Here is a 230686-nt window from a genome sequence, read left to right on the forward strand (position 1 = left end):
CTTCATAGCGCTCGCCCAAACATCGGAGCGAGGCCAAAAAATGAATGCCAAATCTGTCACACGCGATGCGCTGTTCAACGCGGTCTGGGACCGGCCGCTAAACCAGGTCGCCGTCGATTATGGGATTACCGGGACCGGCCTTGCGAAGCTTTGTGATCGCCACGCGATTCCTCGTCCACCGCAGGGCCACTGGATCAAAGCCGAGCATGGGAAGGCGGCTCGGCGGCCAGCGCTCCCTGAAGCGAAAGATGGAACGCCCACGCTGATCACAATCGTCCCACAAGGTCCAAATCTCCGATCATCGGGGAATGCTGGCGATGGCCTCGCCGAAGCGGGGCTGGAGGCCCCGAAGGCATCTACGATGGTCGTTCCCAAGCGCCTCGCCAACCCGCACCCGATCGTGCAGCGCTGGCTGGACGACTATCAACGCAGTACCTTCCGAGCGTCGCAGGACCACACCGGTTGGGCAATCAAACCATCGCCATGGACCGAAATCGACCGCCGGCGCCACCGGATCATAAGCACCATTCTGAAATCGCTGAGCACAACCGGCATCGCGGCCGAGCAAGACGCCAACAAATTATGCATTTGCCGTGGGCCTGATCGGGTTGAAATCGCGCTGCGCGAAAAGCGCAAACAGATAAAGCGAGCGATCAATAAAGAGGAGCGCCGGTGGCTGTACGACGATCGAACGCATGTGACCGAACTCGAGCCGACGGGCACACTTCTCTTCGAGATCAAAGAGTGGCTCTCAGGCATTAAGAAGACTTGGCAGGAGAAAGATGAGTCCCTGCTCGAGGAAGAGGTCCCGGAGATCGTCCGCACACTGATCTTGGCACTACATCTGCAGAAGCAGCGGAGATTGGAACGTGAGGCGCAACACCGGGAGTATGAGCGTAAGCGACAGCTTGAATTGGAAACGCAGAGACAAAGAGAGCGCGAGCAGAAACGCTGGGACGATCTTGTCGCTCACGCCAAGGCCTGGAAGGAGCGAGAGTTGGTGCGCGAGTTCTTGGATAAGCCGGGCAACGTGGAGGCGATTCAAGATCGTCTGGCCGATGGCCTCTCTACTGAGGACTGGAATGCCTGGCTGCGATCGCGGCTCTCCTGATTACATCTGTCGATTTCCATTTTTCCAATTGAGCTGAGCGTCATTGAATAATGCGGTATGTGGGAAAGAGATCGGTAGCTTTGTATCTACCTCTCACCCGCCGCATCACTTGCATAAACTTCTGCCTTCGCAATAAGCCGTGTAAATCCAGCCATTGATATTGATAACGGAGCGATAGCTCATCGTTTCTTCATTCTCATAGGGCAGCCATCCGCCAAAGCCGTAAATCACCTCGCCTGAATCGAGCAGCAAGGTTACGGCGTGGCCGTCAAAGTGGTATTGTCCTTGGACCGGGCCTGAAGTTTTGCCGCCCTCCAAGGTTGAAGAAAGCACGGTCCCGGCCATGAAGCGCCCGTCGGGCTGCAGGATAAGCCCATAAGATTCAAGGGAGGAAAGCTGCCGCCGGCCATCAAGCAGCTGGTCCATGGTTTTGCGTGTGGTGCCAATCCTCAGATCCAGACGCTGGCCCGCCTCGAAAGGCTTATAGAACTCGCCGATAGAGAGCTTTTTCTTTTCGTCATTCTCAAGCGTGAAATGCTCGGAGAACCATTTCGCGCTTTTTGATAATGTTCTTATCTCAATGCCGTTCGCTGGGTCGCCTTCCTTCCAGCGCCAGACATAACGTTCGCAATTATTGTCTTTGTGCCAAGGCGTCCGGGTCGTGTCATATGGATCGAACATGGCCGGGTCCCATTGCATGCAAGGGAAGGCGCTGATGCGCGAATCTTCTTGCCTTTCCGGAAACAACAAGAGTGCGTGCGCTCCGGTCAAGCCTGCATGAGTGATTGCATCTAGTCCATTGTCCGCCCTCAGCCGAACAAGATGGGCGGGTTTGTGCTCTTGAGGATAAAGGCTGGCGAGACCGTCGACCGTGATTTGTGCTCTGACCTGTTCGAACGGCGTCTTGCTTTCAGCAATCTGATAGCGGGTCATGAGAAATTCGACGATGTCCTGGTGAATCGCCTCGGCGGTATGGCCTCTGTCTGAGACGACGCCGCGGGTCGGCACGCCGCCGAGAATTTTATTCTCCTCGACCGCTTCGTTTAAAATCATTGCGCTCTGCAATCCGCCTTTTTCCCAATGGCCCATGGATATCAGCTTGCAGCGGGCGCTGGCCCCAGCGGACGTTGCTGAATAGCCTGCAAAAGATTTATGGGTTTCCGCTTGGGCGAGTGACGGACAATCGGCGCGTTCGGTGAAGAAGGTTTTTATAAACTCAAATTTCTCCTCCTGCGTGAGCTCGGGCCGCACATCACTGACGACGGCGACGCGAATATCCGGGAGGTCCGGGCGAGTCAGGTAAAGGCTGTTGCTGGAATAGCTGATGGTCCAGCCTGGCGGTGCGATATCCTGCGCTTGCGCAAAAGAAAGGGCCAACCCTGTCATGGCGCCAGCGAGCGCCGTCAGTGTTTTTAAAAACATTGTCTTCTTTCTGAAAAGATCACTCAGTGGGACAGGCGCGTTCCAGCACTTTTTCGTAGTCGAAGTCCCGTGTCCGCCAATTACGGTTGTCGCAGTAGAATTCACCGGATTGATTGTAAGGCGATCCGTGGTCGTCGCATCGCGTCAGGCGCTTGTCGCATTCTATGATCTCGGGGCAGCCCCAAGTCTCGCAATTCTGGTAGTCAGTGACTTTCGCGCAGGAGATAATGTGTTTGCGCGCTTCCTTGCGGCACGCCTCGATCTTCGCGTCCGGCTGCGCCTTCTGGCTTTCTTCGTTTGAGGAGGGCGCGGCCGCAAAAGTGCTGGGTCTTATTTTGCTCCTGTCGACAACGATCTCGAAATCGCGGTCCTTGCAATATTGCCGCATCAGCGCCGCAGTATTGGGATGAAGTTTTAGCGTCCCGCCGGAGGGCGCGCTCTGGCAACTTTTCAGGATCGCCGCTTTGATCGGGTCGCCAGCGTCCATCGCTTGCTTGATAGCCGCGTCATAGTTCGGTTTGGGCTTGTCTGCTTCAGGTTTGTCCGTTTTGGCCTCTTCGGCTGCTGGCTTGGCCGGGGCCTTGGCGGCTTCATCGTCACGCGCCAGCGCCGCGCGCAGTTCGGCGGCGGCTTCGGACGACACTTCTACTGATGCGGCTTTTTCTTCGGCCAGGGCCTTTCCCTCCACAGGGAAGACCTGCTCCATTCGTTCCTCGATGCTGGGAGGCGTCCCAAACATCGGCAAAGTCTTTGCTGCGGCGACAGCGCCGAGTGCGCATAATGCGGCTAAAAGGCTTCCCCCAGTCTTCACGATACCCCTCCGGCATTTGTGCGGCGGACGAAATGCGCTGCGCCTCTCATTAAAGCCGGAGTTTAGCCAGAATGACAATAACCGATACGGTTATTGGCGCGGCGGCGACATCTTGGTACCCCGTGACGTTCACACTCGTTCATCGGCCAGATATTGTCATGTCTTTGCAAGTAAACGAACATTTGCGGATGGTCTGGAACTGGGGGAATTTCCTCCAGGAGGATACGAAACCGCGCATCATCGATACGAAAACCGGCGAAACCCTCTGTGTTCTCGACGGGCACTCGGACTATGTGCGTGGTTGTCGCTTGCTCGACGACAAGACATTGCTGACATGGTCAAATGACCAAACCTTGCGGTTGTGGCGCCTTGACGGAACCTGCGTCGCGGTTCTTGAAGGCCATGAAGGATATATAAGCAGCGTTCTTGACCTCGGCGGCAACCGGATCGCTTCATCGTCAGGCGATGGCTCGGTCCGTATCTGGTCCGTTCCGGATTGCACGTGTCTCAAGCGCCTGGTGTGGGATGCCAATGCGGCAAACGATACGCCGACGCTTTTCTGTGCGCAGGGTGATCGTATGGTCGTCGGCTTCGATCAGCGAATTTTGCTCGCGAATCCCCTCTCAGGTGAGGCTCTGTCAGAAACGCGCACCAGTCAACATTTTCCGCACGCCCAAGCCTATGATGACGCACATTTTATGATTGTCGCCGATGATTGTATAGAACTGTTGCGTTGGAACGACGGCGAGAGCGTCAGTATCTTGCAAGTCGATGACGGCTGGCCGCAGATCCTGTGCGGCGCTGAGGACCAGCTCCTGACGGCGTCTGTCGACCGCACATCGAAGCACCGCCTTTCCTTCCGGCTTTGGCGCTGCTTGACCGGAGACTTGCTGGCGAGCGCCGAGATTAGCGGCGCTGAGGCGCTCTCCTTGGCGTTCGACCGGACCGGCGAGCGTGTTGAGGTCTGCACGAAAGATTATCGTCGTCTGACGCTGGCGCTGCCTTCACTGCAAGTGATTAAAAAGACTGGCGTCAAAAGCATGAAGGCGGAAGGCTTCGACGTATTTGCGCCTGACCTCCGCCGGATTGATGCGGATAAGGGGAAGAGCCTCAACATATCCTGGCTGGACCGGCGCTCGGCGCATGCGGTTGATTTTCCTGAACGGGAAGAACGTCCGGATTTCTGGGAGTCCGGCGCACTGGCGGATGGCCGCCTGGTGCTGAAATTCCCCGATCAGTGGCGCATCTGCGAAGATTCCATGAAAGAATATGAAGCCCTTTCCGATGCGCATATGAGTGCGGCGCACCCGGATTATCTTCAATCCCTAGATCTGCATCTGCGCTTGAATGGCGATGCGCAAGCACTTGCGGCTTTTGCGGCGCGCGCGCGGGGGGTTTCAACTAAAGCTGTTTCAGGCGCTATCGCGTCTCTGCATGAGGACGAGCTCTTAAAGGCGAGTGAAAGAGCGGGCCTTTTGCTGGCGCCGGGGCGCGACGGATCTGTCATTGGTTTTGCGCCCCTGATCGGCGCCATCTGGCGTTTGCGGCAGGAAGGGGATGGATTCGACCTTATCTGTCACGACGATGCCCAGGCCTTTATTCACGGAGAGCCTGTCATTGCGCCGGACGGCGTTTTGCATCGATGGACCGAGGAGGGAGCGAGGCCCCTGACTGCTTCCGGCGGGGATGCTGTCGTCGCCGTCCAGCCGGAATTTCGCAGTCGGACGACAAGCTCCCGCTGGCGCGGCAAAAGTGAACTTCTCGTACGCAGCGGGACAGGTCTTTGTGTTTTTGATGTCACGACCGGCCGCAAGATGACATTTCTGGATGGCGGGCACGGCATGGGAAATTGGGGGTTTCGCGAGCTTGCCGGCGGGCCTGTCATCACATGGAGCCGTCTCTCCTTACGCAGTTGGGATCCGGTTTCCTATGCGCCGCTTGTGGAATTGCAGGACCCGGAGGATTGGGGGCCGGGTTATGAGGTAGTGAAAACTGCTGGCGATCGTCTTGCATTCTCACCGGGCCTTCATACGCACGATAACAGGATCATGCTGTGGGACGGTCGCCATAACCTGACAGTTTATGGCGGACACAGCACCGAGATCGGAGGTATCTGTATGCTGAAGCCGGGCGTCTTCCTCTCCAAGAGCGCGGACGCATGGCGCGGCGGAGAGCTGCATTTATGGTATTGTCAGAAGAACTTGGCTTGAGCCGGATATCCCGACGGCCCTACTCTCTGCGCATGACCAAACCTCCATTCCGCTACTTTAAGACGTCGCCTGAGATCATCCGCCTCGCCGTCATGATGTATGTACGGTTCCCACTATCTCTTCGGAACGTCGAAGACCTTCTCCACGAGCGGGGGATCGAAGTCAGCCACGAGACGGTCCGGTACTGGTGGAACCGGTTTGGTCCAATGTTCGCCGGCGAGATCAGGAAGCGCCGATCCCAGCAACTTCGCCAGATCACTCAATGGCGATGGCATCTGGATGAGGTCTTCGTGAAGATCAACGGAAAGACGCATTATCTCTGGCGAGCTGTCGACCATGAAGGCGAAATTCTCGAGAGCTATGTCACCAAAACCCGAGATAAATCAGCGGCCTTGCGCTTCCTGAAGAAAGCGATGAAGCGATATGGGGCACCGAAGACTGTCGTGACAGATCGGCTCAGGTCGTATGGAGCTGCGATGAAAGAGATTGGAAATATCGACCGCCAGGAGGTCGGTCGCCATCTCAACAATCGAGCGGAGAATAGCCACTTGCCATTCCGACGACGAGAGCGGGGTATGTCGCGTTTCAGGCGAATGTCGAATTTGCAGAAATTCGCTTCAACGCACGCCTCCTTCTACAACCATTTTAATCTCGACCGTCACCTCAACTCACGATCCCGATTCAAACATAACCGTGACGTCGCCCTCCTAAAGTGGCGCCAGCTTCTCGCGGCCTGAGAGCGTTTGCCCACAGTTAGCAGAGACGAGTTTGCGTTTGTCTGACGACGCCGCCACGCACCCCTGGATTTGAAGCCAGGTCTCGCAAAGCCCCGAAACGCCCGCCATTGGCGGGCTTTTTTTATGCCCGGCGGTCTCCAGGTTCATCAAACCCCCGATGTCGCGCCATGGCTTCCAGCTAGTATTTTTGCGAGATATCAACGGGCTATCGCCCCTGTCATGGCCCTGCAGGCAAGGCCATGACAGGGAACTGCCGGTCCTTTGCCCCACGCCCCATTCTCATACCACCATCGCCTCTGCCCTTAGGTCACTCTATTCAACTAGATTAATCTAATTTACCTTTCCTGAAATCCTGGTCGGAGAACCAGGACGATAAGGGAGGAATAAATGAGACAGAGATCACCGAGGCTGGTGGCTGCAAGCCTGACTGTTCTTGCTGCTTTCAACGGCGCCGCCATGGCGCAGGAGGAGACCGATACCGGGGCGACAACTGCCGAGGATCAAGAAGAAGACAGCGTCCGCAAACTTGACGAGGTCATGGTGACCTCAGTGAAGCGCGAGCAAAGTCTGCAGGATGTGCCTGTTGCCGTGACGGCTTTCACAGCCGACCTTCGCCAGGAACTTGCGCTGGACAGTCTTGGCGACTTCGCCCGCTTTACACCTGGCCTTGCATTTTCCGCTGGCGACGACCGCGTCTTCATTCGTGGTGTCGGCCGCCAAACGAACACGAACGGCTCCGATCCCGGTGTCGCGACCTATTCCGACGGTCTCTACGACGCATCGACACGTGCGGTTTCCAAAAGTGACTTCTTCGTAGAGCGCGTCGAAGTCCTGCGGGGGCCACAAGGGACACTCTATGGCCGCAACTCAATTGGCGGCGCGATCAATGTGATTTCCAAACGGCCGACCGATACGTTCACGAGCGAAGCGCGGGTGGAACTGGCAAACTACGACACTGTCACGGCAGAAACCGCCATCTCCGGTCCGATCACCGACAGGGTGCGCGCCAAGCTCGGCCTGTCCTATGCCAATCAGGATGAGGGATATTTCGAAAACGTCGCGGGTGGCCCGAACGAAGCAGGCGATCTGAAGACCTCCTATATCGAATTCCAGCTCGAAGCCGATCTGGCCGATAATTTTTCGGTCTGGATCAAGGCCGACACCACGGAAGGCGACTTTCTCAACCGGACAACGAATCTCGCCGGCCCTTACGATGTGTCCCCTTTCCCGACAGGCTATCTCACGCCCGGTCCGGCGTTCGGCTATTCACAGGCCAATCTCTTCCTGGCGGGTGATGCCACATCCAATCCCGGCGAGAACGATATCCGCAAGTTCAACGTCAATACGACGACGCACTCCACGCTGGACGATGATTTCGGGTTCTCGGCCATCGCGACGTGGAATCTGGAGAATGTCGATATCAAGTATCTTGGCGGATATCGGACCTATTTCTACAATTCCTTCCGGGACGACGACGATACCAATGTCCTTTCCTATTCCTTTCCTCTGGATCCGGCCAATCCGGCCGCGGGCGAGGTCTTCACCGGGGGACCCAACTGCGCATTCCTGCAAGTTGCAGTCGGGCCGATCTGTACGCCGGCAACCGTCTTTCCCCAGCGCACATTCGACTACACCGAAGACAAGGAGTTCTGGAGCCACGAGCTGACAGCCCAGTCCTCGGGCGATAGCGATCTCTGGTGGATCCTCGGGGCCTATCTCTATGAGGAGAACTTCCTTCAGGAGTCGCACTTCGGTAACGCCGCCCAGCCTGAAATCCTTGCCCCGGTCGGCGGCCCTGCCAATCCGAGCGGCGACTATGTGACGGCCATTTCGGACATCAACACCAAGTCCTACGCCCTGTTCGCACAAGCCGACTACTCCATAACGGATACGCTGACTCTCACGGGCGGCCTTCGCTACTCGATGGACGAGAAGGAAGGGTCGGAATTTCTGAGGGTCATCGCCTATGGCGTTATTCCCGGCTTCACCCTGGGCGGCTCAGGCAATCTCACCCCGGCACTGGATTTGACCTCTTCAACCGTATCGAATTCGGATGCGCCTGGTGTGGCCAGTCTGGTTACCATCGACCCCGTCACAGGCCTGGCCCAGCGGGACCTCTCCGGAGAATGGGATGCCGTATCCGGCACTGCCGCCATTCAGTGGCAACCCGATGCGTCCAGCAACTACTTCCTTCGCTATAGCCGGGGCTACAAGTCAGGCGGCTTCAATGCCGGCGGGATCAGCCAGTTTCCGCAAACCAATGAAGAGCTTCTCGATGCGATCGAGATCGGCGCCAAGAAGTCATTCAGCGAGACCTTCCAGCTGAATGCGACCGCCTATCTATACGCCTATGATGGCTTGCAGGTCCCGCTCGATGTTCAGGAGAATGGCATCCAGCTCACCCGCTTCTTCAACCTGGAGGATTCGCGGGCGCAGGGGATTGAGCTTGAAGCGAACTGGACGCCGACCGACGCGCTGCGCGTCCTTGCGACCTATGCTTACAACGACTCCGAAGTGCGCGAGGCGTGCTGTTTTGTGGATGTCGCTGACCCGCTGGCACAGCAACCAGGCGCCCAGCCTTCCGGTCCGGCCTCGGGCGGAAACCAGCCACAGGATCTCAAGGGCGAGATGTTGCCGCGGACCATTCCCAACAAGTTTGGTCTCAACGTCAGCTATGACATCCCGCTGGGGGCGAATGGCGACGTGACGCTATCGGGAAACTATTCCTGGCTCGACGAGACCTATCACGGCGTCTTCAACCGCTCATACACGCAGACCCCGGCCTATGACCAGGTCGACCTTGTCGGCCTGTGGCGCAATCCCGATGACACCCTGCAGGTCCTGGCTTATGTGAAGAACGTCTTCGACGAGCAGGGTTTTGACGGGGCGACCGGCACGTTCCGGGTCCAGCCGGCCGGCGTCTCGCAGACCCTCTATCTGACGCCGCCCCGCACCTATGGCGTCCAGCTCCAGATGAAATTCTAGCTGTACGCATGGAAACTACAGCCATCCGGAAAGCGGGCAAACTGCCCTGGAAGACCAAGCTCGTGTACGGCCTCGGAACCGTCGCGTTCGGCATCAAGGACAACGGGTTCAATGTCCTCCTGATGATCTACTACAATCAGGTCGTCGGCTTGCCGGCGGCCTGGGTGGGTCTCGCCATCATGATCGCGATGGTGGCCGACGCTGTTCTCGACCCGGTCATCGGGCAGTGGTCGGACAGCTTTCGCAGCAAGTGGGGCCGCCGACACCCCTTCATGTATGCGTCTGTTGTTCCGGTCGGCTTTCTGTACTTTCTCCTCTGGTCGCCGCCGATCAACGCCTCGGACACTATCCTCTTTGCCTATCTTCTGGTCCTGACCAGCGGGACGCGCATTGCCCTCGGCGTTTATGAAATTCCATCGACGGCGCTGCTGGCCGAGTTCACCCAGGATTATCACGAGCGGACCGAGCTTGTGGCGTATCGCTTTTTCTTTGGTGTGGTTGGCGGCATCCTGATGGGCGTCTTCGTCTTCAGCGCCATATTTGCTGACGATCCGACCGCGCCGGGCGGGCTTCTGGACCCATCAGGCTATCTGAAATACGCCGCCATTGCAGCGCCGCTCATGGCCATCTCCATACTTGTCTCCACGGCGGGTACGCATGGCCGCATCTCAACACTTGTGGCCCCGCCACCCCCGCCGAAAGAGCCGCTCATCCAGACCGTGCGCAACATGCTTGCGACACTGTTTCACCGCACCAATGCACCGCTTCTTCTGGGCAGTATTTTCGGCTCGATGTCGGGCGGACTGAGCGCGGCGCTCAGCATCTACATGCAGACCTATTTCTGGGAGCTGTCGTCGAGACAGATTGCCCTGCTCACATCGAGCGGCCTTCTCGGTGTGGTGCTGGCATTCGTGGTCGTCCTTCCCCTTTCGAAGCTGTTCGGCAAGAAATGGACGACGCTGACACTCTATTTCATCACGATGCTGACGATCGTCGTGCCTGTCGGGCTACGGCTGATCGGCCTTTTTCCGACCAATGAGAGCCCAGCGCTTGTGCCTTTGCTATTTACGTTCACGACGGTGACCGTGATGGCCGTCATCGCCGCAGCGATCCTCACAGCCTCCATGGTTGCCGATGTGACCGACCAGATACAGCTCAAGACAGGCCGCCAATCGGAGGGACTGATCTTTTCTGCTACGACCTTCGTCAACAAGACGGTGTCCGGCATGGGCATCCTGGTCTCAGGCCTGCTGCTTACGCTGGTCGGCTTTCCCGAGGATGCTGAACCTGGCGCCGTCGACATTACGACAACCAATGAACTCGCCATTGTGTTCGCGCTCTCGATCGCGGGCTTTGTAACGATGGCGCTGTTCATTATGAGTTTCTATCCGGTCACCCGCGCGGACCACCAGCATGCGGTGGATGAGCTGGCGCGCCGGCGCGCCGAAGGACTTTCGCCACCGAAAGGAGCGCCATGATGTGGCCTGAAGGGCGAAATCCTGTTGAGGACCTGAGCAGAGCGTATCCGATGTCATTGGCCGTCATGGTAGATGCGCCCCATAATTCTTACCGGCACCCAAGCCGCAGACGCTTCGCCGCAATCTGACGAGACGAAACATGGCAAAGACACCGAAATCCGACACATCGCGAGGCAGCGAAGACGCATCAATGAAGCAACCGAAAATTCAATATCCGCGTCGAACAGAACGCCGCCGCCGAACACGCGCTGCGATCCTCAAGGCAGCGGGGCACCATTTCCGCAAGGAGGGGTACGCCGCGACCACCATGCAGGCGATTGCCGACAGCGCCGACGTTCACGTCACCACACTCTTCATGCACTTCAAGACCAAGGCCGATCTGGCCCTGGCGCTGGTGCAGGACCGGACAGACGCGCTTCGCAAACGCGCTTTCGAGGCACGCGGATCGACCGGCTTCTTCGCGTTCTTCAGGCAAGAGGCCATTACCCGGGCAAAAACACTCGCTGAGGCAAAAAAACCCGAGACGACCTTCTGGAACGCTTTGCGAACCGACGCCGATCTGGCCTTTGCCTCAGCCAGCTCCAACACTGACCAGACGGACATTTTTGGCCGCTTCGTGGCCGAGGAATTCGGACTGGACCGCGAGGAGGACTACAGGCCGGATCTCGTTGCGCTTCTCCTGCTCGCCGCAACGGATCTTGCCTATCAAAAATGGATCAATTCGGACCGGCGGTCTGATCCAGTCAAAGAAATATCGGGCGCCCTTGATACGGCGGAACCTGCGGCAAGGCACATGCTCGGCCTCAAGAACTGAGCCTCACGCTATGGATTTGTAGCTGCGCAGATATAATATGGATAGACACCACTCGTTCATATACAAAACAGAGACCCCGGATAGCAGGCGACGCACTCAATGACTGACGCCCCCTATAAAGCGCCGGCCCTTGAAAAGGGCCTTGATATTCTGGAATGCCTTTCAAGTGTGCGCACGCCGTTATCCATTGCCGAGATTGCCCGAACCATCGAACGCTCACGCAATGAAATCTATCGTATGATCGTCGTGCTGGAGATGCGCGGCTATGTCGAGCGCACCGAGGACCCCGAAAAACTGCAACTTTCGAACCGTCTCTTTGAAGTCGGCATGCGATCTCCACCAAAACGGGATCTGCATGAAGCGGCCTTGCCCGAAATGTCCGCTCTCGCCGCCGAGATGATGCAATCGATCCAGTTGGCCGTGGTCAGTTCAGACCAGATTGTCGTGATTGCCAGAACTGAAAGCCCCGACGATGTTGGCTTTAGCGTCCGGCTCGGCCACAGACGGTCCATTCTCCATTCCGCCTCCGGGCTTGTCCTCTTTGCCTTTGCCGCGCACGCGCAGGAAAGCCGCATCCTCGAACATCTGAAGGCAGGCGGGGCCTCGCAGGCCGCGCTCGACACGCTGCAGGAGAACGCCGTGCGCATACGCGAAGCAGGCCATGTCTGCATGCCCTCGCGTATGGTGGACGGGGTCACAGACATCGGCGCCCCGATTTTTGATTCCGCCAGCGAGTCGGCAGTCGCCAGCCTTACTGTCCCGTTCGTGGTCACGCGGCGAACCAGGATTTCGGTGAATGATGCGCCCGCGCTCATCGCTTCGGCGGCTGATCGCATCTCCGCCGCGCTCGGGCACGAGCCACACACCGGCTAGGCGTGATGGAAAACCTCTTCCATCGGCACCCACCACTCTCCCGGCTCAGCTGACTCTAGCGGCTGCTGACACGGATCTGTGACAGCCCACCATCTGCGCGTCTCAGGGTCCTCCGCCATCCGGGCCATATCGGCCTCGAAATCCGTGCCGTGATACTCATAAATGCCGACCAGTAAGTTCTCCGGTTCGCGCAAATAGATACTATAATTGCGAATACCGCATTCGGTGATCTGTTTCAGGATCGCCGGCCAGGCATTGGCATGCAGCTCCTTATATTCAGACATCTTTTCGGGCTTGAGCTTTATCATCCAGGCTTTGCGTTGCATGCGCTTTCTCTCCCTTATTATGCCTGCGGCCGGTTTCGAGCCGCTCGACAACCGCCGCTCACCAATACAAACTTATTCATATACAAACATCCTGCTTGCATATGAAACACACTCATCGTACAACCTCGTGACTGATCGTCCAGATAAGGACGGCATCATGGGAGGAAATAAGGATGATCTTTGGCGTCTATAGCTATGGGTGTTCGGCTCGATGAGCGGAACACAGGGCAAATTCGAACCAACCGCTGAAAGCCTCAGCCAGCATGATGTGCCTGAGTGGTTCAAGGATGCCAAATTTGGCATTTTCATTCACTGGGGGCCTGCCGCGATACCGGCATTTGCGCCGCATCAGATGCAGATCGATCAGCTGGACACGACTGACGAGAAAGCCGGCTTTGCAAACACGCCCTATGCCGACTGGTACCAGAACACGATGCTTTTCGAAGACAGTCCGACGGCGAAATTCCACCGCGAAACCTATGGCGAGGACTACCCGTACGAAAATTTCGGCGCGGCCTTCAATGAAGCGCTCGATGCCTGGGACCCGGCCTCATGGGCGAAACTCTTCAAGCAGTCTGGCGCCCGCTATGTCGTCCTGGTGACAAAGCACCATGACGGGTTTGCCCTGTGGCCGAGCGACGTGAAGAATCCAAACAAGGACAACTGGCATACGACCCGCGACGTGGTCGGCGAGCTGGCGGAGGCTGTGCGTGCTGAGGGGCTAAAGTTCGGCGTCTATTATTCAGGCGGTGTCGACTGGACATTCAAGCACAAGCGGATCGAGAGCTTCGCCGACTTCCTGACATCCATGCCGGGCAAGGACGAGAATTATATCGACTACGCGAATGCCCACTACAGAGAGCTGATCGAGCGCTACAAGCCTGACTATCTCTGGAACGACATCGCCTATCCGGCCGAGAAGGACTCGTTTGAGATACTCGCAAAGTACTACAATGAAGTGCCGGACGGCCTGACCAATGATCGCTGGATCACACCGGACGGATCGCTTGCCACGGATGCTTTCGACCGCCCCGAAGGCCTCACCGGCATCATTCCGCCAAAGCCCCCTGTCTGGGATGCCCGCACACCGGAATACGGCATGTTCGACCGCATCCTGCCATTCCAGTGGGAAACGACACGCGGCATGGGCCATTCCTTCGCCTATAACCGCAATGAGAGCGACGAGGACTATATCAGCCGGGATGGCATCGCTCACATGCTGGCAAGCTCGGCCTGCTTTAACGGAAACGTCCTTCTGAATGTCGGCCCGCGCGGCGACACGATCATCCCGCCAGGCCAGGCATCCCGGCTTGAAGCGGTTGGAAAATGGCTGGAGACGGCGGGTCCTGCGGTACAGGACACCCGACCGCTCGCCATGCCGGAACCGACCGTCGCAGACGTGGCCATCGGGGCGACGCAAAACACCGAGGCTGGCAAGATCTATATTCATTTGCTCGGCGTGCCCGCCGTCACCGATGTAGAGATAGAGCTGCCTGACCAGATTGGCACCGTCACATCCGTCAACCAACTTGCGGGCGGCGTCAGCGACTGGACCGCCGAGGATGGAACCCTGCGGGTCATTGTGCCCGAATGGTCCGACACGGCCGTGCAGATCCTGGCTCTGGACGTATCTGCGTGATTACCGGAATCGACGCGCGCGATATCCGCTTCCCGACATCACGGGACAGCCATGGATCGGACGCGATGAATCCTGATCCGGACTATTCGTGCGCTTATGCGTCAATCGAAATGAGCGGCGGTGACCCCACCGGTCATGGTCTTACATTCACGATTGGACGCGGCAACGATTTGTGTGTTGCTGCGATCAAGGGTCTGGGAGTTCACCTAGTCGGACGTGAGCTTGACGAATTCGAGGAAGACCTCGGGCTCGCCTCGCGGCTCTTGCTGAATGACAGCCAATATCGTTGGCTTGGTCCCGAAAAGGGCGTGGTCCATCTAGCCGCGGCCGCCCTGATCAATGCCGTCTGGGATGCCCTCGCCAAACGCGCAGGCAAACCGCTCTGGCGCTATGTCAGCGACCTTTCGCCAGCGAAATTTCTCTCGGCGATCGATTTCCGCCATATCCGCGACTACCTGCCTGAAGCGGCCGCGCTGGAGCGTCTGGAGTCTCAGTACGCTGGCCGCGCTGACCGGATTGAGCGCCTCATGAAAGATGGCTATCCGGCCTATACGACTTCCGCCGGCTGGATCGGGTACAGCGACACTGAAATCGTGCGCAAGCTGAAAGCGGCACATGCCGAAGGCTGGCGGCATTTCAAGATCAAGGTTGGCGGTGATCTACGCCAGGATGTCGAGCGTTGCGCGCTCTTCCGCAACACGCTCGGCGATGATGTCAGGCTGAGTGTCGATGCCAATCAGGTCTGGGATGTGGCCGACGCAGTCACCGCCTCCAGGGCGATGGCGCCTTACGACATTTACTGGATCGAAGAACCGACAAGCCCTGACGATGTTATCGGGCACAAGGCGATCGCTGAACAGATCGCGCCCCTGAAACTCGCGACCGGTGAACACGCCCACAACAAGGTCATGTTCAAACAGTTCCTGCAGGTGGAGGCCATCGGCTTCTGCCAGATAGACGCCTGCCGGCTGGCTGGCGTGAATGAGGTGCTGGCCGTCATGATGATGGCGGACAAGGCCGGCATCCCGGTCTGCCCCCATGCCGGAGGGGTCGGGCTCTGCGAATATGTGCAGCACCTATCAATGATCGATTATGTTTGCATTTCAGGCACCATGGACGACCGCGTCATCGAGCATGCCGCGCATCTTCATGAGCATTTCCTCAATCCGATCGAAATCAGGAATGGCCGCTACATCGCGCCGACCAAGTCTGGCTATTCAATAGACATGTATCCGAAAAGCCTGGCCGATCACGAATTTCCGAATGGTGTGGTCTGGGCGGAGGAGGCTCACCCGTGACACTTCATATGGAGACCGCCGAAACTGGTAAGCTGCCGCGCTTTGGCCTCGGCGCGGCCGGGCTCGGCAATCTCTATAGTGAAATCTCTGAAGCCGAGGCGATGGATACGCTACTGGCGGCCCGTGACGCCGGGCTCGACCTTATCGACACCTCGCCCTTCTACGGACATGGGCTTAGCGAGCGGCGAATAGGTGACTGCCTCGCGCAGACAGGCTGGCGGCCTGCCCTCTCGACCAAGGTTGGCCGCGTCCTCGAGCCTGCGGGAGACAGCCCCGTCCCAGATAACGGCTTTGCATCCCCTGCCCCCTTCATCCCCCGCTTTGACTATTCGGCGGGCGGCATCCGGCGCGCCTTTGCAGGCAGCAGGTCACGGCTCGGCGTCGATCGTGTGAACACTCTCCTGCTGCACGATATCGGGCGCGTGACCCATTGTGAGGCCCATGAGGAAATCCTGTTGCAAGCGCTCCGGGAAGCCCTGCCGGAAATGGCCGCCATGAAGGCCGAGGGGCTGACGGCCCGCATTGGCCTCGGCGTCAATGAGATCGAAATCTGCCAGGAGGTGATCGGCCAGTTTGACCTCGACATTCTTCTCATCGCAGGCCGCTACACGCTACTGGAACATGAGGCGTCGCTAAACTTCCTCGATACCTGCCACGACCGCGGAATCCACGTGATGATTGGGGGAGCATTCAATTCAGGCCTGCTCGCCGCAGCGGCGGGGCAGCCTCTTCACTACGATTATGACAAAGCACCGGACTGGGCCGTCGAGAAGACCGCCCGGCTTCGTCAGATCTGCGCCCGATTTGAGGTTCCGCTGCCCGCCGCAGCGCTGCAGTTCTGCGCCGCTCATCCGGCCGTGGCGACTGTTCTCGCAGGTGGTCGAACCAGCAAGGAGGTTCGCCAGACCGCAGACTGGACGCGAACGAAAATCGATCCGGACCTCTGGGCCGCCCTTCAGGGTGACGGCCTGATTTCCGAGAATGCGCCGGTGCCTGCATGATGGCGAAGCTGGATGCCCATATGCACGTCTGGACGCTGGCTCGCGGGGACTATACTTGGCTCACGCCCGCGTTCTCTGAGATCTACAGGGATTTCAGCATAGACGATGCCTGGCCGGAGGCGCAGCAAGCAGGCGTCCAAAGTTGCATCCTGGTACAAGCCGCCGCGAGCGCTGCGGAAACCGACTTTCTTCTTTCCCTGAAAGCGGCGGACGAGCGAGTGGCGAGCGTTGTCGGCTGGATCGACTTTCAGGCTGAGACGGCCGCTGAAGAGGTAAGGCGGCACGCCGCACAAGACGGCCTGGTCGGTATCAGGCCGATGATTGCCGACCTTCCTGATCCCAACTGGATCCTGCAGGAGGCATGCGCTCCCGCTCTCAAAGCCATGAGCGACACCGGTCTTGTTTTTGACGGTCACGCCCGACCCGACCTGATTCGTGTGATGACCACGCTGGCGCAGCGCTATCCAGACCTCAGCATCGTGGTCAATCACGCTGGAAAGCCGCCGATCGCCAGCGGCAATCTTGGTGATTGGCGGGTTGATATAAAGGCACTTTCCGCCTGCCCGAACGTTTCAACGAAACTGTCAGGTCTGCTTACCGAAGCCGGCGCGCGCACCGACGACGGATCGATCGAGGGTGTCGTCAGTCACATAGCCAGTTGCTTCGGGCACGACCGTGTCCTCTGGGGCAGCGACTGGCCCGTGCTGACCATGGCTGGAAGCTATGCCGATTGGGCAGCGCAGAGCGAACGGCTCATCACGCAGTATTTTACCGGACACGAAGTCGCTGTCTGGCGAGCGAATGCAGAGCGGATTTACCTTGAAAATTCAGGAGGCCAGCGTGGGCAGGCTTGACGGCAAGACCGCTTTGATCACCGCCGCTGGCGCCGGAATTGGCCGGGTCTCCGCGATCGCGTTCGCGCGGGAGAATGCGCGGGTCATCGCCACCGATATCGATCCGGCCGCTTTGCAGACGCTCGCTGATACGGCCAATATCGAGACACATCTTCTGGACGTGACCGACAGCGCCGCCATCGCCGATCTGATCGATGGCCAGCAAGGTCTGGATATTCTGTTCAACGTCGCAGGATGGGTGCATCACGGGACAATCGAAGACTGCAGCCGGGAGGACTGGGACAAATCTCTCCTGATCAATCTGACGTCGATGTACGAGATGTCTCGCGCCGTCCTTCCGGGGATGGTGCGGCGGGGCAGTGGCGTGATCCTCAATATGAGCTCTGTGGCGTCGAGCGTCACCGGCGCGCCGAACCGGTTTGCCTATGGCGTCACCAAAGCCGGCGTCATCGGCCTCACCAAGGCGATCGCGGCTGACTATGTCGGCCAGAATGTCAGATGCAATGTAATCTGCCCCGGCACGGTCGACAGCCCGTCCTTGCAGGGCCGGATGCGCGCTCAGGGTGACTATGAAACGGCTCGCCAGGCCTTTGTCGCACGCCAGCCCATGGGCCGGCTCGGCACACCGGAAGAGATTGCAGAACTCGCCGTTTATCTCGTGTCCGAGGAATCCGCTTTCACGACCGGCGCGGTTCATGTCGTCGACGGTGGTTGGACCAATTAGGGAGATGTCGCAATGAAGCTTCTGAGGGTTGGTCCAGACGGGCATGAACGACCGGGCATTATCGACCAGAATGGTGACATTCGCGATGTCAGCGATCTGATCGATGACTGGGATGGCCCGGCGCTCGATGATGTGGTGCTGAACGAACTTCGCAAGGTCGATCTGACCACCCTGCCCCGCATGGATCCGGGCGACCGTATCGGGCCGTGCGTGGCCGGCGTTGGAAAATTCGTCTGCATCGGCCTCAACTATGCTGACCACGCAGCTGAAACCGGCGCCGACGTGCCAACCGAGCCGGTCATCTTCTTCAAGGCGACAAGCGCCATTTGTGGCCCGAACGACAAGCTTGAAATCCCCCGCCGATCGGAAAAGACCGACTGGGAAGTCGAACTCGGCGTCGTTATCGGTAAGCACGCGAAATATGTGAGCGAGGCCGACGCTCTCGACCATGTTGCCGGCTATTGCATCGTCCATGATGTATCTGAGCGCGCCTTCCAGCTGGAAGGCACCGGCCAATGGGTGAAGGGCAAGAGCGCTGACAAGTTCGGACCGATCGGTCCGTGGCTCATCACACGCGATGAAGTCGAGAACCCGCAGAACCTCTCCATGTGGCTCGACGTGAACGGGGAAAAGATGCAGCGCGGATCGACCGCGACCATGGTCTTTGGTGTGGCACACCTCATAAGCTATCTTTCACAGCATATGAGCCTGCAGCCGGGCGATATCATCTCGACAGGCACGCCGCCCGGCGTCGGACTGTCGATGACGCCTCAGCGTTTTCTTCGCGCCGGCGACGTCGTGACCCTTGGCATCGAGGGTATGGGGACACAGCGACAGGTCTGCATCAACGCCTAGAACGGCCGTAAAAAGAGGGACAGGAAATGGATATGGAAGAGATGAAATCGGAGTTTCTCGAAGCGCTTGAAGCGCCTTTGCAGCCGGACGCCCTGAAGGCTGCAGCAGCCCGCTGTGCGTCGTCGGCCAATGCATCTGACAAGGCCGACCGGCTGGCCATCGCCGCAACGCTGGCCCATGTCGCCTTCCTGGCACAAGACCGGATTGCCGAAACATATGATGCCCTGGCCGCCGGATGGACCAGCACGCCTGTAGATGCCGCGCCGATCGATCCTTTCGACCGTCCGGCCGAGCCCTCTCCAGACGGTCTGTGGGACGCGTACTGGGAGGTTGTCGAGGACGGCAAGGCCGGCAAGCTGGACGCCCTGTCGATCACGGCGCGCACGGCCGAGCTTGGCAAGTTCATGACGCCCCAGACCCTGGACCGGATTGCCGAATATGCGAGCAGGTTCGAAGGCGTCGATGAAGCAGCAGCGGGGCCCATGCCGGAGCTGATCACGCTCGAGACGCTGGCCGCCTGTCCGCAAGGATCGCTTGGCCGGCAATTTCATGACCTGATCATTGATAACAAGTTCGATCTGGAAGTGCTGGACCGGGACGCGATCGGGCTGGCCGACCTGCCGCAGCCGCTTGCCTATCTCAATACGCGGATGCTCCAGGCGCATGACCTCTGGCACATTACCGGTGGCTATGAGACGACCGCCCTGCACGAGATCGCCATTTCGGCCTTCCAGATGGCGCAGTTCGGCCACAACTACTCAGCGCAGTTTCTCTCGATCACCGCAGTCCTGGGGGCCGATGCGCCCGGGCCGGGCTACAGCGTTCTTATGGATACGATCACCAGTGCATGGGTGCATGGCCGACAATCGCCAGCCCTCATCCTTATTCCCTGGGAAGACATCTGGCATCAGCCAGTCGAAACAATTCGGGATAAATACGGCCTAAACCGCTATGAGAGTCCGCACCCACCCGCTCTCATCGAACGCGGGCAGGCAATAACGCAGAAGCTGGAAGTCGTTAAAGGTTTTTTCCAGCGTCTTGGCCACGGTCTTTCTCGGGCCTTCCTAGGCAAAACCGCCTGAACGAGGGATCGAAATCGCCTACGGGATAGTCCGATATTGGTAGAACCGGTTTGATCCTGTGTTTGCAAGCAAAATCAAAAATCGCTTCAAGCAAAACCGGGACGCGGCAATCCTCAATTAGCGTCAGCTTTTCGTGGTCTAAAGGCACCGGTTCGCCGGAAGCAGAGACGAGTTTGCATTCGTCTTACAAGACCGCCACGCAGTCCCTGATTTAAAGACCAGACCCGGGAATTCCCCAAATTGCGCGCTACTGGCGGGCTTCTTCATAATCGGGGAGTCTACGCTCCCGGTTTTTCCTGCTCTTCCCGCAATTTTCGCCAGTAGCCTCTAGCCGGAGTGTCCGAAGAACAAAGAATGAGCCCCCGGAACCGATACCCCTACTCTTTGTGGCATGATCACGTCACCGCTCCGAAGCCGCATTCAGATGATCAGCGAATGGGCTTGTAGGCTCCGGCTTGATCCATCTCATAGAAATGGACTTCGCCCTGGTCACCGTCATCGTTAATATCAGTGCGGCTCGCCGAGCTAGCACTCACGATGGACAAGACCGGCGCATCAGGATCGTCGGTGACATAGCGCGTAAAGCCAGTGCTTCTGAAGGAGCTATTCAAGCCTGCAAGGATTCTCCCCTCAAACAACAAGAATACGCGATCGCCTTCATGCCATGACTTGCTTTCAAGGCGTACGAAGTTTGAGAAGGATTTCTGTTGCTGAACAATGTCCTGGTAGGCGGGCATTTGCTGACTGTACGTCTGGGTCGTCAGAAAGGCTGTGATCGCCAATAAAAGATAGGCGCCACGCTTTGATACTGTGAAGTAAACCAGCAGATAGCTGCTGGTGCACAAGAAGATCATATGTGGAAAATAGTGCCACAGGTGAGAGCTTCTGAGAGCAGTGTACGGTCCAATTGAAAGCACAGCGCATACACTCATGAAAAATGTAAAGCTAAGAGGCAGTCTTAGTCCTCCCCAGTCAAGGCTCCCGCGAAGAAGTCTCAGACCGGTGGCGATATACATGACCAGCATGATGCAAATAAACCCGATCGACACCCACAGGGATGATTGCCGTGTCAGTTGTCCCGTGTTGATCATGGGGTCCCAAAAGCTGGAAATGGACCTGTTTATGATGCTCAAGCCATTCAGGACCATCGAGCCGAGATCGTAATTTACCCTCCCTGGCATTGCTTCGTACGGGCTGGTGTAGGTCAGAAGTATCCAGACCGCCTGTGCCACTACGAGAGCTCCACTCAACAAGAAAAGCACTCGACCAATCGAGGTCTCATAGGCCTTGGAGTAGAAGAACAGCCAAGCGAGGGCTGCAAGCGATAAAAGGAAACCGACCTCAACGAACACCGCCGAAAGAAGAAGAAATGTTGTGGTCAAGGCGACCAGCAATATCGCTTTTCTCGGCTTGTCGTCGAAACCGATGTACGTGCCGGTTAGCAACGCCGCGAAGAACAACCCAAAATAGACGATGTTGTACGATCCGTTGGTGAACAATACGAGCACAGGCGAAAAAGGCGTGATGAACGCGAAAACAGCCGTCAGAATGCTGAAGGCCCGGTTCCTGGTCACTCGGTAGAGGAGAAGTGCAAAGAGTGCACACGTGATCGCGAAAAAGCCGAGATAGATGATCCGCAACATGAAGATGTCACCGGACATCTCGGCGAGAAACCGGTAGAGTTTCAGGCCCGGTGACCTGTCGAAATCAACAGCCTGAAACGCCGGAAGAAAATCGCCCAGATCATTGAACGCTCTTCCGTGAATGGCTCTTTCAAACATGAAGGCGTCGTCGAGGACGAAGGCTTTTGAAAATATAACCTTCCATTTGAAGGCGATTTCAAACAGCAGCAATCCAACGGCCGCCCCGCCCGCAACCAACAAGCGATTGCGCGAGTGACGCTTGCTCTCGTCTACGCCGGTGCTCATAGGATTTCAGTCCTGATATCGAGAGCTTTTCGTGCCACTATCGCCAAACCAAGTGGCCGTGCCCAAATTCTATGGCGAGATCAATGCGCACCCCTTCATAAACTTGGCACGGCATACTGATCGGCAACATGTTAGACCTGTTGCGGAATTGCGGCTCGGCAGGGTTCAGCATAGTTCCGCTTTCACAATACCGACGACCCGGTCCTGCTGTTGTTCTGTTAGTCCGAACCAAAGGGGTAAACGAAGAAGCCGGTCTGCGGCGCTTTCGGTAATTTCCAGGGGTCCACTGGTTCGGCCAAAACGCTGGCCAGCCGGCGACGAATGCAGGGGAACATAGTGAAACACCGACGCCACGTCTGCCTGGCGGAACTTGGCCAACAGGGCGTCACGCGCTTCTTTTGTGTCAAGCAAGATGTAATACATGTGAGCATTGTGATCGCAGTCTTCAGGCACGCACGGGCGCCGCAGCACCCCCTTCGCTTCCAGGTCGGCGAGTAGGTCGTGATAGCGTGACCAGCATCTCAGCCTTGCATCGGTGATTTCGCGCGCCTTTTCCAGTTGCGCCCAAAGAAACGCCGCGATGATCTCTCCCGGAAGGAACGATGATCCGACATCCTGCCAGGAATATTTGTCCACTTCGCCGCGAAAGAAGCGACTCCGGTCTGTTCCTTTTTCACGGATGATTTCAGACCTGCCTTCGAGTGCAGGCGAGTTGACAATCAGGGCGCCCCCCTCCCCTGAAATCACATTCTTTGTTTCGTGGAAGCTGAACGCGCCAAGGTCGCCCAGACTGCCTAATGGGCGCCCTTTATAGGTTGCCATGATGCCCTGGGCAGCGTCTTCCACCACCGCCAATCCGTTCTGAGATGCAATGCTCAGAATGGTGTCCATTTCGCATGCCACACCAGCATAGTGGACCGGAACAATAGCGCGCGTTCGCGACGTCATGGCGGATTCGAGGAGCGTTTCGTTCAGGTTCAATGTGTCTTCACGAACATCTACGAAGACTGGAACACCGCCACGCAAGACAAATGCATTGGCTGTCGAGACAAACGTATAGGACGGCATGATGATCTCGTCGCCCGGCTCAATGTCGAGAAGAAGCGCAGCCATTTCCAAAGCTGCAGTGCAAGAGTGCGTCAGCAGCGTCTTGCTTCCAGTCTGTTCCGAAAGCCAAGCGTGGCACTTTTTCGTGAAAGGCCCATCGCCTGCAAGCTGACCTTTGGACTGAGACTCCGCGATGTACTCCAGTTCCTTGCCTGTCAGGTGGGGCCAGTTGAATGGGATGTGCCTGTCGTCCAAAACTTAGTCCCTATGGCTTCCGAGCGACCAGCATTCGCGTCCCACCGACTGGGAGTCCGATGCCCAAGCGGATGAGAGCAAGCTCAAATCGAAGCATGGCGTAAAAAACGGCGTTCATCCACGACGGTAATTCAAGTTCCTTCGTTTCATCGAAATCCTCGGCGGACGACTTTTTTCCCATCAATCGCGAGACGACCATGGCTGGCAGCAACGTGGTTACGAATGAGGTGGTTCTTTCGATCTCGAAACCCGCAGCCCGAACTTTGTGGTGCAGTTCTTTGGCGGAGTAACGTCTCTTGTGGCACGCATACACATCCGCCTGACTCCACAACAGTTTGTGCTGCGGCACGGTCAGAAGCAGCTTTCCGCCTTTTCGAAGCGCTTGATGAAGTTGAGCCAATACGATTTCGTCTTCTTCGATGTGCTCGATAACATCGAATGCACCGACAACATCGAACTCAGCGACATAGGGAATTTCACGCGCATCCATCTGTATGAAGGATGCGGAAGGAACGCGTTCAGCCGCAATCTTCAGTCCGTCGACAAAGAGCTCACTCCCCATCGCATCCGTTTCCGGGTTTTGCTCAACCACAGCAGATAAGACAAAACCCGTGCCGCACCCAACTTCCAGGAAGGATTGCTGTCGGTGGCAGAATGTCCTCATTGCCCAGAGAATGAGACGATTTCTGCCTTTGAACCAGAAATTTCCGGCTTCCAGCCGGGCCAGCTGCTCAAAATACTCTGGTTTGAACCCGTCAGCATCCAAGGCAAGGTCGGGGGCGTACGCGGCAATTCCATTGATGCGGCGCGGCTGATACCCACACACCGGACATGTCTCTTCGACAGAGGCATAGGTGCCTTCACAGGACGGGCAACGCTTCATGGTGAATCTTCGCCTTGAGAAGGGCTGCTCGAAAAAACGTAGTACTTTGACAACAGGAACATTACGCCAGCGACAATGAAGATCGCCACAGCCTGGACCGCCTGGTGCGGCAGACCAAAGTGGTCAACGAAGACAAACAAGATCGATAGATTGAGAAGGTACCCCAAAAAATAGGTGACCGCGTAACGCAACCCAGCTTGTCTGTTGTTGCCAGATCCGCGGAATGTGAACCTTCGATTTCCAACGAAGCTGATCACAGTCCCCAAACCGAAGAGTATCGTAACCGCGAATGCAGGCGCTACACCCACAAACGTAATCATCAGGTACACGGCGTATCCGACAAGGTTCGTCACCAGCCCCACGGCCGCGAAGCGAAAGAACTGAGCCGATGTCATCATGCCAAGCCAGTTCAATTCTGTTCCCACACAGCAAGCCCGAAACCTGACCGTCCGAACGCGTTGCCATTGTAAAGCATCCAGCGCTTGCCCTGATGATCAAAAACGAAGGGGTACTCGATCATCTCTGAATCCCACCCTGTTTCAGAAACCGATATGCCCGCTTCATGCGGCTGCCAATTCCACACCTCGCCATCCTCACTGCTGGCATAACCAATCTTGTAGGTGTCTGCGGGATCACCGCGATAAGAAACCCACATCTCCAAGGATCCACTTTCGTTACGAACAATGCTGGGGCGGGAGAAAGCCTGCGCCGTGCCGATCTCGTGCCCCAGCACCTGGCCGTGCCGAGTCCATCTCTTCCCGTCCGATGAAGTACTCGAGTGGATGACATGGAGCATCTCCCCGTTGCCCGCATTCCAGCTGTGAGTTGCGCCATACCACATTTGAACGCCACCTCGTGGCTGCTCCAGCGCCCATGGATACGATAAGCTTATTGGGTCGACATCCTGAGCAGTCAGCAAAGGGCAGGGATGATTTAGCTGCAAATTCAAATCCGGACTAACAGCCAACCGACCGATATTGCCCTTCCAACGCCCGTCGTCGGTAGCCTCCCATCCCATGAACAGCAAAACATGCTCTCCATTTATACGGCAGATATTTCCCAGACTTATTCCGTTCGAATAGAAGCTGCCTTCCGGTCCATGCTCAAAGAATGGAGCGTCAAACTCCTGAACCACCTGTCCAGACTGCAAATCGATGTCGACAGCACCAATTGACGAGCGCTGTTTAGGATCGCGCCCATTGAAAAATACCCGAAAGACATCCCCTTCCAGATGGTGCGCGACCGGATTGGCGGCGTGCGTGACCAATTTCGGATGGGTCGGCTCCATGGGCGGACAATAGAGTTGCCCAAGTTTACGCCAGGATCCTGTCATATTTTCCGGAGCCTGGAGCTCGGCACGCGAGAGCGTTCCGTCCCTTTTGCAACGTAAACACCTTCCGGTTCAGCATCACTCAGCATGAGGGCGCCAGCACCAATCACGCAACGCTCGCCGATCACTATGTGATCTCGCAATGTCGAATTTACGCCAATGAAGCACTGAGACCCAATCATCACGCCTCCCGAGATGACGACGTGTGAGGCAATGAAACAGTGATCGCCAATCGTGGAGTGGTGACCGACATGATTGCCACTCCACAACGTTACGTTGTCGCCAATGCAAACAAAAGGCTGGATGGTGTTGTCTTCGAGAATGAAGCAGTTTTCGCCAATCTGGCCCTCGTTCAGAATGCTGGCTCTTGAGCTGACATAGGACGCAAACTGGTAGCCCATTGCGCGGCCTGCTTCGAATTTCGATTTTCGAAGCGCGTTCACGTTTGCATAGCTAAGCGCGATGAAAAGGCGGTGGTTTTCAGGCGGAAAACGCTCGGCAACGCTTTCGAAGTCCACAACGGGCCGGCCACAAAATTCCGATGACTCGAGATACTCCGAATCGACGGTAAATGCGACCACATCATAGTCGCTATCTGCCTCGAAATAGGTGAACGCCAGTTGCGCAATGTCACCCGTCCCGAAGATTACCAATGGTTTTGTCATGTCGAATTGCCTAACCGGTCTGGCTCCACCTTTGAAGTCATGAATCGATCAGGCAGACCCAGTCTAGTTTCTTCCAATATCTGAACACCTCCAGCTTGCGCGTCTTTCTCGCCCCGGCAGCTTGACGATCTTCCTGTAGAGACAGGCGCATGAGCTGTTGCTGAACCTGAGTTGCCATGATCTCTATTGGCATTCGATCAAGGCTGATAAACCGACCACGAATATTGCACGCGCATCGGGACAAGCAAAATTTGAAGAGAGTTGCCATCGTCCAGTCAAACTACCTGCCGTGGAAGGGGTATTTTGACATGATCGCTGCGGTGGACGAGTTCATTCTGTTCGATGATGTCCAGTACACACGGCGAGACTGGCGAAACCGAAACCTCATCAAGACGCCTCACGGCACCAAATGGCTCACAGTGCCGGTGCAGGTTAAGGGGAAATACAAACAGACGATCAGGCAGACGAAAGTCGACGGAACGGATTGGCGCGCGGCACACTGGACTGCGCTTCAACTTAATTACGGGCGAGCGCCGTTTTTCGATGAAGTGTTCGAAATGCTTGCGCCGTTTTATACCGGTCCGGCCGTTACACATCTCTCTGAAATCAACAGGCAATTGATCAGTATGGTGTGTAAATATCTGGGCATCGAGACCAAGATCAGCTCAACGGGCGACTACACCATGGTTGAAGGCAAGTCGCTCCGACTTGCGGATCTGTGCGTTCAGGCTGACGCCAAAGAGTACGTTTCCGGACCTTCTGCCAAGGGCTATATTGACGCTGACATGTTCAAGGCTCGCGATATAGCGCTCAGCTGGTTCGACTATTCCGGCTACCCCACCTATCCTCAGCTTTGGGGTGATTTTACGCACCAGGTGTCCATAGTGGACCTTCTCTTCAACTGCGGCCGGGACTCAGGCACGTACATGAAATGTGTAAGCCATTGAAACTCTCTGTGGTAACAACGTTATATCGGTCGGTCGCGGAACTGGCTGAATTTCACCGCCGGGCCAGCGAGGCGGCACGCGAGTTCGCTGGCGACGACTATGAGATAGTGCTCGTCAACGATGGGTCGCCTGATGACAGTCTGAGCCTTGCTGTCGACATGGTTCAGAACGATCCGCACCTCACAGTTATCGACCTGTCGCGCAATTTTGGCCACCACCAAGCGATGATGACCGGTCTGGCCCACGCCTCAGGAGACTACATTTTTCTGATCGACAGTGACCTGGAAGAAGATCCGGCCTGGCTGTCTCCTTTCGCCGACGAACTGAAAAGTACCGGCAGTGATGTGGTTTTTGGCGTCCAGAGGCGGCGAAAAGGAAACCTGTTTGAGCGATTTACCGGCTCTGTGTTCTATCGGGCTTTTGATTTGATGTCTGGCGTCAAGCAGCCGCATAACATAGTCACCGCCCGACTAATGACACGTCGCTATGTAGATGGGTTGCTGTCTCATTCCGAGCGTGAACTGAACATCGGCGGCCTCTGGTTGATCACGGGATTCAAACAAACCCACCATGTGGTCGACAAATTGGCGCTTAGTCCCACCAGTTATTCGCTATCGCGAAAATTCGACCATTTCGTCAATGCGATCACGTCGTTCAGCAATCGCCCGCTATTTATTGTATTCTATTCGGGGTTAGCAATCTTCGGCACTTCGGTCGCGTTTATCGTATATCTGTTGTTTCAGTACTTCTTCCTATCACAACCGCCTGCTGGATATGTGTCAGTCGTTGCTTCGATTTGGTTGTTTTCCGGTTTGATTATCCTGTTCAACGGTATTTTGGGCGTATACATCGCGAAGGTGTTTTCCGAGGTGAAGCAACGACCATTGACCGTGGTCCGTCAGATATATCGATCGCCGGAATCTTCATGACCCGACAATCTGGAATACCAACTTCGTCCTATGGCATATTGAAGAGAAATGGGCGTGGTGGCGAGCTGGACTCCATTGTCGAGCAAATACGATTGCTCGGATATGCTGTGCTGGATTCTGGTCTCTCAGACGGTGAGTTGGCAAAAATCAGCGACGATTTCGATGCAGCACACACCACCTACGTCAAAGCGCAAGGCGAATCCCGGCTCAGGGAACTCAATGAGCTCAACACGATACGGTGCCCTATGGCACTCGGATTTGGTAGTTTTCTGAACTTGGCTTTCGATGCTCGCTTACTGGCGGTGATCGATGAATTGATCCTCGGAACCTTCATCCTCAATCAACAGAACGGCATCATCAATCCGCCAAGGCAAGACTACAATCAGGGTGCCTGGCACCGTGACCTTGCCTACCAGCATTTTGTGACCTCTCGCCCAATCGCGATTAACGCTCTTTTTTGCATCGATCCGTTTCTTCCAGAGAACGGAGCTACATTTGTCTTGCCGGCTTCACACAAATCCGAGGAGTTTCCGTCTTCAGATTTCGTCAAAGCCAATGCTGTGCAGATAAGTGCTCCGGCGGGCAGCTTTATTCTGCTCGATTGCATGACTTATCATGCAGGAGGCAAAAATCTGACAGACCGGCCGAGGCGAGCAGTCAATCACATCTACAACATCCCTCATTTCCGCCAGCAGATTCGTATCCCCAGACAGCTGGATCCCGGCACACTCAGCGGCAAGCAGCGTCAGATCCTCGGCTTCGGGTATGATGAGGCTGATTCAGCGACCGCCTATCTCGACGCCAAACGATCGCGATAATATCTTCAAATTCGACCGTAGAAAGAGCGTAAAGTGACACTCAAACGTACGGATTTGATAGCGGATGTCGCATCTTATTACGCTGCTAAGCTGGCCGAGCACGGAGATACCCCTCGCGGTGTCGACTGGAACGGGCTCGCTAGCCAGCAGCTAAGGTTCGAGCAGTTGTGCCGCCTCATCACATCTCGCGAATCCTACTCAATCGCTGATTTTGGGTGTGGCTACGGCGCCCTCTACGAGTATCTGGAAAATCGCGCAGACGCATTTGACTATGTAGGAATTGATGCATCCGAGAAGATGGTCGACAGTGCCCGCCAGCGTCTCAAAGAAAAGTCGAATGCAACCTTCGTGGCCGGTAGCGAGCTCGATCAGGTTTTTGACTATGTCGTTGCGAGTGGCATTTTTAATGTGCCGGTCGGGCACGGAGATGAAGCGTGGCTCGATTATATTAAAGACACGCTTGATATGCTGGTCTCCAAGTCGAAACGCGGTGTGGCATTCAACTGCCTTACGTCATACTCAGATGCAGATAAGATGAGGTCGGATCTGTTTTATGCTGACCCGTTGCATTTGTTCGATTTTTGCAAGCGCAGATACTCTCCGAACGTAGCTCTGCTGCACGACTACGACTTGTACGAGTTCACAATTCTTGTGCGAAAGAGCATATGATTGAGCATTGTCAGGAGAATCGGCTGATTGGGTGAGGGCGACTGAAAACCCCGCATAGCAGGACATCGCCTCCCCTCAAATCGAACCGAACAAATATCCCTCTCCTCGAATGGCTCAGCTATTGGCTGGCTCAGCATGTCTACTTGCGCTCATCAGAGACAAGTTCGCATTTGTCTCATGACTTCCGGTCAATCGACTTTGCATGGCTGGCCGGGTATCTCTTTGCCATGAAATTACCGCTAAATCCTACCGACATAAAAGGCTTCCTTGATCATGAGGAAGGCCTTGCGCTTCAAGCCGCTGCTTTGGAGCGAGCGCCTCACGGGCCGTGTCTGGAAGTCGGCGGATATTGCGGCAAGTCCGCAATCTATATGGGCCCTGCTTGTGCGCACGCCGGCGAGTTGCTGTTCTCTGTCGATCACCATCGCGGCTCTGAAGAGAATCAGCCTGGCTGGGAGTACTTCGATCCCGACGTTTGGAACGCAGAGGCAGATGCTGTTGATACGCTCCCGTTTTTCCGGAAAACCGTACGCAAAGCTGGCCTGGAAGGGACCGTGGTCGCGATTGTGGGTCAATCGAGGGATGTCGCCTCGCGGTGGAGCACGCCTCTGAGCCTGCTCTTCATTGATGGCGGCCACACAATGGAGCATGCCCTTAATGATTATAATGGATGGGTGCCCCACATCATGGCTGGCGGACTCCTCGCGATCCATGATGTATTTCCCGATCCGGAAGATGGCGGGCGCCCACCGTTCGAAATCTACCAGAAAGCGCTGGCGTCCAGCGTATTCGTCGAAGAGCGCGCTGTGAAAAGCCTGAGGTTGCTGCGGCGGCTATAGGACCGACGCGACAAGGATCCGGTTCGCGGTGCTAAATCCTTCCAGCGCATCGGCGGCGAGTATGGCGGCGGCCTGTGTCCAGCTTGGTTGTTCCTTTGGCCAGACAACACGCTCGGCGGTTTGCCAGCCCATCCAGAGGACGCCAGACGAATCTCGAATAGACATGGCCTGGCGAAACAGCCGTTCAGCCGACGATCGCTCACCGAGCGCAAGAAGAGCAATCACCAACTCACATGTTTCTGCAACGGTCACCCACGGCTCATCAGACACGCAGCGGCATCCCTTGCCGGGAATGACAAAGCGGCTCCAGAGCTGGTCGAGGCGTTGACGCGCTGAGGTTTTGCTCAAGGCTCCTGACAGGACTGGATAGTACCAATCCATGGCGAAACGCTGCCCCGTCGCCCGCCTGTCGAAAGCGTCTGGTTGGTCATGAAGGGCCTGGATCAGCTTTGCGCGTGCCTGCCGCCAAGAACCAACAGGCTCGTCAAACCTGCCTGCCAGAAATATAGCACACTCGAGACTCTTGGCGATCGAGGCATTGCCCGCCAATAGGGCATCATCGTCGGGGGTGTTGATCGCCTCGAGGGACCAGGGGATCGCTCCATCATCACGCTGCAGCGATACCACGAAATCGATGGAGGCTTTGATCATGGGCCACCATTTACGTGCCCGGTGCCAATTGCCTGTTGCCAACGCGAAATGCGCGACGCCGACAGCCGGATAAGCACAGAAATTTGTATCGACCAGCCGCGGCGCCGGCTCACGGCTTATAAAATCACGATCGACCATGGGAAGCGCATTGCCGTATTCGCCAAACCAGGCGCCATCGGGGCGCTGCGTGGCATAAAGGTAATCGAAAGCCGCGCTTGCCGCTTCGGTTCTACCCATAACAGTGAGCGCCATCGCGCTCTCGACATGGTTCCAAGGGTCCCAGGGACCATTCTCGAACCAGAGAATGGCCCCCTCCGGGGTCTGGAGTGCCAGGATTCTCCGAAGAGGCGCATCGAGGTCCAGCACACCATTGGTCAGGCCCGGCTTGAATGAACCATCCATCACAGCGCGTCTGTGGTTTCGAAGTACATGACCAGGCTCTTTCCCATCACCGGTGTGAGAAGAGCATCCAGTGCGCGCGTCAGTACTGGGCGCTTCATGATGTCCCAGACGAGGAACCGGTGATAGGCTTTCACCCAGGGATGATCGTCTCGCCGCGTCCAGAACGCGCACTTCAGCCACCAGAGCGGCGCGTGCAGTCCATGTGCATGATGGCGTTGGATCATGCGGAATCCATGCCGCTCGATAGACACTTTGAGGTCGACCTCATCGAAGATGCGGATATGGCCACCCGGCTGGTATGGATATCCATCGGGTGGCGGCGCAAGACGCCAGCATATCCGTTCGGGCCATGCATGCGGGACAGATACGCAAAGCCTCCCACCCGGTTTGAGTATGCGGCGGATTTCGGCAATCGCGGCGTGATAGTCTGGAAGGTGCTCAAGCACTTCCGAGCAAATGACAGCGTCGAACGTATTCTCCGCAAAATCCAGGGCTGTTGCGTCACCGATCGAAAACCGTATTGCTCCCTTTCTGTCGGCTGGCGGTGGTGGCAGAGACTTGAGACCATCTTCGGCCTTCCTCAGGGCTGCCTCATCAAGATCGATCCCGTCAATCTGGAGACCACCGAGCATGTAAAGGCCATGAACATGGCGCCCTTCACCGCAGCCAAGATCCAGAACGCGGTCGCCCGCCGAGAGGCCAAGGTGCCGAAAGCGCGCCGTTAGCATGCGTGCGCTCTCGCCTCTTCCATAAGCGACAGATAGCGTGGTGCGATCCTGCGCCAGTCGAATTCCGCTTTTGCACGCTTCAGGCAAGCTTCGCCGACCGAGCGGCGCGCGTCAGCGCGCCCAAGTAGGTCCCCGATCGCCGTAGCGAGCGCATTCGCATTACCGCGTGGCACCACGATGCCCGCCTTGCCTGCGACTTCCGGCAAGGCGCCACCATCGGTGACGATTACCGGCGTCCCGCAGCTCATGGCTTCTGCGGCCGGCAAACCAAATCCTTCGTAAAGCGACGGCGTAACTGCGATCGCAGCTCGGCAAAATTCTTCTGCCAGCTCTTGCCTGGACAGCCCGCTTTTGAATTGCACACGGTGCTCCAGCCCCAGTTCAGAAAGCGTGCGCCGGGCCTGCCCATTCTTCAGCTTGCCGATGACAACCAGTTCCAGGCCGGGATGAGTATCAAGAAGCTGACGATAGGCGGTCAAAAGAACTGGAAGCCCCTTGAGCGGCGTATCTGCACTGGCCGTCGAGATGATCCGCTTTGGCGAGCGCTGGATGTGAGGTCTTGGGCGAAATGCACTCTGGTCGACGCCAAGCGGGATGGGGTGGATACGGTCGGGAGCGATACCAAACGCATCGACAATATCGTTCTTTGCCGCTTCTGAAGGACAGGTCATGACATTTAACCTGCGTGCGACACGAATCTGCATGTGATGAAAGGCATACCAGCGCCTGATCAACCAGCGTTGGCGCCAGGTCTGCGCGGCCTCAAGCGCCAGTGTGCGGTCCTGCGTAACCGGGTGATGGATCATGGTCACCAACGGCAGCTTTAAACTGGACTGTATCCTGAGTGTCCCGTTGGCGAGGGTCTGATTATCAAGGATCACGTCATAATCTTGCACCCTTTGTTTCAGGAAGCGGTAAGCGCGCTGACCAAAAACATATGGCTCGACAAACTTCCCCGAGAGATGCCCGAAATACTCGTAAGTGTCGGTCGGGCTGAGCAAGTGTCGAGGCCGCAGCGAGTAGTGACCGTGATGCGGTTGTGCATAGAGATCGAGGGACGGAATCTTCAGTAACCGCACATCGCCTGTAAGCTCGGGATAAGGCGGACCAGAAATGACGTCGACATGCGCGCCCGCCTCGGCAAGCGATTGGGACAGATAGTCCACGTAAACACCCTGCCCCCCGACATTTGGGTCTGAGCGATACCCAAGGATCGCAATACGAAGAGGAGATCGCTCAGAGGGAAATGCGGCTTTGCTATGCCGAAGCCGGGCGTGTGTCGTGACCATTGCGTTTGGTGCTTACAGCCGACATGCACGAAAGCAAGTCGTCAGAGTGTCCATATTTTCAACGCGTCGGAGTCCGAGGCTCTCGGTCTTAGAAAATCAGCGAGTTGATGTCTTGGCGGGACAGCCCGGATTACATGACATGTCCACGGTAGACGAAGCGACGCTTCGCCTCCGCCCTCATGCCTGAAACAAACGACCACAACCGCAGGGATTGTTAACCGCTACCGAACCTGTAGGTCAGGCTGATGCCATAGGTTCGAGGGTCCCCATAGACGAGTTCGTCGAAGCCGAAATCCGCGACATCAAACGCGTCGACCACGTATTCTTCGTCCGCCAAATTCTTTACGAAAGCCGCGAGCTCCCACCGACCGTGCTGCGGCCGCAAGGCAAGACGCGCATTTACAAGCCAGTACTCTCCCTGAGCAAGGCGCTCGGTGTTCTGGGTGTCGAAGTACTGGTCGCCCGTATAGGTCGCGTCTGCGCCGGCGACGAGGCCGAGGTCACCCCAGATCGGGCCAGTCTCATAGCGCCCACGTGCCACCAGGCTCCAGTCAGGGGCGGCGACCATCGAATTACCGGAGAAGTCCTGACCAAGGGGCGTGACGAAGTTCGTGTATTCGGCATCGAGATAGGTCCCGGCCAGCGACAATTCGAGACCGGTGAGGGGGACCGATGTCAGGTCGAATTCGACACCTGTGATCTCGGCCTCCTCGGCATTGAAGAGCGTCTGCGTTGGTACCGCGCCGGGGGCCAGGCCGAATACCTGCAGGTCGGTATAGTCGTAATAGAAAGCCGAGGCGTTCGCCCGTAGCGTCCTGTCGAACCATTCGGACTTGATGCCGGCTTCATATGCCATGAGCTTTTCCGGCTCCACGACAGAGGCTTCTACCGGGTCGGATGTGGCGCCAGTGTTGAACCCGCCGCTCTTGAAGCCACGAGAGACCGAGCCGAAGACCATGATATCATCGCTGACATCATAGGACAGCGCAGCCCGGAAGGTCGGCTCCTCAAAGGACAGATTATCGGTCCCGAAGTCGGATGTGTCGAGCAAGGTAGCGAATACCGGCATATCTCCGTCGAGCGGAACGGCATCGACCGGGCCTGCATAGGCGACATGATCCAGTTCACGCTCCTCCCAGGTGAAGCGCGCGCCAAGGGTCGCTGTCAGGCGGTCGGTCAGATCATAATCGGATTGAGCGAAGACGGCGAACGTGTCGGTCTTCTGGGTATAAAACCGGTCCGTTCTCAGGATGAAGTTGGTCGCATCGAAATAGGGAGTCCCGGGGGTCGGATTGAGTCCGGCGAGAAGCTCGAAGGAATCCTGCCCTGTCAGTTCGTCCTGAAGATAGAAGGCACCCGTAATCAGGCTGAGTGGGCCGTCCCAGTCCGAGGCCAGACGCAGTTCCTGGCTAAACTGTTCCGAGCCGTCGTTGATGTATTCCTCGACCAGACGGTTCGGGGAAGCATCCACTTCAAGGATCGCTTCACGGTCAGTGTCGAGATAGCCGGTCACGGAGGTCAACTCGAAGGCACCAAGGTCCCACTCCACCTGCAGGTTGGCGGTGAAAGCTTCGACTTCCTCAGGCGTGTCCTTGAGGTTCTCAGCGCCGGAAAAAGGATCCTTGTCATCGACATAGCCAAAGGCATCGCCGCAGATCGCAGCACCTCGTCCACCACAGACACGATCAAAGTCCGGGATGCCGACTTCTCCGGTATTATAGTTGATCAGGCCCTGGCTTTCATAGGAACGCGAGGTTGCGCTGCTTTTGCCGTATTCGATCTTGCCGAGGATCTTGAGCGCGTTGGTCGGCTCGAACAGCATCTGCAGACGCGCGGCTTGGAAGTCGACATTGTTTTTTTCGGTGCTTGTCCCATCCGGGAAAGCGATGTCGCGTGTGCCGTCCCGTGTGTTGGAGACCGCCGACAGCCGGAAGGCGAGTTTGTCACTGACGGGCAGATTGACCGCGCCTTCGACGTCCATCTGATTGAACCGGCCATAGGTTGCACCGAGATAGCCGCCCGGTTCGAAACCCGGCTCCTTGGTGTGGATGCTCAGGACCCCACCAGTCGTGTTCCGTCCATAGAGCGTGCCTTGCGGCCCTTTCAGCACCTCGACCCGGTCGAGATCGAACAGCTGGAAGAGCTGGCCGGTAGTGGAATTGTAGAACATGTCATCGACCATGACGCCAATCGCGCCGCTATTGGCGGGGTTGAAGTCGTTGATACCGACACCACGGATAAAAATGGTGGGGTTCGACGCCGAGAAGGAGGATTTGATCTGCAGACCTGGCACCTGCTGAGCGAGATCCTCGCTGGTGCGGTAGTCACCTTCACTCAGCATCCGTTCGTCAATCGAGGCGACGGTGACAGGCACATCCTGCTGGGAGGCTTCCCGGCGCTCGGCGGTGACCTGGACGGTCTGCAGCACACGGTCGCGGCTTTCATTCTGGCTCGCTTCTTGGGCCATGGCGGGTGTGGCCCCTATCAGGGCAAGCGTGGACACAGCGCCCGCAATGAGGGGCGTTCGGTTGATCCTGTTCATTTTATCCTCCCGGTGCCGCGTTAGCGGCTTTACGTTTCTTGAAACTGGGGCGCATCAGAAAGGCAGGTCTTCGGGCTTCATCTGCACAAAGACACTCTTCTTCTGGGTGTATTCATCGAGCACGTCCCAACCGTTCTCACGCCCGATGCCGGACTGCTTGTAGCCGCCAAACGGGATCTGCATGGGTTGCGCCTGATAGGTGTTGATCCAGAACATGCCTGTCTGGATGTTCGCCGCCACACGATGGGCGCGAACCAGATCTTTCGTGACGACGCCGCCGGCGAGGCCATAGTCGGATTGGTTGGCGCGGGCGACAACTTCGTCTTCGGTTTCGAACTTCAGCACGCTCATCACGGGACCGAAGATCTCTTCACGGACATGTTCCATGTCGTCAGTGCTGTCGGCGATGACGGTCGGGGCGAAGAAGGCGCCTTTATTGTGGCCCGGCACTTCAACGCGGCTGCCACCGCAGACAATGTTCGCCCCGGCCTCGCGGGCACGATCCACAAAGCCAGCCACCACGCCGAGATGATCCTCGGAAATGAGCGCGCCTATCTGGGTGTCCGGATTGTCCGGTGCGCCGACCTTCAGGGTTGCGGTCCGCTTTACGATCTCTTCCAGCACCGCGTCATAGATGCTCGAATGGATAAAGACGCGTGTCCCATTGGCGCAGATTTCACCCTGGGTCAGGAAGTTGGCATACATGGCCAGCCGGGCAGCATGTTCCGGGTCGGCATCCTCGAAGATGATGAGCGGCGACTTGCCGCCAAGCTCGAGGGAAACTTCCTTCAGGCGCGGGGAGGCGGCTTCCATGACCTTGCGGCCGGTCGGAGCGCTGCCAGTTAGTGAGACTTTCTCAATAGCAGGATGGGCCGCCAGCGCTGCGCCGGGATTGCGCTCGCCCTGCAGCACGTTGAAGACCCCTGCGGGCATGCCTGCCTCGCAATAAATCTCGGCCAGGTTCACGGCATTGATAGGCGTCAGCTCGGACGGCTTGAAGATCATCGCATTGCCGGCAGCCAGCGCCGGGGCGGACTTCCAGCAGGCGATCTGGAGCGGATAGTTCCAGGCGCCAAGCCCGGCGCACACACCAATCGGTTCACGGCGGGTATAGTAAAAACCATAGCCGAAATCCTGGTACTCACCGGCAATGCTGCCAGCGAGGTTGGCATAATGCTCGATGGCGTCCGCTCCTGTCTGTACATCGACGGCGAGGGCTTCGGTGATGGGTTTGCCTGTATCCGCAACCTCGATCCGCGCCAGCTCGTCATTGCGCGCCCGCAGAAGGTTCGCCGCCTTGCGCAGGATTCGCCCACGCTCCTCTGCCGGCATGGCAGCCCATTCCTTCTGGGCCCGTGTCGCGGATTCGATAGCGGCTTCAATCTGGGCGGGGCTGGCTTCGCGGAACCGGCCGATCTCGCCACCCGTCGCCGGATTGCGGCAGATGAACTCTGTTTCACCCTCACCGGCCACTCGTTTGCCGTCGATGAACAAGTCTATGGCGTAGCCCACTTCGCGCTTCCTTTTTCCTTGCGGATCTCTGTCCGGTCGATTAGTGCTTCAAAAAAATAACTGCACGTACAATTACATTTTGTCAATTGCGCGCCAGCAACACCCACGGGAAAGGCCGGCCAAAATCTTCAGGTGCCGGCCTGACGAACAGTTAGCAGAGGGGAATCATGCGTATAGGATTCATCGGTCTCGGAAATATGGGCGCCAACATGGCCATGGTGCTTTTGCGCTCCGGACTGGAGCTGAAAGTGCACGACATCGACAAGGCTCGCGCCGCCCAGCATATCGAAGGCGGGGCGAAGTGGGCGGAGACGCCGGCTGAATGTGCCCGAGACGTGGACATTCTCATTACATCGCTGCCCAAGCCCGATGTCGTCGATCGCGTCATGCGCGGCGAGAACGGTGTTTTCGAAAAGCTCGGCGAAGGCACGATCTGGGTCGATACGACCACCAATGATGCCGGGCTCGTGATAGAGCTCGCCGAGCAAGCCGCAAAGCTGGGCGTGAAGACAGTCGATTCGCCGGTGACCGGTGCTGTCGATGGCGCCCGCCGTGGTGAGCTGACCCTTTTTGCTGGCGGGGAGGATGAAGTACTTGATGCCAGCGAGCCCGTCCTCTCACGCATGGGCCGGGTTATCCGCTGTGGCAAGCTCGGCACGGGCAATGCGGTGAAGCTTGTGACGAATTATCTCTGGTTTACCCATGCCGCCGTTATCGGTGAGGGACTAATGCTCGGCCGCCGGGCCGGGGTTCCGCTGGACGTCCTTTGGGATGCGATCAAGGACAGTGTCGGCGACAGCTTCGTGGCCCACCATGATGCGCCGTCGATCTTTGCTGGCCATTATGATCCGTCCTTTACGCTCGATCTCTGCCTCAAGGATCTGCGCCTGTGTGCGGCTCTCGCCGAACGAGGCAATGTCCCAATTCCGATCGGCTCACGCGTGCGCGAGCGGTTCGCCGATGCGGCTGATGCCTATGGCGGTGATGCGGGCGAGCTTCATGTTGCCAAGCTGATCGAGGATGCGGTGGGTGATGATCTGCGCCTGGAAGGCGACTGGCCGCTTCACTGGGAAGTCTGAGCCGATCGAGGGGCTATCGCCCAAGTCTCGCCGTCAGGCAGCCTTGGGCGACCTCATTGGCCACCTGGGCGGTCAGCTCGGAACCACGCTGGGCATGCGCGATCCATAGCCCGTCCACGATCAGCGAGATTTCCGCGACAAAGGCTTCCGCGTCTTCGGTCGGTAGCACCCGGTGGGCATAGCGGCTGAGGCTGCGCCGCAGCAGTCGATCACTCAGCCGCTCGATCCGTGAAAAGGCCGGATGCGACTGGGCGTGCGCCCAGAAATGCAGCCAGACGGTACAAAATTCCGAGGTAAACAGCGCGGGTGCAAATTTCGATGTGACCACTGCCTTCAGTCGGTCGGCGTCATTTCCGGCGTTTGCGATAGCCTGTCGCTCCTCAGTCAGGACAAGCTTTAACAGGTGGCGCATCGTAGCCTCGAAGAGGTCGCGCTTGTTGTCGAAGTGGCGATAGATAGTTCCGCCCGTCAGATCGGCTTCGGCTGCAATCCGCTGGATGGTCGACTGCGCATAGCCGTACTTGTTCACACAGGTGACTGTCGCCTCGATCAGGCTCTGCTTACGCAGTAATTTCTTCTCCGCCCGGCCCATGTCGCTCAGTCCCCCTTCGTGGCCGGGCCAATCCGGCGCTCCAGATAGGTAAAGACAAGCGCGCGTGCAGCTTCGGGTGAGATGGCGTCATTGTCCTGCGCCTTGCGGATCCACAGCCCATCGACCATTGCGACCAATTCCTGGACGATCTGTTCTGCATGCTCGCGCGTGAGGAGCTTGCCCAGTGCGTCGAGCAGATTGCGGTGAAAGCGCTGCGCGTTGATACGTTCCAGCCGGGCGAGCTCCTCGGAGCGCGCAGTTTCCGACCAGAATTGCAGCCAGACGAAACAGTTGCGGTGACTGTAAAGCGGCTCCGAAAGGTTCGCATGAATGATGGCATGCGCGCGCGCCAGCGGCGTGTCGGCCTTGCCGAGTTCATAGACCAGCGTGTCACTGATATCCGACATCAGCTGGCGCATGGCCGCGGCGAAGAGCTCTTCCTTGGAGCCGAAATGGTAATGGATATTTCCCGCCGAAAGCCCGGCCTCTTCGGCAATGCGCTGTGCTGTAGCCTCATGGAAGCCATGCTTGTAAATCGCCGAAATTGTTGCGTCGACCAGATGTCTCTGGCTTTCATCGCGATGGCGTCGTTGGCGAGGCTGTGTGGACATGACCCCCTGTTCGGTTTTGTGAATGCGCCCTGTCTCTCGCATAGGCCTGCCCACTTCCAAAGAAAAGTCTGTGCCTGCCATGCGCGATTTACAAGCAGTCAAGCACAAATGTAATTGCTTAACCATTTACTTTTTAAGCGCATTCTGGAAAAGTGTAATCTGATAAGCAAAGATTATCTGGAGGAATCCGCATGGGTGCGACTGTGCAACGACTGTCAGGCTCGTCCTCGGGCGACGACATCAGCAAGGCACTTGACGATGATGGGGTGGTCATCGTCGAAGACTTCCTGGCGCCGGATCTCGTGGCTGCGCTCAATGGGGAATTGCAGCCCTATATTGATGCCTGCAAACCGCGCGAACAAAAGAGCATGTATGACGGCTTTCTTGGGGCCTACACGGTGCGCCTTCATGGGATTGCGGCCAAGGCCGGGAGCTTTCCCGATGTCATGATCGATCCGCGCATCATGGCGGTCATGGACCAGCAGCTCAAACCCAATTGCACCGATTATCGTCTCAGTTCCGCCGAGCTGATCGAGATCCGCGGCGGGGAGACAGCCCAGCCAATCCACCGCGATGACGATTCCTGGCCGCGCGTCGCTCAGAGCGCCGCACCGCTCGTCGTTAATGTGATGATTGCACTCAGTGACTATTCCGCCGAAAACGGCGCGACAGTCGTCGTGCCCGGCAGCCACAAATGGGATCTTGAGCGCGAGCCAAAGTCCGAAGAGATCACCCAAGCGGTAATGTCGCCCGGTTCGGTCGCCATGTTTACCGGCCAGACGCTGCATGGCGGCGGCCAGAATGTCAGTGGTGTGCCCAGGCGCGGCCTGTCTGTTTCCTACTGCCATGGCTGGCTGGTGCCCGTCGAGAATAGTTGGCTCGGCATTCCGCTTGAGACGGTCCGCGACCTGCCGGAGCGCGCCCAGACCATGCTTGGCTATGACCTCTATGACGGCACGAGCCGCGGGGGCGGCCTGATCAACATGTATGAAGTCGGAAGCCCGCGCGCGCTCCTGGACGGATAGCCATGGTCAGATCAATTGAAATCGGCGCAGCCGACTACGTTGTAGTTGGCGCTGGATCGGCCGGCTGTGTCCTGGCAAACCGCCTGTCGGAATCGGGAACGCATGATGTCGCCCTGCTGGAATATGGCGGATCGGATATTGGCCCTTTCATCCAGATGCCGGCCGCCCTCTCCTATCCGATGAACATGAAGCGCTATGACTGGGGCTATCGCAGCGAGCCGGAGCCACATCTTGGCGGACGGCAGCTTGCGGCGCCGCGCGGCAAGGTGCTGGGCGGATCCTCCTCGATCAATGGCCTCGTCTATATCCGCGGCAATTCGAAGGATTTCGATGCCTGGGTGGACAAGGGCGCAGACGGCTGGGGCGGCCGGCACACCGCCCCCTATTTCCGGCGTCTGGAAAATGTCGAGGGCGCCAACCCAGCCATTCGCGGCACGGACGGGCCCATGCACATCACCGTGCCTGATCAGCAGCATCCGTTGGACCAGGCCTTCATCGCCGCCGCCCAGGAAGCCGGCTTCCCGAAGACAGCCGATTGTAACGGCCTGCATCAAGACGGCTTTGGCCCAATGGACCAGACCATCTGGAAAGGCCGGCGCTGGTCGGCGGCGAATGCCTATCTAAAGCCGGCGCTCGACCGCGAGAATCTCACACTCTATCGTGGACTAGCCTGCCGCATCCTCTGGAAAGGGAACAAGGCAACCGGCGTGGAGCTCCTGCATAAAGGCAAGCGGCGCATGTTGCTCGCCCGCAAGGAAGTCATCCTCAGCGCCTCGGTCTTCAATTCGGCGAAACTGCTCATGCTGTCGGGGGTCGGCGCACCTGAGGATCTGGCGCCATTCGGCATCGAAACGGTTAGTGAGCGCCGGGGCGTCGGTAAAAACCTGCAGGACCATCTGGAGATTTATCTCCAGATGCGCTGCACCGAGCCGATCACGCTGCGCCGCTATATGAACCCATTCAGCAAGGGTCTGGCCGGCCTGCAATGGCTGCTGACCCAGACCGGGATCGGCGCGAGCAATCATTTCGAAACGGCCGGCTTTGTGCGTCTGGACGATGAGGCCGACTATCCGGACGCGCAATATCATTTCCTGCCAGCGGCGATCCGTTATGATGGCAGCCAGCCCGTGCGTGCCCATGGCTTCCAGGCACATATCGGGCCTGGGCGCACCACGGCCCGCGGGCAGGTGCGGCTGAGTTCGGCCGATCCGCTGGCGGCGCCGTCCATACAATTCAACTACATGTCCAGCGAAGCAGACTGGAAGGCCTTCCGCGCCTGTGTGCGCCTGACGCGCGAGATCTTTTCCCAGCCCTCCCTGAACGCCTATGGCGGCGGGGAGATCGCACCAGGCCCTGATTGCACGAGCGATGAAGATATCGACGCCTTCGTGGCGCGCGAAGTCGAAAGCGCTTATCATCCATGCGGCACCTGCCGGATGGGCAGCCCGGATGACCCGGAAGCTGTAGTCGATCCGGAATGCCGGGTGATCGACGTGGAAGGCTTGCGTGTCGTAGATTCCTCGGTCTTCCCGAACATCACCAATGGCAACATCAACGCGCCGACCCTGATGGTGGCGGAGAAAGCGGCCGACCATATTCTGGGTAAGACGCCGCTTGCCGCAGATACGGTCTGATGGCGTTCTCTCAGCAGACAACGAGTACGACTGGCCCGACTCGCGGCGAGGTATTGGCGGCCATCATGATGGGTGGACTGGGGGTCACCCAGGTCGTTGCCATGCCGCTGCTGGCGACGCTCATCGCCGGGGCTTTCCATGTCGAGGGAGCCGGATCCGGCCTGGTCGGCCTCGCAAACCTTCTGGGCACTGCGGTTGGCTCGCTATTCGTGACAGTGTGGCTGAAGCGTCTGCCCTTCAGGCTGACAGCCATTCTTTCGGTACTTCTGGCCTGCACCGCCCAGCTCGGCGTAGCCTTCATGCCCGGTTTCAACGAGGCCGTGCTCATGGAAGCGCTGGCCGGCGTCGGCGCGGGCGTTCTATTGGCGCTTTCGGCGGCGATTGTCGGCGCTTCGGCCAATCCCGACCGGGGGTTTGCCTTTATCCTGACCTTGCAGGCCGTAATTGCGGTCATTGTCCTGCTCGCCATCCCGGTACTTGGCGGGGCATCTTCCTTTTTGCTCGTCGCGACCTTCCTGGCCGGGGTACAGGCCCTTCTGATGCCGGTCAGTGTCGCCCTGGGACAGAATCCGATGCTGGCGCCCCTGCAAAACGCATACGAGCAGAACGCTTCGACCTTTCATACTGCGGTCCTGTTGAAGGCAGCCGCCTATTTCACCTTTTCTGCCGCCGTTGGTGTGCTCTGGGTATTTTCCGGCATACTCGGCTCAATGGCAGGGCTGGCTGACGGCTCGATCGGGCAAGCCCTGGCGGTTGGCAACATCGCCGCAATCGCAGGATCGCTGCTAGCCGCCATCATCACCTCCCGCTTCGGGCGTATCGGGCCCGTCCTTGCCGTGTGTTTGACACTGGCACTCAGCGTGGTCCTGCTCACCGCACAAATGGGCATTGTCCGTTTCTACGCCGCCAGCAGCCTGTTCCTCTTCGCCTGGGGCGGCGGGCTACCCTTGCTGATGGGTATCGTGGCGGAGGTCGACCCGACTGAAAGGGTGACCTCACTCCTGCCGGTTCTCGCATTTGCCGGAATGGGCGTTGGGCCCGCGCTGGTCGGCCTCGTACCGGCAGCTTATGGGCTTTTCCAGCAAGTGAGCGCCACCACGATTGGCCTCGTCTTGCTGGCATTCCTTCTTTTTGTCATCACACATCTCCGCTGGAGCCTGCCAATGCAGAGCCGGTCAACCGAGTAAGACGTATCCGTTAGGCGCAGAGACGAGCCCAACGCTCACAATAAAGTTGGTGACAGTGGTCACATCAGCAGGAGTGATTGTACAAATGGTCGCCCGGCAGGCTCGTCAGGCTGGGCCTGCGACTCTTGCAAAATGGCCCTTGTCCTGGCCCAGACACCGCTCTGGTCAGCAATATGTATGATGGTCTTTTTCGGCAGATTCACAGCAATGGCACCAGTGGCCAACGGCCCAACCAGGAGAGAGAATGAACAGGTTTTACCGACGTTCTCCGAGACTTTCCCGTTGAACGATCTGGATGTTGTTATTGACCATGTGCTGCGGCTTGCCATCCCAGTCGCTACTGGTGATCTGAGAGATAATATCGATGGCGGCCTCTACCATCTCGGCGATGGGCTGATGGACCGTTGTCAGGCGTGGCCAGATAGCAGCCGCAATGGCAGTGTCATCAAAGCCCACAATGGATAGCTCGCCAGGCACCTGAACCGACCGGCGCTGGGCAGCGGCAATCACACCAGCAGCCATATCGTCATTGCTTGCGAAGATCGCGGATGGCGGATGATCGAGACCAAGCAGCCTGTCGCCCATGTCCATGCCTGAACGGAATGTAAAGTCGCCTTCCAGGATCAGTTCTTTCTCGACGGGCAGCCCATGTTCAGCAAGTGCGCCGACATACCCATCGCGCCGCTGGTGGCTGGAGGGATGCTGAACCGGGCCACAGACCAAACCGATCCGCTCATGGCCCTTTTCGATCAGGAAGCTTGTCATCGCATGGGCCGCGGCCTGATCATCAAAGGTAACGGTAGACTGGCTCTCGACCGCCATCGTGTTGCCCAGCAGGACTGTTGGCAGGTTGAGCTCATGGATGAGATTGAGCAACGCCGCATTGCCACTCAACGGTGGCGTAAGAATAAGACCATCCAGCTGGATCGTACTCAGGCGCTCGACAATGGCAGACGTGTCCGCCCCGTCATCGATGTCCGCCAGGTCTTCGATCACGAGGTGATGCCCGAGATCCCTGCAATGCTTCAGGGCGCTTACGAGAAGGGCGCTCAAATAGCTCGGGCTGGGATTGTAATAGGCTAGACCAATCAGCTTGGATCGCCCGCCAGCAAGTCCTCGTGCCATGAGGTTCGGACGGTAGTTCAGCGCCGATATCGCTTCTTCCACCCTTTGCCGGGTCGATTCCTTGACCAGCTTCTGCTTGTTGAGAACCCGCGACACGGTCATCTGGGAGACACCGGCCTTTTCCGCGACTTCCTTGATTGTAATCGGCTGACGCTTGCTCAATGTTCTTTAGCCCAGTCCAGTTGCTGCAGGCATTAGCGTGTAACGACTTCGCTACGTCTATGGCAAGAGTCGGCAGCGTTAGCGCCAACATCCACCGAAGACTAATCGCAAATCAGCCGGGATGACCCTTTGCGCTGCCTCCTCATGGTCTGCCCCATGCACACACGCGAGGCGATGGTTTCCTCTTAGTTGGCAAATCCATCACCAACACCGAAGTCACGGCGAGCGGAGACAATACTCACGATCACGCCCACCAGCACATCCATTAGAACCATCATGGTCAGCAGGAAAAAGGTCGATGTCGCGAAATTGGCAATCGTCAGGAAGAGGATGAGGCAGAGGACCAGAACCCCCATGGACGCTGCGTGATTGATCATGGCACTGGAGCGGGAACTGGTTGCTTTCACGATCTCGAAAGACAACAGAACCAAGGAGAAGAACAGGAATGTATCGCTGCCGGTCAACGTCCAGCGCACGCCTGACATCATCGGCAACCCGAATAGTGAGGCCCGTAGCATCGACTCGATGGCCGGCGCCGTCTCGCTATGACCTCCGCCAGCGATCCAGGTGAGAATAATATAGAGGCCAAGTGAAATGGCGAGCAACGGTGTCCAGGTCAGCGCAGTCTGCAGGACGCCGCCTCTGGAACGTTGCCTGTCATGGGCGGAAGGGTGCGGTATCACCATTTCAGTATCCTCCTGCGGCTCCCGGACCGCGAAGACGGTCACGAATGGATTGCCTGGACTTACTCAAATGCTCTTCAAGCTCACTGGCAACCGATTGTCTCGATGCTTGGAGTTCTGCGGCTAGCGATGGCGCGGCTGACTGGGCCACAGATTGCAGAACCTGGTCTGCATTTGGACCGGACAATTGGTACGCTCGATGCTCGGCAACCGCCCCGATCACGAAAGGCTTCTCTCCCGGGTATACTGGCGGCTGGGTATAGTGCATCATGACATCATAATCGATCCAGACATGCCCCTCTTCGCCCCAGTCCGTGCCCCAGGAATTGCGAACCAGAAAGGCATTTTCACGGTCGTCATAGCCGACAATCAACATGGCGTGGCCGCTACGGGCGTCTTCCCACCTCCCATCAGCGGGGGGACGCATCCGTCCTTTTCGTCCCTCAATCCCCATCAATAGCCGCGGTACGGCCATGCCGAAGACAACCGGAAGACCGCTGGCCAGCGCATCCTTTACGGCGTCGCCATGCTCGAGTTCTGCAAACTCGACTCCTCGAAACCGTTCAGCGGCCGTGTAGCAATCTTTTGTTGGGGGTTCATTCACCATAGCATGCTGGTAGGGCCACATTGCTTCCGGGCAGACGCCCCAGCCAAGGACGGACGCCAGCGCCTTGCGCCTTGAGGATCCTGTATCGTGGATCTCCTTGTCGGCGAGCTTACGCGCATTGTAGTAGACGAAAAGACGTGAGAGATCGCGCACGCGCTCACCGCGGCGAACCTGATGGTATTCGAGGGCACCGACGACTGCATTCGCGACGCAGGAGCCGACTTTTCTCTGGTCCTCAACCGGCGAACAGTAAGAGCGAAGATCCACCTTGGCAGGTCGCTCGATCGCTCCAGTCTTTTCAAGAGTTGGAAAACTCTGGCCCGGTTCATCGGGCAGACACCCCCCAATCAGGCAGTCGTCTAGCGCTTCAAGCATGCCAAACCTCCATGTGGCTGGCGCAGGAAACATCTCTCCGCGAAGCGCGATCTGCCTCCTGCGCTCGAGCCTGCGGGCGTCCCCCCGCCCGGATTTCGTCAATCCTCATAACCGCCTCCTGCGCCCGGTCCGCGATCATATCCACCACCGGCGCCGGGCCCACGGTCGTATCCACCTCCCGCACCAGGACCACGATTGTATCCACCGCCTGCGCCAGGCCCACGCAATCGGTCACGCAGGCCTTGCCGGGTGGCATCCAGATTGGTCTCCAGGTCATTTCGGAGGTGCGATTTGAATGCCCGGATCTGGTCCTGGACACTCGGCGGCGCCTTGGCGACAGTGGCCTCGACTGATTGTTCAACCGACGCGCCAGCCAGCTTGAAGTATTTGGCGCGGTCAAGCGCGCCGATCGTCCAGAAGCCAAGTGGCTGCTTGTAATGGTCCATGACCCGGTAATCGATCCAGACATAACCATTGATGCCCCAGCCGGGCCCCCATGAATTTCTCACGAGCCAGGCGTTCTTGGAGTCGTCATAACCGACAATCAGCATGGCGTGGCCGCTCGAAGCGGGTTCCCAGTTGCCATCCTCCGGCGCCGGCACGTAGCCACGTTCACGCCCGATAACCATCAGGGCATGTTGCGGGACGCTCATCCCGAAGATGATTGGCAGGCCAGACGCCAGAGCGATCTTGAGATCGACACCATGATTGATGCTTGCGTAGCTAAGGGAGGAAAAATGTATCGCTTCCGCATAAGCTTGCTGCGGCGGCTCATGAATCCAGATGGAAGGATCATACGGCCAGACCGGTTCAGGACAGGCCCCGAAGGCCAGGTACGCCGCCACAACACTTGGCATTGACGCGCCGGAATCCTGATCGACCGTCCCCATTAGCTTGCGGGCATTGTAATAGATGAACAGCCGCGAGAGATCCGTAAGCGGTTGGCGATGCAGGATCTGGTGGTACTCCAGCGCGCCGGCCACGGCGTTAGCCGTACACGAACCAACAGTCCCCTGGTCTTCTACAGGCGAACACATCGGCGAAAGATCCACAGCAGGCGGCAGATCCGGCCGGCTTGTAGCAGCAAGGGTGGGGACCGGCTGATTCGGATCGGCCGGCATGTATCCGCCAAGCTTCGGGCTGTTCTGGGCTATTGGCATTGCAGATACCCCCAAGCGTCATAATAGCAGTTGGCGTTTGCGCTTCCCCCCGTCGGCTCTTCAGTGAAGCCGGCGAAGACAGCAATCAGGACGAGGATGCCTATTACCGCCCATCCCCATTTTGGAATGGCGTGGAACATCCGGCCATAGGCCTTTTTGAGCTCATTTTGTGCGCTCTTGTATTCGCGCTTTCGTTCTTCCACTGAAGCGCCGGAACGCAAACCACGACTATTGAAGCCGTTGATCATCTCGTTGCGGTACTCAGCTGCAGACTGGGGCCTCAGATCGCGATTGGCTGAGAGGCCGCGTTCAATGAGTTTATCGATCGCGGCCGGTACATCCGAGCGTCCGTCTGAAGGAGGCGACCAGTGCCCGGTCGGAAGTACGCCAACGATCAGTTCGTAGAAGATTTTGGATACTGAATAGAGATCGGCTGCGGCATTCGCAGCATTGGCATTCCGGATCTGCTCCGGTGCCATGTAGAGCTGCGTGCCGAGACCGGTTCCCGTACTATCATTCGTCTTCTCGGCGGTCGCCAGCGCGATACCGAAATCGACGATTTTCACCTTCGCATCCTGCTCTGTCGGTTCACCGAGCAGCATGATGTTCTCGGGCTTCAGATCGCGGTGAATGACGCCCGCAGCATGGGCCGCCTCAAGGCCGTTCAGCACTTCCTTCACGATCTGCCCGGCAACGCGGGCAGGCACCTCCTCGTTCTTTGACATCTTTTCGGTGCGCCAGATATGGAGCGGTTTGCCCTCGACATATTCCATGGCGATATATGGGGCACCCTGCCAGACGCCGATATCATAGGTCCGAACGACGTTCGGATGCGCAATCGTACGAGTCGTCTTGCCCTCTTCGATCAAGCGCTGAACGGCTTTCTCGCTCTTGACCTGATGGGCAGGGATAACCTTCAGCGCCACCGGCGTGTCCGTGACCATTTCGGTGGCCTTGTAGACAACCCCCATGCCGCCTGCGCCGATCAGGCGGTCGATACGGTACTTTCCGGCGACCTCCATACCGGGCTCGATCGATGGACCCTCCTGTCGGTCGTAAGGGTCGATGGTCTTATGGCCCGGAGCAACCGTCTCAATCCCCGAGACCGTATTCAGGGCAGCGCCTCCAACCGGCACTTGCGATGTATCCTGCATTTCCGGAGTGCCGGGGACTTTTGCACCACAGGCCGCACAGAAGTGAGCTTCATTCGGCAACCCGGTTCCGCATTCAACGCATGTCGACATGGCCATCCCTCCTCAAGCGCTACAGGTCCGGGTCAGGATGATGCGCGTCACATCCTCCCGCTCCGCCTCGAACCGCACCGAGACCTGCAAGGCGTCCGGCGTTTTTCTTAGTGGGGAAATCGTATCTCCATCCTGCAGCGTGACACACTTGGTGCGGCCATAAGCATCCCCGTTCACGCGCAGGCCGTATTGGCTTTCCACGCGCAGCATCAGACGTCCCGACTCCGGGTAGAGTGAGAAGTGCTGACGCGAGATCGACCCCGTCAAAGGCGATAGCGCGCCATCAGCCGTCGTGACGAGCAAGCGCGCATCATTGCCTTCCTGGTCCCGACCGACGGCGTTGCGCCCGAGATAAAGCAGCCCGCTCGGATCGAGGAGAGGGCCGTCGAAAGGACAGTCGCCCTCGCCAAAGCCCCGCCAGACAAATTCGACTGTCCGGGGGACGCGTAACCCTGTCTCATAGCCGCGCCGGCCAAGTCTTGCTTCATCCTGATCGGCACGATTGAGCTTTAGCGGAATGGGCCGGACGTGCGTTTCCTGGCCCTCGGCGCGGTCAGCCTCAATACGTGTGGGGTTGTAGACGGTGAGGCCTGCTCCGATCTGGTCGGCATTGACATTGATGTTGGTGACAGGCCCATCCGGATCCCGGCTTTCAACCGGAAAGATGATCGAACTTGTCAGGACGAAGGCTTCCTCGCGCCAGTGATATCGCGATGCCACGGCAATACGCAGGTCCACCTGATGGATCCCGGCATGATCCAGAACTCCGGTCCGAACGGCAACATTCGACGAGCGCCCGGCCTCAAGACGTTCGAAGGAAAGTGGAATCTCGTTCCAGCCAGCGTCATCCTCTTTCATCCAGAGCCCGGTAATGAAGAGTGGCCGCCCCACGGAGGAGGCATTCTTAACGACCAGTGGAAGGGCAAGCTTGCCACCCTCACGCACCGTGCTCGCAGCACCTGCATCGAGATAGAGTTCTGGCTGGACGCAGACCGGGCACATGCCGGACTTGTCGAGAAGCGAATGGCATTCCTGCGACGCCATGCACCAGATCAGTGGCTCGCCACATTCGCCGCAGAAACCGGCCCCGGATGTAGTGGCCGAGCGGGCACAGCAATCCTTTGGCCGCGAGAGTGTGGGGGCCGGCATTGTCATCATCTCAGACCCGCAGCTTCGTCCCGCACTTCATGCAGAACTTGGAGGTTGCAGGGGCCGCCGTACTGCACTTCGGACAATCGACGGTCTCCGGTGCAGATTGCAGCTGGCTGGTTACGTCCCCACGCGGCGCGTTTCCGCCGCCCGCTCCAGCCGCTACACCGACGGCACCCTGCATTCCCATGCTGAACATCTCGCGCGCCTGCGACTCAGACCGAATTTGTGCGGCCTGCGCGGCTTCGACCATGTCCTTCATCAATTGCATGCTGTCCTGATTGGCCGATGTCTCCGCGCGGGCGCGCTCAGCAAGCACAGCGGCGACATCGGGAGACAAACCCGCATCGATTGCGAGGATCTGTTCGGACGTCATGCCGGACTTGATCTTGAGTTCTTCGTGGCGACCCTTCTGGTCCTGCTCACGGTCGAGCCGACGGATTTCAGCGCGGACCCTTTCACCCCGCAGCTCGATTTCCTGGAGTTCCGAAATGTGCAGGCGCTGTTGCTCCTGAGTGACCTTCGCGATCTCCAACTCGTCGAAAGCCCCGGACTTCTTCATCTCCGCAATATGCTTCTCGCGGAGAGAAGACATGTCGGTGTCGATCTTGAGTTGCTCCTGCTGGATGCGCATCAACTCCGTTTCGTTTCGCGCGTTTGACAGCTGGTTCTCGAAGGTCGCCTTACGCTCCCGTTCGAGGAAAGCGATCTGGTGGTCCAGTTCCTCCATTTCCTGACGTCGCTTGGCCTTTTCACGCGCATCGATGAACTCGATTTCGTTATTGAGAGCCATATGCTTGAGTTCGTCTTCGCTGGCATTCTGAAGCTTGGCGAGGTCGGTCTTCGAGCGGATCTCGAATTCCGTCGCATCGTTGACGAGTTCGGCCTGACGTTTGGCCATTTCGATCTGGAACTCGACTTCGCGCTGATGACGCTCAGCTTCCGCATGGGCCTGGTTGGCGGCTTCTTCGGCGTTCTGCGCCCATTCGATCGAGGCCGCCCGAACGATTAAACCGAGATCTCCGACAACACGCTCCACCTCTTTCATCATGTCGGCCTGGAGTTTGTCCTGCAGACCGGTATCGCCCCGGATATCTGCGGCATCGACCCGCCCGATTGTGGATTCGAAGACCCGGTCGGAAAAATGTGGGCGAATGCGCGCCAGCACATCAGCCTTGGCGAGGGCTTTGCGGCCAAGATTGTTGGCATCGTCGGGCACCCGGTCGACGCCATGCATCATGCCCAGAATATTCGACGGCTTGTCCGGATTAACCTGCAGCTCAATGGTCGCAACGCCGGTAATATCGACATTGTCCCGACTGGTAGCCTTCAGCACCGTCTGGAGCTGGAAGGGCTTCAGGTCGGCGATCATCATGGAGACGTGCGTCGACCCTCCAATGATACCCTTCAGCTTGTCGACAAGCCCGCCAACGGAAAAGTGGCCGCCTTTGAAGGCATCGATCAACTCACCATTCTTGAACAGGAGCGCAGCATAGTCCGGTGGGACGGCAAAGCGCTTCTCGAAGAAGGCCTTGAATTCGCTTTGGCGCATGAATTCGGCGAGCATGCGCGGATCGCTAAGGACAATCGGTTCGGACGCCATGATCAGCTCTCCCACTTCCGGCTGGAAACAAAGGTGACGATGTTGAAAAGAATGACCCCGACGGTGACAGCGACACCGATCGGGTGCTCCTGGATGACGGCCATCAGGCGCTCACCCGCAGAATACTGTTCCCAATAGCGCCCCATGATCGACACCTGGAAAACGGTGCCGGAAATCATGCTGGCCAGTGAAAACAGTGCCATGCCGAAGGAAACGAGGCGGCCAATCCGCGCGACGAGCGATTCCTTCTTGCGTAGCTTTAGTTCGGCGGCCTTGGCCTCGTCGAGGTCGCGCTGATTTAGCGTTTTTTCGTACGCTTCGCCTCGGGCGAGCGCTGATTTCCGGGCCTTTTCGTCGACTGAGAGGAAGTCCGGGGCCGCATTGCGGTTTACACGGGCACCACGCACAGCCGTCAGGTTCGACGCCCTGCGCCGCCAGATAATGAAAATGGTCCAGGCCAGCCACAACGCCGTGACCACGCAAGTCACGTTGAACATGACGGTAATCAGTGGCCAGGCATCCGGCGGCACAGTATTGATGGCATCTTCCATGACAGACCTCGCAAGGGTGGTTCATGGATAGAGGCGTGGCAGTGCCCGAAACCGGGTCAGATAATTTCGATTTTTTTTGGATACGTGCGAACAGGTGAGCCCTGATCAGCCGGTCGCTTCTTCAACCAGTTCCCGAACGCCTTCGCTCAAACGTCCTGCCAAGCCGCGGCCAACGCTTTCCGGATCTGCAAGTTCGTTTTCAGCCAGGACGCTTTCGTCTTCCTTCAGAGACCCATTGGAAAAGGGGCGCAGCGACCGTCTATCATCGCGAAGTCGCTCGATCGCAGCTTTCAGACTGCCAGTGGCGTCCATCTCTTCGGCTACACGGCTCGGCTCCACGCCGAGGTGCTCGCCGACAAGGTCATTTCGCAGCGCGATAATTGTCCGGGTGACAGCCTCCGGATTGGAACAGGCTTTTGCCTCGATTGCGAGGTCACATTCGGTATCAAACCCCATGGATCGATTGTTGAGATTTGAAGAACCGACCCGAAGCAGTTTATCGTCGACAATCAGCACCTTCGCGTGAACATAGATGTCATTGCCCCCTTCCGTCACCGGATAGTATGCCCGGAAACGGCCGTGCGGATCGTTTGACCACAGGAACCTCAGCAATCTTTCGCGCGCCCCATCCATGGCTTTCTGGCGCAACCAGCCTTCAGCCTTGTGCGGCAGGATTACGATAAACTCCGGGCCGTCCGGCTCTGCCAGCCTATCTGCAATGGCTCGCGCGATCTTTGCCGAAGCGAGATACTGGGTCTCGACGTAGAAGGTCTCTTGCGCCTGGGCGATGGCTTTTAGATAAAGGGCCTCAATCTCCCGGATTTCGTCAAAATCCTTATAGTCCGGATAAGTGCGCGCAATCGCGACAGGGACATTCTCGAATGTGGTCTCCAGGTCCGGCCAGCCGGGTGGTGTTTGGACCTCTGGCGGCGACAGTTCCTCTCCCGTCGCCCGATACCAGCGTTGACGGGCCAGATCCCCCAACGCCGCCGCGACGGGCCCGGATACAGCCGTCGTCACGTCGTGCCAGGGCTTTTCCGGTTCATCATTCTGAGGCAGGCCCCTGGAGCTCTGATCATCCAGATGCTCGCGCGTATCCCAGCGCCCGGCCGTCATGTCGATTCCGCCGCAGAAAGCGACCCGGTCGTCGATAATGATGATCTTGGAATGATGCGCCGCACCAGCCGGATGTTCGCTGTCGAGCTTGAAATGGAAATGCTCTGCAAACCGCATCGGCCGCACTGCGATAGGCACCATGCCTCGCCCTAGTGCTTCAAGCGTTCCCATGTCCCATTTCAGCATGTAGAGGTCGAGTTCTTCGCGGTCATGAACCAGCCAGTCGAGGAATTTTCCAAGCTCATTTGGGCCTTCCAGCGTTTGGCCTTTGGGCTCGAACTGTAGTCGCGTATCGAAGTCCCAACCGATCATCATGATCGTCTTGCGAGCTGAAAGCATGGCGCGCTTAACCGCTGGAAAGTAGTCCGCGCCATCGATGATGACTCGAACCTTGTCGGCGCTTTCGATGCGCCAACAGGTTTCATCGGGGTTCAGAAGTGCCGCCGCATCGCTCACCTGATTGCCTCTCCCTTAGAACCGCCGTTTTGCGCTGACCGACATGACATCGGCGTGGCCACTATACTCGCCAACAACCCGATCGCCGAAATTTCCTGCACGATCAAAATCGGTTTCCTCGATCTGAACCCGGTTGAATGCAGCATCGACCGACCAGTCTTCATTGGGCGACCAGGTTGCACCCATAGCAATGATATGGCGGTCATTGTCAGGAATGCGAGCCGTCCGAAATTGCGCCTGTGTCGGGCTTTCGTCGAGCGCATACCCCGCCCGAACCATCCATCCCTCCGACAGCTCATAGTCTACCCCGACGCCATAGCGTCCGGCGTCTTCATAATTAAGCTCCTCGACCGAGTCTGGCTGGACCGGATTCTCGAATTCGACGCGAAGCTCTTCGATGCTCGACCACTCCGTCCATTGTGCGTTGGCGTAAAAAGTCGCGCGTTCCGAGGCGCGCCACTTTACACCAAGCTCAGTCGAGGCTGGCAGATCGAGCGATGCGCTACCCGGCGTATCGGTGAAGGCGCCAGTAGCAGTCAGGAAGCCTGCATTCGCGGGAACCGTGAAATCGGCACTCCCCTCAATGTCGTGCTGGACTTCCGAGCGATAGTGCAGACCGATTGTAACATCAGGATGCGGCATCCAGGCCAGCCCGGCATTCCAGCCATAGCTCCAGTCATCGCCCTCGATCTCGGTGAGGCCATCAGCGCCTTGTGGCACGACGCCAGCCGTTGTGCAGGTCAGCGGATCAGACTGGCTGAAGCATACAGCGCCGAAATCGATTGCGCTGGTCAGGCGGGCATCAATACGCTGGGCGCTTATGCCTGCGCCAACAGAGAACGTATCTGTCAGCGCGAAACCGACGCTCGGATTGATGTTGATCGTCTCAAGCTCGGATTCGAGCGCTTGATAGCGGCCAGGCCAGTCACGTTCATACTCTGTCGCGAGACCGAAGGGCGCACTGATAGACAGACCAAGCGAAAGCCTTTCGGTGAGCGGATAGACGGCATGACCGTGCGGTACGGTGGCATCAGACAGGAATCCGTCCGTGTTTCCACCCAGTGGGTTTCCAAGCGCGTCGGTTGAGCCCTGGTCGTCAAACTCGGCGTTGCCGAGGATCTGGCTTGCGCCGACCGTGATTTCTGGACGCTCAAACGCAGGCAACAGCGCGGGATTGCCGAATGCCGCTGAAGCATCCTGGGTTTGAGTGACCCGGCCAGCATTGGCACGGCCTAGGTCTGATGTGGAGTATTCGTTGATGGCAAAACTGTCAGCTTGCGCTGTTCCCAGCGCGGAGCTGGAGAGCAGTGCGATGGTCAGGAAAGAGATACGATACATGGGAGGAATGCCTTGCGTGTTCTAGTGATCGCGTAACGAACGCCTCCCTCTCGCGTTCCGAAAGCTATTGTGTCCCGAAGGAACCTGACGGGCTGCCCATGCGCTTTCTGATGAGAACTTTAGACAAGCCGGGAGCGGGATGATGGCGAATCCTTTCAAGAGTCTTAGACGATCTCTCCTGAGCAAGCCGCTCATGGGGTGGTACAAGAGTGTCCTGCCGGGACTCTCTGATACAGAAGCGCAGGCGCTCGAAGCTGGTGACACGTGGTGGGAGGCCGACCTGTTTTCCGGGAAGCCGGATTGGAACCGCTTTGCAGGCTTCAGGTCTCAAGGTTTTACCGAAAACGAGCAGGCCTTCATCGATGGCCCTGTTGTTCAGTTTTGTAACATGCTCGATGATTTCGAAATCGAGCACGAGCGCATGGACCTTCCTGAAGAAGCATGGGCCTTTCTGAAGGAGCACAAATTCTTCGGCATGATCATACCGAAGGAGCATGACGGCCTTGGCTTTTCCGCTTCGGCGCATTCCGAAGTGGTCAAACGCATCGCAACGCGGAATGTCTCTGCTGCCGTTACGGTTATGGTGCCGAATTCGCTCGGACCGGGCGAACTGCTCATGCTGTACGGGACCGACGAGCAAAAGAAGTACTATCTCCCGCGCCTCGCTCGAGGGGAAGAAATTCCCTGCTTTGCACTGACCGGCGTCGAAGCTGGCTCGGACGCCTCGGCGATGACGGCGACGGGTGTCGTTTGCGAAGGGGAGTGGAAGGGCGAAAAGACGCTTGGCATCCGCCTGAACTGGGAGAAGCGCTACACAACGCTGGGGCCCGTCGCGACACTGATTGGCCTCGCTTTCAAGCTTCAGGACCCGGAAGGGCTTCTAGGCACTGAGGAAGACCTCGGAATTACTGTCGCACTCGTTCCAACTGATTTGCCCGGCGTCGATACGGGCGACCGTCATATACCATCTGGCCTCGCTTTCCAGAACGGTCCCAGCTGGGGCCGGGACGTCTTCATCCCTGTCAGTCAGATCCTGGGCGGCCAGGAGCAAACCGGACAGGGCTGGAAGATGTTGATGGGAGCACTCGCAGCAGGTCGAGGGATTTCCCTGCCTTCGCTGGCTACGGCAGCCTCGCAGGTCTCGGCCCAGTCGACCGGGGCCTATGCCCGTATTCGCGAACAGTTCGGGATTAATATCGGACAGTTCGAGGGCGTTCAGGAAAAGCTCGCTCCAATTGGTGCCGCAGCTTACCAGCTTGAAGCCGCACGCCGGTTCATCACGATTGGTCTCGATGACGGACACCATCCCGGGGTCGCCTCCGGCATCATGAAATATCACGCCACCGAGCGTATGCGCGAGACAATCAACCACGCCATGGACGTGCATGGCGGCAAGGCTATTTGCGTTGGCCCGAAGAACTATCTGGAGACCCCCTACCGCGCGATCCCGATCGGCATCACGGTGGAGGGCGCCAACATCCTGACCCGCAGCCTGATCATCTTTGGTCAGGGCTCGATACGCTGCCACCCGTATATTCTCGAAGAGATGCAAGCAGTCGCTCTGGAGGACAGGAAGGAGGCCCTTCGCAAGTTCGACGATCTGCTCTGGCGCCATGTCGGTCACGATGTGGCGAATATCTGGCGAAGCTGGTTCCATGGCCTGACAAGCGGGAAATTCGCTCACGTGCCGAAGGATACCGCACTGAAGCCTTATTACCGCGAGCTCGCCCGTTACAGCGCCAACCTCGCTGTCGCATCCGAGATTTCGCTCGGTATTCTTGGCGGCAAGCTGAAGTTCGAGGAAAGCCTGTCAGCGCGCCTTGGCGACGTGCTGGCCGAGCTCTTCCTTCTCAGTGGCGCGTTGAAGCGCTTCGAAGCCGACGGGCAGCCTGAGGCTGACAAGCCGCTTCTGGACTGGATTTTCGCTGATGGCATTGCCCGCATGCATGCCAAGCTGGCCGAAGTGGGCGATAACTTCCCCAGCCGTTTCTGGGGGTGGACAATCAAGACCCTGACCCAGACAGGCGGCAAGCGCCGTCGCGGACCGACCGACAGGATGAGCAAGGCCGTATCAGAGCTGCTCATGCAGCCGGGCGACACCCGCAGACGCCTGAGCGAAGGTGTTTTCTCCGGTAAGGGCGCAGATCCACTGGCCGCATTGGAGCGCGCGCTCGCCATGACCGTCGAGTGCGAGCCATTGAAGAAACGCATGAAGGAGAAGGACGTCGAGAATATCGACGCAGCGAAGGACGCCGGCATCATCACTCCCGAGGAAGCCGACAAGCTGCGTGACCTTCACCGCGCTGTGCGGGAGGTCATCGAGGTCGACAGTTTCGACCCGTCCAGACTCGAAAAAACCGGCATCAATGCCGGGACTGACAAACCGGAGAAACTTTCAGCATGAAAGTCTATGTCGTCGATGGAAACCGAACGCCATTCCTGAAAGCCCGCGGCAAGCCGGGCCCCTTCACAGCTGTCGATCTGGCCGTTCAGGCGGGCCGCGTGCTGATGATGCGCCATCCAGACATCGCAAGCGAGATCGAAGAAGTTATTCTCGGTTGCGGCTCGCCCGGCGCGGAAGCGACCAATCCGGCGCGGGTTGCGGCTCTGCGGATGGGGCTCGGCAAGGACATGCCGGGCTGGACGGTTCAGCGCAATTGCGGCTCCGGCATGCAGTCAGTCGACAGCGCATTCCGTTATATCAGGGCTGGCGATTATGATTGTCTGCTGGTTGGCGGCACCGAAAGCCTTAGCCACGCCCCGCTGCTGCTCAATGACGATGCGGTCGACTGGTTTGCTGATGTGAACACCTCAAAGTCACTGCTGGGCCGTCTGGAAGCCATGAGCAAGTTCCGCTTCTCGATGCTTGAGCCCGTCATCGGTGTGGAGAAGGGTCTGACCGATACCGTGGTCGATCTCGGCATGGGACAGACGGCAGAAATCCTGCGTTATGAGTGGGGTATCAGCCGGGAGGAGGCCGACGCCTATGCTGTCGAAAGTCATCATCGCCTCGCCAAGGCCCAGGAAGAGGGGTGGCTCGACAGTGAAGTGGACCCGGTCTTCAGCGAAGACGGCGAAGTCTTCGAAAAGGATGATGGTGTGCGCCCGAACTCGACAGTCGAGAAGCTTTCGACTCTCAAACCTGTCTTTGAGCGTCCGTATGGCCACGTTACGGCCGGCAACTCTTCGCAGGTGACCGATGGTGCCTGCTGGATGATCGTTGCCTCGGAGCGCTTCGTGGAGAAGCACGGTCTCAAGCCTCTCGGCGAAATCAAGGATAGCGAGTGGGCAGCCCTCTCACCCGCACGCATGGGTTTAGGACCTGTTCACTCCGTGACACCGATCCTGAAGCGCAATGCACTCGGCGTTTCAGACATCGATCTCTGGGAGCTAAATGAGGCGTTTGCCCATCAGGTGCTTGCCTGTCTGAGGGCATGGGAAGACGACACGTTCTGCAAACAGGAACTTGGCCTCGACTCAGCGCTCGGGGCGATTGACCGCGAAAAGCTTAATGTTGATGGAGGCGCCATCAGTCTCGGGCACCCAGTCGGCACAAGTGGCGCACGTATCGTGCTCCATGCCCTCAACGCCATGCAACGGCTCGGGACAGAGACCGGCATCGCCACCGAATGCATCGGCGGCGGTCAGGGCGGCGGAATGCTTCTCGAAGCGGTCACCGGTGGGGTGACTCAAAAATCCGCGACGGCACAGACTGAACAGACGGAGACAGCCTGATGGCCAAGCAAATCTGGCATCTCGAAAAACACGAAGACAACACGGCTACATTGACGATCAACGTGCCCGGTCAGGCACAGAATACGCTGGGCCAGGCCGTACTTGATGGCTTTTGCGCACAGCTGGATGTACTTGAGAAGGAGACGCCGAAAGCGCTTTTCATTCGGTCAAGTAAAACCTCCGGCTTCATGGCTGGAGCAGATATCGATGAACTTTCAAGCGCCGATGCCGAGGCCCTCAAGACCCTGATCGATCAGGGGCACAAGGCACTTAAACGCCTTGAAAATCTCTCCTGTCCGACCGTGGCCATCATCCACGGCACCTGCCTTGGTGGCGGACTCGAAGTGGCGCTGGCGTGTGATCATCGCGTGGCGGACCAAACGGCCCGCTTTGGCTTCCCGGAAGTGCAACTCGGCCTTCACCCGGGCCTCGGCGGCACCGAACGCTTCGTTGCCCTGCTTGAGCCAGCGACCGCGCTTCAGCTCATGCTGACCGGCAAGACAATCGATGCGCGCAAGGCCAGGAAGCTGGGCCTTGTACGCGATGCCGTTCCCAAGCGGCATCTGACAGCAGCTGCAAAGGCCGCAGCAGAGGCAGGGAAAAAGACACGCAAACGGGGGCTATTCGCCGAGCTCAGACACACGGTCGAAATCTCATCGCCCGGCAAGCGTTTCATCGCGAACCGTGCGCGCAAGGAAACCGAGAAGCGTTTCAGCAAGAAACACTATCCGGCGCCCTATGCGCTGATCGACCTGTTCGAAGAAGAAACCGGTACTGATGATGCCCTGCAAAAAGAAGCCCGGTCCTTCGTTGCACTCAGCCAGACACAGACGGCGGAAAACCTGATCAACCTTTTCCTGCGGCGCGAGGCCCTCAAGCGCGATGCCCGCCGCCCCAAAGGGCATGACATCGCTCATGTCCATGTCATCGGGGCTGGTACCATGGGCGCGGATATCGCGATGTGGACCGCGATGAACGGCTATACCGTCACGCTTCAGGACATCGACAATGAGGTTATCGCAAAGGCCATCGGCCGCGCGCACAAATGGATGGACGGCAAACCGGATCATTCCGATGACATTCGTGACCCGGAAGACCGCCTGATTGCCGACCCAAAGGGAGACGGCGTCCGGTCTGCCGATCTCATCATTGAGGCGGGCCCTGAAAAGGCCGAAATCAAGCAGAAAATCTATGATGGTTTTAAGGACAAGTTGAAGTCACGAGCTATCATTGCAACGAACACATCCAGTATCCGTCTGGAAACACTGGCCAAGGGCCTTCCCAAGCCCAATGCGGGCCGTTTCGTGGGCCTCCATTTCTTCAACCCCGTCACCAAAATGCCGCTTGTGGAGATCGTGAAGGGCGAGACCACGACCAAGGAAACACTCAGCCGCGCACTCGCTTTCGTCGAGTCGATCGACAAACTACCGCTTCCAGTCAAGAGCGCCCCCGGTTTCCTGGTCAACCGTATTCTCACCCCTTACTTGCTTGAGGCCGTCAAACTGATTGACGAAGGAAACAGCGCCGAGGACGTCGATGCTGCGGCCGAAGCCTTCGGTATGCAGCAAGGGCCGGTCGAAGTCGCCGACACGGTCGGTCTCGACATATGCCTGGAAGTGGGCCGCGTTCTGGCGCGCGATCTCGATCATATCAACGAACCGCCCCAACAACTGGTCGAGAAGGTTGATGCAGGTGACCTGGGCAAGAAGTCCGGTCAGGGCTTCTATACCTGGAAGGATGGCGAGCCCCAGAAGGAAGAAAGCCAGGCCACCGATCAGCAGCTGGAGAGCCTGCAGAAACGCCTTCTTGATCCGCTTCTGGAAGAGGTGCGCCGTGTGCTTGATGAGGGTATCGTCGCCTCCGAGGACCACCTTGATCTTGGCGCGGTTTTCGGGTCAGGCTTCGCCCCCTTCCGCGGTGGTCCGTGCACTTACATGCGCCAGCGCAAAGCACCATCTTCGGAAGAGACACAGGACGAACCGGCGGAGCCGAGCGAGGCGTAGATGGATGGACAGGTTCAGGACGGAGAGGCCGCTTCGCTTGCGACCTTCTCATCGCCCGAAGAATGCGCAAAGGCAGTCGTCGAAAAGGTAGGCAAGGATATCCGACTTGCCTTGCCACTCGGGCTTGGCAAGGCCAACAAGCTGACCAATGCACTCTATGCTATCGTAAAGGAGGATCCCTCCCTCCACCTCACTATTTATACCGCCCTGTCGATCATCCGGCCAAAGCTCGGCGGTGGCCTGCCGGCGCGTTTCGGTGGTCCTTTGCTGGAAAAATTCTTCGGCGATTATCCGGATCTGCATTACGCAACCGACCGCACAAAGGGCACGTTGCCCTCAAACGTTAAGGTCGAAGAGTTTTTTCTCTCAACCGGCACGCTTCTCGGTAACGCGTATGCACAGCGCCACTATAACAGCGTGAACTACACGCACGCGATGCGCCGCATCATTGCAGAGGGCGTCAACGTCCTCGGCCAGATGATTTCCCGCCGCGACGGGCGCTACAGCCTGTCCTGCAACTCCGATCTCAGCCTCGATCTCATTCCGTTGATGCGCGACAAGGTCGGCCGAGAGAACTTCATTGTTGTCGGTGAGCTGAACGACCGGCTGCCCTTCATGCCAAACGATGCCGAAGTCCCGCCGGACGAATTCGACATGCTACTGGAAGCGGACGGCTATGACCTGGCCGGTCCGCCCGCACCGCGCGTGGATCTGACCAGCCATGCGATCGGCCTGCGTGCGGCGCGGCTCGTCAAGGATGGCGGCACCCTGCAGATCGGCATCGGCTCGCTCGGCGACGGGGCGGCCCAGTCGGTTCGCTTGCGCCATGTCAATCCGGAAGCCTTCCGCGTAGCCTTGACCGACCTGCCGGGCCCGGCCGGGCCAAAGGAAGAAGGCGGCGATGACCCATTCAGCCAGGGCCTTTATGGCTGCACGGAGATGTTCACCCAAGGCATGTTCGAAATCCTGCGCGCAGGCATCTTCTCGCGGCGCGCCCATGAAGGCCGCGATATTACCATTGATGGGGGCTTCTTTCTCGGGCCCCAGACCTTCTATCGCGGCCTGCGCGAGGCACCTGACGACATCCTCAACCTGATCAACATGACCAGTGTTGACGATGTGAACGCGCTTTATGGCAATGAAGAGGTGCGCCGCCGCGAGCGGGTCGACGCGCGCTTCATAAACATTGCGATGAAGACGACCTGTCTTGGTGCCATTACGTCAGATGCGCTCGAAGACGGCCGTGTGGTGAGTGGGGTTGGCGGGCAATACAACTTTGTCGCGCAGGCTCATGAACTTGAAGGCGCGCGCTCGATCATCCTTCTCAAGGCCGTGCGCGAGAGCAAGGGCAAGGTCGAATCCAATATCGTCTGGAGCTATGGCCATGTGACGGTCCCGCGTCACCTCCGGGACATTATTGTCACCGAATACGGCGTTGCCGACCTTCGCGGGCAGCCCGATGAGGAGTGCGTGAAGCGCATGCTGGCGATCACGGATGCGCGCTTTATCGACGGGCTTGTCGAGGAAGCGCAGGCCGCCAAGAAATTGTCGAAGGATTTCAAGGTTCCCGATGCCTGGAGACAGAACACGCCTGCCGCCATTAAGGCTGCCCTGAAGCCACATCTCGGCCATATGCCCGCCTATCCGTTCGGCACGGAACTCAACGATGTCGAGCAGGATCTGGCCCCCGCAATGGAGCACTTACAGGACAGGACGGCGACCCGGGGCGGCCGTCTTTCCTACATCCTGTCCGCGCTCACATCCGCCCCGCCGGCATCGGACTATGCGCCCCACATGGCGCGGCTTGGCCTCGACAAGACCTCCGGCCTTCAGGAATTCCTCTGGAAGAAGCTCGTCCTGAAGAGCCTTTCGGATGTCGGAAAATAGGGGAAAAATCCCGCAATTCCGACATTCCGAAAACAGTCCAGAAACAGTCCAGTTTCAGTCCACTTCTGAACGGGAATCTGACCACCTCAAAAAGAGCATTGACTAAATTCGATATTTCAACGATACTGGAAGTATGGAAATCAAAACGGCTGTCACCTCTCTCTCCGCCCTGGCCCATGAAGGCCGGCTGACCGTCTTCCGGGCGCTGGTGCGCGCAGGACAATCAGGGATGGCGGCAGGACGGATTGCGGACGAAAGCGGGACGCCCGCCAACACACTCTCGGCCCAGCTTAACATCCTGTCCCAGGCCGGCCTGATCACGAGCGAGCGTCAGGGCCGGTCCATTATCTACTCCGCCTGCTTCGACCAGATGAGCGATCTCATCGTCTTTCTCATGGAGGATTGCTGCGCCGGGGAAGCCTGCGTGGCGACCAGCGTCGAAGCAGCGGCCAATCGCGTGCTGTGCTGCACAACCGAGAACAAGGAACTCACCCAATGAAACGCCTGCATGTGCATATCGCCGTCGATGACCTCGACCGCACCATCGGCTTCTATTCCGCCTTGTTTGCGGCTGAGCCCTCCGTTCGTAAAGCAGACTACGCAAAATGGATGCTGGATGATCCGCGCGTCAATCTCGCGATCAGCCAACGCGGCGCAAACCCCGGTGTCGAGCATCTCGGTATCCAGGTCGAGGATGAGAGTGAGCTTGCCGACGTCTATGCCCGGCTTTCAAAGGCCGACGCGCCCGTCTTCGAGGAAGGCGAGACCACTTGCTGCTATGCCCAGTCTGAAAAGAGCTGGATCAGCGACCCTGCGGGCGTGCCCTGGGAGGTCTTCCTGACCCATGGCGACGCGGTCCACTATGGCGGCGGCCCCGTAATTGATGAGGCCCGCCTTGCCGCCACACCGACCGGCATGCCGCAGGCTGCCAGTTGCACGCCCGCCCCCGTCGCAAAACCCGAAGCGAAAAGCGGCTGCTGCGGCTAGATGGGGACGTTCGAGCGCTACCTGTCGCTCTGGATCGCGCTGGCGATCCTGGCCGGGATCACCCTCGGCCAGGTCCTGCCCGGCGTGGTCGAGGCGCTGGCCGGTCTGGAATATGCCAATGTGAACTTCGCCGTCGCCATCCTCATCTGGGCAATGGTCTGGCCGATGATGATCGGCGTCGACTTTTCAAGCCTTGCGCGTGTCGGCGAGAAACCGAAAGGGCTGGTCATCACGCTGGTCGTGAACTGGCTGATCAAGCCGTTCACCATGGCCGCACTCGGTGTTCTCTTCTTCCGCTATGTCTTTGCCGGACTGATTCCGCCGGCTGAGGCCGAAGGCTATCTGGCCGGCCTTATCCTGCTTGGGGCAGCCCCCTGTACGGCCATGGTCTTCATCTGGTCGCAGCTCACACGGGGTGATCCGAACTACACGCTTGTCCAGGTCAGCGTGAACGATGCCATCATGGTGTTCGCCTTCGCACCAATCGTCGCCTTCCTGCTCGGCGTTACCGAAATCTCTGTGCCATGGGAAACGCTTCTCCTGTCGGTCGCGCTTTATGTCGTCGTGCCGCTGGTCGCAGGGATAGCCGCGCGCGCCCTGCTGAAGGCGCGTGGCGGAGAGGCCGCTGTGGACGGTTTCATCGAGCGGGTGAAACCTGCTTCCATCCTCGGCTTGTTGCTGACGGTGGTGCTACTCTTCGGTTTCCAGGGTGAGGTGATCCTCGCACGCCCGCTTGTCATCGCGCTGATCGCGGTGCCGATCCTGATCCAGTCCTATGGCATCTTCCTTTTGGCGTATGGCGCGGCCTTCGCCCTGAAAGTGCCGCACCGGATTGCCGCCCCCTGTGCCCTGATCGGGACGTCCAACTTCTTCGAACTGGCCGTGGCTGTCGCCATCAGCCTGTTCGGGCTCAACTCCGGCGCCGCTTTGGCCACCGTGGTCGGCGTGCTGGTCGAAGTGCCCGTCATGCTGTCGCTGGTGGCCATCGCCAACCGGACACGCGCAGCGTTTCCGGAGAGCGAAGAGCCGGTTGAGGCCGTGCCGTAGCGGCGCAGGGGCGCCACGCCCCGCGCAGATGGCAATATCACCTTGCTGGACATCCATGGCGACCTGGCCGAGGCTGAGGAGGATGCCGCCGCAGAGGCGGAGTAAGTCTCGAGGTCCGCGATTGACGCGATACGTCTGGTTCTTCCTGGCTTGTGCCGGAGTGGTGGCCTGCAGTGGCCCTGCCCCGGCCCATCCCCCTGCCGAGGACACCGCCCGTTGCGACACCGCCCTGCCGACAGGCGCGGTGGAGATCGAGGGCGGTCAGTTCACGATGGGCTCGGACGCCAACTACCGGGAAGAAAGCCCCTCACGCACCGTCACGGTCGATACGTTCTGGATGGACCGGACCGAGGTCACCGTGGAGCGGTTTGCCCGGTTCGTGGAGGAGACCGGCTATGAAACGGTTGCCGAACGCCCGATTGATCCGGAGACGATGCCTGATGTCGATCTGGAGGCCCGCCCCGACCTCGCGCCGATCTTCGAGCCCGGCGGCGCTGTGTTCCGGCCGGGCGATGTCGAGACACTGAGAACCGCGTCCTGGTGGCACTATGTGCCCGGCGCGAGCTGGCGCCATCCGCAAGGGCCCGATGCGCCGGAGGCGGCCCCGCGCGAGCCGGTCACGCAGATCGCTTTTGAAGATGCCGAAGCCTTTGCCAGCTGGGCCGGGGGACACCTGCCAACCGAGGCGGAATGGGAATATGCCGCGCTCGCCAATGACGAAGGCGCATCCAGTACCTCGGCTCGGCCCCGTAATGCCAATACCTGGCAAGGGATCTTCCCGGTCGAGAATACCGGCGAAGACGGATTTGATGGCGTGGCGCCAGCGGGCTGCTTCGCGCCGAATGCCAATGGCCTGCACGACATGCTCGGCAATGTCTGGGAGTGGACGACGGACTGGTACGCGCCCTTTCCGGCAGCAGATACGGACAATCCGCAAGGCGTGCCGCAGGACCGGAGCTTCGACCCGGCAAACCCCGGCGTGCCCTCTCGCGTTCTCAAGGGTGGCAGCTTCCTCTGCGCGGAAAACTATTGCCAGCGCTATCGCCCTGCCGCGCGGCACCCGCAGGAAACGGGGCTTGGCACCAATCATATCGGTTTCCGCCTCGTCTACGACGAAGCCCCCGAAGACTAGGCGCGTTGTGGCTTGCTGTCGGGCACCATCTGCGCGTCACCGAAGATGCGCAGGTGGATCATCAGCAGCGCCGGCAGGATGAAGATCAGCATGGCGGTCCCGAACAGGATACCGAAGCCGAGCGAAATCGCGGTCGGGATCAGGAACTGCGCCTGAAGGCTGGTCTCCAGGATGATCGGCGTCACACCGAGAAAGGTGGTCAGCGTCGTCAGCATGATCGCGCGGAAGCGGTCCTGCATGGCTGCGATAACGGCCTCCATCGGGGCTTCGCCATTCTCGAGCCGCTCGTTCAGGAAGTCCGTCACCATCAGCGACGTGTTGATGATGACGCCTGAGAGACCGATGATGCCGAAGAAGGACAGCAGCGTCAGGTCCGCGCCCATGATGCCGTGGCCAAGCAGCGCGCCGACATAACCGAACGGAATGGCCGACATGATCACCAGCGGCTGGCTGTAGGAGCGGAAGTTGAGCGCCAGCAGCGAATAGATCGCGATCAGCGCGAGCATGAAGTTGCGCGCGAGCACCGGCTGGGCTTCAGCCTGTTCCTCCTGGTCGCCGGAAACCCGCATCGTCAGGCCTTCATAGTCCTTCTGCAGGCGCGGCAGGGCGTCCTCGAACATGTATGCCGATACGATGTCGGCGGTCGTCACATCCTCGTCGACGAAGGCGTTCAGCGAATAGATACGCCGCCCGTTCACGCGATTGATAGCGGCAGGGGCCGGGGCGATTGAGAGGTCGGCCAGATTATACATGGGCAAATAGCCGTCACCGACCTTCACGCGAAGGCGCTTCAGTGTTTCCAGCGAGGCCCGCTCATCTGCGGGCAGACGGACCCGCACCGGAATTTCCTCGCGGTCGCGCTGGATCCGAACCGCCTCGGCGCCGAAGAAGGCCGCGCGAACTTCGCGCGCAAGGTCGTTCTGGGTGATGCCGTAATTGCGTGCCAGCGGCTTCAGCCGGATCTGGACTTCCTCGGTCGTGCGGAAACGGTCATCACGGACATCATAGACGCCAGGACGCGATTCCAGTTCGCGGCGAAGCTTCAGCACAGCCTCGCGCGTCTGCTCGTCGGTACGCGCGGATATCTGCAGCTGAATGGGGGCGCCGGGACTGACGAGATCTGAGGTGAAGGTCAGCTTTTCCGCGCCCGGGATCCGCCCGGCCGCATCGCGCCAACTGCGCTCGAAATCTCCGGCGGCGAAATCCCGCTCCCCGGATTCCATCAGCTTCGCGACAATGAATGCGCGGTTGCCTGATGCGCCACCGCTCGTTCCGCCGCCCGCCGGATTGCCCTCATTGCCACCGAGCGGGGAGCCGATCTGGTAGAGCACGCCTTCAAGGGCGCCCTCGTCAGAAGAGACCTCGCTGGCAGCCACATCGGCAGCGTCCGCGATCTGGGCCGCGAAACGCCGTGTCTGGGCTTCCGAGCTGCCTTCGGAGAGCTCGAGTTCAGCGGTGACGTAATCGCCTTCGACCGCCGGGAAGAAGATGAACTTTACGTACCCGCTGGCCGTCAGCGACTGCGTGGCAAAGAGGATGCCGACGCCGATCAGGATCACCATCAGGGGCCGGACGACCACAAATTCCATCGCCCTGCGCAGCGGCCCGTCCGTGAATGTCCGCAAACGAGCGGCAACACGGTCACGCACGGGGTCTGCAAGGCGGCGCGGTGACCAGCGTCCGGGCTCGCGATCCGTCAGGTGCGAGAGGTGTCGCGGCAGAATGAAGAAGCTTTCGATCAGCGACAGGCAGAGCAGGATGATCACCACGGCCGAAACCTGGCCGAGGAACTGGCCGAACAGGCCTGGCACCAGCAGGATGGGCACGAAGGCTGTGATGGTGGTCGAGACCGAGAACAGGACAGGCCGGGCAACCCGGGCAACCCCGAGCCTGGCGGCTTCCATCTGCTCATAGCCACGCCGCCAGTTGGCGTGGATGTTCTCACCCACCACAATTGCGTCATCGACGATAATCCCGATCGCGAGGATGAAGCCGAACAGGGACAGCTGGTTGATCGTCACACCGAAGATGAACATCGGGAAGAAGGCCGCGATGAAACTGACCCCGACACCAAGCGCGACCCAGAAGGCGATACGCAGGTCGAGGAAGAGGAGGAGAAGCAGCGTAACGAGGCAGAGCCCCAGTATGGCATTGCGCACCAGAAGGTTGATGCGGGAGCGCAGACTTACGGACTCGTCGCGCCAGAGGTCGAAGCTGATATTGGCGGGCAACGCATCACCGATTTCAGTGTCGAGATAGTCGCGAACGATCTCGGCGTTACTGATCGTCTTCTCCGCCCCCACGCGATAGACCGAGACGAGGGACGCCGGCTTGCCCTCATAGATCGCTTCAACCGGATCGTCGGAGAGCCCGTCGGTGATATTTGCAATGTCGCGAAGATAGATGGGCGAGCCATTCTCTCCCGCGCCAACAACGATGCTGCCAAACTCCGCCCCCGTGCGGCGTTCGCCCACGGCCCTTACCCGGAGAAGCTGGCGTTCGTCCTCGATCTCGCCGGCAGAGAGATCCACGCTCTGCTGGGAAATGATCTGGGCGATGCCTGAAAGGCTCAAATTCCGCGCGCGCAATTCCTGCTCGGGCACGGTGATTTCGATGAGGTATTCCGGTACACCGCCAATCTCCAGCAGCGACAGGCCTTCCTTCGCCGAGAGGTCGCGGCGCACGCGGTCGGCGGCCTGCTTCAACAGCCGGCGTTCGACATCGCCATGCAGCACGATCTGCGCGACCAGTTCGTCCGGCTCGACCTCATTGATCTGCGGGGCTTCTGAGGCTTGCGGAAAGACGGTGATGCGACCGATCTCGTTCTTCACCTCGTCCAGCATCTCCGACATGTCCTCGCTTTCGGGAATGTCGACGATGACATTGCCGACGCCAGAGGCAGCCAGGCTGGTGATCTTGTCGACGCCTTCAAGGCCTTCGAGCCGTTCCTCGATTGGAACGACGATAGAGGTCTCGACGTCTTCGGGTGTGGCGCCCGGATAAGGTACAGTGACGGAAATCTGATAGGTCTGGATCGGTGGAAACACACGGACATTCAGCGCCGACAGCGACGCGACACCCGCGATGACCAGAAAGATCATCAGCAGGTTGGCCGCCACGCGGTTGGCGAGGATGCCCTCGATCATCTTGATCACGAGGCGGTCTCCGCAAGGTGGACACGCATGCCATCAATCTCTTCCGCAAGCACGGTCGTCATCACCCGCTCGCCACCGGAAAGATCAGGCGCATGAACAAGGACGGCATTGTGATTGCGGTCGATCGGCTCGACCTCCACACGTCGGGTTTCTTCACTCTCATCCACGACCCAGACAAAGGAGTCCTGGCGGATAGCCCCGGCTGGAATGCGCCAGATCGGCGCTTCGGACACGCCCTGTATGACCAGGTCCATGAAGTCGTCGGTGAACACATCACCTTCATTCTCTGGCGTGAACGCATCCGGGAAGACTGCGATAATGGTGGCGGTGCGCGATTGCTGATCGATGACGGGCGAGAATTCGGCGAGGTAGCCTTCAAGCGGCTTGCTCGAAAGAGAGCTGCTGTTTGGTATGGCCCGTACCGCGAGACGCTCATCACCGGCCGCCCGGAGAGCCGTGCGCACGGCGTTGACGTCTTCGGCGGGCAGGCTGGCGCGTATCTCGCCAGCACCCGCACTGATCAATGTCGCCAGCGACTGCCCCGGTGAAACGAAGGTACCCAGCGACACGTTTTCATCGGTAACGATGGCATCGAAGGGGGCAGTGATGGACGCCTTTTCAAGCCTGCGGCGCGCAACAGCGAGCTGCGCCTCGGCCTGATCGACGGAAGCCTGCGCATCCTCGAAAGCGGCAACCGCCTGCTCGGCGGCCTTTTCGGGCGCCGCACCAATCTCGGCGAGGCGTTGCTGGCGATCACGCTCGGCACGGGCCTGTTCGAGACGCGCCTCAGCCGTCGAAAGCTGCGCCTTTGCCTGGGCGATATCGTCGCGGATGTCACCGTCATCAATCTGCACCAGCGTTTCCCCACGCGTCACGCGGCCGCCTAGTTCGAGATCGGGATTGATGCCGGTGACCTTTCCGGACACCTCACCGACGAGCTGAAGCGTCTCACGGGCCTGCAACCGGCCCGGCGCGGTCACCTGATAGCTGTCACCGGCTGACTCGACCGCGGCAGTCTCGACATAGGGGATACTGTCTTCCTGCTGGGTCGCGGTTTCGCTGACGCCGCTGCCGGAGCCGGCAGTCACCATGATCGCAATGCCCGCGGCTGCCGCCAGCAGGCCGACAAGAATCCAGACTTTTCCGGGGCCGTTCGACCCTTCCCCGTCTTTCACCGGTTCAGAAGACATGGCATACCCAACACACCTTTTGGCGCTCGCTCTTGGTCGGCGCCACTATTGCTTGTACATGGTACGACCTATGCAATTTGCCAGCCGGACCATGCTTCGATGCCCCTTTTTCGCATAAAAGTCTCAATTCTTGCTTTATCCGGCCTGGCCATTTCCGGATGCATGACGGTTGGACCCGAATACGAGCCACCAGCACTCGATACTTATCAGGATGCCTGGCTGGCAGGCGACAGCGATGTTCTGGCACCCGGCGCAGTCTCTGAAACCGACTGGTGGCAGGCCTTCGATGACGCGCATCTGACACGCCTAGTGGAGGATGCCGCCGCCAGCAATTTCGACATTGCCGAGGCCCGCGCCAACATCGAAGCGGCGCGGGCGGCTGTCGCCAGCGCACGCGCCAGCGGTTTCCCGATGGGCCAGCTCACGGGGTCGGTCGTTCGCCAGAAACAGTCGAGCAGCTCGCTCGGGGCGGACGTGCCGTTCGAGTTCACCGCCCAGACGCTGTATTCCGCCGGCGCTGAAGCAAGCTGGGAGGCGGACCTTTTCGGACGGGTGGCCAACAGCATCTCCCAGGCCGAAGCCGCGCTGGGCGGCCGTGAAGCGGTGGCCGCAGACACCGCCCGCGCCATCACCACCCAGACCGCCAGCACCTATCTCACCCTGCGCGAGCTCGACGCACGCATCGCGGTCAACATGGAAAGCCTCGCCCGGCAGGAAGACGTGTTGGACCTGACCCGCCAGCTGCGCGATGCCGGAGAGGTTGCCGACATTGATGTCGAGCGCCAGACCAACCTGGTCGAGACGACGCGCGCCGCCATTGTCGCGCTGAAGACGGCCCGCGCCGAGACACTGTCAGGCCTGGCCCGGCTCACCGGCAATACGGTCCCGGATTTCCTTGAGGCCTATCCGGCGCTCGCTCCGTTTGAGAGCGATGCGCTCCCGCCGGTGAAGGCCTTCCAGCCGGTGAAGATTAGCCAGCCGATCGAAATGCTGCGCCGGCGGCCGGATATCCGCGCAGCCGAGCGCCAGCTCGCGGCAGCCAATCTCGCCATCGGCGCGGAGATGGCCGATCTCTATCCGAGTATTTCGTTGACCGGGCAGGCCTCCTATCAGGCGAATGAACCGGGCAACCTCTTCACAGGCGATGCGCTCGGCTACAGCTTCGGACCGCGCATTTCATGGGGCATCTTCAACCTGCCGCTGACCCGCGCCCAGATCGATCAGGCCGAAGCCGAGTATGAAGCGGCAAAAGCCGGGTTTGAAGGCACCGTCATCAAGGCCCTGACGGAAACAGATGCTTCGCTGGAAGCCTATAACTACGCTGTCGAGGAAGCTGCGCTCAGGGCCAAGGCCCTCGGCGCCGCCGAGCGGGCGCTTGACCTCGTCGAGCTGCGCTACAAGGAAGGTGCGGAAAGCCTGATCAGCCTGATCGATGCGCAGCGCCAGACGCTGTCTTCGCGGGATTCAGAGGTTCAGGCGCGCTATGAAGCACTGCGCCGCCGGGTCGATATCTATAATGCGTTCGGGGGCTGAGGCTCAGCCGAAGCCTTCGATCCGGTGATAGGCCCGACCCTGATAGATCAGGCAGGTCGCTGACTCGCTGACCTCGATCCCGGCTGTATGGCAGAAAAAGACGGTGTGCGTCCCGTACTCGACCGCCTTGTCGATCTCGCAATCGAAACAGGCCGCGGTGGCTGCGAGGATGGGATTGCCCAGCGGGCTCTCGCCCCAATGCCCGGTATCGAACCGCTCCGCTGGCGGAATGGACTTGTCGGAGAACGCCGAACTGACATCTTCCTGGTCGCAGGAGAGGACATTCACGCAAACCCGGCCGTTTGCCTTGATAGCGGCATTGGCACCGGACCCGCGATTGACGCAGACGATCAGCGAGGGCGGGTCATCCGACACAGCCGTCACTGCGGACGCAGTAATGCCATAGCGCCCGCCAGGGCCATCCGTGGTCAGGATACAGACGGCTGAGCCGAGTTGCGCCATGGCGGCGCGGAATGACTGGCTGTCATTCGTCATGGGGTTTGTTGCTCCGGGTATGAGGGCTTTCCCCGAAACATATGCAGAGTTGGAAGAAATTCGAGCGGCGGGCCGTAATTTGTCAGCGCAAGCTCATCAGTTTGGCGCACGGCGCTCCATGCGGCTCAACATGCCGGCCACGGGCACGACTTCCGCACCAGACCGTTCAATGGCGTTGAGCAGGGTGGTGAAATCCTCCAGCGTGCAGCCCCACGCGCTCGGGGACGTGGCGATGTCATGGGTAAAGAGGATCAGCCAGCTGCGGTCGGCATTGAGAGCTGAGAGCTGGTTAAGCGCCAGCCGCGTGCCGCCATTATGGTCTTCAATGCCGGTCGCCTTGAGCAAACCACGATCAGCCGCCCCGGTCTGGATACCGGGACGAACCCCGCGCAGCGCCGGCATGCGTTTCATCAGGAGACGTTTTGAAGAGACGTCGAGCCTGCCATACGGAAAGGCAAAGCTGCGCGCCCTTGGCAGACGGTGCTTGCGGAAGAAGGCACGATTGCGCTCCATGTCGCGCAGCACGGCCTCATCAGACGCCGGCACACAGTCCATATGGCTATAGGTATGGCAGCCAATATCATGACCGTCGCGCCGCAGGAGCTTCAGGTCTTCCGGGTCGAACATGCGGCCATGAACGGGATGGTCGCTCGCCATCATGCCGCCAGCGGCATACCAGGTCGCCTTCCAGCCGCGCTTGTCGAGTTCAGGCTTGGCCTGCAGCACGGCAGACTTCGGAAAATCGTCGAAGCAGATCGACACATAGCGGCCTTGCGGCAGCATGCGTGTGTCGCGAGCGACGAAACGCGGCACAGCCTCACGAATTTTGCGGGCCGGCTTGTCCAAATAGTAACCGAGTGCGGTCATGATTGCCTCCTGGGGACATGGAGTTGCCCCACGCCATGCAAGATGCCCGCCAGACGATGACCCAGACTGCGACCCTTCTGCCGCTTCCAGCCCTGTCTGCGAACGACAAGGCGAGCTGGACGTCCTTTCGAGCGGAAGATCCGTCGCTGGCAAGCCCCTACTTCGCCCTCTCATATCTGCAGACACTGGAGAAAGTGCATCCCGGGATCGAGGTCCTGAAAGTGTGCGAGGGTGAACGCACCGTGGGCTTCCTGCCCTTCCGGCGCGACCTGATCGGGACCTGCCGCCCGCCGGATGGCCCGCTTGCGGACCTGCACGGCGTCATCGCCTCACCGGATAGCGCCATTAATCTCTCCACTGCGCTCGAGACGGCCGGTCTTGGCGGCTATGCCTTCTCTGCCGTGCCCTACCAGCAGGCCCGTCATGGGCTGTCAGGCATGACCGGTGAAGGCAACCAGATTATCGACCTGTCGGCTGGCTATGATGGCTGGCTCGCGGAACGCTATGAGGCGAACAGCGCCTTCCGGCGCACGCATCGCAAGATCCTGAAGCTGTTCGACGATCACGAGATCGAGATCACGCATGACCGCTTCGACCCCAGGGTTTTCAACCGTCTGATCGAACTCAAGCAGGACGGCTATGCCAGTGCCGGCCATTTCGACGTCTTCTCACTCGGCTGGCCGCAGGCTTTGCTCGATGCGTTGTGTCATGAAGAGACCGGTGAAGTTCGCGGCGTGATGTCGATCATGAAGATCAATGGCGAGGTGGCGGCGGCATGTCTCTGCATGCGCTCAGCCTCGGTGCTGCACTACTGGTATCCGGGCTATGAGAAGGCCTTTGCCGATCTCAAGCCGGGCCATGCCATGCTGTTCTCGCTTGCTGAATGGGCGGCTGGAGAAGGCATCAGCGAATTCCATCTCGGGCTCGGTAACGTCCAGTACAAGCGCCAGATGGCGAGCTATGCCGCGCCGGTACGCCAGGGCGTTCTTGCTGTCGCCACCCCGCAAAAAATACTCACACGCTTCAACGCATGGAGCCAGGCGCGCGAGGCCCGCGGTGGCCGGCTTTCCGCCTTGCCGGCCAAGCTGGCGCGCAAGGTCGACCGGGTCGCCCTTATGGGACGGTTAAGCGCATAAGCGGATCGGTTAGGCCTTCGCCGCCTATATCGGCATGCAGAGTGCCACCTTGTTAACCAAATATCGAAAGTCTCAGTGCATACCTCCCGGAACAGGTTTTCGGGGTGGAGACGGCATCATGAGTGTAGCCGAGAAAAAGGCAGGGGACGCTGGCGTGGTCGCGCCAACAAAACGTCAGCACAAGGACGTGTACGATCTGGCCGGTCAGGCCTTCAGGATGATCGACCGTTACGAGACGCCACCTTATCCCAGTACATATGCGCTCTGGTTCGCCTATGTCTCCCGTTCGAATACCGATCTTGTATCCACCGTGGACGAGATGCTTGAAAAGGGCGGCGATATCTCTGCCTACGAAATCGATGAAGTCTGCAAGAGCCATCTGAACGAAGGGGATGTGCAGGCGGCTCAGCAGACTATCGGCCGGCAATTCGAAAGCCAGCTCGCCTCCGTGCTGACGATGATCCAGAAAAGCGTCAGTGACAGCGAGTCCTTCAACGAGACCCTCAATCAGATTGAGGAAGGCCTTCCGCAAACCGCCTCGACCGACAGCATTGATGCGATCATCTCCAAGCTGATGGTCGAGAACCGCCGCATGGCCGAGCAGAGCATGGAGCTCAATAGCGGCCTGCGCGAATCCCAAAAACAGATCGAGAAGCTCAACCGCGAGCTTGAGGAAGTCCGCAGCCAGAGCATGCGTGACCCGCTGACATCTGTTGCCAACCGCCGTGCGTTTGACGCTCGCCTCACGGCCGAGATTGAAGCTTGTACCGCGCCAGACAGCGAGCTTTGCCTGGTGCTTGCTGACATCGACCATTTCAAAAAGGTCAACGACACTTACGGTCACCGCGTCGGCGACGAAGTGCTGAAGGTCTTTGCCGCCATTATCAGTGAGAACATCAAGGGCCAGGACATGGTCGCGCGCTATGGCGGAGAAGAATTTGCCGTTATTCTTCCGCGTACGGATATCGAGTCGGCATACGGCCTGATCGACAAGATCCGCCTGCAATTCTCGAAGACCAACCTGATTTTCAAACAGTCGCGCCAGGGGCTGGGCAAGATTACCGCCTCGTTCGGGATTGCGAGTCACAAGCCGGGCATCGACGCCAAGGGCTTCATCGAACAGGCGGACCGCAAGCTGTACCTGGCCAAGGATCTCGGCCGTAACCAGGTTCAGGCTGAAGGCATTGTCGACGCCGCTGCCTGAGCGCTCAGCCGCCTGAGACCTGATCCTCGGAATGCATCGCGCTCCTGAGTGCCTGCTTTGCCACTTCCAGCTTTGCGCGTCTCTGATGAAGGGCCTCGCGCACCTCGTCGGCCTGCTTCATCAGGTGATCGGAGTGACCGAAGCGCATCGAGAGGGCGAAATCTTCATACCCCGCCCCCGTCTCATCCAGAGCTGCGAGCGCTTCGAGCAGGCGCGCCAGCCGCTTCTCTTCCGCCATGACGTCCGCTTTCGCCTGCGCGAAGACCTGCTCGGCCTTCTGGCGTTTCAGCGAGACGAGTTTCTGCAAGGTCTGGTCAGGCCTGATCATCGCGCGGCTCACATATGCTCTTTCAGACGCTCGGCGAAACTGATTGCAGCGGCAACGGCGGCGAAGTGCTCGGCATGGATCTCCTCATCGATATCGATGAGCCGGTAGATCGAGCGGGCTGCCGGCGGGTCGCGATGGATGGGGACATTGTTGGTGATCGCGATCTCGCGGATCTTGGCCGCCAGATGGTCCACGCCTTTGGCAACGCAGACCGGCGCCTTGCCGCTTTCCGGATCCCATTTCAGGGCGACGGCATAGTGCTCCGGGTTGACCATGACGACGCTGGCCGACTTCACATTGCCCAGCATCTCGCTGCGGGAAATCTTCGTCGCTTTCTCGCGGCGCTGCTGCTTGAGTTGCGGGTCGCCTTCCGACTGCTTCATCTCCTTCTTCATGTCCTCGCGCGTCATTTTCAGCTTGTTGGCGTGGAGCTGTTTCTGCAGTGGCAGGTCGACGGCAGCGAGGACGAAATAGAAGGCGCCAAAGAGCGTGAAGAGCAGCATCACCTGCGAGAAGGTGAACTGGAAGAACTGCCCCTTCTGGACGGCACTGGAGCCGTAATAGTTCTGCACGAAGTGCCACAGGAAGACCGACGCGATGAGCCCGGCAAACAGCATCTTCGCGGTGTCCTTCAGAAAGTCGAGCAGGCCCTTCGGCCCGTACTTCTTCTTCAGGTTTTCCGCTGGTGACAGCTTCTTCGCATCCGGCTTGATCTTCTTGGCGGAGAACGCGATCGCGCGCTGGACGACGAGCGCGATCAAGACAAAGGCAAACACCATCACGAAGAGCGGCGCGAAACTCATCAGGAGGCCCGCGACCCAGCGCTCCGCCTGTGCCCCGCCGCCGGAGAATATGTCGTTGGAATAGGCATCGGCATGGTAAAAGAGCGAGGACATCTGCGCGAAGACCTCGCCAGCAAAGGTTGCGCTGTAGGCAAAGGCCGCGAGGATCATGCCCGCGATCAGCGCAAAGGTGTTGGTCTCCTTGGACTGCGGAACATCGCCGTCCTTGCGTGCCTCCCTGAGACGCTGCTCAGTGGCTTCGAACTCCTTTTCGCCACTCTGTTCATTCTCCTCGGCCATCTACAGCCACCCCACCAGTGAGGGCACGCGGTCCAGCCAGACCATGAGCATGGTCGTGATGGAGGCGGTTAGCAGGATCAGCCCTGCCCCGATCATGAAGGGGGCGCCGACAAAGGCGACCATGAGCGAGGGCAGCGCCTTGTTAATGAAGCCCAGGCAGATGTTGTAGAGCAGGTTGATCGCCACGAATGGCCAGGCGAGCAACACGGCGAAGGTAAAGGCATCGAAGCTCGAATTGATCAGGAAGGTCACATCGATCTCCGACAGGGCCCCCGCCGGGATTTCACCATAGAGCTGGGCCAGCCGCGCGACGACGCTGATATGGTAATCCATCGACAGCAGGAGCGCGGTGCCGGCCATGGAAAGCATGTTCGCCGTCAGCGTCTGCGCTTCTGTCTCCAGCGCAATACCGAGCATCTGGGCCAGCCCGATGACCTGCGCGATCAGGGTGCCGGCAATCGAGAGCATCCAGATCGACAACCGGAGCAGAATGCCGAGGAAAAGCCCGATCACCGCTTCCGATATCATCAGGCTGAAAAAGGTGGTGAGGCTCGCAGTATCCGGCTGGCCGATGACCCCGGCGGTTGCAAAGGCGAAGGCAACCGCGAGCAAGACAGCACCGCGCACCCGGACCGGCACGGTCTGCTCGCCGATCCCCGGCATCAGGAAGACGACGAAGGACAGCCGCGCAACGATCACCATGAGAAGGGCAATCCACGCGGTGAGTTCAGCGGTGAGAACGCCGCTGTCAGGCATCAGACCACGCCGACGATATAGGGCTTGCTCTTCGAGCCGATCTCCTCATAGGCCAGCACGGAATTGCGGATGCCCTTGCTGGCCAGCACAGTCTGAAGGAAGCGGCGCCGGCGCGACGAGGTCGCCACAGCCGCCACAACGCCCTTCTGGGCGGCCTCGTTGAGTTTCGACTGCACCGACGTCGTCAGCTCGCCAAACAGGTCCGGCGGCAGGGCGATGTCGGACTGGCCATCATCCTTGTTGACCTCATGCTCGCTGAAGCGCTGCTCCCAGTTTGCCGAGAGCTGCAGCAGCGGCAGGCGGCCTTGCGTGTCCTGCAGGCGGTCGACGATCTGAAAGCCGAGGCGCTGACGGACCATCTCGACGATGCGATGCGGATTGTTGGACTGGGCCTTCACTTCGGCGACCGTCTCGATGATCAGGAACAGATTGCGGATGGAGACGCGCTCCTCCAGCAGCAGACGCAGCACGGTCAACAGCAGCTCCGGCGAGACCTTGCCGGGGATGTATTCATCAAGGAAGCGCTGGTTGGCGGAGGCGCGTTCCGGATCGCTCAGGCGGGTCAGCGCGTCGAGCGTGTCGAGCATCACCATGCGGGTGAAGACGAGCGAGAAATTGTTCTGGATGACTTCCAGCATGTGGGTGGCGAGCACCTCGGTCGCCTCGACAGCGGGAATGCCGGCGGCGGCGAGTTCCTGCTTCTGCCCATTGGTGAGCCAGCGGGCATCAGCCTTGTAGACCGGTTCCTTCACCTTCTCGCCCTGCAGGTGTGGCAGCTGATTGTCTTCCATCAGCGCCAGAACGGAGCCCGGCCGCAGCGTGCCGCCATCGACCTTAACGCCCTGGATACGGATGCGATAATCATTCTTCTTGAGCGTCGGATTGTCCGTCATGCGGATGGACGGCAGGACAAAACCATACTCTTCCGCGATATAGCGGCGGATCTTGTCGATCCGGCTCTCGAAGCCGCCAGCGCCCTGCAGCACCATGCTGACGAGATCGGGCGCCACTTCGAGGTGGATTTCGTCGGAATAGATGGAATCCCCGATCTTCGCAGCCGGGGCCTCTTCGGTCTCCTGACCCTGCTCGGCTTCGGCTGCCTTGGCGTCCGCGGTACGGCGGATCAGCCAGGAGGACGCGCCAAAACCGGCGGCCGCCAGCATGAAGGGGATAAAGGGCAGGCCCGGCAGCAGCGCAAAGACACCGAGAATACCCGCAACGATCATCAGCGCCGTCGCATTCCCGGCGAGCTGCTTGCCAAGCGCTTCGTCAATCGCGCCGTCATCCTTGCCCTTGGACAGCAGCAGCGCAGCGGAGACGGAGACGATCACGGCCGGGATCTGCGAGACGAGACCGTCACCGACCGTCAGGATGGAATAATTGCTCAGCGCCTCGGTGAAGGAGAGCTGGTGGGTAAACATGCCGAAGCCGATACCCGCGACAAGGTTGAGCGCGGTGATGAGCAGGCCGGCAATGGCGTCACCTTTCACGAACTTCGACGCACCATCGAGCGACCCGAGGAAGGAGGCTTCCTCCTGCTCCTTCTGGCGGCGCATCTTTGCTTCTTCGTGGCTGATCGCGCCGACGGCGAGGTCTGAGTCGATGGCAAGCTGCTTGCCGGGCATGGCATCGAGGGCAAACCGCGCGCCGACCTCGGCCATCCGGCCCGCACCCTTGGTGATGACCATGAAGTTCACGATCACCAGGACGCCGAACACAACGAGGCCGACAAACAAATTGCCGCCCATGATGAACATGGCGAAGCCCTCGATCACACCGCCAGCAGCATCCGTCCCGGTATGACCGTCAGAAATGATCAGCTTGGTCGAGGACACGTTGAGCGCCAGCCGCAGGATCAGCGATGCCAGCAGCACACTGGGAAAGGACGAGAAATCAAGCGGCCTCTCGATAAAGATCGAGGTGGTGAAAATCAGGATCGCGAAGGCGAAGGAGAGGGTCAGCCCGATGTCCATCACCCAGGCCGGGACTGGCAGCACCATGACCAGGATGACCATCATCAGGCCGATCGCCAGCAAGGCGGTCGGCTTGGAGAGGTCGAAGAGTCTCACATTCGGCATGAAGCGCGTCGGTCCCTAACTGGCCACGAGCGGAAGGATGGAATTGTTGAACAGGTCGAGCGCGATCCGCGTCATGTAGCCGAGCGTCAGGAAGATGACGACGACCACGGCGAAGATCTTCGGCACGAAGGTCAGCGTCATTTCCTGAATGGAGGTCAGCGCCTGCAACAGGCCCACAACAAAACCGAGAATGAGCGTCACCGACAGGATCGGCAGGCTCATTAGCACGGCGGACCAGAGTGCGCTCCGGAGGACTTCAAAGATCGCGAGTTCGGTCATGAAGGCCTAGACCGGCATCCTCAGCAGTTCCTGATAGGCTTCGACAACCTTGTCGCGAATGGTCACCGCAGCGTCGAGAACGAGCTCGGCATTGGCGAGCGCCTCGACCATGGCGTGCGGATCGGCACCGGAAACAGCCGTGTCTACGGCGGTCTTTTCGGCCTGCTCGATTGTCGCCTTGAAGTCGGCGAAGCTTTCGGCGACCGGGTTCTTGCCCTCTTCGGCTGCCGGCGATGGCCCCTTGGCCTGAGCCGACTTTACGGAATTCAGCGCGGCATATGCATTGAAGCTGACATCAGCCATCTAACCCCTCCTATCGTCTCAGAACATCCAGCAGCGAGCGGTACATAGACCGGGCCTGCTGGAAGGAATTCAGATTGGCCTCATAGCTGCGATTGGCTTCGCGCATGTCGGCCATTTCGGTCACAACCTGGACGTTGGAGAGCGTGACATAGCCCTGGTCGTTGGCCATCGGGTGGGCCGGATCGTAGCGCTCCTCGCCCTCCGCCTCATCAAGCTGGACGCGGGTCGCCTTGAAGGCATTCGCCCCGCTCTGCGGGCCATCGACCACAAGCACCTTGCGCTTGTAGCCTGGCGTGTCGGCGTTGGAGATGTTCTGCGAGGTGACGTCGAGGCGCTTGGACTGGAAGTCCATGCCTGCGAGCGCCTGCATCATCGTGGCCTTGAGTGAATTCATTCCTCAGTCCCTCCTACATCTTCTTGCCGATGGCCGACCTGAGGAGGTCGAGCGACTTGGTATAGACAGTGACCGCCATCTCGTGCTGGCCGACCGCATCGGCTGCCTTGAAGACTTCCTGCTCGATATCGACGGTATTGCCGTTCGGCGAGGCGCCATCCTCAATGTCGTGGGTGCGGAAGCCTCTCGACTCCATCCCCATCGCCTGGCTTGAGGAGGTCCGTGTGAGATAGTCCTGGAAAGACTCGATCTCGCTGGCCTTGTAGCCCGGCTCATCGGCGCGCGCGATGTTGGTCGCGGCCACGCGCTGGCTCTCCGCGGAATGGCGGGCCATGGCGCTGTAGATCTTGAAGATGTCCAGATTCGAAATCACGGGCGGAATCATCCTGGTTAACTGTTTGGAAAAACTGCCCGTCTAATTTGAACAAAAAGTTAATGAATCGGCGGGATCTGTTTACATGTTGCAGACTGTGCAAAAGAGGCCACACCAATTGTTCCGCCTTTGGGGGACAGTGACGGACGTTGCGCCGGGCATGATAAAGATCGCCGGCATCAGCCAGGTCGCCGGCATCGGCAACGAGATCACGCTGACGACACCGGACGGGCCGGTGCATGGCGAGATCCTTTCGGTCAATGACGAACGCGCCACCGCCCTGCTCTTTCGCGATTCAGACGCTGTGCGCATTGGCGACAAGGTCGAGGTGGAGCGCGAGGCGCGCGTCACGCCGGGGGATCACTGGCTCGGCCAGATCGTCAATTATCGCGGCGAGATCGTCGCCGAAAACCCGGCGCTGGCGCCGCCGGGCCTGAAGAGCCGGCGCCTTCATGCGGCCCCGCCATCCGCCCACGCCCGCAAAGGGCTCGGGGAGCGGATGAGTACGGGCTGGATGATCACCGACACGATCCTGCCCATATGCCGGGGCCAGCGCCTCGGCCTGTTCGCAGGTTCCGGCATCGGTAAATCGACCTTTCTCGGCGGACTGGCTGGGGGGATCGAGGCTGACCGCGTCGTCATCGGCCTGATCGGGGAGCGCTCGCGCGAGGTCAACGAGTTCGTCACGCGCACGCTGTCGCCGGAAACGCTGGAACGGACGGTTGTCGTGGCCGCCACCGCCAGCGAACCGCCGGGCGCCAAGAAACGCGCGGCCTATTGCGCCATGGCCACGGCGGAGCATTTCCGCGACGAGGGCCGCCAGGTGCTGCTCCTGTTCGATTCCATCACCCGCTTTGCCGAAGCCCACCGCGAAACAGCCCTTGTGGCCGGCGAGACCCCCGCGCTGAACGCCTTCCCGCCCTCCACTGTGCGCACGATTGCCGAACTGGCGGAACGCGCCGGGCCCGGCACCGAGGCGCAGGGCGACATCACGGCGGTCTTTTCTGTGCTGGTTGCAGGCTCCGACATGGAGGAGCCCGTCGCCGATATGGTGCGGGGCATCCTGGACGGCCACATCATCATGGACCGGCGTATCGCCGACCGTGGGCGCTATCCTGCCATCGACGTGTTGCGCAGTGTCTCGCGCTCCCTGCCGCGCGCTGCATCAGAGGATGAAAACACACTGATCAAGGAATACCGGCGCACACTCTCGCTCTATGAGGAAATCGCGCCGATGCTGCGCGCCAATCTCTATGAACGCGGCCACGATCCGCAGGGTGACCGGTCGATCGATCTCTTCCCGCATCTCGACGGCTTCGTGTCACTCAAGAACGAGCACGGCATCCCGATCGCGTTCGATTTACTGAAAAGCCTTCTGGAGTCCGGCAACAAGCCTAACGAAGCAGGCTGAGGAAGAGGTTCTCGCTCGCCTGCGCGCCGAAGCCCGATCCCGAGCCGCCCAGCAGGGTGAGCGCAGCATAGCCCGGCGTTGTGGCTGACGGGCCCTTATTGATCGATTCCATTGCGTGATAGCGCTGGATGACCTTGTCCATCTTCTCCGGCTCGGCAAGCTCGGAGATGTCGGTGATACCGACCTTGCTCTGAAGCTGTTCCTTCAGGATTTGCGCCTGCCGGTCGATGTCGAGCTTGGTGAAATCCGAAGGCAGGCCGAGCGCGGTTTCCATGACGGTACGCATCGGCACATTGCCGAGCAAACGGTACAGCTTGGCGTTCTCGCTGGAGCTGGAGCCCGCGATTTCGACGATCTTCTTCTGATAGTTCAGGCTCAGACGCATGCTGTTGTCAACATCGCCAACGGCCTCGCGGAACGCCGCGGACTCGAACTTGTCGGCAAGCTCCAGCGCGGCCTCTTCCGTCAGGGCGATCTTGCCGTCCTGAAGTTTGAAGACCTTGGAGAAATTCGTGTAGTCGGGATTGTTGAGCCGCTGGAGAAATGTGCTCTCCGGGTCAGCGGCTTCCTCGACAACCTTGCGGATAAAACCGCCTTTCCATTCCTCACCACCCAGGTCGAATACCGTCAGGGACACACGCAGCAGGCGCTTGTCGGACAGGAAGGTCTCAAGCTCGACGGGCTTGGAGAACTTTTCGAGGAAATATGAGCGGTCATTGGAGACGCTGGGGCTCTGGGAGAAACCCTCGAACTGGCGATCATAGGTCGCCTGCAGCAGCTTCCAGCCGCCGTATCCTGACATGGGGATGGCGGGCTGGAACATCGCCTTCAGGCTACCTTGCGCTCGGACATCAGTTCGCCATGGCGCAGCAGCTCCGCCTCGAGGGAGACGATGTGCTTGAGATGGCAAAGGGCTGAATAATAGTTGCCGCGGTCGATCATTTTACGCAGCACGGGGATCATGCGCGGATCGATGGTTGCGAAGACATCTTCAAGCGCATCGCATTCCTTGCCCAGCGCCTCGAGGACGTTCTCCTCCTCGAGATCGCCGGTGATGAGAAGCTGGATGGCATAGTAGACCTGCTTGACGGGCGTATTGACCTCGTCCGGCCGTAGCGCATCGCGGCAGCGCAGCACGCGCGCATCACCATCGGTGACCCTCAGGCTGCTCGCCTTGTCGCCGTTTTCCAGTGTTGCGCCGTTGATGACGACACGCTCGCCCGGAGCGAGCTTGAGTACCAGACCTGACATTTAAGCCGCCTCCCCTGCATCGGCCTGACCGGTCTGCCCGGAAAGGCCCTGCATGATCGTTTCATTGATATCGATGAGGTCCTGCAGCTCTTCGGAGCCGCCGAGCACGCGATGACTGATACGGCGAACGGATTCTGCCAGGATAATCAGACTGCGCCTGAGGTTGGCGTCGAGCTGGTTTTGCTCGTTCATCAGGTCGGTCGACAGGAGCGTCCAGAGCTGGAGGTTCCGGTCAATGGCGTCGGCCCATTCGGGCGCGGGTACATCTTCATTCTGGGAGACATGCTGAAGAGACTGCGTGATCTCGCGGAACAGGGCGTATTCGACTTGTTTGTCACTCGCGGTACGGTTGGTGACTTCGCCGTACGCCTTGTAAGCCAGCTGGTGCATTTCCCCTCACTTCAACTCTAATAAAATGATCCGGGCGCGCGAGGCGCCCGGACCGATAGGCTGTCTTAGCGGAACAGCGACAGGAGCGACTGCGGTGCCGAGTTGGCAATCGACAGCGCCTGCACGCCGAGTTGTTGTTGGACCTGAAGTGCCTGCAGCTTGGCCGAGGCGGCTTCGATGTCTGAGTCCGTCAGACCACCGATACCCGAAGTCAGGGAGTCGATAAGGGTCGAGACAAACTCGGATTGGTCAGAGATACGGTTCTGAGCCGAACCGAACGAAGCAGCTGCGTCGATCGCGGTGTCGAGCAGGCTTTCGATCGAGGTCAGAGCGGACGTTGCGCCGGCGTCTGTGGTCACGTCAACGCTCGCCAGGTTGCCGAGGCCGCCGCTGGAAACACCAGCTGTACCATCGTTGGCGGATGCCGCAGTGATCGTGAGCGTCTGGCCGGAGTCGTTGTCGACCGTGACAACGTCGTCAGCGTACGAAACGGTGTAGTTGCTGTCGCCCGTTGCATCCAGGAAGGTCTGCATCTGGTTGGCGAGGTTGGCAGCGACCGAGTTGGCGCTGTCCGTAGCGCTGGCAACGTACTCGAAGGTGCGCTGACCGAGAGTGTTGGCCGTGGCGCTGTCATCCAGCGTGACACGATAGGAATAGCCATCGGCAACGCTGGCGATCGTGATGTCCTGGGAGTTACCCGTCGTCAGTGTGTCGGACGTGCCAGCAGCCGTGCCGCCATTGTCGATGATCGTGGTGTCCGTGACAGCCGTCGAACCGAATGTTGCAGCCGAACCGGTGTTCGTGATCGACAGATCCTGACGGGTAATGTCGATGTAGGAGGCTGAAACCGAGCCGCCGGACGAACGGTCGAGCGAAGACAGGATCGAGACGTCAGCGGAGCTGGAACCGTCAACGAGGTTCAGGCCGTTGAACTGGGCGGCGCCGACGATGGATTCGATCTGCGAAACCTTCGCGTCGATGTCGGTCTGGATCTTGGCGCGGTCGACGTTCTCTTCCTGCGCGGAAACGATCAGGCTCTTCACGTCCTGAACGAGGCTCGTGACCTGCTCGGCAGCCTTGCGGGCCACGCCGACGGTCGAAGAACCGAGGTTCAGCGAGTCAGAGATTTGCTTGAAGCTTTCGACGTCCGTGGACATCGTGGTCGAGATCGCCCAGATGGCGGCGTTGTCTTTTGCTGAAGCGACCTTCTTGCCGGTCGAGATTTCAGACTGGACGGTTTCGAGATTGCGGTTGATACCACGCAGGGTCTCAAGTGCGACCATTGCGCTGTTATTAGTAAGAATACTGGACATCAGTTTGTTCCCTCTGGTCAGGCGTGCAGACGCAGCCCGAATTCTTGTAAACTCATGTCATCCTGACATCGGGGAGGCCCCGAATTTACCCCTCTTGGTTGCCGCCATTGCTACAGACCGCGTATGTATAATGGGTTAACTCCCTAAACTTTCTTCACATAACCCCCGGTTGCCTTCGGAAAGGCGGTCTGACCACCATTCGCACCATAGGCACCGACATAGGCTCCGTCTGTCATCGACTCGATTCGGCTGATCGCATTCTGCAGGCCATTGCGAACGGCGGTGAAGTGGGTCGCGTTTTCCTTCGCCAGTCCGACGACGGCATCGACGCGCCTTCTCTGGCCGTCTCGAAGCGTGTTCTCCGCACCATTGACGACCACGGCATCGAAGACTTCAAGCGCTGCAATCTTTTCCCCGATCAGGTTAGTTGTCTCGCGCGCGCGCCCGCTAAGAAGGAGTTCGCGCTCGCGCACAAGGACATCTTCAAGCGTGCTCAGTGCCTCTTCGATGCGGTGTTCGCTCATCAGTCGCCCTCCTTGATTTCTGCATTGCTCATTACAGCATCACCAGCCCGCGGAATGGGATCGAGACCGAGCGGATGGCGCTCGGCAATGTCTTCGGCGATGGCTTCAACCATGAACTGGGCGAAGGCGGATGCGCCCTGGCCGCCTGCCCGGGTCATCGCCTCCTCAAGACCTGTATGGCGAAGCATCTCCGCCCAGAGCATTTTCTCGAAACGCTGGCCCAGTTCGCTCGTCTCGTTCCGCCCGGCGTTGGCTTCAGGCTCGACTTTTACCGGCTGGACACCGGTGCCAGACTGGATGGCATTCAGGAATTCGGCCATGGATTTGCCTGCTCCTCGCTTGGTCTGACGGGCGGGAAAAGACCGTCCGTGTTAAGGCATATTTTACCAGTCCTGATGCAGTTTCGGTTAAGAGAGCACTAACTCCGGATGGCAAATGGCGCATAGCCTGCAAACCGACATGCTTGGCCTCCTCGACCGCGCCCCGCGGTCTTCGAGGCCGTACGCCTCCTCCGGGGAGCAAGGCGAAGCTTTCCGCAAGGTGCTTGATACTCCGGCTGCAGAGCAGGCCGAGGACAAGGACGCCGCAACCGACCGTCAAACGCACCCGGGCGCGGCAGATTTCCTCCCCGCAGAGCCGAAGAGCAAGCAGGCCAAACCAGACACAGAGTCGCAAGATATCAAGCTGGATGGGCCTGAGTCAGACGGTCAGGCCAAGGCTGTCGACGCGACAGACATAAAGACTGCTGCGCCACCCGCTACAACGACTCCGGACACCGCAACGTTGACTGCTGAGGTGAAGGCGCGCCCCGCGCAGGCTGACCCCGCCAGTGCGGAAACGGCTGCCAAGGCCGAGCAGGCTGAAGCAACAGCCCCCAAGGTGCGGACGGCGCCCGAGGCCTCCGAGTCCGCGCTCACCGCACGCAATACTGCTCAGCCAGCTGACGACGCGACAAAGGACAGAGTGCCCGCCACTGAGGCGAACACCGAGATGGCAGCCGCTGGCAAGGCTGTGGCTAGTGATGAGATGGCAGCCAGACCCCGTCCACGTGCCGCAGAAGCGGCCGCTAACGACGAGTCGGTCCGCTCAGCCGACGATGCGCACAAGCAAACGAACGACACCACTGCGGTCGCCAGCGCCGGTCAGGTGCCAGTCGCGCCAATGGCGGCAAGCCCGTCCAGTGAGAACAAGACAGGTTCGCAAGCGGCAACGCCAGTCACGGCTTCGGCCGAGACCGCTAATCGCCCTGCCCGCAGAGACACTCCCACCGAAAGCGCCAGACCGGCACCGGACTCTAACAAGCACGCTGCCGATGCGTCGAAGACCGGCACGCCTGCCGAACTCTTCGCTGACGCCGCAGACAACGCCGCCGCCCGCCAGAGCGCCGAGGGCGGCAACAAGGCGGAGCCCCTATTCTCTTCAGCATCCCCTGGTCAGTCAGCGCCGGTACAGGCCGCCCAGCAGCAGAGCGCCCTTCAGGGCATGCGCGCGCATACGCCCATGCTCGTGGCCCCGGCAGGGGTTGTCGACATCGTCCAGCAAAAGCTTGCCAGCGACAAAGGCGGAGACCGGGTGACCGTACAGCTCGATCCGCCGGAACTTGGCCGGGTCTCCATCGACTTCAAATTTGACGCCAACGGCCTGCAACACGTCACGATCACCGGCGAGACGCCCGAAGCCCTCAAGCAATTGCGCCAGGTTCACTTCCAGCTGACCCAGGCTTTGGAACAGAACGGCCTGTCGGGCCAGGACATGACCTTCCGCCAGAACACCTCACAGCAGGGCCAGCCGCAATTTGGCAGCCAGCCGGGCGCCCTTCTCGCGGGCGATGAAGAGGCGGTCATGCAGGTTATCCCCGCTGCCATGCAGCCGGTCCGGACCATTTCGCCCGGCGCCGGGCTCGATATCAAACTCTAGAGAGGCCGCTCGATGAGCACCGTCAACGCAGCTACAGCCACGCAACAGGCCGCCAGCCAGCAGCAATCGGCGGACACCAGCCAGTCCGCAGCGCCGCAGATTGGCGAGGAGTTCAATACCTTTATCCGGCTGCTGACCGCGCAGGTCCGCAACCAGGATCCGCTCTCGCCGATGGACTCCACCCAGTTCGTCGAGCAGCTGGCGACCTTCTCGACGCTGGAACAACAGGTTCGCTCGAATGACAGCCTGCAGAGCATTGCCACGATGATCGGCGACCTGAGTTCCATGCTGGCGAGCGAGTGGCTCGGCAAGACCGTATCGGTGGAGTCTTCCTGGGTGCCCTATTCCGGCAAGCCGGTCGATTACAGCGTGAAGGTTCCCGACGATGCCGACGGCGCTATCCTGAATGTACGCAATGGCAGCGGCGAGGCCGTCTGGAGCGAAGAGCTCGACCTGTCCGAAGAGTCGTTCAGCTGGAACGGAGCGACCACGTCCGGCGAAACCGCTGAAGAGTCGCTCTACGAGTTCGGCATCGATCTCTATCAGGGCGATCAGTATATCGGCACGGTCGCCCCACAGGTGATTACCGAAGTCACCGAAGTGGCAAGCGAGAACGGCACGATGCGCCTTGGCACGTCTTCGCGCCTGTCGGCCGACATGGCGTCGGTACGCCGCGTCGACTGATCAAGTTTCTATTGCCTGAATAGGCTTCAGAGATCCTGGCGCGCCATGTCGAGGATCAGCACGTTCTTGACCCCTTCGCCAAAGCTGTTCTGCAGATTGGCCAGGATCATCGAGCGGATCGTCTCATAGTGCTCGATACTGTTGAGCGAGTTGAAGATCTCATCATCCGCGCTGAGGGAAATCAATGCGGTCATGATGTTGTCGCGCAGAGCCGGTTCGCGCGAGAAAAGGTCCTGCGAGGCCGACTCATCGACTTCCAGGTTCAGGTTCAGGATGACGAGGCTTTTTACCCGCTCGGTCCCGACAATCGGGACGACGAATTCGCGGCTGAACTTGTAATAGGTCGGCACGCCCTCGCCGGAGGCTGATCCGTGGCCACCCTTTGCCTTGCTGCCATGGCCCTTCTTGTCATCGCCGTGGGCATCCTTCTTCGGCTTGTCGCCATGGCCCTTGTCTTCCTTGGCCTCAGCCGCGCCCTTGTCGCCATGGCTGGCCGCTGCCGCCGGCGCAGAGGAGCCGGACTTCAGGTAGACAGCTGCGGCGCCACCAGCGGCGCCGAAGACGCCGGCAATCAGGGCCGGGGCGATGAGTTTCATCATGGGGTCAGTCCTCAGAACGGATTGATGGCATCAAGCACACGCGTGCCTGCCCGGCGCTCGACCGGAGACGTGGCTTCACCACTGCTCACATAGGAGAGCTGGGCGTCGGCGATCTTCTCATAAGTGACGGTATTCGTCCGCGTGATATCCTGCGAACGGATGACCCCCGAAACAGTCAGTACACGGACTTCGTTCGAGACACGTGTCTGCTGATAGCCCTGGATGACGAGATTGCCGTTCGGCTCCAGTCCGACGACACGCGCCGCCAGTGTGAAGGCGACCTTCTCGGCGCGGTTCACCGTACCATTGCCATTCAACGTCGAGCTGCGGCCATAGTCGATACCAGGTGACAGGCTCGCGCCCTGCGGAAGCACGTTGCCAGCAAGATCCGGTAGGCCGAACAGGGCATCGATATTCGCCTGGTTATTGGCATCGCGCGAGCGCGACAGGGAGCTCTGCAGACTGGCCTGATCGTCCATTTCGACGACCACCGTCAGGAGGTCCCCAATCGCCTTGGCGCGGCGCATGCCGAGCAGGGCTGTCGGTGACGTGGTCCACAGCGAGTTCTTGTCGCGATAGGTTTCCGGCTGCTGCGGCTCGGTAATGATCGGCATGGCCGTCTGTGGCGGCGGCGGGGGCTGCATGGCGATCTGCTGACCGCCGCTGGCGCAGGCGGCAAGCCCGATGATGGCGAGGCCAAGTGAGGCAAACTGTTTCATTGTGCCAGCACCCATCCGTCTTTCTGGACGATCCCGTGGATCATCTTGCGGGACTGCAGATTAAGGACAGTGACATCCTCGTTCGCTGCAGCCTCGCTCATGGCGCGGCCTGTGGTCGTTATTTCCAGTGGACCGTTGATATACTTGATCGTCACGACCTGGTTGCGCGTAACGAGGCGGGCAGGCTGGGTATTATCCATCGAGATTTCCTGCCCGGCATAGACGGTCCGGCGCACCTCGCGTCCGATGACCGGATGATCGGCCGGAGCAGAGTTGCCCTCTTCTGTGGAGATGTTGCCCAGCGACACGGTATCGCCGGCACGGATGACGTCGGTTGCCACGAAGGAAGCCGCGCCGTTGAGATAGACCGCCAGTCCGGCGGCAAGGCTGACAAGCGTGCTCATGGCTTACCGGACCCGTGTCGTGGCAGCGAGCATCTCGTCGGCCGCCGTGATCACCTTGGAATTAAGCTCATAGCCGCGCTGGGCTTCGATCAGGTCAGAGACTTCCTTGACCACATCGACACCGGAATCCTCGAGAAAGCCCTGGCGTAGCATGCCGACGCCTTCCGTAGACGGAACAAGCCGGTTCGCGGCACCGGAGGCTTCGGTTTCGCGGAACATGTTGTCGCCCATGGCCTCAAGCCCCTTCTCGTTGACGAAGCGGACCAGGGAGATGGCACCGATCGGCTGGCCATTCGGCTCACCGTCAAAGTAGGCCGCAACTTCGCCATCAGGGCTGATCGAGATGCGCCGGGCATCATTCGGAATGACGATGCCATCGGCCAGGGGATAGCCATCCTTGGTGACGAGCTCACCGTCTGCGCTGCGGGTCAGCTTGCCATCGCGTGTGTAGGCGGGCTCGCCGGATGGCAGCGTGATTTCGAGAAAACCCGTGCCGTCGATCGCGATGTCGAGTTCAGCATTGGTGGGGCGCAGCGAGCCCTGCGTGATCTCCATCGAGACGCTTGAGGGTTTCACCCCCGTGCCCAGCTGGATACCTGCTGGCACGACCGTGCCGACCTGCGAGGAGATGGTCCCCGGCGTCAGGTATTGCTGATACATGAGATCGGAAAATTCGGCCGTACGCGGACGGTACGCCGCGGTGCTCATGTTCGCGATGTTGTTCGAAATGACATCGACGCGCATCTGCTGCGCGGCCATGCCTGTGGCTGCAATCTGTAGGGACTTCAAAGGCTCCTCCTTCGATCGGGCATCCAGCCCTTTCCTGGCCTAAAGTTGACGCAAAGTTTCGATAAAGCGGCTGACGCGCTCATCCTCCTTTTCCAGCATGGCTTGTCCGGCTTCATAGGCGCGCTGCACTTCGATCATGCGCGCGACCTCCAGCACCGGAGACACGTTCGATTGTTCAAGCGCGCCCTGAACCAGGCGCGGATCCTCGATCGGCTGGAAGCCGCCAGGGGCGTTGAAACTTGTATTGCCGGCGCGGGTCATCTCGCCTTCCGGGCGGACGATACCGACCTGGCCGAGAATGACGCCCTCAGACGAGATTGTGCCGTCACCGGCAATCGAGATATCTCCGGCATCGTCAGGGATCAGGATCGCCCCGCCCGCCGGGTTGAGCACCGGGTTGCCCTGCGTATCGATCAGGCGGCCTTCGGCAGACATCTGGAAATGCCCCGCGCGCGTGAGCCGCGCACCGTCCGGCGTGTCGACAACGAAGAAGCCCTCCCCCTGGATGGCGAGGTCGAACTTGCCGCCGGTAAACTTCATCCCGCCCTGTTCGAGGTCGAACTGGTGACCGGCGAGCCCGCCCATGGAGACGCGGTCAACGGCCTCGCCCGTTCCCGCGAGAAATTCGGCAAAAAGAGCGCGGTCGGACTTGTAGCCTGTCGTGCTGGAGTTCGCGAGATTGTTGGCGACCACCTGCATTTCCTGCATCAGGCCTGCCTGTCGGGTCAGTGCGGCGTAGACGGCGTTGGACATCAGAAAGCCTCCCGGGATTTCGGGTCGAGCGACTGGCCGATACGATCAAGCGCGGTGCCTATCTCGGCCATGGAATAATTGCGGGGCATTTGTCTGGCAGTGCTTTTTTCGCGCAGCGCGGCGACGCGGCGCACGCGTGCCTGATAAGGTGCTTCCTCGAATTCCCCGGCAGCCGCGTAGATACGCTCCGGCACCATCCAGTGGCGGCTGGCGGCATCCATCTCGATCAGCGACACAAGTGTCTCCGCATCCCGTTTGAGACGCGGCTCCATCGAGACCAGAAGCGCCTTGTCACCGGTGCGCACCGCGCTCAGCGCAGCCAGCCGGGCAATACCCTCACTGTCAGGATAGTTCTTTGCGATCACCCTCAGCGCTTCATGATCGAGCGTGCGGAAAGCGAGCGCAGCGCGTGCGCGCGCAAGTTCCTCGGCATTGTCCGTCCGTGAGGCAAAGGCGCCGGCCAGGTTCTGCAGGCCAAGCTCGACGGCGCGCGCGGCTGCCCTGGCATAGAGCTGGTCACCTTCAGGCCGGTTTTCGAGCAGGCTGGAGCCAACCAGCAGGGCGTCCATGGCTTCGAGATTGTCGAGCAAGTCCGGGCTCTCGAGGCCCTCCTGCGCCAGTGAGACGAAATGCGTGGCAATACGATCATGCGCCCTGGGCGTCTGCGTGGCGGGCAGGTCGGCAAGCTGGAGTGTCAGGCCGTATCCCGCAACGCCCTCGAGATCGTTGAGCATGGTGTCGAGGCCGCTGGCAACCGCGGTTGCCTCGCCGCTTTTGCGAATATCCTCGAACACGGTGCCGGCGACATCTTCCTTGTATTCGCGGTCGACGTCGTAGCCGTGGCGCAGCAGGCTAGATAGCGCATCCTCACGAAACTGCTCCTCGCTCAGATAATTGCGCATCCGCGCTTCAGCGACGGCGCCACCCGTGTGCATGTCGAGCAGGGCCTTGTTGAAGCTGAGCCGGGTCGAGGTGGCGATCTCGGTCTCGGTAAAGTTCGCCATGGTCTTGCTAGCGAGAAGGCGCTCGCCGGCGGCATCCAGCGCCGGAACCATGGAAGCGGCCACTTCGATACGCAGCTGCATCGGCAAGCGGCGGAATTCGTTGATCTCGTCATTGAGCCGGCGTGCCGCTTTCTTGCGGTCAGTCGACAGAAGCGCGATCGTGTACCACAGGCCTGAAACGCCCGGGCAGGCAGCCTGTTCGCGGAAATAGCCGACATCTGGAGCCGACCGGCCTTCCATCAGATAGGCAAGCCGGCGAAGCGCAGAAGCTTCGGGGCCGACCACACCATCGAGCTGAAGGCGGGCTTCCTCGTTCAGACCAAGCGAGATAAAGGCGCGCGCCAGAGCGGCGTCAGAATTGTCGGCCTGGCTGGCCTCGGCGCTGCGGCGCCAGGCCAGCAGATCGTCATAGGTGCGAAGCGTGTGATAGGCGGAAAAATCATAAGGGTCGCGGTCGGAGCAGACCGCTTCAGCCACCGCCTGCTTCGGGCGAAGGGGGGCAATCCGGCGTGCGCTGACCGGCTGGGCCAGCTCAGGCTGAGCTTCAGCGGGCGGCTGCGAAGGCGCATCAGACGGGGTCAGCTTGCGCGGCTCGTTCGCCGGCTCTTCCTTATCCGGCGTGGCCGGCGTCAGCAGGCCTTCATCAATGGCGTTCTGCACAAAGCGGTCGAGCGAGCTTGGCAGCTCGCCCAAGTCACGTTCCTGCTTGCCTGTGCCTTCCGCGAAGGCCAGGTCACCGCTGGCAAAGGCCAGCGCCAGCAAGGATATGCGAAACGCCCTGTTCACGCAGCCTGTTTCAACCCCCTCACAGCTTGTTCGATTTCGTTGAAGGACGGGCGCACACGGGCCGGCGCATGCCGGCGGGCGACCTCGACACAGATATTGACCGGGTTCTTGTGCAGGTTGGAGACCAGCACTTCACCAATCATCGAGTAGAAGAAATGCTCCTCCGAGCGGATCTGTTTCACGCGGGCAGCGAACGGACCGACCACGCCATAGGCGAGGAAGACGCCAAGGAACGTCCCGACCAGGGCGCCGCCGATCATGCCGCCGAGGATTTCCGGTGGCTTGTCGATCGAGGCCATCGTCTTGATCACACCAAGCACGGCCGCAACGATCCCGAGAGCAGGAAGCGCATCGGCCATGTTTTGAAGGGCGTGCGCGCCGTGCTGGCGCTCATCGAGCAGGCTGTCGAGATGCTTTTCGAGCAACTCCTCGACCTGATGGACGTTATCGAAGTTCATCAGCATGGAGCGGATCGTGTCGCTGATCATCTCCACGGCTTCATGATCCTTCATGATTTTCGGATACTTCTGGAAAATGTCGGACGATTGCGGCTCTTCGATATGCGGCTCGATATCGACCGGGTTCTGCTTCAGGACATTGAGCAGCTCGGTCATCAGGCAAAGCAGGTCCTGATAGTCGTTCTTCTTCCATTTGGGTCCGATGAACGCGGCAATGACGTCACCGCCGGTATGCTTGACGGTTGCCATGTCATTGGATGCGAGGAAAGCGCCGATCGCGGCGCCACCAATCATCATACCCTCGAATGGAAGGGCATGCATGATGATCTCCATATGGCCACCGGCCAGAAGATAGCCGCCAAACACCATCCCCACGGTGACCACGAGTCCGAGAATAGCATTCACGTTTAACCTCCTCCACGCCTTCTCAGGCGCAAACCCTCTCTAGAGCCCTCAGATGTCCGCAATCTCGCGGACGTAGCTCTCAATCACGGGACCATTAAGCTTTAGTGCTCTCTGGCCCTTCCAATTCCCCATTTCCCCCTGAGCGATCACTGCCTGGCCGTTCATTGTCTCGGCACACAGCATCAACTGGCCTCCCTCGGTCCCAGCCAGAGGCAGGACCTGACCAATCTCGAATCGCGAACAGTCGGCGATCGTCATGCCGAGGCTGTCGAGAACGACATCCAGCCGGATTGAGGACTGTCGCAGGCGTGTGCGAACTGTCTCGCTGTCGGACGCTCCGTATCCGGCGGAGCGGCCCTTCTTGCGCCCGCGTATATCCGCCGCAAGCTTTTCCATGCGCTCAAGATCGAAGAAGAGCCGGATCTCAGGAGGCTCCTCGCCCCCTTCCAGCAGCCAGCCATCCTCGCTGCCTTCGGCGGCCAGGACGATATTGATCTGCGCCAGGCGGACATCTGGCTCGATGGCATCGCTCACGGCCGCAGGGTCGCCAAGGGACAGGATGTCCTCCGAGGCCGGCTTGTCGGAAATCGCGTCACGAACTTGCCGCCAGAGCTTTGAAGCGGGCTGCTCGCTCATCAGCTTCAGGAACAGGTCGGTCGCGCCCAGCAGGCTATCTGTGGACTGATGAAGGCGCTCGGCGGCATAGCGTGCGGCCCCCGGCCGGTCGATTGAAATGGCCAGTAGCGCGGCGCCTGTCTTGGTTAGCGAAACGAAGGAAAAACGCTCGGCCAGCTTCTTTTGCGCGGCCGCTCCTCGGACAATCTGACGCCCGGAAATACGCGCTTCCAGCTCATGTCCATAGACGTCTGCCGCCCAGCGCTTTGCCGCACCCACAAGGGCATCCCACAATGGCGCGCACTGCAGCACTTTCGGGGGCAAACTCCCGGCGGCACTAATTTTCTTCCGCAGTACAGCAGACACGGGCACACCTATGGCGACAGTAATTGATCCTGTTACCGAGCAGTGAATTTATTTGGTTGATGAATCGTTATCGCGGCAGCGCGAATACTCACTCTTGCGTATAAGCTTATTTGAGGAGGCTTTGTTATTTACCCTGCTGCAGCATCAAGGCGGGGCAACATGGCAGAACAGCCATCTCAACAGGTTCAACCTATCATCATCAAGAGAAAGAAGGTGGTGAAGGCCGACGGCCATCATGGCGGCGCCTGGAAAGTGGCGTATGCGGACTTCGTCACAGCGATGATGGCATTCTTCCTGCTGATGTGGCTGCTCAATGCGACAACCGAAGAACAGCGCAAGGGCATCGCCGACTATTTCAATCCGACCATTCCGGTCAGCCGGATTTCAGGCGGTGGCTCTGATGGCCTGAACGGCTCATCCATCATGACCGAGCAGACCTATGCCAAGATGGGCACCGGCGCGACGCGCAGGAACACGGTCGACTACCCGGAATCCGATGGCGCCGGAAAGAACGATGCCAGCAATGAGGAAGTTGCCGAGAATCTCGAGACGATGAGGGCCGAGCTGAGCAAGCACTCCCGCCAGCTATCAGAGCACCTCATGGTCAAGATGTCGCCCGAGGGCATCGTCCTGGAGATTGTCGAGTCCGACAGCTCTCCGCTCTTCGCCCTTGGACAGAGCGAGCCGACCGACCTGCTTGAGCAGCTCCTTGTCATGGTCAACACATCGCTCGGAAGCTTCGAGAATGACATCAAGATCGTCGGTCATACCGACAGCCGCCAGTATCGTGGTGGTGGCACTTATGACAACTGGAACCTGTCGGCAGACCGCGCCAATACCGCCCGTACGCTTCTGCTCGATGCCGGGCTCAAGGGAACCAGGCTGAAAGAGGTTTCGGGCCGCGCAGATACCGATCCCCTAGTGCCCGGCGACCCGACGGCAGCGCAGAACCGGCGCATCTCCATCACCATTCTCACCCACGAGTCCGGCGTGCCGAAAAGCTGATTATTCGCTTATTAACTAAAGACGGCCAACTTTCTCCGTACACATTCGGTAGGAGTCCGTCTAATGACTATCTCGTCGTCCCTGAACGCTGGCGTTATGGGTTTGAATTCCAATGCCAGCCGTCTTTCCACCATTTCCGATAACATCGCCAACTCGTCGACCTATGGCTACAAGCGTAGCCAGGTAGACTTTTCGAGCATGGTGCTAGAGCAGCGCTCGGCGGCTTATTCCGCTGGCGGCGTCCGGGTGAATACCTTCAAGGACATCGCAGCGACCGGCTCGCTCATCTCGACCGGTAATGCCACCGACATGGCTGTCGCGGGCCGTGGTTTACTGCCAGTGACCGACAGCACCGGCGTCGACTCGCTCGCAGCCGAACGCGAACTGATGCTGACCCCGACGGGCGCCTTCTACGCTGACCAGAACGGCAACCTGCGCACGCAGAGTGGTCTCTTCCTGCTCGGCTGGCCTGCGAACCAGGATGGCCAAGTCGGCAATGTCAGCCGCAATAGCGGCATCAATCTCGAGCCAGTCAACATCTCCGCCTCGCAATACACTGCTTCTCCGACGGAATCTGTTGAACTGGGCATCAACCTGCCCGTCGACGCGACCAAGTCAGGCGCGCCGGGCGATAGCTATCCGCTGCCAATCGAGTATTTCGACAATCTCGGCCGCGCCCAGACAATGACCCTGGAATTCTCGCCGACGATTCCTGGCAGTGGCTATTCCAACCAGTGGAGCGTTGAAGTCTTCGACAGCGCCGGTGACCCGCTCACATCCATTGGCGATCTCGACATCACTTTCGCAGATACACCGACCAATGGCGGCCGGATCGACACCGTGAACGCCACAAATGGCGCCACGTACGACGCCGCCACCGGCCGGGTTTCGCTGAACCTGCCGCACGGCCCGGTCGATATCTTCATCGGGCGCCCCGGCGACAGTGCCGGCATCACGCAGCTTTCCGCCCCCTTCTCCCCGACGGCCGTAACCAAGGACGGTGCGCCGATCGGCGACCTTCAGTCGGTCGAGATCGATGAGGACGGTTATCTGAAAGCCATCTACAATACCGGCTTCCGCCGCACGCTCTACCAGATCCCGGTTGGCGACGTACCCAACATGAACGGTCTCAAGTCTCTGGACTCGCAGGCCTATTCGGTCTCCGCGGAAAGCGGCAACCTGTATATGTGGGATGCTGGTACCGGCCCGGTCGGCACGGTTTCGGGCTATGCCCTGATGGAATCAACCACCGACATCGCGTCGGAGCTGACCGATCTCATCGAGACCCAGCGGGCTTATTCCTCGAACGCCAAGATCGTCCAGACCGTGGACGAGATGCTTCAGGAAACCACCAATCTGAAGCGCTAAGACGCTAGATGAAAGGCGGATGAATCCGTGAGTCTTTCACACGCCATAAACGCGGCGCGATCCGGCCTTCAGGTCAGTGGCCTGAGGGCCGACATCGTTGCAACGAATGTCGCAAACGCAACAACGCCGGGCTATGTCCGGCGTTCTGTCTTGCTGAGCGAGACAATTGTCGGGGCCGATACCCAGGGTGTGCGCGCCGTCGGGATCGACCGCGCCCGCGATGCCGGCCTGACTTCCGAACGTATGTCGCTGACCAGCGACCTCTCACGCGCCAGCGTTATGGCATCGGCCTGGCAATCCATCTCCTCGCGCGTCGGGGACTCTGCTGACGGCTCCGGCCTGTTCGGCATGATGTCCGATCTGGAATCGACCCTGAAGGCCGCTCAGGCCACACCGGAGTCGAAGGCAACCGCGAACGCCGTGCTCGATGCCGCCCGCGCGCTGACCAACGAATTCAACAGCCTCTCCAAGATGGCTGCCAATCAACGCGCTGAAGCTGACCGCGAAATCGCCGATGGCGTGGATATCGTCAACAAGGCCTTGAGGGACATCGAAGCGCTGAACGCGCAGATCTCCAAGATGGACCGCACGACCTCCCAGGCCGCGGCCCTGATGGATGAGCGCCAGCGCGTTCTCGATACCGTGTCTGAATATCTTCCCGTTGAAGCGGTCCAGCGCGATTATGGCATGATCGACGTTGTGACCAAGGAAGGCGTCTTCCTGCTCAACGGTACGGCGCGCCAGATTGAGTTTACCGGGTCCAATGCTTTCGGGCCCGACCAGACCTTCGACGGCGGCCAGCTTTCCGGGCTGAAAGTCGGTGATACAGACCTGACTCCGGGCGGGTCCAACTGGTCTGCTGCGTCCAGCGGCCTGTTCGGCGCGCTCTTCACGCTACGCGACAACGACCTGCCGGAGTTCAGCAGCCAGCTCGACACGGTCGCCGAAGACCTCGTCGCACGCCTGTCGGCTGACGGCATCGACCCGACAACAACCACAGGCGAATTCGGCCTGTTCGCGGATCCTGGCACGCCGGGCGATCCAGGCCTAGCAGGACGTATCTCCGTCAACGCTGCCGTTGACCCGGCGCAGGGCGGTGAAGTCTGGCGGCTGCGCGACGGCATGAACGCAGCCTCTGAAGGCGCGCCTGGCAACAATTCAGTCCTGTCTGCCATGATCGAGGCCCTGACCAGTGGCCGCTCGATCAGCGAGAATGGAATCCAGGGCAGCTTCACCGCATCGCAACTGTCTGCGCACCTGTCGTCGATGGCTGGCCAGCGGCGCATCTCAAACGAAGCTGTCCTGTCCTCCACGTCTGCCCAGCAAACGATGGCCCTCGAGGCCGAACAGTCCCAGACTGGTGTGGATGTCGATGCCCAGATGCAGGATCTGCTGATGATCGAACAAGCCTACGCCGCCAACGCCCGGGTCATCGAGGTTGCCAGCCAGATGATCCAGAGACTGATGGAGCTCTGACATGAATAGACTGTCTATCCCGTCCGCGCTGCTCAGTGCCAAACTGACCCAGAACGTGGCAGACCTGCGCTCCCGGATCAGCGCGGTATCAACCGAAGCCACAACCGGACAGCGTGCAGATCTCACCAAGCACCTCTCCGGGCGTATCGGTGACGCAATGCTGAGCCAGAAGGCCCTGCAGGACATCACCAGTGAGCGCAGCACACTTGGCATACGTGAAGCGAGGCTCGACCTCGTCCAGCAAAGCCTTTCAGGCATCCAGACCACGACGAACGGCCTCTCGGCGCGGCTGCTTTCAGCCGTCGGGATCGGCAACGAGTCCGAAGTGACTGCAGTTTCGCGCGATGCGAAAAATGCTCTCGAAAAGGTCTTCTCATCACTCAATGTCCGCCATGGAGAACGCTTCCTGTTTGCGGGCGACGCAACCTCGACCCAGCCATTCGGAGACACCGATCAGCTGCTTTCGGACGTGCGCCAGATGGCGATCGATGCCACCGATGCCGCCGACTTCGAAACCCTGATGGATGATTATTTCAATTCACCGACCGGCGGCTGGCAGCAGACCATTTACCAGGGCTCAGCGACCGCCTCTGATGGCGACGCTGTAACGGCAACAGATCCGGCACTGCGCAAAGTCGTCGCCGGACTCGCTACGATGGCTCTTGCCGGACAGGACAGTACCCCGGCCCTTCTTCAGATTAACATGGGCGCGCTCCAGTCCGCCGCGGACAAGGTATCCGAAGGTCAGGTGGACCTCACGAATCTGCGTGCCGGCCTCGGCGTCACGCAGGAACGCATCACAAGCAGTCAGGAAGCGCTCGATGTCGAGGAAACCATCCTCACCGAGGCTTTCACCAAGATTGCAACGCGCGATCAATACGAAGCGGCGACGGAACTACGGGAGCTGGAGAGCAATCTCGAAGCCTCCTACCTGCTCACTGCGCGTCTCTCCAACCTGTCTCTTATGAATTATCTGAGGTGATCCGATGAAGCGTCTCATCCTCTTCACCCTGCTGGTGAGCCTTCTGCACATCACGGCCCCGCCCCCGGCCGACGGGCAGACGCGAATCCGCGACATCGTCGATGTCGAGGGCGTGCGCCAGAACGACCTGATCGGCTACGGCATCGTTGTCGGCCTCAACGGGACCGGCGACACGGTGCGCAACTCGCCCTTCACCGAGGACTCGCTGACCTACATGCTCGAACGCCTCGGCGTGAATGTGCAGGGCGAGGACATCAAGCCGGACAATGTCGCCGCCGTTCTCGTCACCTCTACCCTGCCCTCCTTTGCGCGCAACGGGTCTTCGGTCGATGTCTCGGTCTCCTCCATCGGCGATGCAAAGAGCCTCGAGGGCGGGACGCTTATCCTGACGCCGCTCAAGGGCGCGGACGGGGAAGTCTATGCCGTCGCCCAGGGCAGCATTGTCGTCTCCGGCCTTGATGTGCAGGCCAACGGCGCGAGCGAACGACGCGGCACGCCCACGGCGGGCGCAATCCCTAACGGCGCACGGGTCGAGCGCGAGATCGGGTATGAATTCAACCAGCGCGAATCGCTTGTCCTGGCCCTGCGCGATCCGGACTTCACCACGGCCGCCAATGTCGAGGACACGATCAATATGGCCATGGGCTCTCCGGTAGCCTTCATGCGCGATCCGGGCACGGTCGATCTCGACCTGCGCTCTCTGTCAGGCTCGCCGTCGCGTATCCTGGCAAGCATCGAGAACCTGCCTGTGGAGGTCGCCGTACCGGCCCGCATCGTCATCGACGAACAGTCCGGCACCATCGTTCTCGGCGAGGATGTGACCATATCCAAGGTCGCCATCGCCCAGGGTAATATCTCCATCAAGGTGACCGAGACGCCTGTCGTCTCCCAGCCCAACCCCTTCTCGGACGGCGAATCCATCGTCCTTCCGCGCTCCCAGATCGAGATCCGCGAGACGGGAACAGACAATGTCGCCCTGCTCAACGCCAATGTGACCCTGTCGCAGCTCATCGACGGGCTGAATGCACTGGGGGTCTCGCCGGGCGAGATGGCCGACATCATCCGCACGATGAAGGCCGCCGGCGCCATCCATGCCGACCTGATCGTGCGCTAGCAGCGCCATCGGCAAGACTTCAATTATCTGGAAGAGGCGGCCAGTCCTGGCCGCCTTTTTCAGGCTCAGGCCGCTGGCGGTTTTTCCAGCGTGATCAGGCCTCTGCGTTTCAGCGACATGAGCGCCGTCAGGAACTCCCGCTGGATGGTCTCGGTCTCTTCAGGCGTTACGGCCTTCGCATCCTTGAGCTGGTCTCGATACTGATCGGCGAGACGCGAGGAGATATTGCCAAGCAGGTATTCCTGCACACTCGCCGTTGAGCCTTTCAGCGTGGACAGGAGGCGTACCATCGTATCCTCACCAAGCTCACGGAAAACCACCGGCACAGCGCTGCGCGGCAGCATTTCGGCCAGTCCTTCAATCGTGAAGATGACCTTCTCGATGCTCTCGAGCTTGCTTTCATGCTCGCTCTTGAGGAAGGCCATCATCCGCTCCCGGCGATCGCTCGGCACAAGGCTCAACAGCTCGCCGATGGATTCGAGGTGCGCATTGTCTTCCTCGCCGTCCTCTTCCTGCTCACTGTGGAGAAACTCGATATCGACCATGCGGGCGATGACCGAGTCGACCTCAGCGTCGCTGTGATCACTCTCCACCAGCGATCCGATCATGGGGTCGAGCTTCTCGTCCTCCAGATGCGCAACAATCTCTGACGAGACCGAAACGTCGAGCTTGCGCAGGATGAGCGCGATGAGATTAGGGGTCAGACCGTTCAGATAGGCCGCCGTCTTTTTCGGATCCTGGCGTTCCAGCTGGACCCATGTGCTATTGCGGTCCTCGCCAGCAGTCTCCTGCGGGCTTTCACCAAAGATCAAGCCAAACCGTTGATCATCCAGCAGGCCAGATACGATCGCGCGTGCCCGGTCAGGTCCGCCGCGGAAAGACCCGCTCTGGGCCCGCAAGTGCTGCAGGAAGTCGATCACAATCTCGGCGAGCTCTTCGCGCGCGAGGTATTGTACCGTTTCAAGCGCAGAGGAAACCTGGGCGAGCGCCTGATCGTCCAGCTTGTCGACGATCGGACGCGCGGCATTCTCTCCCAGCATGGCAATCACGACCGCCGCACGCTGGGCACGGCTGATCGATCCAGAGCCACCACCGCCGTTCTTGCCGCCCTGAATGGGCGTCAGTGTCGGGGCAGCGCCGCGGCCTTGCTGTGCTTTTGCTGCTTCGCTCATCCTGAATACCCTCGCAACAGCGCTTCCGTGATCTTCAGCCAGCCATCGGCCAGGACGAAGAATCCGACCTTGAATGGCAGCGAGACCACTGTTGGCGGAACCATCATCATGCCGACCGCCATGAGGACGGAGGCGACAACAAGATCAATCACGAGGAACGGTAAAAAGATCACGAAGCCGATCTGAAAAGCGTGCTTTATTTCCGACAGCATGAAGGCCGTCGACAGGAGCGAGAAGGATGGCGGCTCGCCTTCAATGACAGGCCGCCCGAGCGCATCGCTGAGCACGGGTATGGCTTCCGGGTCCGTGCGCGCGGTCATGAATTCCCGGAAGGGCCCTGTCGTCGCGTTCCAGGCCTGTGTCTCGGCGATCTGGCCCTGGGTATAAGGCTCGATGCCGTTCGCCCAGGCGGCGGTGAATGTCGGCTCCATGATGAAGAAGGTCAGGAACATCGACAGCGCCATCAGCATCATGTTCGGTGGCGCCTGCTGCACACCAAGCGCCTGACGTACGAAGGAAAAAACGATAATCAGGAAAGGCAGGCAGGTGACCATCATGGCAAGCCCGGGCACCAGGCTCAGGAGCGTCACCATGACGAAGAGGATGATGACGGTACCGCTGAGACCGCCCTCCCCGCCATTGAGAAGGTTGCCTACAGGCGGCAGACCACCCGCAGCCTCCTGAGCGGAGGCGCCAAACGCAAGGGCGCCCGCAAGCAGGATAAGGAGAAAAGCACCGCGATATCCGCCGGCTGCCTTATCCATTCCCCTCTTCACCTTCTTCCACGATTTCGGTGATCTTTACGCCAAGCCCACCCTCGTCGATCTCGATGAGTTCGCCGCGCGCGATGAGTTTGTTGTCGACCGTCAGGCTGACCGGATCCTCAATGCGCGATGTCAGCGCGATGACTGAATCCGGCCCAAGGTCGAGAATTTCCGAGACGCTGAGGCGCTTCTGCCCGATTGATACGGTCACGGTAACGGGGACGCTGTAGATCGAGCGCCTGAACTGGTTCGCCGCGGACGTATCGCGGCGGTCGAGCATTTCATCTTCCGGTTGCGCCGGTTCCGGTTCGGCCATGTATCTTTCCCCTCTTTTTTCGCTATCAGCTTGTCTTCAACCGGGCCGTGCATGCCTCCAGAAGACTGGCAAAATCGAAGTCCATGCCGCCATCTCCCCAAGATACGGTGGCACGATTCGGGCCGGGATTCTCATCCTCGATGACGTGACAGATCCCCGCAAGTTGCGGTGACTGCTCGACAATGTGCTGCAGGTCTGCAGCAAGCTCGGGCTCGGCACGGATCTCCACAGAAGGGGCCGAGGCTGGCATCAGGTCAGGCAGGTTGCGGGCGATCTCTTCGGCAAGGAAGGCACGCCCGAGCTGCGGGAAGAGCTGCTCGGCCATGGCCGTCAGACGCTCTTCCGTGCGCTGTATGGCGTCGCGGCGCACCTGATCGGACAGCTCGGCAAGCGCATTCATGGTCTGCTCAATGATAGCGAGCTTGCGAACCGCTTCCTCGTGTAGATCGGCCGTCTCGTCGGCCTCTGTTTCTTCGCTGCTGGCTGCCGGGGAGGTCTCGTCCTCAGTTGAATGCCCGAGGAAGCCGGCATGCGGCGTCTCGGTGTTATCGAAGCGCGGCAGGTGGGAGAAGTATGACTCACTCATTCACGGCTACCTTGCGGTCGTCTTCCAGCCAGGATTGCAGAAGCGCGGCCGTCTCGTCCTGGCGTTCGCGCGTATAGTCCTTGAGGAAATCGAACGGATCGGCCGGCCCATCGGCCCCGCCGGCAGTGCTGTTACCGATGAGCTGTGGCGCGTTGAGTTCGGCGCCGGTTGAGGCTGCCCCCTGTTTCAGCATCGGGCGAATGACGCCGAAGGCGAGCCCGAGGACGATCAGGCCGAGCATGCCTGCCTGGGCCGCTTGCCAGCCATAGCGCTCGACCATCGTCTCGACCATGCCCGGCGCCTCGACCATCTCAGGCACCTCTGGGGTCTGGAATGGCATCAGCTCGACGGTGAGCGAATCGCCGCGCTGGATATTGAGGCCGGCGCCGGCAAGGATCAGCTGCTCGAAATCGTCGATCACCTGCTGCGAGAGCGTGCCCGCATTCGCAGAGCCCTGATCGATGCCGAGGGCCTCCTGATTGAGAAGCACGGCCACGGAAATTCGTTCGACCTGGCCTGGAAACGTCTCCGTCTCTGTGCGCGTCTCGTTCATCTCATAGGCGACGCTTTCGGTGGAGTTGCGCACCGAACTGGAGCGGCCGCCACCTTCGCCGCCGTCCTGCGGAAGGTTGCTCGCTACCGTGACGCCGCCACCAGCGCCGGCATTAGTTTCGCTGACATCATTGCTCGTGCGGTTGCGGATGACCCGTGATTCCGGGTCAAAGGTGACTTCAGACACGCGCTGGCGTTCACGCGTGACATCCACGGTTGCAGAAACCCGTGCATTCCCCGGGCCTACCCGCGCCTCAAGAAGGCGCATGATTTTCTGCTCCAGCGCACCGGCCTGAGAGTCTGCGATAAAGGAAGGCTGCTCTCCCTTCGCGACATTCGGGCCGGCGATCATCCCCTTCTGCGGGTCGATGACAGCCACGTCTTCCGGACTCAGTCCGGACACAGCGAGCGCGACCATGTACTGGATGGCTTCTGCCTGTTGCGGGCTCAGGTCACGAGCGGTCTGCAGCGTCACGGAGGCTGTTTGTTGCGGGTCCGACCGCGCAAAGCCGGATCGCAGGCTCGCGCCGATATGCACGCGGGCCGACTGTACGCCGTTGATGGCAAGAATTGTCCGTGTCAGCTCGCCTTCCTTGGCGCGCCAGTAGGCGGCATTGTACATTTCCGAGGTGATCGAGAAGCCGTTGACGTCGTCCAGCAGCTCATAGCCGCGAACGGATTGTTGCGGCAGCCCATCCTTTGCAAGCGCGAATCGGACATTGTCGCGCTGGCTCTGCGGAATGAAGATCGACTCACCCTTGATCTCATACTCGACGCCACGCTTGTCGAGCTCCTCGATAACTTCGCCCGAATTGCCCGGTTCCAGTCCCGAATAGAGCAGTGCCATCGGCTCCTGGACCGCTCCACGGACGATCATCGTCATCGCGAGAACGACGCCGACGACAGCCCCCGCCAGGGCGAGCTGGCGCGGCAAGGACAAGCCTTTGAGCGTCTCGATAAACTTCATGAAAGGTGGGGCCCCGCTACCAATCTATCCCTCTTGTAATGGTTAACGTTTCCCGCGAATTCCTTAACGCTTCCTTTACCCGGTGTTGATTACAGCAGACGCCATACGGAACGACTCGGCGAGAGGGGCTGAATGGCTGCAGAAACAGATCAAGCACAGGCAGAATCTGCCTCCGATTCGGGCGGTGGCATGATCAAGTTTGCCATGATCGGCCTTGTGTCGGCGGCGGCGTCCTTTGGCGCGGTCTTCTTCCTTGCGCCTTCCGGAACCGCTGAAGTGCCTGTCTGCGTACCGGCCGAATCACATGCCGGCTTCACGCCGGATCCGCTGGCGCGCGAAGATCAGGCTTATACCGAGATCGGCGAGATCCTGATCACGATCGGGAATGAGCCAGCGAGCCGCTATGTAAAGATCAAGACCGCCATCGTCACCGACAAGGCGAATGCCGGGAACGTCAAGAAAGCCGAACCGATGCTGACAGACGCTTTCATCAGCTATCTGCGTTCAGTGGAACTGGCTGACTTCGAATCAGCGTCATTCTACCCGCGTCTGCGCGAACAGCTTTCGCGACGTGCCGAACTGGTGCTTGGCGGCGAGGTCTCGCGCGGCGTGCTGGTAACGGAGTTTCTGCTGAGGTGATGGATATGGATCAAATGCTTGTGCAGCCGACCGACATCGCCCTTTTTCTGGTGTCGTTCGCCGCCTGCGTCTACTGCTTCATCCTGAGCCGGCGTCTGAAGGCGCTGCAGGATACCAAGGATGGGCTGGGCGCAACCATCGTGGCGCTGTCGAAATCCGTTTCAGCGGTGTCCTCAGCGACTCATGAGACCCGCGCCCAGGCCGGGGAGCTGGCAAACCGGCTGTCGTCGCTGATGAAGGATGCCGACCAGATGTGCCACCGCCTGTCAGAGCTCACCGAGGAGCTCGACAGGGCACACAACAATGCCAGCATGAATGCGAATGCGGCCCAGAGCGAACTCAAGACGGCCATGAACGACCTGCTCGGCCAGTCACGCGAAAGCATGACCGAGATGCGTACCCTGCTGCGCCAGATGCGCACGGTGACGGGGGTCGCAGCAACGACCATCCGCAATTCGGACTTCCTGTTCGATGAAGAGGAAAACGAGCTTGTGGAGAGGAGCCTCTAGCGATGGCTGGCAAGAATACCCGCTCCAATGTGCTGCTCACGCTGGGTGTCCTGTTTACCATAGGCGGGGCATCGCGCATCCTTCCGCATGCCTTCGCCGCAGCGGAGGACACACCGCCATCCCAGGAGGAAGCCGCAGCCGGGAAGGCCGGTCTGGTGCCAGCCTCCTATACGCTGGACGAGGATGCAGACGCCTCCGCTGAGCGGGTCTGCTTCTCCGGGGAAGCCGCTGCGGCACTCGCCAAGGATCAGGCCGCTTTCGATGAACGTACGGCTGCCCTTCAGGAGGAAGAGCTTTCCCTGCAGGCACGCCGCCAAGAACTCGACAGTCAGGCCGAGGAGTTGCAGGCTCTCCAGAAGACGCTGGAAAATCGCTGGCGCCAGATGTCAGCCTCTGCTGACCAGGATATCGAGCACCTCGCGCAGATGTATGCTGCGATGAAGCCCGATCAGGCAGCGGCCATCTTCAACCAGATGGACCCGGGCTTCGCGGCTGGTTTCCTGCGTCTGATGCCGAGCGACCAGGCGGGCATGATCCTGGCGAGCATGGATGCCAGCAAGGCCTATGTCGTCAGCGTGAAACTGGCGAGCAAGAACGAGGACATCCGCAAGGCGCAGAAATAGTCTTGTGGCCGATCAGAGCGTTTCGAGCAGTTTGGAAACAAGCTCGTTGACCTGGGTGCGCGTGGTTTCGATAACAGACAGACGCTTTTCTCCATCGATGCCGAGCTGCATCGCCGCCTGCAGGCGCTCAGCCACCTGACCCGCCTTGGGCCGGGCCTCGGAAACCAGAAAGTCACTGCGCCCGACTTCGCCGAAGAAGCCTTCCATCTTGCTGTCCCAGCCAAGCCCGACATGCGGGATGCCATAGGAATAGGCAATGATGTTGGCATGCAGGCGGTGTGCGATAAGCCCGTCCAGCCCTGCGATGAGGGCCGCCAGGTCGCGCGGCTCGGTAAGCGCGGGAGCGGGACGGATATGCCCGGACGTCTTCAGCGCATCTGGCAACCCGTCATGGACCGCACCCGCGAACCTGTGGTCGTCATGCGCGCCATTGGTAAATAGCTGGATATCATAGCCCAGCTCCAGAAGGTCTTCACAAAGCGTCGTGAAGAACCGTGTCCAGCCCCTGCGGTCGAGGCTTTCCCGGTCAGCGTGGAGCTTGAGCGTGCTGGGATTGGTCAGGCCAAGGCCAATGACCGGCCGCTCTGCGGAGGCGCGCGGCTCATGCGGATAGGTATCGCAGGACAGAAGGCCAGGATCGTTGACGATGGAGGCTGCCGGTGGCGCAAAGTCCTTGTCCCAGCGCGCGCGCGAGCGTTCGTCCCTTACACAGGCACAGAGAAGGCCCGCGGAAAAAGCCGACCGGAACAGCGCAAGACCGGCCTTGGTGAAATGGCTGCCGACGCCGGCGCCATAGACACCAACTGGGACGGAGGCCTCTCCGGCTGCATAGGCCGCCGCATCGAGCTTCAGCGGGAAGTTGAGGTCTGCATCGGCGATCAGCTGTCCCCCGCCGATAAGCGCCGCGTCTGCGCCGCTCAACGATTCAGCATAGTGGCGCGCAAGCGATTTGCGGATCATGCGCTTCAGGATCTGTGCGACCACCTGCCGGCGCACCGATTTCGGCAACCGGTCCAGCACAGCGAACACAAGCTCGCGCGAGCGGTTGATGCCCTGGCCATAGCCCTTACGCCCGGCAATGTCGCAACTCTCCACCTTGACGGACGGATGGCTTGCCCGAAGGCCAGCCTCCAGGCATTCGGCAATGATTCCGTCGCCCAGATTGGGCGAGTACTTCACGTTCAGCAGGACAAGCTTCATGACTGATCCGGCCTAGAGGCGCGTGATGTATTCGGGCGAGATCTTGCCACTGACAATATGGCGAATGGCAAGCCAGTTGCCCTTCACCCGTCCCCAGCGGTCGACCCACGGCTCAGGCCGGAAGGTCTTTGCATGATTGGCGATCATGTTGCGGCTCATCAGCTTGAAGGCCTTGGCGCGGCGCAGCGAGCCCTTTTTCATCAGGTAAAGCGGATTGGCAATCTGCGAATAGCCGAGCCGGAGACCCGGTGAACGAGCGGACTTCACCCCGCAATGGACGCCGATGAAGGCGTCAGTTTTCACCAGCCGGCCACGCTTCAGGAGGCGGTTGGAGAAATCGACATCTTCCAGCCAGCCATAATAAGGCAGCGCCTCGTCGAACCGGTCGTCACCGATCGCACTGGCCCGGTAAGCCATGTTGCAACCGTAGAGGTCGAAAACCGGATTGAGAATTCGTGCCTTGCTGCGCGGCTTCTGGTCATGCGCATCGACAATCTCGCAGGCCCTGGCATAGGTCATGCCCGGTCCCTTGATGTCGTCATGCAGCAGCTGGCCGGTAATCCCGACAACATCCGGATTGGCGTTGAAGAAATTCTCGATGCCTTCGAGCGCGTATTTCGACGCGACATAATCATCGTCGAGGAAGACGATGTAGTCAGCTTTTCCGTCCAGGGCCTCGAGTGCCCGGTTTCGTTGGGCGCACAGCCCTTTCGACCCCTGCACGACAATGACCTTGTCCTCGTCCAGATCAGACGGCAGGTCTTCGGGCCCGGTCACCGAAAGAAGGATGATATCGGCAGGCCGTGTCTGCCGGCTCAACGCATCGAGATTCTCTCTCACCGTTTCCGGCCGGCCCAGTGTCGCGATAGCAACCGCGAGCCGGGATTGTGCTTGCATCATGAATGTGTCCCCTGAGAGCAAATCTACATTCCAATTTGGCTCTCGTCGATGCAAGTCTTCTGCCAGCAGAAGGCCATCGTCTGGTGTAAAGATTGCACAGGGATGGGAAGAAGGAAATTCAGGGAATTCGCAGCGTGCCAGGCATCGATCACATCGTCATTGTTCATGACAGCGTCGAAGCACGCGGCGGTGCGACCGGCCTTGCCCGGCTCTCGGCGCTGGAATATCGCAAGCGCGGCCACCGCGTCTCCTATCTAACTGGAGAAACGGGCGATGAAGAGCTCGTCGCAGCCGGAATAGAAGTGCACGGTCTCGGCCAGGCCAAGCTCAACGCAGCCGGAGCGCTGACCGCCCTTCGGAAAGGCTTTCACAATGGCGATGCCCAGCGCCTTGTCAGTGAGTGGATCGCGGCAAACGATACACCTCAAACTGTCTATCATCTGCACAACTGGTCACAGATCCTGTCGCCCAGCGTATTCACGGCGCTGAAGCCGGTCGAAGCGCGCACGATCGTATCCTGCCACGACTTCTTTAATGTCTGCCCAAATGGCGGCCTGCTGAACTTCCAGAGCGGAAAAGCCTGCAACCTCAAGCCAATGTCGGCTGCCTGCTGGTCCAGCCAGTGCGACCGGCGCAGCCCGCTGCACAAATACTGGCGCATGGCCCGGCATGTCCGGCTCAACGGCCTGGCGGATTTTGCGCACTCCGACATGACCTTTGTCTGCCTGAATAGCGGTATGGAGCAGGTCATGCGGGATGTCGGCTTTGCGGCACCGAAACTCACCAACATCCCCAACCCGGCCACGCGCTATACCAAGGCGCGCATCGAAGCCGAGAAGAACCGTCCGTTCCTCTATGTTGGCCGCATCAACAAGGAAAAGGGCGCCGATCTCGCGGCTGAGGCGGCAAACCAGGCCGGTGTCCCGCTCATCATGGTCGGTGAAGGTGATCTCGCCGCTCCCCTCAAGGCTGCGTATCCGGATATTGAATTTCCCGGCTTCTGCACGCGCCAGCAGATCGTGGACTTCGCCCGACAGTCACGTGCGCTTCTTGTGCCCGGGCGTTGGCGTGAACCGTTCGGCCTGGTGATTGCCGAAGCGGCCGCGAGTGGCCTTCCCGTCCTGCTCTCGGAACCGAGCACGCTGGCCGCCGACATCGCCCGCCTCGATATGGGCCGCGTCTTCGATCCGAACGCACCAGAGGTGCTGACCGCCATCCTCACAGAACTTGCAACCGATGACGCACAGATCGAACGGCTAAGCCGGAATGCCTTCGCGCACGCATCCGAAATCTGCTCGACCACGGATGAATGGATCGATGGCTTTCTTGAAATTTTCGCACGCATGCCGGGACTGGCCTCATGACGGCCATTGCGCATAGACTGATACTTCGCGACTGGGACACGAAGCGGATGAGCCGAACGCATCCGGCACGAGGGGACGCATGAGTGTCGAACTGATCGGCCTGATCACGATTGCGCTGGCAGGCGCAGGCCTCATCCACTCCAGGCGGATGTCGATCATCGTGCTGTGCATCATGGGTCTGCTGCAGGCGGCCGCAGCCCTGTTCCTCGGCGGCGCGAACATTACGCCGGGCCATCTCAGCCTTGGCTTTTTCGTCCTTGCCGTGCTGATCCGCCGGGATGGTCTCAGCTATGCCTTCGCATCCATGCACCCGCCACGAGCAGGTTTCTTCCTGCTGCTTCTGAGTCTCTGGGGCGTCTTCTCCGGCTATGCGATGCCACGAATGTTTGCCGGCGAGTTCATGATCTTCCCGCTGAGCAGCGACACGAAATTCATCAACGAAGTCCCGCTCTTTCCAGTCTCGAGCAACTTCAACCAGTCGATCTACTTCCTCGGCGGGCTGCTGACCTTTGCCTTCACCTCTTCCATGGCGCGGACCAACCGGCTGCTGCAGGCAGCTGGCACGGCCGTCGTGATCGCCGCCGCGGCAAACATCGCGATCGCCATCATCGACACGGTGACCTTCGCGGTCGGTGTTCCGGATGCGCTTAGCTTCCTGCGTAACGCCGAATATGCGCAGCTCTTTTCCCACCAGTTCCTGGGTATCAAACGGGTCACCGCCTCCTTCCCCGAGGCCTCTGCCTTTGCCGGGGTCGCGGTCGGCCTGTTCGCCTATTGTCTGCGTCTTTGGCGCGGCGGGGTAATGACGAAATATACCGGCCCGATTGCGCTCGGCACGCTGGTCGCAATCCTGTTTGCACTGTCCTCGACCGGCTATGTCGCGCTGATGGCATACCTCGCTTGTGTCTACATGCGCGCGGTCACGGGGATGGAAGGCCGCATCGGGCGCAGCCGGAAGATCGCCACAAGCCGGGCGCTGTTTGTCTCTTCCGGCCCCTTCGTAGCCCTGTGTGTCGCGGCAGCCGTCGCCGTGCGGCCCGACCTGCTGGACCCGGTGGTTCAGATCTTCGACAATTCCGTCACAAGCAAGCTCGGCAGTGCCAGCGGCGTGGAACGGATGTCCTGGAACATGGCCGGCATCAATGCCTTCTTCGAAACCTGGGGCCTCGGCGCGGGGCTTGGTAGTGTGCGTACATCGAGCTTTCTTGTGGCCGTAATGTCCAATCTCGGTATTCCAGGACTCGTCCTGTTCGGCCTGTTCTTCGTGCGCATCTTCCGGGGTCCCGAGATCAGACATGCGCGCTTTGCGGACAATATCTCCATTCAGCATGCAGCCGCTGCGCGGTCGGGCTGTTTTGCCATGATTATAGGGGCCAGCCTGTCGTCCTCGGCAGTCGATCTCGGCATCCTCTTCTATGTTCAGGCCGGGATTGCCTGCGCCTCTCTGTTCACGCGGCGTGTGCCCGCTGAAGACCTGATCCGTGAAATGCCGGCTGAAGCCTTCGAGCCTCCCGCCGAACCCACTGCTGCTTATGTCCGCCCATGAGGCGACACAGTCAAACCGACGGAGACTCCGACCATGAGCGACCAAAACGACACTGAGTCAGCCGATGTCCTCGAAGCCCTGGACCGGGTACTCGAAGAGCTCCGGCGCGAATTCAAGGCCAATCCGGCCTTTGCCCATCGTGTCGTGCGCGCGCTGGGCGCCAACGTGGTCTTCGATCCGAAACACGCTGCAGTGCTGATCAATCCTGTCGAACTTCTTTCAAAGGAAACGCCGGAGCGTGCAAAGGAAACCCTCTCCGGCCTGGCCCCTGCCGAGCTGAAGAAGATGGCCAAGGCTTCCAAGCTTGCCACGCCGACCGACATGTCCGGAAAGTCCAAGGAAGCCCTGGTCGAGATGATCCTGAGGCGCGCCGATCTTCGGCTGCAATCGCGCCAGTCGGACGTCTGAGACAATAGAAAAGACCGTCCCGGCGCCACAGCGCGGGACGGCCCTGCCTTCAAGCCAATCTAGTTTGTGTAGTACTTCGCGTAGGACTTGTAGCCCGAGTGGCCATAGCCTTGGCGGTGATACTTGCTCGTATCCACGCGGTTGATGACCACACCGGCAATCCGGGCGCGGAAGTCACGCAGGATGGACAGCGTCTGTTTCAGCGCGGCACGGTTCGTTTTCAGCCAGCGCGAGACAATGACGACCTGGTCGACCTTGCTGGTCAGCACGCGTGTCTCCGCGAGGAGAAGGAGCGGACCGGTATCGATGATGATGAAGTCGTAAAGGTCCTGCAGCTGATCCATGAGCTGGTCGAAAGCCTTCGACCCGAAGACATCACGCGGTGTATGGCGTGACGGCGTCAGCGGCAGAATGTGCAGGTTACTTGCTTCATCGACAGTGACAGCTTCCTCGATCGTGCATTCGCCGAACAGGCATTCCAGGAAGCCGCGCTCGGGCGCTTCTTCCATCACCGTGTCGGAGAGACGCTTGCGGCGGAAGTCGCCATCGATGATGAGGGTACGCGTACCCGACATGGCCGACATAAGGCCGAGACCATGCGTCATCGTCGTCTTGCCTTCATCAGGCTGCGACGAGGTGATTGCGACGGTCTTCACAGGCGCGTCCAGGTCGGCGAACATGATGGAAGCACGCAAATTCCGGAAGCTCTCGGCATAGGCCGAGGTCGGATTCTCCAGAAGGTAGGCGCGATGATCCTTCTTGGCCGGACCGGTCAGGCGCGGGAAGTTGCCCAGGAATGGGACACGGAAATGCTCCTCGATTTCCTCGCCGCTGGCAATCTGGCTGTTCAGGGCTTCGGCACCGATAATTGCGCCGACACCAAGCATCAGACCAAAGATCAGGCCGACGGCCAGATTGAGCGAGGTCTTCGGGAAAGAGGGCGCCCGCGGCACAGGCGCTGCAGACAGGAGGCGCGCATCCGGCTCGGCAAGGCCTTCAGATTCATTGGTCTGCTTGAAACGCGACAGGAAGGCTTCGTAGATCGAGCGTGACGCTTCAGCATTGCGCTCAAGTTCGCGCAGGCGCACCGACGCCTGATTGTTCTGGGCCAGCGTGGAGCGCATTGAGCCGAGATTGGATTCCAGGCTCTGCACACGCTTGCGTGCGATGGCGACGTCGCCCTCGATATTGGAGACAATCCGGCGCAGCTCGATCTGGATCTGCTCGTTGATGCCCCTTTCTTCCTGATTGATCCGCTCGATCTCGGGGTGCTTTGGCCCGTAGCGGTTCTGCAGGTCGGCCTTCTCGCGCTGGATTTCGGCCTGCTGGCGGCGAAGGTTCGAGATCACCTGGGAATTCAGGGCTTCGCCACTGACATCAGCAGACCCACCGCTCTGGGTCATTTCCCGAAGCGTCGCCAGACGGGCCTCAGCCTCTGCAAGTTCGGCGCGCTGCACGATCAGCTGGGCATTGAGGTCACTCATCTGCTGTTCGTTCAGCGTGTTTGTACCGGCGCTGATAAGGCCGGAGCTGGCGCGGTAGGCCTCGACGGCGTTTTCGGCGTCGTTGACCTCGGCGCGCAACTCGGACAGGCGGTCCTCCAGCCAGGCATTGGCCCGGCGGGTCGCATCGAACTTGGCGTCGAGCTGCTCAACGAAATACTGGTCTACAATCTGGTTGGCGATCGCCGCAGCAAGTTCGGGATCATGGCTGTTGGCGAAAATCTCGATGCCGTAGGTTGTGCCGATCCGGCGCGCGGATGTGCTTGAGAGGAGCGCGGAGACAACCATCTCCATCTCCTTGGTCTCGCTCGGATCGCCCGTCTGTGCATTGGCCGGACCGGCGCCAAGAAGGCCTTTGATCTGCCCCTTGATCTTGTCCAGCGTGCTCGCCTCGCGGAGCATCGGATTGAATTCCGGATACGAGGTCAGGTCGAGCTGGCGAACCACCTTCTCGGCCAGCGAGCGCGAGCGGATGATCTCCACTTCAGTATCGACAACGGTGGATTCAGGCGGCGATCCCGCCAGAACCGATCCAATATCGACAACGGTGTTGTCCCGCGAGTCAATGATCACGGACGCGCTGGTCGAATAGACCGGCGTTGCCCGAAAGGTGAAGACCGCGACAGCCACGAACACCGAGATCACTACCAGAAGGAAAAGCGACAGCCGCCGGCGCAACGCCCGCAACGCCTGCTTCGGATCGGTGATCTTCTCTTCAGATCCCCCGACTTCAGACGTGTAGTAGGGGCGGTTCGCATACCGCGTATCAATGGGGAACTGGCTGTTCACGTGTCTGGATCCGTCTGGTTATGCATTCTTGCTACGGGCGGAAGGTCGAGCGTTCTGGCTCAAGGTGTCAGGGTCAGCGTGACGAGCACGCGATTGTCGCTGAAGGGGCGAACGTCCGACTGCTGGTCGAAATAGGTGTAGGACACGTCCACCGATGCATTGCGGTTGACCTTCCAGAGCGATCCGAGGCTGACACCATAGCGGTCATCCTCGCGATTTATGCTCTCGAAATCGAGCGTAGACACTTCCACACCGGCATTGATCAGCCAGTTACGGCGCAGCTCATGGTCGACACCGACGGAGACAGCTGTCTCGGTAGCGCCCGCAGCAGCCCGCAGGCCGGGATCGACGACCCGGCGAGACGCGGAGGCGGAAAGCGTTGTCAGCTGGGTGACAAACCATTCGGCATTGCCCTGGATGGACAGGCCGTCGACATCCTCGAAGGCGGGATCATCGAATTCGTACTGGTGATAGCCAATACCGATGTCGCCGCGGATCAGGATAGGCAGTTCGAAGTTCACGCCACCACGGATGATTGTTCCTTGGGAGTCCCGGTTCAGCACACCCGCAGTATTGGTCTCGTCATAGTCCCGTTCAGTGAGGCTCCCCTCGGCGAACACCGCCCAGTCGCGTGCCGGCGCATAGGAGACGCGCACAGAGCCCGACGTCTGGTCATGATCGCGGAAGTCCTGCTCCAGCACGCCACCGCCAACGAGGCGGCCGTCCTTGTAGTCATAGGTATCCAGGCCAAGCCGCCCGCGAAGGGCAATGCGGCCAGCTTCGTAATCGCCACTCACTTCAGCACCGGTGCGCTGGACCTCGATACGCTCGGCAGCGGCCGGGTCGCTGGCGGGGGCGGAACGGGGTTCATTGAACTTCTCGGCCGATGCAGCCCCCGTGAAACTGAGATCCGTGGTCGCATCAAAGCGGCCATAAAGACGTCCGGCCAGATCCGTTGCGGACTCCGACCCGGTGTCCAGGTATTCATTGTGCTCAGCCGAGGCGGACGCCCCGATCGCATGGCGAGACCATGTGGTCTGCAGATCCAGCGAAGGCGCCAGGAGCGCAAACGTGTCGCCTGTCTCGTTGGTTGTGGAAGCAAACAGGTTGCTGCGATAGCCCACACCGGTCCGCAGGGCGGCCCGGGCCTCCATGGCGCCGAGCCGAATTGGCACAGGGTCATATTCGGGCTGCGGGCGCTCCGTCACGGAGACATAGCGGTTACGCTCGAAAAAACTGTCTTGTGCCTGCGCACTAAGCGATACCAGCCCAAGGGCCATTGCCGTCGTTGCTGTCACGAGGTGTGCGGATTTGATCATGTTGGTAGTCCCCAAACGTCACTCTACTGTCCCTGCAAGCAATGCTGATACCAGTTCAGCACAACTTGGTGAATTCCTGCCTAACTGCCCTGCATATAAGATCTGCAGAACATCCGTCCCGGCCAGGGCCAACCGGCCTTGATCCGAAAACCGGGCGCCCGGCCAGCGAGCGCGGAGTGCTTTGCTGTGGGCATTGCTTTATCATCGCCGCAGCCACTGCGAAGGCCAGCTATTACTTGCCTGTTCCGGCTCGTCCCGGAGCCGTCGTTACAGTAGCGTAACAGGCACAGGTTTGCACCCGCTTTTTTGGACCGCTCATGGGCGGATCAGAAGAAGCGCTCAACGACACGAATGGTGTCGCCCGGCTGAACCTTGAGACTGGGCTTGAGCTCGACACGGATTTCCTGGTCAGTCTCGACGCTCTTGATCAGCACAAAACGCTCATTGGCGCGATAGGTAAAGCCTTCCGCCGTCGCGATCGCGTTCATGACCGTAAGCCCGCTGGTATAGGGATACTCCCCTGGCCGCGAAACCTCGCCCAGAATGTAGTAAGGCCGGTAATTGATGACTTCAGCGCTGACACGCGGCTCCCTGAGATAGCCATCGGCAAGCCTCTGTTCGGCCGTGCGCTGAAACTCGCGCACTGTCATTCCTTCAACATTCAGATCACCGACGAGCGGCATGGAAAGGAAGCCCTGGCCGTCGACAACGAATTCGCCTGACAGCTCCTCTTCGCCGTACACGGTAACCCTGAGACGGTCGGCACTGCCGAGGCGGTACTCAGTAACCGTACGCTCCGTTTTGATTTCAGGGGTGTCACTATCACGGTTCGCCTGGACCGGCGCCGACTGGCAAGCCGCCAGGGCGAAGGCTGCAACGAAAACGGCAAGGAAGGAGCGCCAGAATGATGTCAACATGATCTTGGAAGGCCTTATCGTGTCTTGAGGAAACTGATCTGATCCTGTTCGAGGCGAACCGCGGTCAGTCGCCCACTGAAGTAAGCGCCTGTATCGACATTGATCCGCCGATGATCATTGTAGGCATCATCAGCCGGCGTATGTCCATGCACCACAACGACGTCGTCACGGCCAGGCGCGTTGAGAAACTCTTCCCGGATCCAAAGCAAGTCCTGTTCCTGCTGTTCTTCGAAAGACCGTCCGGGCCGCGTGCCCGCATGCACGAAACCATAGTCTCCCAGACGCACGGACAGCTCGAGCGCACGCATGAAGTGGAGATGGTCCTCGGGGAATTTCTCGGTGAACTGGCGATGGGCTTCCACCCACTCGTCATTCATGGTCATGCTGCGTGGTGGGCGGACCCCGTAGGAAACGAGCGTTTCCCGTCCCCCATAATTGGCCCATTCCGGCCCACGCTCAGCACTTTCAAGGAAGTTCATCAGAGCCGCTTCGTGATTGCCCTTTATGAAATACGTCTCGAAACGGGACAGCCTGTCACTCATCAGGAAGTCAATAACCTGTTTCGACTGGAAGCCCCGGTCGATATAATCGCCCAGCATGACAAGATGAGGCGTCGCCTCACTCTTGGCGGCATCTTCCTCAATGCGGGCGAAAAGAGAGATCAGCAGGTCGGCGCGGCCATGCACGTCCCCGACAGCATAGATCAGAACCCCGTCGGGAAGGTGCGCGGGGGCGGCGTCGGAAGAAGAACCTGCGATAGACGGTGACGTTGCCTGCGGCTGGCTTTGGGCTGGTACGTGTTCAGCACGCCTGCTGGACGGCATCTGACCAGCGCCCGGCAGACGCGCCTTCGTCCAGTCATAGGCATAGCCCACCCGCTCTCCAACCTCGGAGACGAGTTTGAACCATGTACGCCGTAGCTTTTGAGCTACGGTTCGGGCTGTTGACTGTCGAGCCAATCTGTCCCCCTCGACACCGCTCGGAGCCGTTGAAACTTCGTAATTTATAGCAAGAAACGTGCTCGAGTCACGGCGACATTAGTCGCAGAGCCGAAATCGGCCCCTAAATTGCAGCAAAGATGACCATAAAGATCGCTGCCCAAGCAGTTGTGCAGAAGCCGAGGACAAAAAGATAGGTTTTCCAGAGAGGCCATTTCTCTTCGTGCACGTCCGCGCGCCAGACCTGATCGGTCGAACGCAGGTCGATACGGGTCCCGGTGGAGGTGCTTGAGTGCATGGGCATGGCTGAACTTCTGGTTCTTAGGTTTCCAAAACGCATCTCGACAGGGGGGAGTTCACAAATGGTTTACAGACCACAAATTCACACCGATTTCTGCCCCCAGTCGCAGATATGCTGTGAACATATCAAGAATTAACGTGATGACGAAACTGTGGCGTAGCCATGAAACGGATGTGACGGGCGCGAGTGGCATGGATGCCGCCGGACTTGCCCGGCTGAGCCTGCTGGCGGCCGCGATGCTCGGAATGGCAACCCTATGCCTGCGTGTCCTGGACACCGAACTCGAAACCGTCTCGCTCTCACATCGGTCCATCGACCTCGAAGAAGGAGAGGCGCTTCTGGCGTCCAGGGCACCGCCCTCGATGATGCTTGCAGGCGCGACAGCGCTTGACCGGGCCAGCAAGCCGGCCCTCAGCCTGGCTGAGGATCTGACCCGCTCAAGTCTCAGGCGCCAACCTCAACAGCCTTTTGCCTGGGCCCAGCTGGCAGACGTCCGCACCCGACTGAAAGGCAATCCCGACACTGTCGCCCTTGAGGCGTTGCAGCACTCGATCGGCCAATGCCGCTATTGCAACCGGGAGCTCTTGCGCTGGCGCCTGACCTTCGCGCTCAATCACTGGGACTCAATCCCAGAGAGCCTTCGCCTGGAGATTTTCGAGGGCGCGGAATTCCTGCGCTGGTGGCACCTCGACGGCGCATTTCTGGCTGAAGCGCGAGAAACTGCCGAGGCCCGGAATATTCCATTCGCGGACTACCAGCAGAAAGTGCTCACGAATTTGCGGCCATACGAGGTGGAAGCGTGGCAGCCGGAGCAAGGTTGATCCCGTTCTGGCCAAGGACCTGACGGACACGCTCTTTGAACGGCTCACGTCCGAACATCTCGGCGTGGGCCTTGATCCGCTGGGGATCGAAGTCTTTTTCGCTGAACCGGTTCACAGCCTCAGCAAGCGCCTCGGCCGTCTGCTCGTGACAATGCAGCCCGGTGAAACCGTCAACGACAGTGTCTAGCGCTCCACCGCGAGCATAGGCGATGACTGGGCGCCCCGAGGCCATCACCTCGACCGGGATCATGCCGAAGTCTTCCTCACCCGGAAAGATCAGGCCCTTGCAACGGGCGAAATGCTGCTTCAGTTCGCTGAAGGGGACCCGGCCAAGAAACTCGATATTGTCACCGGCCATGCGTTCCAGGGCCTTGCGCTCTTCCCCGTCGCCAATCACCTTGAGCTTGAGGCCAAGCTTGTTGAACGCCTCAACGGCGAGGTCGAACCGCTTGTAACGGACAAACTCTCCAGCAGCGAGGAAGTAGTCACCGCGCTCATCCTCATCGGCGATATGGAAGTCTTCCGTGGCCACGGGGGGGAAGACCACCTCGGAAGAGCGGCGGTAGTACTTCTCGATCCGCTTGGCGACAAAGCTTGAATTGGCAAGGAACTGGTCAACACGCGCTGCGCTTGCGACATCCCATGTACGCAGGCGGTGAGCAATGCCGGGGAAGGCAATCTTGGCCAGCCGGCCTGCCGAAGCATGGTACTGGGGATATAGATCCCAGATATAGCGCATCGGCGAGTGCGTATAGCACATGTGGAAAGCATCAGGCCGTGGGATCACACCCTTGGCCGGACCGGACTCCGAGGAAATGACGAGGTCGTAGGCCGACAGATCAAGCTCTTCGAGGGCGCGCGGCATGAAGGGCAGATATTTTTGATACTGCGAACGCGCGAACGGCATCTTCGAGATGAAAGTGGTCTTTATCTCGTGCCTGTTCAGCTTGTTGGACAGACGCGACCGGTCGACGACATGGGTGAAGATGTCAGCCTCTGGAAAGAGGTCGCCAAACGCTTCGAGCACACGCTCGCCACCGCGCATCCCGTTGAGCCAGTAGTGTATCAGGGCAACACGCATCAGACATAAATCCTTGCAACTTGCCCTGACTGAAGCAGAAATTAAGCCAGTCGGAGCGACGTCAGGCGTCGCTCTTCCTGACCTTTGACGACTAGCGCGCCCCCTTGGAGAAGAGAACCGCCGGCACCGTCATGGCAATGATCTTGATGTCACCAACCACCGACCAGTCACGCACATAGCTGACGTCGAGATCCACACGCTCACCATAGGAGGTATCGCTGCGGCCGCTGATCTGCCAGAGGCCGGTCAGGCCAGGCCGGGTGCTGAGATAAAAGTCGAACTTGTCCCCATAGCGAACCGCTTCGTTCCACTGTATCGGACGCGGGCCGACGATCGACATTTCGCCCTTCAGGATGTTGATCAGCTGCGGCAGCTCATCAAGCGAGGAGCGGCGCAGGAAAGCGCCAAGCGGCGTGATCCGCGGATCGTTCGAAATCTTCTGGCTGGTGCGCCATTCCTTTGCGGCGACCGGGTCGGAAGCAAGCAGGGCGTCAAGGCGCTGCTGGGCATCGACGACCATGGTGCGGAATTTCAGGCATTTGAACTCACGCCCGTTCCGGCCAATCCGGGTCTGCGCGAAAAAGATCGGACCGGGATCCTTGATCTTGATCAGGATGGCGATAAAGGCCAGCAGCGGAAAAATAAAGACCAGCGCGGCGAGTGCCAGCGTGAAGTCCATAAGGCGCTTCAACGCACTCGACCCAGCCCCTGAAAACGATAGCTGTCTGCTTGCGCGTTGCTGCGAATGCGCACTCTGCGTGGCGTCGTCGTATACGACATCCGAATAATCATTAAACGGCACTTAGGCCCCCAAATACACTACAGGATCGACACGAATAAACTTCCTTCGCACCGACCAAAATTGTCCCAATGGCGACGTCCCTTTCGCCAGCGAACATCATGCAATAATCTCAATATTTACACAATGTTAATCAATCTAATGAGGCACGCGAGAACGCTATTCAAGTCCTTTCTCCTGTTGCGCGAACTACAGGCTGCGCAATCAGGTCATTGCCGAAGAACGCGTCAGTTTGGCACAAAATTCGACCGTATCTGGTGCAGCAGCCAACTTTTGAATAGAGTGGCCTTCAAGCCAGACAGGCTAACCCGGGGGGGCATTATGGCTTCAAGCAGAACAGCGCGGCTTGTCCGCATGCAGGATGTGGCACGCGTGGGCATCTGCGCCCTCATCCCTTCCATCCTTTTCCTGGCTCATTTTGCGCACGGCGCAGACGCGCTTGGCGCAACCGCCTGGTTTGGTCTGGCAGCATGTGGAAGCCTTGGGGCGATCGTCCTGATGCGGTCGGCCCGGGATGTGCCAGTAACGACGCTTATCCTCTTCGGCGGCCTCGCCGTCTGGAGCCTGCTCGGCCTGACCGGCAACTGGTTCCAGGCGCGGGCGGAAGTTCTGCAGCTGGCCGCGGGTATTGTCTTCTGGACAGCTGGCGCGATGATCGCGCGATCGAGACAGCTCCTGATGACAAGCTGGTCGGCCCTGACAGCCAGCCATGCCGTTATCGCTGCGGCGGCCCTGCTCAGCTATCCGGTGATCGCCGCCGAGGTCTCACCGGCAGGGCGCACAGAGTTGACCCGGTTGAGTTTCACCTTCGCATCACCCGACGTGCTGGCTTCGCTTATGGGTATGGCATCAATCGTCGCAACCATGCACCTTGCGTACATGATGCGTGTGCGCGTGCCGCGCGACGTCCCGGTTCTTGCGAAGCTGAGCCATCTCCCGCGCAGCGCCTATCCATCGATCTTCTCATTGTTCCTTTGCGTGAGCTGCCTGCTTCTGTCGCTGTCCTACGTGGCCATTTTCCTGACCCTCGCCGCGCTGACCGCAATTGCAGCGACAGAAGTTTTCGTCCGCAGGTCATCGGAGACACTTAGCCTCGGACGGCATCGCTATCTCTTTATCGGCGCAATCGTCGCGATCTTTCTGGTCAGCACACTGTTCATGATGGCGAGCGGCGACGCCGCTCAAAGCCGTGATGCGCTGGAACTGGACAGTGCGGGGCACTTCGCACGGCTTTCGGAATACTGGGCAGCCTGGCAACACAAGCCGTTCTTTGGTCATGGTCTGGGCAGCTTTGAAAGCGTGAATGCCTCGATCACCACGATGGAAAATGCCACTGCACTGGTCCCCCTCGACCAGGCAAACAATGTGGTTTTCCAATGGCTGCTGCAGGCCGGCCTCGCGGGACTGGTCATCATGGCGGCGGTACAGGCCTGGTTTCACTGGCACGTTTTCCGCGGCACCTTTCAGGCGGCCAATCACACGAAATCCTATGTTTCTCGCATGGCGCTGACCGTCTCGGCTTTCCTGCTCCTGCACAACATGATCGACTTTCCCCTCGAAATTCCGAGCATCATGTGGACCTATGCCTTCCTTCTGGGGCTAGCCTGTGGCATGCCGGACTCTGCTGGTGTCCGGGACAGGCAGCAGCAGTGATGGGAGTGCCCGCAGAATACGGGTTTGGGAAGGAGGACGTCCAGTTGTCGGCGTCATTCGTAGCAATTGCTAATCTCAAGGGCGGCGTCGGTAAATCAACGACGACGCTGATGCTGGCCGACGGGCTGGCCTATCATTATGGCGCAAACGTGCTGGTGGTCGACTTTGACCCGCAAGCCAACAGCAGCCAGATGATGCTGACTGAACGTGGCCTGCAGATGGCTTACGAACAGGGCAAAGGCGTTGTCAGCCTGCTCGATCAGTTCGCCGACGGTGCGCCACCCAATCTTGCCGATCTTATCCTGCCAAACGCGGTCACGCTCGACGAGCTGCGCAAGGCCGAGCAGAAGGATCAGCGCCGAGGCTGGATCTCGATCCTGCCCTCGCATCCGAGCTTGCGCTTTTCCGAAATGGAGGTCGAAGAGCGCCTTTATGGCCAGGGCCGCCGGCCAAGCGAACTCGCGTCAGACCTGCACCGTCACTTTGCTGCTGCGCTGGAGCCGGTGAAATCGCTCTATGACGTTATCCTGATCGATACGCCGCCCTATCTTTCGCCGCTCGCCCGCGCCGGGCTGATGCTGGCGGAAACCTATGTCACCCCGACGCTCGCCGATCCCGTTTCGATCTGGGGGACCAAGCAGTTTTCAGACTGGATGGCCGGTAATATTGCAGCCGATATCGCGACACGGAACTTCATTGTCGTAACGCGCTTCAAGAATACCCGCTACGCCCGGGATGCCGAGCACGAGTTGCGGACGATCTACCTGAAAAATCGCCAGTTCGGCCCCACCATTCCAGAGTCCGTGCAGGCTCTGCAGGCCATGGATCGCGCCGATCTCGACAGCTACAATACCATGCGCGGCAAATACGGTAACCTGCGCGGGGATGTCCGCCGGCTGTCCGAAAGCTTTGCCGGCTTTCTCGCCACACGCATGGGCATCACGGCGCCACAGCTAGTCAGGAATTAGGAGCTTGCCGGGGTCGGTTCCGGCGCCGGGTCAGCTGCGGGGAGAATGGCAACGCTGACCGTGTGCAGCGTCTGCATCGTCCACACTCGAAGCGGGCCAAAAGCCAGGATCATGTAGCAGCTGAGCCCCGCCACCGCCGTCAGCGCAATAACTCCGAAATCCGAGTCGATGGTTAGCGCCGATGAGACGGCAAAGACCACGACAAGCGAGACCACCGAGAGCAGCAAGCCCGGCGCGGTCGCCATGGCAACCTGGCGGACGCTGGTCTTAGTCAGGCTGACCAGCTTGCGCAGCATCAGCAGGACATAGACAGCCGTGGGCAGGAACATGCCGAAGGCAACGGCAACCATGCCGTACTGCACACATATGAGCAGGCTGACCAGCAGAAGGGCGCCTTCAACCAGACGGGTTCTGAACAGGAATTTGGATTCGCCCGCAGCGGCGAGCTGCGCAGTCGCGACCAGGTCTATCGAGGCCAGAATACGGATCCAGCAGATGATCTGGAGTATCGGCACCATGCCCAGCCACTCATCGCCAAGAATGAGGCGGGTCAGCGGCTCGGCGAGGATAGACAAAGATCCGAGCACAAAAGTCATAATGGATAAGTTGGTCGCCAGCAGCCGCGTCCATAGTGTCGCTGTCAAACGCTCTTCACGCGCCATGCGGCCAACGGCCTGCCAGGTTAGAACCCTGAAAGTCTGCGCGAAGATGTCATATGCCGCCGTGGCTGTGCGTGCGCCCATCCGGAACAGACCAACGGCCCGGGTCGACAGGAACGCACCAAGAATGATCGCAGCGCCATACTGCGAGAAAAAGGACATGGCGAGGTTTCCATAGAGCCCGGCGCTGTAGTGGAAGATGTGGCTGGCCTGATCACGCCGGAATCCGAACCGTGGCAGGTTCTGCGCCCGGAAGGCGAGGAAGAAGCCGAGGCTGAGACTGCTGACATAACGGTTGAAGATCAGTGACCAGACGCCACCGCCCTTGAGCAGCATGGCAATCCCCGCCACGAAGCCCGCCATCTCCGACAGCATCAGAACGCCGTAATAATACTTTACTTCGCCACGGCGCAGAAGGGTTGCTTCCTGCCAGCTCGTGAAGAGACCGCCCAGCGGAACCGGCGCGGTGGCTGCCATCAGGAGGGCGAGAAGCTGGCTGCCGCCGAAAAGCCAGACAAGGGCCGAGCAGGCAAGAATGGCGAGCGCAAAGAAGACCGCGATTCCGGCCTGCATCGTGAAGGCGGTTTCCTTGCTCTCCTCGAATTCCGGTTCCTTGAGAACATAGTGGTAGATGCCGGTGTACATCTGCATCATCGCGAAATTCATCACGATCGACGCAAGAACGAGAATACCGAAGAGTTCCGCCGTCAGGAAGCGGCCCGCTATGAGCAGAAGCGCCAGGGACATGGTCTGCGACACGATGCGCACACCCATGCCGGTCGCTGCCAGGACGCCGGCTTCCTTCTTGGCTTTGTGAGGCTCTTTGGGAGTCAAGCTTCAAGCTCCGTTACTTTTACGCGGCACTGAACGCCCACGCTTACTGCGCGCGACCGAACGCCGTGCACTGCAAATGCTGTGCTAGGCCGTCCTCTCCCCTCTTTCCAGCCTCTTCTTTTCGCAAAGAATTCTTACAGACTTCGTCGCAAGCCAAGCGCCCGGTAGACACCGCCGCGCATTATTCTGAGGGTCGGCTTCATCCAGACGACCGACTTGAAACGCTGCCGAAGATAAAACTCCCAGTTCGTCAGGAAAAGATATTTTTCGGCCCCCTTGAGCATCTTGTCGATCGTGCGAACAATATCATCACGACCCAGCTCAATCGCCTTGTTGCGCACGTCATGCATTGAGTTGAACTCGTTTTTCGACCGCAAATGCAGCGTGGCGATCCGGGTCAGGTCGTAATAGCTCCAGTCGAAGGTCGTCGCCTCATCCTTGTTCACGCGTGCCAGGTCCATCATCATCATGGAGCGCGTGCATTTCTGACATTTCGAGCAGTTCGCGTAAGGCGGCGGCAGCTTGCCCTTTCCGCAAACATTCAGCACCGACAGCGACGCGGAATCGGTGACCAGGTCCACCGTCTTGTCCCAACGCTCCCAGTCTGCCCCAAAATGGTTCACCTCGACGCTGGAGGAGGAGAAGCGTTTGTCGGTCTCCGGATGAGAGCCCCAGGGCATCAGCTGATAGTAGGGCGCAGACGAGGAGATATGGATCCGTTTCACTTCGCCTGACAGCGCATGCGCAATCGACGAGAAGCCTGCACCATGGCTCAGATAGGCCCAGGCGTCGAAATATTCCGGCACCACCGTCATCAGATTTGTCGCGACCGGGATGAAAACGCGCCCGGTACGATCCGCGAAGTCGAAATATTCTGCGACATCGAACGTCTCCTCACGGATTTTCTGCTGATCATATGGATCGACATGAAGAACCGTAGAAAGAGCCGTAACGGCAGGACCAAGCTTGTAGGCGGTAAAGAGGGAATCGATCCCGGCCGTAAAGAAACAGGCTTCATTCAGCTCTGCTTCATCACGCGACGCTGGATCCGGCACCGTCGGCGCGCTCAGCTTTACCCGGCGTTTGTAAGGGTGCCACTGATGCCAGATGTCGAGCGCTTCACTGACATTTCGGGCCGTCGTCTCGGTGACGGGAAGATCCTGATCATAGTCTTCCCCAAGAACGAAAGCGATTGATGCGCCCAATACATAGGCGTGATCCTGACTGACCGGATCCCGGACCCAGGGCGGAAGCGCGAAATAGATCGAATACCGCTTCCCGCGATTTGTCTCATAGTCGACGGTCTGAACGAAATACTCGCCGCGCGCTGCGGACGCGTTTACAAGCCTCATAGCTGGTGTCCCCAAATTGTCCCCTCGACAGCCGCTTCCCAGACGCCAGCCGATTGTCAGGTCCCTACACTGACGCAGATATCATACCACGCCCGCCAGCGAATGCATCGAAAAAACGACCCGCTTCGCCAATTTATTCCGCGACCGGATGCAGCACTCACGGGATGCGCGTGTAATTGAAGCGATAGACCGGACGGTGGTCGTCAACGCCCGCAAAAGCCAGAACGCTGCGTTCCGAAAAGCCGACAGGTTTTTCTGTATTTTTCGTAATTAATGCTGTATCCTCCCAAACAGGGACGAAGTAGAGGGACAATTTTCGAGCTCGTATCGGTTTGGGGACACATCGAGCCAATCTGACATTTGCCGCGACAGGATCCTGCTGTTAGGGACACCTTGTCTGTTCACCGTTCGCGACGGGTTGCGGGCGATGAACGGTAAAGGAAACAGCACGCGACTGAACCAGGTACATGGTCAAATCAGCTCCGGACAATCGTCCGGTCTTCCATAAGCGATTTCGGGCATCGGATCTTCGGCAGCGCTCAAGCGGCACAGACATTGCTCTCCGCTTGGCATGCCTTAGCGCCAAGGAAGGGGACATTTGGCCATGAAAGTGCTCATCATCGATAACTATGACAGCTTTACCTACAACCTCGCGCAGCTGGTCGCTGCCGCGTCCGGGTCCGACCCGATCGTGTTGTACAATGATGCTGTATCGGAAAGCGAACTGCGGAAACTCGATTTCGACGCCGTCGTCCTGTCCCCCGGGCCGGGACGCCCGGAACGCCGCCGTGACTTCGGCCTTTGCGAAACGATCCTGAAGGAATACCGCAAGCCGGTTCTCGGTGTCTGCCTAGGCCACCAGGGCATCGCCCACTTCTCCGGCGCCACGGTTACCCATGCTCCCAAGCCAATGCACGGCCGCCTCAGCAAGATCCGCCACAATGGTGAACACCTTTTCAAGGGCATCATGTCGCCCTTCAACGCGGTGCGTTACCACTCGCTCGTCGTCAATGACCTGCCCGACACGATCGAGGTTGATGCGATGACCGAAGATGGTCTCGTCATGGGAATGCACCATACCGAACTGCCGCTCTGGGGCGTCCAGTTCCACCCTGAATCCATCGCATCCGAATATGGCGACAAGATCGTCGAGAACTTCCTCGCGCTGGCTGAAGATTATCTCAAGACCGAACAGACAGATGCAGCCCCCGATGACCAGGCCACCCCTCCAACGGCGGTATCGAGCCAGCTGAAGCCAGTCTTCAAAGAGCTCAAGACCGACCTGCCTTCCGAAGTCTGCTTCGAGATTCTCTATGGCAAATCGACGGACGCCTACTGGCTGGATTCCAGTTCACACGCCAAGCAGCAGGGCCGCTACTCCTTCATGGGCGACGATACCGGCCCGCACGCAGAACGGATCAGCTATGACGTCACCTCCGGGTCCGTCGAGGTCACCTCAAAAGCCGGTGCACAGAGCTTCCAGGAAAGCGTTTTTGATTATGTCGAGAGGCGTATGCGCTCCATCGTCTTCCTCGACCACATGGACATGCCGGTCCCGTTCAAGGGCGGCTATGTCGGCTATCTCGGCTATGAGCTTAAAGCCGATTGCGGCGGGCGTAATGCACATAAGAGCCGTCAGGCCGACTCCAAGATGATCTTTGCCGACCGGTTCATCGCCTATGACCACCAGTTCAAACAGGCATGGATGGTCTGTCTGGTGGAACCGGGCAAGGAAGAACAGGCCCGCAGCTGGTTTGCCTCCGTGGAGATACGACTCAGGGACTCCTATCTCAGCTCCAAGCCTGTGCGTGACACCGTCATGCGCGACGAAGCAACGGCGACGGACCCATGGGTTATGCGTCACAGCCGCGAAACTTACCTGGATCACATCAACCGGTCGCTGGAGGAAATCACCGACGGGGAAACCTATGAGGTCTGCCTGACCAATGAGTGGACCAAGTCCTACGACAAGAGCCCGCTCGGCACCTACAAGATGCTGCGTTCGATGAACCCGGCGCCCTATTCCGCTTTCCTGCGCTTTGATGACCTCAGCGTACTGAGCTGCTCGCCCGAGCGCATGGTTCGCATCTCGAAGGAAGGTCTCGTCAACTGCAAGCCGATCAAGGGAACCATCGCCCGCGGCAAGACGGAAGCCGAAGATACGGCACTCAAGGAAACGCTCTATACGAGCGAGAAGGACAGGGCCGAGAACCTGATGATCGTTGACCTGATCCGCAACGATCTCAACCGCGTCTGCCGGACCGGCACTGTCGCGGTTCCAAAGCTTTGCGCGATCGAGAGCTTCGCGACTGTGCACCAGATGGTCTCGACCGTGACTGGCGAGCTTCGCCAGAACGAGTCATCGGTGTCCTGCGTGCGGTCGCTCTTCCCGGGCGGTTCGATGACGGGCGCCCCGAAGATTCGCACCATGGAGATCATCGACGAGCTGGAAGCCGGCCCGCGCGGCATCTACTCCGGGGCCATCGGCTTCTTCTCGCTGGATGGGTCGGTCGACCTCAATATCGTCATCCGCACGATCGTGCTCAATGGAGACCACGCCTCTCTGGGCGCAGGCGGTGCGATCATCGCTCTGTCTGATCCGGTCGGCGAGTTCGACGAAACCATGCTGAAGGGCGAACTGTTGCGCAATGCGTTGCTCACGCTCGCCCCGGCGGACATTGAAGTGGTTACCCATGAAGAACCGGCTGACGCGAAATGACGGAAGCCGAGGCGATTGACCATCTCGAAGCGCTGAGAGCCCGACTGGACCAGATCGATTCCGACCTGATCGAGCTGCTCGGCCTGCGGTTTCAGACCATCCGTGACGTGGCCGCACACAAGCGCGCAACAGGGATTGCCGTCATGCAGCCCTCGCGCGTCGGCAATGTCTTCGAGACCCGTATGGAACGTGCCCGCGAAGCCGGGCTGGACCCGAAGCTGATTGAACGCCTCTGGACGACGATCATCACCCATGCCTGCCAGATCGAGAATGAGGTCGGGCAGATTGAAGGCGGCGACCTGCTCTTTCAGGGCGTCAGCCTGGATCATGCGCTCATCGAGGTCGATAATCTCAAGGCGGCCTGCGAGATGATCTGCACGCGGCTCTCCTTTGATCTCATCTCCCAGTCCGGAAGCGATACCCCAGGCGAGCGGGTGGCGGTTCTGAAGGGCGGAGATGTCAGCCTCATCGTCCGCGAACGGGCGCTTCCTGCCGGCAAGAATTGCGATCCCGCGACTGTTGCCATCCAGGTCCACAGACTTGCACCCACGGTCAGTGAACTAAGACAGCGCGGCAACACGGTCGACCTGACACCCGGCTCCATGTCCGGAGCCAGGATGGCGATCGTCCACCTGCCTGCGCCCGCCAATCTCACAGTGCGGTATGTCGAGCGTTCGCTGCGCGCCGGACTGAGCCCAGCGGATTTCGAGACCGGAATGACGCTTGCCAGCGAGGAGTCCTGCGGGGCAACATAACCACCATGGCAAACACCAAACGCGCAATCGTCTTCGGTGCAGCCGGCGGCATGGGCCGCATGTTCCTTGATCGCCTCGAGTCCGCCGGGTTCGAGACTCTCGGCGCTGATCTGAATGGCGGTGAAGGGATCGTTGCAACCGATCTTACGGCGCTTGACCAGGAGATGCGCCAGGCCCTCAAGGCAGCGGATCTGGTCATTCTTTCAGTTCCGGATGCCATTGCCTGCAAGACGGCTGCGAGTGTTGCCCGCGCGATGTCCCCTCAGGCCATGCTGGTCGACTGCACATCGGTGAAGGCGCCCTATGTCGAGGCCGTCGGACAGGCTGCCCGCTGCGGCCTTGTCTCGATCAACCCGCTCTTCGGACCGGGGCTCGACTGGACGGGGAATTCCATCGTCATCACCGTATTGCGGACGCCTGATTACCCGGAAGACCTGACGGGCTTTCTCGAACGGTCCGGCCTCAACATCATCCCGCTGGATGCCGAGCGCCACGACAGGCTGGCCGCCGAAGCCCAGGCCCAGTTGCACGCGACCATTCTCGGCTTCATCGCATCGGTCTCCGCAGATGGTGCCCTGTTCAACACACCACCCAACCGCGTGATGCGGATGCTCGCGGCGCGCATCCTGTCCGGCGAAGCGCACGTCTACTGGAAGATACAGGCCTCCAACCCGTTCGCCGGTGAAGCCCGCCGCAAACTGATCGCATCCCTGCAAGCGTTCGACGAGGTGTGTGAGGCAGGCGACGCCAAGGCGTTTGCCGACATGCTGGCTGGCGCCCGGGGCAATCTCGGCGCGCCACTACCCGACTTGTCTGCCCAGTGCGTGAAGGTGTTCGGCTCACTCGACTGAACGCCCTTAACGATCCTTCCAATTCTCTGCTTTCTATCCTCGCAAACTTATGGCACTTTTTGTGTCAAAAGTCCGGGGAGGGACACATGCGCGCAATTCGACGACTCCTGGCCTGCATGGCCGGGGCGCTTGCGATAGTTGCACCGAGTGCTGTCACGCAGGAGACAGCCGGCAAGCCGAACTTCGTCATCCTGCTGATCGACGACGCCGCCTTCATGGATCTCGGCATTTATGGCGGCGAGGCGGCCACAGCGAACATCGATGCGCTGGCCCGGCAGGGTATGATGTTCACGCGCTACTATACCTCACCGCTGTGCGCGCCCTCGCGTGCAATGCTTCTGACCGGCATCGACAACCATCGCACCGGCGTCGCGACCATCCCGGAAGTTCTTCCCAAGGAGCATATCGGCCAGCCGGGCTATACCATGCGGCTCGAGCCCGGCGTGGAGACGGTGGCCACACGGCTGCAGCCGCTCGGCTATCGCACGCTGATGACCGGCAAGTGGCACCTTGGCAGCGACGAAGGAGCCTTGCCCTCTGACCATGGCTTCGACCGCTCCTTTGCGCTCGATGCCTCCGGAGCCGACAACTGGGAAGACAAGTCGTACATGCCGTACTACCAGGATGCGCCCTGGTATGAGGACGGTGCGCCGGCCGACCTGCCCGAGGATTTCTATTCCTCCGAATTCATCGTCGACAAGATGATCGATTATCTCGGCGAGACCGACGCTTCGAAGCCATTCCTGGCCTATCTCGGCTTTCAGGCTGTGCATATTCCGGTTCAGGCCCCTGCCGAGATAACCGCGAAGTATCGCGACACCTACTCCGATGGCTGGCAAGCGCTGCGCGAACGCCGATGGCTAAAGGCCAAGGAACTGGGCCTGATTCCTCACGATGCCAATCTGGAAAGCTTCCGCCCCGAGATGCGCGCATGGGAGTCGCTTGGCGAAGAAGAGCAGCAGCTTTATGCGGCCCGCATGGCGGTAAACGCCGCCATGCTCGAAGCCATGGACCAGCATGTCGGGCGGTTAGTCGAACACCTGAAGGCGCAGGGGCTCTACGACAATACCGTCTTCGTCGTCACGTCCGATAACGGGCCCGAGCCGACACGGGGCGACAATGACTGGCGGCTAAAACTCTGGATGAAGTTCCACGGTTATAACCTCGATATTGAGGGGATCGGCGAGAAAGGAAGCTGGGGCTTTATCGGACCCGAATTCGCCATGGCGGCCGCAGCCCCCGGTGACCTGTTCAAGTTCTTCGGTTCGGAAGGCGGCATACACGTGCCGATGATCATGTCTGGGCCGGGCGTGCCTCAAGGCGTACGACAGGATGCGAGAGCGCAGGTCACCGATATCACGCCAACCCTGCTCGAGATGGCTGGCGCGCCGGCTGAAAGCGAGGGTGTCGCGATGACCGGACGCAGCCTGGTGCCACTTCTCTCTGGATCCACCAACGCCGTGTACGGCCCCGACGAGCCGATCGCGATTGAAGTCTCGGGCAATTCCGCGCTTATCCGCGATGACTACAAGATCACCCGCAACCAGAAGCCGTGGGGCGATGCCAGCTGGCGGCTATATGACATCGCAAACGATCCCGGCGAGACCACCGACCTCTCGGCCACCCGGCCCGAGGTGATGGAATCAATGCTCGCCGCCTATGACGATTATGCCGGGCGCATGGGCGTCCTCGCCGTGCCCGAGGGGTATGACAGCCACAAGGTCCTGACCCGCAACACGCAGATGCGCCAGCTGAAGGCTTATTGGTGGATTTTTGCCAGCGCGATCATCATTCTGATCGCTTTGATCTGGGGCTTGTGGCGGCTCGTCCGCCTGGCGCTCAGGCCGCGAGGAGGCTGATATGGACCGATTGAAACTGCTGGGCGCACCGGGCTCGCCCTACACCCGCAAGATGCTCGCCGTTCTGCGCTACAGGCAGATTCCCTACGAGATGATCTGGGGTGGCCATCAAAACCCGCCACCCGGCCTGCCGCAGCCGAAAGTGAAATTGCTGCCAACCTTCTATTTCCCGGCGGATGGCGGCGGTGTTGAAGCGATGATCGACTCCACCCCCATCATACGGCGCCTCGAGCAGGACTATTCAGGCCGGTCCGTGCTCCCCTCCGATCCGGCGCTCGCCTTCCTCGATGCGTTGATTGAAGACTATGCCGATGAGTGGCTGACCAAGGCAATGTTTCATTATCGCTGGGCACGCAAGGTCGATTGCGACAATGCCGGCCCGCTGCTCGTCTACTGGTCCATGCCGACGATTCCGGCCGACCAGGCGAAAGCGGCCGCGGATGCCTTCACGAAGCGCCAGGTCGACCGGCTCTACGTCGTCGGCTCCAACGAGACCACCGCCGAGACCATTGAAGACAGTTACAAGCGCTTCGTCGGCATACTGGACGGCCTGATCTCGCAGGAGGGCTATGTGATGGGGAGCAGGCCCGGCGCGGCAGACTTCGCCATTTATGGCCAGCTCACCCAGCTTGGCATTATCGAGCCGACATCGGCGGCGGTGACGAACGGGATTTCACAGCGGGTGCGCGCATGGATCGACCGGATGGAGGACCTCTCAGGCCTGGATCCAGAAGACAGCGACTGGCTCGATCCGGGCGAGGCCGGCACCCGTCTCAAGCCGCTACTCGCCGAGATCGGACGGGTTTATGCGCCCTTCCTCATAGCCAATGCGAAAGCCGCCATGGAAGGCGCCGACGAGGTCTCCGGGGAGATCGATGGACGGCCATGGGTCCAGCCCACCTTTCCCTATCAGGCCAAGTGCTTCGAGACGCTACGAGACGCCCACAGCGCGCTGCCGGCAGACGCCCGAAAGACCGTAGACGCAGCGCTTTCGGGCACAGGCTGTGACGCGATTTTCGGGGCCAGCGGGACTTAGGCGATGTGGAAGAAAATCATCCTCGGCATTCTCATTCTTGCGGTCAGCGCCGCGATGCTGGCCTATCTCAATCGCAAGTCGATCATCCTTTTCATTGCCTCCAACACCGGCAAGCAGGACGTGGCCGCGCATCGTGACATCGACTGGCGACAGGGCCCGGAGACGGCCGAGGTGCCTTCAGAGGATCGCCCGCCCAATGTCGTCTTCATCCTGGCCGATGACCTTGGCTTCAACGATATTTCGACCTTTGGGGGCGGGGTCGCGAATAGAGCCGTACAGACTCCCAACATCGACCGGCTGGCCCGTCAGGGTGTCATCTTCACCAATGCCTATTCCGGAACCGCCAGCTGCGCCCCCTCGCGCGCCATGCTGATGACCGGGCGATACCCGACACGGACCGGATTCGAGTTCACCCCGACCCCTGACGGCATGGGCCGCATTATCTCCATGTTCGCCGAAGACCAGCCGAACGGCATGCCCCCGATCGACTGGAACAGGGAGGCCTCCGAGGCGTCTCCGCCGTTCCAGGAGCAAGGCCTGCCCGGCGCCGAGGTAACCATGGCGGAAGTGCTGAAGGAGGCGGGCTATCATACTGTCCACATCGGCAAGTGGCATCTCGGTCGTGGCGAGGAATTCGGGCCCAATGCACAGGGCTTCGATGAGAGCCTGCTGATGGCGAGCGGGCTATACCTGCCAGAGGACGATCCGGACGTCGTCAATGCGAAGGTGGACTTCGATCCAGTCGACAAGTTCCTTTGGGCGCGCATGCAGTTCGCCGCGAGCTACAATGAAAGCGAATGGTTCAAACCGGGTGGCTACCTAACCGATTACTGGACTGAGGAGGCGCAGGACGTCATCCGCGCCAATCGCAATCAGCCTTTCTTCCTCTACCTCGCTCACTGGGGTGTGCACACGCCGCTGCAAGCCACGAAAGAGGACTTTGAGGCGGTCGGTGACATCGAGCCACACCGCCTGCGCGTCTACGCAGCCATGGTGCGCGCGCTGGACCGGAGCGTCGGCGACATCCTCGACACGCTGGACGAGGAAGGGCTGGCAGAGAATACCATCGTGATCTTCTCGAGCGACAATGGCGGACCCGGCTATATCGGCCTTCCGGACATCAACGACCCTTATCGCGGATGGAAACTGACCCTGTTCGAAGGCGGCATCCGGGTACCGCTATTCATGCGCTGGCCAGCACAACTCCCAGGCGGCCGGGCAATCTCTGCACCGGCTGCGCATATTGACCTCCTGCCGACACTTGCCGCGGCCTGCGGCGCCTCAATGCCACCAGGCGTCGAGATTGATGGGCGAAACCTTCTGCCACTGGCGACGGGCGAAACGGACAGGCTGGCTGAGGACACGATCTTCTGGCAGAGCGCCTACAATCAGGTCGTGCGGCAAGGAGACTGGAAGCTTCAGGTCAGCGATCGGCCCGACAAGGCCTGGCTCTACAATCTCGCCGAGGACCCGACCGAGCAGGTCAATCTGGCCGAGGACCGTCCCGACAAGCTTGCGGAAATGAAAGCGCTTCTGTCCGCTCATCAGGAAGGCGCACGCGAACCGCTCTATCCGTACACACTCGAAGGGCCGGTGGCCGTGGACAAGACGCTGGCTGACCGGATCGAACCCGGCGACGAGATCATCTACTGGCCGAACTAGACGGGTTCACTCGACCCCGGCGATCAACGCTTCAACGGTCCGCGACATGACTGCTTCCGCCTGCGCGGGATCGAGCCCCTGATCCTGCCGCATGCGCCGCCAGGTCTGGAAGGCAGTCACCATTTCCAGCGCGGCGAACAGGTTTTCATCTTCCCGGACCTGCTCCGACAGCAGGCCATAGAGGCCCCCACGCTCCATGGTGAGGAAGCGTTTGTAATCATGCATGAGCCAGTCAGACTGGAAACGGCGGAGATTGGCGGCGACCTTGATCGGCATGATCCGCTCATAGATGCCTGCCCGGCGGGAGACGAGTTCGCGAAGGCGTCCGCGCCAATCCGGGGACTCCCAAGGGGTCATGACGACAGGCAGGATTTCTGCCTCCAGGCGGGACGTCATTTCTCGGTAGAGGCCGTCCATATCCTCGAAATGGCGGAAGACGGTGCGCAGGCCGACGCCGGCTTCCCCGGCGACGCTGGCGGCACTTGGGTCCATATTGCCGCCGGAGACCAAGCTCAGCATAGCATCGACGATCTGCGCGCGGCTGCGCTCGGAGCGCGCGCGTCGACCGTCGCCGTCGGGACTGCCAGGCGGGACGATGCTGAGATCCGGTTTTTCGCTCATACGGCCACCTTGCCCGATCCCGGCACTTCGTCAATCAAGCAGGTGCGTGACGGAAATCTGTCCCTCGCCGGCAGGCAGGCTGACCAGCATGCCATCGCGGCCCACCGACAGCCGGCCGGAGAAGTGGCTGCGGGCATCGCCGAGGAAGGCCGCGTTCAGGAACGTATTGGGCAGAGGCGGCACGATATGGGTCAGCACGAGCATGTCCGCACCGGCCCGCTCGGCAATCTCGGCGGCCTCTTCCGGATGGGTATGATAATCCAGTATATCGGCGAAAATCGTCGACAAAGCATTGTTTGTATTATGTTTTGCCGCCTGAGACATCATCTGCACCATCTCCCGGTTCAGGGCTTCATGGACAAGTATGTCGGTGTCCTTCGCCATCAGCACGACGGTTTCGCTGGCCACTGTGTCACCGCTGATTGTGACCGAGCGCCCGCCATAGTCGACGCGGTAGCCGAGCGCAGGCGCGACCGGGGAATGGTCGACGAGGAAGGCGGCAATGGTCACACCGCCGGACTCGTACACCACTTTCTGACGGCTGCCGGGGGCAAACCCGACCTCCTCCACACGCGCACCAAAGCCTTGAGGATTAGCGATTTTTTCACCGTGATGGGCGGTCCTGTAGGTTGCATCAATTCTGTAGGCGGAGGTAAATCCGTCCACCACCTCCTGCGTCCCGACAGGACCGCCAACAGGGAGCGGTGTGGACCGCGACCCGCCCACCCAGGCCTGCAGAAGAAGTTCGCCGAAACCGTCAATATGGTCGGAATGGAGATGCGTCAGGAAGACCTTGTCCGTACCGCCGACAGGGAAACCCATCCGCGCCAGTTTCCTCATGCTTCCTGAGCCGGTATCGAAGATAAAGGCGGACTGTCCCGCCAGAATCCCGAGACATGGGCCGGCCCGCGCCGGATCGGGAAGGGGTGATCCGGTTCCGCAGAAATAGACGTGCAGGCCATCGTCGAGGGATGCGCTCGGATCGGTCCCGACGATCTCCGACACCTGGCGTTCGAAAAGCGCCATGCCGATCTCGGCCCGAAACCGGCCAAGCACAAGCCACATCGCAATAACAACAATGGCAACCGCCCCGAGCCCCCACCACAGCCAGCGCATCAGTTTTGTACCTCAGGGAGACGGTTAGCCCCTGTCTCGTCCCATTGAGAAAGCAGGATGACCGGTCCGGCCCTGAGGATCATCGCTTCATTCATGGTGCCCATTACATCCTCCCTCTGATCCATCAGACCCCCACCTTCCATCCCCCAAGAATCGCGTTCCAGAACCGTTCCAGTTTCAGCCCAATTCCAGCCCAGTTATGACGCGCCCTTCAGCGCGTCCTCGATCAGCCAGAGCCGGTCCTGGCCCCAAGCCGAAAAATCGCCGACGCGGAAGCTCGGCACACCCCAGAGACCGAGCCCCATCATCTCGTCCCGGTTGGCTTCGGCTTGTGGTTTCCAGTCTTCATTTCCGATGAGCGGCTTCGCGGTCTTCCAGTCGAGCCCGGCCCGCTCGACAATTGTCTTGAGACCGCTGTCTGAGCCGGCATCGATGCCCTCGGCCCAGACGCCTTTCATGAAGCTCAGCGCGAAATCATAGCCTCGCCCCTGCTCGATGGCCCAGGGCAGGATGGCGTAACCCCGTTCGACCGGCTCGCCGACCGGATCGGCGACCTTGCCGAAAGGGATGCCGAGGCGGTGGGCTTCGCGGGCCGTGTCTTTCAGGATGTAGAGGCCCTTGGTGCGGGGCACCTGCATGCCGCGCATCACCATGGGCAGGACGAAACGGAGCTTGAGACCCGCGCCATAAGCGTCTGCCAGCGCCTTCACCCGCTCGGCGGCGATATAGGTGTAGGGGCTGCGGAAGGAGAGATAGTAGTGGAGCTCAGGCGCGGGGCCCGGCTTAGACGGGGGATTGGTGAGCAGCGGCGGTGGCGGGAAGATCGCTGCTTCAGGCGCATTCGTCTTGCGCAGGCCGGCCTTTGCCAGCCGGTCTTCGAGATAGTGAAGCCGGTCCAGCCCCCAGAACCATTCGCCATCGAGATGGAAGGTTCCGGCGAGGTAATGACCAGCCTCTTCTCGCCGGTCGGTTCCGGCCCGCTTTACGGTGGCAGCATCGCCACCCGCTTCCGGCGGCGTGCCTTCGCCAGACCAGAGCCAGTTGCCGATCCCGACCGCCTCTTCTGCAAACGAGCCGGCCTCCATCGCGCGGGCGAGTGCGGCTTCGGCGAGCTTCATCCGGCCATCGCCCGGCTGCTGGCCGGGGTCGGTAAAGGAAAGCCCAGCCTTGCGGGCCAGACGCTCAGCATCAAGGCGGGAATAGGAGATCAGCTTCTCGCGGTCCGGCGCAGCCCAGTCGGGTGGCGGCGCCACGAGGTGTGGCACCAGTTCGATATCGTATCGCTCAAGGAGCGTAGGTAGAATCTGCGCGACAAGATGCGAATAAGGGTCCGAGGCATCGTGAAAATAGTCGACCATGCATGCGTCCCCCCGCATTGCGCGCCTGCGATCCGTCTTCTCGCGCCGGGCGGCCAGACGCTGCTGGTCCGTCAGGTGCTGGGTGACCCTTGATGCAAGAAATGTCTTGATCGACATGCGTCAGGGGCCCTCTCCTCTGCGGGAAGGGTATATATTGACATAAGTCGTGTCAATTTAATCAGGCGAGGCTCTCGGCCGCTCAGGCCGGCATGGCGCGCTCGATGATGGAGGCAAAGTCGACCGCCTCGGCCACATCGCCATAGACGAAGCCGCGGCCGCCCGGTGCGAGCCTTTGCTGGCAGAAGCCGTCGAACACGAAATCCGGGGCACACTGGGCGAGCGCCGCGCCCTGCAGCGCCAGTGCCATTTCCTGTGCGAAGGCCCGGGCGGTGCCCTCATGCAGGCTGCCGGGCTCCATGAAGTCTGCCAGCTTCTCACAGTGCCGGTCATAGAGGCCGTTCCTGCCCATGGCGGACTGGAATTCAGCCTGCACGGCCTTCAGGCTTTCGGGCTCTCTCGACAGGGCGCGCAGGATGTCGAGGGCAATGACATTGCCGGAGCCTTCCCAGATCGCGTTCAGCGGGGACTGCCGAAAGAGGCGCGGCATCGGGCCTTCTTCGACATAGCCCGCGCCGCCATGGCATTCGAGCGCTTCATAGACAAAGCCCGGCTGGCGCTTGCAGACCCAGTATTTCGCGAGCGGTGTGGCGAGCCGCATGAAGGCCGCTTCCTGCTCATCACCGCCGGCCCGGTCGAGGCTCGCTCCGATGCGCAGCGCGAGGGCTGTCGCTGCTTCGCTCTCGATGACCAGATCGGCGAGAACGGCGCGCATGGCCGGCTGGTCGATCAGCGACTTCTGGAAGGCCCGGCGCTGGGAGGTATGCCAGAGCGCCTGGGTGAGAGCCGCGCGCATTCCGCCAGCCGAGCCTAATGTGCAGTCATAGCGGGTATGCTGGACCATATCGATAATGGTGCGGATACCACGGCCCTCCTCGCCGAGCCGCTCAGCCCAGGCGCCGTGATACTCGACTTCGGAGGAGGCGTTGGACTTGTCGCCCAGCTTGTCCTTCACGCGCATGACATGGATGCCATTGCGCGTGCCGTCCGGGCGCCAGCGCGGCACGAGGAAACAGGTCATGCCGCCCTCGGCATAGGCCAGCGTAAGGAAGGCGTCGGACATGGGCGCGGAACAGAACCATTTGTGCCCAGTCAGGATATAGCCGCCATCGCCGGCCGGTTCAGCCTTTGTCGTATTGGCACGAACGTCAGACCCGCCCTGCTTTTCCGTCATCGCCATGCCGATGGTGACGCCGGTCTTCTCTGACGCCGGGATGAAACGGGGATCATAGCTCTGCGCCGTGACACGCGGCGTCCACGTGGCGGCGATGTCGGGATCAGCCTTCAGCGCCGCCACACAGGCATAGGTCATCGACATTGGACAGGTCACACCCGCATCGGCCTGCATCATCAGCATCATCATCGCGCCATGCAGGACATGGCCGGCCTCACTGGCCTCCCAGGCGGCACCGGAGATCCCGCTATCAAGGCCGAGCGCCATCAGCTCGTGATAGGCGGGATGGAATTCGACCTCGTCGAGGCGGTGGCCATAGCGGTCGAAGGATTTGAGCTTTGGCGGGTTCTCATTCGCCTGGCGCGCCCATCTCTGCGTTTCTGCCCGGCCGCATGTCTCGCCAAAGGCCGAAAGCTTGCCGACATGGAGCGCACCGCCTAAAGCGGTAACCGCGTCGCGCATGGCGCGGTCGGTCTCATAGAGGTTCACATCCTCAAACGGAGCCGGCTGATTGGTGACAGTATGGGTCTCGAGATCCGAGAGCGGCGCGTGATGGGTCAAGTCTTCCTCCGCTGGCGTCAGGGCCTGTCCTGTTTTGTGCAGGATAAGACCAGGCGTGAGCAAACCCTATCATCAGGCGAAAAAATTTTCGCGCATGGCTGGTCGCGCTACCAAGCTCGCTCTAGACTTAATTTGGATCAGCCGGCGATGAGCGACCGCCGTCTGGGACGCGAAGGCGGGGCCTCATGGAGCCCGCGCCTGCCGGCCCTGCCCTTGCGGCATTGGCTGGCCGCCAGCACCGAGGAGGAAGAGGGCGATGGCAGAACTCAAGGTCAATGGGAAGACGGTGACGGTAGAGGTCGAGGACGAGACCAAACCGCTGCTCTGGGTCATCCGCGAGGAACTGGGGCTGACCGGCACGAAATATGGCTGCGGCATCGCCCAGTGCGGCACCTGCACCGTCCATATCGACGGCCAGCCGGTGCGCTCCTGCACCTATCCGGTCGGCGCGCTGTCCGGCGCAGAAGAGATCACGACGATCGAGGGCCTGTCGGAAGATGGTTCCCACCCCGTCCAGCAGGCCTGGGTGGAAATGGACATTCCGCAGTGCGGTTACTGCCAGCCCGGCATGATCATGGCGGTGGCAGGCCTGCTCAACAACACACCGGACCCGACGGATGAGGATATCGACCAGCAGGTCACGAATATCTGCCGCTGCGGGACGCTGGCGCGGGTGCGCAAGGGCATCCATCTCGCCAAGACGAAGAAGGCGTAAGGGGACAGACAATGGCTGACACAATCAATCTTTCCCGCCGCGGCTTCATTATCGGCACCGGCGCGACCGGCCTGACCATCGGCATCCTGGCCGCCTGCTCTCCGGGCACCGGCGACAGCGAAGGCGATGCGGCAGCAACCGGCGAGCCCAATCCGGAAGTGAATGCCTGGGTGCATATCGGTGACGATGACGTCGTCACCATCCGCATTGCGCGGTCCGAAATGGGCCAGGGCACACTGACCGGCCTCGCCCAGCTTGTGGCCGAAGAACTCGAATGCGACTGGGACAAGGTCGTCACCGAATATCCGACACCGGGCGAAAACCTGAAGCGTGACCGCGTCTGGCGCGACTTCTCGACCGGCGGCTCGCGCGGCATCCGCAACAGCCAGGACTATGTCCGCGAAGGCGGGGCAGCTGCGCGCATGATGCTGGTGCAGGCTGCAGCCAATCGCTGGGACGTGCCCGTGGGCGAATGCTCGGTCGAGAAAGGCGTGATCACGCACGGACCGTCCGGCAACGAGCTGCGCTATGGCGAGGTGGCCGAGGACGCCGCGAGCGTCGAGCCGCCAGCCAACGTGCCGCTGAAGGATCCGTCGGAATGGAAAATCATCGGCCAGCCGGTGAAGCGCCTCGATACTGCCGACAAGGTGACCGGCAAGCAGCTCTATGGCGCCGACATCCAGCTCGATGGCATGGTCAACGCCGCCATCAAGGCCGCGCCAATGCGGGGCGGAACGGTGCGGTCCTTCGATGCGAGTTCCGCCGAAGGCATGCCGGGCGTGCAGAAGGCCATGCAGGTCGGCGATACCGCCGTCGCTGTCGTGGCCGACAAGTGGTGGAACGCCCAGAAGGCGCTCGATGCGGTGCAGATCGAATGGGCGCCGGGCGAAGGCTCGGACTTCTCGAGCGCGGCTTTCGAGGCCGATCTCGATGAGGGCCTGACCGCCGAGGAAGCCTATGTCGGCAACCAGGTCGGCGATGTCGATGCAGCGTTCGAGAATGCTGCGCAGGTCATAGAAGCGAGCTACAACGCCCCGCACCAGAACCATGCCTGCATGGAGCCGATGAATGCCACGGCCGTCTGGACCGAGGAGAAGTGCGAAGTCTGGTGCCCGACCCAGAACGGTGAAGCGGCCCTCGCCGCCACTGCCGAAGCGGCTGGCCTGCCGATCGAACAGTGCGACGTCTACAAGCTGCTGCTTGGCGGCGGTTTCGGCCGGCGCGGCATGAGCGACTATGTCACCCAGGCGGTGACCATCGCCAAGGAGATGCCCGGCACGCCGGTCAAGCTGCTCTGGACGCGTGAAGAGGATATGGAGCAGGGCTTCTATCACCCGACGACGAAGGCCCGTTGCCAGGGCGCGCTCGATGCCGATGGCAAGCTGACCGGCATCAAGATCCGCCTGTCGGGCCAGTCCATCCTGGCCGGGCTCATGCCTCAGGCCCTGACCGACGGCATGGATCCCTATGCCTTCCAGGGTCTGCTGCCCAGCGGCTTCGATGAACGGGCCGAAGACCAGACGCTGAAATACACCTATCCAGCGGCACTCTTCGACCATGCCATGCGCAACCCGCCGGTACGGCCGGGCTTCTGGCGCGGGGTGAACGCCAACCAGAATGCGATCTACCTCGAATGCTTCATGGACGAACTCGCCCATGCCGCCGGTCGCGATCCGCTGGAATTCCGGCTGGAATACATGACCGACAGCCCGAAACTCGCCGCCGTTCTCGAGGCGGCCGCGGAGAAATCCGGCTGGGGCAATGATGATGGCAAGGCCCGCGGGCTGTGCGCCTTCTACTCGTTCGGCAGCTACACCGCCGCCTGCGCGGAGGTGACGGTCAGCGATGAAGGCGAACTCAAGATCCACCGCATCGTGGCGGCAACCGACCCCGGCTATGGGGTCAATCCGCAGCAGATCGATGCGCAGGTCGCCGGCTCGTTCGTCTACGGCCTGTCAGCCGCCCTTTATGGCGAGATCACCTTCGAGAATGGCGAAACGGTGCAGAAGAATTTCGACTCCTATCCGTCGATGCGCCTGGCCGCGATGCCCGAAGTGGAAACGATCGTGATGCCGTCCGGCGGCTTCTGGGGCGGGGTCGGCGAGCCGACCATCGCCGTGGCAGCCCCCGCCGTGCTGAACGCCATCTATGCGGCCACCGGCAAGCGCATCCGCAAACTGCCGATCAAGGACCAGCCGCTGAGGGACGCTTGAGCGCCCTGAAGACCAGACAACTGATGGCCGCAGCCCTGCTCGGGGCTGCGGCCAGCCTCTCCGCCTGCAATCCGGCCAACGGCACCGACGACGCCGGAATGGACGGCCTGAAACAGGCCGAACAGGTCTCCGTGCCAGACAGGACCAGCATGCTCGCCATGAGCTGTTCAGGCTGCCATAGCGAGGCCGGGCAGGCGATCGTCAGCCTTGAGGGCTATTCCCGGGAAGAGCTTATGACCGCCCTTATGCGCTATCATGATGAGGCCGACGGTACGACGGTTATGCACCGGCTGATGCGGGGCTATAGCGAGGCCGATATGGCCAGCATCAGCGTCTATCTCGCCGGGGACAAGCCTCTATGAGCCGTTTCCCCCTCAGTCGCCGCAGCGTGCTGACCGGACTGGCCGGCACGGCTGCACTCGCCGGGCTTTCCCCCGCCGCCATGAGCCAGACGAAGGCAAAGCTGGTCGTAATCGGCGGCGGCTTTGGCGGGGCAACGGCGGCGAAGTATCTCAAACAGCTGATGCCAGGTGCATCGGTCACCCTGATCGAGCCGAAGAGCACCTACTATGCCTGCCCGTTCAGCAATCTGGTAATCGGCGGCGGGCGTGAACTGTCCGCACAGGCGTTCGGCTATGACGGCCTTAAGGCGCTTGGTATCGAAATCGTCCAGCAGGCTGCAGACGCCGTCGATGCAGACGCGCGCACCGTGACGCTGGCTGACGGCGCGAGCCTGTCCTGGGACCGGCTTGTCATGTCGCCCGGCATCGATTTTCGCTGGGGCGCGCTGGAAGGCTATGACGAGGGCGCGGTCGACGCCATGCCGCACGCCTGGAAGGCTGGGCAACAGACCACGCTGCTGCGCCGGCAGCTGGAAGAGATGGAGGATGGCGGGCTAGTCGTGATGTCTGCGCCTGCCGCCCCGTTCCGCTGTCCGCCGGGCCCTTATGAGCGCGCGAGCCTGATCGCAAACTATCTCAAGACACAGAAGCCGAAATCGAAGCTTCTGGTGCTGGACGCGAAGGACAGCTTCTCCAAGCAGTCCTTGTTCGAGGAAGCCTGGGCCGCCCGCTATCCCGACCATCTCGAATGGCGCGGCGCGAGCGACTTTGGGCGCGTCGTCGCCGTCAATCCGGAGACGATGACGCTTTCGACCGAGTTCGACGAGATCGAAGCCACCGTCGCCAATGTCATCCCGCCGCAACAGGCCGGGCGCATTGCCCACGCCGCCGGTGTCGCTGACCAGACCGGCTGGTGCCCGATCAACGGCCTCACCTTTGAATCGACACTCGTGCCCGGCATACACGTCCTCGGCGATGCGACGATTGCCGCTCCGATGCCGAAGTCGGCCTTCTCGGCTAACCTTCAGGCCAAGGTTTGCGCGGCCCAGATCACACGGCTGCTGGCCGGGCAGGACCCGGAAGCGACGGTGCTGGCCAATACCTGCTATTCCTATGTGGCCGATGATGCGGCGGTCTCGATAACCGGCGTCTATACCAATGATGACGGCAAGCTGATGAGCGTTGACGGTGCCGGCGGGGTCTCACCCCTCGCAGCGGCACCATCGGTCCGCGAGGCCGAAGCAGCGCAGGCCCTGGCCTGGTTCAGGACCATTACATCAGAGGCGTTCGGATGAGGGCTTGCCTCGCCGCGCTTGCCGGCGGCCTTCTCCTGACCGGTGGCTGCACTGAGGCGGAGACCGAGCAGCGCCTCGCCGAACCGGTGACGGTAGAGGGTGATGCTATCCCGGCCCCACTTGGCGGCGAGACAGGCGATGCAGCACGCGGACGCGTCGTCTTCGTCGATCGTGAGCAGGGTCATTGCGTCCTTTGCCATCAGGTGGACGGGCTGGACGCAGAATTTCAGGGCAATGTCGGCCCGGCGCTGACGGGGCTCGGCGACCGGCTGGACCCGGCGCAGATCCGCCTGCGGGTGGCCGACGCGCAAAGGATTTGGCCGGATACGGTCATGCCCTCATATTACAGGGTGTACGGCCTCAATCAGGTCGGCGAAGAGTATCGCGGCGAACCCGCTCTCACCGCGCGCCAGATCGAGGATCTGGTCGCCTGGCTCGCAGCGCTGAAGACGGAAGGCAATGAAGATGGCTGAGAATTCTTTCACGCTGACACGGCGCCTGATGCTGACCGGTCTCGGGGCCGGTGTGCTGTCGAGCGCCCTGCCCTTTTCGGCCCTTGGCGAACCGGAAGATGCCGACAAGGCGATCCGGGACCTGTTTGGTGACGGAGAGATCAGGGAAGGCAAGGTCACGGTGAAGCTGCCGCCCATTGCCGAGAACGGCAATTCGGTCGCGATCACGGTGTCTGTCGACAGCCCGATGAGCGAAGCCGACCATGTCAGACGCATTGGCCTGTTTTCGCCGCGCAACCCGATCCCGGAACTGGCCGTCTTCGAACTCGGCCCGCGCGCCGGAAAGGCGGAAGTCTCGACCCGTATCCGCATGGCGGGCACGCAGCGCATCCGCGCGGTTGCGGAGATGAGTGACGGGTCACTCTGGATGGGCAGTGCCAGCACCGTCGTGACGCTCGCAGCCTGTGTGATCGGATAGGAGGCACCCATGACCATCCGGATTTCTGCTCCCGACACCGCCAGCAAAGGTGACATCATCGAACTCAAGGCGATGATCCAGCACCCGATGGAAACCGGCTATCGCAGCGGCTCGCGCGGCGAGAACATTCCGCGCGACATCATCACCCGGTTTGAATGCCGCTATAATGGCGAGACGGTGTTTGCCGCCGACTTCCATCCGGGCATCGCGGCCAATCCTTTCCTGACGTTCTATACCAAGGCCACGGAGTCCGGCACACTCGCATTCGAGTGGACTGACCAGGATGGCGAAAGCTGGTCCGAGAGCCACGAGATTACTGTGGAATGAGAAGCCTGGGCGCCGCCGCGCTCCTGCTGCTGGCAGCCTGCTCTGGCAGTCGCGGAGAGGGCCCTGCCCCCGAGCGCACAACCCTGCCCGATGAGGTAAAGCAGACCGGCACCGCCTTCCTGCAGCCCGAGACCCGTGCCCTGCAGGAAGATGATTTCGCCAATCCCGGCATGCTCTGGGTCGACCGGGGCCGCTCACTCTTCCGCGAGACGATCGGCCAGTCCAAATCCTGCGCGGCCTGTCACGGCGAGGATGGCAGCGAGCTGGACGCCGCCGCCTCGCACTATCCGCAGGTGGACGAGGAGTCCGGCGAGCTGGTCAATCTCGAAGGCCGCATCAATCTCTGCCGCACGCGCCATCAGGGGCTTGAGCCGCTCGACTATGAAAGCGACCCGCTGCTCGCCCTGACGACCTATGTCGCGCACCTCTCGGAAGGTGCGCCCATGTCGGTCGATGTCAGCGGGGCGGCAGCGCCGTACTACGAGCAAGGTCAGGATTATTTCTTCACGAAACGCGGTCAGTTCAATCTCGCCTGCAGCCAGTGCCACAATGAACATTGGGGCGAGAAACTGCGCGGCGACACGATCAGCCAGGGCCATGGCAACAGCTTCCCGGCCTACCGGCTCGAATGGCAGACGCTCGGCTCGCTTCACCGGCGGCTGAGCGACTGCGATGCGGGCGTGCGGGCCGAGCCTTATCCGCTTGGGTCTGATATCTATACCGCTGTCGAACTCTATCTCGCCAAACGGGCCGAGGGGCTGCCTGTCGAAACCCCAGGGATCAGACGATGAGCGACCACGAAGAAGCCAGCCTCAGCATTCGCATCAACCTCGCCAATGGCGGGCGGTTCGGGCCGGGCAAGGCCGCGCTTCTCCGCGCCATCGCAGAGGCCGGATCGATCAGGGCCGCCGCGCAGGCGCTGTCCATGTCCTATCCGCGCGCGTTGAAGCTGATTGAGGAAATGAATGCCGACTTCGCCGATCCGCTGGTCCAATCGAGTGTGGGCGGGTCCGAGCGTGGCGGCTCGGCGCTTTCGGACACCGGCAAGGCCGTGCTTGCGGCTTATGATGATGTCTGCGCCGAGGCAGGCAACTCGACCGGCGTCATTCTTGAACGCCTCTCATCGCTGCAATCCCTGGATCAGGGCTAGCCTCGCTCTAAATCACCGTTTACAACGGACATCTGATGAGCCCGATGCAGCGCTATCTCGAACACCCGGAAGACGTTCTCGGCCAGTGGCTCGACTGGCGGCGCGATGGTGCTGTGGCGCTTATTATGGTCACCACCACAGAAGGCGGCGCCGTGCGGGAAGCCGGCGCGCTCATGGCTGTCACCGATGAAAGCCAGGCGGCGGGCTACATTTCCGGCGGATGTATCGACGCCGATGTCATCCTGCAGGCTGAGGCCGCGTTGAAGAGCGGCGAGACGATGTCGCTGCGCTATGGCGCCGGCTCACCCTTTGTCGATCTCCCCCTGCCCTGCGGCGGCGCAATCGAGGTCACCATCCTTCCAGATGCGGATGAAGCGACGCTGCGCAAATGCCATGATGCGCTGGCAGCACGGCGCCCGGCGCGGCTGGCGCTTGGCGGGTTTGACGCGCGCTACACGCCGAAGCTCCGCCTGCGGATTGCCGGGCGCGGGGCGGACCCGCTGGCGCTTGCCCGGCTAGCCAGGGCGAGCGGCGTGGATGCAGCACTGCAACTGCGCGACGGCGAAGATGTGCAGGCTGCCCTGTTGGAAGGCTTCGACACGGTAAATGCGCTCGACACGCCAACCGACCTGCCACCCCTGGACGATGATCCGTGGACGGCCTTCATCCTGATGTTCCATGACGGCGACTGGGAAGCCCCGCTGCTGAGGCAGGCGCTTGAGGGCCCGGCCTTCTATGTCGGCGCTGTCGGGTCCCGCCGCACCCATGCCCGGCGCTGCGATGCGCTGCGGGAGCAGGGCGTGGCCGAGACAGACATTGCCCGCATCCACGGGCCGGTCGGGCTGATCCCGTCCATGCGCGATGCCTCCATGCTGGCGGTTTCGACACTGGGCGAGATCGTTGCCACCTACCATCAGACCGCCAAAACCCCCTTTGCCCACACGGCCCTCATGATGCTCGCGGCTGGCGCATCGGCCCGCTTCGAGGAAGGCGACAAACTGCTCGCGCCGTATGAAGGTGAGCCCGTCATCTCGCACGCCGCTAGCCTTCTGGAAGCGGAAGACGCTGCCTCGCGCCTCGCGGTCATCCGTCCGGAGGCGATGAAGCGGGCGAGCCTGCTCGGCCAGAGCTGGCACATCGTCGAAAATGCGGAGGCGGCCAGCGGTCAGGCCAGTTCGCTGCGCGCCGGGGTCGAAGCTGCGCGCCAGGACGGCCGCGTTCAGCAAGTCCTTGTCCTGCTTGCCGACATGCCGGCCGTGCCGGAGCATCACTTGCGCAAGCTCCAGCGCGCCATCAACACGGGCGCCACAGCCGCCATGACCGAGTGCGGCGGCAAGCTGATGCCACCCGCCATCTTCACCCGTAAGACCTTCGATGCGCTGATGCAGGTCGAGGGCGACCGGGGCGCGAAAGGCGTCTTCACAACACTCACCAACACCGCAACCATTGTGCTCGATCCCGCGTTGGGGATCGACATCGACACGATGGATGATCTCGCAAAACACCAGGAGGCGCTTCATGCCTGACGGCCAGAGCCCCCCGCCGCTGACGGATGTCTTCGGGCGCACCGTCTCGTACCTCCGCTTGTCGGTGACGGATCGCTGCGACCTGCGCTGCACCTACTGTATGGCCGAACACATGACCTTCCTTCCGAAGAAGGACCTGCTCAGCCTGGAAGAACTCGAGACCGTGGCTGCGGCCTTTATCCGCCGCGGCGTGCGCAAAATCCGGATCACGGGCGGCGAGCCCCTCGTGCGCAAGGATATCGGAGACCTGTTCGACCGGCTCGGTCGCCACATGGGCGAAGGTCTCGACGAACTGACATTGACGACAAATGCGACCCTGCTGGCCCAGCATGCCGAGCGGCTTTATGCGGCGGGTGTGCGGCGGGTGAATGTGTCGCTCGATACGCTCGACCCCGTCATGTTCAAGACGATCACGCGGCTTGGCGACCTGCAGAAGTCGCTCGACGGGATAGAGGCGGCCAGACAGGCAGGCCTGAAGGTGAAGATCAACACGGTCGCACTGAAGCATCAGAATGCTGCCGAGATCCCCGCCATGGTCGAATGGGCGCACGCGCAAGGCTTCGACATGACGCTGATCGAGGTGATGCCGCTCGGCCTGACGGGCGAGGATCGCGTCGACCAGTATGTGCCGCTGTTTGAAATTCGCGACCAGCTTGCCGATCGCTGGAACCTCACCGATGAGGAAGGCCGCGACGCGCAGGCCGGCCCGTCGCGTTATGTGCGTATTGCCGAGACCGGCGGGCGGCTCGGTTTCATCACGCCGCTGACCAATAATTTCTGTGCCGGCTGCAACCGGGTTCGCGTTACCTGTACGGGGCGTATCTATATGTGCCTCGGACAGGACGATCATGTCGACCTGCGCGCCGCGCTGCGGGACGCCGAGCATCCGGCCCTTGCGCTCGATGAGGCGCTCGATACCGCGCTTATGCGCAAGCCAGAGAAGCATGAATTCGCCATCCGCGAGCGTGGCGAGGCCCCGGCCCTGCCCCGCCACATGTCGATGACGGGGGGCTGAGGAAATGGCGCAGATCCTGTTCTTTGGCCGGCTGATGGATGTCACCGGCAAAGCGGAAGAAACCATCACCCTGCCCGACACGGTACGCGATACCTCGGCCCTGCGCCGCTGGCTGGATCAGGATCGTGGCCTTCAGGGCGCGCTGCTGGAAAAGACTGTACGGCTCGCGATCAATAACGAAATCGTCGCCGATCCCCATCCGGTCAATGACAATGACGAGATCGCCTTCATGCCCCCGGTCGGAGGCGGCTGAGCGATGCTGCGGGTCAGCAGTGAGCCCTTCAATGCGGGCGAGGAGCTCTCCGCCTTCGAGCGCGATGCGGCAGGCGCTGGCGCGGTCGTCAGTTTTACCGGACTGGTGCGTGACCATGCCTCCAGCGGTGACGTGAAATCACTCTTCCTGCAGGCCTATTCGCCGATGACCGAACGCGGGATCGAGGAAGCTATTACGGCAGCCACGGAGCGCTGGCCGCTCACCGCGCTGAAGGTCATTCACCGCGTCGGTGAGATGGCGCCGGGCGAGGCGATCGTCTTCGTCGCAACCGCCTCGGCTCATCGCCGCGCGGCTTTCGAGGCGGCCGATTTCCTGATGGACTATCTCAAGACCGAGGCTGTCTTCTGGAAAAAGGAAGCAACCGAGACAGGTGAACACTGGATCGACCCCCGCAGTGAGGATTATCAAGACCGCGCCCGCTGGGCGTAGGTGTGAGGGAGAAACATGCAAGGCATCAATGAAAGCCTGGACTTCCAGCAGGTGCGTATCGCCATCCTGGTGATGAGCGACACGCGGACACTGGACACAGACACCTCTGGCAAAGTGCTGGCCGACAGGATCGAGGACGCCGGCCACTTGGTCGCTGACCGCAAGATCGTTCCGGACGACAAGGCGGCCATCCGCACGCAGGTTTCCACATGGATTGCGGATCCGGACGTGGACGTCGTCATCACGTCAGGCGGCACCGGCCTGACCGGCCGGGACGTGACGCCGGAAGCCATCACCCCGCTCTTCGACAAGGTCATCGACGGTTTCTCGGTGATCTTTCACCAGGTGAGCTATCAGAGCGTCGGCCTGTCCACGCTGCAGTCACGCGCCATTGCCGGCGTGGCGAGCGGGACGTTCGTCTTCTGCCTGCCGGGCTCGAACGGCGCGGTGAAGGATGGCTGGGACAAGGTCATCTCGCTGCAGCTCGACAGCCGCCACAAGCCCTGCAATCTGGTCGAGCTGATGCCCCGCCTGATGGAGCATATGGAGCACGATCATTGAGCGGTGATCTGACACATATCGGGCCGGACGGCCGTGCGCGCATGGTCGATGTGTCCGACAAGGCCGTCACCGCGCGCGAAGCCGTCGCGCAAGGCGTGGTGCATATGAGCGCCGGGACGCTCAAGCTCGCCCTGTCGCGCGACACAAAGAAGGGCGATCCGCTCGCCGTGGCCGAACTCGCCGGCATAATGGCCGCGAAGAAGACATCCGACCTCATCCCGCTCTGCCATCCGCTGCCGCTGACCGGTGTGAAGGTGGAGATTTCCCAGCATACCAAAGAAACCGCGCTGGTCGTGACCGCGCGGGCCAAGACATCCGGTCAAACGGGTGTCGAGATGGAAGCGCTGACGGCGGTTTCAGCCGCATGCCTGACGCTCTACGACATGTTGAAAGCCGTCGACAAGGCCATGGTCATCGGCGGGATCGAGCTTGTCGAGAAGACCGGCGGCAAGTCGGGCGATTACAGGAAGGCAGACATTTGAGCGGACTGATTTCCGTCGACGAGGCCCACCGGCTGCTCGCCGGACAGAGGCCAGATACGGCCTCTGAAACGGTGGGCATCACCGATGCTGAAGGCCGGGTGCTCGCCACCGAGGTGATCGCAAATGTTTCACGGCCGCCCGCGGCTGTCTCCGCCATGGATGGCTATGCCGTTCGGCTTGCGGATGTTGGCGAGGCTGGGGCCCGGCTGAGCGTAATCGGTGAAGCCCCGGCAGGCGCGCCTTTTGCGGGGACGGTCGGGGCAAGCAAAGCGGTCCGTATCTTCACCGGAGCACCGCTGCCTGACGGCGCCGATCATATCGTCATCCAGGAAGAGACCGAGCGCGAGGGCGACACCGTCACCTGCCAGGCGTCATATGAAACGCCGGAATATGTGCGGCCCGCGGGCATGGATTTTCTTGAGGGCGATACGGTTCTGGAGGCGGGCACACGGCTTGGCGCTGGCGAGCTCGCCCTCATCGCTGCCGCCAATCATGGCCAGGTTTCGGTGAGGCGGAAGCTTCGCGTCGGCATTCTCGCCAATGGCAATGAGCTGAAAGCGCCGGGCGCCACGCTGGCACCGGGCGAGATCGTCAATTCCAATCCGGTGGGCCTTGCCGCGCTGATCCGGAACTGGGGCGGCGAGCCGGTCGATCTCGGCATTGCTGCCGACACGATGGAAGCCATCCGCAGCGCGATCGCATCAGCCCCCGGCATCGACATCTTCCTGCCCGTTGGCGGGGCGTCCGTTGGCGATCATGACCTGATGCGTCCGGCCTTCGCAGCTGAAGGGTTCGAACCGCTGTTCGAGCGGGTGGCTGTGCGTCCCGGCAAACCGACCTGGTTCTCAATGCATGGCAAGCAGCGCGTCCTCGGCCTGCCGGGCAATCCGGCCTCAGCCATGGTTTGCGCGCATCTGTTCCTGCAACCGCTGCTGACGGGTGAGGCCCTACCCGTCATCAAGGCGAGACTGGCCTCAGCGGTGCCGCCAAATGGCCCGCGGGAACACTATATGCGTGCGAGCCTCGCGATCTCGGATGGCGGCGTCGTGACAGCGCGGGCGGCCTCCAATCAGGACAGCTCGCTTATCTCGCCCTTCATCGCGTCCGGCGGTCTCATAAGAAGACTGCCCGGCGCTCCTGAAATGGAGGCCGGGCAGATCGTCGATGTTCTGCTGATGCGCCCGCTGGCGGGCGGCTGATCAGGACGGCTCGTAGCCGGATTCAGCCATGATGTAGGCAATGACCGCATGACGGTCGTCCGGGCGTTTCACACCGGCAAAGCTCATCTTGTTGCCCGGCAGGAAGCTGCGCGGGTTCTCGAGCCATTTTTCCAGCTGCTCCGGCGTCCAGGTAAACTCGGCCTCCTGCAGGGCGCTGGAATAGTCAAAACCCTCTTTGGTGCCAACCTCGCGGCCGAACAGGCCATGGAGGTTCGGGCCGAGCACAGCCGGGCCACCCTCATCGAGCGTGTGGCAGGACTGGCACTGAAGGAAGACACGCCGGCCGCGATCATAGTCGGCAGAGGCGTAGGGCTCCGGAAAGCCTGCAAACTGGGACGGGACCGCTTCCTCGGCAGCCACGGTTTCGGCTTCCGGCTCTGCCGGTGTTCCGGCATCGGTATCTGTATCGGCAGGCGCCGTTTCACTTTCCACCGGCGGGGTCGGCGCTTCCTCGGTGGGCTCGTCGCCACCGCTTCCACCACACGCGGTGACAAGCGCAAGGCTGAGGGCGAGGGCAGCGGGTGTTGCAAATCTCAAAGTCATTCCGGTCTCCTGACTGGCATTCGAATCCTGACGAAGGCAAACTTATCCCGTCCCGCAGGGCGATCAAACGCAAATTGGGGATTCACTGGGAGTTTCCGGCCAATGGCCAGGGCAGAGGCGGCCCAGGCGGCCTATTCCGGCGCAACCTCCAGCCCGGCGAGTACGCGGGCATCGCGTTCATAGATGTCATCAAGATAGCGCACGCCGCCCGATCCATCGCTGACCGCCGTGTAGTAGAGGACATGGACAGGCACGCTTGCCGCCAGGTCCACGCGCGTTTCCTTGCCTGAAGCAACCGCCTTGTCGATCCTCTTGCGGTCCCAGCCGGGTGTATTTTCCAGCAGCCACTCCGACAGGTCGATCGGGTCCTGCGCGCGCAGGCAGCCAGAAGAGAAGGCGCGCTGCGACCGGGCGAAGAGGTCGCGCGTGGGCGTGTCGTGCAGATACACATTATACTTGTTCGGGAAGATGATCTTGACCTGACCCAGTGCGTTCTGCGGGCCCGGCGCCTGACGCAGGCGGTAGGGAAAGCTTGCAGACGACACCGTGTTCCAGTCGATGGTCGAGGGGTCGACAATGTTTCCGGACCGGTCGAGCACCTGGAAGCCGAGCCGCTGGACCGCCCCCGGATCCCGGCGGAACAGCGGGAGCTTGTCGGCCCGCGCAAGACTGTAAGGGGTCTCCCACCACGGATTGAAGATGATGTACTCAATTTTGTCGGAGAAGACCGGCGTCTGGCGATAGGTCTTGCCGACAATGATCAGATGGGTGCGCTGGGGTTCGCCATTCTCGAAGGCGGTCACCTCAAAGCCCGCAATATTGGCCCGCAGGTGCCGCTGGCCGAGATCGCCCGGCAGCCAGCGCCAGCGCTCCATATTGACCCGGACCTGTGCAATGTGTTCGGCGGTGCCCTGATTGAGCACACGAATGGTGGAGGCCCCCGCGATGCCGTCCGTCTCAAGGGCGTGCCCCGTCTGAAAAACCTCGACGGCGGCGACCGTCGCTTCATCCATCGTGCCCGAAAGCGCCGCGTTTTCCAGCAGGCCCAGCTCGGCGAGCCGCACCTGAAGCTCTTCAACGCGTGGCCCGGTCATGCCCGGCTTCAGCGGCGGTCCTTCAGAGACGCTCGAAACCGGCTCGTCAGCGTTCACCCGGAGCCGGGCGAGTTCCTGCTTGAGCAGGCCATAGGCCGACTGCACAGGCGCAAGCTGCTCAAGACTTGTCGCGACGGTTCCACTGTCGAGAGCGTAATCGAGAACGGCGGCGAGGTCGGCCTCACGGCCTGCAGCCGTCCAGTCGGGTTCGAAAGTGGCTCGGTCAAGCTTGCCATAGAGCATATGCGCGGCGGCCGACATCCACGCGTCGGTGGCGACCCGGTCGCGTTCGGCCCGCTTGGGGCGCAGGGTTTCAAGGGCGTCGAGATGGTAGTGGCCGGGGTCCAGCCCATGTCCCTCAAGGGCCTGGAGTGCGGCGATCAGGGCGTCATAGGAATTATCATTCCAGACAAGGCTGGTATCCGCGGCCTCATGGAAGTCTTCGGTTGCCACCGGCGCCAGCATCTCGCTGTCGCCCGGGCCAGCTTGGGCTGTCCCCTGCAACACACACGCGAGGAGCGCGCCGGCAATCAGTCGTGACATCATCGAATGGCATCCCGTCTTTTACCGCCCTTGAGCATAGGGGGCAGGAGGCGATGGGAGCAAGTGATCAGGCGCTAACGGTTGCCGCTACTCGTAGGCAGATCGTTGATGCCGCCGACATCAAGCAGCGGCGAAGCCTCAATCTCCTCGGCGTCGAGCAGTGACACGACCCGCAGCAGCGCGGCAACAAGGCTTGCCTGTTCCCAGTCAGCCAGGCTGCGGAAGCGGGACCGGAACGTCTCCTGCAGCAGGTCCGGCGCATCCTCCAGGACCTTTTTTCCTGTATCGGTAATGCACACCCAGACGCGGCGGCGGTCGCTTTCTCCGCGTTTGCGCGACACCAGGCCACGCTCCTGCAACTTGTCGAGCAGGATGGAAATCGTCGCCTGTTTGAGATCGACGGCGCGTGCGAGATCGCCGGTCAGGGTTTCCCCGCGCGTCTTGAGAACCTGAAGGACGAGCAGCTGGGACGCGGTGAGGCCGGTCTTGTGAGCGACGGTGCGAACATTGTTCGCCGTCGCTTTCAGGATGCGGCGCAAGGCGACCAGTGCGGTCTCGGTCTGATCCTGCATGTGCTCGCTCCACATATCAGCGTTCACCGATGACAGGCGAACCGCTTCGAAACCCTCTGATAACTGAGCCATCTTCTAGGCTATTTCCTTTGCGCACAAAATTATTTTTTTATCTAAGTATCAAGGAACAGATATGCCGTTCCGCACGTTCCTTCAATAGAAGGAAGAGGGGCGGCTGCACTATCCATGAAGAAGCGGTTGAACCGACCGCGATTCCAATTAAATAGATCGTCTAACAAAATACCGACCGAGAGAGCTATGGAAACGGCACAGTCAGACAGACCTGCAAAAGGCGGCGGCCTGCCTCAGAAGGATGCAGGCGAGCCCTCAAGTTTGCACATCGGACCGCCTCTGAGCGAGGACGGGGCCGCAGTGCATGACCTGATTGCTGCCTGTCCGCCGCTGGACACCAACTCTCTCTATATGAATCTGATCCAGACGACGCACTTTGCCGACACCTGCGCACTCGCAAAGGAAGATGGCGAAGTGATCGGCTGGGTCTCGGGCCATATCCCGCCAAATGAGCCGGATGTGTTCTTCCTCTGGCAGGTTGCCGTTGGCGAAAAAGCCCGCGGCAAGCGCATTCCGAAGCGGCTTGTTGCCGATATCTTCTCGCGCGAGGCCTGCCGGAACGTGAAGTATCTCAAGACCACCATCACGCCCGATAACGAGGCCTCGTGGGGCCTCTTCAAGAGCATTGCGCGCTGGCTCGACGCACCGCTCAACGAAAGCGAGTTTTTCGACAAGGAGCGCCACTTCAAGGGGCGCCATGACAGCGAGATCCTCGTGACCATCGGGCCGTTCGAGCGGCCGGCCAGCCTTTAGCACACCTGGCCACCGCTTACCCTGACACTAACCAGACCAGACCACCTAAGGAGCGAACGCATGCCGTTCACAGATATCAAAGAAGACATTTTCGAGAGGCGTGAATCGATTGTGCGCAGCTATTGCCGCAACTTCGACGCGCTGTTCGTGAAAGCCAAAGGGTCGGAAATGACCGACGCCGATGGCAAGACCTATATCGACTTTCTCGCCGGCTGTTCGACGCTGAACTACGGCCATAATGACGACGACATGAAGAAGGCGCTGATTGAGCATATCGAGCGTGACGGCATTGCCCATGGCCTCGACATGTATACCGACGCCAAGGCCGAATGGCTGAAAGCCTTCGAGGACTATATCCTCAAGCCGCGCGGCATGGACGACTACAAGATCATGATGACCGGTCCGACCGGCACCAATGCTGTCGAGGCGGCTGTAAAGCTTGCCCGCAAGGTGACCGGCCGCACCAATGTCATCTCTTTCACCAATGGCTTCCACGGCATGACGATGGGCGCGCTCGCGCTGACCGGTAATGCCGGCAAGCGCAAGGGCGCGGGCACTGGCAGCGTCGGCCTGACGGGTGTTTCGCACCTGCCTTATGACGGCGCCTTCGGCGACGATGTCGATACGCTGGAACAGATCGAGATGATGATCGAGAACCCGTCTTCGGGCATCGATGCCCCGGCCGCGTTCATCTTCGAGCCCATCCAGGGCGAAGGTGGTCTTAATGCCGCGTCCAAGGAATGGATGAAGGGCATCGCAGATCTCGCCAAGAAACATGGCGCACTGCTGATCGTCGACGATATCCAGTCCGGCTGTGGCCGTTCGGGCGACTATTTCGGCTTCGATATTGCCGGCATCAAGCCGGACATCATCACCCAGGCGAAGTCGCTTTCCGGCATGGGCCTGCCCTTTGCCTGTGTCCTGCTCAAGAAGGAGCACGACATCTGGAAGCCGGCCGAGCACAACGGCACCTTCCGCGGTAACAACCACGCTTTCGTCACCGGCAAGGTGACGCTGGAGAAGTTCTGGAAGGATGATGCTTTCCAGAAAGAGGTCCAGGCGAAGTCGAAGATCCTGACCGAAGGCCTGCAGAAGATTGCCAAGCTGATCCCGGGCGCAAAGCTCAAGGGCCGCGGCATGATGCAGGGCGTCGATGTTGGCTCCGGCGAGATGGCTTCGGAGATTACCAGCCGCTCGTTCGAAAAGGGACTCATCATTGAGACATCGGGGGCCGACGACGAAGTCGTGAAGGTACTCGTTGCCCTCACCGTTCCGGAAGAAACGCTCCGCAAGGGTCTCGACATCCTGCTCGAGGCCGCACGCGAAGCGTCGGACACTGTCAAAGTCGCAGCGGAGTAAGAAAGTATGATTGTACGCGACCTGAAAGATCTCGAAGGCACCGAACGCGCCGTGTCCGATGCTGAGTGGACGTCCTACCGGATGCTGCTCGCAGACGACAAGATGGGCTTCAGCTTCCATATCACGGTACTGAAGGCCGGATCCGAGCACACCTTTCATTACAAGAACCACTTCGAGAGTGTGTATTGCATGAAGGGCAAGGGCTCGATCACCGACCTTGGCACCGGCGAGACCCATGAGATCAAGCCGGGTGTGATGTATGCGCTGAACCTGCATGACAAGCACACGCTGCGCGCGGAAGAAGAGCTGCACATGGCGTGCTGCTTCAATCCGCCGGTAACCGGCACCGAAGTCCACCTGCCGGACGGCTCCTACGCCGCGGCCGACTAGACACGTCTTCAGCCGCAGCCTGTCCCCGGAAAGCACGCCGGCCAGGCTGCGGCCCTTAAACCAGACCATTCAAGGAAGGGTTCTGATATCATGGCCCATACTGTTGAGAAGATCGGCGGCACTTCGATCGCCAATACCCCTGTCATCCTCGACAATGTCCTGATCGGAGACAGAAAACCCGAAGACATGTACAATCGCATCGTCGTGGTGTCGGCCTATGCCGGCATGACGAACATGCTGCTTGAGCACAAGAAATCCGGCAAGCCGGGGGTCTACTCCCTGTTCGCCAGCGCCGAGAACAAGTGGCAGTGGAGCGAAGCGCTCACCGAGCTGTCGCAGGCGATGCGCGAAAAGAATGAAGAGATCTTCGGCGACCATCCCGACCGGAAGGTTGCCGACAATTTCGTCCTCGAACGCATCGAGGGCGTGCGCAACTGCCTGATCGACCTGCACCGCCTGTGTTCCTACGGCCAGTTCCGGCTGGACGAGCACCTGATGACGGTCCGTGAGATGCTGGCCGCGCTTGGCGAGGCGCATTCCGCTCACAATACCTCGCTGCTTCTGCGCCAGAAGGACATCAACTCGGTCTTCGTCGACCTCACCGGCTGGCGGGACGAAGACAAGCTGACCCTCGACGAGCGTATCGAAACCTCGTTCCGAGGCGTCGATTTCTCCAAGGAGCTGCCCATTGTGACGGGCTATGCCTCGTGCATGGAAGGCATGGTGAAGCTCTATGACCGGGGCTACACGGAGGTGACCTTCTCGCGCATCGGCGCAATGACCGGCGCGTCGGAAGCGATCATCCACAAGGAGTTCCACCTTTCCTCTGCGGACCCGAAACTCGTCGGCGACGACAAGGTGCGCAAGATCGGCAAGACCAATTACGATGTGGCCGACCAGCTCTCGAACATGGGCATGGAAGCGGTTCACCCGAAAGCCGCGAAAGGCCTGCGCCAGGCGGGCATTCCGCTGCGCGTGAAGAACACGTTCGATCCGACCGATGCCGGCACGATCATCACCGATGACTTCATGCCGGAGACCCCGCGCGCGGAGATCGTCACGGGTATCCAGAGCCTCTATGCCTTCGAACTGTTCGAACAGGACATGGTCGGTGTGAAGGGCTATGATGCCGAGGCGCTGAAAGCGCTGACGCGCCACAATGTGTGGATCGTGACCAAGTGCTCCAACGCCAACACGATCACCCACTATGTCAGCGCCAATCGCAAGGCGCTGAAACGCGCTGCTGCTGACATTGAGGCGGTCTTTGAAAATGCCTCGGTTTCGATGCGCAAACTCGCCATCGTGTCTGTCATCGGTGCGAACCTCGACGTCCCGGGCATGACGGCGCGCGCAACGACGGCACTTCACGAAGGTGGCGTCAAACTGCTCGGCCTACACAAGCTGACCCGCGAAACAGACCTCCAGGCTTTCGTCGCCGAGGAAGATTATGACAAGGCAGTCAAGCTCCTGCACAGGGCGCTTGTGGAAGAGAATGAAGACACTGCCGACAAGGCAGGCACGGATATCGCTGCCGCTGCCTAATGCCCTATTCGGCGCCTGTAGAAGAGACTTCGTCGGACTGGCGGGTAACCCTCGGCCTGTACCGCAATGTCCTCGCCATCGTCAGCGCCCTGACCGTGCTTCAGGGCGCAACGGCGGCCCTATCCGTGATGATCGCGCTGAGCTTGCAGGCAGCCGGCGCATCGAACGCCGCGCTTGGTCTGGTGGCGGCGTTCTATGCCGGCGGCTTCCTCACGGGAGCCATCGCCTCGCCGAAGCAGATCACACGGATAGGGCACATCCGGTCCTTTTCCTTTTTCGCGGCCCTCGCGATCATTGCGTCGCTCAGCTTCTCGCTGGGCGTCAATATCATTGGCTGGTCGGTGCTGCAGGCCGTGATCGGTGCCAGCACCTCAGCCCTGCTGACAGCCGGTGATGGCTGGATAACCGACAGCGCGCCCGCCAACCGGCGCGGCGCCATTCTCGGTTTCTACCATGTCGTCGCCAAGCTCGGTGCGATTGCCGGCCCCTTCGCCATCGTGGCTGGCGCCAGTGGCCCGGCAGGCTTCATGATGGTCGCAGCCCTTTTCGCGCTGACCATCATGCCGATCTCCGCGACGCGGAAGGCCCAGCCGGAAATCTCCACCGGCACGCCCTTCGGGCCGACCAAGATCCTGAAATATGCTCCGGCTGCGGCCTTTGCGGCCCTGTGCGCGGGCGCCGTCAATAATGCCGTTGCCCAGCTCTACCCGGTCTATGCCCAGTCGGTCATGCCGGACGGAGCAGCAGGCTTCTCGGCCAATTTCAACGCCGCGCTGCTTGTTGGCGCCATGGTTGGCCTGTGGCCGGCCGGCATGATTTCCGACCGCATCGACCGGCGCATGGTGATTGCGGGGACGGGGATCCTCGCCGCAGGGGCCGCACTTGGCCTCAGCCTGTTCAGCCATACCGTTGCCCCCGCGCTGATCCTGGTGCTCGCTTTCGTCTACGGCGTCGGCGCGCTGGCCTATTATGCCGTAGCTGTCGCCCATGCCGCAGACCGCGCCCGGCCAGACCAGGCGACTTCGATGATGGCGGGCATTCTGGTTATCTGGGGCATCGGCTCGATCATGGGCCCGATTGTCGCCGGCCTGGTCATGTCGACCCCGCTCGGCGCGCCCGGCCTGTTTGCCTTCGCAAGCGCAAGCCTTGCACTGCTGGCTGCAACCATGTTTACCCGTACTGTCAACAAGGCGCCTGTTCCGGATGAGGAAAAGGAGCCGTTCAACGCCACCCAGACGACCAGTCTTGCGCTGTCGGAACTCGACCCGCGCGGCGAACATGAAAACGAGCAGTTCGACCTGTTCCTCGCCTGGATGGCCTCCGCAGAGGCTGACGAATGATCATTGCAAGTTTTCTCGTAATTCTCGCCATCTTCCTGATTGTCGGGCTCGCCTCGGCCAGGGTCGCGACCGGCGAGCGCAAGGACTATTATATCGCGGGACAAACCGTCTCGCCCTGGCTGACCGGGCTTTCCGCGGTTGCCACAAACAATTCCGGTTATCTCTTCATCGGCGTGATCGGCTACACTTATGCCACGGGCCTTTCGGCCATCTGGCTGATGTTCGGCTGGATCATCGGTGACTATCTCGGCTCGCTGTTCATTCACCGCAAACTGCGCAATGCGACAGGCGTGACCGGAGAGGCGTCCTTCGCATCAGTGATGTCGCGCTGGCATGGCGAGGAGTTCGCCTATTGGCGCCGGATAGCTGCTGTCGTCATGGTGATTTTCCTTGGCGCCTATGCGGCTGCCCAGATCTCCGCAGGCGGCAAGGCGCTTGAAGGCGTCCTCAATATCGATCCGCGTATCGGCGCAACTGCCGTGGCCGCGATGATCGTCGCCTATTCGATTGCCGGTGGTATCCGCGCCTCGATCTGGACCGACGCCGTCCAGTCGCTCTCCATGCTGGTGGCACTGAGCATTCTTTGCGTTGTCGCCTTTGCCGCCGAGGGCGGGATCGGTGCGGCCTTCGCCTCCATGATGCCGCTGGATGACGGGCGCTATATGAACCTATGGCCTGAAGCCGACGAACTGATCGGGACGGGCGGCCTAGCCATCGGGGCATTCATACTGGGCTGGCTTTTTGCAGGCTTTTCCGTCGTCGGCCAGCCGCACATCATGGTGCGGTTCATGGCGCTCGACGACGAGAAAAACATGCAGCGCACGCGCGCCTGGTATTACGGCTTCTTCGTCCTGTTCTATATTCTTGCGGCTGGTCTCGGCCTGCTCTCGCGGCTCTACCTGCCCGAGCTTGCATCCGGTGATACGGAGCTTGCCCTGCCGCGCATGGCGCTGCAGCTGCTGCCCGATATCCTTGTCGGGCTGATCCTCGCGGGCATCTTTGCAGCGACCATGTCGACAGCGGACTCCGTTGTGCTGTCCTGCTCGGCGGCGATCACGCATGACCTGACGCCGCAACGCATGGAACACCCGCTTCTGCTCAAGGCGGCAACGGCCGGGACAACGCTCGTCGCGCTCATCCTTGCCCTTTCGGGCAGCCAGAGCGTGTTCAACCTGGTCATTCTCGCCTGGTCGACACTTGCCGCCGCCTTCGCGCCGCTTCTGACGCTCTATGCGCTGAACCGCAAGACAAGCGAGCCTGCGGCCATCTTCCTGATGTTCCTCGGCGTCGGCATCGCCCTGTTCTGGCGCTACGGCCTGGGCTGGCAGAGCGGCATCTATGAAGGGCTGCCGGGCATTGCCGTGCCCTTGATCATCGGCTGGTTCCTGTCGCGGCCTGCGACCCATGCCGAGATCGAGGCCAGTCCGGCGGAAACACCAGCCGAATAGGCCGGCCTTACAACCCAAAAGAAAAGCGCCCCGGCCGGGGCGCTTTTTGTTTGTGGCATCTGCGACGAGCCTAGGCGTAAAGCGCTTTGGCGTGGTGCATGATGTGATCGTCCATGAAGGTCGAGATGAAATAATAGGAATGGTCGTAGCCGGGCCGCATGCGGATGGCGAGCGGCTGCCCGGCTTCGCGGCAGGCTTCCTCGAACAGGCGCGGCTTCAGCTGCTCCTCCAGGAACTGGTCGTCCTCGCCCTGATCGATCAGGATGGTGGTCTCCAGCTGCTGCTGCTTGACGAGCTCACAGGCGTCATACGCCTTCCAGGCGGCTTCGTCGTCGCCGAGATAGGCCTTGAACGCCTTCTCGCCCCACGGCACCTGGCTCGGCGCAGCGATCGGCGCGAAGGCCGACACACTGCGGAAGTGGCCCGGGTTCTTCAGCGCCAGTGTCAGCGCGCCATGGCCGCCCATGGAGTGGCCGAAAATGGACTGACGGCGCATGTCGGCGGCGAAGTTGGACCGGATGATGGAGGGCAGTTCCTCCATCACATACTGGTCCATCTTATAGTGCTTGGCCCACGGATCCTCGGTGGCCGTGAGATAGAAGCCGGCGCCCTGACCAAGGTCATAGGCCTCGTCGTCGGCCACCTTGTCGCCGCGCGGGCTTGTATCCGGCGCAACGATCATGACGCCAAGTTCAGACGCCTTGCGCTGCAGGCCCGACTTTTCCATGACATTGGCCCAGGTGCAGGTCAGGCCCGACAGGTACCACAGCACCGGGACGGGTTCTTCGGCGGCCTGCGGCGGCTCGAAGACGGCGAAACGCATGGAGCAGTCCAGGGTCTCGCTGTCATGGTCGTGTACGCTCAGGTCCCCGCCGAAGCAGGTCCATTCCGATACAGTTTGCAAGTCACTTCCTTTCTTTCGTCAGATCCGTCAGATGCGGGTCTAACATAGGTGGATGGTGTTTGGCACATCGGCCTTTTCAAGGCCGAAGGCTAACGGCTGCGAGGCTCGCCATTGCGCCAGTAGCTGTCGCCGGTGCGCTCATCGATATAGAAATACCGCTGCGCGCGCTCGTCGAAGTAGAGTTCACTCTGGTAGCGGCCATTGTGATAGGCGGTATCGGCATAGCGGCCATCATTGTAGCGCCCATCATTATAAGGGCCCTCATTATGGCGGCCGTCGCGATACGGGTCGTTGGCGTAGCGGCCATCCTGCTGATAAGGCGCATCACCATAGCCGGCTTGGGTGCGCTGCTGGACAGGTGGCTGCACGGCGCAGCCGGCAAGCGTAAGTGTTGTCGCCGCAGCGAGGCAGATTGTTGCGAGTTTCATCTCAGGCGCTTCCTTCCGTTCTGGGTGGCACCAGAGAAACGGAGAAACGCCGTTAACTGTTCCGCGAGGGGTGGGACCCCTACTCGTTGCGCAGATTGTCGGCCTCGACCTGCACGGCCTCGTCGCGATTGTGATCGGCGCACGGGATGACGCGCACATCATAGGCAAAAGGCTCATCCTTCTTGCCCTGTTTGGCGGGCGTGAGGTGAACCTCGACATTTTCCTCGATCTTGAAGCCGATCTGGTTGCCGACCTCGCACAGCACATCGACAGCCTGTTCCACCGATTCCCCCCAGACCTTCATCGACATGACGGCAGGCCCCACAACGCCGTCCGGTATCTGGTGATCCTCGACGGTATCGCCACCGGCGACGAGTGAAAAATGCTTGAAGTCGGCCATGAAATCCCTTTCGTGCTCGCCAAGACATAAGGACGCAAAAGGGAGAGTCCAAGCGGATGACTGGTTACACGCTCTATGGCGCGGAAGTGAGCTATTTCACCGGCAAGGCCCGGGCCTATCTCGACTGGCGCGGCGTCGATTATGAGGAAAAGACCGCGACGCAGGATGTCTACAAGCAGATCATCCTGCCCAATGTCGGCTGGCCGGTCATTCCGGTCGCGACGATGCCGGATGGGACCGTGGTGCAGGACACCGCCGACATCATGGCCGAGGTGGAGCGCCGCGAACCGAACGACCCACCGGCCTGGCCGGAGGCCCCGCTGCAGCGCTTTGTGGCCGAGCTGCTGCACCTCTATGGCGATGAGTGGCTGGTTATCCCCGCCATGCACTATCGCTGGACCTATAATGAGGACTGGGCCTACGCGGAGTTCGGCGCGCTGTCTGCGCCCGATCTGTCACCGGAAGAACAGTACCAGCTCGGCAAGAAGAATGGCGCGCGCTTCAAGGGCGCGCTGCCGGTACTCGGCGTGAGCGAGACGACGATCCCGGGGATCGAGCGCAGCTATGAGGCCTTCCTCACGGACGTCTCCCGCCATCTTGAGGAATATCCCTATCTCCTCGGCGGGCGGCCCTGTCTGGCGGATTTTGCCTTTTACGGCCCGCTCTACGCCCACCTCTACCGCGATCCGACCTCCGGCGAGCTGATGAAGCGTGTGGCACCGAAGGTCGCCCAATGGGTCGAGCGGATGCAGGCCGGCGGCAAGGAGGGCGACGGTAGGCTGCTAGCCGATGATACCATTCCGGAAACGCTGAAGCCCATCCTGTCGCGTCTGATGCGCGAAGCCCTGCCAGCCCTGGCGCAGATCAATGACCTGTTCGCCAGCTGGGCCGCACAGGCTGGCCCCGGCGCGCGCGTACCGCGGGCACTGGGCGACATCACCATCGAGATCGAAGGGCATGAGGGCCCGGCCAAGGCGCGCAGCTTCCCGCTCTGGCGCCTGCAGGCCGCGCTCGATGTCTATGAGGCCATGGACGCCGACACAAAGGCACGCGCTGACGCGTTGCTTGAGCGGGTCGGCGGGCAGGCGCTGAAGGATTTCCGGCTTCCGGCACGGTTGAAGCGCGAAAACTGTCAGGTCGTTCTGGCCTGATCACCGGCTCGTGATTGAACGGCCAGAGGCGTGCGGCGTTCGTAAGCGAAAGGAGCTTGCGAATGTCAGACCTCATCAATGCCCGAAAGAAATCTGTCGTCTTCTACGCCATGATCCTGCTGGGTGCGATCATGATCGCGCTCGGCGTGGCGCCTGCGCCAAACATTCTGCCGCCGCCCATCGTGACGGGACTCGGCTTCTGGGTGCTGGCCTGGGGCGTAAAATAAGCGGCACTAGGACCGGCAGAGCGCACAGAGCTTGTTGCCGTCCGGATCGCGCAGATAGGCGAGGTAGAGCTTCTGGCCGCCGCCTTCGCGCCAACCCGGTGGGTCTTCGATCGGTTTACCGCCCGCCGCGGCTCCCGCCTTATGCCAGGCATCGGCTTCTTCGGGGGATTTCATCGCGAACCCGATCGTCATGCCATTGCCGTGCGTCGCCGGCTCGCCGTCAATCGGCTTGGTGACCAGGAACACGGCGCCATTGTGAATGTAGACGACCCGCCCCTTGGGATCCACGACCCCAGGCTTGCCGCCCACCGCGCCAAACAACGCGTCATAAAACGTCCTGGCTTTGTCGAGGTCGTTCGAGCCGACCATCATGTGACTGAACATCTTCAGGTCTTCCTCCTAGTAAACCACCACGCTCCGGATGCTTTCCCCCGCATGCATCAGGTCGAAGCCCTTGTTGATGTCTTCGAGCTTGAGGACGTGGGTGATCATCGGGTCGATCTCGATCTTGCCCTTCATGTACCACTCGACGATCTTCGGCACATCCGTGCGGCCCCTTGCGCCGCCGAAGGCCGAGCCCTTCCAGACACGGCCCGTCACAAGCTGGAAGGGGCGCGTCGAGATTTCCTTGCCGGCTTCGGCCACGCCGATGATGATGCTCTCGCCCCAGCCGCGATGGCAGCATTCGAGCGCCTGGCGCATCACCTCGGTATTGCCGGTGCAGTCAAAGGAATAGTCCGCGCCGCCGCCGGTCAGCTCGACCAGGTGGGAGACGATATCCCCGGAGATCTCCTTCGGATTGACGAAATGGGTCATGCCGAACCGGCGGCCCCATTCTTCCTTGTCCGGGTTGATGTCGACACCGACAATCATGTCCGCACCGACCATCTTTGCGCCCTGGATCACGTTGAGACCAATACCGCCAAGGCCGAAGACGACCACGTTCGAGCCGGGCGTGACTTTCGCCGTGTTCACCACCGCGCCGACACCCGTCGTCACGCCGCAGCCGACATAGCAGGTCTTGTCGAAAGGCGCTTCCGGGTCGATTTTCGCAACCGCGATCTCCGGCAGGACGGTGAAGTTCGAGAAGGTCGAGCAGCCCATATAGTGGTGGATGGGCTTGCCCTTGTAGGAGAAGCGGGTTGTGCCATCGGGCATCAGGCCCTTGCCCTGCGTGGCGCGGATCGCGGTGCAGAGATTGGTCTTGCCCGACAGGCAGCTTTTGCACTGGCGGCATTCCGGCGTGTAGAGCGGGATGACATGGTCGCCCGGCTTCACGCTGGTGACACCCGCACCAACCTCGCGCACGACACCTGCGCCCTCATGGCCGAGCACGGACGGGAAGATGCCTTCGCTGTCGAGCCCATCGAGGGTGTAGGCATCCGTGTGACAGATGCCGGTCGCCATGATTTCAACCAGCACCTCGCCCGCTTTCGGGCCCTCAAGATCCAGTTCAACGATCTCCAGCGGTTTCTTGGCTTCAAAGGCGACAGCGGCACGGGTTTTCATCGGGAGGGTCCTTCCTGCATGGGCATGTTTGGCGGAACATGTCGCGCGCCTCGCGCGGGGGCAAGGGGGCGCTGAAAAAACTGCACACTGCCCGCCAAGACCCACGGAGATGAAAAGAATTTAAGGTCTGCATGTGAGGCCATTCGGAACGTCGAGGCGGTGCAAACCGTTTAGTGTGTCGGAATGATCCAGAAGGAGACCGACATGAAGAATCTCATGATGACTGCTGCCGCGTCTGCCCTGATGTTCGGCATGGCCGCCTGTTCGCAGGCGTCTGACGATATCGAGATGGGCGACGCCAATTACGGCGAAACGCAAACCGCCCAGAACACTCAGGGCGACATGGCCGATGACAATGAATTGGTCGAGGACACCGAAGCCCTCGGCGACGTCAGCGACCATCCGGGTGCCACTGATGGTGCCGAGAATATGGGCGCTGTCTTTCTTGCCGAGAATGAACTGAGCGCCGAAGAAATGATGGGCGCCAAGGTTATTGGTTCGACGGGCGAAGACATCGCCACTGTCGATGACCTGCTCATCAATGCCGATGGTGAAGTCGAATCCTTCATCTTCAAGAGCGGCGACTTTCTCGACGTGACCGGCGAAAAGGTTCATCTGCCCTATGACGAAGTCGACATCATGATGGCTGCCGACCAGGAACCGCGCTTCAGCGTTTCCATGACGGAAGAAGCCATTCAGAATGTTGCTGAATTCGAGCAGGACGGTCTGAATGATTACCGCCTCGCCTCGGAGATGATCGGCACGACCGCTTCGTTCATGAACTCCGATCAGGATGCCCGCATCCGCGACATCGTGGTCGACGACGGTGGCACCGTTCAGTACGCCGTCATTTCCGACCCGCTGGGTGACGACCTTCGTCAGCTGAAGTTTGACCGTATCGAGGTCGAACAAGGTGACGGTGGTGGCATCGTGATCAATGCCTCAAAGGCCGATATGGAGACGATGCCGATGTTCTCCTACGAGCAGGAAACCGAGACCAGCTATGACAGCGACTCGATGGATAGCGACGTGGAAGACGACTCTGACATGACCACGCCGCAATAAGGCAAGCTCGCCTTGCGATACCGGGAGAGCCGGCCCCACCGTGGGCCGGCTTTCTTGTGCGTGGCATCCTCGGTATCAGGCCGCAAAGAAAAAGCCCTCCCGTTGACGCGGGAGGGCTTTTCACATGTTGTCTAGGGTCGCGCCCTAGCGGCGCTCGGACTTCAGCTTCCGGGTCATGCTGTTGATCTTGTCAATCAGGGCATCGGCCGAACCATTGGTCCGGTCCAGAAGCGCCAGGAACTGGGCCCGCTGCTCGATGGCCAGCCAGATCAGGTTGCCCTCGATGTCGAGCGCCACATCGACGACCTGATATTCGCCGTTGCGGTGCAGGACCCGCCAGCGGACATTCATGTCGCGCCCGTCGGTGCGCGCGATCTTGGTGTCGACGATGGAATCGCTGGGCGAGCGGTCGGTGGAGCCTTCCACGACGACCTCATTGCCCCGATAGGCATCAAGCTCGGACTGATAAACGGCCAGCGCATAGGTGCGGAATGCATCCTGATAACGCTTGAGTTCCTCAGGCGAGAAGCGGTTCGCATATTTGCCGATCACGAATTTCGAGACGGCATTGATATTGGCAAACTGCTCCATGTACCCGCTGAACAGCGAGGTTCTCTCCGCGCTGGAAAGGTCGGGATTGTTGAGCGAGTTGAGCACTTCATTCGCATTTTGCTTCACGAAGCTCTCGGTCCGTTCATCGGCGTAAGCAGACGCAGGTACGACAGCAGCCGCCAATGCGGAAATAAGGAGGGTACGCATTTTCATCGTTTTATTCCTGTGGCTGGTCAGGCCCTGACTCTTCTTCTTCAAAGGCATCAAAATCATCGAAATCTGGCAAATCTTTGTAGGGATCGTCCTCAATTTCGCCATTTCTGATCGCGGCCTCCCGCTGTGAGGTGTAGGTGCGGCGCAGGGCGATATAGGGTTCGGGCTGGTCACGCAGCGTCTCGATCGTCTCGATCAGGCGCTCGCGCGTGGATATGGCACCGACGACCGCGCGTGTGACGCGAAATTCGTCATCGGTGATCGGTTCGTCGAATTCCGCATAGTTCAGCGGATCAAAGGCATTGTCGACGCCGCGACCGAAAGCATCCCGAAGGTTGCTCGGACCCATAAGCGGCAGCATCAGGAACGGGCCTTCATCGACACCCCAGACACCAAGCGTCTGGCCGAAATCCTCGTCATGCTTGCTGACACCCAGGGTTGAGGCGACATCGAAGATCCCGACAACACCGACCGTCGTGTTGATGAGGAACCGGCCGAATGTCTCACCGGACGCATCCGGGTTGCCCTGCAATATCGTGTTCGCAAAGACGACAGGCTGGCGCAGATTGGTGAGCACATTGCGCACGCCTTCGCGGAAAAGGCCCGGCGTGGCTACACGATAGGCCCGTGCGGCCGGCTCGATGGCTGCCTTGTCGACAACCTCGTTGAATTGATAGACGCCGCGATTCCACCCTTCGAAAGGATCATAGACTTCCGTAGAGGCTGCGGACTGTTCTGTCGTTGCGCAGGCTGTCAGGGAGATCGCCGCAAGCGCGGCTGAAGCTGCAAATTTCATAGTAAGGTCCGGTTTCTGGTAGGGCGATATGAGCAAACGGTAGGGCGCTTTCAATACTTAGCAATTTCGAATGACCGTTCTAATTTTTTGAAAGTGCTTTGCGTGCAACAGTCGCTCAAGACATGTTGCAAGAGATATAAATGAATGTTTATATGATAATATGAACGTTCACGCCGATACGATCATTGAAGCGTTGCGCGCCGCAGGCGAGCCGACCCGGCTTCGTATCCTGGCGTTGTTACGCCATGGTGAGCTTGCAGTCGGCGAACTCGTCACCGTGCTGGGGCAGAGCCAGCCGCGCCTCTCACACCATCTGAAAGCCCTGACATCGGCCGGGCTCACAGAGCGTTTACCGGAAGGTGCGCGCGTTTTTTACCGCCTGCCCGCGACAGGCTGGGCGAAGACCCTGCTCGACAGCCTGTTTGACCAGATTGATGCGGAACAGGGCGACTTCCCGTCCGATCTCGACCGTCTCGAAGCGGTTCGCCGGAGCCGTCAGGCCTCGGCAGAAAATTATTTCAGCTCGATCGCCCCCGACTGGGACCGGATCCGGGCAATGCACTATCCCGAAAGCCTGATCGAGGCGGCCATCCTGAAGCTTGCCGGCCAGGGCCCGTTCCGCCGGGTTGTCGATCTCGGCACCGGGACCGGCCGCATGCTGACCCTGCTCGGCCAGCGCGCGCAGGATGCCGAGGGGCTCGACCTCTCCCACCAGATGCTGGCGCTTGCCCGTGCCAATCTCGCCGAAGCGGGGCTGACCAGCGCGCGCGTGCGCCAGGGCGACGCCACCGCCACCCCCTTCCCTGCCGGGTGCTCCGACATGGTCATCGTCCACCAGGTCCTGCACTATCTGGAAGAGCCCGAGCGCGTGCTGCACGAGGCTGCGCGCATCCTTGAGCCGGGCGGGCAACTGATCGTCGTCGATTTCGCCCAGCACGACCATGAATTCATGCGCGAGGAGTTCGGTCATCACCGCCTCGGCATCCGCCACGACAATATGAAAACCTGGGCCACTAGCGCCGGGCTCGATCTCGACGAGCCGACCCGTTTTGATCCGCCCAGGGATCTGCAAACCGGCGTTGCGGTGCTCCTCTGGAGTGCCCGCAAGCCCGCCAAGAAAGAGGAAGTTGCTGCATGAGCGACCTGTCCATTGCTGCACGCCAGGCAGAAAAGACAACGCCATCTGTCTCCTTCGAATTCTTCCCGCCGAAGAATGAGAAGATGAATGACAAGCTCTGGGAATGCGTGAAGCGCCTCGAGCCGATGTCGCCGCACTTTGTATCGGTGACCTATGGCGCTGGCGGTTCCACGCGCACACGCACCTACGAAACGGTCAGCCGCATCGCCAGGGAAACAACGCTGACCCCGGCAGCCCACCTGACCTGTGTTGGCGCGCCACGCGAGGAAGTGCTGCAAACGGCGGAAGACTATTACGAGGCTGGCGTGCGCCACATTGTGGCCCTGCGCGGCGATGCCTCGCAGGATGAGGATTTCGAGCAGCCTGAAGGCCGCTATACCAGCGTCATCGACCTGGTGAGCGACCTGCGGGCCCACCGCCCGGATCTCGGCAAGGTGTTCGAGATTTCGGTCGCCTGCTACCCGGAACCCCACCCGGACTCGCGCGGCTGGGAAGCCGACCTTGCCCACCTCAAGGCCAAGCAGGATGCCGGCGCCGACCGGGCGATCACGCAGTTCTTCTTCGAGCCGGACGTGTATTTCCAGTTTGTCGAGAGGGCGCGCGCTGCCGGTATCACCATTCCACTGGTGCCGGGCATCATGCTGCAGTCGAACTTCAACGGGCTGAAGAATTTCGCCAAGATGTGCGGGGCCTCGCTGCCGGACTGGCTGCACCAGCTCTATGAGGGCCTGGATGACGACCCGGCCACACGTGACCTTATCACTGCCAATGTCGCGGCCGAGCTCTGCCACAAGCTCGCCGAAGGCGGCGTCGACCAGTTCCACTTCTACACGCTCAACAAGGCGAACCTCGCCTTGTCCACCTGTCACCTGCTGGGCCTGAAGCCTGCACATGCGGAGGCTGCCTGATATGTCGAGACAAGACCTGATTTCCAAGCTCGAAGCCAAGGCGAAGGAAGAGATCCTCATCCTCGATGGCGCCATGGGGACGATGCTCCAGAAGTATGACTTCTCCGAGGAGCAATTCCGCGGCGAGCGCTTCTCCGACTGGGAGAGCGCGGTAAAGGGCAATAATGACCTGCTCAATCTCACCCAGCCGGACGCTGTGCGGACAATACACAGCCAGTTCATCGAAGCCGGCGCCGACATCATCGAGACGAACACGTTCAGCGCGACGACGATCGCGCAGGGCGACTACAATATGCAGGATATCGCCGCCGAAATCGCCGAAGCGGGCGCGAAGCTCGGGCGTGAAGCCGCTGATGCGGCTGACAAGCCGGTCGGCGTCCTAGGCGCAATCGGGCCGACCAACAAGACGCTGTCGCTGTCGCCGGACGTCAATAATCCGGGCTACCGGGAAGTGACTTTCGACGATGTCCGCGAGGCCTATCTCGAACAGGCGCGCGCCATGGCACCGCATGTCGACTTCTTCCTGATCGAGACAATCTTCGACACGCTGAACGCCAAGGCGGCAATCAAGGCTGTCATGGATTTCCGGGAAGAGAGCGGCGAGGACATCCCTGTCATCATTTCCGGCACGATCACCGACGCCTCGGGCCGTACGCTGTCTGGCCAGACAGCCGAAGCCTTCTGGCACTCGGTCCGCCACGCGAAGCCGTGGGCGGTTGGCCTCAACTGCGCGCTCGGCGCAAAGCTGATGCGCCCGCACATCGCCGCGATTTCCAAGGTCGCTGATACGCGCGTCATCTCCTATCCGAATGCCGGTCTGCCGAACGAGTTCGGCGAGTATGACGAGACACCGGACCAGACGGCGGCCCAGCTTGAAGAGTGGGCCAAGAGCGGGCTTGTGAATGTGCTCGGCGGTTGCTGCGGGACGACCCCGCCGCACATCGAAGCCATCGCCAAGGCGGTGAAAGGCAAGGCGCCGCGCGAGATCCCCCACCCGCCGCGCGCCATGCGCTTGTCAGGGCTTGAACCGTTCCAGCTCGCAAGCTGAGGAGAGGGCTTCCATGGGCAAAACGTATGAAAAGCTCGATGACAAGCTCATCGATTTCATCAAGGCACAGAAGATGTTCTTCGTTGCGACAGCCCCGCTGTCGGAAGAGGGGCATGTGAATGTCTCGCCCAAGGGCTATGACAGTTTCATCGTGATCGATGAGACTACGGTCGCTTATGCCGACCTTGGCGGGTCCGGCATCGAGACACTCGCGCATGTCAACGAGAATGCGCGGATCACGATCATGTTCTGCGCCTTCGAAGGACCGGCAAACATTGTCCGCATCTATGGCAAGGGGCGGACCCTGCAATTCAACCACCCCGACTTCGAAGCCGAGATCGGTCGCTTCCCGCCCGGCCATGAGCGCGCCCGCAACATCATCTATGTCGATATCACCAGCGTGAGCGACAGCTGCGGCTGGGGCGTGCCCTTCTATGAATTCAAGGGCCAGCGCGATCAGCTCCAGCGCTATGTCGCGAACAAGCCGCTCGACCAATGGCATGAAAGCCGGCTCGCCAAGAACGCCGAAAGCATCGACGGCCTGCCCGGAATGGCCCGCGAGACGTCATGATCGCACCGCCTGTCTCCTCCGGCGACCAGTTCATCTTTTACGGCCTCCTGAAACAGGGGGCCGCGAGTGCGCCTGCGCATCTGGATTTCCCGCGCCATGGGGAGTTTCTCGGGCCCTGCCGGTTCCGCGGCCGCATGATTGATCTTGGCGGCTTTCCGGGCGTCGTGCCGGGCGAGGAGACATGTCATGGCGTGCTCTACCGGCTCGATACAGCCCGGCTGGCCCGCCAGATGGACGAATTCGAAGGCATCCGCGCCGGCAATCCGGACGGATCGCTCTACCGGCGCGAAAAGACAGACATCCTCGACGATTCAGACCGCCCCAGCGGGGAGCGGGCCTGGATCTACACCTACAACCAATCCACTGACGGCTACCCTGTCCTCGAAGACGGCAACTGGCCCCTTGAGAAAGGACGCCCACGCACATGACTGAAACAGCCTCCCAGATCTTCATCAATATCGGCGAGCGGACCAACGTCACAGGCTCGGCGAAATTCCGCAATCTCATCAAGGCGGGCGACTATGATACCGCTGTCGATGTCGCGCGCCAGCAGGTCGAGAACGGCGCGCAGATCATCGATGTGAATATGGATGAGGGTATGCTGGACGGCGTCGAGGCGATGACGACCTTCCTCAACCTCATCGCCGCCGAGCCCGATATTGCGCGCGTGCCGGTGATGATCGACAGCTCCAAATGGGAGGTGATCGAGGCCGGCCTGAAATGCGTGCAGGGCAAGGCTATCGTGAACTCCATCTCGCTGAAGGAAGGCGAGGAACAGTTCTTCGAGCAGGCTCGCAAGATCATGTCCTATGGCGCGGCCACCGTGGTCATGGCCTTTGACGAGGACGGCCAGGCCGATACCGCCGCGCGCAAGATCGAGATCTGTACGCGCGCCTACAAGCTGCTGACCGAAAAAGTCGGCTTCCCGCCGGAAGACATCATCTTCGATCCGAACATCTTTGCGGTCGCGACCGGTATCGAAGAGCACAACAATTACGCCGTCGACTTCATCGAGGCATGCAAGGCGATCCGGGCGAACCTGCCGCACTGTCACATCTCCGGCGGGCTATCGAACGTCTCGTTCTCCTTCCGCGGCAACGAGATCGTGCGCCGGGCGATGCACTCGGTCTTCCTATATCATGCTATCCCGGCCGGCCTCGACATGGCCATTGTGAATGCCGGCCAGCTCGACATCTATGACAATATCGACCCGGAGCTGCGCGAGGCCGTCGAGGACGTGATCCTCAATCGCCGCGACGATGCGACCGAGCGCCTGCTGGACCTCGCCGAGCAGTATCGCGGCCAGAAAGGCGAGGTGAAGAAGAAGGATATGAGCTGGCGCGAGCAGCCGGTCGAGAAGCGTCTCGAACACGCGCTCGTTCACGGTATCACCGAGTTTGTCGTCGAGGACACGGAGGAATGCCGCCAGCGCGCCGAACGTCCCCTGCATGTCATCGAAGGTCCACTGATGGACGGGATGAATGTCGTCGGCGACCTCTTCGGCGCCGGCAAGATGTTCCTGCCGCAGGTCGTGAAGTCAGCCCGCGTGATGAAGGCGGCTGTGGCCCACCTGACCCCCTTCATCGAGAAGGAGCAGAAGGAACTCGGCCTCGACAAGGTGTCCAATGGCAAGGTCGTTCTCGCCACGGTGAAGGGCGATGTGCACGATATCGGCAAGAACATTGTCGGCGTGGTGCTCGGCTGTAACGGCTATGACATCATCGACCTCGGTGTGATGGTGCCGGCGGAGAAGATCCTCGAGACCGCCATCGAGGAAAAGGCGGACATGATCGGCCTGTCGGGCCTGATTACGCCGTCGCTCGATGAAATGGTCTTCGTTGCCTCCGAGATGCAGCGCCAGGATATCCACCTGCCACTCCTCATCGGTGGTGCGACGACGTCGCCGGCACATACGGCAGTGAAGATCGACCCGGCCTTCCCGGCCGCGCCTGTCATCCATGTCAGCGATGCGAGCCGCGCAGTGGGCGTCGTCAGTGCGATGATGAATGATGATGACCGCGAGACGATGTGGGGCACCACCAAGGCGCGCTATGACCGCATCCGCGAGAGCCGCGCAGGCGGTCCGCCGACCCCGCGCCTGCCGATCGAGGAAGCGCGCGAAAAGGCCTTCAACGCAACCGAACCGTCCGCCCCGGCCCCGACCTTTACCGGCGTGAAGACGTTTGACGATGTCGATCTGTCGGAACTGAAGGACTATATCGACTGGACGCCGTATTTCATGAGCTGGGATCTGGCCGGGCGCTATCCGCAAATCCTTGAGGATGAGAAAGTCGGCGAAGCGGCGACTGATCTCTGGCGCGACACCCAGACCATGCTGCAGCGCCTGCTCGGCGAAGGCTGGTTCAAGCCGAAGGCCGTGATCGGTTTCTGGGAAGCAAACCGTGAGGGCGACGACATCAAGCTCGGCAACGGCGAGACGCTCCATACGCTGCGTCAGCAGATGGTGAAGAATAACGAAAAGCCGAACTTCGCCCTGGCCGACTTCGTGGCCGAAAGTGGCGACCATATCGGCGCCTTCTGCGTGACGTCCGGCGCCGAGGCCGACGCGATCTCGAAAGAGTTCAAGGACAAGGGTGACGACTATTCCGCCATCATGGTGCAGGCGCTGGCCGACCGCTTCGCCGAAGCGATGGCCGAGTACATGCACGAAAAGGTCCGCAAGGAGCTCTGGGGCTATGACCCGGATGAGGCCTATGACAGCAATGACCTCATCAAGGAAAAGTATCGCGGCATCCGCCCCGCCCCCGGTTATCCGGCCCAGCCCGACCACACCGAGAAGGAGCTGATCTTCAAGCTGCTCGAAGCCGAGGAACGCATCGGTGTGTCGCTGACATCCAGCTTCGCGATGAGCCCGGCGCCGTCTGTCTCAGGCCTTTACTTCGCCCACCCCGACAGCGCCTATTTCGCCGTCGGCCGCATCGAACGCGACCAGGTGGAGGATTATGCGAAACGGAAAGGCTGGGACCAGCGCACCGCAGAACGCTGGCTGGCCCCAATCCTCAATTATGATCCGTTCGCCGTGAATACCGACGAGGCGGCCTAGACAGTATCGAAGAAGTCAACGAAGCCGGTATCGAGGTGGTAGTAGGCCCCGACGACCTTCACCCGGCCGGCGTTCTGCGGCTCCAGCAGGATCGGATCTGAGTCCTCACGCAAGCTGCGCACGACGCGACGGACATTCTGTTTGACCGCATTTTCGGTTTTGTCTCCGTCGGTCTCGCGTGCTTCGAGAACGGCAGGAATGATCGGCTCGACCATAGCGCCGATCGACCCGGGAAAGCGTGTATTGGCCTCCACGACCGACATCGCCGCCTTCACCGCCCCACAGCTTTCGTGCCCCATCACAACGACCAGCGGCACAGCAAGCTCCGCCACGGCATATTCGATGGATCCCATCGCGACCGTATCCACCGTGTTGCCGGCATTGCGGATGATAAAAAGCTCGCCCAGGCCACGCCCGAACAACAGCTCCGGCGGGACACGGCTGTCAGAGCACGTCACATAGGCGCAGAAAGGGGCCTGCCCCTTTGCAAGCTGCAGCTTTCGCTCCGCGCTGATATCGGGATTGACCACGCGTCCTTCGAGAAAGGCCTTGTTTCCCTCCTTCAACAGGGCGAGCGCACCATCGGCATCCAGCGTCGTCCGTCCATCCGTGGTAGGGGCTGGCGGTACGGCGGCTGCCGTCTGCGCCGATGCGGCCGTCGTGCCACCTGCCAGGGCGAACCCTGCGGCGCCGCTTGAGGCTATCAGGCCGCGGCGAGAAATCTGATTTGTCATATGAGTGCTCCAGGCAAAGAAACGGGGAATCCTTGACCGGATGCCTGACTGGGAGAGTGAGGGTCGAGACAGTCAGGCATCCGGTTGACTTGCGGCCTGCCCGGGATGGGAAGGGTGGCAGATGCCGTGGGCAAGGCCGCAAGCGAAAGCGTCATGCGGGATTGCGATCCAGCTGGCCGGTCGGCCAGCTCGCATCAGACGGGCGCAGGCCCGTGAGACGGTTTGCTAAATCCTTCCGCATCTTTTGAAACCGCTTGCGGCGGCGAAGGATTTTGCGAGTTCTGATCACTTTTTTTCTCCATCATTGCTGATGGACTGGATGTGGGCTGGCGTTATGATAACTCCAATCGAAAGTGATCTGTTTTTCAATAGCTTCAAACTATCATGCGCCCTACACTTCGACAGCTTCAATACATCGTCGCCATCGCCGATTGCGGTCGCTTTCATGAAGCCGCAAAGCGCCTCCATGTCAGCCAGCCCAGCCTTTCAGCCCAACTCGCCGAGGCCGAGGCCGATCTTGGTGTGATCGTCTTTGAACGCGGCCGAAAGGGGGCTTCTCCCACCCCTGTAGGCGAGGACATTATTCGGCAGGCCCGCCTCATCTTGAGTGAGGTCGAAGAACTCCGGACACTGGCGCTGGGCGCCAAGAACACCGTGGCCGGTCGAATACGCCTGGGTGTGCTTCCGTCAATAGGCCCTTACCTTTTGCCGTCTGTGACACGACAGCTGCATGACCGCTTTCCTGATTTGAGGCTCAACGTCCGTGAATGTGACACGGTCGAACTCGACCAGGGCCTTCGCGACGGTCGCTTCGACATCATCATTTCGACCCCGGATGATCACGCCGATCAGCGCGCGGAGACTCTCTTCGAGGAAAAGCTCTGGGTATGCGGTCCGCCAGAAGACCTGCTGGCGATCGATGGTGGACCGATCCAGCTGGGCCAGCTGGCCTCGCGTCCGCTTCTTACACTCGGGGCCGGGCACAGGCTCAGCAAGCTGATCGCTGAAATCGCCCGGGAGGCGGGGACGACCATCAGCGCGGAATACGAAGGCTCAAGTCTCGATGCGGCGAGACAAATGGCCGTTATGGGCGCCGGCTACGCGATCCTGCCCAGCCTGTATGCACTCTCGGAAGCCAAGCGCGACCCGGACTTTGTCGTCAGGGAGATCGATAACACTCTATGCCAGCGCACGATTGCATTGGTCTGGCGACCAACCTCACCTCTTGAAAAGGAGTTCGGCGTCCTGGCGGACCTCATGAAATCAGTGGCCGCAGATTTTCTGGGACGCCATTAGTCCCTACTCCGCCGCTTCCACCTTGTCCTGCGTCTTCGTGTCGAAGTCGCTGGCGTCGTGGCGTTCGCGCAGCTGTGAGGACGGGTCGCCGAAGGTGCGGTTGACCATGCGGCCGCGTTTCACCGGCTCGCGTCCACCGACCTGGTCGGTCCAGCGGATGACGTTGGTGTATTCATGGACCTGTAGGAACTCGCCCGCCTCATAGATGATGCCCTTGGCCATGGCGCCATACCAGGGCCAGATCGCCATGTCGGCGATGGAATACTCGTCGCCGGCCATGTACTCGTTCTCGGCGAGATGGCGGTCGAGCACGTCCATCTGGCGTTTCACTTCCATGGCAAAGCGGTTGATCGGATACTCCATCTTGGTCGGCGCATAGGCGTAGAAGTGCCCGAAGCCGCCGCCGAGATAAGGCGCGGAGCCCATCTGCCAGAACAGCCAGTTCAGCGCCTCGGTGCGCTTGACGTGATCGCTCGGCAGGAAAGCGCCGAACTTCTCGGCGAGATAAAGCAGGATCGAGCCACTCTCGAAGACGCGCGTCGGCGGATTGGTCGTATGATCGGCCAGCACCGGGATTTTTGAGTTCGGGTTGAGCGCGACATAGCCGGAAGAAAACTGGTCGCCCTCACCGATATTGATCAGCCAGGCGTCATATTCCGCTCCCTTGTGGCCGGCCGCCAGCAGCTCCTCGAACATGACGGTGACTTTCACGCCATTGGGTGTGCCCAGCGAGTAGAGCTGGAAGGGATGCTTGCCGACAGGCAGTTCCTTGTCATGCGTCGCGCCGGCGACCGGACGGTTGATCTTGGCGAAACGGCCGCCGCTTTCAGCGTCCCAGGTCCAGACTTTCGGAGGTGTGTACTCGGTATCGCTCATGAGGGTGTCCATTCTTGCTCGGTCTTGTCTCTGCACGAAGAGGTAGGACGGCGAAGCCAAGCGCGCAATCAGATCACCCGTTTGTGAGGCGAGCTTTCAGTTTTTCTCTTCCGCCTCGAGGATGGCCTTCAGCCCCTCACGATAGGTCGGGTAGCGGGGGCGCCAGCCAGTGGCAGCCTTCAGCCGTGCATTCGAAACGCGCTTGCACTCGGCATAGAAACTCCGCGCCATCGCACTGACATCGGCCTCGTCGAGATCCACCGGCACGGGGGCTGCCATGCCGAGCAGGTCGGCCGCATAGGTCATGACATCCTGCGGCGGGGCGGCCTCCTCATCACAGAGATTGAAGGGTCCTGTCAGGTCCGGGCGCTGGATGAGCGCGAAGAGACCGCTGGCAATGTCATCGACATGAATGCGTGAGAAGACCTGACCGGGTTTCACCACCTGCTCTTCCTTGCCGCCGCGCACCCTTTCGAGCTGCGAGCGGCCCGGCCCGTAAATGCCCGGCAGGCGGACAAAGCGGGCATCGGGCCGTGCCTCTCGCCATTGCGCTTCAGCCTGTACGCGCCGTTTGCCACGCTTCGTGCCCGGATTGGACGAACTCCACTCAAAGGCCCAGCCGCCATTGAGATCGCCATAGATGCCCGTGGTCGAGAGATAGGTGATAGAGGCGGCCTCGCCTGCCTGCGTGACGGCAAGCGCAAAGCCGGGACAGCCCTCATCATCAGGCGGTGTCGAGATGACCCAGTGGCTGCCCTTGCCGGCCTTGGCGACAGCATCGGCATCACTGGTCAGGACAGGCTCGATCCCTTTTTCCCGGAGCGCCTCGGCCTTCTCTTCGCTGCGAGCCGTGCCGAGGACCTGCCAACCGCCGGTCTCAAGACATATCTCGGCCAGTCGCGAGGCGGAGTAGCCCGGCCCGATCAGGAAGAGGGTTGGTGACTGATCTGTCATTTGCGTCTGGCAAACCCACTCAGTAACGAAGGTTCAGTAGAGTTCCCGAGGGGGTATCAGACTATGAGCTTGCTAGCCATGGCGCTTACCGTGCTGCCATTCAGCCAGTCGGCGATCGAGGAAATCGAGCGCGCCGAGCAGGAACGCCTCAACGCCTGTATCGAACTGGTCGGTAAAAACCCGGAAGACGCCTATGAGGAAGGCTTGCGCTGGCTCGGCGAAGGGGCAACGCCCGCCGCGCGCTATTGTACCGCCAATGCGCTGATCGGTCTCGGAAACTACAAGGAAGGCGCCGCGCGGCTCGAGGAACTGGCGAATGCCCCGGATGCGGGCGGGGAAGCCGACCGCGCGCTTTATCTCGCCCAGTCCGGCAATGCCTGGCTGACAGCCGGCTATCCCGAGGCGGCGGTAACGACGCTGACCAATGCGCTGAAGCTTGCCCCCAATGATGCCGACATTCGCGTCGACCGGGCAGCCGCCTATCTGATGAACGAGAAGTGGGAACCGGCGATTGCCGATCTCGACCAGGCCCTGGCGCGCTATCCGAATGATATCGAAGCGCTCCGCCTGCGTTCACGCGCCCATCTGAACCTCGAAAATCTCGACAAGGCCGAGACCGACATGAGCCGTGCCCTGTTCCTCGACGGGCGTAATGTCGATACGCTGGTGCTGCGCGGAGACATCCGCGAGGCCAAACGGCTTGCCGAGGAGTAGGCTCCAGACGGCCCTGGCCTTTCTGGGCCAGCGGGAACGCCCATGGTTCCTGCTCGCCTCGCTGGGTGTGAACCTTCCTCTCTTCTGGCTTCTGGCCAGTGTCGCAAGGTCCGGTCCAGCCCCGGGCAGCGAAATCATCATTCCTGTCTCGACGGTCGAAGTGATACCGGAGGCGGAACCACCTCCCCCGCCTCCCGAGCCAGTGGCTGAAACACCATCAGACGTCGAGCCCACGCAGGCTGACCCGCCACCTGCTGCCGAAGAAACACCCACACCCGCACCGGCTCCACAGATCCGCTCGCCCGTAACAGCGCGGCCGGGAGAGACAGCGGACGCCGCGCCCTCACCGTCCGGCGAAACAGAGGGCCCCGTGCTCGACCTGCCGGTGATTTCAGAGCAGGAGGTGAAGGCCGCCGACGCCTTGCGCGCCTTCCAGTGTAACAGGCTCGGTGCCGGGCGGCCCTCATGGTGCGATGAGCAACCCACAGAGATGCTGGCGATGCCAGACCCGGCCAGGGAGCCCGACATGGCGCCGAAACGCTGGGCCGATTTCGAGATGCCGCGTATCAATCCGGCGATCAGGCGCATCTGGGCGGAAGGCTGCCCGCCCAAGGATGGGGTCATCAATGACGCCTTTACCCAGGACACGACCTATTACAGGCAAGGCGCGCATGCCGGGGTTGGCAGCCTGTCAAAGAACAGCGTGAACAAGCGCTGCCCGTAAAAAAGCAGAGTTGGTTTGGCTTATCTCCGCTTTCCCAGCGCACGCTGGGACCCATGGCGGTTGAGGACACACCTGCCAGCCGCCATGGATCCCGGATCAAGTCCGGGAAGACGGGAGACGGGGAGCGTGCAGGCCTTTTTTGGCCAGCTCTATTTTGCCGCGGCCTTCTGGCGCTCGGCCCATTTAGCAGGCTCCAGCACGCAATCATCAAGGCCTTCATTGGAAACCACGCGCATCCGCGCCTGCAGGGTGCTGGCCCGGCCGCGGACATAAGGCCCGGGCGGATCGACCCGCCACTCATGCGGATTGGGCAGGACGGCGGCCAACAGGGCGGCTTCGTACTGTGTCAGGTCCTCAGCCCGCTTGCCGAAGCGGACCCGCGCGGCAGCTTCTGCACCGAAAATCCCGTCGCCCCACTCGATCGTGTTGAGATAGTTTTCCATCACCCGGCGCTTGCCCCACATGCCGTCAATGAAAAGCGCGAACCAGGCCTCGCCCGCCTTGCGGGCATACCCGCCACCATTCCAGAAGAAGACGTTCTTGGCCGTCTGCTGGGTGATGGTGGACGCGCCGCGACGGCGTCCGCGCCGCTGGTTCTCGTCTATGGCTTTCTGGAGCGCCTCGAAGTCGATCCCGTCATGGGAGCAGAAGCGGGAATCCTCGGCCGCGATGACGGCCGTCACGAGGTGCGGCGATATCCGGTCCAGTGGCACCACGGCGCGGCGAAAGTCCTCTCCGCCCAGGGTCCGCTCCATCATCAGGATACTGCCCGGCACAGGCACCCATTTCAGGGCAATGGCGTAAAGATGGGCCAGCACGAAGAGGAGCGCGAGCAGCTTGGTAAGCCGGACAGCCCAGCGCAGCACGAGGCTTCGGGCAGACGGTTTTTCCTGTCGCTCTAGCGTGGTGTCAGCGCCCATTCGGCCTTTACCCCCTCATCACTCTCATCGCCTGCTCGCCGGGCTCTTTCGCTTTCGAACCGGGCCATATCGAGGCGCGAGAGTGCCCAGACAGCGGCACCGCGCACGACCGGCGCCTCATCATCGAGATGCGGCAGCACAGACCCGCCGACAAGCCGGGGCTCACCGCTATTGCCTATCGCTATAAGCACATTGCGCAGCATGCGGTTCCGCCCGGTGCGCTTGATCGGTGAACCGGCGAACACTTCCCGGAAACCCTCATCATCCAGGGCGGCCAGGTCTTCCAGCTCGGGCAGCTTCAGCTCGGCGCGCGCCCAGAGCTTATGTTCGGCCGAGGTATGGGCAAACTTGTTCCACGGGCAGATGGCGAGGCAGTCATCGCAGCCATAGATGCGGTTGCCCATCGGGGCGCGGAACTCCGCCGGGATCGGTTCGGCATGCTCGATGGTCAGGTAGGAAATGCAGCGGCGCGCATCGAGCTGATAGGGAGCGGGGAACGCATCTGTCGGACAGATGTCGAGGCAGGCCCGGCAGGATCCGCAATGGTCTTCCTCTGCCTCGTCAGGCTGGAGTTCGGCAGCTGTCAGGATCGCGCCGAGGAACAGCCAGCTACCATGCTCTCGGCTGACGAGGTTGGTGTGCTTGCCTTGCCAGCCGAGGCCGGCCTTCTCCGCCAGCGGTTTCTCCATGAGGGGCGCAGTGTCGACGAACACCTTCACCTCCTCGCCGGAGGCTTGGGCAAAGTCGCGGGCGAGCTGTTTCAGCTTCTTCTTGATCAGGTCGTGATAATCGGCGCCCCGCGCATAGACGGAAATGTTGCCATGCTCCCGCATTTCGAGCTGCGGCAGGGGGCTCGCCGGCGGGCCGTAATTCATGGCGAGTATGACGGCCGACTTCGCGTCGGCCCACATGGCGGTCGGAGCCTTGCGGCGCTCCAGCGTGGTTTCCATCCAGCCCATCTCGCCATGATGGCCGCGCTCGACAAAAGCCTGCAGGCGTTCACCAGCCGCCCACGGCTCATCAGCCCGGCAGATGCGGCAGTCGGCAAAGCCGAGATCGCCCGCCATCCGTTTCAGGCGGGCTTCCAGACTGTCTTCAGGCTCGTTCATTCAGAAATCGAGATCGGCATAATGCCGGGCGGGCCGCGTGCCTTCCACCTTGTCAGCGAGCAGCGGCCGGAAGCTCGGCCGGGATTTGATCCGAGAATACCACGCCTTGAGGTCCGGCGTCATGTCCCACGGCACATCACCGAAATAGTCATAGGCCGACAGGTGCGCGGCGATCGAAAGATCGGCCAGCGTCAACATGCGCCCGGCCATATAGGTTCGCGTCTCGGCGAGGCCGTTGAGGAAAGTCATCTTCGATTTCAGCGCATGCACGCCCATGCGCAGTGTCGAACTGTCGGGCTCCCTGGCGCGGCGCACCCATTGATTGACGCGTTCGGTGAGCAGTGTCGCATTCACCTCCGCAAAGCTGTCCTCGCTATAGCGCCACAGGCGGCGGGCTTCGGCGCGTTCCTTTGCGACGAAGGGAAGCAGGCGTGGACTGGGGATCACCTCTTCGAGGTATTCGCAGATCGCATGGGTGCCGATGGCGCTGACCTTTTCCTCCGCGCCCGTATCGACCATGACCGGCGCGCGGGCACCGGGCGCCATGGCGGTCAGCTCCTCCGGCTGGGCCCATGGCAGCACCAGGGTCAGGTCGATCGGGCAGCGCTTTTCCCCCAGTGCGAGACGCACTGTGCGCGCAAGCGGATCGATCGGCCAATGCCACAACCTTTTCATAGTCCGGTCACTCCAGAGGCTGAACCAGCCTGTTTGTCAGTCATAAGCAGCAAGATTTTGCGCATTACAGCATTCCATGCTTCATGCGGTCGCGAATTCAGTCTTCAGGAGAATCTCTCATGACGCTTAACAGGGTCAAAACAAGCTTTCTTGCAAGCGTTGCCGGCCTCGCCCTCCTCGCAGGCTGTGGTCCCAATCCGAACGATGCCGCGGACAAGGGCAAAGAGGAAGCCGTCGAGCCTGTGAAGCTTGAAGAGCCGCCAGCCGGCCAGCTGCCGGATACGGTCGTGCCGACGGCCTACCGTCTCGACCTCGTCACCGACCCGGCCAAGGATGGCTTCACCGGCACCGCCGAGATCGATATGCGCCTGAAAGCGCCGCATGCCCGAATCTGGCTGCACTCGCTCGACCAGACCATCCAGAGCGTGGTGGCCCGCACGCCGGACGGTACCGAGATCGAAGGCACGTTCGAGGGCAATCTCGCCGATGGCGGCGTCTCGAAGATCGACTTCGCAGAGCCGGTCCCTGCCGGCAATGCGACGCTGGTGATCGAGTATCGCGCGCCTTACAATTTCGGCCTCGCCGGCCTCTACAAGGCCGAGCAGAAGGACCGGCCCTATCTCGCCACGCAGATGGAGCCGATCGATGCGCGCCGCATGTTTCCGGGCTTCGACGATCCCCGCTTCAAGACCCCGTGGACGCTGACCGTCACCGCCCCGCAGGGCAACCAGGTGATCGCCAACGCCCCGCTCAAGGGCACGAGCCAGCTCGACAACGGCATGGTGGAACACACCTTTGCCGCGACACGCCCGATCCAGTCCTATCTCGTCGCCCTGGCTGTCGGCCCTTATGACATGCGCGAAGGCGACCCGATCCCGGCCAATACGCTGCGCGCGACGCCGGTGCCCTTCCGTGGCTTTGCCCCGGCCGGCAAGGGCGACCAGCTCGACGTAGCGATGCAGGTGACCGACGACATGGTCACCTTCCAGGAGAGCTACTTCAATTATCCCTATCCCTACGCCAAGCTCGACATCATCGCGGTGCCGGACTTTGCCTATGGCGCCATGGAGAATGCGGGCGCGATCATCTATCGCGAGAGCGCGCTGCTGATTAATGACCGCACGCCGCTCGGCCGCCGCCGTGGTGTGCTGACGACGCATGCTCACGAACTTGCCCACCAGTGGTTCGGCAATCTCGTCACCCCTGAATGGTGGAACGATATCTGGCTCAACGAGGCGTTCGCGACCTGGATGAGCTACAAGACAATGGATGAGGTCTATCCCGACCAGGGCTATGACCGCGCTTCGCAGCGCCGCGGCCTCTATGCCATGGGCGAGGACAGCCTGATCAACGCCCGCCAGATCCGTAATCCAATCGAGAGCAATGCCGACATCAACGACGCCTTCGATGGCATCACCTACTCCAAGGGCGCTGGCGTACTCTCAATGTTCGAGAATTATCTCGGCGAGGAGGATTTCCGCGCCGGTATCCGCCAGCACATGAAGCGCTTTGAGGACGATGCCGCGAACGTGGAGGACTTCATGCAGTCGGTGGCCGATGGCAGCGGCGATGCCGACGTCGTCGACAGCTTCCGGTCCTTCATCTTCCAGCCCGGCATTCCGTATCTGGATGTGAAGACCGAATGCGAGGCCGAGGATGCCGGCCTGATCACCATCACCCAGAAACGCTATGCCCCGCTCGGCTCTCACATCGACGCCGACGGCTCGACCTGGGAAGTGCCGCTCGCCATTCGTATTTCCGGTCCGGCCGGCGATATCGTCGAGCGCACCATGCTGACTGGCAAGACGACCGAGATCCCGCTCGATGGCCAGTGCGCCGACTGGGTGATGCCAAACGCATCTGGCGGCTATTGGCGCTTCAACCTGTCGGACGAGAACTGGACGGCGCTGACGGAGAATTTCGAGGCGCTCGACGCAACCGAACAGCTTTCCTTCATCGACAGTATCGCTGCGGCTTTCCGCGCCGGCGATGCACCGGCCAGCGCCGTGCTTGATGCCCTGCAGGCCTCCTCGACCGCTGAATGGGACGTCGCCATGCAGTCGGTGAACAAGGCAAAAGGGTATTATTCGGCCCTGCCGGAGGAAGAGCAGGACCTGATGACGCGTTTTGTTCGCGAGACCTACAGGCCGGTCTATGACGCGCTCAAGGCCCGCGAAGACAATCTCAGCCAGGGCGAAACGCTGCTGCTGCAGGACCTCTATGCCGGCCTGCTCGAAATGGGCGCCATGCCAGAGGAACGTGAGAAACTCGCCGACAAGGCCGCCGCCTATGTCGGTGTTGACGGTGACCCGGATCCGGACGCGCTTGATGCCGATACGGTCTTCACCGGCATCAAGTACGGGACGAAGCTTGGCGGGCGCGACTTCTACGAAGCCGCCCTCGAATACGCCCGCAATTCGAGCAACCAGTATGAGCGCCGCCGTATGCTGCAGGTCATGGTGGCGAATGCCGACGAGTCCGAGCTGGCTGACCTGATGAAGGAAATGCAGGGCAGCGACTGGCAGGGCCAGGAAACCTGGTCGGTCATGCAGTCCGCCCTCGGCAACGAGGCCCATCAGGAGACCGCTTGGGGCCTCTACAAGGCAAGCTTCGACAATTTCATCTCGCGCACGCCGGAGATCCGCAAGGCGCAGACGGCAGGCGCCGTGGCCTCGTTCTGCGAAGCCGAGAAGGTTGCCGAAGCCCGGGACTTCTTCGTTTCCAAGGGCGACATCATCCCCGGCTATGAGCGCTCGCTCGCCCAGGCCGAGGAGTCCGGTAATCTCTGCGCGGCCTTCCGCGAGGAGAAAGTCGGCGAACTGGTCGAAACCCTTGGCGAGCGCCAGTCCGACTAGGGCCTGACCTCATGGCTTGCCCTTCGCATCTGCACAATGCGGAGGGCAATTGCCGCTGCGTCATTGAAAGGATAGAAGGCCGACTCGAAACGAGCCTCTAGCTCAGGAAGTCCCGATGCCTGATCATGCGCCCAATCCTGCTGACTCTGCAGGCGAACTGCGCCTTGAAGATATCCGCAAGAGCTTCCATGAGGACGCCGACAACGAGAATGTAACCTCCCTGTCGTCCGGCGACATTGATGCGCTGGCCGATGGTATTGGCGCATTTGCACAAGGTTATGCCGGCGATGCATCCATCGTACGCGTTCGTGAAGCAACCGGCGAAGGCGACCGTCTGCTCGGCAGCTGCGTGCTGGAGGTCATCAGCCGCGACAAGCCCTTCCTGGTCGACTCCCTGCTCGGCCTCTGTGCCGAGCTTGGCTTCGAGGTACGCGCCCTCTTCCACCCGATCCTGGAGACCGACAAGGCCCTCAGGCTCTCGGTGATCCAGCTGCACATTCCGGCGCTGAGCTCCAATGAGTGCCGCATCCTCAAGGACGAGGCCGACGCCACGCTGCGCGATGTCGCCATGGCGGTGCGTGACTTCGAAGGCATGGAAGAGCGCATGCAGGACGCCATCGCCCGGGTCGAGGCTAACAAGACCTGCGGAGACGATTTGCGCCAGGAAGCCGTCGCCTTCCTCAACTGGCTTGCCGACGAACACTTCGTCTTTCTCGGTGTGCGCGACTACAAGTTCGAAACAGGCCCGGACGGCGCCGTCCTTCCGGAAGAGCCGATCATGGTCGAGGGCTCCAATCTCGGCCTGCTGCGAGACGAGGATCTCAACGTCCTCAACCGCGGTGCCGAGCCGCTGATGCTGACGCCGGAAATCAGCTCCTTCCTTGAAGAGCCGACGCCGCTCATTGTCGCCAAGTCCACGCTGCAGAGCCGTGTCCACCGGCGCTCGCTGTGTGACTATATCGGCATCAAGCATGTCGATGATGACGGCAATGTCGTGGGTGAAACCCGCTTCCTGGGGCTCTATACCGCCGAAGCCTACAATCAGAGTGTCCGCCAGATTCCGCTGGTACGCCGCCGCGTGGCTCGTGTCCTGGAGTCTGCCGGTGCCGTGGAAGGCAGCCACAACCACAAGGCCCTGTCCAATATTCTGGAGACCTGGCCGCGTGACGAGCTGCTGCAGGCGGACGCCGAGACGCTGATCCCGCTGATGCGCGGTGCGCTTCATCTCGTGGGGCGACCGCGCACACGGCTCTTCGTGCGCCGCGACCGGTTCAACCGGTTCGTCTCGGTTCTCATCTTCGTGCCGCGTGAAGCCTATGACACATCCGTCCGCCTGCGCCTCAGTGAGCGACTGGTGGAGGCTTTCAAGGGCCGGCTGATCTCGTTCCAGCCCCGTTTCGACGCATCACCGCTGGCCCGTGTCCACCTGATGATCGAGCTTGATGACGGAAGCGTCGATCCAGACCTCGCCCAGCTTGAACGCGATGCCGAAGCGATTGCCCGGACCTGGGACGATGCGTTCCGCACCGCCCTGATGGAAGCCGGCCTGCCGCATGACGAATTCGAGCGCGCAAGCGGTTTCCGTGGCGGCTTCAACGCTGCCTATCGCGAAGCTTTCGGCCCGGCCGAAGCGCTGACCGATGTCGAGACGATCGGCAGCCTCTCTCAGGACCGTCCCATCCGTTTGCGGGCCTTCCGGCGTGAACGCGATGACGGTCAGGGCGATGTTGTGCGCGCCAAGATCTATTCGCGCTCAGGCTCCATTGCCCTGTCGGACTGCGTGCTTGTCTTCGAAAATATGGGCCTCTTCGTTGAGTTCGAGACGGGGTATCCGGTCGATCCCGATCCCAAGCCGCTCGATGACGGGCCGGACACGTACTGGATCCACTCGCTCAAGATGCGCACGACGAATGGCGAAACGCTCGACCTCGACGAGGTCGGTGAACGCTTCGAGGAAGCCTTTGTCGCCATCTGGCAGCACCGTGCGGAGAATGACCGCTTCAACGGGCTTGTCTTCTCGGTCGGCGCGACCTGGCGGGAGGCGGCACTTTGCCGGGCGCTCTGTGCCTATCGCCACCAGACCGGGCTCGATCCGGCCCGCAGCACCCAGATCGAAGCACTGAAGCGCCACCCCAAACTTACACGCGCGCTGATCGAGCTGTTCTATATCCGCTTCGATCCTGCAAGCGACGACGACCTCGCAGCCCGCCAGTCCGCCGCGCAAGACAAGCTCCGCAAGATCGAGGCACGGCTGAACGAGGTTTCCTCCCTTGATGAGGACCGCGTGATCCGCCGCGTTGCCCATCTCATCATGGCGATCCAGCGCACCAATTTCTGGCAGCGCCAGCATGACGGCTCGGCCTATCCGTTCATCAGCTTCAAGATCGCCAGTCAGAAGATTTCCGACCTGCCGGCGCCGAAGCCCTTCCGCGAGATCTTTATGGCGAGTCCGGAAGTCGAGGGCGTGCATTGCCGCTTCGGCGCGGTCGCCCGCGGCGGGCTTCGCTGGTCGGACCGGCGCGACGATTTCCGCACCGAGGTGCTGGGCCTGGTGAAGGCGCAGCAGGTGAAGAATGCCGTGATTGTTCCGGTCGGTTCGAAAGGCGGCTTCTTCCCGAAGCAGATTCCGGCCAATGCCACGCGTGAAGAGCGCAACCAGGCAGGCATTTCGGCATATCGTACCTTCATCAATTCGCTTCTTGATCTCACCGGCAATCTGATCGACGGCAAGGTCGAGCAGCCGAAGAATACGGTCGTCTGGGATGGGGATGACCCCTATCTGGTCGTCGCTGCCGACAAGGGCACGGCCACCTTCTCCGACATCGCGAACGAGATCAGCCTCGAACATGGCTTCTGGCTGGGCGATGCTTTCGCCTCGGGCGGCTCGGCCGGCTATGATCACAAGAAGATGGGCATTACCGCCCGCGGGGCCTGGGAGGCGGTGAAGCGCCACTTCCGCGAAATGGGCAAGGACATCCAGTCCGAACCGTTCACGGTGATCGGCTGCGGTGACATGTCGGGCGACGTGTTCGGCAACGGCATGCTGCTGTCTAAGCAGATCCGGCTGAAGGCTGCCTTCAACCACATGCACATCTTCATCGACCCGGACCCGCAGGACACTGAGCGCCTGTGGCAGGAACGCCAGCGCATGTTCGAGCTGCCGCGCTCCTCCTGGATGGATTACGACCAGTCGCTGATCTCCGAAGGCGGTGGCATTTTCGATCGGTCTGCCAAGTCCATCCCGCTGTCGGCGCAGATGAAGGAGCTGACGGGCCTGAAGCATGACGAGGCGACCCCCGACGAGGTGATCCACGCCCTGCTCAAGGCCGATTGCGAGCTGCTCTGGTTCGGCGGCATCGGCACCTATATCAAGGCCGCTCACGAGACCCAGGGCGATGCGGGCGACCGCGCCAATGATGCGATCCGGGTAAATGGCCGCGACCTCAAGGCGAAGGTGATCGGCGAGGGCGCCAATCTTGGCCTGACACAGGCCGGCCGGATCGAGTTCGCCCTGAAGGGCGGGCGGCTGAATACCGATGCCATCGACAATTCCGCCGGCGTCGACAGTTCCGACCATGAGGTCAACATCAAGATCCTCTGCTCCGAGGCCATTCGCCGGGGTCATCTGCCGAGCGGCGAACGCAATATCCTGCTTGCCTCGATGACCGATGAGGTCGCCGAACATGTTCTGGCCCACAATTACGACCAGACCGGCGCCCTCACCCTGGCCAGCGCGACCGCCGGACGCGACCATGAGGCCAATGAACGGCTGATGTGCTATCTCGAAGGCCGCGACGTTCTCGACCGCGATGTCGAAGGGCTGCCGCATACGTCTGAAATGCGCGAGCGCGCCGAGAACCGCGACTGGCTGACCCGCCCGGAACTGGCGGTACTGATGGCCTGGTCGAAGATTACCCTGTTCGACGATCTTGTTGCGTCCGACGTGCCGGACGATCCATGGTTCGAGACGACGCTGCGCGACTATTTCCCGGAGCCGCTGCACAAGTATGAAGACGCGATGCAGGCTCACCGCCTGAACCGGGAGATTATTGCCACGGTGCTTGCTAACCGGCTCATCGATGCCGGTGGCCCGCTCATGCTGCTGCGGCTGCGCGAACGGTCGCATGCGACCAATGCCGACATCTGTCACGCTTTCGAGACGGCCCGCCACCTGCTGAACCATGAGACCTACAGGGACTCGATCAACGCGCTGGACAATGTGGTCCGGGCAAATGTCCAGACAGAACTCCACCAGCTTGGCGCCGATGCCGTGATGGACACGGCGGCCGCCATCCTGCGCCAGAGCAGCGAAACGCCCGTGGGCGAGTGCGTCAAACAGTTCGAGCCGGCCTTCAAGGCCTTGTCGAAGCAGCTCACCCCGTCCCTGTCAGGCTTCGAGGCCACGCAGCTTCGCCGCCGGACCGACACGCTGGAGCAGGCTGGAATCAAGCGCGCGCTGGCCGAACGCGCCGCCCAGATGCCCTTGCTGCCAATCGGGATCGATCTGCAGATTCTCGCCACACGTGCAGACATTCAGGCCAGCGATGCGCTGGAAACCTATCTCAAGATCGGCGAAGCGCTGCGCATCGACCGGCTGCGTTTCGATGCAAATCGCAGCATCGAGACCGCCTCCTACTGGGAGCGTCTGGCCACGCGGCGGCTTATCGAGGATCTGCGCCGCCAGCAGGCAGAGGCGGCCGCAAATGCCGTCGCCGCGGGCGGGATCGAAGCCTGGCTCGGCCCCCGCGAAACCGGCCGGAAAGCGCTGGTACAGCAGCTCAACAGCCTGTCCAGCACCAAGGCCTCCTTCGCGCAGTTCACGCTCGCCGCCGATGCTGTCCGTAACTTCATGGCGGAGACAGAGCACTAGCCAGACGCGAGTGGCGCAAACGAGCGATCACGTATCAAAGACAATTAATTCTGGAGGGGACGGACCCGTCAGACGGGGACGTGTCTGACGGGCCCTACAGGCCACTCCGCAGGCTGGGTGGGGGGACGCACGCGGAGGCCTGATTTTCGGCTTTCACGCGAATCTTGCGCGAAAACAGGATTCCTATATGAGCCGCCTTTAGCTTCCTGCCAAGGCTAGTCCTCAGAGGTTTCTGCAGTGATAACCAGATCGTCATTCGCCGGTTTCGCTACCACACCACCCGGATTTCCATCCGCTGATAGTAGGACGGCAATCCATCGAGTCGAGGCCGATTGGGCAAATAGTATCATCATCAGCACGGTGAGCGGGGCGGACAGGAACATTCCCGGGATGCCCCATATCGCCCCCCAGATCGCCAGAGACAGCAGAACGATCAGAGCTGACAGATTGAGCGTCTCGCCCATGATGCGCGGCTGAACGAAGTTGCCGATGGCAAATTGCCAGAAACTCACCCCGAGAAACACGAAGAGCGCAAAGACGTAGCTCGCATTCTCTCCCGTGGCAGGGAGCCAGGCTGGCAGGTCCGGCTGGACCAGGGCAAACAGCGTCGGCACGAAGGCGGCAACGATCGAGCCGATGGTCGGGATATAGTTCAGCACGAAGATGAGCGCGGCGAGGAACAGCACATTGTCGGCGCCAAGCACTATCAGCGTGAAATAGGTCAGTACGGTAATCAGCGCGGAGATCACGGTCTGCGTCCACAGATAGGTCTCGATACCACGACGGGCGGCGGCGCCGACCTCGCGAACCTGTTCGCGCTGCTCGGTGATCGGGAAAAGCCGGTCAAGCTTCTGGCCCCATGCCGACTGGGCAACGAACAGGAAGGCGACATAGATCAGGATGACGACAAGATCGCCGGACAGATCGCCCGTGGCATTGGCGATGGTCGCAAAGAAGCGCTGGCCGGTTTCGTTGAAGATGATTTCCGTGAGCGTCGGCGCGCTATCGAGGCGCAGTACGCCATAGACATCGGCGATCAGGACGTTGATCTTCTGCTCATAGTCACTTGCCTGCTCTCCGAACTGCGCGATGCCCTGGGCAAACAGCGCGAAGAACAGGCCGAAGCCGAGCAGCACAAGCAGGATCGCAATGGCCCGGCTTATACGACGCCCCAGAAAGTGAACCTGCTCGTCGATGACGCGCGCAAACCCTTCCATGATGAGGAAGAGGAAGACCGCCAGCGCGAACGGCGCGAGGATCGATCTGCCGAAATACAGGATCGCAATCATGACGCCCGTGGCGATAATCCAGATACCGACAACGCCCGAGCGAAGTGTCATGATCTATCCCCCCTCATTCTCCAGCCCCGGCACAGGCAGCCGGGCCATGTGCAGATCCCGCACAACGTGGATGCATGGCCTGACCGCAAAGAATACCGAGCCGATCAGAAAGAGCCATGTCGCCGAAGTTTGCGTCTCCTCGGAGAAAAATAACGCCGAGCCGACGATAAACGCAATGGCCGCCAGAGCATCAACCGAGTCGTAGACGGTCTGGTAGGCGTTGTAGACCTCGCCATGCTTCCGGGTGTCGAAATTTCTCCAGTGTTGATTGTTTTTCCTGCTCATTCGTGGAGCCTCCTTTCAGCTTTAATCAATGCAGGTGGCGGCGAGATGATCCGCTTGCCTTTCTCGACATACCGGGCTTTGCCCGATGACGCATTTGCGTCTAGCTTCATATCCATTGATTTGAGGGAGCGGGTGAATGGGTGACGCGATCTATCTTGGCGGGGGTGGGCCCGAGCAGAACGAAGCGCAGACCCTGCGGCTCGACCGGGCCAACCGTCATGGCATCATCGCGGGCGCCACGGGCACGGGCAAGACAGTGACGTTGCAGATCCTCGCCGAGGGCTTCTCGAATAAAGGCGTCCCGGTTTTTTGCGCCGATGTGAAGGGCGACCTGTCCGGCCTGTGCATGAGTGGCACCGAGAGTTTCAAGCTGCACGATGCCTTCATGTCGCGCGCCGGCAAGATCGGCTTCGAGGACTATACCTATCATGAGGTGCCGTCCGTCTTCTGGGACGTGTTCGGCGAAAAGGGTCATCCGGTCCGCGCGACGATTGCGGAAATGGGACCCACGCTGCTCGCCCGGCTGATGGACCTCACGGAGACCCAGGAAGGCGTGCTCAATGTCGCCTTCGAATATGCCGATGATGAGGGCCTGCTTCTGCTGGACCTCAAGGACCTGCAGAAACTGCTCATCCATCTCGGCCAGAAAGAGGTGCGTGACGATGTTTCGCTGCGCTATGGCAATATCGCTTCGGCATCCCTGAGCGCCATCCAGCGCAGCCTGCTACAGCTCGAGCGCGCCGGTGCGGAGCAATTCTTCGGCGAACCGGCGCTCGACCTGATGGACTTGATGCGCGTCGGTCTCGACGGGCGCGGTGTCGTCAACATCATGGACGCGACGAAGCTCATCAACTCGCCGAAGCTCTACTCGACTTTTCTGCTCTGGCTGCTGTCTGAACTGTTCGAGCGGCTGCCGGAAGTCGGCGACCCGGACAAGCCGAAACTCGTCTTCTTCTTCGATGAGGCCCACCTTCTGTTCAAGGACGCGCCAAAGGCGCTGCTATCCAAGATCGAACAGGTCGTCCGTCTCATCCGCTCGAAGGGCGTTGGCGTCTATTTCGTCACGCAGAACCCGCGCGACCTTCCCGACAGCGTGCTCGCCCAGCTCGGCAACCGCATCCAGCACGCGCTGCGCGCCTATACGCCGACCGAACGCAAGGGCGTGAAGGCCGCGTCTGAAAGCTTCCGGCCCAATCCGGATTTCGACACAGAAGAAGTGATCACGCAGCTCGGCACGGGTGAGGCGCTGGTGTCGACGCTGGATGAGAAAGCCGCGCCGAGCGTCGTCCAGCGCACGCTGATCCGCCCGCCCTCTTCCCGCCTCGGACCGATCACACCGGCCGAGCGCAAGGAGATCATGAGCCGCAGCCCGGTCGCCAGCCAGTATGACGAGGCCATCGACCGGGAGTCCGCCTACGAGATCCTGCTCGAGAAGGAAGAGGCAGCCGCCGACGAAGCCGAACGCCTCGCCCGCGAGGAGGAAAAGGCGAAGAAGGCGCTGGAGAAAAAGAAATCCCGCAAGCGCTCGTCAGGCCGACAGACTGCGACCGAGGCAGCCGTGAAGACGGCCACGCGAACCTTGGCGCGGGACATTACCCGCTATGTTCTGCGAGGCATTCTGGGCAGCATGAAACGCCGCTAAGCGTACAAATCCGGACGCCCAACAACCCTGGATAGCGGTTTTCTGTGACTCGGAATCCCCGTCACAAAACTTGAGAAAAATCGTTGCCGAGCTGACGCAAATCCTTCGCCGAAGCGTCATGCAACACTGCTAGCCGCCTCTCGACTTCAAGAGGGGTGTATCCAATGAAATTTCGCTACAGAAAACTGATCACAACCGGCCTGATCAGCGCAGGCCTTGCGCAGATCGCTTCCGCCGACATCATTCGCGGACAGGTCACCGATGCGTCCGGCGAAGCGCCGCTGGAAGGCGCGATCGTCCGCATCGAAGGGCTGGACCGGTCGACCACGACGGACCGCTATGGCGACTACCGCTTCGCCAACATCCCGGCGGGCGAATACACGGTCTCGGTCTCCTATATCGGCGCCCAGCCGGTCACAGAAACCGTAACCGTCCAGAACGAGGCCAGGCTCGATGTCCGCGTCGGCAGCGATGTGCGCTATCTCGACAACGTGCTCGTCGTCGGCTCCAAGGCCGCCCAGGCCGGTGCCATCAACCAGCAGCGCGCCTCCGGCGCCATCATCAGCGTCATCGACTCCGACGGCCTCGGCAACTTCCCGGACACGACCGTCGCGGACTCACTGGCGCGTGTTCCCGGCCTCTCGATCGAGACCGACCAGGGCGAAGGCCGTTATGTGTCCATCCGCGGGATCAATACCGACCTGATCGCCGCCTCCATCAACGGCGTGCGCACACCGTCGCCGGAAGACCGCCGCGGCGTCCTGCTGGATGGCGTGCCGTCCGACCTGCTTGATGGTATCACGGTGCAGAAGTCGCTGACCCCGAATGTCGATGCAGACAGCCTTGGCGGCGTGATCGACCTGAAGACCATCTCCGCCTTCGACCGCGACGGCCGCTTCATCCGCGCCAAGCTGGAAGGCGCCTATAACGAGATTTCCGAACAGGTCTCCCCGAAGGCGACGTTGACCTATTCCGATACGTTCAATGACACGCTCGGCGTTGCCCTGTCGGTAAATTATCAGGATCTCGCCATCGAGACCCACAATAACGAGACCGGCGAGTGGGGCTTTCTAGACGACGGCACCGCCTTCCTGAACGATGACTATGAGCAGCGCTGGTACGATCTGACCCGTCAGCGTCTCGGCTTCATTGCCAATTTCGACTGGCGCGTCAGCGATAACACCGACCTCTACCTGCGCACCCTGTACAACAATTATGAGGATAACGAAGTCCGCAACAAGTTCGAGTTCCGCGATCTCGACGATGCCGAGGATGATGGCGTCGTAACCGCCAACTCCCAGACCCTGCCGCTCAACGAGATGGACGCCGAAGTCCGCCAGCGCCGCGAAGTGCGCCAGATCCAGACCTATGCGCTCGGTGGCCAGACCGACTGGCAGGCATGGAGCTTCGACTATGAAGTCGCCTATGCCTATGCCGAGGAGGACGACAGCGACAATCACGACGTCACCTTCCGCTTCGAGGACATTCAGGATGCTGCAGCGGCGGCAGGCCTGGCCGACAGCGATGTCGTGATCGATTTCTCGAACCCGGAAACCCCGAAATTCTCCGGGGCCCTGCTCGACCTCGTCTACGACCCGTCCAATTATTTCCTCGACGCCTTCGAGGAGGAGGAGACCGTCAATGAGGATGCCGAGATCTCGGCGCGGTTCGACATTTCCCGCGAGAGCCTGATCGGTGACACGCCGGTTGAGTGGCAGGCTGGCATGAAGATCCGCGACCGCGAAAAGACCCGGGACGCCAATGTCACTTTCTATGAAGCTGACGACTTCAACCTTTCCCCCTTCGTGGGCAACCAGCTGATTTCAGGATGGCGGCTGGCCAATCCGATGCCGGCCTGGCCCGATCCGGACCTGACGTCAGCCCTGCGCAATGGCGCCGGAGAAGGCTTCGAGCTGGATGAGGACTCGACCAATTTCGACAGCCTCGCCGAAGACTTCACCATCGATGAGCAGATCCTCGCCGCCTACGCGATGGGCACGTTCGACCTTGGACCGCTGACCCTGATCGCTGGCGTCCGGATGGAAGACACCAAGACCGACCTCAGCGGCAACATCTTTGCCGAGGAGGACGATCCGGCCAATCTCGTGCGCCGCAATGTCTCGAACGATTACACCAACTGGCTGCCGTCGATTAACGCCAGGTACGCGTTCAATGACAAGCTCATCGCCCGTGGCGCCTACTATGCGGCGGTGGTTCGCCCGTCCTTCGGTGAGATGGCCCCGTTCACGGCCTTCAATGACGACCGCGACGAACTCGAGCTCGGCAATCCGAACCTCGATCCGTACGAAGCGGACAATTTCGATCTCAGCCTGGAATACTATCCGACGGAACTCTCTGTCCTCTCGGTCGGCGCCTTCTACAAGCAGATCGACAATGCCATCTTCCCGGCCACCTTCGAGCGCGAGGAGGACGATAATGGCGACCTCGTCCCGCTGAGCGAATTCCTGCAAACCGTGCCGGTGGACCTCAGCTATCTCACGCCCGGTCAGCTGGCCGACGTGGAGGAAGTCACCTCTTTCATCAATGTTGGCTCCAGCGAACTCTACGGCATCGAGTTCAACTATGTTCAGAGCCTCTCCGACCTGAACCCGATGCTCGAGGGCTTCCTCGTCTCGGCCAACCTGACGCTGACCGACAGCGAAAGCACGCTGCCGGATGGCCGGGAGGTGTCCTTCCTGAAACAGTCGGAGACGATCTGGAACCTGGCCGTCGGCTATGACAAGGGCCCCTGGGACCTGCGCGTCTCGGCCAACTATCGCGGCGACTATATCGATGAACTGTTCGAGGAAGACCTGGACCGCATGACCAATGACCGCCTGCTTGTCGAGGCTTCAGCCAAGTACAAGGTCAACGACCACATCCAGCTTTACCTGGAGGGCAAGAACCTCACCGACGAGCCGGAATACTACTATTTCGGCAGCGAACGTCGCCTCTCGCAGTATGACGAGTTCGGGACGACCGTCGTTTTCGGCGCCCGCCTGACCTATTAAGGACGGGCATACGGTCGACAAGGCGGGCCGGAGCGCACAGCGTTTCCGGCCTGCCGCCCCTTTATGAAACCAATCAGGACCTTTCCAATGACTTTCCGCCTCCTCATGCTCGCCGGAGCCGCCCTCGCCCTCACCGCTTGCGAAACCGACGATGTCTGGGTCGATGATGGCCTGCCCGCAACCTCCGTTCCCGCCAGCTTCGAAACCGATCCGATGGCCGGCACGGGCGACCGCGCCGACGATCCGGCGCTCTGGGTGCATCCGCAAGATGCCGCGAAGAGCCTGATCCTCGGCACCAACAAGGATGAGGGCCTGCACGTCTACAGTCTCAGTGGCGCCGAGACCCAGTTCCTTGATGTCGGCCGCCTGAACAATGTCGATGTCCGCGGCAACATCGCCGTCGCATCGAATGACGAATTCAACGCGATCTCATGGTTCGCGATGCCCCCCTCGACGGAGAAAGTCTCGCACTGGTTCGACAGCCCGACCGGGAAGGACGAGCCTTACGGCATCTGTATGGGCAGGATGGGTGAGGATATTCTTGCCATTCCCACCTACAAGGATGGCTCCATCCAGATCTGGAAGAAGTCGGGCACCTATGGGGCTCCTTCTGCAGACCTCGTCCGCAGCGTGCAGGTCGGCCAGTTCGGCCCGAAACAGCTCGAAGGCTGCGTCGTCGATGACCGCGCCGGTGTGGTTTTCATCGGCGAGGAAGAGCGCGGCATCTGGAAGCTCGACCTGCGCAACCCCGACAGCACGCCCGAGAGTGTCGACACGATCGCGGCCGGCAATGGCCTCGTCGCTGACGTGGAAGGCCTGTCGCTCTGGATTGGCGAAGGCGATGCGGGCTATCTCGTCGCCTCCGCCCAGGCCGCCGACCGCTATGTCGTCTATGACCGCGCCGCCCCGCATGCCCCGCGCGGCATCTTCAAGGTTGGCGGGAGCGAAGATGGCAGCGTCGATGCCGTCAGCCATACCGATGGCCTCGACGCCTCATCTGCCGCGCTGCCCGGCTATCCGCGCGGTGTGCTGATCGTGCAGGACGATGCCAACCCGGTTTCCGAGGTCGACCAGAACTTCAAGGTCGTCGACTGGGCCGCCATCGAAACGGCGCTCGGCCTCGCCGAGTAGCCGCGGCTGAGATCTCCCACATCGCCCTGTTACCTCAATTTCACACGGGGTGACGGGGCGATAGCGCTTTCAATTGTGGCGCACGGGCCTTAGATACGGGGCAGCAAAACGAAGACCACCGGAGGATCGATATGCAGGACTATCTCAAATTCTATATCAATGGCGAATGGGTCGACCCGGTCGAACCGCGTACGCTGGACGTCGAGAACCCGGCCACCGAAGAGCCGTTTGCTCGCATCTCACTCGGCTCCAAGGCCGATGTCGACAAGGCCGTGAAGGCCGCGCAAGACGCTTTCCCGTCCTTCTCGCAGACCTCGGTCGAGTATCGCGCCGAACTGCTTGAGAAGATCGCTGCCGGTATCCAGGCCCGCGCCTCCGACATGGCCGAAGCCATCTCCAACGAGATGGGCGCGCCGATGTGGCTCGCCAATGCCGCCCAGGTCCCTGCCGGCATGGGCCACTACATGACCGCCGCCAAGATCCTGCGCGAATACCAGTTCGAGGAACAGCGCGGCGCCACCCAGATCCGCAAGGAGCCGATTGGCGTCTGCGGCTTCATCACGCCTTGGAACTGGCCGCAGAACCAGATCGCCTGCAAAGTCGCCCCGGCGATTGCAACGGGCTGCACCATGGTTCTCAAGCCGTCGGAAATCGCGCCGCTCGATGCGATGATCGTGGCCGAAATCTTTCACGAAGCCGGTGTGCCGCCGGGCGTGTTCAACCTCGTCAATGGCGACGGCCCCGGTGTCGGCGCCTACATGTCCCAGCATCCGGGCATCGACATGATGAGCTTCACCGGCTCCACGCGTGCCGGCGTGCTCGTACAGCAGGCCGCAGCCCCGACCGTGAAGCGCGTGGCGCTCGAACTCGGCGGCAAGTCGCCGAACATCGTCCTGCCGGATGCCGACCTCAACAAGGCTGTTGCCGGCGGCGTCATGCAGATGATGACCAATACCGGTCAGTCCTGTAACGCCCCGTCCCGTATGCTCGTCCAGCGCGACAAGCAGGACGAAGCCATGGCAATCGCCAAGGCGACCGCCGAGCAGGTGAAGGTGGGTGCCGGTGCCGATGCGCCAAAAGGCGCCATGGGGCCGATCTCGAACGCCAATCAGTGGAACAAGGTGCAGGACCTGATCCAGAAGGGCATCGATGAAGGCGCAACGCTCGTCACCGGCGGCACGGGCCGCCCCGAAGGCTTCAACAAGGGCTACTTCGCCAAGCCGACCGTCTTCGGTAATGTCACCAATGACATGACGATCGCCCGCGAGGAAATCTTCGGCCCGGTGCTCTGCATCCTTCCTTATGACACCGAAGAGGATGCCATCCGGATTGCGAATGACACGGTCTATGGCCTGTCCTCCTACGTGCAGTCCGGCGACATCGAGCATGCCCGCAAGGTCGGCAACCAGATCCGTGCCGGTAACGTGCACATCAATGGCGCCGGCCCTGACTTCGCTACCGGCGCCTTCGGGGGCTACAAGCAGTCCGGCATCGGCCGCGAATGGGGCGATTACGGTTTCGAGGAATTCCTCGAAGTGAAGACCGTCTTCGGCCATACGCCGGCCTGACAGGCCGCCAGGCAATAACCATCAGAAAGCCCGCAAGCCCAGCGCTTGCGGGCTTTTTCTATTCATCGGAAACCTCAACTTCGCTACCTGAGATCAGTACGCGCAACTGCCCCTCTCAGTTGCTCTTCCGGGAAATCTTCACGCCGCCAGCGTTCAATTCTGACTGCAATCATTTACAGCGGCACCCCTATGCCGTTGCCTGACGTTCAGCTTCATCCCATATAGTTGACAACAGCAACAATGATCAGCGTCCCATGACCATGAAACACCTCATTCCCGCCCTCGCTGCCCTTGCGCTCGCTGGCGCCTGTACGACAGCGACGCCTTACCAGGCCGCCGGGGGCCCGTCCTCAAGTGGCTATTCCGACCAGCAGATAGAGAACAATCGCTGGATGGTCAGCTTTTCGGGCAACAGCCTGACCGACCGCCAGACCGTCGAGACCTATCTGCTCTACCGCGCCTCGGAGCTGACCATCCAGAATGGTTATGACAATTTCCGCATGGTGCGCCGTGAGACCGATGCCGATTCCAGCTTCGTGCCGGTTGGCGGCGGGACCTATAGCCACTTCCACCCCTATTACAGCTATTACGGGAATCATGGGCGTCTTCGCGCCTATTCACCCTACTGGTGGAACGACCCGTTCTGGAATGATGCGCCCGACTACCGTGAGATCACCCGGTTTGAAGCCACATCGGAAATCCTCATGAGCCGTGGCGAGAAACCGGATGATCCGGCCTGGTACTCGGCCGAGGAAGTCCAGATGAATCTCGCCGGACGCATCCAGCGCGCCCCTCGTTAAAAGTTCACCGTTCGCAGCAATGATGATAGCCTCTCGTCCGCACTGGATGGGAGGCTATTTTCATGTCGGAAAGGACAGGCAAACGGGGGACGCGTAACGGGGGCTTCCGGTGAAACGCCGCCCGCATCTGCGCCGTTTCACATCCGCTTCATGGCCTGTCATCCTTGTTTACGGCGCGGCCCTCGCCGCCGGCATCCTCGTGCTGCAATGGATCGAATACCAGCATTTCGCCCGCACCCATCCCGGTGAGGTCCGCATTGCCTTGCTGGCTGCGCTCTTCCTCGGTGTCGGCATATGGGTGGGCGCGCAGCTCTTCCGGGGCCGGGCCGAAGGGGAAACGCCCGCCGACGGCAATCCGAAAGCCCAGGCGGCCCTGGGCATCAGCCCACGCGAGAAGGATGTGCTGAACCTGCTGGCGGCAGGATTTTCCAACAAGGAGATCGCCCGCGAACTCGGCGTCTCTCCCAACACGGTGAAGACGCATGTCGCCCGCCTGCTTGAAAAGCTCGAGGCCGACCGGCGCACACAGGCTATCCTGAAGGCAAGGGAGCTCGGCCTTGTACGCTGACCTGTCACCAGGACGGGTGATTTCACGAAAATCACCCTTTCGGGCGATAGCCATCCGTTCTGTCACCTGCCCTTTTCCATCCGGTCAAAACGGAAAGGGTCAAACGACATGTTGAAACGAATTCTGATCGCAGGCCTTGCGGCCGGTCTTGTCACCGGCGGCGTCCTGTTCGTGGGCATATCCATGGCAAGCGACTCCATGATGGAGGGCGATCATGGCGGCCATGTCTATGGCTATGCCTCGATGATCCTGGCGCTCAGCCTTATCTTCTTCGCGATCAAGCGCCAGCGCGACATCGCCCAGGGCGGGGTCATCAAATTCCTGCCAGCCTTCGGCATGGGTCTCGCCATCAGCGCGGTGGCCGCCTTCATCTATGCGCTTGGCTGGGAGCTGACGCTCGCGACCACTGGCCTCGACTTTGCCGGGCCATATACCGAAGCCGCCATCGAGACGGCCCGCGAGAAAGGCATGAGCGGCGAGGAGCTTGCTGCGTATGAAGAGAAGATGCGCGGCTTTGCCGATATGTACGCCAATCCCGCCTACCGCATCCCGATCACGATGCTCGAACTCTTCCCGGTGGGCGTGATCATCTCGCTGATCTCGGCGCTCCTGTTGCGCAATAGCGGCTTTCTTGCGCACCGGCCGACAGTCTGAGGACACCGGACCGGAAACGAAAAAAAGCCCGCTCCTTTAGAGAGCGGGCTTTTGTCTCTGGTCTTGCAGGCGACGCTTAGCGCGGGGCCATGCGGATCGCCCCGTCGAGGCGGACATCCTCACCATTGAAGTAGGCGTTGACGATCATCTCGCGCGCAAGCGAAGCGTACTCGTCCGGGTTGCCGAGACGGGCCGGGTTCGGCACCTGGGCCCCGAGCGCCTGCTTCACATTCTCCGGCGCGCCCTGCAGCAGCGGGGTGTTGAAGATACCCGGCAGGATCGTGTTCACGCGGATCAGCTCACGCGACAGGTCGCGGGCGATCGGAAGCGTCATGCCGACGACGCCGCCCTTGGAGGCGGAGTAGGCTGCCTGGCCGATCTGGCCATCTTCAGCCGCAACGGAGGCCGTATTGACGATGGCGCCACGCTCACCGTCGATCGGGTCGAGCGTCATCATGCCGGCGGCAGACTTGGCGATGCAGCGGAAGGTGCCGACGAGGTTGATCTGGATGATCATGTCGAACTTATCGAGCGGGAAGTGCTTGATGTCGCCGGTTTCCTTGTCGCGCGAGGCGGTCTTGATGGCGTTGCCCGTCCCAGCGCAATTGACGAGGATGCGTTCCTGCCCGATAGCCGCGCGCGACTTCTCGAAGGCGGCATCGATGGAGGCCTCATCGGTGACGTTCGCCTTGCAGAACACACCGCCAAGTTCCTTGGCCAGCGCTTCGCCTTTTTCCTCGTTCAGGTCGAACAGCGCGACCTTGACGCCTTCTGCAGCAAGTTTGCGGGCTGTGGCCGCGCCGAGGCCCGAAGCGCCACCGGTGATGACGGCGCTGATGTCTGAGCTGAGTTTCATTCTGTTGGATCTCCCTTGGAACACTCATATGATGAAAAGCGATCTATAGGGTATGGAAAGGCCCGCCAATGCGTAACCCAACGGAAATTGTCATCGAAAACGGGGAGAGCCATCCCCGCTATATGCCGATAGATATCGAGCAGGAGCGAAAGCGCACCGAGCGCAAGCTCCTTCCGAAGCTTTTACGCGTGGCCGGACGCATCCCGTTCGCCGATGATCTGGCGGCTGCCTATTACGCCGCCATGGACCCGGTGACACCGAAAAAGGCCAAGGCGGTGCTGTTCGCCGCACTCGGCTATTTCGTGGTGCCCACTGACATGGTGCCGGATTTCATCGCCGGGCTCGGCTTTGCCGATGATGCCACGGTGCTTGCCACGGCGCTCAGTATTGTCGGCTCCCAGGTGCGCGAACGTCACCGCCAGTCGGCGCGCCGCCTGCTCGGTCTGCCGGAGCCGGCCGAGCCACAGGACGACTAGCCGATATCCGGATCGAAACGGGTGCCGCCTTCATGGATCAGGGTCGCCCCTTCACCGGGTGAGACCTCATAGATGGAAAGCTTGCGCTCGGCCGTGCCCTGCGCGGTAAAGCGGAACAGGCCGTTGAGGCCGACAAACCCATCCTCGGCGAGGATCTCACGCCGGTCCAGGTCGCCGTCCGCAGACAGCGAAATGGCGAGCGCGGCTGCATCATAGGCCTGCGCGGCAAGGCTCGTCGGGGCGCGGCCATAGATGCGCTTGTAGCGCGTCTCGAAGGATTGGAGATCGACATCCGGCGGGGCGACGAACCAGCCACCCTTCAGGGACGGTTCCCGCCAGACATTCGGATCATCCCATCCGGACAGGCCCATCAGCTGAACCGAGCGGCTGACGCCATGATAGGCCAGCAGCGGGGCGACCTTGCGCAGCTGCGTGCCGCGTTCGGGAATGAGGACGGCAACGGGGCCGTAGGATTCAGCGGAATTGATGGACTGGGCGAGATAGCGCGCTTCCGAACTCGGCGAGTCGCTGCCATCGGGATAGAACCCCGTCGCCACGACACGTGCGCCCTTCTGGTTGGCCTCGAACTGCAGGGCCGTCTCGATGCGCTGGCCGAGTGCGCTCTGCGGGCCGAAGAAGGCAAATTGCTGGAACCCCTGACTGATCGCGTACTCGACGAGTGAAGAGACTTCCTCTTCCGGGCTGATCGATGCGAGCCATGTATTGCCGCCAGCCACATCTCGGTCATTCGAGAAGGCGATGACGGGGATGCCAGCGAGCTTCCGCTCCTCGTTGAGTGCCGCAACGCTCGAGCCGAAAAGCGGGCCGAGAAAGAATTCAGCACCTTCCGATTGCGCCTGCTCGGCCATTTCCACGGTCTGGCTCTTCGATCCGGCTGTATCCTTGGGCAGCAGGACGAAGGTGTCCGGCGCATGATCGAACAGCGCCATTTCGATGCCCGCGAGCATACCTTCGGCTTCGGCACGGACACCGGCATTCGGGTGCGAGAAGGGCAGCAGCACGCCGGCGCGCACCAGGTCCTTGCCCTTCAGGAATTCCGGCGTGAACTTCCCCCGTAGCGGTTTGGGCAGGCCATTGGCGTCTATTTCCAGGCCATTCGCATGCAGGCTGCCGCGCTCATCATCCCTGTCGCGATCGGCCTGACGGTCCTGGCTGGGCTCGACCCGCGGCTTGCCGCTGGAGATCGGCGCCGGTGGCCCGGACGTGGCGCAACCGGCCAATGTCAGGAAAGCCGCGAAAACAAGGCTTGGCGCGAGGCGCCCAAAGCGCGATTGTGCCCGAGATGTCATCCAGTGATCCTTCCATTCCGGCAGAGAGCCGATCCGCGTCCGAGACTAGTGCCGCTCATGGAGCCAAGCAACACGCCAAGCAGCAACTCGAACCGGGTCTCCACATTGTCTCCACGCCTATCGGCAATCTGCGCGATATTACCTTGCGCGCGCTCGACACGCTGGCTGCAGCCGACGAGGTACTCGCCGAGGACACGCGCGTCGCCCGCAAGCTGCTAGATGCCCATGGCATTCGCGCAAAACTGAGTGCCTACCATGACCATAATGGGGCAGAGCGGCGCCCGGACCTCCTGAAAAAACTGCAGGACGGCGCCCGCATTGCGCTGATCTCGGACGCCGGTACGCCGCTTGTATCCGATCCGGGCTGGAAGCTTGCGCATGAGGCCGTCGAGGCAGGCATCCGTGTCATACCGGTGCCGGGCGCCTCTGCCATGCTGGCGGGCCTTGTCGCATCCGCCCTGCCGAGTGACCGGTTCATGTTCTGCGGCTTCCTTCCGGTGAAATCCGGCCAAAGGAAAAAGGAAGCGGAAGCACTGAAATCAGTGCCCGCCACGCTGATCTTCTATGAGGGCGGGTCTCGGCTCGCCGCCTGCCTTGCCGACCTCGCCGAGACCTTCGGCGCAGAGCGCACCGGCGCGGTGGCCCGCGAACTGACCAAGCTGTTCGAGGAAACCCGCCACGGCACACTCGCCGAGCTGGCGGCCCACTATGAAGCCGAAGGCGCCCCCAAGGGCGAAATCGTGATCCTTGTCGGGCCGCCACTGGAGGAAGAAGCCAGCCAGGAGGATATCGACACGGCCCTGCGAAAAGCGCTGGAGGACGCCCCGGTCAAACAGGCGGCCAACATGGTCGCGGCCGCCTATGGCATCTCCAAGCGGGACGCCTATCAACGCGCCCTGACGCTCAAATCCGATGGCTGACGGACGCGCCCGACGGATCGCTGCCGAGGCGCATGGCCGCCGGGCGGAAAAGCTGGCAGCGCTGTGGCTGCGTCTGAAGGGGTACCGCATCCTCGCCCAGCGCGTGCGCCTGCCTGTCGGTGAAATCGATCTCATTGCCCGGCGTGGCAAGCTCGTCGCCTTTGTCGAGGTGAAGGCACGCACGACGCGTCTGGCGGGCGAGACCGCCGTGCCTGATGCCGCCTGGACACGGATCAGTCGCGCGGCCGAAAGCTGGATGGCGTCAAAGCCAGCGCTTTCAGGGCTGGACTGGCGCTTCGATCTTGTGATCATTTTACCACGACAGCTGCCGATTCACTTACGTGACACCTGGCGCCCATTTTTCGCCTCAACCCGGTTTTAAGCCGTTCAGACAGTTTGCAGAACAAGACGCGTTAAGCATGACACGAACAGCCCTACTCTCCCTGATCCTTTGCACACCGCTGCTTGCCTCCGGCTGCGTGGCCGCTGCCATTGGCACCGCCGGCGCGGTCGGCGTTGCCTCCATGCAGGACCGCACGGTCGGGGAGGCCGTCGATGACGCAACCACCTCGAACGAGATCAAGGCCAAGCTTCTCGATGAGGGCGGCCTGGGAGAAGTCGATGTCGAGGTCGCCCAGGGCCTGGTTCTGCTGTCGGGCCGGGTCAGCACGCCGGAACAGCGCGTACGCGCCGAGGATCTCGCCTGGAGTTCGACACGCACCCGCGATGTCGCCAATGAGATCAAGATCGAAAAGCCGGGTGGCTTCTTCGCCAATGCGTCCGACGAACTGATCACCGCGCGTGTCCGCGCCTCGCTTGTCGCCTCGAAGGAGGTGAAGAGCATCAATTTCAATATCGAGACCTATGATGGGGTCGTCTATCTGATGGGCATTGCCCGCACCCAGTCGGAGCTGACAGAAGCGGCCGAGCGCGCCAGCCTTGTCGGCGGGGTGCAGAAGGTCGTTTCCTATGTCCGGGTGAACGCGGAGCGGGCCCGCGCCAACGCAACGCCCAATGATGAACTCGTCGGCGGACCAGCTGCCACGAACTAGACCCCTAACCGCCCTGCCGGGCTGTTATCCTGCCACCTTCACTGTTCTGAAGAACGAGCAGGCCCGTCTCGTCTATCCGCACCTGCGTCACTGACTGCAACACAGAGATGAAAGCCTGTTCCTGCTCCATGAGCTGCGGCACGCAGGCTTTCCGGGTCAGCGCCAGCGGCGCGATGGTCAACTGTCCGGCATTCAGCTTGAAACTGCCCGTATAGGCATTGCACGAGGCATTGCCGCTGATGCGCCCCTCTTCATTGAAGCGGATGGTCGCCCGTGTCGTCTGCATGAGCGGCTCGCCATCCAGCCGCGCCACGAGCCAGTCCTTGCCGGCAAGCTCGGTCATATCGACAATAACGGACGACTCGGGATGGAGGCGGACGGCTCCGAGGTTGATCAGACCGGTCCTGGTCTCGAACTGGCTGGAGGACTGGTTGGTCCAGAGAGGGGTGCCCTCGCCATCGCTGATGACGACGTCCAGCCGCATGGCATGCCCCCGGACTGTCAGCAGGTTTTCCACGTCGACTTCAAACGGGATCGGCACCTGCCGCCCATTGAGGTCGAACTGCGCCGACTGAACCGGCTCGCGTACGGACATGGGCAGCCCGTCTTCCCAGAGGCTGAGCGTTGCCACCGCATCGACGGGGAGCGGGATATTCTGCTCATAGACAAGCGATCCGACCACACGCATCGCATGGGCTTGCGGGGTCGTGGCGATTTTTGCCTCCGCCGTTTCGGTGGTTTCTTCAGAGGCCGGCCCGCTCGAGGCAGCCGGCACGTCAGCGCTGTCCTCCTGCGTGACACAGCCCGACAGGAGCAGGCAGGCGGCGATCAGGGCGGCAGCAGTCTTCATGGCAGCATGTCCTCAAAGTGTTCGAAGCCAGACGAATGAGGTGATCCGGTATGATCCGGCTATCGTAAACGCAAGTGTAGCCCACGATCCATGCTGATTTATAACACATTGTTTTTAACATATTTTTCATGATCCACCCCTGTGGAGCCTCCGTAGAGAGGGCATCAACCACAGAAAAGGAGTTCCCCATGAAAACCCTCTTTGCTTCCGTTGCGACCGCTGCGCTCTTCATCGGCGGACCCGGCATGATCGCCTATGCCGACCACCATGAGGAGAAGATGGATATCGTCGACACCGCGGCATCCAATGAAGACTTCTCGACCCTCGTCACCGCCGTGAAGGAAGCCGGTCTTGTCGACGCCCTGAAAGCCGACGGCCCCTACACTGTCTTCGCGCCCACCAACGCCGCCTTCGATGCCCTGCCGGACGGCACGCTCGATACGCTTCTGATGGAAGAGAATGTCGACCAGCTGCAGGAAATCCTGAAGCTCCACGTCGTTTCCGGGAAGATCAAGGCCAAGGACATCGCCGACGGCACTACCGACGTCGAAACCCTGGCCGGTGAGACGATTGAAGTCACCAAGACCGATGCCGGCGTGACCGTCGGTGGCGCCGATGTCGTGAAGACTGACATCTATACCTCGAATGGCGTCATCCACGTCATCGACAGTGTGATCCTGCCGGAATAACCGGTCCTCTCACCTGATCGGACTGTCCCCCGGCCCATGGTCGGGGGACTTTCTTTTTGCACGGAAATTTCCACCGAATGCGACACGGCGCCTTATCAATCCGGCCGATCCGTCACATATAGCCCGACAGCAACACTTCAGGGAGACGGTATGAGCCTGCGCATCGCGATTCAGATGGACCCGCTGGAAGCGGTCGACATCAATGCCGACACCACCTTCGCGCTCGCCGAATGCGCACAGGCGCGCGGGCATCAGCTCTTCGTCTACCAGCCCGAACATCTGAGCTTCGACACCGGCAAGCTGCTGGCCCGGGCCCGCCCGGCCAAGGTCCAGCGTGTGGAGGACCAGCCCGGCATCCTCGGCGACGAGCAGATGCTGGATCTGGCCGATGATGTCGATGTCGTCCTGATGCGCCAGGATCCGCCCTTCGACATGGCCTATATCACCGCCTGCCACCTGCTGGAGATGCTGAAGGGCCGCACGCTGGTTCTGAACGATCCGGAATTCGTCCGCTCCGGGCCGGAAAAGCTCTTCCCCCTCCTCTTCCCCGAGGTCATTCCCGACACGCTCATCTCGCGCGACATCAAGGCCATTCTCGACTTCCGCGCGCGTCACAAGGACATCATCATCAAGCCGCTCTACGGCAATGGCGGCGCTGGCGTCTTCCGCATGAAGGAGGGTGACAGCAATTTCAGCTCGCTGATGGAAATGTTCCTGGAACGTACCCGCGAACCGCTGATCGCGCAGGCTTTCCTCAAAGCCGTCAGCAATGGCGACAAACGCATCATCCTCATCGACGGTGAGGCGGTCGGCGCGATCAATCGACGCCCCAAAGAGGGCGAGACACGCTCCAACCTGCATGTCGGCGGCACGGCCGAACCGGTCGACCTGACCGAGACCGACCGGAAAATCTGCGATGCCATCGGCCCCGAACTGAAGCGCCGTGGACAGGTTTTTGTCGGCATCGACGTGATCGGTGACAAGCTCACCGAAGTGAACGTTACATCGCCGACCGGCATTCAGGAACTCAAGCGCTTTACAGGCATCGACGCAGCGGCCATCTTCTTCGACAAAGTGCAACAGATGGTTGCCAAGTCCTGAACGGACATCCACGATGGGAGCATGAATATGAGAGCCGCCACCTTCGCCTCCGTCCTTGCGCTTTCGATTGCAGGCGTGGCCTGCTCTGAAAAGGCCCCAGCCGAAACCGAGCAAGCTGCAGCGCCACAATCCACGTCCGAAGCGCAGGCATCCGGAGAGTTCAATCTCCGCTATCCGACAAGCAGCAGCCAGTCGGCCGGCGGCGCAGCGGGCGAATTCAACCTGCGCATTCCGGAAACCTCGAGCCCGGGCGCTGAAAGCGGCATGCGCCTGCCGGAAGGAACAGTGCGCGAGGATGCCTTCAGCGATATCCCTGAAGTCCGCACGCCGGGCATCCCCGCTGAAGGAAATGAAACCCCTGCCGAAGAGCCGGACGACGACATTATCCGCCTCGACTAGCGCCTCCCGTGGTTTCTCGCGGAAATCGAAATTCGTTCTTTATTTGTTCCAGACTGTGTGTTAACTCACCCGAAACGGTGGGGTGTGGCGCATGGTGGCACGGATAACGACATTCGCCTTTGAAGGCATTGAAGCGAAACCTGTCGATGTGCAGGTGCAGCTGACCTCAGGCAATCCGCACTTTGCGATTGTGGGCCTTGCCGACAAGGCGGTACGCGAAAGCCAGGAGCGGGTTCGCTCCGCCTTTGCCGCTATCGGGCTGGCCCTCCCGCCCAAGCATATCACCGTCAATCTTGCGCCCGCCGACCTGCCCAAGGAAGGCAGCCACTATGACCTCGCCATTGCGCTTGGCCTGCTCGCGGCGATGGGCGTAATCGCCCCGGATGCGCTGGACGAATACGCTGCCATTGGCGAACTGTCGCTGGACGGGACGCTTGGCCAGACACTCGGCGTCCTGCCCGCCGCCATGGCCGCACAGGCGCTCGACCTGCGGCTGATCTGCCCGGAAGTCTGCGGGCCGGAAGCCGCCTGGGCAGGCGAAGGCTCCCTCGCCGCGCCGAGCCTGATCGCCATGGTCAACCATTTTGCCGGCCGGGCCAGCCTCGCCCCGCCGGTCGCGGGAGAACTGGCGCCCGCCGCTGCCGGCCCTGACCTGTCAGATGTCAAAGGCCAGGACGGCGCCAAACGGGTTCTGGAGATCGCAGCCGCTGGCGGCCACAACCTGCTCTTTTGCGGCCCGCCGGGGTCGGGCAAGTCGATGCTCGCCCAGCGCCTGCCTGGCCTGCTGCCGCCTCTCTCGGCCAGCGAATTGCTGGAGGTCTCGCAGATCCAGTCGGTCGCCGGCCTGCTCGAACGTGGGAAACTCTCACGCCAGCGCCCCTTCCGTGCGCCGCACCATTCCGCCTCGATGGCCGCGCTGGTCGGCGGCGGCATCCGGGCACGGCCGGGCGAGGTATCGCTGGCCCATCATGGCGTACTCTTTCTCGACGAGCTGCCGGAATTTCCGGCCCAGGTCCTCGACAGTCTGCGCCAGCCGCTCGAAGACGGCTCTGTTGTCATCTCACGGGCGAACCGGCATGTCCGTTACCCCGCCCGCTTCCAGCTGATCGCTGCGATGAACCCCTGCCGCTGTGGCGGCGGGCCCGGTGACGGCGCATGCCGGCGCGGACCGGCCTGCGCGCGCACCTATCAGGCGCGCATCTCCGGCCCTTTCTTCGACCGTATCGACCTGTTCTTTGACACCCCGCCCGTGACCGCCATGGACCTGACCCTGCCGGCCCCCAGCGAAGGCACGAAAGAGGCCGCTGCCCGCGTCAGCGCCGCACGGGCCGTTCAGGCCGACCGGTTCGCTGACACAGACGGAACCGGCCGCCGTGCGGTCAATGCCGATGCCCCGGCAAAGGACATCGCCACCATTGCCTCGCCCGATGAGCGCGCCGGCGCCCTGCTGGCCGACGCCGCTGCCAAGCTCGCCTTGTCGGCCCGTGCCTATCACAGGGTCCTGAAAGTCGCCCGCACGATTGCAGATCTGGACGGCGCCGGCGGGGTCCAGCGCGTGCATGTGGCCGAAGCGCTCAGCTATCGCCGCCGGCTGCCCGATGAACAGGCGGCCGGAGCTTCTACCCGCTCACTCGCGCGGTAAGCCCAGCTTTAAGCGTTTTGTCAGTCATTTTGCGCTAGCCGTGCGGACATGACGAACGACAATGGCAAACTGTCGCCTGAACAGGCCTTTCTCGCGACCACGACGCACGAGATCCGCACGCCGCTTAACGGCATTCTCGGCACTGTCTCCCTGTTGCTGGAAACCGAACTCGACCCGGCCCAGAAAGAGTATGCCGAAACGATCCGGCAGTCCGGGTCCCGCCTGCTCGACATGCTCAACAGCGTCCTCGATTTCGCCCGTCTCGACGCGGGGGCCCTGACCATCGAACCGGAGCGCTTCCGGCTGGCTGCCCTCGTCAGGGAAGTCAGCGAACTGCTTTCCCCGCGCGCCCATGGCGCGGGCATCGACCTCGGTGTCCTGATCAATCCCGGCGTGCCTTCGGAAATCGTCGCGGATGCCGGAAAGATCCGCCAGATCCTGTTCAACCTCGTCGGCAACGCCATCAAGTTCACAGAACAGGGCGGCGTCCTCGTTGATGTCCGGTACAAGACCGGCGAGCTCACGCTGCGCGTCCTCGACACCGGCCCCGGCATCTCGGCCCCCGACAAGGAGCGCCTGTTCGAAGCCTTCCGGCAAAGCTCGGCTGGCGATGCGATGAAGGATGGCGGCGTCGGCCTCGGCCTCGCCATTGTCCGCAAGCTCGCCGAGACGCTGGGGGGCAAGGTCTCGCTGTGCAGTCATCAAGGCAAGGGGGCCTGCTTCCTGGTCACCCTGCCCGTCGACAGAGACAGCGTGGCCTTCACGCCGCCCGCGATGTTCGATGAAGGCACCCATATCGGCCTGGCTGGCCTGCCCAACGCCACCGCCCTCTCGGCTTGTGGCATCCTCTCCCATGCCGGCGCGCGGATCACCCTCGTCGAGAACGCCCAGCAGGCCCGCCGCCGCAAGCCGGATGTGATCCTGGCGGCCGCCGAATTATCGGAACGCTCGCTGCGCGCCTTGACGCGCATCGCCCCGACGCTTGTCGTCATGCGGCCCGGCGACCGCGGCCTGATGAGCCGCTTCCACGATATGGGCGCTGCCGGCTGGCTTGTCCGGCCGCTGCGCTATTCCTCACTCGTCGAGCGCGCCAGCCTCGCCGCAAAGGGCGCCGCCGCGCCTGACCAGATCGAGGAAGGCCCGCATGACGGCCGCATCCTGATCGCTGACGATAATCCCGTGAACACGCTGATTGCACGCCGCGCCTTGGAATCGGCTGGTTTCTCCGTCACAGTCGCCGCAACGGGCCGAGAAGCGGTCGACATCTGCGAGAGCCTTAAACCGGACCTCGTCTTCATGGATTTGCGCATGCCGATCATGGATGGATATGACGCGATGAAAGCGCTCCGCGCCGCGGGCATGGAGATGCCGGTCATCGCCATCTCAGCCGAAATCAATCCGGAAATCGAACGCCGCGCCCGAACGGCCGGGGCTGACGGGGTTGCCTCCAAACCACTTGATGCCGATGCGTTGCGCCGGCTTGCCATCAGGTGGACGCAGAAACAGTCGGGCGCTGCATGAGCGATACAGGCGACGCCGGAGGCCAAGGCCGCGAAACGCTCGGGACGGCCTTCCGGAAATACCTGAAGCCGACCATGGCATTCATGCTGGTTCTCGGCTTCGCATCCGGCCTGCCTTTGATGATGGTGTTCTCGAAACTGTCATTCTGGCTGCGCGAAGCTGGTATCGACCGCGCCTCGATTGGCGGTCTCTATGCCGTTTCCTTCGCCTACTCGCTGAAATTTCTGTGGGCTCCAGCCGTCGACAGGATCAAGCTGCCAATCCTGAACGGATTGCTGGGGCAAAGGCGGAGCTGGATGATCCTCGCGATCTGCGGCACCTCGCTCGGTCTTTTCCTGATCAGTTCGACCGACCCTGCCATCGCCATCATGCCCACGGTCATCGGCGCGCTCGTCCTCGCTTTTTCAGGGGCCACGCTGGATATCGCAGTTGATGCCTGGCGTATCGAGTCCGCGCCGAATGACGAGCAGGCCAACATGGCCGCCGTCTACAATCTCGGCTACCGTTTCGCCATCATGTTCGCTGGCTTCGGCATGGTTATCGCCGGCGCTACGAGCTGGCATTTTGCCTATGCGCTCATGGCCCTCGTCATGCTGACGATCGGGGCCATCATCGTCTTCTTCATCTCCGAACCGCAAAAGGTCGAGCGCCTGAAGGAGGAAGGCAAGTCCTTTGCCCTGAAGGTCAAGGACGCGGTCGTCGAACCGTTCTGGCAGCTCGTCCGCAAGTTCGGCGTATGGGCCCTGCCGGTGGCCGGGATCGTCACCCTGTACCGGATCAGCGACTTCACCATGGGCGTCATGGCGAGCCCCTTCTATGTCGATCTCGGCTATTCCCGTGAGACCGTTGGCTGGATCCAGGGCGTCCTCGGCCCCTGGCCAATCATTGTCGGCGGATTTGTCGGCGGCTTCGTCGCCGTGCGCTACAGCCTCATGCCGGCCCTCATCGCCGGCGGCATCATCACCCTGCTGACCAATGGCGCCTTTGCCGGCCTGGCACTGGCTGCCGGCCCGGATCTCGACATCGTGGCCAAGGCCGTCTCTGAAGGTGTCGCGCCGCCAGCTGGCGCAGAGGTCAACACGCCCAGCGTGTGGGCCCTGATGGGGGTCATTGTCGCGGATAACCTGGCCGCCGGTTATGTCGGCTCGGTCTTCATCGCCTACATGTCTTCGCTCGCCGACCGAAAGTTCGCCGCGACCCAGTACGCCCTGCTGAGTTCGGCTTATTCCTTCTTCTGCAAACTCGCGGCGACAACGACCTCCGGGCCGCTATCGGAAACAATTGGCTGGGCCGGCTTCTTCACGGTAACCGCACTCTACACGCTGCCGCCTATCGCCCTGATCATCTTCATCATGAAATACGGCCCCGACCGCGCCAAAGGCATCCGGATCGATGAGCCTGAAGATCTGCCCGATGAAGACGTGCCGACGCCAGAAGGCCCGGCCAGCGCCAAGAGCTGACCGGGGTCTGTAAAATTATTCCGCAGGAACGTTGTGCACCAGCTGGTCGATGTCGAAGGCCGCGAAGGTGGCGAGGTTCACAATGTCGGACACCGTGGCCCCAAGCGGGGCGATCTGGACCGGCTTCTCGAAGCCAAGCAGGATTGGACCGATGACGGTTGCCCGGCTCATCGAGGTCAGCAGCTTGGTCGCAATGGCGGCGGAGTGAATGGCGGGCATCACCAGCACATTCGCCGCATCTGTCAGCCGTGAGAACGGATACATCAGCTTGTGGCCGGGGTTCATGGCCACCTCGACCGAGATGTCACCTTCATATTCGAAATCGATATCGTCACGCGAGTCGAGGATGGCCACGGCCTCGCGGACCTTCTCCATCCTCTCGCCATACGGGTTGCCGAAGGTCGAGTAGGAAACGAAGGCGACGCGCGGGATGAAGCCCAGGCTCTTCACGGCGCTGGCGGCCTCCTCCGCAATGCCGACCAGATCCTCGGCCACCGGCAGCTCAGTGATTGAGGTGTCGGCGATGAAGATCGTCTTGCCCTGGTTGATGACCATGGACATGCCGATCACCTGCTTGTCGTCGATCGGGTCGAGCACGGTCTGGACGTCTTTCAGCGCGACATCATAGTTCCGCGTCACACCGGTGATCATGCCGTCGGCATCGCCGAATTTCAGCATGCAGGAGCCGAAAACGTTCCGGTCCTGATTGACGAGGCGCTGCACGTCACGGCGCAGATAGCCCTGACGGTTCAGCCGGTCATAGAGATAGTCGGTATATTCCGGGTTCCGGTCCGACAGGCGCGCATTGATGATGTCGAGCGAACCTTCAGGCACGCCCATCTGTTGCATGGCGCGGGTCACCTGCTCCTCGCGGCCGATCAGGATCGGATGACCGAGGCCCTGGTTCTTGAAGGAGTAGGCGGCACGGACCACCGACGGCTCCTCGCCTTCGGCAAAGACGATGCGCGGTTGTTTCTCGCGTACAGCGGCCTGAACGCCCTGCAGGAAGGATGCGGTCGGGTCGAGCCGGCGCGCCAGCATGCGGCGATACTCGTCCATGTCCGGGATCGGGGTCCGGGCGACACCGGTATCCATCGCAGCCTGCGCCACGAATGGCGGAATGAAGCTGATCAGGCGCGGATCGAACGGCGTCGGGATGATATAGTCGCGGCCGAATTGCGGGCGCGAACCATGATAGGCGGCCGCCACCTCGTCGGGCACGTCTTCGCGGGCAAGTTCCGCCAGCGCCTGGGCAGCGGCGACCTTCATCTCCTCATTGATCGACCGGGCGCGCACATCCAGCGCGCCACGGAAGATATAGGGAAAGCCAAGGACGTTGTTGACCTGGTTGGGATAGTCCGAGCGGCCCGTCGCGATGATGGCATCGTCGCGCACCGACTTGATGTCTTCCGGCGTGATCTCCGGATCCGGGTTGGCCATGGCGAAGATGATCGGGTCTTTCGCCATGCTGGCCACCATCTCCTTGGTGATGGCTCCTGCGATTGACAGCCCGAGCACGACATCAGCGCCTTCCATGGCTTCAGCCAGCGTGCGCTTCTCCGTTTTCACCGCATAGGCAGACTTGAACTGGTCCATCTTTTCGGTGCGGCCTTCATAGACGACACCGCGGGAGTCACACATCAGGATGTTCTCGGCCTTCACACCGAGATGGCGGATCAGGCCCGCGCAGGACAGCCCTGCGGCCCCTGCGCCCGACACGGCAACCTTCACATCTTCCAGCTTGCGCCCGGTAATGTGACAGGCGTTGATCAGGCCGGCAGCGGCAATAATGGCGGTACCATGCTGGTCGTCATGGAAGACCGGAACGTCGAGGTCCTCACGCAGCCGGCTCTCGATAATGAAGCATTCCGGGCTGGCGATATCTTCCAGATTGATGCCACCCCAGGTCTCGCCAATATTGCGGACCGTGGAGATGAACTCCTCGGTATCGGTGGTCATCACTTCGACGTCGATGGAATCGACATCCGCAAAGCGCTTGAACAGGACCGACTTGCCTTCCATCACGGGCTTGGACGCCATCGCGCCCAGATCGCCGAGCCCCAGAATGGCTGTGCCGTTGGAAATCACCGCAACCATGTTGCCTTTCGAAGTGTATTCGAAGGCGAGATCCTTGTTTTCCGCGATGGCCTTGACCGGCACGGCAACCCCGGGGCTGTAGGCGAGCGAGAGGTCGCGCTGGGTCGCCATCGGCTTTGTCGGCGCAATCGACAGTTTGCCGGGCTGTGGGTGGCGGTGGAAATCGAGCGCTTCCTTGTCCGTGAATGTCGGGCGCTTGGACGTCATTGCGGTGGCCTTCAATATGTATTTTTTGCTTGAACTGCGGGGCTCACCTCTAAGCCGCTCCGCTTGGGGCGACAACCCGCCCCGGTCTGCTTATTTCCATTGCAGCCCACCTATGCGAATCCGTTAATCATGCCTCCATGCCCGATACTCATATGAGCCCGCCTGCCGCCAAGGCCCCCACGCCCTTCATGGCGCAATATCTCGAGATCAAGGCAAGGCATGATGATGCCCTGCTCTTTTTCCGTATGGGCGACTTCTATGAGCTTTTCTTCCAGGACGCCGTGCGGGCTGCAGAAATCCTCGACATCACACTGACGGCGCGTGGCGAGCATGAGGGCGCGCCGATCCCCATGGCCGGCGTGCCCTACCACTCGGCTGAGCCTTATCTGGCCCGCCTGATCAAGGCCGGGGAGCGCGTGGCCGTCTGCGAACAGACCGAAAGTCCGGCCGAAGCGAAAAAGCGTGGTTCCAAGGCCATCGTTAACCGGGATGTCGTGCGCGTCGTCACGCCCGGAACCATCACCGAGGATACCATCCTGCCCGCCCGCCAGGGGCAGGCGCTGGTCGCTATCGCCTTTGCGAGTGGCGGCGCCGATGCCGCGCTGGCGGCCTGCGATGTCTCGACCGGGGCATTCGATATCCGGGACCTTCCGCCGGAAGCGCTTGGCGATCGCCTCTCCGCCCTCCCGGTCAGCGAACTGCTGGTGACCGAGGAAGACGAAGCCCGCCCGCTGGTCCGGCAGGCGCTTTCGGCCTTGCGGGTACCGATCACACGCCGCCCGAAGCGCGCGGCATCGCCCAAGGCAGGCGAGGACGCGCTGAAGAATGCCTACAAGGTCGCCGCCCTCGACGCCTTCGGGGATTTCTCGCGCGCGGAACTTTCTGCGGCTGGCCTGCTGCTCGATTATCTCTCGCTCACCCAGGCCGGGGCTGACATTCGGCTCGACGCCCCGCGCCGCGGCTCCACACGCCAGCGCCTTGCCATCGACCCGGCCACGCGCGCCAGTCTCGAGATCGACACCGCGATGCGCGGCGGACGGGCCGGGACGCTGCTCGCCACCATCGACCGGACCCTGACCGCCCCCGGTGCGCGCCTGATGGCCGCCCGGCTGGCCGAACCGGAATGCGACGCCGACGAGATCGCTGCGCGACATGACGCGGTTGCTTTCTTCCTTGAAGAGCCAAGCCTCACCGAAGACATCCGTGCGCGCCTCACGGCCGTGCCTGACCTTGAGCGTGCCCGATCGCGCATCCGGCTGGAGCGCGGCGGCCCGCGCGACCTGAAGGCGATTGCCGGGGCGATTGTCGAGGGTGCGGCGCTCGCGGCTGAGCTTTCACGCCAGAAGACCGGCCTGCCCCGTCCCCTGGCCGAAGCGGCAGAGGCGCTTGATCCGGACAAGCAGCCCGCGCTGAAGCAGCTTGGCGACACGCTGGCCGAGGCGCTCGCGGAGGACTTGCCGGCGCTGGCCCGCGATGGCGGCTTCATTGCCGAGGGCTGGGACGAGGCGCTGGATGAGTCGCGCACGCTGCGCCGCGACTCCCGGCAGGTGATCGCTGCCCTGCAGGCGCGCTATGCAGACGAGACCGGCATCGGCGCGCTGAAGATCAAGTTCAACAATGTGCTCGGCTATTTCATCGATGTGCCCGCCCGCCATGGCGATGGGCTGCTGAAGCCGCCGCATTCGGAAACCTTCATTCACCGGCAGACGCTTGCTTCGAATATCCGCTTCTCGACGGCCGAGCTCTCCGACCTTGCCGGACGCATCTCGCGGGCCGAAGAAGCCTCGACCGCACGGGAGCTGGAGCTTTTCCGCGACCTGTGCGCACGCGTCGAAGCACAGACAGAGGCGATCTCGGCAGCCGCACACGCGCTGTCCGTCATCGATGTCGCCGCCGCGTCGGCCGCATGGGCAAACGAGACCGGGGCCGTGCGCCCGGAACTGGCAGCCGAACCCGTCTTTGAAGCCGACGGTCTGCGCCACCCGGTGGTGGAAGCCGCGCTCAAGAAGGAAGGCCAAGGCTTTACCGCCAACGATCTCTCGCTCGATGCAAACGGCCATGCGGGTGCCCGGCTTGCTATCGTGACCGGGCCGAACATGGCCGGCAAGTCGACCTATCTGCGTCAGGCCTGCCTCGCCATCATTCTCGCGCAGGCCGGCTTCTTTGTGCCTGCGCGACGCCTGCGTCTTGGTCTCGCCGACCGCGTCTTCTCACGCGTCGGCGCCTCGGACGACCTCTCACGCGGGCGCTCCACTTTCATGGTCGAAATGGTCGAGACCGCCGCGATCCTGAGCCAGGCAACCGAGGAAAGCTTCGTGATCCTCGACGAGGTCGGCCGCGGCACCTCGACGTATGACGGCCTCGCCATTGCCTGGGCGGCCGTCGAACACCTGCACAACATCAACAAGTGCCGCGCCCTCTTCGCGACCCATTATCATGAGCTCACAGGGCTCGCCGACGAGCTCGACCATGCCGCCAATCTCAGCCTTCGCGCCAAGGAGTGGAAAAACGAGCTGGTCTTTCTGCATGATGTGCAGAAGGGGGCTGCCGACCGGTCCTACGGGGTGCAGGTGGCGCGGCTGGCCGGCCTCCCCGCGCGTGCCGTTCGCCGGGCCGAGCAGGTGTTGAAACGCCTGGAAGCGCAGCCGGGCGCTGTCGAAGCGCTTCCGCTTTTCGCAATGGCAAGTCAAACGGAAGAACCAGCACCCGAAGACCATGAAATCTTCAGAATACTTGATGCACTGGATCCTGACGGCCTGAGCCCGCGTGAGGCGCTGGACCTGGTCTATCGCCTCAAGGCAGCGCGCAGCGATAAAGACGAGTGACCCAGGTTCGCCCGGCCCGGGCACTCTTAAACATGGCTAATCTTCCCGACTGAAGTGGCGCGGCCCCTCCCGATTCCCGTCTGTGGGGAAGTGCATGAAATATTCTTCACATTTCGCCCTGAGGCGCGGGATTCCGGCTTGTCATTAACAAAAATTTAGGTGCTAATGAGGTTGTCGACGCCAGCCCGAACACAGCCACATTCGGTAATGGGGGACAACGTGGCCGTGCCAGTCTGGTGTCCGTTCGCAGCAACGGGCCAGCCTAAAGAGTTAACCTCTTGGGTCCAGGGACGGGACCTGGGCGGCGTCGACAATTTGTTTTGGCGGGAGGGTACAGACTGCCCCACCTTAACCATCGGAACCTTCTATACTCGCCTCTGAGGCGAATTACTAGTAGATTCTGACTGGAAGCATTGAAGCGCTTGGGAAGTGTTGCGTCTATGCTTCAAATTGGGGGAATTTTGCGGCGGGCTGGTAGCGTTAATGCACAACTGGAATTGGGACGATCTGCGCTTCGTCGCCGTGCTGGCCGAGGCTGGCACCATTGCTGAGGCCGCGCGTCAGCTCAATGTGAACCGCACCACGGTCCAGCGCCGGATCGCTGCCTTTGAAGACCAGCTCTCCTACCGGCTCTTCTCACGCGACAGCTGGGGGCTGGAGCCACTGCCCGAAGCCGGCCCGATCCTTGAAGCCGCCCGGGAGATTGGCGAAGCCCTGGTCCGTATCGAACGGAAAACTACCGGCGCGGTCCAAGCCATCAAGGGCGAGCTGGTGGTCACCACGACAGACTCCCTCTTCGTCTCCGGTATCGCCGACCTCTTCAACGACTTCCTGTCACGCTATCCCGACCTGCAGATTCATCTCAGCGTCTCGACGCGCGCGCTCGATTTCAACCGGCGCGAAGCCGAAGTGGCGATCCGTCCCTCCCTTGCGCCGCCGGAACACCTTGTCGGCCGGCGCATCTGCGACCTGACCTTCCATGCCTATGCGTCGTCCGCCTATCTCGAACGCACCGGATTCCGGCCCGCCGGTGAGCACCGCTGGCTTGCCATGCTCGAAGGCTTTCGCGGCGCACCCTCGGAACTATGGATCGCCGACAATGTCCCGCGGATAAATATCGCCTTGCGGGCCGACAGCTTCATCGCGCTGGCCGAAGCTGTGCGCCTCGGCCTTGGGGTCGCCATTATGCCAAGCTGCTATGGCGACCGGATCGATGGGCTCGAACGTGTGGATGGCCTGCTGAAGGAACGGATTGCGACCGGGCTCTGGGTGCTGACCCATCCGGACTTTCGCCAGTCCCCGCGCGTACGGGCGATGATGGACTTCCTGAGCCAGGCGCTCAGTGCACAGAGCTACCGCTTCGACGCCTGAGGCTGCAGGGCTGGCATCAGCCAGATACAAGGCACGCCTCAGTAAAACTCGATTGCTTTAAGCCGCGGAATTCCATTTGTATCGCGGACTGACATTCCCGATTGACCTTCATGCCCGAATTCACGCTGCCAGAACCGGTCCAGATTGCTCTCGTCCTCATGCTCGTCGCCGCCGTCTTCGTCGGCTTCGTGCGCGAGCGGATCCCCTCGGACGTGGTCGCGCTGCTCGCCATGTCAGCGCTTCTCATCTTCGGCCTGCTCAGCGTCAAGGATGTGCTTGGCGTCTTTTCCAACGCTGCCCCGATCACCATCGGCGCCATGTTCATCCTGTCAGCGGCGCTTGAACGAACCGGCGTGATCGGCGCAATCGGTAATTCCATTGTGCGGCTGTCGCGACGATGGAGCCCGATGGCCGCCATCGCCGCCCTGATGCTCGTCGTGATCGTGCTGTCGGCCTTCATGAACAACACCCCGATCGTCGTCATCCTCATACCGGTCGCGATCCGGCTGTCGCAATCGGTGGGTGTCTCGCCATCGAAACTTCTGATCCCGCTCTCCTTCGCCTCGATCTTCGGCGGCATGACGACGCTGATCGGTACTTCCACCAACCTGCTCGTCGACGGCATCGTGCAGACATCCGGCATGGCATCCTTCGGCATTTTCGAGATCACCGGCGCGGGCCTGTGCCTGGCGCTGGCCGGGACGCTTTACATGACGATTGTCGGACGCTGGTTCCTGCCAGACCGGGACACGCTGGCAACGCTCCTGCCGACCTCCGCATCACGCCGCTTCGTCGCGCAGGTGCTTGTGCCGGTCGACTCACCCCTCGTCGGCAAGACGATCAAGGAAACCGGCTTCACCACCGACAAGGGCTTCACCGTGATCGACGTGATGCGTGAGAACCGTTCCCGCCGGGGTGAGCTCACCTCGCTGTCGCTGGAGGCAGGCGACCGGCTCGTTCTGCGCTCACCCGTCTCGGAAATGCTGTCGCTGCGCGAGGCTGGTAATGTCGCCATCGGGTCAGGCGCCGGCAGCACGCACGCCATCGAGCCGGTCCAGGCGACCGAGACGCGCGTCATGGAAGGCGTCGTCGGCCCGCAGTCGCGCCTCGTCGGCCGCCCCATCATCGGGGCAGGCCTCGTCCGCCTCTATGGCGTCTATGCCATCGCCATCCACCGGCGCGGGGAGAATATCGGCATTGGCGGCAAGAATATCCGGTTCGACATCGGCGATACGGTGCTCGTTGAAGGCCCGCCGGGCGGCCTGAGGCAGATGTTCGATGACGGTATGTTGTCGAATTTGACCGAGACGACCGAGCAGCCAATCCGCCGCGACAAGGCGCCCATCGCGCTGGGCGCTGTCTTCTTTGTCATGGTGCTCGCAGCGCTGGGCATCATGCCGATTGCCGGGCTCGCCCTGATCGCGGCTGCTGGCGTCATCGCGCTGGGCTGCATCGACCATCAGGAAGCCTACAAGTCGATCCAGTGGGACATCCTGTTCCTGATTTTCGGCATGCTGGCGCTTGGCCAGGCGCTGGAGACGACAGGCGCCGCCGCCTTCCTTGTCGATGGTATCAGCGGTCCGATCGGGCACTTGCCGCCGATCGTGACCCTCGCCGTGGTCTATCTGATCACCTCGGCGCTGACGGAACTTGTGAGCAACAACGCCACCGCCATCCTTATGACCCCTATTGCCATCGGACTGGCGGCCAGCCTGGGTGTCGATGCCCGGCCTTTCGTGGTCGCGGTGATGTTTGCCGCCAGCGCGAGCTTTGCCACGCCGATCGGCTATCAGACGAATACGCTGGTCTATACCGCCGGCGGGTACAGGTTCACAGACTTCACGAAAGTCGGCCTGCCCCTGAACCTGCTCTTCTTTGCGGTCTCGCTCGTCGTGATCCCGGTCTTCTGGCCGCTTGTCAGCGCGAGCTAGAGTTGCAGGCCAAGTTTGGGCCCAATCCATGTCATAAGAATGTAAAGCAGGATGGTCAGCAGGCAGCCCGCTGCAAGCGCGATCCAGAACGACACCCCGTGGCGCAACAGGGCGGGGATCAGCAGGAACATTGGCAGCGACGGGATCACGTACCAGAAGGTCGCGCCTGCATGGGCGGCCATGTTTTCCGCGTCGGGCTTGTCCCGCCACAGCCAGATCATTCCAAGAACCGAGACCAGCGGCAGGGACGCGATTAGCGCGCCAAACCCGGGATAGCGCTTCGCCAGCGTGGAGGCGACGGCGATCAGGATGCCCGAGATTGTGGCCTTGAGGATCAGGTAGAGCATGCCCCTATCTGATCCTCGCCAGCGCAATCTTGCAATGCGCAATCAGTCGCTCGGGCCTAGTACCCGTCTGCCGAACCGTCCTTGCGCATCTCGGTTGCGGCGATCCAGGCGCCGGTCTCGAAGTCGCGCATGATCGCCTGATAGCCACCGCCATTGGCGTCGCAGCACTCGACCGTGTAGCCGCGCCGCTCAAGCTCGGCGCGGGTTGCCGGCGGGATGCCGCTTTCGAGGTGGACAACGCCCATCTCATTTTCGCAGGCTTCGTCGGAATAGTCGTCGGTCGGCTCACAGCCGCCCGTATGTTCCCAGCGCGCGGCATCGCCGGCTTCCTGCAGGCCCATGTCGAAATCGACGAGGTTGAGGATGATCTGGGTATGCCCCTGTGGCTGCATGCCCCCGCCCATCAGGCCGAAGCTCATCCATGGCTCGTATGGACAGGCCTGGTCGATCGGCTCGGCGCGGACCTGGCAGCCCGGCATATCCTTCTTGAAGGCAAAGGCCGGAATGATCGTATGGAACGGCCGCTTGCCCGGCTCGAAGACGTTCGGGTGCTCAGGGTCGAGCGAGAAGAGCTGGCCGCGATCCTGGAACATGAAGCCAAGACCATCGGCCACAAGACCGGAGCCCATGCCGCGATAGTTCGACTGGATCAGCGAGACCATCATGCCATCCTTGTCGGTCACGGTGAGATAGGTGGTGTCGCCGTCTTCCAGCTTGGCATCGGCGGCGAAATCCATCCCCGCCTCGACCGTTTTCATCGGCGTGTTGATGTCGATCAGCCTGGAGCGCTCGGCATTATATCCTTCGCGGATGAAGACGCTCGGGTCGATGCCGCTAAACGCCGGGTCGGCATAGCCCTTGGCCCGGTCGGCAAAGGCGAGGCGCTTGGCCTCGACCTGTGCGGCAATACTGTCGGATGAGCCATAGCCCATTTCGCGCAAGTCAAACCGCTCCAGCATCTGAAGCATCTGTAGCGCGGCCACGCCCTGCGTGTTCGGCGGCAGCTCGCAAACCTTCACCTCGTCGCGATAGGTCGCGCAAAGCGGCTCGACCCATTCACCTTCGTGCTCGGCGAAGTCCTCATAACGAAGGAAGCCGCCGATGCGCTTGAAATAGGCATCCATCGTTTCCGCAATCTCGCCTTTATAGAAAGCATCGCGGCCTTCATCGCCGATTGTCTCCAGCGTGTCTGCGAGATCGGGGTTCTTGAACAGAGTGCCTTCGCGCGGGGGCGGGGAGAAATAGGTCTCCTTCGCGTTCTCGTATTCCTCGAGCATGCCGCTCTCATAGGCGGGCTCATAACGCTTTGGGCCATAGCTCCAGTAATAGGCAATGACTTCCGGGATCGGGGCCCCTTCCCGGGCATATCTGACCGCCGGTGCCACCAGGTCGCTGACGGGTGTCTCGCCGAAGCGGTCATGCAGGGCGAACCAGCCATCGACGGTCCCCGGCACGGTCACAGGCGCTGTCCCGTAAGGCGGAATTTCCTCGCCATCCATGAATTCATCGGCCTTGGCCTGCATATCCTCGAGCGTGGCGCCCATGGGTGAACGGCCAGAGCCATTATAGCCGTACAGCTCCTGGGGCTCCGGGTCCCAGACGATGGCGAAGAGATCCCCGCCAATGCCATTGCCCGTCGGCTCGACGAGGCCGAGCATGGCGTTTGCCGCAATCGCCGCATCAACCGCATTGCCACCGGCCTTCATGACATCGAGTGCGGTCTGCGTGGCCAGCGGATGGGCCGTGGCGGCCGCCGCATTCGGCGCAACAACGGCAGAGCGTACTCCAATATCGCGGCCAGATGGCATCCGGTCGCCAGGCCCCGGCTCCACGGGGTCGGCAGCCACAGGCTGAGCCGCGCGCTGGTTAACGGTCTGCTGCGCTTCATCGAGCCTTTGCGGCTGCGCCTCGGCGGACGTCGACTTCACATAGACGCATCCAGACAGCAGCAATGCCGCCCCTGCGCCCATCAGTGTTGAGACTTTGATGCTGAATTCCATTGCTGGTCACTCCCTATCGACGCCGGGGCCTTATTCCCCTATGCCAACGCGGAAACTCGCGGCTCAGGCCGCAAAAGGCAAGCAAGGATCAGGAGCAGGGCACACCATGGCATACAAGACGTTGCTCACCGAAGTCGATGATGCGGTTGCGATTGTTACGCTTAACCGGCCTGACGCACTGAATGCGTTCAACAACGAGCTGATGGACGAACTGACCGAAGTGCTGGACCGCTTCGACGCCGATGCCTCCATCGGCTGCGTTGTCATTACCGGCTCCAAGAAAGCCTTCGCGGCGGGCGCCGATATCAAGGAAATGCGCGAGCAGTCCTATCTCGATGCCTATTATAAGGACTTCATCACCCGCAACTGGGAACGCGCCTCGAAGATGCGCAAGCCGACCATCGCTGCGGTCTCCGGCTATGCCCTTGGCGGCGGCTGCGAGCTGGCGATGATGTGCGACTTCATCCTGGCCGCCGAGAATGCAAAGTTCGGCCAGCCGGAAATCACCATCGGTGTTTCGCCCGGCGCCGGCGGCACACAGCGGCTGACCCGCTTTGCCGGCAAGTCCAAGGCGATGGAAATGTGCCTGACCGGGCGCATGATGGATGCCGCCGAAGCCGAGCGCTGTGGGCTGGTTTCCCGTGTCGTGCCAACCGACGACCTGCAGGACGAAGCCCGCTCGGTCGCGCGCAAGATCGCCTCCATGCCGCGTGCCGCGTCGATGATGACGAAAGAAATGGTCAACGCCGCCTATGAAACCACGCTCAGCCAGGGCGTCATGTTCGAGCGGCGCCTCTTCCATTCGCTGTTTGCGACCGAAGACCAGAAGGAAGGCATGGAAGCCTTCGTGGAGAAGCGCGAGCCGCACTTCAACAATCACTAGAACCCGGAACACACAAAAGGCGGCCTTTATACATATAGCGCCGCTGGTTCCGGTTGACGCCGCGGGGGCGTTTGGGTATGTCCGCCGCTTGCGTCCGACCGGACACTCAGGAGTTATTGATGGCGAATACCCGCTCAGCCAAGAAAATGGTGCGCAAGATCGCGCGCCGGACCGAAGTCAACACCGCACGCCGTTCGCGGATGCGCCGCTATATCCGCAAGGTCGAGGAAGCGATCGCATCGGGCGACCAGAAGGCCGCCACCGAAGCGCTGAAGACCGCGCAGCCGGAAATCATGCGCGCAGCCGGTAAGGGTGTCATTCACAAGAACACTTCTTCCCGCAAGATTTCTCGCCTCTCCGCGCGCGTGAAGGCGATGGGCTGAGGCCTTTCGGCAGCCGTCACAAAATTGCAAAAATGCAGAGCCCGCATGGCCTAGCCATGCGGGCTTTTTCGTGTTCTGCTCGCGTTACGAGCACGAAAATACACGGTCAAAAAAGGTCTAAAATTCACAGGCTTTTCACACCAAAAAAGTTGACAGAACATAGTGCAAACAAGACCGGTGTACGTAGCGTACCTTCATGATTCATCAGGCTTTGTGCAATTTTTTTCTGCCTGAATCATAAGCGTTTTTCCCCTGTCACAGGAGTTTCAAGATGGTTTATCACCTGTTCGGGAAAAAAGGACGGTAGACAGGCTGAGAAGGCCTGTGTTTTAGTAAATTCATCGACGGAAATTAGTCCCTGTACCGAGTAAAAAGTGGTGACGGATCTCAAAGATCCGAACAGGGTTCGTGTGTTCTGATCGGCAATAGGAGAGTGGAACAGAAAACACAGGAAAGGGGAAGTTCCTATGGGGCGCCAAGAAGAATCTGGCAATTGGGGTAAGAGTACGAACGAGAATGGTCAGGCAGCAAATGAGAGAAAGGATGCTCATCGCGGCCGGGAGATCTGGAACAGCGTGCTGAATGACACGCGGGTTCGCATTCCCGCTGAAGATTTCGACAAATGGATCGCGGACCTGCGGTTCGTCGCCGAAGTCGATGATGAAGTCCTGATCGCTGCCCGCGACCAGCTCGCCTTTGATCGCATCAACAGCAACCACCGCCCGCTCCTCAAACGGATCTGGCGGAAGGCCGACCCGAAAGGTCGCGCTCTGAAGATCTCCTGCTGGAAGGACATTCCGGCCAGCACACGTGATCTCGTCCAGAACCCCTGGGCGGTCGAGAAGAGCCAGGCCAAAACCACTGCGACAGCGGACACCAAAGACGGTACGTCCCGTACAGAGGGTGCGCCGGGCATGACCTTTGCCAATCTCGTCACCGGCGGCACCAACAAGCGCGCCGTGGGTCTCGCCCAGGAGATCGTCGAAGGCGGAAAGCGCGGTGCGGACGTGTCGCTCATCTATGGACGTCAGGGCACGGGCAAGACCCACATCCTGCGCGCCATTGAGAACGCTGTCCTGCATCTCGATGATGGACGGCGGGTGACCTACATGACGGCCGAGGAGTTCGTGACCGCCTATGTCGATGGGGCCATGGCCCGCGACACGCGCGATCTGAAGTCCTGGGTGCGTAACAACGACCTGCTGCTCATCGACGACCTGCAATGGATCGCCGGCAAGGCGAAGACGGATACGCACTTCTTCGCGACCATCCGCTCGGTCACCAAGGAAGGCGGACGCGTGGTCCTGACGGCCGATGAGGCCCCGGGCGACCTGAAAGGCTTCTCCGAGCGCATGCGGGGCGAGATCATGGGCGCGGCGGCCAGCGAAGTTGGCCTGCCGGACCAGGAGATGCGCCGCGAGATCGTTCGCCTGCATGCCGCCATGATCCGCGAGGACCAGCCGAACTTCGAGCTGTCGGAAGAGATGATCGACAAGATCGTTTCCACGGTTCGCGGCCCCGGACGGGAGCTTTGCGGCGTCCTGTGGAGCCTGCAGACCGAGACCGGCTATGGTGAGGATGAGCCTGACATGGACATGCTGGTCACCGTGCTGCGCCGCCAGCAGGGCGAGTACCAGCCGCCGTCGCTGGACAATATCAAGCGGGCGACCATGCGCGTCTTCGGCCTCTCCAAGCCCGAGATCGAGAGCGCCAACAAGTCCCGTTCGATCTGCCATCCACGTCAGATCGCCATGTATCTCTGCCGGGAAATGACCGACAAGTCGTATCCCCAGATCGCCGGCGCCTTCAAGAAGAAGGACCACACAACCGTCCTGCATGCCTGGCGCAAGGTGAGGAATGAAATGCAGAAGGATCCGGACATGATCCGCGACGTGGAACGCGTGCGTGAGACGGTGTTCGAGATCCAGGCCGAGTGAAACGGCTGATTTCCGCAGATTATAAGCCTCCATCGGCTTACGGGGGCTTGCAATTTGAGCGATTTTGACAAGGGTATCCGGCCCGCTTCTTTCGAGAGGCGGGCCGATTCGCATCTGGCGGAACGGTCACACAAGACAAGGACTGGGCGGCAGTGAACGACCGCCCCGACAAATGGGCTGATTGATGAAGCTGACGATCGAGAGAAGTGACCTTTTGAATGCGCTGTCCCACGTGCAGAACGTGGTCGAGCGGCGCAATACGATCCCGATCCTCTCCAACGTCCTGATAGAGGCCAAGGGACCGGAAGTGACCTTTGTCGCCACCGATCTCGACATCGAGGCCGTCGACAGCGCCGACGCCCAGGTGTCCAGCGAAGGCGCGATCACCGCGCCGGCGGGCACCCTGTTCGATGTGGTCCGCAAGCTGCCCGCCGGCTCGGATGTCGAGCTTGAGCTCAACCCGGAAAACCGCCGCCTGTCGATCCGCTCGGGCCGGTCGCAATTTGCCCTGCCGACCCTGCCGGCAACCGACTTCCAGACGATGACGGGCGATGACAGCGCCGTAAAGTTCGATGTCGATGCCGGCGAGCTGCGGCGCCTGATCGACAAGACGCGCTTTGCAATCTCGACCGAGGAGAC

The 230686-nt window shown here is 60.8% G+C and carries 214 protein-coding genes (1 of these 214 running past the window's edge); 117 read left to right on the forward strand and 97 right to left on the reverse strand.

What is annotated here, in order from left to right:
- The first annotated feature begins 40 nt into the window (after positions 1-40).
- Positions 41-1111 (forward strand): hypothetical protein, encoded by a 1071-nt coding sequence (locus tag Q1K29_RS10065; RefSeq protein ID WP_300394205.1) that lies wholly within the window; start codon positions 41-43, stop codon positions 1109-1111.
- A gap of 105 nt (positions 1112-1216) precedes the next feature.
- Here Q1K29_RS10065 and Q1K29_RS10070 read toward each other — a convergent pair whose 3' ends face one another.
- Both Q1K29_RS10070 and Q1K29_RS10075 read right to left on the reverse strand, forming a co-directional pair.
- The gene (locus tag Q1K29_RS10070; RefSeq protein ID WP_300394208.1) at positions 1217-2533 is read right to left on the reverse strand and encodes a hypothetical protein; all 1317 of its coding nucleotides are present in this window, start codon (positions 2531-2533) and stop codon (positions 1217-1219) included.
- Positions 2534-2552: 19 nt separating this feature from the next.
- Positions 2553-3272, reverse strand: coding sequence for a hypothetical protein (locus Q1K29_RS10075; protein ID WP_300394211.1), 720 nt, complete (start codon positions 3270-3272; stop codon positions 2553-2555).
- A gap of 143 nt (positions 3273-3415) precedes the next feature.
- Between Q1K29_RS10075 and Q1K29_RS10080 the strand changes: the two genes are divergently transcribed.
- From Q1K29_RS10080 to Q1K29_RS10105, 6 genes are all read left to right on the forward strand, one after another.
- Positions 3416-5554 (forward strand): hypothetical protein, encoded by a 2139-nt coding sequence (locus tag Q1K29_RS10080; protein WP_300394213.1) that lies wholly within the window; start codon positions 3416-3418, stop codon positions 5552-5554.
- Positions 5555-5586: 32 nt separating this feature from the next.
- Complete coding sequence (locus Q1K29_RS10085; protein ID WP_366524202.1) at positions 5587-6291, forward strand: IS6 family transposase; 705 nt, start codon at positions 5587-5589, stop codon at positions 6289-6291.
- 387 nt (positions 6292-6678) lie between these two features.
- Positions 6679-9276, forward strand: coding sequence for a TonB-dependent receptor (locus Q1K29_RS10090; protein ID WP_300394219.1), 2598 nt, complete (start codon positions 6679-6681; stop codon positions 9274-9276).
- An 8-nt stretch (positions 9277-9284) separates the two neighbouring features.
- The gene (locus Q1K29_RS10095) at positions 9285-10754 is read left to right on the forward strand and encodes an MFS transporter (RefSeq protein ID WP_300394222.1); all 1470 of its coding nucleotides are present in this window, start codon (positions 9285-9287) and stop codon (positions 10752-10754) included.
- Between the two features lie 139 nt (positions 10755-10893).
- Entirely contained in the window at positions 10894-11568 is a 675-nt protein-coding gene (locus Q1K29_RS10100) for a helix-turn-helix domain-containing protein (RefSeq protein ID WP_300394225.1), read from the forward strand.
- A gap of 99 nt (positions 11569-11667) precedes the next feature.
- A complete protein-coding gene (locus tag Q1K29_RS10105) occupies positions 11668-12441 on the forward strand; it encodes an IclR family transcriptional regulator (protein ID WP_300394229.1) in 774 nt (257 codons plus the stop codon).
- Here Q1K29_RS10105 and Q1K29_RS10110 read toward each other — a convergent pair.
- Complete coding sequence (locus Q1K29_RS10110) at positions 12438-12767, reverse strand: L-rhamnose mutarotase (protein ID WP_300394232.1); 330 nt, start codon at positions 12765-12767, stop codon at positions 12438-12440. The two genes, Q1K29_RS10105 and Q1K29_RS10110, sit on opposite strands and share 4 nt — an antisense overlap.
- A gap of 211 nt (positions 12768-12978) precedes the next feature.
- Between Q1K29_RS10110 and Q1K29_RS10115 the strand changes: the two genes are divergently transcribed.
- Genes Q1K29_RS10115 through Q1K29_RS10145 form a run of 7 tightly spaced genes read left to right on the forward strand, consistent with a single transcriptional unit; the run spans position 12979 to position 20220 of the window.
- The gene (locus tag Q1K29_RS10115; RefSeq protein WP_300394235.1) at positions 12979-14406 is read left to right on the forward strand and encodes an alpha-L-fucosidase; all 1428 of its coding nucleotides are present in this window, start codon (positions 12979-12981) and stop codon (positions 14404-14406) included.
- Entirely contained in the window at positions 14403-15704 is a 1302-nt protein-coding gene (locus tag Q1K29_RS10120) for an enolase C-terminal domain-like protein (RefSeq protein ID WP_300394237.1), read from the forward strand. Before Q1K29_RS10115 ends, Q1K29_RS10120 begins: the two co-directional genes overlap by 4 nt.
- Positions 15701-16705: an aldo/keto reductase gene (locus Q1K29_RS10125; RefSeq protein WP_300394240.1), complete on the forward strand. Its 1005-nt coding sequence runs from the start codon at positions 15701-15703 to the stop codon at positions 16703-16705. Before Q1K29_RS10120 ends, Q1K29_RS10125 begins: the two co-directional genes overlap by 4 nt.
- Positions 16702-17559 (forward strand): amidohydrolase family protein, encoded by an 858-nt coding sequence (locus Q1K29_RS10130; RefSeq protein WP_300394243.1) that lies wholly within the window; start codon positions 16702-16704, stop codon positions 17557-17559. Before Q1K29_RS10125 ends, Q1K29_RS10130 begins: the two co-directional genes overlap by 4 nt.
- Positions 17546-18283 (forward strand): SDR family oxidoreductase, encoded by a 738-nt coding sequence (locus Q1K29_RS10135; RefSeq protein ID WP_300394246.1) that lies wholly within the window; start codon positions 17546-17548, stop codon positions 18281-18283. Before Q1K29_RS10130 ends, Q1K29_RS10135 begins: the two co-directional genes overlap by 14 nt.
- 12 nt (positions 18284-18295) lie before the next feature.
- On the forward strand, positions 18296-19138 hold the full coding sequence (locus Q1K29_RS10140; RefSeq protein WP_300394249.1) for a fumarylacetoacetate hydrolase family protein: 843 nt from the start codon (positions 18296-18298) through the stop codon (positions 19136-19138).
- A 32-nt stretch (positions 19139-19170) separates the two neighbouring features.
- Complete coding sequence (locus Q1K29_RS10145; RefSeq protein WP_300394252.1) at positions 19171-20220, forward strand: Coq4 family protein; 1050 nt, start codon at positions 19171-19173, stop codon at positions 20218-20220.
- A 428-nt stretch (positions 20221-20648) separates the two neighbouring features.
- Here the strand turns inward: Q1K29_RS10145 and Q1K29_RS10150 are convergent, their stop codons facing one another.
- The 6 genes from Q1K29_RS10150 to Q1K29_RS10175 form a co-directional block, all read right to left on the reverse strand.
- Positions 20649-22148: a hypothetical protein gene (locus tag Q1K29_RS10150; RefSeq protein ID WP_300394255.1), complete on the reverse strand. Its 1500-nt coding sequence runs from the start codon at positions 22146-22148 to the stop codon at positions 20649-20651.
- Between the two features lie 165 nt (positions 22149-22313).
- Positions 22314-23450: a dTDP-4-amino-4,6-dideoxygalactose transaminase gene (gene rffA / locus Q1K29_RS10155; protein ID WP_300394258.1), complete on the reverse strand. Its 1137-nt coding sequence runs from the start codon at positions 23448-23450 to the stop codon at positions 22314-22316.
- A 10-nt stretch (positions 23451-23460) separates the two neighbouring features.
- The gene (locus Q1K29_RS10160) at positions 23461-24333 is read right to left on the reverse strand and encodes a class I SAM-dependent methyltransferase (protein WP_300394260.1); all 873 of its coding nucleotides are present in this window, start codon (positions 24331-24333) and stop codon (positions 23461-23463) included.
- Positions 24330-24746 (reverse strand): GtrA family protein, encoded by a 417-nt coding sequence (locus tag Q1K29_RS10165; protein WP_300394263.1) that lies wholly within the window; start codon positions 24744-24746, stop codon positions 24330-24332. Before Q1K29_RS10165 ends, Q1K29_RS10160 begins: the two co-directional genes overlap by 4 nt.
- Entirely contained in the window at positions 24743-25666 is a 924-nt protein-coding gene (locus tag Q1K29_RS10170; protein WP_300394266.1) for a hypothetical protein, read from the reverse strand. Before Q1K29_RS10170 ends, Q1K29_RS10165 begins: the two co-directional genes overlap by 4 nt.
- Positions 25663-26328, reverse strand: a complete 666-nt coding sequence (locus Q1K29_RS10175) for an acetyltransferase (protein ID WP_300394269.1) — start codon at positions 26326-26328, stop codon at positions 25663-25665. The genes Q1K29_RS10170 and Q1K29_RS10175 overlap by 4 nt, the downstream gene beginning before the upstream one ends.
- Positions 26329-26579: 251 nt before the next feature.
- Between Q1K29_RS10175 and Q1K29_RS10180 the strand changes: the two genes are divergently transcribed.
- From Q1K29_RS10180 to Q1K29_RS10200, 5 genes are all read left to right on the forward strand, one after another.
- Entirely contained in the window at positions 26580-27275 is a 696-nt protein-coding gene (locus Q1K29_RS10180; RefSeq protein WP_366524193.1) for a WbqC family protein, read from the forward strand.
- Complete coding sequence (locus tag Q1K29_RS10185) at positions 27272-28204, forward strand: glycosyltransferase family 2 protein (RefSeq protein ID WP_300394275.1); 933 nt, start codon at positions 27272-27274, stop codon at positions 28202-28204. The genes Q1K29_RS10180 and Q1K29_RS10185 overlap by 4 nt, the downstream gene beginning before the upstream one ends.
- Positions 28201-29022, forward strand: a complete 822-nt coding sequence (locus Q1K29_RS10190; RefSeq protein WP_300394278.1) for a phytanoyl-CoA dioxygenase family protein — start codon at positions 28201-28203, stop codon at positions 29020-29022. The genes Q1K29_RS10185 and Q1K29_RS10190 overlap by 4 nt, the downstream gene beginning before the upstream one ends.
- A 33-nt stretch (positions 29023-29055) precedes the next feature.
- Positions 29056-29691, forward strand: a complete 636-nt coding sequence (locus Q1K29_RS10195) for a class I SAM-dependent methyltransferase (protein WP_300394281.1) — start codon at positions 29056-29058, stop codon at positions 29689-29691.
- Between the two features lie 227 nt (positions 29692-29918).
- The gene (locus Q1K29_RS10200) at positions 29919-30530 is read left to right on the forward strand and encodes a class I SAM-dependent methyltransferase (protein WP_300394283.1); all 612 of its coding nucleotides are present in this window, start codon (positions 29919-29921) and stop codon (positions 30528-30530) included.
- Here the strand turns inward: Q1K29_RS10200 and Q1K29_RS10205 are convergent.
- The 5 genes from Q1K29_RS10205 to betB all read right to left on the reverse strand — a co-directional run bounded on the left by Q1K29_RS10205 (position 30525) and on the right by betB (position 37654).
- Positions 30525-31583, reverse strand: a complete 1059-nt coding sequence (locus tag Q1K29_RS10205; protein WP_300394286.1) for a hypothetical protein — start codon at positions 31581-31583, stop codon at positions 30525-30527. The genes Q1K29_RS10200 and Q1K29_RS10205 overlap by 6 nt on opposite strands.
- Complete coding sequence (locus Q1K29_RS10210) at positions 31583-32311, reverse strand: class I SAM-dependent methyltransferase (protein ID WP_300394289.1); 729 nt, start codon at positions 32309-32311, stop codon at positions 31583-31585. Before Q1K29_RS10210 ends, Q1K29_RS10205 begins: the two co-directional genes overlap by 1 nt.
- Complete coding sequence (locus tag Q1K29_RS10215; protein WP_300394291.1) at positions 32305-33600, reverse strand: glycosyltransferase family 4 protein; 1296 nt, start codon at positions 33598-33600, stop codon at positions 32305-32307. Before Q1K29_RS10215 ends, Q1K29_RS10210 begins: the two co-directional genes overlap by 7 nt.
- A 214-nt stretch (positions 33601-33814) precedes the next feature.
- Positions 33815-36142: a TonB-dependent receptor gene (locus Q1K29_RS10220; RefSeq protein WP_300394294.1), complete on the reverse strand. Its 2328-nt coding sequence runs from the start codon at positions 36140-36142 to the stop codon at positions 33815-33817.
- Positions 36143-36196: 54 nt separating this feature from the next.
- Positions 36197-37654: a betaine-aldehyde dehydrogenase gene (gene betB / locus Q1K29_RS10225; RefSeq protein ID WP_300394297.1), complete on the reverse strand. Its 1458-nt coding sequence runs from the start codon at positions 37652-37654 to the stop codon at positions 36197-36199.
- Positions 37655-37821: 167 nt separating this feature from the next.
- Here betB and Q1K29_RS10230 point away from each other — a divergent pair, with 167 nt between their 5' ends.
- On the forward strand, positions 37822-38733 hold the full coding sequence (locus Q1K29_RS10230) for an NAD(P)-dependent oxidoreductase (RefSeq protein ID WP_300394300.1): 912 nt from the start codon (positions 37822-37824) through the stop codon (positions 38731-38733).
- A gap of 13 nt (positions 38734-38746) precedes the next feature.
- Here the strand turns inward: Q1K29_RS10230 and betI (Q1K29_RS10235) are convergent, their stop codons facing one another.
- Both betI (Q1K29_RS10235) and betI (Q1K29_RS10240) read right to left on the reverse strand, forming a co-directional pair.
- Positions 38747-39325 carry a transcriptional regulator BetI gene (betI, locus tag Q1K29_RS10235; protein ID WP_300394303.1) on the reverse strand — a complete coding sequence of 193 codons (579 nt, stop codon included), beginning with the start codon at positions 39323-39325 and terminating at the stop codon, positions 38747-38749.
- A gap of 5 nt (positions 39326-39330) precedes the next feature.
- Entirely contained in the window at positions 39331-39936 is a 606-nt protein-coding gene (gene betI / locus Q1K29_RS10240) for a transcriptional regulator BetI (RefSeq protein WP_300394306.1), read from the reverse strand.
- Positions 39937-40127: 191 nt separating this feature from the next.
- On the opposite strand from betI (Q1K29_RS10240), the gene Q1K29_RS10245 reads away from it, so the two are divergent.
- From Q1K29_RS10245 to Q1K29_RS10255, 3 genes are all read left to right on the forward strand, one after another.
- Positions 40128-40961: a phytanoyl-CoA dioxygenase family protein gene (locus Q1K29_RS10245; RefSeq protein ID WP_300394309.1), complete on the forward strand. Its 834-nt coding sequence runs from the start codon at positions 40128-40130 to the stop codon at positions 40959-40961.
- A 2-nt stretch (positions 40962-40963) separates the two neighbouring features.
- The gene (betA, locus tag Q1K29_RS10250; protein ID WP_300394312.1) at positions 40964-42595 is read left to right on the forward strand and encodes a choline dehydrogenase; all 1632 of its coding nucleotides are present in this window, start codon (positions 40964-40966) and stop codon (positions 42593-42595) included.
- Between the two features lie 65 nt (positions 42596-42660).
- Positions 42661-43782 (forward strand): MFS transporter, encoded by a 1122-nt coding sequence (locus Q1K29_RS10255; RefSeq protein WP_300394316.1) that lies wholly within the window; start codon positions 42661-42663, stop codon positions 43780-43782.
- 255 nt (positions 43783-44037) lie between these two features.
- Here Q1K29_RS10255 and Q1K29_RS10260 read toward each other — a convergent pair whose 3' ends face one another.
- From Q1K29_RS10260 to Q1K29_RS10305, 10 genes are all read right to left on the reverse strand, one after another.
- Complete coding sequence (locus tag Q1K29_RS10260; RefSeq protein ID WP_300394319.1) at positions 44038-45069, reverse strand: LacI family DNA-binding transcriptional regulator; 1032 nt, start codon at positions 45067-45069, stop codon at positions 44038-44040.
- 185 nt (positions 45070-45254) lie between these two features.
- Complete coding sequence (locus Q1K29_RS10265) at positions 45255-45755, reverse strand: hypothetical protein (RefSeq protein ID WP_300394321.1); 501 nt, start codon at positions 45753-45755, stop codon at positions 45255-45257.
- 1 nt (position 45756) lies between these two features.
- On the reverse strand, positions 45757-46734 hold the full coding sequence (locus Q1K29_RS10270) for a C1 family peptidase (protein WP_300394324.1): 978 nt from the start codon (positions 46732-46734) through the stop codon (positions 45757-45759).
- Between the two features lie 98 nt (positions 46735-46832).
- Positions 46833-47894, reverse strand: coding sequence for a C1 family peptidase (locus Q1K29_RS10275; RefSeq protein ID WP_300394327.1), 1062 nt, complete (start codon positions 47892-47894; stop codon positions 46833-46835).
- A complete protein-coding gene (locus tag Q1K29_RS10280) occupies positions 47885-49138 on the reverse strand; it encodes a serine/threonine-protein kinase (protein WP_300394330.1) in 1254 nt (417 codons plus the stop codon). The genes Q1K29_RS10275 and Q1K29_RS10280 overlap by 10 nt, the downstream gene beginning before the upstream one ends.
- Before the next feature lie 12 nt (positions 49139-49150).
- Complete coding sequence (locus tag Q1K29_RS10285) at positions 49151-50287, reverse strand: FHA domain-containing protein (protein ID WP_300394333.1); 1137 nt, start codon at positions 50285-50287, stop codon at positions 49151-49153.
- A 10-nt stretch (positions 50288-50297) separates the two neighbouring features.
- Positions 50298-51890 carry a hypothetical protein gene (locus tag Q1K29_RS10290; RefSeq protein WP_300394336.1) on the reverse strand — a complete coding sequence of 531 codons (1593 nt, stop codon included), beginning with the start codon at positions 51888-51890 and terminating at the stop codon, positions 50298-50300.
- 2 nt (positions 51891-51892) lie between these two features.
- Positions 51893-52441, reverse strand: coding sequence for a hypothetical protein (locus Q1K29_RS10295; RefSeq protein WP_300394339.1), 549 nt, complete (start codon positions 52439-52441; stop codon positions 51893-51895).
- Between the two features lie 105 nt (positions 52442-52546).
- Positions 52547-54013: a phospholipase D-like domain-containing protein gene (locus Q1K29_RS10300; RefSeq protein WP_300394342.1), complete on the reverse strand. Its 1467-nt coding sequence runs from the start codon at positions 54011-54013 to the stop codon at positions 52547-52549.
- A 15-nt stretch (positions 54014-54028) separates the two neighbouring features.
- Entirely contained in the window at positions 54029-55351 is a 1323-nt protein-coding gene (locus tag Q1K29_RS10305) for an outer membrane protein transport protein (protein ID WP_300394345.1), read from the reverse strand.
- Between the two features lie 142 nt (positions 55352-55493).
- Here Q1K29_RS10305 and Q1K29_RS10310 point away from each other — a divergent pair, with 142 nt between their 5' ends.
- The 8 genes from Q1K29_RS10310 (at position 55494) to Q1K29_RS10345 (ending at position 66142) form a co-directional block, all read left to right on the forward strand.
- Positions 55494-57755 carry an acyl-CoA dehydrogenase gene (locus tag Q1K29_RS10310; RefSeq protein ID WP_300394347.1) on the forward strand — a complete coding sequence of 754 codons (2262 nt, stop codon included), beginning with the start codon at positions 55494-55496 and terminating at the stop codon, positions 57753-57755.
- Positions 57752-59086 carry an acetyl-CoA C-acetyltransferase gene (locus tag Q1K29_RS10315; protein WP_300394350.1) on the forward strand — a complete coding sequence of 445 codons (1335 nt, stop codon included), beginning with the start codon at positions 57752-57754 and terminating at the stop codon, positions 59084-59086. Before Q1K29_RS10310 ends, Q1K29_RS10315 begins: the two co-directional genes overlap by 4 nt.
- The gene (locus tag Q1K29_RS10320; RefSeq protein ID WP_300394352.1) at positions 59086-61089 is read left to right on the forward strand and encodes a 3-hydroxyacyl-CoA dehydrogenase NAD-binding domain-containing protein; all 2004 of its coding nucleotides are present in this window, start codon (positions 59086-59088) and stop codon (positions 61087-61089) included. The genes Q1K29_RS10315 and Q1K29_RS10320 overlap by 1 nt, the downstream gene beginning before the upstream one ends.
- A complete protein-coding gene (locus Q1K29_RS10325; protein ID WP_300394355.1) occupies positions 61090-62976 on the forward strand; it encodes an acetyl-CoA hydrolase/transferase C-terminal domain-containing protein in 1887 nt (628 codons plus the stop codon).
- 133 nt (positions 62977-63109) lie between these two features.
- Complete coding sequence (locus Q1K29_RS10330; protein WP_300394358.1) at positions 63110-63475, forward strand: metalloregulator ArsR/SmtB family transcription factor; 366 nt, start codon at positions 63110-63112, stop codon at positions 63473-63475.
- Entirely contained in the window at positions 63472-63963 is a 492-nt protein-coding gene (locus Q1K29_RS10335; protein WP_300394361.1) for an ArsI/CadI family heavy metal resistance metalloenzyme, read from the forward strand. Before Q1K29_RS10330 ends, Q1K29_RS10335 begins: the two co-directional genes overlap by 4 nt.
- Complete coding sequence (arsB, locus tag Q1K29_RS10340; RefSeq protein ID WP_300394364.1) at positions 63964-65010, forward strand: ACR3 family arsenite efflux transporter; 1047 nt, start codon at positions 63964-63966, stop codon at positions 65008-65010. It begins immediately after the preceding gene.
- A 121-nt stretch (positions 65011-65131) separates the two neighbouring features.
- Positions 65132-66142: a formylglycine-generating enzyme family protein gene (locus tag Q1K29_RS10345; RefSeq protein ID WP_300394367.1), complete on the forward strand. Its 1011-nt coding sequence runs from the start codon at positions 65132-65134 to the stop codon at positions 66140-66142.
- Here Q1K29_RS10345 and Q1K29_RS10350 read toward each other — a convergent pair.
- Both Q1K29_RS10350 and Q1K29_RS10355 read right to left on the reverse strand, forming a co-directional pair.
- Positions 66139-69288 carry an efflux RND transporter permease subunit gene (locus Q1K29_RS10350; RefSeq protein ID WP_300395025.1) on the reverse strand — a complete coding sequence of 1050 codons (3150 nt, stop codon included), beginning with the start codon at positions 69286-69288 and terminating at the stop codon, positions 66139-66141. The genes Q1K29_RS10345 and Q1K29_RS10350 overlap by 4 nt on opposite strands.
- A 5-nt stretch (positions 69289-69293) precedes the next feature.
- Entirely contained in the window at positions 69294-70487 is a 1194-nt protein-coding gene (locus Q1K29_RS10355) for an efflux RND transporter periplasmic adaptor subunit (protein WP_300394370.1), read from the reverse strand.
- A 99-nt stretch (positions 70488-70586) separates the two neighbouring features.
- Here Q1K29_RS10355 and Q1K29_RS10360 point away from each other — a divergent pair, with 99 nt between their 5' ends.
- Complete coding sequence (locus Q1K29_RS10360) at positions 70587-72020, forward strand: efflux transporter outer membrane subunit (RefSeq protein ID WP_300394373.1); 1434 nt, start codon at positions 70587-70589, stop codon at positions 72018-72020.
- Positions 72021-72023: 3 nt separating this feature from the next.
- Here the strand turns inward: Q1K29_RS10360 and Q1K29_RS10365 are convergent, their stop codons facing one another.
- Positions 72024-72515 (reverse strand): flavin reductase family protein, encoded by a 492-nt coding sequence (locus Q1K29_RS10365; protein WP_300394376.1) that lies wholly within the window; start codon positions 72513-72515, stop codon positions 72024-72026.
- Positions 72516-72611: 96 nt separating this feature from the next.
- Complete coding sequence (locus Q1K29_RS10370; protein WP_300394379.1) at positions 72612-73382, reverse strand: polysaccharide deacetylase family protein; 771 nt, start codon at positions 73380-73382, stop codon at positions 72612-72614.
- Positions 73383-73417: 35 nt separating this feature from the next.
- Between Q1K29_RS10370 and Q1K29_RS10375 the strand changes: the two genes are divergently transcribed.
- On the forward strand, positions 73418-74518 hold the full coding sequence (locus Q1K29_RS10375; RefSeq protein WP_300394382.1) for a GNAT family N-acetyltransferase: 1101 nt from the start codon (positions 73418-73420) through the stop codon (positions 74516-74518).
- A gap of 118 nt (positions 74519-74636) precedes the next feature.
- Positions 74637-75722 carry a diguanylate cyclase gene (locus tag Q1K29_RS10380; protein WP_300394385.1) on the forward strand — a complete coding sequence of 362 codons (1086 nt, stop codon included), beginning with the start codon at positions 74637-74639 and terminating at the stop codon, positions 75720-75722.
- Between the two features lie 4 nt (positions 75723-75726).
- Here Q1K29_RS10380 and Q1K29_RS10385 read toward each other — a convergent pair whose 3' ends face one another.
- The 8 genes from Q1K29_RS10385 to Q1K29_RS10420 are packed head-to-tail and all read right to left on the reverse strand — an operon-like array spanning position 75727 to position 81315.
- A complete protein-coding gene (locus Q1K29_RS10385) occupies positions 75727-76050 on the reverse strand; it encodes a hypothetical protein (RefSeq protein WP_300394388.1) in 324 nt (107 codons plus the stop codon).
- Between the two features lie 8 nt (positions 76051-76058).
- Positions 76059-77132 (reverse strand): flagellar type III secretion system protein FlhB, encoded by a 1074-nt coding sequence (locus Q1K29_RS10390; RefSeq protein WP_300394390.1) that lies wholly within the window; start codon positions 77130-77132, stop codon positions 76059-76061.
- Entirely contained in the window at positions 77133-77888 is a 756-nt protein-coding gene (locus Q1K29_RS10395; RefSeq protein WP_300394393.1) for a flagellar biosynthetic protein FliR, read from the reverse strand. It lies immediately after the preceding gene.
- Entirely contained in the window at positions 77888-79966 is a 2079-nt protein-coding gene (locus Q1K29_RS10400) for a flagellar biosynthesis protein FlhA (protein ID WP_300394396.1), read from the reverse strand. Before Q1K29_RS10400 ends, Q1K29_RS10395 begins: the two co-directional genes overlap by 1 nt.
- Positions 79967-79981: 15 nt before the next feature.
- Positions 79982-80245, reverse strand: coding sequence for a flagellar biosynthetic protein FliQ (locus Q1K29_RS10405; protein WP_300394398.1), 264 nt, complete (start codon positions 80243-80245; stop codon positions 79982-79984).
- 6 nt (positions 80246-80251) lie between these two features.
- On the reverse strand, positions 80252-80548 hold the full coding sequence (locus Q1K29_RS10410) for a flagellar hook-basal body complex protein FliE (protein ID WP_300394400.1): 297 nt from the start codon (positions 80546-80548) through the stop codon (positions 80252-80254).
- Between the two features lie 10 nt (positions 80549-80558).
- Positions 80559-80942, reverse strand: coding sequence for a flagellar basal body rod C-terminal domain-containing protein (locus Q1K29_RS10415; protein WP_300394404.1), 384 nt, complete (start codon positions 80940-80942; stop codon positions 80559-80561).
- Positions 80943-80955: 13 nt separating this feature from the next.
- On the reverse strand, positions 80956-81315 hold the full coding sequence (locus Q1K29_RS10420; RefSeq protein WP_300394407.1) for a flagellar biosynthesis protein FlgB: 360 nt from the start codon (positions 81313-81315) through the stop codon (positions 80956-80958).
- 85 nt (positions 81316-81400) lie between these two features.
- Here Q1K29_RS10420 and Q1K29_RS10425 point away from each other — a divergent pair, with 85 nt between their 5' ends.
- A complete protein-coding gene (locus Q1K29_RS10425; protein WP_300394410.1) occupies positions 81401-82726 on the forward strand; it encodes a FliI/YscN family ATPase in 1326 nt (441 codons plus the stop codon).
- Here Q1K29_RS10425 and Q1K29_RS10430 read toward each other — a convergent pair.
- The 6 genes from Q1K29_RS10430 to Q1K29_RS10455 all read right to left on the reverse strand — a co-directional run bounded on the left by Q1K29_RS10430 (position 82710) and on the right by Q1K29_RS10455 (position 86524).
- Positions 82710-83549, reverse strand: coding sequence for a DUF1217 domain-containing protein (locus Q1K29_RS10430; protein ID WP_300394413.1), 840 nt, complete (start codon positions 83547-83549; stop codon positions 82710-82712). The genes Q1K29_RS10425 and Q1K29_RS10430 overlap by 17 nt on opposite strands.
- Positions 83550-83554: 5 nt before the next feature.
- Positions 83555-83977, reverse strand: a complete 423-nt coding sequence (locus Q1K29_RS10435) for a flagellar biosynthesis repressor FlbT (RefSeq protein WP_300394416.1) — start codon at positions 83975-83977, stop codon at positions 83555-83557.
- Positions 83978-84367, reverse strand: coding sequence for a flagellar biosynthesis regulator FlaF (gene flaF / locus Q1K29_RS10440; RefSeq protein WP_300394419.1), 390 nt, complete (start codon positions 84365-84367; stop codon positions 83978-83980).
- Between the two features lie 65 nt (positions 84368-84432).
- Positions 84433-85680 carry a flagellin gene (locus Q1K29_RS10445; RefSeq protein WP_300394422.1) on the reverse strand — a complete coding sequence of 416 codons (1248 nt, stop codon included), beginning with the start codon at positions 85678-85680 and terminating at the stop codon, positions 84433-84435.
- A gap of 143 nt (positions 85681-85823) precedes the next feature.
- On the reverse strand, positions 85824-86204 hold the full coding sequence (locus Q1K29_RS10450) for a hypothetical protein (RefSeq protein WP_300394425.1): 381 nt from the start codon (positions 86202-86204) through the stop codon (positions 85824-85826).
- Positions 86204-86524: a hypothetical protein gene (locus tag Q1K29_RS10455; protein ID WP_300394428.1), complete on the reverse strand. Its 321-nt coding sequence runs from the start codon at positions 86522-86524 to the stop codon at positions 86204-86206. The genes Q1K29_RS10450 and Q1K29_RS10455 overlap by 1 nt, the downstream gene beginning before the upstream one ends.
- Positions 86525-86639: 115 nt before the next feature.
- On the opposite strand from Q1K29_RS10455, the gene Q1K29_RS10460 reads away from it, so the two are divergent.
- Both Q1K29_RS10460 and Q1K29_RS10465 read left to right on the forward strand, forming a co-directional pair.
- Positions 86640-88121: a flagellar hook-length control protein FliK gene (locus tag Q1K29_RS10460; RefSeq protein WP_300394430.1), complete on the forward strand. Its 1482-nt coding sequence runs from the start codon at positions 86640-86642 to the stop codon at positions 88119-88121.
- Positions 88122-88133: 12 nt separating this feature from the next.
- Entirely contained in the window at positions 88134-88805 is a 672-nt protein-coding gene (locus Q1K29_RS10465) for a flagellar hook capping FlgD N-terminal domain-containing protein (protein ID WP_300394432.1), read from the forward strand.
- 26 nt (positions 88806-88831) lie between these two features.
- Here Q1K29_RS10465 and Q1K29_RS10470 read toward each other — a convergent pair whose 3' ends face one another.
- From Q1K29_RS10470 to Q1K29_RS10505, 8 genes are read right to left on the reverse strand one after another with little or no spacing between them, the layout of a single operon-like run.
- A complete protein-coding gene (locus tag Q1K29_RS10470; RefSeq protein ID WP_300394434.1) occupies positions 88832-89404 on the reverse strand; it encodes a flagellar basal body-associated FliL family protein in 573 nt (190 codons plus the stop codon).
- Between the two features lie 11 nt (positions 89405-89415).
- Positions 89416-90123: a flagellar basal body L-ring protein FlgH gene (locus Q1K29_RS10475; protein ID WP_300394436.1), complete on the reverse strand. Its 708-nt coding sequence runs from the start codon at positions 90121-90123 to the stop codon at positions 89416-89418.
- On the reverse strand, positions 90120-90527 hold the full coding sequence (flgA, locus tag Q1K29_RS10480) for a flagellar basal body P-ring formation chaperone FlgA (protein WP_300394438.1): 408 nt from the start codon (positions 90525-90527) through the stop codon (positions 90120-90122). The genes Q1K29_RS10475 and flgA overlap by 4 nt, the downstream gene beginning before the upstream one ends.
- Positions 90528-90530: 3 nt before the next feature.
- Positions 90531-91316: a flagellar basal-body rod protein FlgG gene (flgG, locus tag Q1K29_RS10485; protein ID WP_300394440.1), complete on the reverse strand. Its 786-nt coding sequence runs from the start codon at positions 91314-91316 to the stop codon at positions 90531-90533.
- A 39-nt stretch (positions 91317-91355) separates the two neighbouring features.
- Positions 91356-92069: a flagellar hook-basal body complex protein gene (locus Q1K29_RS10490; RefSeq protein WP_300394442.1), complete on the reverse strand. Its 714-nt coding sequence runs from the start codon at positions 92067-92069 to the stop codon at positions 91356-91358.
- A complete protein-coding gene (locus tag Q1K29_RS10495; protein WP_300394444.1) occupies positions 92069-93859 on the reverse strand; it encodes a hypothetical protein in 1791 nt (596 codons plus the stop codon). Before Q1K29_RS10495 ends, Q1K29_RS10490 begins: the two co-directional genes overlap by 1 nt.
- Positions 93856-94722 carry a flagellar motor stator protein MotA gene (motA, locus tag Q1K29_RS10500; protein ID WP_300394445.1) on the reverse strand — a complete coding sequence of 289 codons (867 nt, stop codon included), beginning with the start codon at positions 94720-94722 and terminating at the stop codon, positions 93856-93858. The genes Q1K29_RS10495 and motA overlap by 4 nt, the downstream gene beginning before the upstream one ends.
- A 48-nt stretch (positions 94723-94770) precedes the next feature.
- Entirely contained in the window at positions 94771-95616 is an 846-nt protein-coding gene (locus Q1K29_RS10505) for a FliM/FliN family flagellar motor C-terminal domain-containing protein (protein ID WP_300394447.1), read from the reverse strand.
- 246 nt (positions 95617-95862) lie between these two features.
- Here Q1K29_RS10505 and Q1K29_RS10510 point away from each other — a divergent pair, with 246 nt between their 5' ends.
- The 5 genes from Q1K29_RS10510 to Q1K29_RS10530 all read left to right on the forward strand — a co-directional run bounded on the left by Q1K29_RS10510 (position 95863) and on the right by Q1K29_RS10530 (position 101648).
- Complete coding sequence (locus Q1K29_RS10510) at positions 95863-96708, forward strand: flagellar motor protein MotB (protein ID WP_300394449.1); 846 nt, start codon at positions 95863-95865, stop codon at positions 96706-96708.
- A 63-nt stretch (positions 96709-96771) separates the two neighbouring features.
- Positions 96772-98076, forward strand: coding sequence for a flagellar hook-basal body complex protein (locus tag Q1K29_RS10515; RefSeq protein WP_300394451.1), 1305 nt, complete (start codon positions 96772-96774; stop codon positions 98074-98076).
- Between the two features lie 27 nt (positions 98077-98103).
- A complete protein-coding gene (flgK, locus tag Q1K29_RS10520; RefSeq protein WP_300394453.1) occupies positions 98104-99552 on the forward strand; it encodes a flagellar hook-associated protein FlgK in 1449 nt (482 codons plus the stop codon).
- A gap of 1 nt (position 99553) precedes the next feature.
- Positions 99554-100534 (forward strand): flagellin, encoded by a 981-nt coding sequence (locus tag Q1K29_RS10525; protein WP_300394455.1) that lies wholly within the window; start codon positions 99554-99556, stop codon positions 100532-100534.
- Between the two features lie 16 nt (positions 100535-100550).
- Complete coding sequence (locus tag Q1K29_RS10530) at positions 100551-101648, forward strand: flagellar basal body P-ring protein FlgI (RefSeq protein WP_350210666.1); 1098 nt, start codon at positions 100551-100553, stop codon at positions 101646-101648.
- Positions 101649-101713: 65 nt separating this feature from the next.
- Here the strand turns inward: Q1K29_RS10530 and Q1K29_RS10535 are convergent, their stop codons facing one another.
- Genes Q1K29_RS10535 through fliF form a run of 5 tightly spaced genes read right to left on the reverse strand, consistent with a single transcriptional unit; the run spans position 101714 to position 106005 of the window.
- Positions 101714-102820, reverse strand: a complete 1107-nt coding sequence (locus Q1K29_RS10535) for a FliG C-terminal domain-containing protein (protein WP_300394459.1) — start codon at positions 102818-102820, stop codon at positions 101714-101716.
- A complete protein-coding gene (fliP, locus tag Q1K29_RS10540; RefSeq protein ID WP_300394461.1) occupies positions 102817-103584 on the reverse strand; it encodes a flagellar type III secretion system pore protein FliP in 768 nt (255 codons plus the stop codon). Before fliP ends, Q1K29_RS10535 begins: the two co-directional genes overlap by 4 nt.
- Positions 103577-103900 carry a FliM/FliN family flagellar motor switch protein gene (locus Q1K29_RS10545; RefSeq protein ID WP_300394463.1) on the reverse strand — a complete coding sequence of 108 codons (324 nt, stop codon included), beginning with the start codon at positions 103898-103900 and terminating at the stop codon, positions 103577-103579. The genes fliP and Q1K29_RS10545 overlap by 8 nt, the downstream gene beginning before the upstream one ends.
- A 25-nt stretch (positions 103901-103925) precedes the next feature.
- Positions 103926-104486, reverse strand: coding sequence for a hypothetical protein (locus Q1K29_RS10550; protein WP_300394465.1), 561 nt, complete (start codon positions 104484-104486; stop codon positions 103926-103928).
- Complete coding sequence (gene fliF, locus Q1K29_RS10555; RefSeq protein WP_300394467.1) at positions 104479-106005, reverse strand: flagellar basal-body MS-ring/collar protein FliF; 1527 nt, start codon at positions 106003-106005, stop codon at positions 104479-104481. Before fliF ends, Q1K29_RS10550 begins: the two co-directional genes overlap by 8 nt.
- 132 nt (positions 106006-106137) lie before the next feature.
- Here fliF and Q1K29_RS10560 point away from each other — a divergent pair, with 132 nt between their 5' ends.
- Genes Q1K29_RS10560 through Q1K29_RS10570 form a run of 3 tightly spaced genes read left to right on the forward strand, consistent with a single transcriptional unit; the run spans position 106138 to position 107776 of the window.
- Positions 106138-106644: a flagellar basal body-associated FliL family protein gene (locus Q1K29_RS10560; protein WP_300394469.1), complete on the forward strand. Its 507-nt coding sequence runs from the start codon at positions 106138-106140 to the stop codon at positions 106642-106644.
- 5 nt (positions 106645-106649) lie between these two features.
- Positions 106650-107153: a DUF6468 domain-containing protein gene (locus tag Q1K29_RS10565; protein WP_300394472.1), complete on the forward strand. Its 504-nt coding sequence runs from the start codon at positions 106650-106652 to the stop codon at positions 107151-107153.
- Between the two features lie 2 nt (positions 107154-107155).
- Positions 107156-107776, forward strand: a complete 621-nt coding sequence (locus tag Q1K29_RS10570) for a hypothetical protein (RefSeq protein ID WP_300394475.1) — start codon at positions 107156-107158, stop codon at positions 107774-107776.
- 12 nt (positions 107777-107788) lie between these two features.
- Here Q1K29_RS10570 and Q1K29_RS10575 read toward each other — a convergent pair whose 3' ends face one another.
- Together Q1K29_RS10575 and Q1K29_RS10580 are read right to left on the reverse strand one after the other, a co-directional pair.
- A complete protein-coding gene (locus Q1K29_RS10575; protein ID WP_300394478.1) occupies positions 107789-108976 on the reverse strand; it encodes a polysaccharide pyruvyl transferase family protein in 1188 nt (395 codons plus the stop codon).
- 12 nt (positions 108977-108988) lie between these two features.
- Entirely contained in the window at positions 108989-109876 is an 888-nt protein-coding gene (locus tag Q1K29_RS10580; RefSeq protein WP_300394480.1) for a glycosyltransferase, read from the reverse strand.
- A gap of 134 nt (positions 109877-110010) precedes the next feature.
- Here Q1K29_RS10580 and Q1K29_RS10585 point away from each other — a divergent pair, with 134 nt between their 5' ends.
- From Q1K29_RS10585 to Q1K29_RS10595, 3 genes are all read left to right on the forward strand, one after another.
- Positions 110011-111240, forward strand: a complete 1230-nt coding sequence (locus tag Q1K29_RS10585; RefSeq protein WP_300394483.1) for a glycosyltransferase — start codon at positions 110011-110013, stop codon at positions 111238-111240.
- Positions 111241-111319: 79 nt separating this feature from the next.
- Entirely contained in the window at positions 111320-112786 is a 1467-nt protein-coding gene (locus tag Q1K29_RS10590; RefSeq protein WP_300394486.1) for a hypothetical protein, read from the forward strand.
- A 33-nt stretch (positions 112787-112819) separates the two neighbouring features.
- On the forward strand, positions 112820-113194 hold the full coding sequence (locus Q1K29_RS10595) for a hypothetical protein (protein WP_300394489.1): 375 nt from the start codon (positions 112820-112822) through the stop codon (positions 113192-113194).
- A 59-nt stretch (positions 113195-113253) separates the two neighbouring features.
- Here the strand turns inward: Q1K29_RS10595 and Q1K29_RS10600 are convergent, their stop codons facing one another.
- From Q1K29_RS10600 to Q1K29_RS10620, 5 genes are all read right to left on the reverse strand, one after another.
- Positions 113254-115485: a polysaccharide biosynthesis tyrosine autokinase gene (locus tag Q1K29_RS10600; protein ID WP_300394492.1), complete on the reverse strand. Its 2232-nt coding sequence runs from the start codon at positions 115483-115485 to the stop codon at positions 113254-113256.
- Between the two features lie 59 nt (positions 115486-115544).
- On the reverse strand, positions 115545-116804 hold the full coding sequence (locus tag Q1K29_RS10605; protein WP_300394495.1) for an outer membrane beta-barrel protein: 1260 nt from the start codon (positions 116802-116804) through the stop codon (positions 115545-115547).
- Positions 116805-117130: 326 nt separating this feature from the next.
- Positions 117131-117721, reverse strand: coding sequence for a polysaccharide biosynthesis/export family protein (locus Q1K29_RS10610; protein WP_300394498.1), 591 nt, complete (start codon positions 117719-117721; stop codon positions 117131-117133).
- Between the two features lie 14 nt (positions 117722-117735).
- Positions 117736-118680 carry a metallophosphoesterase family protein gene (locus Q1K29_RS10615; protein WP_300394501.1) on the reverse strand — a complete coding sequence of 315 codons (945 nt, stop codon included), beginning with the start codon at positions 118678-118680 and terminating at the stop codon, positions 117736-117738.
- 103 nt (positions 118681-118783) lie between these two features.
- Positions 118784-118963: a hypothetical protein gene (locus tag Q1K29_RS10620; protein WP_300394504.1), complete on the reverse strand. Its 180-nt coding sequence runs from the start codon at positions 118961-118963 to the stop codon at positions 118784-118786.
- Positions 118964-119100: 137 nt separating this feature from the next.
- Between Q1K29_RS10620 and Q1K29_RS10625 the strand changes: the two genes are divergently transcribed.
- Positions 119101-119781, forward strand: coding sequence for a hypothetical protein (locus tag Q1K29_RS10625; RefSeq protein WP_300394507.1), 681 nt, complete (start codon positions 119101-119103; stop codon positions 119779-119781).
- Here the strand turns inward: Q1K29_RS10625 and Q1K29_RS10630 are convergent.
- Positions 119729-120862: a glycosyltransferase gene (locus tag Q1K29_RS10630; protein ID WP_300394510.1), complete on the reverse strand. Its 1134-nt coding sequence runs from the start codon at positions 120860-120862 to the stop codon at positions 119729-119731. The genes Q1K29_RS10625 and Q1K29_RS10630 overlap by 53 nt on opposite strands.
- 91 nt (positions 120863-120953) lie before the next feature.
- Positions 120954-121541, reverse strand: coding sequence for a sugar transferase (locus tag Q1K29_RS10635; RefSeq protein ID WP_300394513.1), 588 nt, complete (start codon positions 121539-121541; stop codon positions 120954-120956).
- A 441-nt stretch (positions 121542-121982) separates the two neighbouring features.
- Here Q1K29_RS10635 and Q1K29_RS10640 point away from each other — a divergent pair, with 441 nt between their 5' ends.
- Both Q1K29_RS10640 and Q1K29_RS10645 read left to right on the forward strand, forming a co-directional pair.
- Positions 121983-123314, forward strand: coding sequence for an O-antigen ligase family protein (locus Q1K29_RS10640; protein WP_300394516.1), 1332 nt, complete (start codon positions 121983-121985; stop codon positions 123312-123314).
- 44 nt (positions 123315-123358) lie between these two features.
- A complete protein-coding gene (locus tag Q1K29_RS10645; protein ID WP_300394519.1) occupies positions 123359-124282 on the forward strand; it encodes a ParA family protein in 924 nt (307 codons plus the stop codon).
- Here the strand turns inward: Q1K29_RS10645 and Q1K29_RS10650 are convergent.
- The 3 genes from Q1K29_RS10650 to Q1K29_RS10660 all read right to left on the reverse strand — a co-directional run bounded on the left by Q1K29_RS10650 (position 124279) and on the right by Q1K29_RS10660 (position 127440).
- Positions 124279-125775 carry an oligosaccharide flippase family protein gene (locus Q1K29_RS10650; protein WP_300394522.1) on the reverse strand — a complete coding sequence of 499 codons (1497 nt, stop codon included), beginning with the start codon at positions 125773-125775 and terminating at the stop codon, positions 124279-124281. The genes Q1K29_RS10645 and Q1K29_RS10650 overlap by 4 nt on opposite strands.
- Before the next feature lie 134 nt (positions 125776-125909).
- The gene (locus Q1K29_RS10655) at positions 125910-127127 is read right to left on the reverse strand and encodes a hypothetical protein (protein ID WP_300394525.1); all 1218 of its coding nucleotides are present in this window, start codon (positions 127125-127127) and stop codon (positions 125910-125912) included.
- 157 nt (positions 127128-127284) lie between these two features.
- Positions 127285-127440 carry a hypothetical protein gene (locus Q1K29_RS10660; protein WP_300394528.1) on the reverse strand — a complete coding sequence of 52 codons (156 nt, stop codon included), beginning with the start codon at positions 127438-127440 and terminating at the stop codon, positions 127285-127287.
- A 291-nt stretch (positions 127441-127731) separates the two neighbouring features.
- On the opposite strand from Q1K29_RS10660, the gene pabB reads away from it, so the two are divergent.
- From pabB to Q1K29_RS10690, 6 genes are all read left to right on the forward strand, one after another.
- Positions 127732-129846, forward strand: a complete 2115-nt coding sequence (gene pabB, locus Q1K29_RS10665; protein WP_300394531.1) for an aminodeoxychorismate synthase component I — start codon at positions 127732-127734, stop codon at positions 129844-129846.
- Positions 129843-130601: a chorismate mutase gene (locus Q1K29_RS10670; protein WP_300394534.1), complete on the forward strand. Its 759-nt coding sequence runs from the start codon at positions 129843-129845 to the stop codon at positions 130599-130601. Before pabB ends, Q1K29_RS10670 begins: the two co-directional genes overlap by 4 nt.
- A gap of 5 nt (positions 130602-130606) precedes the next feature.
- Positions 130607-131452: a prephenate dehydrogenase/arogenate dehydrogenase family protein gene (locus Q1K29_RS10675; protein WP_300394537.1), complete on the forward strand. Its 846-nt coding sequence runs from the start codon at positions 130607-130609 to the stop codon at positions 131450-131452.
- Between the two features lie 86 nt (positions 131453-131538).
- Positions 131539-133311, forward strand: coding sequence for an arylsulfatase (locus tag Q1K29_RS10680; RefSeq protein ID WP_300394540.1), 1773 nt, complete (start codon positions 131539-131541; stop codon positions 133309-133311).
- Position 133312: 1 nt separating this feature from the next.
- Positions 133313-134347, forward strand: coding sequence for a glutathione S-transferase (locus Q1K29_RS10685; RefSeq protein ID WP_300394543.1), 1035 nt, complete (start codon positions 133313-133315; stop codon positions 134345-134347).
- A 3-nt stretch (positions 134348-134350) separates the two neighbouring features.
- Positions 134351-136009, forward strand: a complete 1659-nt coding sequence (locus Q1K29_RS10690; RefSeq protein WP_300394546.1) for a sulfatase — start codon at positions 134351-134353, stop codon at positions 136007-136009.
- 6 nt (positions 136010-136015) lie between these two features.
- On the opposite strand, the gene Q1K29_RS10695 is transcribed toward Q1K29_RS10690, so the two are convergent.
- The 4 genes from Q1K29_RS10695 to Q1K29_RS10710 all read right to left on the reverse strand — a co-directional run bounded on the left by Q1K29_RS10695 (position 136016) and on the right by Q1K29_RS10710 (position 140956).
- Positions 136016-136630, reverse strand: coding sequence for a TetR/AcrR family transcriptional regulator (locus Q1K29_RS10695; protein WP_300394549.1), 615 nt, complete (start codon positions 136628-136630; stop codon positions 136016-136018).
- 30 nt (positions 136631-136660) lie between these two features.
- Positions 136661-137746: an MBL fold metallo-hydrolase gene (locus Q1K29_RS10700; protein WP_300394552.1), complete on the reverse strand. Its 1086-nt coding sequence runs from the start codon at positions 137744-137746 to the stop codon at positions 136661-136663.
- Between the two features lie 197 nt (positions 137747-137943).
- On the reverse strand, positions 137944-139221 hold the full coding sequence (locus Q1K29_RS10705) for a DsbA family protein (RefSeq protein WP_300394555.1): 1278 nt from the start codon (positions 139219-139221) through the stop codon (positions 137944-137946).
- An 82-nt stretch (positions 139222-139303) separates the two neighbouring features.
- The gene (locus tag Q1K29_RS10710; RefSeq protein WP_300394557.1) at positions 139304-140956 is read right to left on the reverse strand and encodes an acyl-CoA dehydrogenase family protein; all 1653 of its coding nucleotides are present in this window, start codon (positions 140954-140956) and stop codon (positions 139304-139306) included.
- Between the two features lie 256 nt (positions 140957-141212).
- Here Q1K29_RS10710 and Q1K29_RS10715 point away from each other — a divergent pair, with 256 nt between their 5' ends.
- Genes Q1K29_RS10715 through Q1K29_RS10790 form a run of 16 tightly spaced genes read left to right on the forward strand, consistent with a single transcriptional unit; the run spans position 141213 to position 153413 of the window.
- Positions 141213-141671 (forward strand): (2Fe-2S)-binding protein, encoded by a 459-nt coding sequence (locus Q1K29_RS10715; protein ID WP_300394560.1) that lies wholly within the window; start codon positions 141213-141215, stop codon positions 141669-141671.
- Positions 141672-141682: 11 nt separating this feature from the next.
- The gene (locus Q1K29_RS10720) at positions 141683-143884 is read left to right on the forward strand and encodes a molybdopterin cofactor-binding domain-containing protein (protein ID WP_300394563.1); all 2202 of its coding nucleotides are present in this window, start codon (positions 141683-141685) and stop codon (positions 143882-143884) included.
- Positions 143881-144246: a hypothetical protein gene (locus Q1K29_RS10725; protein WP_300394566.1), complete on the forward strand. Its 366-nt coding sequence runs from the start codon at positions 143881-143883 to the stop codon at positions 144244-144246. Before Q1K29_RS10720 ends, Q1K29_RS10725 begins: the two co-directional genes overlap by 4 nt.
- Complete coding sequence (locus Q1K29_RS10730) at positions 144243-145520, forward strand: NAD(P)/FAD-dependent oxidoreductase (protein ID WP_300394569.1); 1278 nt, start codon at positions 144243-144245, stop codon at positions 145518-145520. The genes Q1K29_RS10725 and Q1K29_RS10730 overlap by 4 nt, the downstream gene beginning before the upstream one ends.
- Positions 145517-145993 (forward strand): sulfur oxidation c-type cytochrome SoxX, encoded by a 477-nt coding sequence (soxX, locus tag Q1K29_RS10735; RefSeq protein ID WP_300394571.1) that lies wholly within the window; start codon positions 145517-145519, stop codon positions 145991-145993. Before Q1K29_RS10730 ends, soxX begins: the two co-directional genes overlap by 4 nt.
- A complete protein-coding gene (locus Q1K29_RS10740; RefSeq protein ID WP_300394574.1) occupies positions 145986-146450 on the forward strand; it encodes a SoxY-related AACIE arm protein in 465 nt (154 codons plus the stop codon). Before soxX ends, Q1K29_RS10740 begins: the two co-directional genes overlap by 8 nt.
- Positions 146451-146459: 9 nt before the next feature.
- Complete coding sequence (gene soxZ, locus Q1K29_RS10745) at positions 146460-146777, forward strand: thiosulfate oxidation carrier complex protein SoxZ (RefSeq protein WP_300394577.1); 318 nt, start codon at positions 146460-146462, stop codon at positions 146775-146777.
- Entirely contained in the window at positions 146774-147568 is a 795-nt protein-coding gene (gene soxA / locus Q1K29_RS10750) for a sulfur oxidation c-type cytochrome SoxA (protein ID WP_300394580.1), read from the forward strand. Before soxZ ends, soxA begins: the two co-directional genes overlap by 4 nt.
- Positions 147565-147927 carry a LysR family transcriptional regulator gene (locus Q1K29_RS10755; RefSeq protein ID WP_300394583.1) on the forward strand — a complete coding sequence of 121 codons (363 nt, stop codon included), beginning with the start codon at positions 147565-147567 and terminating at the stop codon, positions 147925-147927. Before soxA ends, Q1K29_RS10755 begins: the two co-directional genes overlap by 4 nt.
- Before the next feature lie 35 nt (positions 147928-147962).
- On the forward strand, positions 147963-149453 hold the full coding sequence (locus Q1K29_RS10760) for an NTP transferase domain-containing protein (RefSeq protein WP_300394585.1): 1491 nt from the start codon (positions 147963-147965) through the stop codon (positions 149451-149453).
- Complete coding sequence (gene moaA, locus Q1K29_RS10765; RefSeq protein ID WP_300394588.1) at positions 149446-150468, forward strand: GTP 3',8-cyclase MoaA; 1023 nt, start codon at positions 149446-149448, stop codon at positions 150466-150468. The genes Q1K29_RS10760 and moaA overlap by 8 nt, the downstream gene beginning before the upstream one ends.
- 4 nt (positions 150469-150472) lie before the next feature.
- Positions 150473-150721: a molybdopterin converting factor subunit 1 gene (gene moaD / locus Q1K29_RS10770; RefSeq protein ID WP_300394591.1), complete on the forward strand. Its 249-nt coding sequence runs from the start codon at positions 150473-150475 to the stop codon at positions 150719-150721.
- Between the two features lie 3 nt (positions 150722-150724).
- Positions 150725-151171, forward strand: a complete 447-nt coding sequence (locus Q1K29_RS10775) for a molybdenum cofactor biosynthesis protein MoaE (protein WP_300394594.1) — start codon at positions 150725-150727, stop codon at positions 151169-151171.
- Between the two features lie 15 nt (positions 151172-151186).
- Entirely contained in the window at positions 151187-151732 is a 546-nt protein-coding gene (gene moaB, locus Q1K29_RS10780) for a molybdenum cofactor biosynthesis protein B (protein ID WP_300394597.1), read from the forward strand.
- The gene (moaC, locus tag Q1K29_RS10785) at positions 151729-152214 is read left to right on the forward strand and encodes a cyclic pyranopterin monophosphate synthase MoaC (RefSeq protein ID WP_300394600.1); all 486 of its coding nucleotides are present in this window, start codon (positions 151729-151731) and stop codon (positions 152212-152214) included. Before moaB ends, moaC begins: the two co-directional genes overlap by 4 nt.
- Positions 152211-153413, forward strand: coding sequence for a molybdopterin molybdotransferase MoeA (locus tag Q1K29_RS10790; RefSeq protein WP_300394603.1), 1203 nt, complete (start codon positions 152211-152213; stop codon positions 153411-153413). The genes moaC and Q1K29_RS10790 overlap by 4 nt, the downstream gene beginning before the upstream one ends.
- Here the strand turns inward: Q1K29_RS10790 and Q1K29_RS10795 are convergent, their stop codons facing one another.
- The 3 genes from Q1K29_RS10795 to Q1K29_RS10805 all read right to left on the reverse strand — a co-directional run bounded on the left by Q1K29_RS10795 (position 153414) and on the right by Q1K29_RS10805 (position 156258).
- Positions 153414-153977, reverse strand: coding sequence for a cytochrome c family protein (locus tag Q1K29_RS10795; RefSeq protein WP_300394606.1), 564 nt, complete (start codon positions 153975-153977; stop codon positions 153414-153416).
- A gap of 131 nt (positions 153978-154108) precedes the next feature.
- Positions 154109-155617 (reverse strand): L,D-transpeptidase family protein, encoded by a 1509-nt coding sequence (locus Q1K29_RS10800; RefSeq protein ID WP_300394609.1) that lies wholly within the window; start codon positions 155615-155617, stop codon positions 154109-154111.
- Positions 155618-155688: 71 nt separating this feature from the next.
- Positions 155689-156258, reverse strand: a complete 570-nt coding sequence (locus Q1K29_RS10805; protein WP_300394612.1) for a MarR family transcriptional regulator — start codon at positions 156256-156258, stop codon at positions 155689-155691.
- Positions 156259-156444: 186 nt separating this feature from the next.
- Here Q1K29_RS10805 and ectA point away from each other — a divergent pair, with 186 nt between their 5' ends.
- The 6 genes from ectA to Q1K29_RS10835 all read left to right on the forward strand — a co-directional run bounded on the left by ectA (position 156445) and on the right by Q1K29_RS10835 (position 163090).
- On the forward strand, positions 156445-157011 hold the full coding sequence (ectA, locus tag Q1K29_RS10810; RefSeq protein WP_300394615.1) for a diaminobutyrate acetyltransferase: 567 nt from the start codon (positions 156445-156447) through the stop codon (positions 157009-157011).
- Between the two features lie 60 nt (positions 157012-157071).
- Positions 157072-158370 carry a diaminobutyrate--2-oxoglutarate transaminase gene (gene ectB / locus Q1K29_RS10815; RefSeq protein ID WP_300394617.1) on the forward strand — a complete coding sequence of 433 codons (1299 nt, stop codon included), beginning with the start codon at positions 157072-157074 and terminating at the stop codon, positions 158368-158370.
- 6 nt (positions 158371-158376) lie between these two features.
- Complete coding sequence (locus Q1K29_RS10820; RefSeq protein WP_300394620.1) at positions 158377-158760, forward strand: ectoine synthase; 384 nt, start codon at positions 158377-158379, stop codon at positions 158758-158760.
- A 90-nt stretch (positions 158761-158850) separates the two neighbouring features.
- Positions 158851-160302 (forward strand): aspartate kinase, encoded by a 1452-nt coding sequence (locus tag Q1K29_RS10825; protein ID WP_300394623.1) that lies wholly within the window; start codon positions 158851-158853, stop codon positions 160300-160302.
- Positions 160302-161642 (forward strand): MFS transporter, encoded by a 1341-nt coding sequence (locus tag Q1K29_RS10830; protein WP_300394625.1) that lies wholly within the window; start codon positions 160302-160304, stop codon positions 161640-161642. Before Q1K29_RS10825 ends, Q1K29_RS10830 begins: the two co-directional genes overlap by 1 nt.
- On the forward strand, positions 161639-163090 hold the full coding sequence (locus tag Q1K29_RS10835) for a sodium/proline symporter (protein WP_300394628.1): 1452 nt from the start codon (positions 161639-161641) through the stop codon (positions 163088-163090). Before Q1K29_RS10830 ends, Q1K29_RS10835 begins: the two co-directional genes overlap by 4 nt.
- A gap of 70 nt (positions 163091-163160) precedes the next feature.
- Here the strand turns inward: Q1K29_RS10835 and fghA are convergent, their stop codons facing one another.
- The 3 genes from fghA to Q1K29_RS10850 all read right to left on the reverse strand — a co-directional run bounded on the left by fghA (position 163161) and on the right by Q1K29_RS10850 (position 164822).
- Positions 163161-163994, reverse strand: coding sequence for an S-formylglutathione hydrolase (gene fghA / locus Q1K29_RS10840; RefSeq protein WP_300394631.1), 834 nt, complete (start codon positions 163992-163994; stop codon positions 163161-163163).
- An 89-nt stretch (positions 163995-164083) separates the two neighbouring features.
- Entirely contained in the window at positions 164084-164422 is a 339-nt protein-coding gene (locus Q1K29_RS10845) for a hypothetical protein (protein ID WP_300394634.1), read from the reverse strand.
- A 79-nt stretch (positions 164423-164501) separates the two neighbouring features.
- The gene (locus Q1K29_RS10850; protein ID WP_300394636.1) at positions 164502-164822 is read right to left on the reverse strand and encodes a hypothetical protein; all 321 of its coding nucleotides are present in this window, start codon (positions 164820-164822) and stop codon (positions 164502-164504) included.
- Between the two features lie 56 nt (positions 164823-164878).
- On the opposite strand from Q1K29_RS10850, the gene Q1K29_RS10855 reads away from it, so the two are divergent.
- Positions 164879-165973, forward strand: a complete 1095-nt coding sequence (locus Q1K29_RS10855) for a glutathione S-transferase N-terminal domain-containing protein (RefSeq protein WP_300394639.1) — start codon at positions 164879-164881, stop codon at positions 165971-165973.
- A 62-nt stretch (positions 165974-166035) separates the two neighbouring features.
- Positions 166036-166200 (forward strand): hypothetical protein, encoded by a 165-nt coding sequence (locus tag Q1K29_RS10860; RefSeq protein WP_300394642.1) that lies wholly within the window; start codon positions 166036-166038, stop codon positions 166198-166200.
- 6 nt (positions 166201-166206) lie between these two features.
- On the opposite strand, the gene Q1K29_RS10865 is transcribed toward Q1K29_RS10860, so the two are convergent.
- Together Q1K29_RS10865 and Q1K29_RS10870 are read right to left on the reverse strand one after the other, a co-directional pair.
- Positions 166207-166584 (reverse strand): VOC family protein, encoded by a 378-nt coding sequence (locus Q1K29_RS10865; RefSeq protein WP_300394644.1) that lies wholly within the window; start codon positions 166582-166584, stop codon positions 166207-166209.
- A gap of 15 nt (positions 166585-166599) precedes the next feature.
- Positions 166600-167709 carry an S-(hydroxymethyl)glutathione dehydrogenase/class III alcohol dehydrogenase gene (locus Q1K29_RS10870; protein ID WP_300394647.1) on the reverse strand — a complete coding sequence of 370 codons (1110 nt, stop codon included), beginning with the start codon at positions 167707-167709 and terminating at the stop codon, positions 166600-166602.
- A 204-nt stretch (positions 167710-167913) separates the two neighbouring features.
- Here Q1K29_RS10870 and Q1K29_RS10875 point away from each other — a divergent pair, with 204 nt between their 5' ends.
- Complete coding sequence (locus tag Q1K29_RS10875; RefSeq protein WP_300394650.1) at positions 167914-168774, forward strand: PRC-barrel domain-containing protein; 861 nt, start codon at positions 167914-167916, stop codon at positions 168772-168774.
- A 144-nt stretch (positions 168775-168918) separates the two neighbouring features.
- On the opposite strand, the gene Q1K29_RS10880 is transcribed toward Q1K29_RS10875, so the two are convergent.
- Positions 168919-169539, reverse strand: coding sequence for a phospholipid-binding protein MlaC (locus tag Q1K29_RS10880; protein ID WP_300394653.1), 621 nt, complete (start codon positions 169537-169539; stop codon positions 168919-168921).
- 4 nt (positions 169540-169543) lie between these two features.
- The gene (locus Q1K29_RS10885) at positions 169544-170335 is read right to left on the reverse strand and encodes a VacJ family lipoprotein (RefSeq protein WP_300394656.1); all 792 of its coding nucleotides are present in this window, start codon (positions 170333-170335) and stop codon (positions 169544-169546) included.
- Between the two features lie 160 nt (positions 170336-170495).
- Between Q1K29_RS10885 and Q1K29_RS10890 the strand changes: the two genes are divergently transcribed.
- Genes Q1K29_RS10890 through metH form a run of 6 tightly spaced genes read left to right on the forward strand, consistent with a single transcriptional unit; the run spans position 170496 to position 177064 of the window.
- Positions 170496-171473, forward strand: a complete 978-nt coding sequence (locus tag Q1K29_RS10890) for a metalloregulator ArsR/SmtB family transcription factor (RefSeq protein ID WP_300394659.1) — start codon at positions 170496-170498, stop codon at positions 171471-171473.
- Positions 171470-172381 carry a methylenetetrahydrofolate reductase [NAD(P)H] gene (gene metF / locus Q1K29_RS10895; protein ID WP_300394662.1) on the forward strand — a complete coding sequence of 304 codons (912 nt, stop codon included), beginning with the start codon at positions 171470-171472 and terminating at the stop codon, positions 172379-172381. The genes Q1K29_RS10890 and metF overlap by 4 nt, the downstream gene beginning before the upstream one ends.
- Before the next feature lies 1 nt (position 172382).
- Entirely contained in the window at positions 172383-173429 is a 1047-nt protein-coding gene (locus tag Q1K29_RS10900) for a homocysteine S-methyltransferase family protein (protein WP_300394665.1), read from the forward strand.
- A gap of 13 nt (positions 173430-173442) precedes the next feature.
- The gene (locus Q1K29_RS10905) at positions 173443-174000 is read left to right on the forward strand and encodes a pyridoxamine 5'-phosphate oxidase family protein (protein WP_300394668.1); all 558 of its coding nucleotides are present in this window, start codon (positions 173443-173445) and stop codon (positions 173998-174000) included.
- On the forward strand, positions 173997-174428 hold the full coding sequence (locus tag Q1K29_RS10910; RefSeq protein WP_300394671.1) for a gamma-glutamylcyclotransferase family protein: 432 nt from the start codon (positions 173997-173999) through the stop codon (positions 174426-174428). Before Q1K29_RS10905 ends, Q1K29_RS10910 begins: the two co-directional genes overlap by 4 nt.
- A complete protein-coding gene (metH, locus tag Q1K29_RS10915; RefSeq protein WP_300394674.1) occupies positions 174425-177064 on the forward strand; it encodes a methionine synthase in 2640 nt (879 codons plus the stop codon). Before Q1K29_RS10910 ends, metH begins: the two co-directional genes overlap by 4 nt.
- Here the strand turns inward: metH and Q1K29_RS10920 are convergent.
- Positions 177061-177798 (reverse strand): carbonic anhydrase, encoded by a 738-nt coding sequence (locus tag Q1K29_RS10920; protein WP_300394677.1) that lies wholly within the window; start codon positions 177796-177798, stop codon positions 177061-177063. The two genes, metH and Q1K29_RS10920, sit on opposite strands and share 4 nt — an antisense overlap.
- Before the next feature lie 384 nt (positions 177799-178182).
- Between Q1K29_RS10920 and Q1K29_RS10925 the strand changes: the two genes are divergently transcribed.
- A complete protein-coding gene (locus Q1K29_RS10925; RefSeq protein WP_300394680.1) occupies positions 178183-179094 on the forward strand; it encodes a hydrogen peroxide-inducible genes activator in 912 nt (303 codons plus the stop codon).
- Between the two features lie 3 nt (positions 179095-179097).
- Here the strand turns inward: Q1K29_RS10925 and yghU are convergent, their stop codons facing one another.
- Both yghU and Q1K29_RS10935 read right to left on the reverse strand, forming a co-directional pair.
- Positions 179098-179970 carry a glutathione-dependent disulfide-bond oxidoreductase gene (gene yghU / locus Q1K29_RS10930; RefSeq protein ID WP_300394682.1) on the reverse strand — a complete coding sequence of 291 codons (873 nt, stop codon included), beginning with the start codon at positions 179968-179970 and terminating at the stop codon, positions 179098-179100.
- 96 nt (positions 179971-180066) lie between these two features.
- Positions 180067-180924, reverse strand: a complete 858-nt coding sequence (locus Q1K29_RS10935) for an SDR family oxidoreductase (RefSeq protein ID WP_300394684.1) — start codon at positions 180922-180924, stop codon at positions 180067-180069.
- A gap of 63 nt (positions 180925-180987) precedes the next feature.
- Here Q1K29_RS10935 and Q1K29_RS10940 point away from each other — a divergent pair, with 63 nt between their 5' ends.
- Positions 180988-181638, forward strand: coding sequence for a tetratricopeptide repeat protein (locus tag Q1K29_RS10940; RefSeq protein WP_300394685.1), 651 nt, complete (start codon positions 180988-180990; stop codon positions 181636-181638).
- The gene (locus tag Q1K29_RS10945) at positions 181625-182362 is read left to right on the forward strand and encodes a hypothetical protein (protein ID WP_300394687.1); all 738 of its coding nucleotides are present in this window, start codon (positions 181625-181627) and stop codon (positions 182360-182362) included. The genes Q1K29_RS10940 and Q1K29_RS10945 overlap by 14 nt, the downstream gene beginning before the upstream one ends.
- Positions 182363-182511: 149 nt before the next feature.
- Here the strand turns inward: Q1K29_RS10945 and mtgA are convergent, their stop codons facing one another.
- Genes mtgA through Q1K29_RS10960 form a run of 3 tightly spaced genes read right to left on the reverse strand, consistent with a single transcriptional unit; the run spans position 182512 to position 185066 of the window.
- Positions 182512-183282 (reverse strand): monofunctional biosynthetic peptidoglycan transglycosylase, encoded by a 771-nt coding sequence (gene mtgA, locus Q1K29_RS10950; RefSeq protein ID WP_300394689.1) that lies wholly within the window; start codon positions 183280-183282, stop codon positions 182512-182514.
- Positions 183261-184391, reverse strand: a complete 1131-nt coding sequence (gene queG, locus Q1K29_RS10955; RefSeq protein WP_300394690.1) for a tRNA epoxyqueuosine(34) reductase QueG — start codon at positions 184389-184391, stop codon at positions 183261-183263. The genes mtgA and queG overlap by 22 nt, the downstream gene beginning before the upstream one ends.
- Entirely contained in the window at positions 184392-185066 is a 675-nt protein-coding gene (locus tag Q1K29_RS10960) for a glutathione S-transferase family protein (RefSeq protein ID WP_300394692.1), read from the reverse strand.
- 119 nt (positions 185067-185185) lie between these two features.
- On the opposite strand from Q1K29_RS10960, the gene Q1K29_RS10965 reads away from it, so the two are divergent.
- Both Q1K29_RS10965 and Q1K29_RS10970 read left to right on the forward strand, forming a co-directional pair.
- Positions 185186-187921, forward strand: a complete 2736-nt coding sequence (locus Q1K29_RS10965) for a M1 family metallopeptidase (protein WP_300394694.1) — start codon at positions 185186-185188, stop codon at positions 187919-187921.
- 115 nt (positions 187922-188036) lie between these two features.
- Complete coding sequence (locus tag Q1K29_RS10970; RefSeq protein WP_300394696.1) at positions 188037-192791, forward strand: NAD-glutamate dehydrogenase; 4755 nt, start codon at positions 188037-188039, stop codon at positions 192789-192791.
- A gap of 215 nt (positions 192792-193006) precedes the next feature.
- Here Q1K29_RS10970 and Q1K29_RS10975 read toward each other — a convergent pair whose 3' ends face one another.
- Positions 193007-194131 (reverse strand): AI-2E family transporter, encoded by a 1125-nt coding sequence (locus Q1K29_RS10975; RefSeq protein ID WP_300394698.1) that lies wholly within the window; start codon positions 194129-194131, stop codon positions 193007-193009.
- Positions 194132-194134: 3 nt separating this feature from the next.
- Positions 194135-194416 (reverse strand): YrhK family protein, encoded by a 282-nt coding sequence (locus tag Q1K29_RS10980; RefSeq protein WP_300394700.1) that lies wholly within the window; start codon positions 194414-194416, stop codon positions 194135-194137.
- Positions 194417-194552: 136 nt separating this feature from the next.
- On the opposite strand from Q1K29_RS10980, the gene Q1K29_RS10985 reads away from it, so the two are divergent.
- The 7 genes from Q1K29_RS10985 (at position 194553) to Q1K29_RS11015 (ending at position 203790) form a co-directional block, all read left to right on the forward strand.
- Complete coding sequence (locus Q1K29_RS10985) at positions 194553-196058, forward strand: helicase HerA-like domain-containing protein (RefSeq protein WP_300394702.1); 1506 nt, start codon at positions 194553-194555, stop codon at positions 196056-196058.
- A 164-nt stretch (positions 196059-196222) separates the two neighbouring features.
- Positions 196223-199069 carry a TonB-dependent receptor gene (locus Q1K29_RS10990; protein WP_300394703.1) on the forward strand — a complete coding sequence of 949 codons (2847 nt, stop codon included), beginning with the start codon at positions 196223-196225 and terminating at the stop codon, positions 199067-199069.
- A gap of 87 nt (positions 199070-199156) precedes the next feature.
- Positions 199157-200200, forward strand: a complete 1044-nt coding sequence (locus Q1K29_RS10995) for a phytase (RefSeq protein WP_300394705.1) — start codon at positions 199157-199159, stop codon at positions 200198-200200.
- A 131-nt stretch (positions 200201-200331) separates the two neighbouring features.
- Positions 200332-201768 (forward strand): aldehyde dehydrogenase family protein, encoded by a 1437-nt coding sequence (locus Q1K29_RS11000; RefSeq protein WP_300394707.1) that lies wholly within the window; start codon positions 200332-200334, stop codon positions 201766-201768.
- A 254-nt stretch (positions 201769-202022) separates the two neighbouring features.
- Entirely contained in the window at positions 202023-202568 is a 546-nt protein-coding gene (locus Q1K29_RS11005) for a hypothetical protein (RefSeq protein ID WP_300394709.1), read from the forward strand.
- Between the two features lie 109 nt (positions 202569-202677).
- On the forward strand, positions 202678-203136 hold the full coding sequence (locus Q1K29_RS11010) for a response regulator transcription factor (RefSeq protein ID WP_300394710.1): 459 nt from the start codon (positions 202678-202680) through the stop codon (positions 203134-203136).
- A 108-nt stretch (positions 203137-203244) separates the two neighbouring features.
- On the forward strand, positions 203245-203790 hold the full coding sequence (locus Q1K29_RS11015) for a DUF4199 domain-containing protein (RefSeq protein ID WP_300394712.1): 546 nt from the start codon (positions 203245-203247) through the stop codon (positions 203788-203790).
- 76 nt (positions 203791-203866) lie between these two features.
- Here the strand turns inward: Q1K29_RS11015 and Q1K29_RS11020 are convergent, their stop codons facing one another.
- A complete protein-coding gene (locus Q1K29_RS11020) occupies positions 203867-204646 on the reverse strand; it encodes an SDR family NAD(P)-dependent oxidoreductase (RefSeq protein ID WP_300394714.1) in 780 nt (259 codons plus the stop codon).
- A gap of 68 nt (positions 204647-204714) precedes the next feature.
- Here Q1K29_RS11020 and Q1K29_RS11025 point away from each other — a divergent pair, with 68 nt between their 5' ends.
- Positions 204715-205122 carry a YkvA family protein gene (locus tag Q1K29_RS11025; RefSeq protein WP_300394716.1) on the forward strand — a complete coding sequence of 136 codons (408 nt, stop codon included), beginning with the start codon at positions 204715-204717 and terminating at the stop codon, positions 205120-205122.
- On the opposite strand, the gene Q1K29_RS11030 is transcribed toward Q1K29_RS11025, so the two are convergent.
- Complete coding sequence (locus Q1K29_RS11030; protein WP_300394718.1) at positions 205119-206432, reverse strand: penicillin-binding protein activator; 1314 nt, start codon at positions 206430-206432, stop codon at positions 205119-205121. The genes Q1K29_RS11025 and Q1K29_RS11030 overlap by 4 nt on opposite strands.
- Between Q1K29_RS11030 and rsmI the strand changes: the two genes are divergently transcribed.
- The 3 genes from rsmI to Q1K29_RS11045 are packed head-to-tail and all read left to right on the forward strand — an operon-like array spanning position 206426 to position 208404.
- Positions 206426-207352 (forward strand): 16S rRNA (cytidine(1402)-2'-O)-methyltransferase, encoded by a 927-nt coding sequence (gene rsmI, locus Q1K29_RS11035; protein ID WP_300394720.1) that lies wholly within the window; start codon positions 206426-206428, stop codon positions 207350-207352. The genes Q1K29_RS11030 and rsmI overlap by 7 nt on opposite strands.
- Positions 207345-207734 carry a YraN family protein gene (locus Q1K29_RS11040; RefSeq protein WP_300394722.1) on the forward strand — a complete coding sequence of 130 codons (390 nt, stop codon included), beginning with the start codon at positions 207345-207347 and terminating at the stop codon, positions 207732-207734. Before rsmI ends, Q1K29_RS11040 begins: the two co-directional genes overlap by 8 nt.
- 37 nt (positions 207735-207771) lie before the next feature.
- On the forward strand, positions 207772-208404 hold the full coding sequence (locus tag Q1K29_RS11045; protein WP_300394724.1) for a BON domain-containing protein: 633 nt from the start codon (positions 207772-207774) through the stop codon (positions 208402-208404).
- A gap of 4 nt (positions 208405-208408) precedes the next feature.
- Here Q1K29_RS11045 and Q1K29_RS11050 read toward each other — a convergent pair whose 3' ends face one another.
- The gene (locus tag Q1K29_RS11050) at positions 208409-209254 is read right to left on the reverse strand and encodes an META domain-containing protein (RefSeq protein ID WP_300394725.1); all 846 of its coding nucleotides are present in this window, start codon (positions 209252-209254) and stop codon (positions 208409-208411) included.
- Between the two features lie 188 nt (positions 209255-209442).
- On the opposite strand from Q1K29_RS11050, the gene Q1K29_RS11055 reads away from it, so the two are divergent.
- The 6 genes from Q1K29_RS11055 to Q1K29_RS11080 all read left to right on the forward strand — a co-directional run bounded on the left by Q1K29_RS11055 (position 209443) and on the right by Q1K29_RS11080 (position 216066).
- The gene (locus tag Q1K29_RS11055; RefSeq protein ID WP_300394727.1) at positions 209443-209943 is read left to right on the forward strand and encodes a fasciclin domain-containing protein; all 501 of its coding nucleotides are present in this window, start codon (positions 209443-209445) and stop codon (positions 209941-209943) included.
- Positions 209944-210093: 150 nt separating this feature from the next.
- Positions 210094-211044 (forward strand): glutathione synthase, encoded by a 951-nt coding sequence (gene gshB, locus Q1K29_RS11060; protein ID WP_300394729.1) that lies wholly within the window; start codon positions 210094-210096, stop codon positions 211042-211044.
- Between the two features lie 27 nt (positions 211045-211071).
- Positions 211072-211443: a hypothetical protein gene (locus Q1K29_RS11065; RefSeq protein WP_300394731.1), complete on the forward strand. Its 372-nt coding sequence runs from the start codon at positions 211072-211074 to the stop codon at positions 211441-211443.
- 91 nt (positions 211444-211534) lie between these two features.
- Positions 211535-213085: a YifB family Mg chelatase-like AAA ATPase gene (locus tag Q1K29_RS11070; RefSeq protein WP_300394733.1), complete on the forward strand. Its 1551-nt coding sequence runs from the start codon at positions 211535-211537 to the stop codon at positions 213083-213085.
- A gap of 48 nt (positions 213086-213133) precedes the next feature.
- The gene (locus Q1K29_RS11075) at positions 213134-214606 is read left to right on the forward strand and encodes a response regulator (RefSeq protein WP_300394734.1); all 1473 of its coding nucleotides are present in this window, start codon (positions 213134-213136) and stop codon (positions 214604-214606) included.
- Entirely contained in the window at positions 214603-216066 is a 1464-nt protein-coding gene (locus tag Q1K29_RS11080) for an MFS transporter (RefSeq protein ID WP_300394736.1), read from the forward strand. The genes Q1K29_RS11075 and Q1K29_RS11080 overlap by 4 nt, the downstream gene beginning before the upstream one ends.
- 15 nt (positions 216067-216081) lie before the next feature.
- Here the strand turns inward: Q1K29_RS11080 and Q1K29_RS11085 are convergent, their stop codons facing one another.
- Positions 216082-218370, reverse strand: a complete 2289-nt coding sequence (locus Q1K29_RS11085) for an NADP-dependent malic enzyme (protein ID WP_300394738.1) — start codon at positions 218368-218370, stop codon at positions 216082-216084.
- A 137-nt stretch (positions 218371-218507) separates the two neighbouring features.
- Here Q1K29_RS11085 and mutS point away from each other — a divergent pair, with 137 nt between their 5' ends.
- The 3 genes from mutS (at position 218508) to Q1K29_RS11100 (ending at position 224497) form a co-directional block, all read left to right on the forward strand.
- Positions 218508-221195, forward strand: coding sequence for a DNA mismatch repair protein MutS (gene mutS, locus Q1K29_RS11090; protein WP_300394740.1), 2688 nt, complete (start codon positions 218508-218510; stop codon positions 221193-221195).
- A gap of 483 nt (positions 221196-221678) precedes the next feature.
- Positions 221679-222566: a LysR family transcriptional regulator gene (locus Q1K29_RS11095; protein WP_300394741.1), complete on the forward strand. Its 888-nt coding sequence runs from the start codon at positions 221679-221681 to the stop codon at positions 222564-222566.
- A gap of 110 nt (positions 222567-222676) precedes the next feature.
- Positions 222677-224497, forward strand: a complete 1821-nt coding sequence (locus tag Q1K29_RS11100) for an SLC13 family permease (RefSeq protein WP_300394743.1) — start codon at positions 222677-222679, stop codon at positions 224495-224497.
- Here Q1K29_RS11100 and Q1K29_RS11105 read toward each other — a convergent pair.
- A complete protein-coding gene (locus Q1K29_RS11105) occupies positions 224494-224844 on the reverse strand; it encodes a DUF3147 family protein (RefSeq protein WP_300394745.1) in 351 nt (116 codons plus the stop codon). The two genes, Q1K29_RS11100 and Q1K29_RS11105, sit on opposite strands and share 4 nt — an antisense overlap.
- A gap of 56 nt (positions 224845-224900) precedes the next feature.
- Positions 224901-226844 (reverse strand): gamma-glutamyltransferase family protein, encoded by a 1944-nt coding sequence (locus tag Q1K29_RS11110; protein ID WP_300394747.1) that lies wholly within the window; start codon positions 226842-226844, stop codon positions 224901-224903.
- A gap of 106 nt (positions 226845-226950) precedes the next feature.
- On the opposite strand from Q1K29_RS11110, the gene Q1K29_RS11115 reads away from it, so the two are divergent.
- From Q1K29_RS11115 to dnaN, 4 genes are all read left to right on the forward strand, one after another.
- The gene (locus tag Q1K29_RS11115; protein WP_300394748.1) at positions 226951-227727 is read left to right on the forward strand and encodes an enoyl-CoA hydratase; all 777 of its coding nucleotides are present in this window, start codon (positions 226951-226953) and stop codon (positions 227725-227727) included.
- Between the two features lie 119 nt (positions 227728-227846).
- Entirely contained in the window at positions 227847-228110 is a 264-nt protein-coding gene (gene rpsT, locus Q1K29_RS11120; protein ID WP_300394749.1) for a 30S ribosomal protein S20, read from the forward strand.
- A gap of 467 nt (positions 228111-228577) precedes the next feature.
- Positions 228578-230047, forward strand: coding sequence for a DnaA/Hda family protein (locus tag Q1K29_RS11125; RefSeq protein ID WP_300394751.1), 1470 nt, complete (start codon positions 228578-228580; stop codon positions 230045-230047).
- Positions 230048-230231: 184 nt separating this feature from the next.
- Positions 230232-230686: the start of a DNA polymerase III subunit beta gene (gene dnaN, locus Q1K29_RS11130; protein WP_300394753.1), read on the forward strand. Its footprint extends 664 nt past the window's final position; only the first 455 of its 1119 coding nucleotides appear in the window; it begins with the start codon at positions 230232-230234; its stop codon lies off the right edge, out of view.

Source organism: Henriciella sp. (assembly GCF_029937755.1).
In the GTDB taxonomy this organism is placed as follows: domain Bacteria; phylum Pseudomonadota; class Alphaproteobacteria; order Caulobacterales; family Hyphomonadaceae; genus Henriciella.

What these genes read in the sequence shown, in the direction of transcription:
- Q1K29_RS10070 (WP_300394208.1), bottom strand. Translation starts at nt 2,533, where the DNA reads ATGTTTTTAAAAACACTGACGGCGCTCGCTGGCGCCATGACAGGGTTG.
- Q1K29_RS11110 (WP_300394747.1), bottom strand. Translation starts at nt 226,844, where the DNA reads ATGGAATTCAGCATCAAAGTCTCAACACTGATGGGCGCAGGGGCGGCA.
- Q1K29_RS10270 (WP_300394324.1), bottom strand. Translation starts at nt 46,734, where the DNA reads ATGCTTGAAGCGCTAGACGACTGCCTGATTGGGGGGTGTCTGCCCGAT.
- Q1K29_RS10430 (WP_300394413.1), bottom strand. Translation starts at nt 83,549, where the DNA reads ATGTTCCAGCCCGCCATCCCCATGTCAGGATACGGCGGCTGGAAGCTG.
- Q1K29_RS10375 (WP_300394382.1), top strand. Translation starts at nt 73,418, where the DNA reads ATGCAAGATGCCCGCCAGACGATGACCCAGACTGCGACCCTTCTGCCG.
- Q1K29_RS11045 (WP_300394724.1), top strand. Translation starts at nt 207,772, where the DNA reads ATGACACGAACAGCCCTACTCTCCCTGATCCTTTGCACACCGCTGCTT.
- Q1K29_RS11100 (WP_300394743.1), top strand. Translation starts at nt 222,677, where the DNA reads ATGCCCGAATTCACGCTGCCAGAACCGGTCCAGATTGCTCTCGTCCTC.
- Q1K29_RS10490 (WP_300394442.1), bottom strand. Translation starts at nt 92,069, where the DNA reads ATGTCCAACGCCGTCTACGCCGCACTGACCCGACAGGCAGGCCTGATG.
- Q1K29_RS11095 (WP_300394741.1), top strand. Translation starts at nt 221,679, where the DNA reads ATGCACAACTGGAATTGGGACGATCTGCGCTTCGTCGCCGTGCTGGCC.
- Q1K29_RS10925 (WP_300394680.1), top strand. Translation starts at nt 178,183, where the DNA reads ATGCGCCCTACACTTCGACAGCTTCAATACATCGTCGCCATCGCCGAT.
- Q1K29_RS11105 (WP_300394745.1), bottom strand. Translation starts at nt 224,844, where the DNA reads ATGCTCTACCTGATCCTCAAGGCCACAATCTCGGGCATCCTGATCGCC.
- Q1K29_RS11040 (WP_300394722.1), top strand. Translation starts at nt 207,345, where the DNA reads ATGGCTGACGGACGCGCCCGACGGATCGCTGCCGAGGCGCATGGCCGC.
- Q1K29_RS11065 (WP_300394731.1), top strand. Translation starts at nt 211,072, where the DNA reads ATGAGAGCCGCCACCTTCGCCTCCGTCCTTGCGCTTTCGATTGCAGGC.
- Q1K29_RS10905 (WP_300394668.1), top strand. Translation starts at nt 173,443, where the DNA reads ATGGGCAAAACGTATGAAAAGCTCGATGACAAGCTCATCGATTTCATC.
- Q1K29_RS11015 (WP_300394712.1), top strand. Translation starts at nt 203,245, where the DNA reads ATGTTGAAACGAATTCTGATCGCAGGCCTTGCGGCCGGTCTTGTCACC.
- Q1K29_RS10385 (WP_300394388.1), bottom strand. Translation starts at nt 76,050, where the DNA reads ATGATCAGGCCTGACCAGACCTTGCAGAAACTCGTCTCGCTGAAACGC.
- Q1K29_RS10255 (WP_300394316.1), top strand. Translation starts at nt 42,661, where the DNA reads ATGATGGGTGGACTGGGGGTCACCCAGGTCGTTGCCATGCCGCTGCTG.
- Q1K29_RS10625 (WP_300394507.1), top strand. Translation starts at nt 119,101, where the DNA reads ATGACGAAACTGTGGCGTAGCCATGAAACGGATGTGACGGGCGCGAGT.
- Q1K29_RS10985 (WP_300394702.1), top strand. Translation starts at nt 194,553, where the DNA reads ATGGGTGACGCGATCTATCTTGGCGGGGGTGGGCCCGAGCAGAACGAA.
- Q1K29_RS11075 (WP_300394734.1), top strand. Translation starts at nt 213,134, where the DNA reads ATGACGAACGACAATGGCAAACTGTCGCCTGAACAGGCCTTTCTCGCG.
- Q1K29_RS10715 (WP_300394560.1), top strand. Translation starts at nt 141,213, where the DNA reads ATGGCAGAACTCAAGGTCAATGGGAAGACGGTGACGGTAGAGGTCGAG.
- Q1K29_RS10730 (WP_300394569.1), top strand. Translation starts at nt 144,243, where the DNA reads ATGAGCCGTTTCCCCCTCAGTCGCCGCAGCGTGCTGACCGGACTGGCC.
- Q1K29_RS10525 (WP_300394455.1), top strand. Translation starts at nt 99,554, where the DNA reads ATGAATAGACTGTCTATCCCGTCCGCGCTGCTCAGTGCCAAACTGACC.
- Q1K29_RS10140 (WP_300394249.1), top strand. Translation starts at nt 18,296, where the DNA reads ATGAAGCTTCTGAGGGTTGGTCCAGACGGGCATGAACGACCGGGCATT.
- Q1K29_RS10365 (WP_300394376.1), bottom strand. Translation starts at nt 72,515, where the DNA reads ATGACGAATGACAGCCAGTCATTCCGCGCCGCCATGGCGCAACTCGGC.
- Q1K29_RS10680 (WP_300394540.1), top strand. Translation starts at nt 131,539, where the DNA reads ATGCGCGCAATTCGACGACTCCTGGCCTGCATGGCCGGGGCGCTTGCG.
- soxA (WP_300394580.1), top strand. Translation starts at nt 146,774, where the DNA reads ATGAGAAGCCTGGGCGCCGCCGCGCTCCTGCTGCTGGCAGCCTGCTCT.
- Q1K29_RS10370 (WP_300394379.1), bottom strand. Translation starts at nt 73,382, where the DNA reads ATGACCGCACTCGGTTACTATTTGGACAAGCCGGCCCGCAAAATTCGT.
- Q1K29_RS10970 (WP_300394696.1), top strand. Translation starts at nt 188,037, where the DNA reads ATGCCTGATCATGCGCCCAATCCTGCTGACTCTGCAGGCGAACTGCGC.
- Q1K29_RS10285 (WP_300394333.1), bottom strand. Translation starts at nt 50,287, where the DNA reads ATGCCGGCCCCCACACTCTCGCGGCCAAAGGATTGCTGTGCCCGCTCG.
- Q1K29_RS10325 (WP_300394355.1), top strand. Translation starts at nt 61,090, where the DNA reads ATGGATGGACAGGTTCAGGACGGAGAGGCCGCTTCGCTTGCGACCTTC.
- pabB (WP_300394531.1), top strand. Translation starts at nt 127,732, where the DNA reads ATGAAAGTGCTCATCATCGATAACTATGACAGCTTTACCTACAACCTC.
- Q1K29_RS10465 (WP_300394432.1), top strand. Translation starts at nt 88,134, where the DNA reads ATGAGCACCGTCAACGCAGCTACAGCCACGCAACAGGCCGCCAGCCAG.
- Q1K29_RS10380 (WP_300394385.1), top strand. Translation starts at nt 74,637, where the DNA reads ATGAGTGTAGCCGAGAAAAAGGCAGGGGACGCTGGCGTGGTCGCGCCA.
- Q1K29_RS10935 (WP_300394684.1), bottom strand. Translation starts at nt 180,924, where the DNA reads ATGACAGATCAGTCACCAACCCTCTTCCTGATCGGGCCGGGCTACTCC.
- Q1K29_RS11030 (WP_300394718.1), bottom strand. Translation starts at nt 206,432, where the DNA reads ATGACATCTCGGGCACAATCGCGCTTTGGGCGCCTCGCGCCAAGCCTT.
- Q1K29_RS10105 (WP_300394229.1), top strand. Translation starts at nt 11,668, where the DNA reads ATGACTGACGCCCCCTATAAAGCGCCGGCCCTTGAAAAGGGCCTTGAT.
- moaA (WP_300394588.1), top strand. Translation starts at nt 149,446, where the DNA reads ATGCCTGACGGCCAGAGCCCCCCGCCGCTGACGGATGTCTTCGGGCGC.
- Q1K29_RS10280 (WP_300394330.1), bottom strand. Translation starts at nt 49,138, where the DNA reads ATGTCGACATGCGTTGAATGCGGAACCGGGTTGCCGAATGAAGCTCAC.
- Q1K29_RS10705 (WP_300394555.1), bottom strand. Translation starts at nt 139,221, where the DNA reads ATGTCGATCAAGACATTTCTTGCATCAAGGGTCACCCAGCACCTGACG.
- Q1K29_RS10980 (WP_300394700.1), bottom strand. Translation starts at nt 194,416, where the DNA reads ATGAGCAGGAAAAACAATCAACACTGGAGAAATTTCGACACCCGGAAG.
- Q1K29_RS10390 (WP_300394390.1), bottom strand. Translation starts at nt 77,132, where the DNA reads ATGGCCGAGGAGAATGAACAGAGTGGCGAAAAGGAGTTCGAAGCCACT.
- Q1K29_RS10800 (WP_300394609.1), bottom strand. Translation starts at nt 155,617, where the DNA reads ATGATGTCACGACTGATTGCCGGCGCGCTCCTCGCGTGTGTGTTGCAG.
- Q1K29_RS10315 (WP_300394350.1), top strand. Translation starts at nt 57,752, where the DNA reads ATGAAAGTCTATGTCGTCGATGGAAACCGAACGCCATTCCTGAAAGCC.
- Q1K29_RS11125 (WP_300394751.1), top strand. Translation starts at nt 228,578, where the DNA reads ATGGGGCGCCAAGAAGAATCTGGCAATTGGGGTAAGAGTACGAACGAG.
- Q1K29_RS10845 (WP_300394634.1), bottom strand. Translation starts at nt 164,422, where the DNA reads ATGAAACTCGCAACAATCTGCCTCGCTGCGGCGACAACACTTACGCTT.
- Q1K29_RS10295 (WP_300394339.1), bottom strand. Translation starts at nt 52,441, where the DNA reads ATGGAAGATGCCATCAATACTGTGCCGCCGGATGCCTGGCCACTGATT.
- Q1K29_RS10695 (WP_300394549.1), bottom strand. Translation starts at nt 136,630, where the DNA reads ATGAGCGAAAAACCGGATCTCAGCATCGTCCCGCCTGGCAGTCCCGAC.
- Q1K29_RS10640 (WP_300394516.1), top strand. Translation starts at nt 121,983, where the DNA reads ATGGCTTCAAGCAGAACAGCGCGGCTTGTCCGCATGCAGGATGTGGCA.
- rsmI (WP_300394720.1), top strand. Translation starts at nt 206,426, where the DNA reads ATGTCATCCAGTGATCCTTCCATTCCGGCAGAGAGCCGATCCGCGTCC.
- Q1K29_RS10335 (WP_300394361.1), top strand. Translation starts at nt 63,472, where the DNA reads ATGAAACGCCTGCATGTGCATATCGCCGTCGATGACCTCGACCGCACC.
- betA (WP_300394312.1), top strand. Translation starts at nt 40,964, where the DNA reads ATGGTCAGATCAATTGAAATCGGCGCAGCCGACTACGTTGTAGTTGGC.
- rpsT (WP_300394749.1), top strand. Translation starts at nt 227,847, where the DNA reads ATGGCGAATACCCGCTCAGCCAAGAAAATGGTGCGCAAGATCGCGCGC.
- Q1K29_RS10275 (WP_300394327.1), bottom strand. Translation starts at nt 47,894, where the DNA reads ATGCCAATAGCCCAGAACAGCCCGAAGCTTGGCGGATACATGCCGGCC.
- Q1K29_RS10435 (WP_300394416.1), bottom strand. Translation starts at nt 83,977, where the DNA reads ATGTCAGGTCTGGTACTCAAGCTCGCTCCGGGCGAGCGTGTCGTCATC.
- ectA (WP_300394615.1), top strand. Translation starts at nt 156,445, where the DNA reads ATGGAAACGGCACAGTCAGACAGACCTGCAAAAGGCGGCGGCCTGCCT.
- Q1K29_RS10875 (WP_300394650.1), top strand. Translation starts at nt 167,914, where the DNA reads ATGAAGAATCTCATGATGACTGCTGCCGCGTCTGCCCTGATGTTCGGC.
- Q1K29_RS11085 (WP_300394738.1), bottom strand. Translation starts at nt 218,370, where the DNA reads ATGACGTCCAAGCGCCCGACATTCACGGACAAGGAAGCGCTCGATTTC.
- Q1K29_RS10245 (WP_300394309.1), top strand. Translation starts at nt 40,128, where the DNA reads ATGGGTGCGACTGTGCAACGACTGTCAGGCTCGTCCTCGGGCGACGAC.
- flaF (WP_300394419.1), bottom strand. Translation starts at nt 84,367, where the DNA reads ATGCACCAGCTGGCTTACAAGGCGTACGGCGAAGTCACCAACCGTACC.
- Q1K29_RS10975 (WP_300394698.1), bottom strand. Translation starts at nt 194,131, where the DNA reads ATGACACTTCGCTCGGGCGTTGTCGGTATCTGGATTATCGCCACGGGC.
- Q1K29_RS10410 (WP_300394400.1), bottom strand. Translation starts at nt 80,548, where the DNA reads ATGGCTGATGTCAGCTTCAATGCATATGCCGCGCTGAATTCCGTAAAG.
- Q1K29_RS10560 (WP_300394469.1), top strand. Translation starts at nt 106,138, where the DNA reads ATGGCTGCAGAAACAGATCAAGCACAGGCAGAATCTGCCTCCGATTCG.
- Q1K29_RS10580 (WP_300394480.1), bottom strand. Translation starts at nt 109,876, where the DNA reads ATGATGCAAGCACAATCCCGGCTCGCGGTTGCTATCGCGACACTGGGC.
- Q1K29_RS10675 (WP_300394537.1), top strand. Translation starts at nt 130,607, where the DNA reads ATGGCAAACACCAAACGCGCAATCGTCTTCGGTGCAGCCGGCGGCATG.
- Q1K29_RS10115 (WP_300394235.1), top strand. Translation starts at nt 12,979, where the DNA reads ATGAGCGGAACACAGGGCAAATTCGAACCAACCGCTGAAAGCCTCAGC.
- Q1K29_RS10090 (WP_300394219.1), top strand. Translation starts at nt 6,679, where the DNA reads ATGAGACAGAGATCACCGAGGCTGGTGGCTGCAAGCCTGACTGTTCTT.
- Q1K29_RS11070 (WP_300394733.1), top strand. Translation starts at nt 211,535, where the DNA reads ATGGTGGCACGGATAACGACATTCGCCTTTGAAGGCATTGAAGCGAAA.
- Q1K29_RS10655 (WP_300394525.1), bottom strand. Translation starts at nt 127,127, where the DNA reads ATGAGGCTTGTAAACGCGTCCGCAGCGCGCGGCGAGTATTTCGTTCAG.
- Q1K29_RS10350 (WP_300395025.1), bottom strand. Translation starts at nt 69,288, where the DNA reads ATGATCGAGGGCATCCTCGCCAACCGCGTGGCGGCCAACCTGCTGATG.
- Q1K29_RS10515 (WP_300394451.1), top strand. Translation starts at nt 96,772, where the DNA reads ATGACTATCTCGTCGTCCCTGAACGCTGGCGTTATGGGTTTGAATTCC.
- Q1K29_RS10400 (WP_300394396.1), bottom strand. Translation starts at nt 79,966, where the DNA reads ATGCCGAATGTGAGACTCTTCGACCTCTCCAAGCCGACCGCCTTGCTG.
- Q1K29_RS10850 (WP_300394636.1), bottom strand. Translation starts at nt 164,822, where the DNA reads ATGGCCGACTTCAAGCATTTTTCACTCGTCGCCGGTGGCGATACCGTC.
- Q1K29_RS10405 (WP_300394398.1), bottom strand. Translation starts at nt 80,245, where the DNA reads ATGACCGAACTCGCGATCTTTGAAGTCCTCCGGAGCGCACTCTGGTCC.
- Q1K29_RS10290 (WP_300394336.1), bottom strand. Translation starts at nt 51,890, where the DNA reads ATGGCGTCCGAACCGATTGTCCTTAGCGATCCGCGCATGCTCGCCGAA.
- Q1K29_RS10445 (WP_300394422.1), bottom strand. Translation starts at nt 85,680, where the DNA reads ATGTCCAGTATTCTTACTAATAACAGCGCAATGGTCGCACTTGAGACC.
- Q1K29_RS11000 (WP_300394707.1), top strand. Translation starts at nt 200,332, where the DNA reads ATGCAGGACTATCTCAAATTCTATATCAATGGCGAATGGGTCGACCCG.
- Q1K29_RS10635 (WP_300394513.1), bottom strand. Translation starts at nt 121,541, where the DNA reads ATGGACTTCACGCTGGCACTCGCCGCGCTGGTCTTTATTTTTCCGCTG.
- Q1K29_RS10690 (WP_300394546.1), top strand. Translation starts at nt 134,351, where the DNA reads ATGTGGAAGAAAATCATCCTCGGCATTCTCATTCTTGCGGTCAGCGCC.
- Q1K29_RS10830 (WP_300394625.1), top strand. Translation starts at nt 160,302, where the DNA reads ATGCCCTATTCGGCGCCTGTAGAAGAGACTTCGTCGGACTGGCGGGTA.
- Q1K29_RS10860 (WP_300394642.1), top strand. Translation starts at nt 166,036, where the DNA reads ATGTCAGACCTCATCAATGCCCGAAAGAAATCTGTCGTCTTCTACGCC.
- betI (WP_300394303.1), bottom strand. Translation starts at nt 39,325, where the DNA reads ATGGGCCGGGCGGAGAAGAAATTACTGCGTAAGCAGAGCCTGATCGAG.
- Q1K29_RS10870 (WP_300394647.1), bottom strand. Translation starts at nt 167,709, where the DNA reads ATGAAAACCCGTGCCGCTGTCGCCTTTGAAGCCAAGAAACCGCTGGAG.
- Q1K29_RS10865 (WP_300394644.1), bottom strand. Translation starts at nt 166,584, where the DNA reads ATGTTCAGTCACATGATGGTCGGCTCGAACGACCTCGACAAAGCCAGG.
- ectB (WP_300394617.1), top strand. Translation starts at nt 157,072, where the DNA reads ATGCCGTTCACAGATATCAAAGAAGACATTTTCGAGAGGCGTGAATCG.
- arsB (WP_300394364.1), top strand. Translation starts at nt 63,964, where the DNA reads ATGGGGACGTTCGAGCGCTACCTGTCGCTCTGGATCGCGCTGGCGATC.
- Q1K29_RS10395 (WP_300394393.1), bottom strand. Translation starts at nt 77,888, where the DNA reads ATGCCTGACAGCGGCGTTCTCACCGCTGAACTCACCGCGTGGATTGCC.
- Q1K29_RS10880 (WP_300394653.1), bottom strand. Translation starts at nt 169,539, where the DNA reads ATGAAAATGCGTACCCTCCTTATTTCCGCATTGGCGGCTGCTGTCGTA.
- Q1K29_RS10305 (WP_300394345.1), bottom strand. Translation starts at nt 55,351, where the DNA reads ATGTATCGTATCTCTTTCCTGACCATCGCACTGCTCTCCAGCTCCGCG.
- Q1K29_RS10535 (WP_300394459.1), bottom strand. Translation starts at nt 102,820, where the DNA reads ATGAGCGAAGCAGCAAAAGCACAGCAAGGCCGCGGCGCTGCCCCGACA.
- Q1K29_RS10210 (WP_300394289.1), bottom strand. Translation starts at nt 32,311, where the DNA reads ATGCTAACGGCGCGCTTTCGGCACCTTGGCCTCTCGGCGGGCGACCGC.
- Q1K29_RS10150 (WP_300394255.1), bottom strand. Translation starts at nt 22,148, where the DNA reads ATGAGCACCGGCGTAGACGAGAGCAAGCGTCACTCGCGCAATCGCTTG.
- Q1K29_RS10095 (WP_300394222.1), top strand. Translation starts at nt 9,285, where the DNA reads ATGGAAACTACAGCCATCCGGAAAGCGGGCAAACTGCCCTGGAAGACC.
- Q1K29_RS10940 (WP_300394685.1), top strand. Translation starts at nt 180,988, where the DNA reads ATGAGCTTGCTAGCCATGGCGCTTACCGTGCTGCCATTCAGCCAGTCG.
- Q1K29_RS10960 (WP_300394692.1), bottom strand. Translation starts at nt 185,066, where the DNA reads ATGAAAAGGTTGTGGCATTGGCCGATCGATCCGCTTGCGCGCACAGTG.
- Q1K29_RS10160 (WP_300394260.1), bottom strand. Translation starts at nt 24,333, where the DNA reads ATGAAGCGTTGCCCGTCCTGTGAAGGCACCTATGCCTCTGTCGAAGAG.
- soxZ (WP_300394577.1), top strand. Translation starts at nt 146,460, where the DNA reads ATGACCATCCGGATTTCTGCTCCCGACACCGCCAGCAAAGGTGACATC.
- Q1K29_RS10670 (WP_300394534.1), top strand. Translation starts at nt 129,843, where the DNA reads ATGACGGAAGCCGAGGCGATTGACCATCTCGAAGCGCTGAGAGCCCGA.
- betI (WP_300394306.1), bottom strand. Translation starts at nt 39,936, where the DNA reads ATGTCCACACAGCCTCGCCAACGACGCCATCGCGATGAAAGCCAGAGA.
- Q1K29_RS10320 (WP_300394352.1), top strand. Translation starts at nt 59,086, where the DNA reads ATGGCCAAGCAAATCTGGCATCTCGAAAAACACGAAGACAACACGGCT.
- Q1K29_RS10355 (WP_300394370.1), bottom strand. Translation starts at nt 70,487, where the DNA reads ATGTCTTCTGAACCGGTGAAAGACGGGGAAGGGTCGAACGGCCCCGGA.
- fliP (WP_300394461.1), bottom strand. Translation starts at nt 103,584, where the DNA reads ATGGATAAGGCAGCCGGCGGATATCGCGGTGCTTTTCTCCTTATCCTG.
- Q1K29_RS10910 (WP_300394671.1), top strand. Translation starts at nt 173,997, where the DNA reads ATGATCGCACCGCCTGTCTCCTCCGGCGACCAGTTCATCTTTTACGGC.
- Q1K29_RS10065 (WP_300394205.1), top strand. Translation starts at nt 41, where the DNA reads ATGAATGCCAAATCTGTCACACGCGATGCGCTGTTCAACGCGGTCTGG.
- metH (WP_300394674.1), top strand. Translation starts at nt 174,425, where the DNA reads ATGACTGAAACAGCCTCCCAGATCTTCATCAATATCGGCGAGCGGACC.
- metF (WP_300394662.1), top strand. Translation starts at nt 171,470, where the DNA reads ATGAGCGACCTGTCCATTGCTGCACGCCAGGCAGAAAAGACAACGCCA.
- Q1K29_RS11020 (WP_300394714.1), bottom strand. Translation starts at nt 204,646, where the DNA reads ATGAAACTCAGCTCAGACATCAGCGCCGTCATCACCGGTGGCGCTTCG.
- gshB (WP_300394729.1), top strand. Translation starts at nt 210,094, where the DNA reads ATGAGCCTGCGCATCGCGATTCAGATGGACCCGCTGGAAGCGGTCGAC.
- Q1K29_RS10190 (WP_300394278.1), top strand. Translation starts at nt 28,201, where the DNA reads ATGACCCGACAATCTGGAATACCAACTTCGTCCTATGGCATATTGAAG.
- Q1K29_RS10610 (WP_300394498.1), bottom strand. Translation starts at nt 117,721, where the DNA reads ATGTTGACATCATTCTGGCGCTCCTTCCTTGCCGTTTTCGTTGCAGCC.
- Q1K29_RS10760 (WP_300394585.1), top strand. Translation starts at nt 147,963, where the DNA reads ATGAGCCCGATGCAGCGCTATCTCGAACACCCGGAAGACGTTCTCGGC.
- Q1K29_RS10685 (WP_300394543.1), top strand. Translation starts at nt 133,313, where the DNA reads ATGGACCGATTGAAACTGCTGGGCGCACCGGGCTCGCCCTACACCCGC.
- Q1K29_RS10145 (WP_300394252.1), top strand. Translation starts at nt 19,171, where the DNA reads ATGGAAGAGATGAAATCGGAGTTTCTCGAAGCGCTTGAAGCGCCTTTG.
- Q1K29_RS10720 (WP_300394563.1), top strand. Translation starts at nt 141,683, where the DNA reads ATGGCTGACACAATCAATCTTTCCCGCCGCGGCTTCATTATCGGCACC.
- soxX (WP_300394571.1), top strand. Translation starts at nt 145,517, where the DNA reads ATGAGGGCTTGCCTCGCCGCGCTTGCCGGCGGCCTTCTCCTGACCGGT.
- Q1K29_RS10835 (WP_300394628.1), top strand. Translation starts at nt 161,639, where the DNA reads ATGATCATTGCAAGTTTTCTCGTAATTCTCGCCATCTTCCTGATTGTC.
- Q1K29_RS10890 (WP_300394659.1), top strand. Translation starts at nt 170,496, where the DNA reads ATGAACGTTCACGCCGATACGATCATTGAAGCGTTGCGCGCCGCAGGC.
- Q1K29_RS10075 (WP_300394211.1), bottom strand. Translation starts at nt 3,272, where the DNA reads ATGTTTGGGACGCCTCCCAGCATCGAGGAACGAATGGAGCAGGTCTTC.
- Q1K29_RS11115 (WP_300394748.1), top strand. Translation starts at nt 226,951, where the DNA reads ATGGCATACAAGACGTTGCTCACCGAAGTCGATGATGCGGTTGCGATT.
- Q1K29_RS10545 (WP_300394463.1), bottom strand. Translation starts at nt 103,900, where the DNA reads ATGGCCGAACCGGAACCGGCGCAACCGGAAGATGAAATGCTCGACCGC.
- Q1K29_RS10820 (WP_300394620.1), top strand. Translation starts at nt 158,377, where the DNA reads ATGATTGTACGCGACCTGAAAGATCTCGAAGGCACCGAACGCGCCGTG.
- Q1K29_RS10425 (WP_300394410.1), top strand. Translation starts at nt 81,401, where the DNA reads ATGTTGCAGACTGTGCAAAAGAGGCCACACCAATTGTTCCGCCTTTGG.
- Q1K29_RS10215 (WP_300394291.1), bottom strand. Translation starts at nt 33,600, where the DNA reads ATGGTCACGACACACGCCCGGCTTCGGCATAGCAAAGCCGCATTTCCC.
- mutS (WP_300394740.1), top strand. Translation starts at nt 218,508, where the DNA reads ATGCCCGATACTCATATGAGCCCGCCTGCCGCCAAGGCCCCCACGCCC.
- Q1K29_RS10565 (WP_300394472.1), top strand. Translation starts at nt 106,650, where the DNA reads ATGGATCAAATGCTTGTGCAGCCGACCGACATCGCCCTTTTTCTGGTG.
- fliF (WP_300394467.1), bottom strand. Translation starts at nt 106,005, where the DNA reads ATGAAGTTTATCGAGACGCTCAAAGGCTTGTCCTTGCCGCGCCAGCTC.
- Q1K29_RS10200 (WP_300394283.1), top strand. Translation starts at nt 29,919, where the DNA reads ATGAAATTACCGCTAAATCCTACCGACATAAAAGGCTTCCTTGATCAT.
- Q1K29_RS10175 (WP_300394269.1), bottom strand. Translation starts at nt 26,328, where the DNA reads ATGACAAAACCATTGGTAATCTTCGGGACGGGTGACATTGCGCAACTG.
- Q1K29_RS10700 (WP_300394552.1), bottom strand. Translation starts at nt 137,746, where the DNA reads ATGCGCTGGCTGTGGTGGGGGCTCGGGGCGGTTGCCATTGTTGTTATT.
- Q1K29_RS10805 (WP_300394612.1), bottom strand. Translation starts at nt 156,258, where the DNA reads ATGGCTCAGTTATCAGAGGGTTTCGAAGCGGTTCGCCTGTCATCGGTG.
- mtgA (WP_300394689.1), bottom strand. Translation starts at nt 183,282, where the DNA reads ATGGGCGCTGACACCACGCTAGAGCGACAGGAAAAACCGTCTGCCCGA.
- Q1K29_RS10130 (WP_300394243.1), top strand. Translation starts at nt 16,702, where the DNA reads ATGATGGCGAAGCTGGATGCCCATATGCACGTCTGGACGCTGGCTCGC.
- Q1K29_RS10630 (WP_300394510.1), bottom strand. Translation starts at nt 120,862, where the DNA reads ATGCGTGTTGCCCTGATACACTACTGGCTCAACGGGATGCGCGGTGGC.
- Q1K29_RS10885 (WP_300394656.1), bottom strand. Translation starts at nt 170,335, where the DNA reads ATGAAATTTGCAGCTTCAGCCGCGCTTGCGGCGATCTCCCTGACAGCC.
- moaB (WP_300394597.1), top strand. Translation starts at nt 151,187, where the DNA reads ATGCAAGGCATCAATGAAAGCCTGGACTTCCAGCAGGTGCGTATCGCC.
- Q1K29_RS10510 (WP_300394449.1), top strand. Translation starts at nt 95,863, where the DNA reads ATGGCAGAACAGCCATCTCAACAGGTTCAACCTATCATCATCAAGAGA.
- Q1K29_RS10550 (WP_300394465.1), bottom strand. Translation starts at nt 104,486, where the DNA reads ATGAGTGAGTCATACTTCTCCCACCTGCCGCGCTTCGATAACACCGAG.
- Q1K29_RS10900 (WP_300394665.1), top strand. Translation starts at nt 172,383, where the DNA reads ATGTCGAGACAAGACCTGATTTCCAAGCTCGAAGCCAAGGCGAAGGAA.
- Q1K29_RS10415 (WP_300394404.1), bottom strand. Translation starts at nt 80,942, where the DNA reads ATGAATTCACTCAAGGCCACGATGATGCAGGCGCTCGCAGGCATGGAC.
- Q1K29_RS10825 (WP_300394623.1), top strand. Translation starts at nt 158,851, where the DNA reads ATGGCCCATACTGTTGAGAAGATCGGCGGCACTTCGATCGCCAATACC.
- Q1K29_RS10170 (WP_300394266.1), bottom strand. Translation starts at nt 25,666, where the DNA reads ATGACAGGATCCTGGCGTAAACTTGGGCAACTCTATTGTCCGCCCATG.
- Q1K29_RS10205 (WP_300394286.1), bottom strand. Translation starts at nt 31,583, where the DNA reads ATGGATGGTTCATTCAAGCCGGGCCTGACCAATGGTGTGCTGGACCTC.
- Q1K29_RS10775 (WP_300394594.1), top strand. Translation starts at nt 150,725, where the DNA reads ATGCTGCGGGTCAGCAGTGAGCCCTTCAATGCGGGCGAGGAGCTCTCC.
- Q1K29_RS10085 (WP_366524202.1), top strand. Translation starts at nt 5,587, where the DNA reads ATGACCAAACCTCCATTCCGCTACTTTAAGACGTCGCCTGAGATCATC.
- Q1K29_RS10450 (WP_300394425.1), bottom strand. Translation starts at nt 86,204, where the DNA reads ATGAGCGAACACCGCATCGAAGAGGCACTGAGCACGCTTGAAGATGTC.
- Q1K29_RS10620 (WP_300394504.1), bottom strand. Translation starts at nt 118,963, where the DNA reads ATGCCCATGCACTCAAGCACCTCCACCGGGACCCGTATCGACCTGCGT.
- yghU (WP_300394682.1), bottom strand. Translation starts at nt 179,970, where the DNA reads ATGAGCGATACCGAGTACACACCTCCGAAAGTCTGGACCTGGGACGCT.
- Q1K29_RS10455 (WP_300394428.1), bottom strand. Translation starts at nt 86,524, where the DNA reads ATGGCCGAATTCCTGAATGCCATCCAGTCTGGCACCGGTGTCCAGCCG.
- Q1K29_RS10740 (WP_300394574.1), top strand. Translation starts at nt 145,986, where the DNA reads ATGGCTGAGAATTCTTTCACGCTGACACGGCGCCTGATGCTGACCGGT.
- Q1K29_RS10605 (WP_300394495.1), bottom strand. Translation starts at nt 116,804, where the DNA reads ATGATCAAATCCGCACACCTCGTGACAGCAACGACGGCAATGGCCCTT.
- Q1K29_RS11025 (WP_300394716.1), top strand. Translation starts at nt 204,715, where the DNA reads ATGCGTAACCCAACGGAAATTGTCATCGAAAACGGGGAGAGCCATCCC.
- Q1K29_RS11080 (WP_300394736.1), top strand. Translation starts at nt 214,603, where the DNA reads ATGAGCGATACAGGCGACGCCGGAGGCCAAGGCCGCGAAACGCTCGGG.
- Q1K29_RS10965 (WP_300394694.1), top strand. Translation starts at nt 185,186, where the DNA reads ATGACGCTTAACAGGGTCAAAACAAGCTTTCTTGCAAGCGTTGCCGGC.
- queG (WP_300394690.1), bottom strand. Translation starts at nt 184,391, where the DNA reads ATGAACGAGCCTGAAGACAGTCTGGAAGCCCGCCTGAAACGGATGGCG.
- Q1K29_RS10795 (WP_300394606.1), bottom strand. Translation starts at nt 153,977, where the DNA reads ATGACTTTGAGATTTGCAACACCCGCTGCCCTCGCCCTCAGCCTTGCG.
- Q1K29_RS10330 (WP_300394358.1), top strand. Translation starts at nt 63,110, where the DNA reads ATGGAAATCAAAACGGCTGTCACCTCTCTCTCCGCCCTGGCCCATGAA.
- Q1K29_RS10265 (WP_300394321.1), bottom strand. Translation starts at nt 45,755, where the DNA reads ATGGTGATACCGCACCCTTCCGCCCATGACAGGCAACGTTCCAGAGGC.
- Q1K29_RS10990 (WP_300394703.1), top strand. Translation starts at nt 196,223, where the DNA reads ATGAAATTTCGCTACAGAAAACTGATCACAACCGGCCTGATCAGCGCA.
- Q1K29_RS10220 (WP_300394294.1), bottom strand. Translation starts at nt 36,142, where the DNA reads ATGAACAGGATCAACCGAACGCCCCTCATTGCGGGCGCTGTGTCCACG.
- Q1K29_RS10755 (WP_300394583.1), top strand. Translation starts at nt 147,565, where the DNA reads ATGAGCGACCACGAAGAAGCCAGCCTCAGCATTCGCATCAACCTCGCC.
- Q1K29_RS10595 (WP_300394489.1), top strand. Translation starts at nt 112,820, where the DNA reads ATGAGCGACCAAAACGACACTGAGTCAGCCGATGTCCTCGAAGCCCTG.
- Q1K29_RS10570 (WP_300394475.1), top strand. Translation starts at nt 107,156, where the DNA reads ATGGCTGGCAAGAATACCCGCTCCAATGTGCTGCTCACGCTGGGTGTC.
- Q1K29_RS10230 (WP_300394300.1), top strand. Translation starts at nt 37,822, where the DNA reads ATGCGTATAGGATTCATCGGTCTCGGAAATATGGGCGCCAACATGGCC.
- Q1K29_RS11050 (WP_300394725.1), bottom strand. Translation starts at nt 209,254, where the DNA reads ATGAAGACTGCTGCCGCCCTGATCGCCGCCTGCCTGCTCCTGTCGGGC.
- Q1K29_RS10575 (WP_300394478.1), bottom strand. Translation starts at nt 108,976, where the DNA reads ATGAAGCTTGTCCTGCTGAACGTGAAGTACTCGCCCAATCTGGGCGAC.
- flgA (WP_300394438.1), bottom strand. Translation starts at nt 90,527, where the DNA reads ATGAGCACGCTTGTCAGCCTTGCCGCCGGACTGGCGGTCTATCTCAAC.
- Q1K29_RS11005 (WP_300394709.1), top strand. Translation starts at nt 202,023, where the DNA reads ATGACCATGAAACACCTCATTCCCGCCCTCGCTGCCCTTGCGCTCGCT.
- Q1K29_RS10080 (WP_300394213.1), top strand. Translation starts at nt 3,416, where the DNA reads ATGACAATAACCGATACGGTTATTGGCGCGGCGGCGACATCTTGGTAC.
- Q1K29_RS10590 (WP_300394486.1), top strand. Translation starts at nt 111,320, where the DNA reads ATGAGTGTCGAACTGATCGGCCTGATCACGATTGCGCTGGCAGGCGCA.
- Q1K29_RS10110 (WP_300394232.1), bottom strand. Translation starts at nt 12,767, where the DNA reads ATGCAACGCAAAGCCTGGATGATAAAGCTCAAGCCCGAAAAGATGTCT.
- Q1K29_RS10920 (WP_300394677.1), bottom strand. Translation starts at nt 177,798, where the DNA reads ATGACAAATCAGATTTCTCGCCGCGGCCTGATAGCCTCAAGCGGCGCC.
- Q1K29_RS10470 (WP_300394434.1), bottom strand. Translation starts at nt 89,404, where the DNA reads ATGATGAAACTCATCGCCCCGGCCCTGATTGCCGGCGTCTTCGGCGCC.
- Q1K29_RS10855 (WP_300394639.1), top strand. Translation starts at nt 164,879, where the DNA reads ATGACTGGTTACACGCTCTATGGCGCGGAAGTGAGCTATTTCACCGGC.
- Q1K29_RS11055 (WP_300394727.1), top strand. Translation starts at nt 209,443, where the DNA reads ATGAAAACCCTCTTTGCTTCCGTTGCGACCGCTGCGCTCTTCATCGGC.
- Q1K29_RS10310 (WP_300394347.1), top strand. Translation starts at nt 55,494, where the DNA reads ATGGCGAATCCTTTCAAGAGTCTTAGACGATCTCTCCTGAGCAAGCCG.
- moaD (WP_300394591.1), top strand. Translation starts at nt 150,473, where the DNA reads ATGGCGCAGATCCTGTTCTTTGGCCGGCTGATGGATGTCACCGGCAAA.
- Q1K29_RS10100 (WP_300394225.1), top strand. Translation starts at nt 10,894, where the DNA reads ATGGCAAAGACACCGAAATCCGACACATCGCGAGGCAGCGAAGACGCA.
- Q1K29_RS10360 (WP_300394373.1), top strand. Translation starts at nt 70,587, where the DNA reads ATGCCCCTTTTTCGCATAAAAGTCTCAATTCTTGCTTTATCCGGCCTG.
- Q1K29_RS10995 (WP_300394705.1), top strand. Translation starts at nt 199,157, where the DNA reads ATGACTTTCCGCCTCCTCATGCTCGCCGGAGCCGCCCTCGCCCTCACC.
- Q1K29_RS10460 (WP_300394430.1), top strand. Translation starts at nt 86,640, where the DNA reads ATGGCGCATAGCCTGCAAACCGACATGCTTGGCCTCCTCGACCGCGCC.
- Q1K29_RS10475 (WP_300394436.1), bottom strand. Translation starts at nt 90,123, where the DNA reads ATGAAACAGTTTGCCTCACTTGGCCTCGCCATCATCGGGCTTGCCGCC.